The following is a 189,176-nucleotide window of genomic DNA, read 5'->3' as shown; positions in this document are numbered from 1 at the left end:
GCCAGCACAACTGGTATGGATACTTGCATTGGTCTTAATGTGCCGATGCGTTTTCCAAATCTTTACAGATGGGCTGATTGAATCTTACTTTAGTTGTTCATTTTAGCTAAGCGTATAACTAAATCAAGTTGCTTTGCATATTAATGAATCGATTGATGCTTTATATACAACTGCTTGGGTGTTGTATAGTCAAGCCTCACGAGCAATTAGTATTGGTCAGCTTCACATATCACTATGCTTCCACATCCAACCTATCAACGTCCTAGTCTCGAACGGCTCTTTAGAGGACATAAAGTCCTAGGGAAATCTTATCTTGAGGTAGGCTTCCCGCTTAGATGCTTTCAGCGGTTATCCCTTCCGAACATAGCTACCCGGCGATGCGACTGGCGTCACAACCGGTACACCAGAGGTTCGTCCACTCTGGTCCTCTCGTACTAGGAGCAGATCCTCTCAAATTTCCAGCGCCCACGGTAGATAGGGACCGAACTGTCTCACGACGTTCTAAACCCAGCTCGCGTACCTCTTTAAATGGCGAACAGCCATACCCTTGGGACCTGCTTCAGCCCCAGGATGAGATGAGCCGACATCGAGGTGCCAAACACCGCCGTCGATATGAACTCTTGGGCGGTATCAGCCTGTTATCCCCAGAGTACCTTTTATCCGTTGAGCGATGGCCCTTCCATACAGAACCACCGGATCACTAAGACCTACTTTCGTACCTGCTCGACTTGTGGGTCTCGCAGTTAAGCGCGCTTTTGCCTTTATACTCTACGCGTGATTTCCGACCACGCTGAGCGCACCTTCGTACTCCTCCGTTACTCTTTAGGAGGAGACCGCCCCAGTCAAACTACCCACCAGACATGGTCCTCGCCCCGGATTACGGGGCAGAGTTAGAACCTCAACATTACCAGGGTGGTATTTCAAGGACGGCTCCATTGGAACTAGCGTTCCAACTTCAAAGCCTCCCACCTATCCTACACAAGTAAGGTCAAAGTTCAATGTCAAGCTGCAGTAAAGGTTCACGGGGTCTTTCCGTCTAGCCGCGGGTACACTGCATCTTCACAGCGATTTCGATTTCACTGAGCCTCTGCTGGAGACAGCGCCGCCATCATTATGCCATTCGTGCAGGTCGGAACTTACCCGACAAGGAATTTCGCTACCTTAGGACCGTTATAGTTACGGCCGCCGTTTACTGGGGCTTCGATCAAGAGCTTCGCTTACGCTAACCCCATCAATTAACCTTCCAGCACCGGGCAGGCATCACACCCTATACGTCCACTTTCGTGTTTGCAGAGTGCTATGTTTTTAATAAACAGTTGCAGCGGCCTGGTTTCTGTGGCTGCCAATAGCTCAGACCGCAAGGGTCATCACCGTCAGCAGCGTACCTTCTCCCGAAGTTACGGTACCATTTTGCCTAGTTCCTTCAGCAGAGTTCTCTCAAGCGCCTTGGTCTACTCGACCTGACCACCTGTGTCGGTTTCGGGTACGATTCCTGTGTAACTGAAGCTTAGAGACTTTTCCTGGAAGCATGGTATCAGCCACTTCGCTGTACAAGTACAGCTTGCTATCAGATCTCAGCATAGAGCACCCCGGATTTGCCTAAGATGCATGCCTACTTCCTTCCACCTGGACAACCAACGCCAGGCTGACTTAACCTTCTCCGTCCTCTCATCGCATTACACAGAAGTATTGGAATATTAACCAATTTCCCATCGACTACGCCTTTCGGCCTCGCCTTAGGGGTCGACTCACCCAGCCCCGATTAACGTTGGACTGGAACCCTTGGTCTTTCGGCGAACGGGTTTTTCACCCGTTTTGTCGTTACTCACGTCAGCATTCGCACTTCTGATACCTCCAGCATACTTCTCAATACACCTTCATCGGCTTACAGAACGCTCCCCTACCACTTGACTAAAAGTCAAATCCGCAGCTTCGGCACATAGTTTTAGCCCCGTTACATCTTCCGCGCAGGCCGACTCGACTAGTGAGCTATTACGCTTTCTTTAAAGGGTGGCTGCTTCTAAGCCAACCTCCTAGCTGTCTATGCCTTCCCACATCGTTTCCCACTTAACTATGATTTTGGGGCCTTAGCTGGCGGTCTGGATTGTTTTCCTCTTGACTACGGACGTTAGCACCCGCAGTCTGTCTCCCGGATAGTACTCATAGGTATTCGGAGTTTGCATCGGTTTGGTAAGTCGGGATGACCCCCTAGCCGAAACAGTGCTCTACCCCCTATGGTATTCGTCCGAGGCGCTACCTAAATAGCTTTCGGGGAGAACCAGCTATCACCAGGCTTGATTAGCCTTTCACCCCTATCCACAAGTCATCCCCTGGCTTTTCAACGACAGTGGGTTCGGTCCTCCAGTTAGTGTTACCCAACCTTCAACCTGCTCATGGATAGATCGCCTGGTTTCGGGTCTATACCCAGCAACTAAACGCCCTATTAAGACTCGATTTCTCTACGGCTCCCCTATACGGTTAACCTCGCTACTGAATATAAGTCGCTGACCCATTATACAAAAGGTACGCAGTCACCGAACAAGTCGGCTCCCACTGCTTGTATGCATGCGGTTTCAGGATCTATTTCACTCCCCTCACAGGGGTTCTTTTCGCCTTTCCCTCACGGTACTGGTTCACTATCGGTCAGTCAGGAGTATTTAGCCTTGGAGGATGGTCCCCCCATATTCAGACAAGGTTTCACGTGCCTCGCCCTACTCGTCATCATTATGTGTGCCCTTTCGTGTACGGGAATATCACCCTCTACGTTCGCACTTCCCAGAGCGTTCCACTAAAACACACATAACTTAATGGGCTGATCCCCGTTCGCTCGCCGCTACTAAGGGAATCTCAATTGATTTCTTTTCCTAAGGGTACTGAGATGTTTCACTTCCCCTCGTTCGCCTTGCAACACTATGTATTCATGTTGCAATACCTACCTTAAAGTAGGTGGGTTCCCCCATTCAGAAATCTCCGGATCAAAGGATATTTGCCGCCTCCCCGGAGCTTATCGCAGGCTATTACGTCTTTCATCGCCTCTGACTGCCAAGGCATCCACCACATGCACTTAATTACTTGACTATACAACCCCAAACAGTCGTCAACACTTACAAGTGAGTGTTGTCCGTGCGATTCTTCATCGCTACTATCTGTTGCCTGTGTATTTAAACACTGTACAGCTTCAATCTAAATTCATATACCAAAACGCTTGATTCAGTTAATTTGCTAGTTCTCAATTCATCTAGATTAATTGCTTAATCTAAATTCTTGAGTGAACAATTTATTTCAGACTCAATTTTGCCAATCTGTTAATGAATAAACATGCCTTCGTCAGGTCATGCTTAATACCGTGATACTTAAATCACAGAAGTTAATAAACCAAGATCTAAATCTCTATTTACTAATTTCTGTAATCCGAACTTCTCTTAAGTTCTGGTGGAGACTAGGAGAGTCGAACTCCTGACCTCCTGCGTGCAAAGCAGGCGCTCTACCAACTAAGCTAAGTCCCCAGCTTACATCATCAGTCATGTATCTTTTATCTATAACTTCAACCAGTCAAAGTCATGGTGGGTCTGACAAGACTTGAACTTGTGACCCCACGCTTATCAAGCGTGTGCTCTAACCAACTGAGCTACAGACCCTCAGATACATCTATGAAGAACAACTTGTTGTGGATTCTTACCAATCGTCAATCTTTCGTTAAGGAGGTGATCCAGCCGCAGGTTCCCCTACGGCTACCTTGTTACGACTTCACCCCAGTCATCGGCCACACCGTGGTAACCGCCCTCTTTGCAGTTAGGCTAGCTACTTCTGGTGCAACAAACTCCCATGGTGTGACGGGCGGTGTGTACAAGGCCCGGGAACGTATTCACCGCGGCATTCTGATCCGCGATTACTAGCGATTCCGACTTCATGGAGTCGAGTTGCAGACTCCAATCCGGACTACGATCGGCTTTTTGAGATTAGCATCCTATCGCTAGGTAGCAACCCTTTGTACCGACCATTGTAGCACGTGTGTAGCCCTGGCCGTAAGGGCCATGATGACTTGACGTCGTCCCCGCCTTCCTCCAGTTTGTCACTGGCAGTATCCTTAAAGTTCCCGACATTACTCGCTGGCAAATAAGGAAAAGGGTTGCGCTCGTTGCGGGACTTAACCCAACATCTCACGACACGAGCTGACGACAGCCATGCAGCACCTGTATGTAAGTTCCCGAAGGCACCAATCCATCTCTGGAAAGTTCTTACTATGTCAAGGCCAGGTAAGGTTCTTCGCGTTGCATCGAATTAAACCACATGCTCCACCGCTTGTGCGGGCCCCCGTCAATTCATTTGAGTTTTAGTCTTGCGACCGTACTCCCCAGGCGGTCTACTTATCGCGTTAGCTGCGCCACTAAAGCCTCAAAGGCCCCAACGGCTAGTAGACATCGTTTACGGCATGGACTACCAGGGTATCTAATCCTGTTTGCTCCCCATGCTTTCGCACCTCAGCGTCAGTGTTAGGCCAGATGGCTGCCTTCGCCATCGGTATTCCTCCAGATCTCTACGCATTTCACCGCTACACCTGGAATTCTACCATCCTCTCCCACACTCTAGCTAACCAGTATCGAATGCAATTCCCAAGTTAAGCTCGGGGATTTCACATTTGACTTAATTAGCCGCCTACGCGCGCTTTACGCCCAGTAAATCCGATTAACGCTTGCACCCTCTGTATTACCGCGGCTGCTGGCACAGAGTTAGCCGGTGCTTATTCTGCGAGTAACGTCCACTATCTCTAGGTATTAACTAAAGTAGCCTCCTCCTCGCTTAAAGTGCTTTACAACCATAAGGCCTTCTTCACACACGCGGCATGGCTGGATCAGGCTTCCGCCCATTGTCCAATATTCCCCACTGCTGCCTCCCGTAGGAGTCTGGGCCGTGTCTCAGTCCCAGTGTGGCGGATCATCCTCTCAGACCCGCTACAGATCGTCGCCTTGGTAGGCCTTTACCCCACCAACTAGCTAATCCGACTTAGGCTCATCTATTAGCGCAAGGTCCGAAGATCCCCTGCTTTCTCCCGTAGGACGTATGCGGTATTAGCATTCCTTTCGAAATGTTGTCCCCCACTAATAGGCAGATTCCTAAGCATTACTCACCCGTCCGCCGCTAAGTGATAGTGCAAGCACCATCACTCCGCTCGACTTGCATGTGTTAAGCCTGCCGCCAGCGTTCAATCTGAGCCATGATCAAACTCTTCAGTTAAAAATCATTTTGCACCTTATTAAAGACAAGGTGCCAATTCTGGCTCATCAATTTTCTGACTTAAATTTCGCTCAAATAAACTTCGAGTAATTTAAACCAATCAATCAATGATAATATTTCGATCGATCAATCAGTAAAAATCCACACAAGTTGTTCTTCAATTCTCTTAATGATCTTCTTCCTGGTTCGTCACCAGCAAGCTAGGTCGGCTATATTACTCTTAATCTCTTAAAAGTCAACAGGTAATTTCGATATTTTTAAAACTTATTCTCAAAACTAACTTCTCATCAAATTCATCACTTAAAGCAACCAACCTAATTCCAAGTAACTGTTTTTCAACAAGTTATTATCTGCATCACCGCCGATGGATGTGCATTATAGAGGATTAATATCCTTTGACAACCCCTTTTTTAATATTACTGCAACGACAGTTCGCTTTTTAATCAAAAATGCTAAAAATAATCATTTTTTATATAAACATGGTTGTAAAAGCATCAATTTATCTAAAATTTTCTCGTCTTGATTCTTTTCCTGCCACCTAAGTGGGCGACAATCAATATATTCACAATATCCCCCCTCACCTTGTAGGCATTGTTCATTCCAACTTAATTGGTATTGAAAGCTTCCTACATATCCCGCAGCCAATCCAAATTTGTAGTCACCACGGCTTTGTGCATAGAGTTCAAAAATAATTTTTCCATTTTTTTTACACTGCCAAGAAAATTCTCTGGGTAAATACATCTCTTTACCGTTCGGTGTTCTAACTTTTGGATAAACGCGATGGATATGTAAATTTACATCTTCAGTAAAGCTCTCAACAGGCTTCCCAAATTCTTGAATATCTAATCTTGAACATAAGATGATATTCCACTGATTTCTTATTTGTGAAAATGCAAGCTGAGTCGTTTCATTTAAATTAATAATTTGGCATGTGTAAAAACATAAAGATAAGAACGGTAAATGCAGGGCTCTTGCGTGTTTAAATCGTCCCAACCCTTCAATTTGATACTTTTGCCCTTTATAAAAAACTTCACCTTCACATAAACATAGGGTTGACCAATAGTCCGAAACACCCCACTGCAATGCAGAATTATTAGAGATATTTTCTGAAATATGAATAGTAAGATTACAACCCATTTCTAGGTCTAATCTCTGAAGATGGATCTTTGGGATTTTCCACTCAATCAAGTCTGTTTTATCAAACTTATATTGTTCTGAGTCAAACTGGCACTGCCGCCGAATAGAATAAGTTTTTAAATGTCCCACACTATGTTGGCTATTACTTACAAGCACAGTTGCAGTATCAATTGCCGAAGTTGTAATAGTGTGAGCGTTATAACAAAGGGGAATTCGTGGCTGTCCAACTAGACTAATATAATTAAAGTAGCGCAGTGGAGCAGGAAGATTTGGAAGGATTAAGCCTTGATAAACTATTTTAAAAAAGCCGCGAGAAGGCTGATATACAACCCCCTCCTTAGCATTCAGGCCCAGCTGCTGTAATTGATTAATTTGACTTATCAACTTAGGCATACTGAACCTCTTCTATTTTATGTTTTTATTGTTTCGTTACTCTTGCGTGCAAATAGTGTCGTAACAAAACCAGAAAGAGCATAGAGTATTGAAACCGTCAAAATGCCCATTGGAATATTATAAGTGATTGCTGCAAAAATCAGTACTACTGGCAACATAACTACAAAGGGAACGCGTTTACGGTCCATTTGTTTGAAAGAGTAATATTTAATATTGGAAATCATGAGCAACCCCACAACAACCATAATCACAGCATTAATAGATTTAATCGCTATATCACGTAAATCAAAAATGAAAGGATAATCGCGAGCAACCCAAACAAGGGAAATAATGATAATGGCAGCGAGTGGGCTTGCAATTCCAATAAAATAGCGCTTATCAACAACACCAATTTGTACATTAAAACGTGCTAAACGGAAAGCTGCACATGCTGTATAAACAAAACAACATGCTAACCCAATACGGCCTAAATCATGCAAACTCCAGCTATACATCAGCATTGCCGGAGCCACACCAAAAGCTAATAAATCAGAAAGAGAATCATATTGCTCGCCAAAAGCACTTTGTGCACCAATTGCGCGAGCAACTCGACCATCTAGACCATCTAGAAGCGCTGCTATAAAAATGGCATAAATAGCTTGGGTAAAATCCCCATTCATACTTGCAATGATGGAATAGAAACCAGACAACAAAGCGGCTGTCGTAATTAAGTTAGGCCAAAGATAAATACCTCGGCGCTTCACTTTTTGTCCTTCCGGATTATCCTCTTCTTCAACCACTTCGAATGTAATCCCATCAAATGAATGTTCATTATGAGTTAAATCTTGCTCTGGTTTAGGCGCATTTGTCATTATTTTCTATTCCAAACATGTGCATTGATTTAAGTTAACTGTTACTCACCTACTAACCAGCGAACAGCAGCGTGACCACCAGTTTCTTGCATGCGTAGATGCGGGAATAACCACTGTAGAGCCTGGTCAGCTTGTTCAGAGAACTGCCAAGGTGGGTTAATCACTAATAGACCACAACCATTCAAGCCTACAGGTGTGTCATCTGGCCATACACAAATTTCGCAGACTAACTGACGGCGAATTCCTGTTTTAAACATTTTCTTTTCAAAACGTTCGATCATCGCGCGGTCTTTGATTGGATACCAAACTGCGAAAACGCCTGTTGGCCATTTCTTATGAGCTTGTTGTAACAGTTCAACTAATTGCGGAAAATCTTTACGTTCTAATTCGTAAGGCGGGTCAATCATGACCAAACCACGTTTTTCTTTTGGCGGAATTACGCCGAGCAGACCTTCGTAGGCATCACGTTCATGTAAACCTGCGCGTTTATCATAAATGTTGTGTCGTAATTGTTGAAAGACATCGCGTTGCATTTCAAAAATTGTTGCCTTATCAATTTCACGCATGCCTTGCAAAGCAAACCATGGTGAGCCCGGATAACTACCTTTGCCTTCTTCAGAGCGTAGCTGTTCTACCAACTTCAAATATTGTTGGATTGCTTCAGGTGCCTGACGCTTTTCCATTTCAGATATTTGAACTAGACGGTGAATGCCTGTAAGAAACTCTCCAGACTTTTGTGCAGGCGCCAGAGATAAATCATATTTTCCTGCACCTCCATGCGTATCGATATAACGATAAGGTTTATCTTTAGCATTTAAACGGTTGAGAAGCTGTAGCAAAAGCACATGCTTCATAACATCTGCAAAGTTGCCCGCATGGAAATGGTGACGGTAATTCATGTTGACTTTAATTCCTCAATTCAACAAATAGTTTAACATGAAAAAAATATTCTTTCGTAAGGTTGTGATCATCTAAAATAGAGCGGCTTGATATTTTTACGATCTACTCGAGGTTATATGCTCTCTCACCCGCTTCCGGACTCATGGGATCTGGATCAAATTCTAGATGATTTAAATACGCATGGCTTTGCGATTATTAATCAAGCCTATCCGGATCAATATCGCGCTCAAGTCGCTAACGAGTGTAGCCATCATATTGATGAATTTAGAGAAGCTGGCATTCAAAACGGCGTGATGAGTAATATCCGTAGCGATCATATTCTCTGGATTAATGATCAACTTCCTATTGCTCAGCAACATATTGAAACCTTAACTTCTTTTTCACAAAATCTAAATCAAGCATTCTATTTAGGAATTAAAGAAGTGGAAGCTCATTTCGCCCGTTATGGTTTGGGTGAGTTTTATGCTTTACACCGAGACAATCCTCAGCAAAAAAATGATCGTATTATCTCAACCGTTTATTATTTACATCCAGAATGGCAAGAAGATTGGGGTGGTCAATTACGACTGCAAGATAAAAATGAGAAGTGGCATATCGTTAATCCAGAGCCAAATCGACTTGTAATATTTCAAAGCAATTTATTACATGAAGTATTAACTTCAAAACAACAAAGACTCTCTATCACAGCCTGGCTTCGTAGCGGAAATTCGATTTGGGTTTAATGGTTACTCTTTAAATTTGGTAAATGAACCCGATATAAAAGCTATTGATTAAAGAAGGTAATGGCGTATGTCTATTGAAAGTAAAACAATTGTGAACCGAATTGGTGAAACAGACCAGCTTTATTTGACTGAAAATACGCCTGAACTTGCTTTGGAGCGTGCCGAGTTACGCATGCAACTTGTCGTATTAAGTCGTGTTCGCCAAGAACAACTTCATTTTCTACAAGAAGCGATTGTTTTGCTTGAACAAGCTCGTATGGAATATGAAGAAATGCCTTTGAGCTTATATCTTAATTTGTCTCTACACTTGGCCAAAGCGTATATGCTTTATTTTGAACTAAATAAAGAAAAACGTTTTGCGTTGATTACTCAACAAATTTTGAAGCCATTAGCACATCATGAACATGCTGATATTTATTTCTTCTTGGCTTATGCGTCAGCCGCTCGACAAGAGTCGGCATTGACTCGCCATTGGTTAACTAAATATTTATCAACAAGCACATGTGATCTAGCATTACTTCATGGCCAACCTGTATTTGACCTTGTCCGTCATGAGCCATGGTACAAGGATCAATTAAAAATAAAGACACATTAAACTCTTAATGTAATTAGGCCTGTTTCATATATTGAATATAAAACAGGCCTTTGTTTTATTCGTTTATTTTTTCACACTATCTTCATGTAGTTGTTCATTAAGTTCGTCAATTACCACAATCCATTCATCATCTTTTTCCCAATGGCTCTTTAAAAAATCACTTTGACCTTTTGACCAAAAAGAGGCTTCATGTAATTTCTGTTCAGCAGGCAATTGATGTGTTTTGATAAAGTTTTCGATGCTTGCTTCATCTGAATCTAAACCCAACTGATCAAATAAAAGCTCTAAAGTAGGTTGCTGTTCAAACATTGTTATTCTCCTATAACTTGTTTTAAATCATCTATTAACTAATCTAACAATAAAACCTTTTTATATGCATGATAATGTTTATATTTTCTTGTTGTTTTTTGTGTTTTGTTTCAAATGATTAAATATAAAAAAGCACTCTAAAAAGAGTGCTTTTTTTAACTTATCAAAAAGATAAATTATTTCAACATGTCAGCAATTGCTGCACGTTCTTCTTCAAGCTCGTTTAGAGTGAAGTTGATACGCTCACGGCTGAATTCATCGATTTCTAAACCTTGAACGATTTTGTATTCACCATTCTCAGTTGTTACAGGGAAACCGAACATAACGCCTTCTGGAATACCATAAGAACCGTCAGATGGAATACCCATAGTTACCCATTTGCCGTTTGTGCCAAGTGCCCAATCGCGCATATGGTCAATTGCAGCGTTAGCAGCAGAAGCAGCAGAAGACAAACCACGTGCTTCGATAATCGCAGCACCACGTTTACCAACAGTTGGAAGGAACACATCTTTGTTCCATGCCGCATCGTTGATTTTGTCTTTTAAGCTTTCGCCATTTGCAGTTGCAAAACGGTAGTCAGCATACATTGTTGGAGAGTGGTTGCCCCAAACTGTTAAGTGTTCGATATCAGCAACTGCAACACCAGCTTTTTGAGCAACTTGAGTCAACGCACGGTTGTGGTCAAGACGCAACATAGCAGTAAAGTTTTTCGCTGGAAGGTCTGGAGCAGAGTTCATAGCGATGTAAGCGTTAGTGTTTGCAGGGTTACCTACAACTAATACTTTAACGTCACGACTAGCAACTTCGTTTAATGCTTGACCTTGACCGATGAAAATTTCACCGTTAACTTTTAACAAGTCAGCACGTTCCATACCAGGACCACGTGGACGAGAACCTACCAATAAAGCGTAGTCAGCATCTTTAAATGCAACTTTCGGATCATCAGTCCCGATCATGCCAGCCAATAAAGGGAAAGCACAGTCATCAAGTTCCATCATTACGCCTTTAAGCGCTTGTTGAGCTTTTTCAACTGGAACTTCAAGCAATTGTAAAATAACAGGTTGATCTTTACCTAACATTTCACCGCTTGCGATACGGAATAATAAGCTGTAACCAATTTGACCTGCAGCGCCAGTCACGGCAACACGAACGGGTTGCTTCATGTAATTGTCTCCAATGAGTGTCCTTAATCGGGCTAAATAGGAATTCCATCTAACCAAATCATCATAAACGGCAAAGATTGTACTCTAAAGATCTGGCAGATGCATGTAAAAGCGACTCATTTTCACCAAAAGTCTGATAGAAAATACAAATTAACCTTTACAAATAGATTCAATGTATGGTCAGCATTTTTTCACGAAATGATAGTTACCTTTAGTAACTACCTTTAATCGTGATTTCACCAGGGCAGTTCGATACAACATGATTTGCACATTGTTTATATTGGCCTTTTACCGTGTAACACACCTTCACTTCCGTCAAAACAACATCTGAACGTGATAACTGACAAGTCAAACGAATACCATTTTGCGGCAAGCTCGGATTAAGACGAGTAAATTGCTGTTTTAAGGCCGACTGTTGAATTTCAACATTTGTCGAACTGGTAAGGCTAGCTGGAATTTTTAAACGTTCAGCAAAATTAATGACTGTCCGGAAATATTGACTTGCATTCATAGGAACGCATCCCCCTACACTTTTCCAAAGCTGTACACGCGCATTGTTGTCAGGCATGACCCGAGCTACGACTTTGGCTTGCAATGGGGAAAGAGCTGCCGAACTTTCTGTTGAACAATCAGTCTGATTTGTTTCTGGCATAAGGCCCGTAATTGTCAATGAATATCCTTCAAGACATTTACGTTGTTTTTGTTTAGAAGGATCTAACGCACATGCGGCAGGTGTCATTTGTACGTGCATCACATATCCCTGTAAATTAACAGGTTCGGCATGCAAAACGGAACTCATCAATCCTACCCCTGCACAGATAAGCCACCATGCAAGTTGCAAAATTGAACGAAGTTCCAAATATCTATATTTCATTTAATTAAAACTTGAATATGCCAATTAAAAGAAGATCCATCATCAACCACCTAAACTTAAGGCGATGTACGCATTGGAATGACTTTCATACGTTGTGATAATGATTGAGCCCCTTGCCCCAATATCACACCATAATGTGTTGCATTAGTCATAACATGCTTGACATAGTCTCTGGTTTCTAACAATGGAATTGTCTCTGTATATTGGTCAGCCGAAATTGATTGAAAGTCCGGTTGCCAACGTCTTGCCCGATTAGGTCCAGCATTATAACCTGCCGTTGCCAAAACTGGATTATTGCTTAATTGTCCCTGAATCATCGACAAATAAAATGTACCATATCGAATATTGGTATTCATTTCATTTAATGCCGCTGGATTATAGGTTTCGCCCATTTGACGTGCAATCAACTTTGCCGTATCGGGCATAATTTGCATAAGTCCACCCGCTCCAACGTGAGAGCGTGCGGAGGTAACAAATCGGCTTTCTTGTCGCATTAAACCATAAGCCCACGCTGGATCAATTCCTGCATTGTAACTATGACTTACGACATTAGTCTTATGGGGTGTCACATAGCGATACGTATCATTATGTTTATTTGTTGTACGATCTGCTGCGTAAATCGCACGGTCATACCATCCCATATCATGAGCACGCTTTGCAGCAGCTAACAACACACCATCATCATGTTGAAGATAAGCTTGTCGAACGGCCCAGTTCCATTCTCGATTGGTATAAGTTGGATTTGCATTAATACGTCTTAAAGTAAAAGCACGATTAAAGTGAACATTCTGATCTAAACGTCTTAAATCACTTGCTGTTGGCTGGTCATCATAAGGTTGGTGATTATAACGTTCGCCCAAACGATCTTTAGCTAACAGGTTGTGATAGTCATCGCCACTTTCAGCTAACTTCTTATAAATACGTTGCGCAGTATTTTTTGAATTACTGTCATTGCGCTGCTCTGTTGCACGAGCAAGCCAATATTGCCAGCGATCTTCTTGTTTTTGTGTCACGCTCATAGCATCAATAGCACGAATTAAACTTTCCCACGCACCAAATCGAATTGCCTGACGCGCATAAATTTCAGCTTCTTCAGGGCTTAGAGGGTAACCGTAACTTGCATCAAAATATTGAAGAACTTCACGATTGAAATTATTTTTCATGACCGTGGTGCCACCAATATAAGCCACAGTTCTATATAAATACTTTTGTATATTCTCTGGTGTACCTTGAGCGACACGTTGTACATTCGAAAAAGCGTTAGGTAAGTCATTATTAGCCAAACGACCTAATGCAAAAATTAAATAAGCATAGTCTGTATCATTTGCTTTAGGCGCGCTCCACAAATAATTGAGTGGGTTAGCCTGAATTTGGTTAAGCTGAGCCAAAGACAGATTCATACCTAAAGTCTGCGCCGTAGCAAGGGCCTGCCCTGTTAAACCAGAACGTAACTGCACCCAAAGGCGCTGTTGCTTATCTTGCTGACTCATTAATGGGCTAGATAACATCAAGCGTCCTAGACCCACACAAGATTCAGGTTGCGATTCGGTGGCTAACCATACATCTTTATATTCAGCAAAAACTAATGCATCACCGGTTTTGGCTCTCACCTGTGCCAATGCACAGTTTTCAGCCTGATCTGGATTGGTGACATAAGATAGTAAAGGTTGTGCAGATGCGAAGTCAGCTTGTTTAACTTTTTCTTCAACATAATCGGCTGCTAATTTCTCAGCCATTGCTGATTGAGGATAACGTTGAGCAAAACTTACAATCGAAGCTGAAGGTTGAAAGCCAAGATTGGTATTAAGTTTCCAATATTCTGGATAGTACCCCAATACATCATTTTGCATAGCAAGCTGATATTGGTCTAATAACGCGGTATTGCCACTATTTGCAGCATTTAACGCATCATTGAACTGCTCTTCGGCAGCATAGGTAAATGAACAACCAAGTAAACACATAGCTCCTAACCAGCTACGATGCATATATTTATTTTTCATTACACGACTATGGATTGATGAGCTCTTTCTACTTGGTCTCATAAATGTGTTAAACCCTGACTATTCACCTTCAAAGCATAGTTTAATTAGTCTTCGTGCTTTCTTTTGTTGTGTTATGTAACTCTATGATTCAACATCATTAAAATTCACATAATTTACTTCAAAAAAACGGTATCACGTTCTAAAGGTTTACTGTTATCGGTTCGGTCCAAATACTGCTATAATGAATGGTTTGACCCATTTGGGGCAAATTTATTCTTTTTTAGATCGATCTGTTAGGAGCCTGCATGACGGTTCAAACCTTCATTCCCAATGGTGCCAAAGCTGCCTCAGAAAACACTGTTACCCAGCCAACGCACACCACTGATGTTTCAATAAAAAAACTTTATATTGAAACTCAAGGGTGTCAGATGAATGAGTATGACAGTCACCGTATGGCAGACCTTTTAGGGGACTCTCACGGTTACATTTTAACGAGCAACCCTAATGAAGCAGACATCCTGCTCATGAATACATGTTCTATTCGCGAAAAAGCACAAGAAAAAGTATTTAGTGAATTAGGGCGCTGGCGCAAACTAAAAGACAAAAATCCAGATCTTGTGATTGGTGTCGGTGGGTGTGTTGCCTCTCAAGAAGGTGACAATATTCAAAAACGTGCGCCTTATGTAGACATGATTTTTGGCCCTCAAACATTACACCGTTTACCACAAATGCTTGATCAACATAATGCTCAAGTAGAAAAACCTAAAAAAGACAAAATCAAACTCGTTGATATTTCTTTCCCAGATATTGAAAAGTTCGACTTTTTACCAGAACCACGCGTAGAAGGCTTTAAAGCATTTGTTTCTATTATGGAAGGCTGTTCTAAATACTGCTCTTTCTGTGTAGTTCCATATACACGCGGTGAAGAAGTTTCTCGACCTTTAGACGATGTACTTGCAGAAATTGCAGGCCTTGCTGAAAAAGGTGTCCGTGAAATTTCACTTCTTGGTCAAAATGTAAATGGTTACCGTGGTGAAACCTTCGAAGGTGGCATCTGTACCTTCCCTGAATTGTTACGACTCGTTGCAGAAATTCCGGGTATTGGACGCTTACGTTATACAACATCGCACCCACTTGAGTTCTCTGATGAGCTAATTCAGTGTTATGAAGATTTACCTCAAATGGTGTCACATTTACACTTGCCTGTTCAAAGTGGTTCGAATGACGTTTTACAGGCAATGAAGCGAAATCATACGATTGATGTTTATATCGATAAAATTGCGAAGCTACGTAAAATTCGTCCAGACATGCATTTATCAAGTGATTTTATTATTGGCTTCCCTGGTGAAACTGATGAAAATTTTGCAGAAACATTGCAATTTATCAAAGATTTAGATTTCGATCACTCGTATAGTTTTGTTTATTCGAAACGCCCAGGTACACCTGCATCGGACTTGCCAGACACCACACCTGAGCAAGTTAAAAAAGAGCGTTTAGCTCAAGTTCAGAAAGTCATTAAACAGTCTAGTATTGAAAAAACAGATGCCATGTTAGGTAAAATTGAACGTGTACTTATTGAAAAAGTATCTGATCAAGACCCTAATATTTTAATTGGTACTGCTGACAATACACGTCTAGTCACTTTCGTTGGTGATGCAACTTGGGTTGGTCGTTTTGCAGAGATCGAGATTACTGAAATTAAAACTTTAAATTTTGTTTACGGTGAGCTCTTGAATCTTGAACCTGACGTGGCGTAATGTAGAGGTATTCTAAAGTCTACTGAAAGGTTTTCTCTTGACTGCAGCGATTCGACGTACCGTAACATTTCCTGAAATTTCAATGGAACGTTTAAAGAGCATTCTAGGTGCCTATAATGGGCACCTGAAGCAAATTGAACAGCGTTTAGATGTCAAAATTACTCATCGTGGAGATGTTTTTCACATAGATGGTGAAATAGATGCTGTTGGGAGAGCCGAAGCATTATTGCAACGACTCTACGAAGAGTCTGAGGTATCCCAGCAAATCAGTGCTGATCTATTACACCTGCTCATTCAATCGTCACAAACTGAACGCAATTTCGAGTTAGTTGGTGACGAAATGGATGAACACGATGCGCCGCTTGATGTCTATTTCCAGACCCGAAAAGGCCGCATTAATCCACGTGGTGCCAATCAAAAACGTTATGTACAACGTATTTTACAAAGCGATATTTCTTTTGGTGTAGGCCCTGCTGGTACAGGTAAAACCTATTTAGCAGTTGCTGCCGCCGTAGACATGCTAGAACGTAACGAAATCCAGAGGATTTTACTTGTACGTCCTGCTGTAGAAGCTGGAGAAAAGCTGGGTTTCTTACCTGGTGATTTAACCCAGAAAATTGACCCCTATTTACGTCCTCTTTACGATGCACTTTACGAAATGCTTGGCTTTGAAAAAGTTGCCAAGTTAATTGAGCGTCAAGTCATTGAGGTTGCGCCCCTTGCATATATGCGTGGGCGCACACTTAACCATTCATTTGTCATTTTGGATGAAGCTCAGAACACAACACCAGAACAGATGAAAATGTTCTTGACTCGTTTAGGTTTTGGCTCTCGTGCAGTGATTACAGGTGACATTACTCAAGTAGATTTACCTCGAGGTCAACAATCTGGTTTGGCACACGCACTTCGCGTACTAGAAAATATTACAGAAATTCATATTACCCGTTTCCATTCCCGTGACGTTGTACGTCACCAACTGGTTCAAAAAATCGTTGAAGCGTATGAAGGATGGGATGGTGAACAACAGCGTCTTAATGCTGAAGCACGTGCTGAACGCAAAGCACGTCAAGAGGCATTAGTTGCTGAAAACGATACAGCAGCAGACTTGCAACATCAGGATGCTTAAGGATTTATTTTGAAAATCAGTTTAAGTTTACAACAAGACTTTCAATCACCTGAGTTAGAGCTCAAACGAGCTCAACTCAAAAAAATTATTGAGACAACTTTACGCCACGTTGGTTATAAAGAAGATTGCGAAATTGGCGTTGCTTGTGTCGATTTAGCAGAAAGCCAACAACTTAATCTGCAATATAGAGAGAAAGATAAACCAACCAATGTTTTATCATTTCCAAGTGATATTCCTGAAGAAGTTTTACCAATGCTTGATGCCTTACCTTTAGGTGATTTAGTTATTTGTATTCCAGTGGTATTACAAGAAGCATTAGAACAGAAAAAAACTGCCCAAAACCATTTTGCACATCTATTAGTACATGGTGTTTTACATTTGCTTGGTTATGACCATGAAACCAGTGATGAAGATGCAGAGGAAATGGAAGGGATTGAAGTCGAAATTCTAGCAAAGCTGAATATTGAAAATCCTTACCAAGAACAGATTTAATTATTATTGATTAGAAGAAAAACATAATCTGTCTTCAGATGGGATTTTTTCTAATTAACTAAAATCAATGTGGATAAGCTAAGACTTATCCACATTTTTTATTAATGTACTTCAAATTCTGCTTGAGCCGGATCGAAACGCCACGTACGTACAATACGTAATTCAGAAATATCTTTCATATTGGCATCGAAATGCCCAAATGGTGCGCCGCGACGTACTGAAGACTTAGCTGCTTCATCTAATATTGAGTGCCCTGAGCTTTCAAGTAATCGAATTGCACGAATTCCGCCTTGAGCATTCAAAATCACCATTAAACGGACTTCACCTCTTAGCTGTTGTTGTTTGGCTTCTTCTGGATAATAGCGATTACCATACAACTCTACTTTTTCACGGAACTTATCCAAATAAGCAGCCGAAGCATCTTTCTTCGCTTGAATTCCATCTACTGTTTTGATTTTTTGTTGTCGACTGAAATCTTGTCTACGTTGTAAATATTGTGCTTCAAGACTCGCAACCATCGCAGCTTTTGCCTGAAATTGACTTTGTAATTGTTCTAGTTCTTTTTTCCTTTGACTCGCATCAGCTTGTTTTTGCCAACTCAAAACAGTCATTAAGACTTTTTCTTCAAATTTAAGCTCTCTTTGCTGCTGAACCTTTTGTAAACTTTCTAACTCTGCATTTCCAGTTGAAGCATCATTAGGCATCGGATTTGGAGTATCACTAGAGGTGCGATGGGCTTCACGAAATGTGCCCGAACCCTGCTGGTCCGCTTGTGCTAAAAAATCTGCCTGCTGAACTGGCTCATTGCTTGATCGAATTGAAATTGCAATTTCTTTGGTAGATTGCTCTGACGGGCTAGGCATGGCAAAGTGGATGAGCAACACAAAAACATGCAGTAAGATTGCCAATATTGTTGCAGCAATAAAGACTCGGTCTTGCCACCAATGATAAAAAGGCTCTATGGATAGACTTCTTTTGTTCAACATAATCTTAAAAGCATATAAATGCCTTATCCCCACGGTTTAATACCGAATAAAATATAAACTGATATTCAAATCTGGATAAAAGTGTGATTCACTTCAAATATAGAGTTTTATCCATTTTCATTTTGTCAAAATGTATCAATTAAATTTGTTACACTGCAATATCAAAACTCGTTTTTTATCATAATAAAGATTGTGTTGGTTCTTAAGTAAATTATCTTCTGGAAGTTCTTTTATGCAAACGCTATTTTCCTCATTAGTCAGACGCCTTAAAAAGGTCTACCAAAAAGCAGAAGCATTCATTGAAGAAGAAAGAGATTTTACGTTATCACAAACCTTTCTGAATGCCACTTTACAACGTTATGTCACCAATAATGTTGAATTTCTAGATGACCTCCACGCTGATCTTTATCATGACTGGTTAAGGTTATATGCAACCATGCATGTAAAAGGCCTAGAGACGACACTATCTGTTGATTTAAAACTGATTCAGATGGAATTTAATCAAGAACAACAGCTTTTAGTTTTTGAACAAATTAGTAATACACAAATTATTGAAGCGAAATATAAAAACTTTTGGCAGAAGATTGCCGTAAAAGCCGCAGTGTTTTACTACCATAAAATTTTGAAAAAAGATCCTTTAGGAATGATTCTGGAACGTTTTAATGTAGCAGAAGAACGTGATGAACTGATATTCCTTGATCTCAATCGCTGGTTTGGTAAAAAGGCTAGTATTATCGAGACATTAAGTAAAGTGCATGTAAATTACGCACGAGTTCGTGAGGCTGAACTAGTTGTATTTGGAAATGTGAATTTAGCTGCGTTACTTTACCGTGATCAGGACGATGATTTTGAAGATGAATTTGAAGATTCTGAAATCACACCAATCCAGCAAAAAGATGTATAACGCTGTGATGAATAAAAATGAATTAACTGCCAAAAAACACAAATAGATTACACATTTAGCATAAATCCTGATTTTTTCTCCATGATCAACAGGCATAATATGTTTAAGTTATAGATGCATCAGCACTGACTTTTCAGTCTGTACAAGGATATTTACTTATGGCAACAAAATTTCTGAAATCGTTTGGCATCGCAACAGGTATTTCAACAACTTTGCTTTTTGCAGGTTTCTCAAGCCATGCACTTGCCATGAGCCCATTTCAGGCAAATTATCAGTTCACTTATAATAATAAAGGTATGGGTTCGGCTACACGTACCCTAAGCCAGCAAGGTAATAATTGGACTTATAATTTCACGGCAAAAGCTGGTGGAATTGCTTCTGCAAGTGAAACAAGTAAATTTAGTTTTGCTAATGGTAAAATTGGATCTCAAAGTTTTAGCCGTACCAGCAAAATTTTGATTCATAACAACACTATGAATATTAACTTTAATCCAAACAGCAAAACTATTTCTACCAAGAAAGATGATAAAGCTCGTTCATTTGCTTGGCAGGCTGGTGTACTTGATGAGTTAAATGCAGAATTACAAGTGCGTGAAGATTTAAAAAATGGTTCACTTAAAACTTCATACCCTCTTGCCGATGCAAAAGAAGTTGAAAATCGTCGTTTTGTAAAACAAGGCAATGAGAAAATTAAAACTTCTTATGGCACATTCGATACCGTAAAAGTTGTTTTAGAACATGGTAAACCAGACCGTAATACTATTTTCTGGTTAGCACCTAAATTGGACTACTTACCAGTTAAAGTCAGCCATGTTGATGGTAAAACTTCTTATGGCCTGTTATTAACAAGTTATACAGGTAAAACGAATTAAAGCTTGCATTTTTTCGGATGCTTTTTAAAATACGCATTTGCTTTAAAAGCATCCGTCTAGAGGATTCTCCCGTGCACGCACTAGAACAGAAAATCTTAACAGAAGGTATCGTTCTATCTGATCAAGTCTTGAAAGTCGACGCTTTCTTAAACCACCAAATTGATCCTGTATTAATGCAGCAGATTGGTAAAGAATTTGCCGCTCGCTTTAAAGATGCAGGGATTACCAAGATTATTACCATTGAAGCATCAGGTATTGCACCTGCAATCATGGCAGGTTTGGAACTTGGTGTACCTGTAATTTTCGCTCGTAAATATCAGTCATTGACGCTAAAAGATGACTTATATCGCTCTAAAGTATTTAGTTTTACTAAACAAACTGAAAGCACGATTGCGATTTCAAACAAACACCTTCATTCAACTGATAAAGCATTAGTTATTGATGACTTCTTGGCGAATGGCCAAGCAGCATTAGGACTAATTGATTTAATTCACCAAGCAAATGCAGAAGTTGTGGGGGTTGGTATTGTGATTGAAAAATCATTCCAACCGGGCCGTGATTTATTGCTTGAAAAAGGCTACCGAGTTGAGTCATTAGCACGTGTTCTTTCTCTTACAGATGGTAAAGTCACTTTTGTAAAAGAATAAATTGTGCAAATAAAAAAGAGCGGATATTCGCTCTTTTTTTTGGCTGTTTAAAGGGAAACCACCAGCTTTTTAACAACTTCACCCAAACGCTTACCTTGAGCTTCACACAAAATCTTTTCATCCTGACTTAAGCTCTGGTCATGGCGGGGTCCGCTTACATGACTTGCCCCATAAGGTGTTCCACCTGTTTTAGTGTTAGATAAAGCTGGAATTGCATTTGGTAATCCCAGAATCATCATTCCGTGATGAAATAACGGCGGTAACATCGTGAGTAAAGTACTCTCCTGCCCACCATGCATTGATCCAGAAGAAGTAAAAACACAAGCAGGTTTATTATGTAATGCCCCATTGAGCCAAAGACTCGTCGTTTGGTCCCAAAAATATTTCATTTCGCTTGCCATATTACCGAAGCGAGTTGGGGAACCTAACGCCAGACCCGCACAATTCGCTAGATCATCTAACGTACAGTAGATATCGCCTTCTGCCGGAATACTTGATTCAGCTACCGTGACGACTGGAGCAATATTTGGCACTGTCCGAATTTTCACTGACATACCCGCAGACTCAACACCATTGGCAATTAAATGCGCCATTTCTTTAGTAGAACCATATTTACTGTAATAGAGTACAAGAATGTAAGGTTGCATCGGTTTCATAAATTTTGTTAAAAAGAACACTATACGGTATTTTTTATTTTTTTGGCGAAACCAATTTTATGAAATTCTAGAGGTGATTGATTGTTTAGCGTTAAAGGCAATACGAGCAAATTTCTCAAATTCGTTGAGTAAAAGGTTCACCAACTTCTGATGAATCTTATGATCACACAACAGAAAGCCAACTTTTCTGAAAAGATTATGGCTACAATTTTTTCTATAGCGCATAGTAAACTTACAGAACGACTTTAATTCTATAAGTTATTATTTTGCTTTAATCTACGATTTGAGTTCTTCAGCTCATACTTTGATAAGCTATTAATCGCCCAACATGATGATTAAAAAAATCGGGATAGACAACGCATGTTACAACGTTTTTTAAGTAAGCTTCCTTTTTATAATAAAACCTGGTTTCAGTTCGTTTTATATGTATTTAAACGTTTTGAAGCTGATCGGTGCCGTGAACAAGCTGGTTCCCTCACCTATACAACACTATTCGCAGTTGTACCGATGTTAACGGTTTTTTTAGTTATTATTTCTTCAATTAAAGCGTTAGAACCTGCAAGACAACAGCTCCAACATTTAATCTATAGTAATTTTTTACCCAAAAGCACTATTGCATTTGATAAAGCTCTAAATGCTTTCACAGAGAAATCGAGCAACCTGACCGTTATTGGTGTGCTATTTTTATTCGTCACTACCGTTTTAATGCTGACCTCAATTGAAAACGTCTTTAATCGTATTTGGCGCGTAAAAGAAACTCGTAGTGGCATTATGGGGTTCATGCGTTACTGGACCATCATCTCTTTGGGCCCAATTATCTTAGGAAGTGCATTCGTCATTTCCTCGACTGTCGCTTCCATGAATATTCTCAGCAATAATTTTGCAGGATATCAACTTGATGGATCATTCATACTCTGGTTAATTTCTTTCTTATTGACCATTGTTGGCTTTTTTATTTTGTATTGGACTATTCCGAACCGAACAGTTCCAGTTTATGCAGCTGGTATAGCGGCTTGCTTAAGTGCTGTACTTTTTGAAATTCTCAAGAACTTATTCAGCTTCGTCATGTCAAATTTCACCAGCTATGAGCTGATCTACGGGGCATTTGCAGCGGTACCTATCTTCCTGTTATGGATCTTTCTTTCATGGAATATTATTTTATTGGGCGTAGAAGTTAGTTTTGCGTTAACTGCTTTTCACTCAGGTAAAGAGCAAAAACGACATCCTGTTCTAATGTTATTAGATATTCTTGAGCTGTTTTATAAAAAGCAAAAGCTGGGTGAAAGTGTAAGTGATAAAGAAGCTTTAGAAATTTTAGGCCGTGGAGAAATTGGTCGCTGGCCTGCTTATGTACTTTTACTAGAAGAACAAAATTTGGTTAAACGCACCGATAAAGATGAATATGTTCTAGCACGTAATTTATCTCAAGTTGATTTCTGGAGTTTTTTCACAGCCCTTCCTTATCCATTGCCTTTACGTCAAGATGTCCAAAATGTACATGATGACGATGAATGGATGGAAAAAATTGGACCAGCACTCATTGAGTCTAATGATTATTTGGCTGCAAAACTTTCTATCCCTCTTTCAACAGTTTTTGAAGAAAAATAGAAAAATAAGACGATTTATTAATATAAATGTCTTCCACTTCTAGACAATAAAAAACCCTATTATTGGAAAATAATAGGGTTAAAAATTAGAAAATTTAAGAGTGGATTATGCTTTTACAAAAGTTTTCCATACAAAATCTTGCGTTGCACCTTTTAATGTCATTTTTAACTGATCACCCGACTGTAATGGCCCAACACCAGCAGGTGAACCTGTCATAATTACATCACCCGGTTCTAGTGAAAATACCTGATTAATATCAGCTAATAGATCACCAATGGTAAACATTAATAATGCCGTATTACCATCTTGACGCAATTCATCATTAATATGGAAAGTGAATTTAGTTTCTTGCCAATCTGTAATTTCGCTCAAATCTACCCAATCAGCTAATACACAAGCACCATCAAAAGCTTTTGCACGTTCCCATGGATGACCTTTACTTTTCAGATCATTCTGTAAATCACGCATTGTTAAATCAAGACCTAATGTCACCGCACCAATCGCTTTTAATGCTTTTTCAGGATCTGTTTCACCTTTTAAAGGCTGGTCAATGCGTAAAACTAATTCACACTCAAAATGACAACTGCCCCAAGCTGGATTCCAGGAAATACCGTCATTTAAACCAATCAAACTACTAGGTGGTTTAATAAATAATATAGGCTTGTCAGGCATAGCATTATTTAATTCTTTGACATGATCAGCATAGCTTCTGCCTACGCAAACGATTTTTGAAGGACGTGTATTCATGAGGCTTCCTTTGTTGTTGCGGCTAATAATTCCAATAATCTATTTCTTAAATGTATTTTCAAATATCGTTTGATCTGAAACCTGTGCAAATGCTCGCTTTGGCACAATAATTACAGTTTTGTTTTTTAACTCAAGCATGTACGTCAGCTTACCTTTAGCAAAGGTTTGCACATCCGCATATTGCACTACTTGCTTACGCTCACTGGAATAAAGCTCAAAATAATCTTGATAAAGGTCGATTCCCTGCTCACTCTTTCCGAACTGGTAACGAACAAATTGACGTTTAAATAACATCGGTAAAAGCCAATAACGCATCAGCCCTTGCATCACCAGAAAAAACAAACCTAATCCGACATAATATCGGCCAACCCCAGAGAAGCCTAAATAAAGTCCCCAAATAATAATTGCAATGCTAATCGCAGGTGTTAGAAAACGGGTAAATTGTTTTTTCCCAAATGTTACTAACGAAAATCCATCTTGTGATTCTTCTAAATTCAAATAGTAACGTAGAGATAAAGCTGTTTTTTGCTCAGTCATTGCAATGCATCAATACTCAATAAATCGAAACTATTAGAGCATATTCATTTCAGCTTTAAAACGAATCAAAGGCTATTTTTTGTTTTGTTTAAAAGAAGCAGTTATAGTTCAGTTGCAAAATATTTTTCGTTGCATATATGGAACGTAGATTCATATTTTTTGAGCTTATTTCACTTTTTAAAATTTCTACAATAAGAGCATCACCTTCTTAGTGGAATGTCTCATGTCTTTTTTTGCAAAATTATTTGGCTTAAATCAAAAAGCAACAGTCTCAAAAGATGTGGTTACGCACACCACTCAAGAGACGAACCTTTCAAATGAACCAAGCTTTTTAGAATTAATTAAAAAACGTCGTTCAATTTATTCAATAGGAAAGAACTTAAAACAGTCCCCAACTGAAATTGAAAAATTAATTCAAGAGGCTGTAAAACATAGCCCATCTGCTTTTAACTCCCAGTCTTCTCGCGTTGTGATTTTATTTGATCAGTCCCACCAAAATTTCTGGAATATTGTTTTAGATGTATTAAAAACGATTATTCCAGCAGAAGCCCTAACTGGAACTGAACAGAAAATTCAAAGTTTTGCGGCAGGTACAGGTACAGTTTTATTTTTTGAAGACCAACATGTGATTAAAGGTCTACAAGAGCAATTTGAAGCATATGCAGATAATTTTCCAATCTGGTCTGAGCACTCAACAGCAATTGCACAATTTGCAGTATGGAACGTACTGGCTGAACAAGGTATTGGGGCTTCTTTGCAACACTACAATCCAATCATTGATGAGAAAATTAATGCTACATTTAATGTTCCCGCTCATTGGAAATTAAGAGCTCAATTAGTATTTGGTTCAATCGAAGGCGAAGCCGGAGAAAAAGCTTTTATTGAAGATGAAAATCGTTTTAAAACATTTGGCTAATTTTCTACTTTTTAATTCTTTTCAAAGCTGGTTGCCACGAGCACCGGCTTTGAATAGAAATGACAAAAAATAGGCACAAAAAAACCGCTATATATAGCGGTTAATTCTTCAAGTGGTGCGCTCAGAGAGATTCGAACTCCCGACCCCTTAGTTCGTAGCCAAGTGCTCTATCCAGCTGAGCTATGAGCGCGTACTTGATGTTGCGCATTATACGCATTTTTTAAGGCTTAGGAAGCCTTTTTTCATCTTTCTGTCATCAACCGTCTAGTTCTTAGCCACACCCCTCTTTTACATAAAATAGGAGCTAAAATTATTGAAGACTTTCTTACCTAAGATGTATTTGAAATATTTTTTTTCAAATAAGTTTTATAGACTTTTTGACGTATTTCGCCATATATCTAAAAGTTAAAGTCGACCATTTCACTCAACATTATAGAAATAATATATTTCTAGCTAAGCCCTAACATTATAGACCCAAGTAAAATTTATCTAATATACTGCTTCAAATAAGTGGAAATATAAGAAAAAATATAATTAATTAAAAAAATATTATATAAAAACCATTATTATTTTTACGTCTAAATTAAATGAATTATTATTTCTTTAAATATTATTTAATATTAAAAAATGTGACTAAAAATACACATTGACAGCTTTTGATATCTAACCAATACTAAATTCCAATTATTGAGATATACATCTCATTAATTATGTAGCGCAATAAATAATACTTACTTAAAAATACATAATTATATAGGAAATAGACCAACATGTTTTTACTAAAAAATCTCGTATCTTCGATCTCAAAAGTTACTCAAGACTTGGGTAATGTTGTATCGGTAAATACCACTGTAAACACGGGTTCTTCTGTTGATGCACACGTTTCAACATCAGGCTTACTTTCAAATGTTATTTCTACAGTAACTAATACGGTTACGCATACTGCAACAGGCTTAGTTTCTGATGTGGTTGGCACTGTAACCGGTACTGTCGGTTCTACAAATCCATTAGAAACAGTAACCAATGTTGTGGGTGGTGTAACTGGTGGCTTGATTGGAGGCGTATCTGGTGGCAATCCTCTTGAAGTAGTCACTGGTGTTATCGGTGGCGTAACAGGTGGTGTGACCGGCGGAACATCACCAATTTCCCCAGTCATTGATGTCGTTCAAGGTGGTATTGATATTCTTCAGGGTGTCGAAAGTCTAAAAACTGAAATTATCAACACTGGCATTGAAACTGTTGCTGGAACAATCATTGGAGCACTCCCACAAACTGAACATCCTGTTTCTGAAATTGCAGACCTTGGCACCTTAACTTTTGAAACTTCTCGCGACACGGTAAACGGTGCTCTTGAAGTTGTTTCTGATTTAGTAGGTGGAGATATCTCAGGCGCAACTGCGTCAGCAACTGGAATTGTTGAAACACTTATCAACAATGGTACAACTGCTACAGGTATTGTCACTGGTGTGGTTGGAAGTATTACCGATATAGTAGGTGGCGTAACTGGTGGCGTTGGTGGTAATCCGCTTGAAGTGGTGACAGACATCATCGGCGGTGTAACAGGCGGCGTTGGTGGTAACCCTCTTGAAGTTGTAACCGACATCATCGGCGGCGTAACGGGCGGTATCGGTGGCGGTACATCTCCAATTTCTCCAGTGATCGACGTAGTTCAAGGTGGTATCGATATTCTTCAAGGCGTTGAAAGCCTAAAAACTGAAATTATTAATACAGGTATCGACACTGTTGCCGACACAATCATTGGCATTCTTCCACAAACTGAACATCCTGTGTCTGAAATTGCTGACCTCGGCACATTAACTTTCGAAACTTCTCGCGACACGGTTAACGGCGCACTTGAAGTTGTTTCTGATTTAGTTGGCGGAGATATCCAAGGTGCAACTGAATCAGCAACTGGTATTCTGGGTACACTTATCAATAATGGTACAACTGCTGCTGGTATTATCACTGGTGTTGTAGGAAGTGTTACAGATGTAGTTGGTGGCGTCACAGGCGGTGTTGGCGGTAATCCTCTTGAAGTTGTGACTGACATCATCGGTGGTGTAACGGGCGGCGTTAGCGGTAATCCGCTTGAAGTTGTGACTGACATCATCGGCGGTGTAACTGGTGGCGTTGGCGGTAATCCTCTTGAAGTCGTAACTGACATCATCGGCGGCGTAACAGGTGGTATTGGTGGTGGAACATCTCCGATCTCTCCAGTGATCGACGTAGTTCAAGGCGGTATCGATATTCTTCAAGGCGTTGAAAGCCTAAAAACTGAAATTATAAACACTGGTATTGATACCGTAGCGGATACGATTATCGGTATTCTTCCACAAGTAGAACATCCTGTTTCTGAAATTGCAGACCTCGGCACACTAACTTTTGAAACTTCTCGCGACACAGTTAATGGTGCTCTTGAAGTTGTATCTGACTTAGTCGGTGGTGATATTCAAGGTGCAACTGAATCAGCGACTGGTATTATCGGTACACTTATTACTAATGGCTCTACTGCAACTGGTTTATTAACAGAAATCCTTGGCGGTGTAACAGGCACTATTGGTGGAGTTACTGGTGGTGATAGCCCTCTTGGCGTAGTGACTGACCTTCTAGGCGGTTTAACTGGTAGTGTTAGCGGTGATAGTCCACTCGGTGTAGTGACTGACCTTCTAGGCGGTTTAACTGGTAGCGTTACTGGTGGTACAGAAAACCCTATTGGTATCGTAACGGATATCGTGGGTAGCTTAACTGGTGGGGTGACTGGTCAAGGTAGCTTAGATGTCATTTCTAATTTACTTGGTGGATTAACAAGTGGCAGCTTACTCGGTGGAGTAACGTCTACAGTAACTAGCGTAACAAATACAACGCATACTATCGTACCTCAGTCATTACTTACTGATAACTTCTTAGATAATTCTTTCCATACTGTTTAATATCATTAAAAGAAAGCCACTTTTATAAGTGGCTTTCTGATTTAATATAGTTTCAAATATTAATTTAATACTAATCAATCTCTTGCCATCTATAATACTTTTTATGTGCTAATTCCAACATTGCATAATCATTAGGAGTATCACCATAAGCATATATGGTCGGGTATTGGCTTAAATCATATTTATTTTTTATTCTATTTACTTTTTCCAAATAACCACAATCACCATCAATAAAATGACCTGTTAAAATACCATTATGTGTTTCAAGTTGGTTGCATATAACATCTAAACCTAAAGAATGACACCAACTTTCTAAATAAACGCCTAATGATGCTGATACAACAACAATCTGATCACCTTGTTGTTTATGCCAGAGAATACGCTCCAAAGCATTTTCACGAACACATGTAGGAAGTACCTTTTTAGCAAACTCTTGCCCCATATCTTTTAGGGAATTCGCGTCATAACCCACATATCCTACTTGGCAGAGCTTAGTTCGAATGGTTTTATCCGTTACCCAACCAAGTTTATAGCCAGCTATATACGGTGCAAGCCGAATACCACCGACGAGTTGTGTTTTTCTGTCTAAAGAAAATTTAAGAAACAAGCTGAATGTGTCGTTATGAGTGATGGTGCCATCAAAATCAAATAAAGCTAGGTTCATTTATGATTATCTCTAATATAATTAAAAAGTTATAAATTTAGATTTATTAAAATTACTAAAAAATAAGCACAAAAAAACCGCTATAAAAGCGGTTAATTCTTCAAGTTGGTGCGCTCAGAGAGATTCGAACTCCCGACCCCTTAGTTCGTAGCCAAGTGCTCTATCCAGCTGAGCTATGAGCGCGTAACTTGTGTGCCTTTCAGCGATTCGTTCTGTTTTACTTGGTGCGCTCAGAGAGATTCGAACTCCCGACCCCTTAGTTCGTAGCCAAGTGCTCTATCCAGCTGAGCTATGAGCGCATTAAGTAAATGGCGGTGAGAGAGGGATTCGAACCCTCGATACCAGTAATAGGTATGCTTCCTTAGCAGGGAAGTGATTTCAGCCACTCATCCACCTCACCGGAACGAGCCGCCATAATACAAACTAAAACCACATTGTTCAAGTCATCATACTGAAATTTTCTTGTTTTTTAGTTCAATGAATTATTTTTTAAGCAATTTCCTCATTATTTTCGTCTTTTTCGATCAAACGCTTGTTAAGATAGATATTATTTCTTCATCAAAATACTGTAGTGCATAACACATTATTGCAAACCTGAACGTGCAGTTCGGGTCTGCATGGCTTATGCTAAACTTATCTGCCAAGCGTGAAACAAAACGACATGACAAAAAACTGGGCTGACCCTGAAGCGAAAGCTGAAGCTGAACGTTATGACAATCCTATTCCAAGCCGTACTCTGATTTTAGATACGTTGGAACAGTTGCAAACACCACAATCTCATGCAGAGCTTGTCGATCATTTTAATATTCATGACCAAAAAAGTATCGAAGCATTAAGTCATCGTTTAAGTGCTATGGTTCGTGATGGTCAAATCATGAAAGACGGTTTTAAATTTCAGTTGGTGGCAGATCAACCAACATATGAAGCAACTGTTTATATTAATAGTAAAGGTTTAGGTACAGCACATATTGATGGTCAAACTGATCTTTTACTTCCTGAACGTGAATTACGTTTAGTATTTAATGGTGACCGAGTTAGAGTGCGCCAGACTTCAGTAGACCGTAAAGGTAAACCTTGGGGTTTTATCACAGAAGTTTTACAGCATCGTGTTAAACAATTAATTGGTAAATTGTCAGTTCATGAGGGTGAATATTTTATTCAACCCAACAATCCCAATCAGCATCAGCCTATTCCTTTAGAAAAAGAGCTCGTAAAACATGCTGGGGCGAATGTTGGCGATATGCTACGTGTTGCAATTGATAGCTATCCGACCCGTGAAGAGTTTTCAACAGCACATATTATTCAGTCTATGGCAGACAAAGCTGATACAGAAATTATCATTCCACAAACCATTCTTGAATTTGGTTTGCCATATGAATTTCCAGATCAGGTATTAAAAGAAGCAGAAAGTTTTAAAGAACCATCTGCTCAAGACCGTGAAGGTCGTATTGATTTAAGAGATTTAGCATTAGTTACAATTGATGGTGAAGATGCTCGAGATTTTGACGATGCAGTTTATGCAGAAAAACGTCCGGGTGGTGGTTACCGCGTTGTCGTCGCAATTGCCGATGTCAGCCATTATGTACGCTTAGACTCAGCGCTCAACGAAGAAGCAGAAGAACGAGGCACTTCGGTATATTTCCCACACTTCGTATTACCAATGCTACCAGAGGCTTTGTCAAACGGCTTGTGTTCTCTGAACCCTCATGTAGACCGCTTATGTATGGTCTGTGACCTTAAGCTCTCTCGTTCAGGCCGTGTAACTGGTTACGATTTTTATCCGTCGGTTATGCATTCAAAAGCACGTTTAACCTATACCCAGGTAGCGCAATACTTTGAAGGCGCAACAGATGCGATTCCAAAAGATCGTGATATTCATAAATCTTTAAATACACTTTTCCAGCTTTATCAAATTTTGAAAAACTTGCGTGCTGACCGCCATGCAATGGAATTTGAAACCATTGAAACGTACATGACTTTTGATGAGCTGGGCGGGATTAAAGAAATTTTGCCACGTACACGCAATGAAGCACATAAGCTCATTGAAGAATGTATGTTGCTTGCTAACGTTGCTGCAGCTGAATATGCATTAGAACATGATGTTCCAATGTTATATCGTGTGCATGAAGCTCCAGAGTTTTCACGTATTCAGAAAGTAAAAGACTTTGTGAAATTGCTTGGTCTACCCTTCCCTGATCAACCAACTCAAGCAGACTATCAAAAAGTTATTGAAGCGACCAAAGACCGTATTGATGCACCAAGTATTCATGCCGTTTTATTACGCTCAATGATGCAAGCTTATTATGGCGCAAAAAATGCGGGACACTATGGTTTGGCTTATGAAGCTTATACCCATTTCACTTCGCCAATTCGTCGTTACCCAGATTTATTGTTGCACCGTGCTATTAAAGCACACTTGAAACAAAAGCCTTATCCACTCTCTGGTGCAGCGCTTGATGATGCCGGTGAACATTTTTCTCAAACTGAACGCCGTGCAGATGAAGCTTCTCGTAGCGTAACAACTTGGTTAAAGTGTCACTACATGCAACAGCATTTGGGTGACGAGTTTATTGGTATCGTAAGTGCAGTAACCGAATTTGGTTTATTCATTACACTTAAAGATCTATATGTCGATGGCATGATTCATATTAGCCAACTCGGCGATGACTTCTTTATTTATGACCAAGCGAGCCAAAATCTGGTAGGTCAAAATCGTGGTCAAGTCTTTGGTTTAGGCGATGAAGTTAAAATTCAGGTTGCTGGCGTAAATCTTGAAGAACGTAAAATTGACTTCCAGCTTCTTCAACAAGTCACGCATGCAGGAAGAGTCGTTCGTAGCCGAGCTCCACGCACAACTAAAACATCTTCACAGGCAACTGAAGAAGTTTTCAGTAAACCAACAAGTAGCGATGGCGAAAGACCTGTTCACAAAAAGAAAGAAAAAGCCAAGGCGAGTTCTTATACTAAAAAGTCTGGTAAAAAACCTTCTGCAAAAGCCGAAAGTAAACCAGAAAAAGTAAAGAAAAAGTCTAAGCCTAAAAAGAAAAAGGCCAATGCAAAATCAAAGGCTGAATAATTAAACATTAGATGTTGCCAGTCTAGAAATAAGTCCCGATTTGGGACTTATTTCTTTTTAGAAAGCTTATTTTGCACATTAAACTTGATTTCTGGCTTGAGAGGACCTACATCTAATAACATGTTAAAAAATAATGTGGCTAACAGCAATGACTTTACAGCAAGCGACCTTACCAACCCCGCGTTTTGATGAAATTAAATTAGAAAATTTAAAACAAGACATCCAACAAGCGATTCAAGCAGGCCAAGAATTTTTAAATACACTTACCGCTGTACCTACCGATACCGCTCAACAACTTGCCGTACTTGAACAAGTCGATACACTTGAAAATAACCTTAGTGAATCATGGGGTGTTTTATCACATTTAAATGCGGTAATGAACAATGCTGAAACCAGAGAAGTCTATCAATCGTTATTACCGGCCTTGAGTGAATATTACACTCAACTTGGTCAACACACGGCGCTCTATCAAACTTATCAGCATATCCATGATGGTCAGGGTTATACCTCTCTTAGTCCAGCCCAACAAAGTGCTATTCGACTTGCTTTACGTGATTTTAAACTTTCTGGTGTGGCTTTAGAGGGTGAAGAGAAAAAACGCTATGCAGATATTTCTGCTCGCCTTTCACAGCTTTCTTCTGATTTTTCTAACCATGTGCTTGATGCAACACAAGCATACTTTAAACTGCTTACAGAAACTGAGCTAAAAGGTCTTCCTGAAAGTAATGTTGAGTTATTAAAACAATACGGTAAACAACGTGAACTCGATCAAGCTGTAGCAACTCTAGATTTCCCAGCTTATTTTGCAATCATGACGTATGCAGATGACCGCGCTTTGCGTGAAGAGCTTTACAGAGCTTATGTCACTCGTGCATCTGATCAGTCTGAACAAACTGAGTTTGATAACAGCAAAATTATGGAAGAAATTTTAAGTCTTCGTCAGGAAATGGCGAAGCTGCTTGGTTTCAAAAACTACGCTGAATATTCTCTTGCAAGCAAAATGGCACCAGATGTAAAAACGGTACATGACTTTTTAGTTGATCTCGCTGAGCATGCTCGTGCCCCTGCTCTTCAAGAAGTTGCTGAACTTCAAGAGATTGCCAAGCAAGATGGTGTTGACGAACTTAAACCTTGGGATAGTACTTACTATTCTGAAAAACTCAAACAGCAACAATTCAACTTATCGCAAGAAGCATTAAAACCGTACTTCCCTGCACCTAAAGTCATTCAAGGTTTATTCCAGATCGTGCAGCGCTTATATGGTATTAGCATCATCGAAAGACAAGCACCAGTCTGGCATCCAGATGCACGTTATTTTGAATTAGAAGACCAAGGTCAAGTGATTGGTGGATTCTTCTTTGACATCTATGCACGTACGGGTAAACGTGGCGGTGCGTGGATGAATGGTTTCCGTTCACGCATGCAAACTGTTCATGGTTTACAAAAACCAATTTGCTACATGGTGTGTAACTTCACGCCTCCAGTAGGTGATCAGCCTGCTTTACTCACCCATGATGAAGTGATCACGTTATTCCATGAGTTTGGACATGGTTTACATCATATGCTAACCGAAGTAGATAATATTTCAGTTGCAGGAACTCATGGTGTTGCTTGGGATGCAGTAGAGCTACCAAGCCAGTTCATGGAATTCTGGTCATGGGATAAAGAAAGCCTAGATGTATTAAGTGAACACATCGATAGTAAAAAAACTTTGCCACAAGAATTACTCGATGCTTTATTAAATGCGCGATTCTTCCAGTCTGGTATGCAAACTTTGCGTCAGCTTGAATTTGCATTGTTTGATTTGACTATTCACACTAAAACACCTGCTTTGAATAGTGAGCAAATTCAGCAGACCTTAGATGACATTCGTAAGCAGTATGCAGTTGTTCCTGCTGTAGATTACAACCGCTTCCAACATAGCTTCAGTCATATTTTTGCTGGTGGATATGCGGCGGGTTATTACTCTTACAAATGGGCAGAAGTTTTAGCAAGTGATGCATTTGACCGCTTTGAACACGAAGGTATTTTCAACACTCAAACTGGCAAAGAATTCCGTCAAGCAATTTTAGCAGTGGGTGGTAAAGATACTGCACTTGAAGCATTTGTGAGTTTCCGTGGACGTGAACCTAAAATTGATGCACTGTTACGTCATCAAGGTTGGACGAATGACAGTAAAACCGCTTAAACTATGGGCCTAAATTGATCGTGTGGTTAGGGTGATAAAGATGAAAAAACGTTTCATTGCTGGGGCTAAATGTCCAAAATGTGAAGCAACAGATCGGATTGTCATGCTAACCACCGCTGAAGACGAATGGATTGAATGTATCGAATGCGGTTATAGTGAAAATCGTCCGACTCATATTGATGAGCCTGAAGCACCCGCTGTACCTGATGAAGTTGGAGTAATACAGTTCAAGCCTCGTCGTCCTGACTAAAGGTCTTAGAGATGCCACTACAAAGAAAACAAAACTCAAAACTATTGTGGATTTTAATTGGGGGCTTAAGCATTCTTGTAGTGCTTTTTTTAGCTGCACAATGGTTTTTCAAAAAAACCGAGTCATCCGCACCAATGGTTGATCCTCAACCTGTTTCGACACCCGCTCCTGTTAAAACCACGGATCCATCATCAAGTTCAGAACCTGTAGCAGAAGCTGCAAGTTCACAACAGCTTGTGAATGAAGATGTACTCAAACAGCCTGTACCAGCTCAAGAGTCTTTAGCAAAAGAAGAAGTGTCTAAACTCGATGACATCCATCGCCAGCTAAAAGATCAGGAAGCAACTTTAAAAGCTCAGCATGCTGATGCTGATCAATTAACTAAACTCAAAGAAGAACAAGTTAAATTGCTTGAAGCTCAGCTCAAACAGCAATAGTTTTTCAATGGGAAATAAAAAAGCTAAAGATAGATAACTTTAGCTTTTTTTATTTTAATTCATAACTCTAGCCATTCTTTTTTCCTAAATTTATTGAATCTTCTTAATAAAAAAGCCCTCCATTTAGGAAGGCTTTTTGTATAACCAATACTTTAATTTAAGTTAATGATACCAACCGAATAACTTAAATACATATGGCACATAAGTTACCAATACCAGTGATGAGAACAAGACAATAATTGGTAGCAACCAGCGCTCATAGCGGAAGTAGAAGCTTGTATATTTCTCTTTCGCTTCAGCATCAGCAGCGTTCACTTCATCATCTCCGACGGACAACCGCGTGAGTAGATGGTTCAAGGCAACTGGTGGAGTTACATAACCAAATTCGAATGCAACCAACACAATCATCCAGAAGTGAATTGGATGAATACCATTTTCGTATGCTACAGGTGCAATGGTTGCAGCAACTAAAATTACAGCACCAAATGGATCTGTACACATACCAATAATAGCAAGTAACAGTGCAATACATGCCAGTGATATATAGATACTGCCTAAATGAGTCGGCAATAATTCAACCACTTCAGAACGTTCAATTAAACCACCAACACTTGCAGACAATGCCATCAGAATAATTAGTGCGCCAATATGGCCTACAGTTTCTGAAGTTGCAAAACGAAGTGCTCCACCAAAACCAAGACGGAATTGAGAACTATGCGGATCATGTGCACGAAGGAATGGTGATTTCTGTTCGTGTTCACGAACAATCGCCTCATGAATATTAATCGCAGGAGTTTCTTTTGTAGCGACCAATTTGTCATACAAAATCATTGCGATCAGAACTAATGGCAAAATTACTGGGGCAGTAAATTCATTCATTCCTGTGTCTAGCGCATATTTATAAATAGCAAGAACAACAGCAGTGATCAGAATGTATGGAATTACAGGTACAAAGGCACGCATCATGCCCGGAATCGCAACTTTTGGCGAATTTACACGGAACTTCTCTTCAGCCAAGAGTAATGAAACACCCAAGAAAATAAATGCTGTTAACCAAAATACATAAACACCATGGCCAAACAACTCATCGGACGTTACATGACGACTGTCCAACATTGCAATTAAAACAACCAGTAGACATGGACGTACCACCACACCTAAAGAACCTGACATTGCAGATACAGCCAATGCATATTGACGGCGAGCACCCGCATTCCAGACTTCTTTATAAATAATTGCACCTGCTGCAATAACGAAAATACCTGACGCGCCTGTATAAGCCGTCGGTACCGCAGCTGCAATTAGAATTAACCATGTTAAGGTTTCTGGTGCCAAATTCCATGGACGAAGCACATTAAGGAACAAGTCCATAACACGTGTTTGAGTTAAAAGCATACCTGCCCAAATAAACAAGGCAAGGTTTAAGAAAATACCTGAGAACTCAACCAACAAGCCAAGGTAAATCCCTTGCCCCATTGGATAATCCATAAAGAATGTGAATACTATGCCCGTAATCAAAGCCATGTAAGCATATAAAGGTACACTTAATAAGGCTAAGCCAATATTACCGCCTTCACGTTTTGCTGGTGGTGAAAAAAATAGTTGATAAAGACTAATTAAAGTCAGAACAACAAATAGAATCATCCAAATCCAATAAATGGTTACTGTTTCATAGGTAGGTGTTACACCAGAGTTAATGACTGAACGATACTGACTAATTACAGAGAAACTGAGTAATGCATTACCAATCACCATAAAGATTGAATAGACTTTGTAATCGATTTTTGTTGCTGGATTACGTAAGCCAATATGGTGAAATTTTAACGATGCCGTAATCGCAGAAATTAGAACCATAAAGATCAGTAAAATTGCGCGGTTTTCTGTACCAAATTTAAAAATACCAAAGAAACCTGTCTCGATGGCACGGTAAGTACGCACACCAGGGTTAGCTTCGATATATTTAATTGTCTTATCATATGCTTGATATTTTTCGTCACATTGTTGCTGCGCTGCGAGAAGCGATGCACGGACATCACTTTCCGATGCGGCACCAAAGAAACTCGAAAAATCATCAGATGCATTCGCTTTCATTTGTTCTTTTACTTGAGCATCGATATTTGGATGTCGATCACAAGTCGGCTTTTCAGGTTCAGCACGCAAAAATGAATATTGCATGCCTATCGCAGGATCACCATAAAGACGTTCCCCGATACGTAATAATTGCCCGTGGATCATCTCCCCGGTACCAATGATTAGTGTCATTAATAGTAGAATGAGGATGACGAATGTTGAGATCCATTCGTTCCAGATATAACCCAACAGACCTAATCCAGATCTTTTTTCCTGATGTTCTTGCATAAATATTCCAATTTTGTTCTCTCAAAAACCTGAAAACAGGAGCTTGAGTCATGCAATTTTCTTGGTCAGGGGTTAATTCCTTCCCCCTTCTACCAATCCCTTTATTCAACGATCAAATTTGCATCAAACTTTGTTAATAAAGAATGACTAAAATCACTTTTTTAACAGTTTGTATTGTCAATATTTCTTTTTTAATCTTTGAGCAAGCCAATAGCAGCCCCCAAAGATTGCTCCACCAATTGCTCCATATAAATGAGCTTCAGTTAAGACTGGGCTCCCTATTAACTGGGCAGTTCCTGTTTGTCCAAAAGTATTTTCCCATATCAGTTTTGCAATAATTAATCCTAAGACCAGAAAAGCAAAATTCCGTTCTTTACGATATTGCAAATAAACTAAAGCAACTGCTGTATATAGCCCATGTAAAACACCTGACAAACCAGCATATGCCTCGATATAAGGTAAATAAAAATAGAAGACCAAGCTAATGAACGGTGGCAGCAGTAAAAGTAGACTTAAAATATGCCACGCTTTGGTGTGCGGAAAGATAAACGGTAAACAGGCGAATGCCATCATGTTTAAAAGGAAATGAATCCACCCTACGTGTACCCAATGTGCAGTCCATAAACGCCAGAATTCACCAAGTAAACTTTCCCGCCAATAAATAAAAGTATCAGGAAATACTTGTAGACATGCAGATATGGAAATGCACACTGCGACCAAAAGCACTTTATTATTCAGTACATGATCTTTCATGGCACACTCCTTGAAATTAAACTTCTTACAATTATTGTAGAACTTAACAATAGACTCGCAAGAAGTTAGTCTTTCAAATATGTTTACTGTGCTGCTGGTTGCGCAGATGAATCCGCAGGAGCTTCAGATGCGGCTCCGCCATCAAATAACTCATCTAGCTCTGCTGCACCTTCGTTCTTATCATCCCAGAAATGTGACATACCATCATCTCCAGTACGCACACCTGTATGCTCAGTCCAGTAACGGTCAGAAATACCGCGTACAATCAGACCTGCCATACTATCGATTAACTTAAAGTTTGGATTAACAGGCTTATCATCAGCTTGAGAAGCAGCATAGGATCTTAATGCATCACGGATTTTTGCATCATCACCACTTGCTTGAGCAGCTACCGCATATAACGCATGAGATAAGCGAACACCTTTTTGCTCACCAATTTGCACTGATTGCTTTAATGTCTGGTATGGATCAGGTTTCCCTTCATCTGCGCCAGGTAATAAAGTCCAGATAACAGCACGCGTTGCGTTAGGGGCTCCCCAGAATTTTTCATTATCGAGACAGACCATGCCGCGCTCTACTATAGCGGCGATATCTTTTGGAACATTGACTGCGCCGCCAGAGTTAATATCATTGGTCACAGCCTGAAGACCACTAATCATTCCAAGTAAATAAACTGTTTGATCAGTGTCACTACGCATCGTTGGACAAGAATCACCTAAATGGTATTTATATTTAGATTCCCAACGATCAGCGAACAACTTATAGCCTGTATATTGACGCTCAGCAGCAATTGCTGCCCAACGCTTTTGTGCAATACGTGCATCTTGAGCTTCAGTTACTTGCCCTGCTTTTGATGCACGCAAATAACGCAATTCCTGTTCTAATGCTTGATTCTCAGCACATACACCTGAAGCCGCATACATTAATACCGCAACACGCGTTGGATCTGCACCCATACCTTTAGTAGACATGATTGCTGGTGTTAAGGCACTACCAGTATTACAAACCATTTCAGCATCTTGCATTGCCAGAATAGGCGGAACGACGTGCTTTTCCGTAAAACCTAAAGCAACATTTGCTCCGGTTTTCACGACGTATGAACAACCTGATAAAACTGAAGCTGCAAGAAAACTCATCGCCAAACCTTGGCTTATTTTTTGGACTTTAGACATCTTCCTGTCCTCTATGTAATTTGTTTTTTCCTTTTCAGATGTACATTAGCAGATGCATATCTTGAATAAAAGAGTAATTACTCTAATTGTAGCGCTTATACTTTGACACACTTCACAGCAGATAAAATTGACAGTTTTTCAGGGAAACAGAAATTTTAGGCAAAAAAAAGTAGCATTGCGACGGTTCAGCACATGCTACTTATTAACTGAGATAAGCTTTTAACGGCTTATATTATTTTTGTTCTATATAATCCTTAAGTAAAGTTCCTGCTCTTCCTACTACCACAGCCATAACTACTGCAATTAACAGAAACATCCACATTGAAATCTCCATGAGAGACCTCCTTACTACAATCGCACCCAGTTATAAACTGGACACTTGATGAAATTAATCGACTAACCAATTTAATAATTGACTGATCGACGACCTTGCATCCTCTGTCTCTTAACTTTGTTAAAATTAACTCTGTTAAGATGTTCCCTGAGTAAAGTTCCTGCTCTTCCTATCACCACTGCCAGAATGATGGCAATGACCAAGAACGACCATGTTGGCATCTCCATTTTGAGACCTCCGACACACTTTACGTTGGTGTTTGTACTTTAACCGATCAAATAGGTACCCATAGGTGAAATTGTCAGACAATCGTATTTCCTTAACTTTTTTCTATATTTTAATTAGACAATCCTGAGCACAAGCAAAAAAATAAACATTAAATTATTGTTTTTTATAATTTTTATATAAATATACAAATGTAGAATTGTCTAACAATTAATGAAGTTTCTGTAGAACTTTTAACTTTTTCCAATACTGTAAAGGAAGTTGATCAAACCAGATTATGGCTACTTTCACAGGTGCTCCCCCAAAATAAACAACCATAAATAGCTGATAATCAATTATTTTATTAATTTCTACACGGTGAATCACTTTTTTAGAAAGATAGGCAACTGACCAAGATTTTTGATCTAAATATGCAATTTGAGAAATTCGTGATTGTTTTAAAAATAATAGGAAACCAATAGATAAAAGAATCAGACTAAATAGCCACCACATAGGTGATAACAATTGATAAAGTAGGATTGCTAAACTCAAGCCAATAAAAAGCTGAAATATTATCGAGAAACGACTATATTTCAGCTCAAAATTCAATTCTTTTATCAAAACAGTTTAGCCATGTACGTACTGTTTTAATTTATAAATAAATTCACGTAACTCTGTGCGTGGAGGTTCAGAAACTTCCATGAACCAATCTAGCAAATCTGGATCTTCTTGTTCTACTAATTCTGCAAATAAGGCCTTCTCTGCCGGATCCGCAGTTAGATAATAATTTTTTACATAAGGGTCAAAATAGACGTCAATTTCTTTTAAGCCGCGGCGTGCTCGATAAATTACTTTACGTTCTTCCAAGGTCATTTCGTCAGACATTTATTTCCCCATCTGCGTTGATAGTGCGCCTAGTTTACCTGATCACATTCCAAAGATCGCTAAAAATATCAAATTGACCAAATTTATCATCTTGTCCTCATAATTGAGCATTCATCACATTGTTCGCCATGAAATGCTTCCGTATGTTTAAGGAAATAACATCACACCTGAACCAAGGAAGAAATACAAATGCAATCTGGTGCCATCCGTCCTATTCCAAATATGTTACCTAGAAAACTATTTAACGAAGAGCATGAAGCTTTCCGCGAGACAGTACGTAAATTCTATGAAAAGGAAGTTGTTCCCAATATTGAAAAATATGAAAAACAGCAACATGTTGATCGAGATCTTTGGAATAAGGCTGGAGAATTGGGTCTTCTTTGCACCACAATGCCAGAGCAATATGGTGGGTCTGGAGTAGACCGCTTGTACAGTATGATCTTAATTGAAGAGCAAGCTTATGCTATGGATTCTAGTACGGGCTTTTCTTTACATTCAGATATTGTTGCCAATTACGTAAATAACTTTGGTAATGAAGAACAAAAACAAAAGTGGTTACCAAAAATGGCAACCGGAGAAGTGGTCACGGCTATTGCCATGACTGAGCCTGGTACTGGTTCTGATTTACAAGCAGTGAGAACCACAGCTGTACTTGATGGTGATGATTACGTCATTAATGGTTCTAAAATTTTCATTACTAATGGCTACTTATGTGACATGGTCATAGTCGTTTGTAAAACGGGTAATAATGACAAAGGTTCAGCAAACTTATCACTTATTATTGTTGAAGCAGACAGAGCTGGTTTTAGCAAAGGTAAGCCTCTTAATAAAATTGGAATGAAAGGCCAAGATACGTGCGAATTATTTTTTGATAACGTTCGTGTTCCTAAAGAAAATCTCTTAGGTATGGAAGGCATGGGCTTTATCATGCTCATGAAAGAATTGGCTTGGGAACGAATGCTAGTCGCTATTATTTGTCAGGCAGGTGCTGAAGCCGCATTTGCACATACTGTCCAATATACAAAAGACCGTAAAGCATTTGGCAAACCTGTTAGTGCATTTCAAAATACGCGTTTTAAACTTGCTGAACTGAGAACAGAAATAGATTTTTGCCGTACCTATCTAGATCGTTGTATGGAATTACAACTTGAAGAAAAATTGAGTGTGGAAGCTGCTGCAGCTGCTAAATATAAAATTTCAGATATGTTCTCAAAAGTTGTAGATGAATGTCTTCAATTACATGGTGGTTATGGTTACATGCTTGAATATCCAATTGCTCGTGCCTACATAGATCATCGAGCAAATCGAATTTATGCAGGTACCAATGAAATTATGAAAGAATTAATCTCTAGAACACTTTAATAAATTCAATATGAAATATAAAAGGGGCATTACGCCCCTTTTATTTATCTAGTATCTATTAAGATACTAGTTTTGGCTTACGCTCATTCGTTTCCGAACGCTTATGAAAATGTAGAACACTATCTTCAAATTTTGAATTTTTTAGCGACTTTCTATCTTCTAAATAGTTATTAGTGACTTGCCATGGAGCATGCTTACCTTGTTTTGGAAGTTCATGTGCCGCACGACTGATATAACCTGAAGATAATTTACCCATTACAGTATCTTCTTCCATTTCAGTCTTATCACCAGAAGGAACTACTTCATCATAACTATTTTTGTCCATATAGTTTAACAAGCGACAAATATATTCCGCAGCGATATCAACCTTAAGCGTCCATGATGCATTTACATAGCCAATAATCATGGCCATATTTGGTACATCACTCAACATCACACCGTTATAAAGCATATGCTCAGATGAATTAAGAGCTTTACCATCAATAGTAGCCTGAACCCCACCCATAATTTGAACTTGCAAACCAGTTGCAGAAATCACAATATCCGCATCAAGATGTTTACCAGATTTAAGTAAAATACCTTTTTCAGTAAATTTCTCAACTTGATCTGTTTCTACACTCGCTTTACCTTCACGCAAAATCTTAAATAAGTCACCATCTGGTACAACACATAGACGTTGATCCCAAGGATTGTATGAAGGTGTAAAATGCTTCATATCAACTTTACCCTTTAACTGCACTTCAATTGCTTTTAAGAGTAAACGACGTACAGTTTTTGGATGCTTCTGAGACAATGCATAAATAGCGCGCTGCATACCAATATTACGTGCACGGGTAAATTTATACGCCGCTTCTTCAGACATAAATTTACGCGTTTTTTCATAAATAAAGTCGATAGACGGTACACTAGCAATATACGTTGGTGAACGCTGCAACATCGTTACATGACCAGCCCCACCTTTCGCCATTGCTGGTACTAAAGTAATCGCTGTTGCGCCACTACCAATAATAACGACCTTCTTACCTGTGTAATCTAAATTTTCAGGCCAATGCTGCGGGTGAATAAGTTGCCCTTTAAATGCTTCTTGATTTGGGAAAGAAGGCGCATATCCTTGATCATAGTTATAGTAACCAGTACACCCTACAACAAAATTAGCAATCCAAGTCTGTTGTTTTTTCTTGCTATCTTCAATTACAACCTGCCATTTCTTTGATTCAGAATCATAATTAGCAGAAAGTACACGATGACCAAAGTGAATTTTTTCTTTTAATTTATATTCATCAATAACTTCGCCTAGATATCCTTTAATAGAAGCACCATCAGCTAATACATTCGCTTTACACCACGGCTTAAAATTAAAACCAAATGTGGACATATCTGAGTCTGAGCGAATACCTGGATAACGGAAAAGATCCCATGTTCCACCAAAAGATTCACGACGCTCTAAAATTTCAAATTGGCGTTGTGGAGAATTTTTTGATAAATGGGCAGCAACTCCAATTCCTGAGATACCTGCACCAATGATTAAAATATCAACTTGCTTTTCCATTTTATTTTTATACCCATTGTTGAGAATATAAGTTTATTAAAGCACAATTTTGACAATACACAATGTCAAGTTTGACCGTTTATCCGTTTTTTTATGTCACTTGAGGACATTTTTATAATTTTACTACTTATCAAAAATAAAAAAGACCGGTATAAAACCGGTCTTTTTTGAATAAAATCAATTATTCAACTGAAGTATTCACTTCACGATCTACTAGCTCAACGTAAGCCATCGGTGCTGCATCACCAGCACGGAAGCCCGCTTTAAGAACACGTAGATAACCGCCGTTACGTTCTTTGTAACGAGGGCCGAGTACGGTAAATAATTTACCTACAGTTGCAGCATTACGAGTACGAGCAAATGCTAAACGACGATTTGCTACAGTATCGTTTTTTGCTAGAGTGATTAAAGGCTCAGCAACACGACGTAATTCTTTAGCTTTAGGAACAGTTGTTTTGATCAACTCGTGTTCAAATAAAGAATTAGCCAAGTTTTGGAACATCGCTTTACGATGGCTGCTTGTACGGCCTAATTTCACACCACTATTACGATGACGCATGGTGATAGTCCTACTTAATTAACGGCTACGATAGGCAAAACGGTCGTCCATACGAAGACTAGCTGGTGGCCAGTTTTCAAGACGCATACCGAGTTGTAAGCCTTTCGATGCCAAAACATCTTTGATCTCTGTTAACGATTTTTTACCAAGGTTAGGAGTTTTTAACAACTCAACTTCAGTACGTTGAACAAGATCACCAATGTAGTAAATATTTTCTGCTTTCAAACAGTTAGCAGAACGAACAGTAAGCTCTAGATCATCTACTGGGCGAAGCAAGATTGGGTCAACTTCTTCACGAGGCTCTTGAGCAACTGGAGTTTGGTCTTTCTGAAGATCAACAAAAATTGCAATTTGTTGTTGCAAGATTGTTGCCGCTTTGCGGATTGCTTCTTCAGGATCAACCGTTCCATTTGTCTCGAGGTCGATTACCAGTTTATCTAAATCGGTACGTTGTTCTACACGCGCATTTTCAACGGTGTAAGAAACACGCTTAATCGGGCTATAAGAAGCATCTAATTGCAAACGACCAACAGGACGTGTTTCACCTTCAGGGAAACGAGAATCAGATGTTTCATAACCACGACCTTGAGCAACCTTCAAGCGCATTTTTAATGAGCCTGAAGCACTCAAAGTACCGATCAAATGTTCTGGGTTAACCACTTCAACATTATGAGGTAAACGAAGGTCAGCAGCAGTAATTTCGCCAGGACCTTGTTTCTCTAATGTTAAATATGCTTCATTTTGATCGAACAGCTTAATAGACAATCCTTTTAGGTTCAGCAAGAGCTCGACGATGTCCTGCTGCAAGCCTTCTAAAGTACTGTACTCGTGCTCGACACCTTCTATCTCTACTTCAACCACAGCAGCGCCAGGTAAAGAAGACAATAGAATGCGACGTAAAGCATTACCTAGAGTATGGCCAAAACCACGCTCTAAAGGTTCTAGAATCACTTTTGCCGAGGTCCCGCTAACCGCTTCGACCTTGATCGCTTGCGGAGTTAGAAACTCGTTTGCAGTACGCGTCATTATTGCTACCTCAAGGATTATTTAGAATACAATTCTACAATCAAGCTTTCATTGATTTCAGCAGGTAAATCAGCACGATCTGGTGCAGCTTTAAACGTACCTTCAAGCTTAGAATGATCAACATCGATCCAAGCTGGAATACCACGTTGTGCAGCTAACTCAATCGCGTTTTTAATACGCAATTGTTGTTTAGCACCTTCGTGAACCGCAATTACATCACCAGCTTTAACTTGAATAGATGCGATGTTTACACGACGACCATTCAAAGTAATGCTACGGTGACTTACTAACTGACGAGCTTCTGCACGTGTAGAACCAAAACCCATGCGATAAACAACGTTATCAAGACGGCTTTCAAGCAATTTCAACAAGTTCTCACCTGTTGCGCCTTTAACACGAGCTGCTTCTTTATAGTAGTTACTAAATTGACGTTCTAACACACCGTAAATACGACGGACTTTTTGTTTTTCACGTAATTGTAGTGAATACTCAGATTGCTTACCACCGCGTGCCTGACCATGTTGACCAGGTGCTTTGTTAGCTTTTTTAGTTTTGACGTCAAAAGGTTTAACGCCAGATTTAAGTTGCAGGTCTGTCCCTTCGCGGCGAGAGAGTTTGCATTTTGGACCAATATAACGAGCCATGAATGTTTCTCCTTACACGCGACGTTTTTTAGGTGGACGGCAACCGTTGTGAGGAATTGGCGTCACATCGGTAATGCTGTTAATTTTATAACCCACTGCGCCTAATGCACGAACCGCAGACTCACGACCTGGACCAGGACCTTTTACAAGGACATCCAGATTTTTCAAACCGTAATCTAAAGCTGCTTTACCAGCAACTTCAGCAGCTACCTGAGCAGCAAACGGAGTTGATTTACGTGAACCACGGAAGCCTTGTCCACCAGAGGTGGCCCAAGCCAATGCATTACCTTGACGATCAGTAATCGTAACAATGGTGTTATTAAAAGACGCGTGAATGTGTGCAACACCTTCAGAGACGGTACGAGTGACCTTCTTGCGTGTGCGAGTATCTTTAGCCATCTTTTAGCTTCCAGAAATCTTACTTTTTAATCGGTTTGCGCGGACCTTTACGGGTACGTGCGTTAGTTTTGGTGCGTTGACCACGGACAGGCAAGCTGCGACGATGGCGAAGGCCGCGATAGCAACCCAAATCCATTAAACGTTTAATGTTCATGGAAATTTCGCGACGTAAGTCACCTTCGGTAGGAACCTTAGCAACTTCTGCACGAATCGCATCAAGCTGAGCATCGTCCAACTCACGGATCTTAGTAGTTTCAGTAATACCAACTGTAGCTAAGATATTCTTAGCAGTATGGCGACCGACACCAAAGATGTAAGTGAGGGAGATAACAGCATGCTTGTTATCCGGAATGTTTACACCGGCAATACGAGCCATTCACTTTCTCCAAAAAGGCAGTAGAGATAATCAACCGCCCCACAAAATCTTGAGGGGCGGATATTAACCCAATTCGCCTACTGAAATCAACAGGTCTTGATTAGATTAACCTTGACGCTGCTTATGACGAGGTTCTGCGCTACAAATTACGCGAATAACCCCATTACGACGGATAACTTTACAGCTACCACAAATTTTCTTTACAGAAGCTTGTACTTTCATGATGAAACCTCTAAGTGCGCTTATCCCTTAGGATGAGCAGTCGTTTTTCTCATTAATGTTTGATTATCATATTGATGAGATGTTAAGTGCGCTTGTAGCTGAGCCATAAAGTCCATAACAACGACAACTACGATTAGTAATGATGTACCACCCAAAGAGAATGGGATTCCAAAAGAACTTTGTAGAATCATTGGCATTAAACAAATGACCGTAATATAAATCGCACCAATAAACGTCAAACGATTAAGAATATGATCTAAGTAACGAGCAGTTTGCTCACCTGGGCGAATACCAGGCACATAAGCTCCGCTGCGTTTTAGATTTTCTGATACTTCCTTAGGGCTAAATACTAAAGCCGTATAAAAGTAACAGAAAAAGATAATTAACGCACCAAAGAGCACCAAATACAAAGGCTGTCCAGGCGACAATACTAAAGCTAAATCTTGTAAACTACGCTTAATTAATCCAGCATTTGCATCTGCACTTCCTACCCATTGACCAAGACTCGCTGGGAACAATAGTAAAGAACTTGCAAAAATCGCAGGAATCACACCAGCCATATTAATTTTTAATGGCAAATGTGTCTGCTGTGCTGTAAATATACGACGACCTTGTTGCTTTTGTGCATAATTGACTGGAATACGACGTTGTGCTTTTTCAATAAACACAATGGCAGCCAGCACACCTACAGACAAAAGACCAAAGATCACAAGACCAATTAAGCTTGTCTGACCATTATCTACTGATGAAACTGATTGCATAATTAATTTAGGCAAACCAGAAACAATACCAGCAAAAATAATCATTGAGATACCGTTACCAATACCTCTTTCAGTGATTTGTTCACCTAGCCACATTAAGAACATAGTTCCAGCGACAAGTGAAGTAACTGCTGGTATATAAAACTCAAGACCAACTGACAGAGTAATACCCTGACCAATCAAACCTGCGCACATACCAACTGCCTGAACCACTGCAAGCAACAATGTACCCTGACGCGTATATTGATTAATTTTACGCTTACCTTGCTCACCTTCCTTTTTCAAGGCTTCTAGTGAAGGAATTACCGTAGACATTAACTGCACAATAATTGATGCAGAAATGTAAGGCATAATTCCTAAAGCAAGAATAGACATTCGCTCTAAAGCACCGCCAGAAAACATATTGAATAGCCCAAGAATAGTTCCTTGGTTCGCATGAAATAAATTTTCTAACGCAGCATTATTAATGCCTGGTACTGGAATATGCGCTCCTAGTCGAAAGACCAGCAATGCACCGATTAGAAAACTCATCCGGCGAATAATTTCACGATATTTCACGTGAAATGGCTGACCTTTCATCATGTTGACATGACCTGAAGAACTAGGAGACATAGACACTCGAGATTACTCCTCGACTTTGCCGCCAGCTGCTTCAATTGCAGCTTTAGCGCCTTTAGTCAATGCAACACCTTGAACAGTGAATGCACGAGTGATTTCACCAGAAAGTACGATACGAGCACGAACTTGGTCACGACGAACAACATTCGCAGCTTTCAAAGTTTCTAGGCTAACGATGTCGCCTTCAACTTTGCTTAACTCAGATAAACGTACTTCAGCAGTTTTTAAAGCGATTTGGCTAGTGAAACCGAATTTAGGTAAACGACGATAAATCGCTGTTTGACCGCCTTCAAAGCCTGGACGAACGCCACCACTTTTACGTGATTTTTGACCTTTGACACCACGGCCACCAGTCTTACCAACGCCAGAACCGATACCACGGCCTAAACGACGGTTTTCACGTTTTGCACCTTCCGCAGGCGCAAGCTCATTTAAACGCAGAGTCATGGCTTATTCCTCTACACTAACCATATAGTAGACTTTGTTGATCATACCGCGGTTAGAAGGCGTATCTTGCACTTCTACAGTATGACCAATACGACGCAGACCTAAACCTTGTAAGCAAAGCTTGTGATTTTTCAAGCGATGTGAAGAAGATTTAGTCTGGGTAACTTTAATCGTTTTCATGATTGATTACCCTTGAATTTCTGCTACTGATTTACCACGTTTCGCAGCGACTTTCTCAGGAGAAGTCATATCACGCAAACCTTTGAAAGTTGCGTTTACTACGTTTGCAGCATTAGTAGAACCATAACATTTAGCAAGTACGTTATGCACGCCCGCAGCTTCTAAAACGGCACGCATTGCGCCACCAGCGATTACGCCAGTACCTTCAGAAGCAGGTTGCATGTATACACGGCTTGCGCCATGACGAGCATTCACAGGGTGTTGTAAAGTAGTACCTGCAAGGTCTACAGTAATCATGTTGCGACGTGCAGCTTCAAGTGCTTTAGAAATAGCAGCTGGAACTTCACGTGCTTTACCACGACCAAAACCAACACGACCATTACCATCACCCACAACAGTTAATGCTGTGAAAGAGAAGATACGACCGCCCTTAACAACTTTGGCTACACGATCAACGGCAACCAGCTTTTCAACAAGACCTTCGTTTTGTTCAACTTTAGCCATGATTAGAACTCCAAGCCGTTTTCACGAGCAGCATCAGCCAAGGCTTTGATACGACCATGATATTTAAAACCAGAACGGTCAAATGCAACTTTAGTTACACCAGCTGCTTTCGCGCGCTCTGCGATTAAAGCACCTACTTTAGTAGCCGCGTCTACATTACCTGTAGTACCGCTACGTAAAGATGCATCCAAAGTTGAAGCTTGCGCTAAAACTTTGCCACCATCTGCTGAAATAACTTGAGCATAGATGTGACGCGGAGTGCGGTTTACACACAAACGAGTCGCACCCAATGCACGGATGTGCAAGCGTGTGCTTTTCGCACGACGCAAACGGGTTTGTTTCTTTTCGTTCATAAGAACCTCGCGCCTTATTTCTTCTTAGCTTCTTTACGAAGAATGACTTCATCCGAATAGCGAACACCTTTACCTTTATATGGTTCAGGAGCACGATACGCACGGATTTCTGCCGCTACTTGACCTAACAACTGCTTGTTTGCTGATTTCAAAATGATTTCAGTTGCAGTTGGAGTTTCCGCTGTTACACTTTCAGGTAAAGCGTAGTCAATTGGGTGTGAGTAACCAAGGTTAAGGTTTACAACAGTACCCTTAACCGCAGCTTTATAACCAACACCAACTAGCTGCAACTTACGTTCGAAGCCTTCACTAACCCCTTTTACAAGGTTATTCAATACAGCGCGAGCAGTACCAGCTTGCATCCAAGCATCTTTCGATTCTTTAACTGGAGCAAGTTGAAGTTTACCTTCTTCCTGTTTTAGCTCGACCAGCGCATGCAGGTTGAAAGACAACGTACCTTTGCTGCCTTTCACTTCGACCTGCCGGCCGTTCTGAGTAACTGTTACACCATTCGGTACAGTTACTGGGGCTTTAGCCACACGAGACATGAGGAATCACCTATTAAGAAACAAAAGCAATAACTTCACCACCAACGCCCGCAGCACGTGCAGCGCGATCAGTCATGATGCCTTTGCTTGTAGAAACAATTGCAATACCTAAACCTTGCTTAACGCTTGGAAGTTTATCTTTACCACGGTATTGGCGAAGACCTGGACGGCTTACGCGCTTAACCATTTCGATAACTGGTTTGCCTTCGAAATATTTTAAAGTAATTGTCAAAGTAGATTTTGTCTCTTCTTGAGCAACTTCTACGTTTGAAACATAACCTTCTTGTTGAAGTACGTTTGCAATTGCAACTTTCAACTTAGAAGAAGGCATAGAAACAGTTTGTTTCTTAGCCATTTGTGCGTTACGAACACGTGTTAGCATGTCGGCAACGGTATCTTGCATACTCATTTAGTCGCTCCTTACCAGCTTGCCTTAACAACGCCTGGTACATCACCCTGCATTACTGTGTCACGTAATTTGTTACGGCTTAAACCGAACTTACGGAAGTAACCATGAGGACGACCAGTTAAACCACAACGGTTACGAAGACGTACCGGAGATGCATTACGTGGCAACGCTTGTAACTTTAACATCGCTTCGAAACGTTCTTCTTCACTTGCATTTACGTTTGCAATCGTAGCTTTTAATTCAGCACGTTTTGCAGCGTATTTAGCAACTGTTTTTTCGCGTTTCAATTCGCGATTAACCATACCTTTCTTAGCCATATCGACCTCTTATTTGAACGGGAAGCCGAATGCACGCATAAGCGCACGGCCTTCGTCATCGGTGCGAGCAGTCGTAGTAATAGTAATATCCATACCACGAATACGATCAATCTTATCGAAATCGATTTCAGGGAAAACGATTTGCTCTTTCAAACCCATTGAGTAGTTACCACGACCATCAAATGATTTCGAAGAGAAACCACGGAAGTCACGGATACGAGGGATTGCGATTGAGATCAAACGGTCCAAGAATTCGTACATTTGGTCGCCACGTAAAGTAACTTTACAACCAATCGGCCAACCGTCACGGATTTTAAAACCAGCGATAGATTTGCGAGCAAGTGTAATTACTGGTTTTTGACCAGCAATTAATTGCATGTCGACTACAGCGCCATCTAATAATTTCTTATCAGTTGCAGCTGCGCCTACACCCATGTTTAGGGTAATTTTTGTGATGCGTGGAATTTCCATCACGTTCTTAATGCTAAGTTCTTCTTTTAACTTTGCTTTAAGTTCATCATTGTAACGTGCTTTAAGTCTGGCCATTGCCTTTTCAACCTATTACTTCGCTACCGCCACTGATTCACCATTTGATTTATAAACGCGAGTTTTCACGCCATCAATCACTTGGTAACCAACACGGTCAGCCTTCTGGGTTGTAGCATTTAAAATTGCCACGTTTGAAATATGAAGCGAAGCTTCTTGAGTAACGATACCGCCTTCAGCGCCAGTTACACGATTCGGCTTTTGATGCTTCTTCACTAAGTTAAGGCCTTCAACCTTAACGCGGTCTTCAGAAACAGACAATACAGTACCCTGTTTGCCTTTTTCTTTACCTGCGATCACGATAACTTGATCGCCTTTTTTAATCTTAGCCATGATTGCCTCTTATAGAACTTCAGGAGCCAATGAAATGATTTTCATGAACTGTTCAGTACGAAGTTCACGAGTCACTGGTCCGAAGATACGAGTAGCAATCGGAGCTTTGTTGTTGTTCAGGATAACTGCAGCATTATCATCAAAACGGATCACAGAACCATCTGGACGACGAATGCCGAATTTAGTACGAACTACAACCGCATTCATCACGTCACCTTTTTTAACACGTGCGCGTGGGATTGCTTCTTTTACAGTAACTTTAATAATGTCGCCAACAGAAGCATAACGACGATGTGAACCACCAAGTACTTTAATACATTGTACGCGGCGAGCACCACTGTTGTCTGCTACGTCGAGCATAGTTTCGGTTTGAATCATTGCCCTACTCCAAAACCGAGCATCACCGGTCACAATTTCGAAAGGCTCAAAGAGTACTCGAAATTGACCGATGATGCAACAAGAACGTCGAATTACTCAGCAGCTGCTTCAACTACTTCCACTAAAGTCCAAGCTTTAGTTTTAGAAATTGGGCGGCTTTCTTTGATTGTCACAACATCACCAATTTTAGCGACATTGTTCTCATCATGAGCGTGTAACTTAGTTGAACGGCGAATTGACTTGCCATACAACGGGTGTTGAACGCGGCGTTCAATAAGAACAACAATAGATTTATCCATTTTGTCACTTACGACTTTGCCGGTTAACGTGCGGACTGTTTTTTCACTCATTGTCCGTTCCCCTGTTTTTCGGTAAGGAGTGTCTTAATACGAGCAATTGTCTTACGAGCAACTTGCACTTCGTGCGATTTACCCAACTGACCAGTTGCTTTCGCCATACGAAGACGGAATTGGTTAAGCTGTTGCTCATCAAGCAAAGCTTTCAACTCTTCTACCGACTTTTCACGTAAATCTTTAGTTTTCATTACATTACCGTCCGAGTCACGATAGTGGTTTTAAACGGAAGTTTAGCAGCAGCTAAAGCAAATGCTTCACGCGCTAATTCTTCGTTCACACCTTCAATTTCGTACAGGATCTTACCTGGTTGGATCTGGCAAACCCAGTATTCCACGCTACCCTTACCTTTACCCATACGCACTTCAAGAGGCTTTTGAGTAATTGGTTTATCCGGGAATACGCGAATAAAGATTTTACCACCACGCTTAATACGGCGGCTAATAGTACGACGTGCAGCTTCAATCTGACGCGCAGTCATACGACCACGTTCAGTTGCTTTGATTGCAATCGAACCAAATGATACTGTACTACCACGATGCGCTAGACCAGTATTACGGCCTTTGTGCACCTTACGGAATTTGGTACGTTTAGGTTGCAACATGGATTATTCTCCCTTGTCAGCAGCACGGTCACCGCGACGACCACGACGCTCTTGACCTTCACCACGACCACGACCACGTTTAGCTGGACGATCTTCAGCAGGAGCAGGGTTCATGACTTGTTTCATGCCACCTAAAATCTCGCCACGGAAAATCCAAACTTTAACACCAATCGTACCGTAAGTTGTTTCTGCACGCATAGTTGCATAATCAATGTCTGCACGTAATGTATGCAAAGGTACACGACCTTCACGATACCATTCAGTACGAGCAATCTCTGCACCACCTAAACGGCCAGACACTTCAACTTTGATACCTTTAGCACCAGCACGCATAGTGTTTTGAACCGCACGCTTCATAGCACGACGGAACATTACACGCTTTTCTAATTGAGAAGCGATTGCTTCAGCAACTAAACGCGCATCTAAGTCTGGGCGATCAATTTCATTGATACTTACTTGCGCTGGAACACCCATAATGCTGGTAAGTTCGCGCTGTAATTTCTCAATATCTTCGCCTTTTTTACCGATTACGATACCAGGACGAGCTGTGCTAATTGTTACTTTAGCAGCGCCTGATGGACGTTCGATAAGAATGTTGCTGATCATCGCATTCTTAAGTTTTTTAGTTAAAAACTCACGAACTTGAAGATCTTTAAGCAAGTATTCAGCGTATTGTTTCGGACTCGCATACCAGTTAGCGTTATGACGTTTCACAACACCTAGGCGGATACCGATTGGATGAACCTTCTGACCCATATCAAACCCCTACCTTAACGGTGATGTGACAAGTACGCTTCGTAATACGATCTGCACGGCCTTTAGCACGTGGCATAATACGTTTAAGGCTAACACCTTCATCAACGTAAATCGTAGAAACTTTAAGATCGTCAACATCTAAACTGTTATTGTGTTCAGCGTTTGCAATCGCAGATTCCAATGCTTTTTTTACTAAAACAGCAGCTTTTTTATTGCTGAAGTTTAAGATATTTAAAGCATGCGCAACAGATTTGCCGCGAATAAGATCTGCAACCAAACGTGCCTTTTGTGCCGAGATAGCGGCACCGCGTAATTTAGCAGTTACTTCCATCATGACACCTATTAACGTTTAGACTTCTTGTCAACACCGTGACCACGATAGGTACGAGTTGGCGCGAATTCACCGAGTTTATGACCAACCATATGCTCAGTAACAATTACTGGAACGTGATTACGACCATTATGAACAGAAATTGTTAGACCAACAAAATCTGGAAGGATCATCGAACGACGAGACCAAGTTTTAATCGGCTTGCGAGAGTTACTAGCAACAGCCGCTTCAACCTTAGCGAACAAGTGCGCATCGACGAATGGGCCTTTTTTCAGAGAACGAGGCATTAGTCAGATTCCTTTACTTGACGCGACGGTCGCGAATAATCATCTTAGTCGTACGCTTATTGGTACGTGTCTTGTACCCTTTAGCTTTTTGACCCCATGGGCTTACAGGTTGAATACCTTTGTTACGCCCTTCACCACCACCGTGCGGGTGATCAACTGGGTTCATCGCCATACCACGTACGGTAGGACGAACACCACGCCAGCGCGAAGCACCAGCTTTACCCAATGAACGAAGGTTGTTTTCTTGGTTAGAAACTTCACCAATTACAGCGCGGCATTCAACATGAATTTTACGCATTTCGCCTGAACGAAGACGAACAATCGCGTAAGAACCATCACGACCCAACAACTGAACAGAAGCACCAGCAGAACGCGCTAATTGCGCACCCTTACCAATTTTAAGTTCAACGTTATGAAGTGTAGAACCGATAGGCATGTTACGAAGTGGCAAGCAGTTACCTGGACGAATTGGAGCATCGTTACCAGATTGTACTTTATCGCCAGCACGTAAGCCTTTAGGAGCAATGATATAACGACGCTCACCATCAGCATATTTCAACAAAGCAATATGTGCTGTACGGTTAGGATCGTATTCAATGCGCTCTACAACAGCTGGGATGCTGTCTTTATTACGCTTAAAGTCAACGATACGATAGTGTTGCTTATGACCACCACCAACGTGACGAGTTGTAATGTGACCGTTATTATTACGACCACCAGTACGTTTTTTTGCTTCAACCAACGGTGAGTAAGGCGCGCCTTTGTGAAGGTGGTCATGAACCACTTTCTCTACAAAGCGACGTCCTGGAGACGTTGGCTTACATTTTTGAATCGGCATAATTTTCGTCCTTATTCCGCTGCGCTTTCAGCGGTATCGCCCAAGTCAGCCATTTCAACATCTTGGCCAGCTTTCAGGGTGACGTATGCTTTTTTAACATCAGAACGACGTCCTAATGTTTTACCAAAGCGCTTAGTTTTACCTTTAGTAATAGTAGTGTTAACTTTAACAACTTCTACACCAAAAAGTTTTTCAACTGCTTTTTTAACTTCAAGTTTAGTAGCATTAATATCTACTTTGAATACTTGAACGCCAACAGTATCACCTAAAACTTGTGCCTTTTCTGAGAAGACTGGTCCTTTAAGGACTTGATAGATACGTTCGTTGTTCATCCGAGTTCTACCTCAATTTTCTTAGCAGCAGCTACAGACATCACAACTTTATCAAACGCGATCAAGCTTACAGGATCGATTGCAGTAGCATCTACCACATCTACATGCGGAAGGTTGCGTGCTGCAAGATATAAGTTCTCATCTACAGCTTCAGTAACGATCAATGCACGAGCGGCATTTAAATCGCCAAGCTTTGCAAGCAATTCTTTAGTTTTTGGAGCTGCAATAGCAAACTCTTCAACTAGTACAAGACGATCTTGGCGAACAAGTTCAGCTAAGATACATTGCATTGCACCGCGATACATTTTACGGTTTACTTTTTGAGACCAATCTTGTGGACGAGCAGCAAAAGTTTTACCACCACCAACCCAGATTGGGCTACGAGTAGAACCCGCACGAGCACGACCAGTACCTTTTTGACGGAATGGTTTTTTACCACCGCCAGAAACGTCTGCACGTGACTTCTGAGCACGAGTACCTTGACGACCACCTGCTAAGTAAGCAGTAACAACTTGGTGTACAAGAGCTTCGTTAAATTCACGTCCGAAAGCAACTTCAGACAATTCAACAGCAGAGCCGGAAACAGTTTTCAAATTCACGGTATTTCCCCTCAGGCCTTGATGGTAGGACGTACAATCACGTCACCGCCAGTTGAACCAGGAATTGCACCTTTAACAACTAAAACAGAACGTTCAGCGTCAATAGATACGATTTCAAGACCTTGTACTGTTACGCGTTCATCACCTAAGTGACCAGCCATTTTTTTGCCTTTGAACACGCGACCAGGAGTTTGGTTTTGACCTGTAGAACCTAATACACGGTGAGAAACTGAGTTACCGTGAGTAGCGTCTTGGGTACGGAAGTTCCAACGTTTAACACCACCTTGGAAACCTTTACCTTTTGATTGACCAGTTACGTCAACTACTTGACCAACTGTGAACAAATCAACACCAATAGTACCGCCAACTTCACGACCTTCAAGCTCAGCTTCAGTAACACGGAACTCTTTAACTAAACGACCAGCAGCAACACCAGCTTTCGCGAAGTGACCTTTCTGAGCGTTAGTTACGCGAGATTCGCGACGTTCACCAGTAGTTACTTGAACAGCTTGATAACCATCAGTTTCAAGTGTTTTGATTTGCGTAATGCGGTTTGGATCGACTTCGATGACTGTAACAGGTACAGAAACACCTGCATCTGTAAAGATGCGAGTCATACCACATTTGCGACCGACTAAACCAATAGCCATGTGCATAAACCTCTAAAAAAGCGGCCTAATTAACTTAAAAGTTAATCAACCGAAAGCCTTAACCCAAAGCGATCTGAACATCAACACCAGCCGCAAGATCTAATTTCATCAATGCATCAACAGTTTTATCTGTAGGTTGAACGATGTCGATCAAACGTTTGTAGGTGCGGATTTCGTACTGGTCACGCGCATCTTTGTTAACGTGCGGTGAAGTAAGAACGTTGAAGCGTTCGATGCGAGTAGGCATCGGAATTGGACCACAAACTTGTGCGCCAGTACGCTTAGCGGTTTCTACGATCTCTTGAGCAGATTGATCAATCAGACGATGATCAAAAGACTTCAAACGGATACGAATTCTCTGGTTAGACATACCAGTAAACTCCAAGCCAAACATATAAAGAATCACCTTTGACGCATCTCACCCATTGGTAAGTGTCAAAGGCAGTGAAAATCACTAAGGTCATGATCGATGCCACGACTGTAATGCACATTTACCACTTTCTTCGCAGTAAATGCCCCTCCTATTGAGGGTCGCTCATTATAACGATTGTTTAAGTCTTATGCAATTCTCTTTTTCTATTTTCTCCACAAAACCTGCTTTAATCGTGTATTGGGAACTAAACTAAGCACTTATTACAAATTCAATCGCTTTATTTAGAAGTTGATTACCTTGTTCAAATTTTTGTGCTTCGGAAGAATATAATTCACGCGTAGATTGAACATATTCTCCATCAAAAATAGAAAGCTCTTCTTCATCTTCAAGTAAAAGCGCTAGAGCTGCTGGTGTCATCTCTGGATGGAACTGAAAACCCAGTACATTTTTTCCAATCTGATACATCTGATTGCGACAGGCCTGATTTTCAGCCAAATGTATAGCACCTTTAGGTATTTCAAATGTCTCGCTATGCCACTGCATCACCTTTATCTTCTCTGGTAATGGGAAGCTTTCTTGAGGTAAATTTGCAACTCTCTGAACTGTTGACCATCCAAGTTCCTGATAGCGATTACGGCTTACCGCAGCACCTAACGCATTAGCAATTAACTGCCCCCCTAAACAAAGACCAATAGCTGGCTTTCCCGCTGCCAAATAACGGCGCAACCATCTTTTTTCTATCTTTAGCCACGGGAAGTTTGCCTCATCATTTACACTCATGGTGCCACCCATGACCAATAGTAAATCAACCTCATCAATTCGAGGCAAAGCTTCTATTTCAAGTGACCGATCAACCGGAAGTGCAAAAAACTCTGTAGAGCTAATTGTCGCGTGGTGGGCTTGTAAAAATGAATAACAACTTCCAAATCCCTCACCGGCGATATGTTGAAAATAGTGAACACGTAAATGCGACTTCATGCGCTTAAACCTATTTTTGTTAGAATGTTGTAGTGGTCTTTGCAAAAATAAAGCCAAGTTTTTATTTTATGAGTCTACTGTAACGAAACGTCTTATAAAACTTCGTAAATCTAGCGAAGAATCTAAATTTCTCTTAATCTAACTTTATTATTTGAAATGCAAAGCACTATGAAAAAGCATAACGACTTCCAGACTCGCCTCATTCATGCACAAAGAAAGGCCCCGCAATTTATTGAAACAGTACAACCACCCTTATTTCGTGCATCTACTATTATTTTTAAATCAACTTCGCACCTTTTTGATCGCCACTGGACGGATGACTACGATTATAGCTATGGGACACACGGCACCCCCACCACCTTCACCTTAGGCGACAATATTGCGCAAATTGAAGGTGGATTGCATTGTTTGCTTGCACCAAGTGGCCTATCAGCAATTAATGTTGTGAACTCAGCATTTTTAAGTACTAATGATGAAGTATGGGTACCAGACAACATTTATGGACCAAACCTTGAGCATTTAAATCATCTGCAAAATCAATATGGCGTTATTGTCAAAGTGTACAACCCTATTGATGCCTCAAGTTTTCAACCAACTGAAAGAAGCAAGCTATTGTGGTTAGAGGCAGCCGGCTCAGTTACTCTAGAATTTCCTGATCTTAAGAATCTAGTCAAAAAAGCAAAAAAACACGGTGTATTAACAGCCCTAGATAACACTTGGGGAGCTGGGCTTGCGTTTAATGCTTTTAATTTTTCTGATGAACATCTATCAGTCGATTTAACCGTGCATGCCCTCACCAAATATCCGAGTGGCGGCGGCGACATCTTAATGGGTAGCATTGTAACTCGTGATGAGAAACTTCATCACCGCCTGTTCCGTACGCATGCCATTTTAGGTATTGCAGTTTCAGGAGACGATGCAGCTCAAGTCCAACGTAGTCTTGCTCATATGTCTTTACGTTATAAACAACAATCAGCCAATGCTCAAACTTTACTTAAATGGCTAAAAGACCAATCTCAATTTGCACAAGTTCTACATCCAAGTGATGAGGCCGCCCCAGGCCATCAATATTGGCAAGAAATCTGCATAAACAATCAAAGTGCTGGTCTAGTCAGTGTTATTTTCAAACCTGAATATGACATTACAGCAGTACGTCGTTTTTGCGATGCATTAGCGTTATTTAAGCTTGGTTTTAGCTGGGGAGGACCCGTTAGTCTGATTATGCTTTATGATTTAAAAATGATGAGAAAACTTGAGAATACACATTTACAACAAGGATTATTGGTTCGCTTCTGTATAGGACTAGAAGATCCACAAGATTTAATACAAGATATCGAAAATGCACTGAAACAACTGTAAAAACGACAAGATCATAGTGACTCGAACCACAGGATAAAAATATATGGGTACACCGATTGTTATTGCTAAAAATATTAATGACACATCCAAAGAAATTGTTTTACTTTCCCAGTTTGCTAACCGCCATGGACTTATTGCGGGCGCCACGGGTACAGGTAAAACAGTTACGTTAAAAGTTCTAGCAGAGAGTTTTTCTCGAATTGGTGTACCGGTATTTCTTGCCGATGCTAAAGGTGATGTTTCGAGTCTCGCAAAAGCGGGAGAAGCTTCAGATAAATTTAATGAACGACTAAAGCTTTTGCAGATTGATAGCGTTCCTTTCGCAGCTAATCCAGTTGTTTTTTGGGATTTATTTGGTCAACAAGGCCATCCTATTCGTACTACCATTTCTGAAATTGGGCCAATTTTATTGGCTCGTATGCTCAATTTAAATGATACTCAAGAGGGTGTGCTATCTGCTGTATTCCGTATTGCAGATGACCAAGGTCTACTATTAGTAGATTTTAAAGATTTAAAAGCCATGATCACTTTTGTGAGTGAACATGCAGCCGAGTTTAAAGCAGAATATGGCAATTTATCTCCAGCAAGCCTAGGCGCTATTCAGCGTAATTTACTCGCCCTTGCCGACCAAGGTGGAGAGCAATTTTTTGGTGAACCTGCTTTAAATATTTTAGATTTTATTCAAACCGATGCAAATGGTCATGGCTACATTAATATTCTTGCGGCTGACAAGCTCATGAATACACCTAAGCTATATGCCACTTTCCTTTTATGGATGCTTTCAGAACTATTTGAACAGCTTCCAGAAGTCGGTGATATGGATAAACCTAAACTCGTGTTTTTCTTTGATGAAGCTCACTTATTATTTGACAATGCCAGCCAAGCACTCCAAGACAAAATTGAACAAGTTGTACGTTTAATTCGTTCTAAAGGAGTAGGTATCTATTTCATTACCCAAAATCCACTCGATTTACCTGAAAGTGTTCTAGGTCAACTTGGTAATCGCGCTCAACATGCCCTACGCGCATTTACCCCTAAAGATCAGAAAGCGGTAAAAACCGCAGCAGATACTTTCCGAGCCAATCCAAACTTTAAAGTTGATGAAGCGATTACTGAACTGGGTGTTGGTGAGGCACTCATTAGTTGCCTAGATGAGCAAGGTACTCCACAAATTGTTGAGCGTGGTTGGGTCATGCCTCCTTACTCTGCATTTACACCAATCACTCCAGAAGAGCGTCAAGCTTTAATCTCACAAAGTATTATTGCTGGAGTTTATGAGCAGGTTGTAGATCGTGATAGCGCCTATGAAATGCTACAAAATAAAGTGGCTGAACGCGAACAGCAGCAACAAAATGCCGAGCTTGCAAAACAACAAGCGAAAGAGCAAGAAACCCTAGCAAAACAGCAGGCGAAAGAGCAGGAAAGATTGGCACGTGATCAATTAAAAGAGGAAGAACGGGCAGCACGTGAAAGAGCCAAACTTACCCAAGATATTGTTGGAACTTTTGCAAAAAGTGCTGCACGTAGTTTAGGAGGAAGTACAGGTCAAAAACTTGTTCGAGGCCTACTAGGCTCTTTATTTGGTAAATAAAAATATTTAATAACATAATGTTAATTTAAGGGGATTTTATATCCCCTAATTTTTTTATGGTTTTTCTCGAAAAGCTATTGCCATTACTTTTTTAAAGATGTATTTTAAATACATCTTATATAGCCAGATAAATAAGGTCTAGCCATGACTCCACAACAAATTGAACTTGTTAAATCTACTGTACCGGTTTTACGTGAACACGGTGTTACGCTGACTACATACTTTTATAAGCGTATGCTTAATAACAATCCCGAATTAAAAAATGTTTTTAACTTAGATGACCAAACTAGCTTACGTCAGCCGCGTGCGCTTGCAGCTGCGGTTCTTGCTTATGCAGAAAATATTGAGAACCCTACTGTTCTAGCCAAAGCTGTTGAACGTATCACTACTAAACATGTGAGCTTGGATATTCAGCCTGATCAATATGCAATTGTTGGTGACAACTTACTTCATTCAATTAGTGAAGTACTTAACGTGCCATTTGAATCAGAACTTATCGAAGCGTGGAAGCAAGCTTATCTACAATTGGCAGATATCTTGATTGGCATTGAAAAACAAAAATATGAACAACTTGAGAGCTTAAAAGGTGGATGGGCTGGCTGGCGTCCATTTGAAATTACACAAATTGATCCTCTTGAATCTGGCAAACGTTTCACTTTAAAAGCAACTGATCATGAGGACGTACTAACCAGTCCTACAAATGCTTTTATTTCGGTAAAAGTACAAGTCCCAGAGCAACAGCTTGAACAGCCGAAAGCTTTTAAATTTACAGAAGCTCAAGAAAATAACTCATATCACTTTGAAGTTCAGCCTGAAGAAAACCATACTGAATTTTCAGTTTCGAACATCTTGCTTGAGCATTATAGAGTTGGTGATCAAGTACAGGTTTCAGCTCCTTTAACGCTGTAATGTAAAAACCTCTTGCCTGAAAGTTTTCTTATTTAAACTTTCAGGCTAAGATGATCATCCTTTTTCTCTTCCATTTTTGGTGATCATGCAGCTTAATAAATTTACCGATTATGCATTACGAATATTAATGTATGTTGCACGCCCAAGTGATGCACCCTACACGATTGCAGAAATCGCGAAAGATTTGCATGTTTCACAAAACCATCTGGTTAAAGTTGTTCACTTTATGGGCAAACAAGAATGGATTATTACCATTCGTGGAAAAGGCGGTGGAATTCGCTTAAACCCAGATGCACTTAACTCCAATTTGGGTTCAATTGTTCGAATATTACAAGGTGACAATCAAATCGTTGAATGCAATACACCACCTTGTGTATTACGCAGTCACTGTGGTTTAAAAGGTATTTTAGATCAAGCTCTAGAGAGCTTTTATCAAAGCCTAGACCAATACACACTCGGAGAAGTTTTGCAGCAATCAAAATCTGCTCCTGCTAACTCCCCTATTGCCTTTTTAGAAATCTAACTTCTATTGATTTTCATAAGTTGATTTATTGAAAATTAGCAAGAATATCCAAGCTCCTTTATACTAGGCGCGAGCCCTCTCATTTAAAAAGTTATTTTTTATGCGTCGTAGTGAAAAATCGAAAGACACCAAAGCCAGACTCGCACCCAAGCAAAAGATCAGCTATGAAAAAGCACCAGATCCGGCGATCACAGCCTATGCTGTGCAATCTCTAAACTGGTTACGCCAAGCTGAGTTTCTAATGAGTGCACCTAAATTGGCACTTTGTGTTGAAGATAGTGGCTACGAAATTGCTTTTGCAGGACGCTCAAATGCTGGTAAGTCTAGTGCTATTAATGCATTAACTAATCAGAAACAACTTGCACGTGCTTCTAAAAAGCCTGGTCGTACTCAAATGATTAACTTCTTTAGTCTAGGTAATCCCGATCAGCGTTTAGTCGATCTTCCAGGTTACGGTTATGCAGCTGTACCTGAAGATATGAAAAAGGTGTGGCAAAAGGAATTAGAAAACTATCTAATTCACCGTAAAAGCTTACAAGGCTTAGTCTTACTTATGGATATTCGCCATCCTCTGCAGCATTTTGACATGATGATGCTAGAGTGGGCTTATTCGCGTCATCTATTTGTTCATATTCTCTTAACGAAAGCAGACAAACTTAATCGTGGTCCTGCAAATAAAGTATTGCTTGAAGTTAAACAACAACTTAAAAAAATGAAGCTTGATTTTTCTATTCAGCTTTTCTCTTCACTTAACAAATTAGGTTTGGAAGAGCTTGCAAGTGTCATGGGTGGACGTCTGCATTTTACGCTAGATCAACAGCCAGAATTTGATGTCGATTCAATCCCTGAAGCGACAGATGAAGATGCTGAAAGCTAAATTGTCATAACAGATACAATTTTTTCATTAAATTTATACTCAATTGTCCCCTATTGCTAAACACAAATGTAGGGGCTTTTTTTATACTCGTTATAACTTCATCGAGTTAAAAATCAGGACTAAATGATGAAATTGCTATCTTTTTTGAAGAACAAGGCTTTAGGTTCTTCTATTGATTATAAAATTCTTCCACGTAAAGTTAAATTTGACTGGAAAGATACCCCTGTCGACTGGATTCCTAATCAGCCTTTCGCAAGTTATTTTATTAATGAAATTAATAACATCTTGCCTGCTGGTGAGTTCTGGTTTTGCCGTTTGTACAATAAAGTTTTACCTCAAATTAAAGACGAAAAACTTAAACAGGATGTCCAAGCATTTATCCGTCAGGAAGCTATGCACGCCAACGCACATACTTCTGCGAATAAAGAATATTTAAGTGCACGTAATATTGATATCCAGAGAAATCTGGACATTATGAATTATCTATTTACCAAAGCCTTAGCAGATAAGCCTTTCGATAAAGAAGTCCCTCAAGCTCTACAAGAGCAATGGGACCTTTTCCGTTTAGGCGTTATTGCCACTGTTGAACATATGACCTGTGTATTAGGCAAATATGCACTCTATAACAAACGTTGGGAAGAATTAGGCGCTGACCCTGAAATGGTCGATCTGGTTAAATGGCATGGTTCAGAAGAAATTGAACACCGTACCGTAGCCTTTGATTTATATCGTCATCTTGGTGGTGGCTATATTCCCCGCTACTATTTAAGCCTTGCAGTGATTGTATTGGTACTTGGTTTATGGGTAGACGGTGCTGCACATATTATGAAACAAGATCCACGTTTTGCTGATGCGGCCAAGTCGAGATTTTTCCCAGTATGGGTTGCTGTAGAATGGCTTAAGATTAGTCGCAAAGATAACCAAGTGCTACCAAATCCATTTTGGCTTATTTCGCAACAAATTGATTACCTCATGCCTTGGTATGATCCAGTTAAAGAAGGTAGCACTGAAGATGCGGTTAGCTATTTATCGCAATCTCCAGCAGCCAAAAGAGCAGAACTTCAAGCAGCTTAAAAATAAAAAAAGCAGGATTTTAAATCCTGCTTTTTTTATTCAGAGATTAGACACTGATATCTTTATCTTTGGTATAACGATCTACAACCACACTAATCATCATATCGCCCTGCACATTTACCACCGTTCTCACCGTATCTAGTAAGCGGTCAATTGGCAGTAAAATGGCAATTGCTTCAGCTGGTAAACCTACCGATTGTAAAACCATAATCATAGTCACCATGCCAGCACTCGGGATTCCAGGTGCACCAAGTGATGCGATCATTGCTGTTAAACACACGATAATTTGCTGTGTCAGGTTTAAATCTAGTCCCACTAAATTTGCTACGAAGAGTGCAGCTGCCGCCTCATATAGAGCAGTACCATCCATATTAAGCTGAGTACCGAGTGGGATAACAAATCCCGCTGTTTGAGGGCGCACCCCTAAGTTTTCTTGTGCACACTTCATGCTAAGCGGCATCGTGGCAGAGCTAGAACTCGTTGCAAATGCTGTAATTAATGCTGTACGTGTCCCTTTGAAAAAAGTCCAAGGGCTCATGCGGCCAAAAATCCAAAGTAGTAATGGTAAAACAACAGCACCATGGAAAATGGTTGTGCCTGTTACAACGACTGCAAACTCAGCCAAACGACTTAATACCGAAATATCTTCGGTTGCCATTAGTTTTGCTAATAAAGCAAAAATACCCAAAGGCGCTAATTTCATGACCCAGCCAACGAGCAGCATCATCATCTCAAAAAACTGGTGACTCAATACACGAATACTTTTGAAACGCTCCCCACCCTGTACCAAAGCAACGCCGACAAATAAAGCAAAGACCACAACGGCTAAAACGTTACCGTCACTAAATGCTTTAAATGGATTGATTAAAGTGTTTTGAATAAAATTAGTGAAAAAACTTGCTGGGTTTAAACTATCTGGTGCTTGATAATTTTGCATAGATGTCTGGAAAATAGAAATATCTATGCCACGCCCCACCTCAAATAAATGAGCACAACTAATACCTAAAATTAAGGCTAAAGTCGTTGTAGTTAAACAGCATAAAAATGTGATTTTCCAGACTGGCCCTAACTGTCCGCCCGCTTGTAGGTTTGATACCCCTACAACAATCGAACTAAAAATTAAAGGCACCAAAAGCATTTTAAGAAGCCCGATAAAAACACTACTTAATATTCCAAGCCCATATAAACTATGTTTTACAAAAGCTGTGTCTGGATACATGGTGAGTAGGAAACCAAAGGCTAAACCTAAAATGGCGGCAATCAGAATTTGTGTATTTAAGTTCATATCAGCATTATTTTTTTCAGTTGGCATACCTATTTACAATATGACATGAGGTTGCTTTTCATTCGAGCAATTTTTTGTCACATCGTTCCCATTAAAAATAAAAAAGCCATCTGGTTAGATGGCTCTTCAATAGGACTATTGAGTTTCAATTTCCCGCAAACGAATTAAACCCTCTTGTACGGTACTGCATACAAGTTGGCCATTTTGCCACATACGACCGAAATTGAGACCTCTTGAAGCCGCACTCACTGTGGCTTCCATGTCATAAAGCATCCACTCATCAGCACGAAGTGGACGGTGGAAATAAATTGCATGATCAATACTTGCACATTGCAAACTTGGAGAAATATAACTTAAGCCATGCGGTCTTAAAGCCGTTGTCATTAAGGTAAAGTCTGAATAAAAGGCAACAATTGCTTGATGCAAGGCAATATCATCTAGCTGTTTTGGAATACGATCATGGGTACGAATATAGTGCGCATTATAAGGAGCTTCAGGTTGCGGCTGAAATGGATTGACTGGATCAATTGGGCGAATTTCTACATGACGCTCACGCATAAAACTAGCACGAACATTTTCAGGTACAAAGTTTAGAATACCTTGTTTTAGCTCATTTTCAGATTTAAGCGTTTCTGGTGCTGGGTACTCAGGTTCTTGATGTTGATAGTTCAAACCTTCTTCTGGATTGGCAAAAGAGACCATCGCTGAAAATATAACTCGCCCATGCTGAATCGCCCGAACTTGACGACTTACAAAGCTTTTTCCATCCCGTAAACGGTCTACCTCATAGATAATTGGGGCATTAATATCGCCGCCATACAAAAAATATGCATGTAAAGAATGCGCTGGGCGATCCGTTGTATAAGATGCTGCGCGTAAAGCCTGACCCAAAACCTGTCCACCAAAGACACGTTTACCGACAAGATTACGGCTCATGCCACGGTAAATATTTTCTTCTAGCTTTTCTAAAGTGAGAAGCTCGACTAGCTCTTGGGTTAACGCATTCATGAGAGATACCTTCATATTTCAGGTAAAAAATCGTATTAAAGGACAGATGTGTAGAATCTATTGTGCCATAAAAAACTATTTGAACATGGAACAATCAGTCAACTTCTGATGAACATTGCTCATATAACAGCTAAAAATACGATTTTTAACGATAAAATATGCCAAAAGCATTATAATTTATAAGAAAGTAGCATATTGTTTTTTTCAATAAATGCCTCAAAATAATTACCCTCCGCATTTGGTGCTGGGATTTGTCTTTAAGAAGTAGGAGTTCTTATGTCCAAGAGTGGGTTTGGTCAAATGTATCGTCGGCTTTCGAGTAAGCTACTTGACCTCGTGGTAACACCACATGTTCTTGGGGAAGTTCCTACTGAACCAGTATCAGAAACAACAGAAACAGAAGCAAAGACTGACCGCCAGAAAGTGGTGTGCTATGTCTTACAAAACCATTCTCGAAGCAATGCTTTGGTGGTTGATGGAGAAACGCGTCGTTTAAATTTAAAACCTGCGTTAGACCCATTAGTTGTTGGCACTCATCAGGAAAAAGCATCAGTTTTATTTTTACAGCACAATGATGAAAATAATTTACTGAATCCTCCTCCTCATGCTTTTCCACCACGCTTACTAAAACTGATTGAAGTCTTACAAGAAAATCCTGAACTTGATATAGAGCTTGTTCCAGTTACCGTTTTATGGGGACGCTCACCAGATAAAGAAGATTCTTGGTTTAAGCTTTTATTTTCAGACACATGGGCTACACCAAGCACCGTTAAGCAATTGGTCAACATTGGCTTACATGGTCGCCAATCTTATTTAGAGTTTCATGAACCACAATCGCTACGTGAATTGGTTGAATATGCTCAACAGCATTATCCAAACCTTTCACCAGCCACTTATATTGTAAGTACGTTAAATGATTACTTAGATCGTCAGCGTGAAGTGGTGTTAGGCCCCGATTTATCGGATCGCCGTAATGTCATGCAATCGGTTGTGAAATCTCGTGATGTCCAAGAAGCAATCCGCCGTGAAAGTATTCGCGGGAAAGTGAGTATGCTCGAAGCTGAACGCCGTGCGATTGGTTATGTCAATGAAATCGTATCGGATTATTCACATTCAGCAGTCCGCTTTGCCGATCTTGCTTTAACGCGCTTATGGACTCAGCTTTATGACGGCGTAGATGTGCATAACTTCAGTACTGTTCGTGAACTGGCAAAAGATTATGAAGTGGTTTACACACCTTGCCACCGCAGCCATATTGACTACTTATTATTGTCTTATGTGATTTATAGACGTGGCCTTATGGTTCCGTATATTGCTGCGGGTGATAACCTAAACTTACCTTTCGTTGGTCAGCTTTTACGTGGTGGTGGTGCCTTCTTTATTCGCCGCTCTTTCCGCGGAAATGGCCTTTATACAACAGTATTCAAAGAATATTTATATAGTATTTTGTCACGTAACACGCCACTTGAGTACTTTATTGAAGGTGGACGTTCGCGTACAGGACGCCTATTACCGCCTAAGACTGGCATGCTTGCTATGACGGTTCATAGTCATTTACGTGGTCGTACAAAGCCAATTGTATTTGTACCCACCTACATTGGTTATGAACGCCTAATGGAAGGCTCAACCTACGTAGGCGAAATGCAAGGTAAACCGAAAGAAGCTGAATCAATTTTTGGTATTGTGAAAACCTTACGAAAAATTGAACGTATTTTCGGTAAAGTCCACGTGAACTTTGGTGAACCTGTTTTCCTCGATGATCTGCTTAAACAACATAATGCAGAAAACGTTTTTATTGAGAAAAATGACGACCCAATTCCTCAAGCGGTTTCAGATGCCGTAAATAGCTCTGCACATGCAATTTTAGAAAATATTAACCGAGCTGTAGTGATTAACCCTGTCTCTTTACTTTCTATTATTTTACTTGCAACTCCAAAGCATACGCTTGATGAAGAAATTTGTATTAAGCAGCTTGAAGCTTACCGCAATCTAGCATCGAACTTCCCATATGATCAACGTATGGAAGTAACGCCGCTTTCTGGTAAAGAAATTATTGCTTATGGTTTAAAACTTAAACTCATTAAACGAGTTCAGCATGCGCTCGGCGATATTATTGCGATTGAAGATAACCAAGCTGTTCTTCTGACCTATTTCCGTAATAACATTTTGCACGCCTTTGTTTTACCGTCATTGGTTGCATCACTTGTTGAACATAATGGAAAAATCAGCCGTTCAGATTTAACCAATGTTATCTACACCCTGTATCCATTCTTAAAAGCAGAGTTATTCCTTAAATGGAAGAGTAGCGAACTTAAAGAACAAATTGAGCAATATGCAAATGCATTGGTTCAATCAAACCTTATTCAGCAAGATGATGAAGGTAATTTAATTAGCTCTGCACCAAACACTGAAGAGCATAATCAGCTTGTTGTTTTAGCTACGCCTGTTAAGCAAAGTCTTGAGCGTTACTACATGACGCTTGCTCTCATTACTCAACGTGGTTCAGGTAATATTTCTGCTAAACAGGTTGAAGAATTAAGTCATTTACTCGGACAACGTTTGTCAGTTCTATATGAATTTAATTCACCAGAGTTCTTCGACAAAGCTTTATTCCAAAGCTTCTTAAAAGTTCTTACACAGCAAAATTACATTCGTACCAACGACCAAGGCCAAATCGAGTTTGATGATAATTTCCGTCAAATGGCTGCTGGCGCACAGTTGGTTCTTGATGAAGTAACCTTACAAATGTTGCAGCACATCACGACCTTTAGCGACGAAGAATTGAAAGATGCACTTGAAGCGATGGCCTCTCAACAAGCAAAACGACGTTTAAAGCGTAAAAAATCTTAAGATTTTTACTCAAAATAAAAGGCAACTTCGGTTGCCTTTTATTTTATTAGCGCATTGGACATTCAAAATAGCGTGGATCATCCATACAACGCAGACGCCTCATAAGTTGGACAAAATAAGCATCGTAATAACCTGAAAGCACGTACTGATTACGTATTTTGGCAACCATAACGTCGTAGCTCTGCTTTTCATAAAAAGAAACGTCTACCCAGTAATAAGCAGGTAAATGATTTTCCCACTGAGTTGCACGGTTAGTCAGTAATTGACTATTTTGAACAAACCATCCTCGAATTTTTTGACCAAAATTAGCAGGATAAGCTTGCGGCTTAATAATTAAATTAACTCCAAAATATGCCAAAGGAAAGTTAATCACCTGAACATCGGGTCCAAATTCTTTTTGTAAATTATATGGCAATAACCCATACACTGGGGCTGGAACAATATCGATTTTGTCTTGTTTAAACTGCACAATCGCATTAGATAAATCAACATAAACTGGCTGAGCACCTACACTTCGTACCAATGCTTGTTGTGGTGGATTATTTGGTAACACGCCAATACGCTGATTTCTTAATTGAGCAACTCTAGAGATTTTTTTATTTTTTAGGACCATATAGGCCGTGCCAACAGGAATCATTCCTACTGCCTCATAATCCTTAGAAATTAATCTTTTTTCGACTGTTGGATGATTCAAAAGCTGTAATAAGCTTTTAGCAGTACGATTATTAGGAATAAGCCCAATCCCTGCGGTACTTCCCATAAACTGGTTATAGCGATAAGTATTAAAATTAGATGCCGCTAAACCTGAACATTTACCATCATCAAAAGCTTGTATGGCCTGTTGTTCTTTTTGATAGGTCACCACTTTAAATTTGACTTGGTATTGCTGAGCATATAACCGAATGTCATTTAAACGACGTGTAATATCCCCTTGGGAACCAATCGGATCATATGCACACCACACCTGATCCTCGGCCCAACTAGCAACAGCTGTTACGCTCAAAATAAGAGCTAAACAAATTCTTTTCACTTTCAAACTTTTTATCTTTATCGGCAATTTGACTGCCTCATCAGGTATTTCTGTTCTTATTTAAAGTTTAATCAAAATTTTGTTTAGTGCTATGAACATTTAAACATAATAAATAGTCATTAAAGCAAATTGGATGCTCTAATCGAAAACCCGTTTCAGGCAAATGTTTCGCATAAATTCGTTTACCTGAGATTTGGTTTGATTCTAACGTTAACTCTGGTAAACCCAATTGTTTTTGGAACCACACGATAACTTCATGCAAAGGCAATGGTTGATTATTAGTCACAATATAGCTGGCTTGATGATTTTCATAGTCCGCCATAAAAGCCAAAAACTTTGCTAAATCATCAATATGTATTCGATTGCTATAATGTATATTTGGATAACTTTGACTATTTTCAGCCATTTTCTTCAAACGGGCTATGGAAGTTCCGTAAATACCAGTTGGGCGAATAATTACACATTGTGCTGGATAATGTTTTTGCCAAAGGAGTTCCATATTACGCAATACATGGCCTTGTGCATCATTTGGCTGAATTTCACTAAAATCATCAATGACCTCCCCTCTATTTTCGCCATATACCCGCGTAGATGACACGACGATTATTTTTTTTACTGGATGTATTTTTAATGCATCTCGAATCGGTTCAATACTATCTACATAAGTATGCTGATACCCCTCAACCGTACTCTCGTTTGGAGAAAGTAAAATATATACGACATCCACTGGTTCAATTTTACTTAAATCAAGTTTAAAGATATCTTGAACAAGATGTGTTGCGTAACTATCCGTTTTTACACTACGACTGATTGTGGTAATTTGATGTTCTTTCTCAAATAGTTGTTTAGCAACACGCTGAGATGTTTTACCATAACCGATAAATAATATATGCATAGAAAACTCGTTGAGGGGACATGACTTCAGTCCATCAGTTACAAGGCGTTGGATCGGCTTCAGCAGCCCTACTCGAAAAACTAAATATTTTTACCACAGATGATTTACTGTTTCATCTGCCACGTGATTATGAAGACCGCAGTACGATTATTGCAATGAATCAACTTGTGGTTGGACGTAGCTATTTACTTGAAGGTGAAGTCAGATCAATTGATTTTCCTCCGGGAAAAAGAAAATCTATGGCGGCCTTGGTTCAAGATGAATTCGGTAAAGTCACCTTACGCTTTTATCATATTTATAAAAATCTGACTGACAAAATAAAACCGGGTCATCGCTTACGTATTTTTGGTGAAGTTCGCGTCGGTGCCCGCGGGCTTGAGATGTATCATCCTGAAATTCAGCTTATTCATGAACATACACCTCTACCAAAAACTCAGCTTACAGCAATTTACCCAAGTACGGATGGGCTAACTCAGCCTAAACTGCGTGAATATGTAAAACAAGCTTTAAAGCATCATAGTGATGCCTTACCAGAGCTGCTCCCCAAAAAATATACTAATGGCTATGCGCTTAAAGAGGCTTTGTATTACATTCATGAGCCTCCTGTTGATGCCAATATGCTCCAGTTGGCCCAAGGTTCACACCCAGCCCAACAACGACTTATTTTTGAAGAGCTAGTTGCACACCAAATTAGTTTACTTAATCGCCGTGCTTATATTCGTCAAATTGCATCTCCAGCTTTTTCAAGCAGTAAAATATTAGCTAAAAAGCTTTTAGAAGCTTTACCTTTTCAAATGACCAATGCACAAAAACGTGTATCTAAAGAAATTCTAAATGATTTAAAACAACACCAACCTATGTTGCGCCTAGTACAAGGTGACGTTGGGGCTGGAAAGACTTTAGTTGCTGCTGTAGCGGCTTGTCATGCTTTAGAAGCGGATTGGCAAGTTGCATTAATGGCCCCGACTGAGATTCTTGCAGAACAGCACTATTTGAATTTTAAACGTTGGTTTGAACCATTAGGTATTACAGTTGCTTGGCTATCTGGCAAACAAAAAGGTAAAGCCCGAGCCCAAGCAGAACAACAGATTAAAGAAGGCCACGCGGAACTTATTGTTGGTACACATGCCTTATTTCAAGACAATGTTGGGTTTGCCAAATTAGGGCTAGTGATTATTGATGAACAACATCGTTTTGGTGTAGACCAACGTTTAGCTTTACGTAATAAAGGTGCTGAGCAGTTCACCCCACACCAACTCGTCATGACAGCTACCCCTATTCCAAGAACACTGGCAATGAGTGCGTATGGCGACTTAGACACATCAATTATTGATGAGTTACCTCCAGGTCGTACTCCAATTCAAACCGTTACAATTCCTCTTGACCGCCGCGAAGAAGTACTTCAACGAATTGCTTCGAATTGTAGAGATGGGAAACAGGCATATTGGGTATGTACACTGGTTGAACAATCTGAAACTTTAGATGCTCAAGCAGCAGAAGCAACTTACCAAGAGATGAAAGAACGCTTTCCTGAACTTAATATTGGCTTAGTGCATGGCAAAATGAAAGCCGACGAAAAACAGTCGGTCATGCAAGCGTTCAAAAATAATGAGTTACAGCTTCTTATCGCAACCACGGTCATTGAAGTTGGTGTCGATGTTCCCAACTCTTCTATTATGGTCATTGAAAATGCTGAACGTTTAGGACTTTCTCAGCTACATCAGTTACGCGGTCGCGTAGGTCGAGGCGCTCAAGCCAGCTTTTGTGTACTTTTATATAAAACGCCTCTTTCTCAAAATGGCCAAGAGAGACTTTCTATTTTAAGAGAAAGCAATGATGGTTTTGTGATTGCAGAAAAAGATCTTGAGTTACGCGGGCCGGGTGAATTACTAGGTACCAAACAAACTGGGGATATGGGGTTTAGAGTTGCTCGTTTAGAGCGAGATGATCACTTACTCAGTCAAGCTCATTATGTAGCTCAGCAAGTCTTAAAAGATTATCCAGAACAAGCAGATGCATTATTAAAACGTTGGCTTCCTGAAGCACCTCGCTACGCGTATGTTTAGTTTCTTAAACCCACAGCATCTTATTCAATTACTCTCACCTTGCTTGTTATGTGAGTCAGATGTACGTGAAAAATATTCGCTCTGTAATGACTGTTGGAAGCAGTTACCTTGGCTTAAACAAACAATTCAACGCAATGATCAATCAGTTCTTGTGGCCTGTGAGTATGCTTATCCAGTTAGCCGGATCATTCAGCAGTTTAAATATGAACAAAAATTACATTATGAAATTTTGTTAGGTGAAATTTTACAACAACTCAAATTTCCCAAGATACAAGCTATCGTACCTATGCCTATTTCAAATCAACGTTTAATCGATCGTGGTTTTAATCAGTCATTGTTACTTGCAAACATCTTAAGCAAACAATTAAAAATACCTGTTTGGCAGCCGATACAACGTCTTGCTGAACATTCGCAAAAAGGACTTTCTCGACTGGAACGCTTTGAGAACATTGAACAACAGTTTATTGCGCTTACTCAAGAAAAACGGCGTTATCGCCGCGTTCTTATTATTGATGACGTGATAACCACTGGAAGTTCTATTCACGCGCTCAGTCAAGCACTTAAACAATTAGGCTGCACATCTATCCATGCCGCTTGTTTAGCGGCAACTTTGACCAGTTAAAACGATTAAACTGTAGATAAATGCTGCTCACACCAAGGAATAACAATTTCACGGGTTAATGGTGCAAGGTGCGTTTCAGAATCATTTAAATCAACCCATTTCATTTCTGCAATTTCGGCTGCGATTTTAGGCGCCTGATTGAGCTGAACAAGATATAAATGACTGACCAGAATATGATCTGGTTCATTGGCAGCTGCCGTTTCGAAACGACCAAGAAACTGCTCAATTACACAAGAACTTCCCACTTCTTCTAAAATTTCTCGCTGCATTGTGACATCTGGCGCTTCATTAGGTTCCAGCTTGCCACCCACTTGCATAAAAGCATGGGTGTTACGCTTTCTCACGAGCAACAACTGATTTTGCTCGTTCAAGATCACTGCAGCAGCGACCGTAATTGTTTTCACTTATTTAACCTCGTCTATGGTTGAACATCTGCATTTGTCCATTTTGGAGCAGGAGGCTGATATTGCTCAAATTGTTGAAGAATATCTTCAATTTTGTCTGATGCGATCAATTTATCAACGAACCGTGCTTGGCTAAATCCATTATCTACCGTTCCTTGAATCATTTTAAGTAAATCTTCATAAAAGCCAGCTACATTTAAGAAAGCACATGGCTTTTGATGAATACCTAATTGCGCCCATGTCCATTGTTCAAAGATTTCTTCCAATGTACCCGCACCACCAGGTAAAGCAATAAAACCATCGGAGAGATCCGCCATTTTGGTTTTACGCTCATGCATATTTTCGACCACATATAATTTGGTTAAGCCCGGATGAGCTAACTCACGATCGACCAAAGCACGAGGAATCACGCCAATGACTTGTCCACCTGCCTGCAAGGCACTATCAGCGACAACGCCCATTAAGCCTGAGCGGCCGCCGCCATAAACTAAGGTCTTACCTTGTTTTGCAATAGCCTCACCAGTAATTTTGGCAATTTGTTGGAAAATTGGGTTTGAACCAAGAGATGAACCACAGAAAATACAAATTGAATTCATAGTGTAAAAAACCGTTTTATTGAACTGTCATGCTGACAAACTAAACTATCGATAGAGTTTTTTTTTGCAAAATAGCGTATTGGCAAGTGTTTTTCGGCAAATCCTTGTCTAAAATACACCCATCCATTTCCATCAGACTGCGTGAGGAAAAAAGACACATGCTTGAAGCCTTTTATGCCACAGAACGCGGAAGTCTGGAAGATGCCACCATCAATGGTGGATTTGATCTACATCCCGAATTAGTCTGGCTTGATCTTATTGCACCCTCGCAAGAAGAGCAACAATGGGTACTAGATGCCTATGACCAAAATTTACCCACACTAAAATCGCTGGAAGATATTTCATCCTCAGCACGATTCTACCGTGATGATGATGGTATTTTGCATATCAGTACTTATTTTTTAACGAAAAATAAAAACTATCAAGTGGATGGTGATGCAGAAGATTCATCACACATTTTGGCGATGGTACAAACGGTCGCATTTATTTTACATAAAGACCGTCTCTTTACGATGCGGGGAGAAAAATTAGTTGCGTTCCGTGCCTTTCGTGCGCGTGCTCGTCGAAATGACTACGACATGGACTATAAAGATCCAACGTGGATTTTATTAGGTCTTCTTGAAGCAAAACTCGATGAGCTTGCGGATATCTTAGAAGATATCCACAAAGATTTAGAAAAATACTCGACAGAGGTTCTTAACAATCACCAACGTGAACAAATTCTAGATCTAGATGACATGATTACGCGCCTAGCTCAACAAGAAGACATGCTAGGAAAAGCTCAGCTCTGTTTAATTGATTTACGACGTGTACTTACTTTTTTATCACGTCCTCGAGCATTAGGCAGTCATATTTACGATGCTGATATTCGAGAATTGAGTGAAGATGTCCGCTCACTCGTAGAACATGATGCTTTCTTATTCCAAAAAGTACGATTCTTGCTTGATACAACGTCTGGATTCATTAATACCGAACAGAATGACACGATCCGTCGATTCTCGATCTTACCAAGTATGTTAGCTCCTCCGATGCTTATTGCCAGCATCTATGGGATGAACACAGATGTACTTCCTTTTGCCCATGGTACGACTAGTTTCATCATCGTTTTACTGATTATTATCGGTTTCTTTATTGGCCCTATTATTTATTTCCGCTGGAAAAAATGGATTTAAGCTTTGTAATAAAATGCTAGTCCAAAGCATAAAAAAGCACCTAAATATAGGTGCTTTTTTACATCTAGAACATCAGATCAAATGTAGATCTTCCTGCAAATGGCAGGCTTGAATGATCTTCAGCATTTTTTCGGGTACATTTTTAAAATGCAAACCAGCCTTTTGTGGAGTCACTCGTAACCATTGAACTAAAACAGCCAACGCCAAGGTACTACCATGCTCAAGCTCTGTTAAATCTACCACCAGAGGAAAGCTTTGCTGCTTCTTGATGATAGCTAAACCTACTTGATACTGTTGTTCCGCATTTTCAAAATCAATTTTTCCCGAAACAACCAATTGTTGGTTGAGATACTGAACCACTCTTCACCTACTATTTTTGTTTGTTCTGATTAACAGCAGCGTCTGCATCCGGTTGGAAGGTTGCAATTGCTTTATTCAAATCGCCGCCATTACGTTTCACGGTTGCAGCAAACTGATTACGGAACTGTAATCCCAAATCAATACCAGAAACATTGATATTACGGATTTTCCACTGTGTACCTTTATCAGCTAACTGGAAAGATACCGGAATTTTGTCGCCGTTATGACTGAAGTCCAATGTCACTACTGGGTTTTTACCCGCTGTTGCCTTGTAAGGGCGCATGGTATAGCTTTGGTTCGTATATTTAGCAAATGCACTACCGTAATTTTCAATTAACGTATTACGGAAGTTAGTTTCGAACTGAGCACGCTGTGCCGCTGTACTATACTGATTTGTTGCATAAGTACCCATTACAATACGAGTAAATGCTTGTGAATCAACATACGGGTCTAAATTCTGACGTACGATACTCTTCACTAATGCTGGATTATTTTGCAATTTTGCATGATCAGCTTTCAAACGAGTAATCAAACCATCAGCAACACGCTTGATAAAATCAGGTGGTGCTTCTGAAGGTGCAGCAAATGCTGTACCTGCAATCATGGTAGACAAAAAACTTGCTGTCAGGGTTTGTTTAAACAACGTATTCACCAGGAACCACTCCTTCAAATAATCTTTTACTCAACAAATGAGGCTTGTGCACTATCTTTATCAGTGCTTGCAGGAGCACTCGCTTCTGTTGAGCCTGAACCGGCAGCAACTTTACCAGCCCCACCACCAGTAATAAATTTACTAATTAAATCTTCTAAATCCATAGTTCCTTGAGTGTTTGAAATCGTGTCACCTCGTTTCAAGTAATTCACACCACCACCAGGTACAACTTTCAAATATTTTTCACCCAACAAACCATTGGTTGCTACCATTATATAAGCATCTTCATCAATACTTGTGATGGAGGTCATGTTACTGGTCAGTTGCTGTTCCATTGCTTTTTGTTGCTCTGGAGAAGCTTGAGTATAATCTGAGCTATAACGCAACTCTTCCAACGCATTCTTCTGAACTTCTTTTAATTGTTCAGGATTGAAACTTGTCAATTTTCCATCTAAACCAAATGTTACGGTAGCCAAACGCGTAACCGGATCAAGCGTAATTGAATCAACACGACCAATTGTAACACCACTCATTGTCACTTTAGCACGGGGCTTTAGCCCATTGACGTTATCAAATTGAGCCTTCATGGTATAACTATCACTTAAGTTCGTACCAACAAGCCCACTAACTTTCATTGCTAAGAAAAACAATGCAATACCGAAGATAATAACAAAGATACCAACGGCCAGTTCACTACTACGTGATTTCATTAAATCCCTCCGAACATGACCGCAGTCAACACGAAATCAAAACCTAAAACACATAATGAAGAATACACAACCGTCCGGGTCATTGCCGTTGCAATGCCTTCTGGTGTCGGATCACAAGCATAGCCTTGATAAACAGCGACCCATGTACAAATCAAAGCAAAAACAATACTTTTAATAATCGTGCCATTGATAATGTCATGCCCGAAACGCACTGTATTTTGCATGCCACTCCAGAAGGAGCCTTCATCAGCACCTAAAAAGTCAACACCGACCATCTTGCCACCAATAATCCCAATGGCGGCAAATATCACAGTTAACATTGGCAAACTGACAATACCTGCCCAAAGACGTGGTGATACGATTTGTTTTAATGGGTCAACACCAATCATTTCCATACTGGCAAGCTGTTCGCTTTGCTTCATTGAACCAATTTCGGCAGTCAATGCAGAACCTGCTCGTCCTGCAAATAGCAATGCAGCAACCACAGAAGCAAGCTCACGGAGTAGTGTTAACGAAATCGCTGTACCCAACATCGACTCAGCACCGAAAGTGACCAAAATGCTATACATCTGCAAGCCAAGAACCGCACCAATAAACAAACCAGAAACGGTAATAATAAGTAAGGACATCACACCTACGCGGTGCATTTGGTAACCAAAACGACCAAAACCACCCTTGCTAGGAAGTGAAAAAATAATCTGCAAGAGCATATGTGCAGCAGCACCAATGCCTCGAATCCGCTCAATAACGAGTCTACCTAACCAGGCAATCGTATTCATGGACGAACCTCGTTATTTAAATAAGCTAGATGACTAAACTGGTATTCAACTGGTCCTTCTGCCGAACCTGTTAAGAATTGGTGTACAAATGGAGAAGCATGTTTTTGCAACTCTTCAGGTGTACCCTCTCCCTGAATTTTTCCTTCAGCTACCACATAGATGTAGTCAGCAATCGATAATGTTTCTGCAACATCATGTGAAACAATAATTGTTGTTAAATCTAACGCTTCACGTAGTGAACGAATTAAACGTGTCAAAACACCTTTCACAATTGGGTCTTGACCAGCAAAAGGTTCATCGTACATGATTAAATCGGGATCAAGTGCAATCGCGCGAGCCAATGCTACACGACGATTCATACCACCTGAAAGTTCTGTCGGCATTAATTGTTCAGAACCACGCAAACCCACCGATTCAAGTTTTAATGCAACCAGTTCAGCAATGAGATTTTCGGGAAGCTTTGTGTGCGCTCGGATTGGAAACGCCACATTTTCATAAACGGACATATCCGTAAATAGAGCTCCACTCTGAAATAACATTCCCATACGTGCACGAGCGGAAAAAAGTTCCTGACGAGACATTTTGGCAATATCTTTAGCGTCGAGTAAAACTTCCCCCTGATCTGGAACTAACTGTCCACCAATCAGACGTAATAAAGTTGTTTTACCTGTACCAGAAGGTCCCATAATGGCCGTAATCTGGCCTCGACGTATATTTAAACTAATATTGTCATAAATGACGCGTTCCCCTCGATTAAAACTCAAGTTCTTCACTTCAATAAGCGGTTGAGTCGAGAGAGGAGTTTTATTATTCATAATGGCAATCGTTCCTGCACTTTTATGCACGCATACTATAACACTGAAAATTAGCAAACTTGTTGTAATTTTGACAAAAGCAAAGCTAACTTACTTGAGAGAAGTCGAAGAAGTATGTTCGTAAAAAGAGGTCAATTCAGAAGCTTGGAATTGCTCAACAGAACTTCCATTTATAAAAGCGTAGGCGAAGTAAACCCCATTACACAAAACGAGTGCAATAAAAAGATAAGGCAACCCATGCTGAACCAGAAGGTTCTTCAACTGTGCCATTATTGTCTCTTTTCGCTTACTTTTACGCATTATTTAATAAAAAATTGAACCAATTCACATTTTGTTAGTTTATAACAAAACTGAAAAATAAAAAAGGCCAGTATTTTTACTGGCCTTTTTTTTCAAACTAAATATTGATTAGCGGTCGAACTTACGACGCGGCGGTTTATCATCAAAACTACGACGCGGACGATCTTCACCACCAAAGCTACGTTTTGGACGATCTTCACCACCGAACGCTGGACGTTCACCACGTGGTTTATCATCGAAGCTACGACGTGGCTTATCACTGAAACCGCCTTCACGACGTGGACGATCTGAGTTGAACTCGCGACGCGGACGCTCTTCACCACCGAACGCTGGACGTTCACCACGTGGTTTGTCATCAAAACTACGACGTGGACGATCTTCACCACCAAACGCTGGACGCTCGCCACGTGGCTTGTCATCAAAACTACGACGCGGACGATCTTCACCACCGAAGCTACGTTTTGGACGGTCACCAAAACCACTTTCGCGACGTGGTTTATAATCTACGCGATTACCACGGTTGTCATCATTCGAGTCAAAACGCGGTTTATCATTGAAACCACCTTCGCGACGCGGACGATCTGAACCGAACTCACGACGTGGACGATCTTCAAAACCACCTTCACGACGTGGACGGTCTGAATTGAACTCGCGACGTGGACGATCTTCACCACCAAATGCTGGACGCTCACCACGTGGTTTATCATCGAAGCTACGACGTGGACGGTCATCACGACCACCTTCACGGCGTTTGAAGTTGCTTTCGCCTTCAAAACGACGACCGCCACCGAAACCGCCGCCACCACGACGACCATCACGGCTACCGCCATTACCGCCACGACCACGACCACCGCCATCACGACCTGAACGAGCAGGAGGTGGAGATGGCTCTAAGCCTTCAATTTCAGAAACACTTAAACGCGCTTCTAAATATTCTTCAAGTGCACGAATCTTACCGCGTTCACGATAAGTCGCTAAAGTAATTGCTTGACCAGTACGACCAGCACGACCAGTACGACCAATACGGTGTACATAATCTTCATGCTTCATCGGAAGACCGAAGTTAATTACGTGAGAGATTGTCGGAACGTCAAGACCACGAGCAGCAACGTCAGTTGCAACTAAGATTTTTGCACGACCTTCACGAATACTACGTAAACGACGGTTACGAACTGTTTGTGGCATTGCACCATGAAGTGCAACTACAGAATGACCTGCTTCAGCAAGTTCTTCTGCCAACATATCTGTATCTTCTTGCGTACTAGCAAAAACAACAGCTTGATCTAAGTTTTCATCACTTAACCAATGGGTAAGTAATTTTTTCTTATGTTCGAAGCCATCAGTCCAATGCAATGTTTGTGTAATATCAGTATTGGTTGAATGACCTGTTTCAATTGCGATACGCATAGGATCTTTCATCATGCATGATGCAAGACGAATAATACGGTCAGCAAATGTTGCAGAGAACATTAATGTTTGTTTACGGTTAGCCGCTAATTCGCTAATTGCTTCTAAGTCTTCAGAGAAACCTAGGTCAAGCATACGGTCCGCTTCATCAACGATTAAAGCATCTACTTGATCTAATTTAATTTGACGACGATTTACCAAGTCAAGTAAACGACCAGGTGTTGCAACAACAACTTGCGCGCCTTTTAATTGTTGAATTTGTTTTGCAAATGGCATACCACCCATAATGGCAGCAATACGAACACCTTTCATGTGACGTACAAATGCAATTGCATCTTGACTTACTTGCTGAGCCAATTCACGAGTTGGTGAAATTACCAAGATATTCGGTTGAGTTACTGCTTTCATACGGTCTTTGAACGGTACAACAGTCTCTTGACCAGCTAAAGCATTTAATGTTGGGAGTAAGAATGCAGCAGTTTTACCAGAGCCAGTTTGGCTTGATACGAGAAGGTCTTTACCTTCTAAAGCAGCAGGAATTGCTTGTTCTTGCACAGGAGTCGGGGCAGTAAAACCTAAACCTTCAAGCGCTTGTTGTAAGGTTTCATGCAAAGAAAATTCGGCAAAAGTTTTGCTCATAGAGAGTTTCACCCTTGTGGGTGCTCCATTTTTAATAAATACAAAAAAATAGACATCGGCAAAAAGCGGCAAAGCAAAATTAGCTGAAACGTTTTTTCAGCAGCAATCCGAGTAACGACGATGTGGACTAAACGCACGCTTGATTACGGCCGAACCTGAAGAATCGCTGAGCGATTGGGGCGCAAGTAATGGTCCTCTCTATGGACAGCGTGCGCTTACAATGAATAGAACAGAATGTTCAGGTAATGAACGGAAATTTAAGTGCGTTGGCGGATTATAGCAGAAATAATTTAAAAGTCACCTGTTTTAATCAACTTTATGCATATTTCTTGGATTAACTTAATTTTAATCTTTATTTAAAACATAAAACCCTCTGATTACAGAGGGTTTTATTAATAATGAACCAAATTATTTTGCAGCTTTATCCCAAGCTGGAACAACTGTTTGCATTAAAGGTTTTAGTAATTTAAGCGAACATGCGAGTACTTGACCATTTTCAAGTGAATTATTACCACCACGTGCGTCAACAACTACACCGCCCGCTTCTTTAAGAATAAGTTCACCAGCAGCAATATCCCATGGCTTTAAACCAAGCTCAAAGAAGCCATCGAAACGACCTGCGGCTACATACGCTAAATCTAGAGCAGCGGAACCACCACGACGAATTTGTGCGCCTGCTTCAGTAACAGCTAATAATGATGCGAAATGCTGTTCTGCATAAGATACGATTTCACCAGCACGTTTAGCACGGTAAGGATGGCCTACTGCTAAGAATGTATTTTCTAAACTATCTTTTACATTTACACGAATACGGCGTTGATTCATAACTGCACCGCGACCACGGCTTGCAGAGAATAACTCATCACGTACTGGATCGTAGATTACGCCGTGTTGAGTAACACCTTTATGCTGAACTGCAATAGAAATACAGAAATGAGGGAAACCATTAATAAAGTTTTGTGTGCCATCAAGCGGGTCAATTACCCAGCACCACTCTGCATCATGGCCTTTGCCTTCTTGTAAACCAAACTCTTCACCTAAGAAGCTATGGTTTTTATAACTTTTACGTAACGTATCAATCGCTAACTGTTCTAAATAACGATCTACACGTGTTACTGGGCCATCAATGCCTTTCTCTTCAACTTGTAAATCGAGTTTATGACGATTTTGATGCGCTTTTAAAAGCTCTTGACCAACTGTTTGAGCCGCACGCGCAGCCATAACCACCATAGGTTCCATTGAACACCCACTAGACAAATTTGAAGATTTTGACAAAGAATAATGCATAAAAGCGCAAATATTTTAGCAAATATATGCGCTTTTAGGGGGAAAATGTTTCAAAAATTTTATTGAGGGTTAAACGACCTGGTTTAACTTGATCCAAACTTTCTCAATTGAGCTCAAAATACCCTTAGCGTCTAGACCACAGTCTTGCAACATTTGTCCATGTGAGGCCTGTTGTAAGAACAAATCTGGTAAGCCTAAATTAATGATAGGTTTCACAATTTGTTCTTGAGCCATGAATTCATTTACCGCACTTCCCGCACCACCCATAATGGCATGCTCTTCAACAGTGACAAATAAATGTGTGTGCTCAGCCAAATCACGAATAATTTTTTCATCAAGTGGTTTCACAAAACGCATATTTACAACACGCACACCCACATCATGTTTTTGTGCAAATTGTTCAGCAGCTTCTATGGCAACCATAACGCGGCTACCAAATGCCAAAATTGTAATCTGCTCATCACAAGCAGATTTAATTTCAGCAACAATTTCAGCTTTTCCTAACTCAATAGCAGTCAACTCTTGCTGAATTTCAACACCTACACCTGCACCACGTGGGTAACGTACTGCCGCTGGTCCATTATAGACATAGGCTGTATGAAGCATCTGACGGCATTCATTTTCATCTTTTGGTGCCATGATGACCATGTTTGGCACTGTACGCATGTATGCATAATCATATGCACCTGCATGAGTTGGACCATCTTCACCAACCAAACCTGCACGGTCAATTCCGAAAGTCACATCAAGGTTTTGCAATGCAACATCGTGAATAAGCTGATCGTAACCACGCTGCAAGAATGTTGAATAGATCGCAACAACAGGTTTTAAGCCTTCACAAGCCATTCCTGCTGCAAGTGTTACTGCATGCTGTTCAGCAATCGCAACATCAAAAAATCTCTGCGGAAATTCTTTAGCAAACTGAACCATGCCTGAGCCTTCACACATTGCTGGTGTGATCGCAAGTAGACGCTCATCTTGTGCTGCTTCATCACATAGCCACTGCCCAAATACATCAGAATATTTAGGTGGTGTTTTGCCTGCCGAGACTGCATTAATTTTGCTAATTGCATGGTAGGTAATCGGATCCGCTTCTGCTGGAGTGAAACCTTTACCTTTTTTAGTATAGACGTGGACTAAACGTGGTCCTTTACGCTTCTTGAGAGCATTAAATACTTGGGCCAGTTGATTTACGTCATGGCCATCGAATGGGCCAAAATAATCAAAACCAATTGCTTTAAATAAATTATCTGCCGCATCTGTTGCCGATTGATGCAAACGAGAGTTATAGGTCCATTTTGGATGTGGCTGAATGTAAGCCTCACCATGTTCATCTACATTAACTAAATGGCCTTTTTCCCAAATTGCAGCTAAATGTTTAGCAAAACCGCCTGTGCTACAAGAAATTGACATGTCATTGTCATTCAGCACAACAATTAAATCAGCATCATGTGCAACAGCGTCGTTCATGGCTTCAAATGCCATACCGGCTGTCATTGCACCATCACCAACAATACAAACGACTTCACATGGATCATTTTGATAGCGACGTGCTAACGACATTCCTAAACCAGCTGAAATTGCTGTTGATGAATGTCCTACGCCGAATGTATCAAAAACTGATTCTTCTCTGGCTGGAAATGCGGCTAAACCATTCTTAGAACGAATCGTCGTCATTTGCTCACGACGACCTGTCAGGACTTTATGCGGATACGCCTGATGTCCCACATCCCAAACTAATCGGTCATTTGGTGTATTAAAGCAATAATGCAGCGCAACCGTCAGCTCAACCACGCCGAGATTAGCACCGAAATGGCCACCACTCTGGCCTGCTGCATATAAAATATATTGACGCAACTCATCAGCCACTTGAACCAATTGGCTATGCTCGAGCTGACGTAATTGTTGAGGATGATCAATTGCATCTAACAATGGCGTAACAGGGCGTTGAGTTGGAATTTCGGTATACAACATATGTGGCAAAGCCTTTATAAGCCTGGCAAATCCTAAGCTGGGTCAAAATGGGTCGATCATACAATCGAATGAAGTCACCTTCAATCAGCCACATTTGCGAACGAGGTCATGCAAAGCAGTCTCTCATACATCATGGGTATGGTTGGCAGATTATCCTGAATAATCTGACTATTTATCAACTATTATCGTCATCTTTATACAAAAAAGAAAACCTTAGTGTGCAAAATGATTATGACAATTCGACCAATCTCCCAGCATTACGCTATACTTTAAACCGTTTTCGGTTAAAAGATGAGTTAATCTGTGCCTATAGAGTTCATTGCAACATCAAAACTCCCGACCGCTTTTGGTGAATTCAATATTTCTGTGTTTCAAGATCCAGTATCAGGTGAAGAACATGTGGCACTTTCTAAAGGGTTAGAAAATCCCCCTACAGGCCCTGTTTTGGTTCGTGTACATTCAGAATGTTTAACAGGTGATGCGTTTGCGTCATTGAAATGCGACTGTGGTCCTCAATTGCAGGCAACTCAAAAGCTCATCAACGAGGCAGGCCAAGGCGTTATTTTATATTTACGTCAAGAAGGTCGTGGTATTGGGCTTACAAATAAAATTCGCGCCTATGCTTTACAAGATCAAGGTCATGACACCGTAGATGCTAATTTACTTTTAAATTTACCTGCCGATGCACGTCGTTACGACATGTGTAGCATCATGCTCGATCATTTAGAAGTAAAAGAAGTTAAATTAATTACCAATAATCCTTTGAAAATTCAGGCACTCAAAGATCAAGGAATTAATGTTGTTGACCGTGTTCCATTAACAGTTGGACGTAACCCTTTTAATGAACAATATTTAAAAACTAAACGTGAACGTATGGATCACCTTTACCAAAAAGATGATTTTTTAAAAAAATAAATATTAAGAAAGCAATCACAAGGGATTTTTGAGACATTTCTTAAAAATCCCTTACTTTTTTTATGGTTTTGTGTTTTGATGTACCTATCTCCTATCTCAATCATCTTTGAGGGTCATTATGCAACATCCGACTTCCACAGATATTCAACGTGTCCGCGAATTTCTCCTCGATTTACAAGCTCGTATATGTGCTGGTTTAGAACAACAAGAAAAAGCTGGTGGCGGTACGAGTGAATTTATTATTGATGATTGGGAACGTCCTGAAGGTGGCGGTGGACGTTCACGCGTATTGCAAAATGGTACAGTGATTGAAAAAGGTGGTGTGATGTTCTCTCACATCAACATTAGTAAACTGCCCGCTTCCGCTACAGAAAGACACCCTCAAATTGCTGGTGCTAAGGCTCAAGCACTGGGCGTTTCGTTAGTGATTCACCCTAAAAATCCGAATATTCCGACTTCTCATGCCAATGTACGTTTATTCGTTGCAGAACCTGAAGGACAAGATCCGATTTGGTGGTTTGGCGGTGGTTTTGACTTAACGCCTTTTTATCCAGATGAGCAAGATGTTATCGATTGGCATCAAGCTGCACATGACCTATGCCAGCCTTTTGGTGACCATGTCTACGCTGAACATAAAAAATGGTGTGATGACTATTTCTATTTAAAACACCGTGATGAACAACGTGGTGTTGGTGGTTTATTTTTTGATGATCTCAATGGCTGGGATTTCGAAACTTGCTTTAAATATATTCAAGCTGTAGGTAATGGTTATTTAAATGCCATTCTGCCAATTTTTGAAAAACATCGTGAACAGCCTTACACCGAAGCTCAACGTGAGTTCCAAATTTACCGTCGCGGTAGATATGTCGAATATAACTTAGTATATGACCGCGGAACATTGTTTGGCTTACAAACAGGTGGACGTATCGAATCTATTTTAGTCAGCCTACCGAACCTTGCAGGTTGGTCGTATCGTCCAGAATGGGATGAAGATTCCCCAGAGAAACGTTTAACTGACTATTACCTAAAACCACGTGACTGGTTAAATCTAAAAGAAAAAGTTGCTTAATTTTTTGCTTTTTGGAGATTCTTTGGCTTCCACCCTAGAGAATCTCCTTTTTTATTTTCACTTTTCTGAACCTCATTCAAATATTTTTTCTTATTCCAATTTGGCTTATAGTGAGGCCTGCTGAATATTCAGCACACGTTTTTAACTGCTTCATGCCATTTTAAAATTTTGGATATAAGAATGACCAAACAGTTTGCAGTAATTGGCAACCCAATCGAACAATCACGCTCTCCTGAATTGCATCATGCTTTCGCTCAAAAAACAGGTGTCGATCTCGACTATCAAAAACGTCTTGCCCCTCTTTATGGTTTTGAACCGAGTATGCGTAGTTTCTTTGCAAATGGTGGAAGTGGTATGAACGTTACCGTACCATTTAAAGAACAAGCTTTTGCTTTGTGTGATGTGCTAACCGAACGTGCTCAAATTGCGAAAGCGGTGAATACATTATGGATGCAGAATGGCAAATTGCATGGCGATAATACTGATGGCCAAGGCTTAGTGGCCGCAATTCAAGCCTTAGGCTGGAACCTAGAAAATACAAATATTTTAATTTTAGGAGCTGGGGGTGCAACTCGTGGTGTTATTTATCCACTGGTACAGGCTGGTGCTAAGAAGATTGTGATTGCAAACCGTACTCTCGTTCGTGCAGAGCAACTTGTAGATGACTTAAAAGCAGCAGTTCCTCAAGCTCAATTACAAGCAATTTCTCTAAGTGAGTTAGAAGGGAGTTTTGACATTGTAATTAATGCAACTTCTGCAAGCCTTTCAGGTGATGCATTACAATTACCAGAAAATCTAGAGTTCAAGTATGCCTATGAAATGGCTTATGGCAAGCCATCCAGCTTCCTTGAGCAAGCTAAACAACGCAATGTGCCATATTCAGAAGGTTTTGGAATGTTAGTGGGTCAGGCTATTGAAGCCTTCTATATCTGGAATGGTGTAAGACCTGAATTAAAAGATTTTCTATAAAACAAAAAAAGAACCTACTTTAAGTAGGTTCTTTTTTTATCTCATCTATTATTTTTTAGCTGTAACCATCTGCTTATAAACATCTCGGAAAATCTCATAATCAATAAATTCATTATGTTCAGGTTTTAAATTCTGAATTGTTTTTTCCGTAAGTTGCTGTTTACGCGCAGCAGCATAAGCCTTACCTAAAATATCAGCTGTTTGCGACAACAATTGTTTTTCTTCAGCAGAAGCACCATTTTGTTGTTCAAATTTTAATTGATATTGCTTCGAGAAAAGCTGCTCAGGCTGCTTATATTGTTTCTGTAATTTTTGCCATGCTTCACGCCCTGCCTCACCTTGTATTGTCGTAATCACAATATGGTCCACAGCACGACCTAAATCATTATCAAATTGCTCTTCTTGCTCAAGATGATGCTTTTTCTGCAATGCTTCAATACGCTCTAAAGCCTTACCTTGAGGATTATAAGTTTCTTCTTCAGAGAACCAGTAAGCATAAACTTCAGCAATTTCTTGCAACTGTTGAACTGAATAATAATGAATATATGACGGTTTTTCGGCAGTCAATTTTGCAATAAATACAGCCTTATATGTTTTGTCATAGGCACGTGTTGCATCATAAGTTTGGTTAGCCAACAGCGCCAGACTAGAATCTAAATCTTGTACATCGCTATGTAAGCCAACTGGATGTTCAGAAACATCACTCTGCCCAAGTTTTTCACTAAAGCCTTTTACAAAGTTTTCAAATAGCGAACCTTTGCTTGCTTCAGCAACTGATTTAGCTTGTTTAAGCTGCTGCTGGTCAATTGAAGTGGCTTTACCATAATTTAAAATTTGCATGTCCATTTTAATATTAAAGCGATGATTAAACTCGGCTGGTGTATAGGCAACATCGTAATCTGCGTTAACTAAACGGCCTTTTTCATCAAGTCCAACATCAATCGTAATTGGATTTCTTTGTTTTGGTAAAGCTTGTTCAATCTCGGCTTTATGTTTTAACCATAAAGCTTTAAAGGCATCATCATTCACAAACTGGTTCTGATCATAAGCAGCAAAAGTTTGTTTTAGAGCAGCTTGACGAGCTTTCATCTGAGTTTTTTCGGTATTTACTGCGCTCTGATCAAGCACATTAATACCGTAAATTTGACAGTAATTAATATCACCTAAGGCAACTGGTTTCTTAAGAGACTGTAATTCAACACACTGATCTTCTGTAAGTGTAGCCACTTCTGCATCTTGTACAGTTGGTTCAGCATCTGCCACAGCAACGTCTTCTGCTTGAGCTGCACTTGCTTGGTCTTCATCACCTTCCTCAGAAGCCAATGTATTGCCAAAATGAGCATTAATAAGCGAATAAAGTTGCTGACTGACAGCCGCTGCATCTTCAGAAGAAACCTTCTGCCCCTCAGCACCAGTCGCCTTTTTCTTAGCTTCAGAAGCAGCAAGATCAGTTGCTATAGATTCAGCAATCTTTTGATCATCAAATCCTAAAACATTTTTTTGCAAATATTTTTCATTGACTTGACCATAGAGTTTCGATTGCAGCAATAACTCTTCGACCGTATCTTTTAAACGAATTTTTTCTACAATTCCGGCTTTACGGTCAGCATCGGTAATGGGTAAACGCTGTAAATTTTGTGGTTCAGCCAAACGATAAGATACCGCGCTAGAAGCTTTTGCATATTCAACAAACTTCTTCATATCGACGTTTGTAAACAGATTTTTATACTTTGAAAAATCGACATACGCCAAGTTATTTTGATTGTCTTTATTTACTAGATAAGGCATTAATCCGAAATAATTAACGTAAAATTTATAGTCTTTCAGATCAAGTACCATTGGCAATTTTGCCTGTACCAATAAAGTCGGTTTCTCATATCTTGCAGTGAGATTTAACGACCCCATTTTTTGACGGTAATGAACTGAACCATCGTAACTAAATTGGAGATCATTTAATAAATTAATTAATACGGCATTTACTTTTTCTGAACATGATTCGTCAGATACACCCGAAACAGATTGCTCATTTGCAATTGCAGCATAAAGCGCCTGCTTCTGTTTTTTATTCAAATTAGTTTTTTGTTCACGTAAATATTGATCTACTTTTTTTTGCACTCCAGCATCAAGCTGAGCCGTTTTCTCTACAGTACTGATTTTCTTAGGCTGATTTGGATCAACATTAACTTTAAAATGCCCGCGGTAGTCATAGCTTGGGTATTCATACATCGCATTCATACCCTGAATGACTTTTTGATCTAAGTGGGCAGATGCCACTGATGGACGTAGGTTATGCTGCGCACATGCGGTCAAACCCAAACTAAATAAACATAAACTGAGATATTTTAAATGCATAACCTTTTTTAAAACCTTATAAGCTTTATCTTTTTAGCAAAACTTGCTAAAAATAAAAAATAGTTGTTTTTTCACATAAAAGTATAAGTCCTGAATGTAGCAGAAAATGTATTTTCGGGTGTATTTATTTTCGACAAAATTCGCTTTTCTGACATTTCTTTCGGATGTGATTATCATTGTATTTTTATCAGGTGAGTGAATAATCAAATCATCGATTCAGATAATCCCACAATGATTCAAAATTAGGATTAAAGCCATGCCAGCATATAAAGCCCCGCTACATGATATTCGTTTCTTAATGAATGAAGTATTAGATTACCCTGCTCACTATAAAACTTTATCAAATGGTGAAAATGCAGATCCAGATACAGTTGATATGATTCTTGAAGGTGCGGCAGATTATTGTGAAAACGTATTGTCGCCACTTAACCAACCTGGTGATGAAGAAGGTTGCCATTTTGACAATGGTGAAGTGAGAACACCTAAAGGCTTTAAAGAAGCTTATGACCAGTTCGTAATGGGCGGTTGGCAAGGTCTTTCTTATCCAGAAGAATTTGGTGGTCAAGGCCTACCAATGTCATTAAATCTGATTAAATCAGAAATGATGGGTACTGCAAACTGGTCATTTACGATGTACCCTGGCTTAAGTTCGGGTTGTATGAATACTATCTTGCAATTCGGTACTGATGAGCAAAAACAAACCTATATGCCTAAACTTGTTGAAGGAACTTGGAGCGGCACAATGTGCTTAACCGAGCCTCAATGTGGTACAGACTTAGGACAAGTTAAAACTAAAGCTGAACCTCAAGCAGATGGCACTTATAAAATCTCTGGTACAAAAATCTTCATTTCTGCCGGTGAACATGACTTAACTGAAAATATTATTCACATCGTACTTGCACGTCTTCCAGATGCTCCTGCTGGTACTCGTGGTATTTCATTATTTATCGTACCTAAATTCATCCCTACTGCTGATGGCGGTGTTGGTGAGCGTAATACAGTCGCTTGTGGTTCAATCGAACACAAAATGGGAATCCGAGCTTCTGCTACTGCGGTGTTGAACTTTGATAATGCAACTGGTTATTTAATCGGTGAAGTGAACAAAGGCCTACATGCAATGTTTACCTTCATGAACACAGCACGTATTGGTACTGCTGTTCAAGGTATTGCACATGCTGAGTTATCTTATCAAGGTGCGTTACCTTATGCGAAAGACCGTATGTCTATGCGTGCGCTTTCTGGTAAGAAAGATCCAGATAAAGTTGCTGACGCAATCATTCATCATGCTGACGTACGCCGCCTATTGTTGACTCAAAAAGCAATTGCTGAAGGTGGTCGTTCAATGATCTATCATGCTGCAAAACTTGCAGACAAAATGACAGATGCATTAACACGTGGCGACCAAGCTGCTTACGAAGACTATGATGACAAGCTTGGTTTCTATACCCCAATTTTAAAAGGTTTCTTGACTGAACTTGGTTTAGAAGCTGCAAATAACGGTATGCAAGTTTACGGCGGCCACGGCTACATCAAAGAATGGGGCATGGAACAAATCGCTCGTGATGCTCGTATTTCAACGTTATATGAAGGTACAACAGGCATTCAAGCACTTGACTTGATTGGTCGTAAAGTATTGCTTAGCTCAAAAGGCAAAGTGGTTCGTGACTACACTGCTGAAATCTTAAAATTCTGTGCTGCGCACGCACGTAATAAATACTTACGTCGTTTTGCTTGGGACTTAACTAAGCTTTGTGCTCAATGGAATACTTTAACTGTTCGTATCATGCTTGCTGCACGTAAAGACCGCGACATCGTATCTTCTGCTTCTGTAGACTTTTTAATGTTCTCTGGTTACGTGATGATGGCTTACTTCTGGGCGCAACAAGCAGTCATTGCTTCTGAAAAACTTGAAGCAGGTGATGGTGCAGAAACGCCTGAATTCTATAAAGCTAAAATCAAAGTTGCAGACTTCTACTTTGACCGTATGTTACCTCGTACTCAAGGTCATGCAGAGTCGATGGTGACAAGCTCTCGCACATTAACATCATTACCAGTTGAACACTTTAGCTTCGACTACTAATGATTTTTAAATAGAGAAACAAAAAGAGCGCAATTCATATTGCGCTCTTTTTTATTCAAGTAATATTTATTCTTTAGTTAATACATAAGCCTGATTTGGAACAAAATAGTTTTGCTCTAAAAATTCACGATTTTTACCATAATCGCTATAAAACAGTTTTTCCAGATTCATAACCAATCTTTTATTTGAATCAAAATTAAAATAAAAATTAACTTTAGATAAAGGACATTGAATGGTTAACTCATGCTCTTTTTCATCCACCTTCCAATTTAAAGAAGGACACAATTCATTTACAGCAGCACTTTTAGCCCCATCTTTACTTCCCACGCGACCAAAATGAATAACATTCCAATAAGCCGATCCATTGGGTAATAAATTTAAAATGTACTCTGCTTCGCCCGACTCACAATCAGCAAAAGCATCCTCACATGAAATTCGGGTGTGATATCGCCCGACATATTGCAATAAGGTTCCGCTTAACTTTTTGGTTTGATCTAAATTTTCTTCGGGTAAAAAAGTACGTCCTGCAACATAATCTAATGTTTTTGTAGATGTACTATTTTTTATTAGATTTTCTTCATTCGTAGAATTAGAGCTGGCACTAGAGTGATCTTTTGAGTTGGCATGGTTTATATCGCAAGCACTCAGTGTCAGGCACATCATAGCCCCTACAACTAAATACTTAACTAAAAAACTAGACCGCTTCAAAGACATATACATTATTCACAGATAACAGCAACCGCCATGTTTATATTCATTTCAGGCATTAACCAATTGCTGCAATAAACCCTTAAGCCCTGAAAAGGTGCATTTTAGTTGATGTTGGTTTCCTTCATCCCAATCCTTTACATATTTTAACCAATTTACTTTTGAGAGGACTTTAAACCCGTTATTTCGCCTCCATATTTTTATTAAGCAAGAGCACAATAGCTTCTTGTAATTATTTATCTTTAAGGAGAATTAGATGGCCAGTTCTGGTTTATATCGCTCGAACCGACACAGCATGATCGCCGGTGTAATGGGTGGTATTGCTGAACGTTTTGGTTGGAACGTAACTTTACTACGTGTCATTTTTGTTTTCATCTCAGTTATGAGTGCGGCCTTTCCAGGAATTTTAGTTTATCTGGTTTTATGGTTAGTCATTCCGAAAAAACAGCCAGAGCATATTGAAGGCTATCGACAATCCGTTCGAACAGTAAATGAAGAACAAGTACGTTAATTAATAATTTTGGTCGCTACGGTTGCATCCCCTAATCAACCGTAGCTTTTTTTTATTCTAAAAAATTATAGCTTTTGATTTAACTGTTGCTGTAATGCAGCAATCATATCTGCACGGCTGATCATTCCTACGAGCTTACGCTCTTCAACCACAGGAATATAGTTAAAAGACTTTTCTACAAAGTATGGCACCAAATCTTGAATAGGTTGAGTTGGCAGTACCGTGACCACTCGACAACTCATAATTTGTTTCACATAGTGCTGCCAAGAGTTTCTTGGATCTGCTGCGCCCTTAAACCATTCAACAACTTCATATAGCGCTAAAGTTCCCACCAAATGGTTTTCTGCATTTACTACAGGTAGGCTCATCAAGTTCACTTGTTTAAATTTATCGAGTGCCTGATGAATGTCGTCATCTTCATGTAGTTTTATAACATCACGGCTCATAATATCCTGACAGATATATTGATTTACCATGCGCTCATTGGCATGTTCCTGAGCCTCTAAAATAATTTTCTCTAAATCGTACTGACTAATATCTAGTAATTCTGTGTGATGCCCTAATACATACTCAATGTCTTTAGGTTGAATAGATACTTTTTGAGTCGGTGTAGGGTCTTTACTACGGTCATTAAGATGAGCAGTAACTGGATAATGCCGCCCAATCAATCGATTAAAGAAAACAGCAAACCCAAGTAAAAGTAACGAGTTGAGTAAAACTGGATAAAAAATAAAATAAAAGCCTAATTTATGAATTGCCGCCCCACCTAATACCGCGGTAATTGCGACAGCGCCACTCGGCGGATGTAAAGAGTCGGTGGTCATCATTAAAAATATGGCAAAACCTACTGCCACACTAAAAGCTGTAGTTAAATCAGGAATCCACTGTGCACAGGCAACACCAATAATTCCAGCTAAGGTATTACCAACAATCACATTCCATGGTTGAGCCAAGGGACTAGTCGGCACAGCAAACAATAGAACAGATGAGGCGCCCATTGGGGCGATGTACCAAGCATTAATTCCACCTAGAACATACCAGCTAATTAAGGAAGAAATTGCTAAACCACACAACGCTCCAATACCGCAAAGTAACCGTTCCTTTAAAGGTAAAACCTTAAAATTTGGCTTTAAAATCTGTAACCATTCTCGCTGTATAACACTCACAGTACACCTTTGGGGATATGCCGTTATTTATAACGGGCAAAAGTATACGCCCAAAGTCACATAAAGTGCATTTAAATTATATCTTTAAACAACAAGAAAGCTTATTGAAAATAATCTTTATTATTTTAAAACTTTAATATTCCAACAATTTTTCATTTAAATAACGCCAATAGCGCTTCGGCAAATATTGCACATGAAGTTTTATATTCTGGCGTTCAGTAATATTAACGCTATTAAAATAATCTTTCCAAAGCTGGTCATATAAAACTTCTTGTTCATCTAGCTCAAGCTGAAAGCTTTGACTCATGCCATTTTTTAAATTACGGTCAACTTCAGAAGCTTCGAGTGAAATTTCATGTATTTCACGTAAATCATAATAAATTCCAAACTTACGTTTCTCATCATAAATCAGCCAACGTTGATCTTGATAACGCCGTTTAAAATGCGGCTGAATAAGCGGTAAAACATTAAAATCGGGGCGAACCAGACTTAAAAAAAGCTCATCCTTGGTTTTCTTAAAACGAATAAAAGCCTCCATTCGATGCTTCTCTCGTCCGACCTTTTTTGTCCACTGTGCAATCCCTAAAACACTAGGATTTGAATAATCTTTTTCTACTGATGAATGACTACTAAACACATAAATACAGTAATTAAATAAATGCTGATAAGCATCTAAAGATTCAGATAGATAAGCAAAATAAAATTGTTTTAATGAAGATGGTGAAAGCTTTTTTTGTAGCGCAGACCAAACACGCTCGGCATGTTCCTCGTTATTTGAAATCTCAATTTTATCGGCAAATAAACCATGTTGAGCCGCATCATTCAGACAGAGCCTGACCTGCAATTCTTTAAATTGAAATGCACGAAAAACACAGCTCAGTAGTCCCACCATTGAACCATCAAAATAGTAAGCCACTTCCTCATTAAACATGATTAAAACCCAAGGCTTAATTGTGGCGAGAGTTGCTGCACATATTTCGAAGATCCCTGCGTTAAAATCTGCTGTCGAATATAGCCAGAAGATAGTTCCTTTTGGAACTTTGGGCTGTCTTCACAGCGAATAAAGAATTTTGCACGCTGATAAGCTACGCCAAGTTTTTTAAGTAAATCGATATGGATTTTTCCAAAACGGCGAGCCTGAACAATTTTCTTCGCCGATTTCACGCCAATACCCGGCACACGTAAAATCATTTGATAGTCGGCACGATTTAAATCTACTGGAAACTGTTCAGGATGCCTTAAAGCCCAGCTTAATTTCGGGTCTACATCAAGATCTAAGTTTGGGTGTTTTTCATTGACAATTTCATTGACCTGAAAACCATAAAAACGCATCAGCCAATCGCTTTGATAGAGTCGATTCTCACGAAGCAACGGCGGTGCAGAACCCACTGCTGGCAAGTAATTATTTTCGGTATTAATTGGAATATAACCCGAAAAATAGACACGTTTGAGTTTAAATTCCTTGTAGTGCTTATCTGCCATAAACAAAACATCTTGGTCGGACTCATGGTGAGCACCTACCACCATTTGAGTGGTCTGTCCTGCTGGCACATATTTCGGCACATGCTTAATAATTTGACGTTCATCTTTAAGCTGAATAAGTCTGTCACGGACCAAACCTAAATCTTTTTGCACTTCCTGATGTGATTTTTCTGGTGCAAAAGTCTTTAGCCCAATTTCGGTCGGCATCTCTAAATTAATACTCATCCGGTCAGCATATAAACCTGCTTCATGAATAAGTTCAGGCGATGCTCCCGGAATGGTTTTTAAGTGAATATAGCCATTAAAGTTTTCTTCAAGACGCAACTTTTTCACGACTTGAAGCATACGCTCCATTGTATGGTCGGCCGATTTAAAAATACCTGAACTTAAAAATAAACCTTCAATATAATTACGGCGGTAAAAATTAATGGTTAAGTCCACCACCTCTTGCACCGTAAATGCTGCACGTTGAACGTCATTAGAACGACGTGAAACGCAATAAGCGCAGTCAAAAATACATACGTTGCTAAATAGAATTTTTAAGAGAGATACACAACGGCCATCTTCGGTATAGCTATGGCAAATACCTGAATGACTGGCATCACCCAAACCTTTATCTTTATTTTTACGGTCACTGCCACTTGATGAACAAGACACATCATATTTTGCAGCATCAGCAAGAATCTGTAGTTTTTCTCGAATGCGATCAGACATATCAAACGACTCATTTATGGCATCGTTTAAAAAATATCATTTTGCATTCTTAAATTTAATCCAGTGAAGTACGCTGAGCGTCATAAGGTGACGTTTTAATTCTACTCAAGCTAGTACTGTTTATTAAATCAGATATAATCACTAAAAATTCAAAAGTTTAAACTATAAGCAATGGAACAAAACAAAGAAGAACTCCTTAAGCATCTGGCTGCTTCGCTCGAAGATGCAAAGAATGAGGGTGGTGCAATTTTATTGGTAGGTGCGGGTATTTCTGTATCTGCTGGAATTCCTCCTGCACAAAAATTGATGAAAATTGCGATTGAGAACTTTCCTAACTACTTTACTCAAGAAGAGCAAAAATTTGCTCAAAAAGACTTAAGTAAACTTCAATACAATGACATTATGACTAAGCTTTCTAACGTTAAACGTAAGGAGCTGTTTAAGTGGTTTATTGAAGGAAATAATGAAAAAAATATCGAAAAAGCTAAGCTAAATTTTGCGCATATCGCAATTGCTGAATTATTAAAACAGGGATATTTCAGCCGTATATTAACTGTAAATTTTGATCCTCTTTTAATCCATGCTTGTTATATGGTTGGTATGTACCCATTTCCTGCCATTTATGATTTAGGTGCTATGGGTAAAGTAAATGCTGAGCTTTTACACGACCCAAGCATTGTCTATTTAAATGGTCAACATGTTGGATTTGTTCAGCGAAACACTACAGATCAACTTGAAGCACATAAAGAAACTTTAACTCAGATTGTACGTTCAACAGGTTGTAATAAAACTTGGGTTGTTGCTGGTTATAGCGGTGAAAATGACCCTCTAATGCATGCATTAAATGAACTGCGTCCTTATAACAATTGGTTATATTGGCTAGAATATGGTGAACAAGTTATCCAAAAACACAGCCATAATTTCTTAGAAAAAGATGAAGAAATAAAAGTAATCTATAGATGTGATGCAGATGAAACCTTTATGGAAATCGCTGAAAATTTAGAATGTAGTTTAGATTTTATTGAACAGCCCTATACTGAATTAGAGCTTTATACTAAAGAAATTAATTTTAATACCTCAAAGCTGAAAGGTCATCAACTATTATCTAAAGTAAGAAACTATATAACTGTTTTGAAAAGCGATGTTACTATTAATAAATTTAAAATTGCTGAGATAGTTACAGATTATATTAGTAATGAAGAATTTCATTCTTTTTCTAGTGATCCAAATTATTCTAATGAACGATTAATTTCTATTTGTGAGGAACTATTCCCAATTTTAAATGAGAGTTTAACAGGGGAATTCTTTTTCTGGTGGGCAAGTGCCTATTGTCCTTTAAGTAAAAAATTCGATAGTAAACCTATTAATGAAAAAATCCTTGCGTATGAAAAAGCCTTAGAAATATCACAGAAAGGTATTAAACAAGATCCAACTTTTGGTGGAAATTTTCATTACTGCGGAATTTATCAATTAGGGCTAGCTAAATTACTTAAGAATGATAACTCAAGAAAAAAAGCGCTTTTAAATCAATCTATTCAAAACTTTAGATCAAGTGATGATTATGCTGAACATGTAATGTATTCTGTTGAATGTTATATACTTTTAGAAAAAATCGATAAACTTGTTAACTACTTTAACGAACCTAAAATTCTTGAAATAATAAAAAAACATAAGCCACTGATATTTCAAGAAAAATATATACCAGCGCTCATCCAAAATGATATTTTCTGTATGTGGTATAAAACTATATTTCATAATGTACCAAATAAAGAAAATATGAGAACTAAGGATAGCTAAAGCCTTTGCCACTCCCCTACAAAATCCTTATACTTAGGGGCAATTTTTCTCATAAATTCGTGGATGCTACATGAGTCGCGCCATCTCGCACATTGATACATTTCAGGGCTTAATTCTTGCCCTACAAAACTATTGGGCCGAACAAGGCTGCGTCGTACTACAACCTTACGACATGGAAATGGGCGCTGGAACATTCCACACCGCAACATTCTTACGTGCTTTAGGGCCTGAAACTTGGAATGCTGCATACGTTCAACCTTCACGTCGTCCAAAAGATGGTCGCTATGGTGAAAACCCAAACCGTTTGCAACACTACTACCAATTCCAAGTGGTGCTTAAGCCAAATCCAGACAACATCCAACAGCTCTATCTTGATTCTTTAAAAGCAATTGGGATTGATACGCTTACTCACGATATTCGTTTCGTAGAAGACAACTGGGAATCTCCGACGCTTGGGGCTTGGGGCTTAGGTTGGGAAGTTTGGCTTAACGGTATGGAAGTAACTCAGTTCACTTACTTCCAACAAGTCGGTGGTGTTGAATGTTACCCAGTAACAGGTGAAATCACTTACGGTTTAGAACGTCTTGCAATGTACCTTCAAGGTGTTGACTCGGTTTATGACCTTGTTTGGACGAAAGGCCAATTTGGTACTGTGACTTACGGCGACGTATTCCATCAAAATGAAGTTGAACAATCGACTTACAACTTTGAATACGCTCCAGTTGAAAAACTATTTGAACTGTTTGATTTTTACGAATCAGAAGCAAACCGTTTAATTGAAGCAAAACTTTCTCTTCCTGCTTATGAGCAAGTGGTTAAAGCGTCTCATACCTTTAACTTGCTTGATGCACGTGGAGCAATTTCTGTGACTGAGCGTCAACGTTACATTTTACGTGTACGTACTTTAGCGCGTGCTATTGCACAAAGTTATGTACAAGCACGTGCAGAGCTTGGCTTCCCAATGGCAGAACCACACTTACGTGATGAAGTATTGGCACAGTTAAAAGCACAAGCTGAAAGTGAAGCAGCAAAGGCGGAGAAAAACTAATGAGCAAACATACTGTTTTATTCGAACTTGGCTGTGAAGAGCTTCCACCAAAAAGCTTAAAAACTTTACGTGATGCACTACAGGCAGAGACGGTAAAAGGCTTAAAAGATGCTGGCTTAAACTTCGCATCAATTGAAGCTTATGCAGCTCCACGTCGTTTAGCGCTTAAAATTGTAGATATCGATGCTGCACAAGCTGATACACAAAAACGTTTTGACGGCCCTGCTGTTCAAGCGGCTTACGATGCAGAAGGTAAACCGACTAAAGCACTTGAAGGCTTTATGCGTGGTCAAGGGATCACAGTTGATCAGCTTTCTACTTTCCAAGCAGGTAAAGTTGAAAAAGTTTGCTATTTAAAAGATGTAAAAGGTCAAAGCCTTGATGCTTTACTTCCACAGATTTTACAAACTGCGCTAGACAATTTACCAATTGCTAAGCGTATGCGTTCTGCTGCAAGCCGTACTGAATTTGTACGTCCAGTGAAATGGGTTCTTTTACTTAAAGATGACCAAATTGTTGACGCAACTATTCAAGATCACAAAGCTGGTAATGTGACTTATGGTCATCGTTTCCATGCACCTGAGGCTGTGACTTTAGCGCATGCAAATGACTACTTAGCTGTTTTAGAAAAAGCTTACGTTGTTGCGAACTTTGAAAAACGTCAAGCAACCATTCAAGAACAAGTGAAAAAGTTAGCTGATGAAGTTAACGCGATTGCGATTGTTCCAACTGATTTACTTGATGAAGTAACAAGCCTCGTTGAATGGCCAGTTGCTCTTCGTGCAAACTTTGAAGAGCGCTTCCTTGCTGTTCCTCAAGAAGCACTTATTACGACGATGCAAGACAACCAGAAGTATTTCTGTTTGATCAATGCGGAAGGTAAATTACAACCTTACTTCATTACTGTTTCAAACATTGAGTCTAAAGACCCGACTCAAATTATTGAAGGTAATGAAAAAGTTGTTCGCCCTCGTTTGTCTGATGCTGAGTTCTTCTTCTTACAAGATCAAAAGCAACCGCTTGCATCTCGTAAAGAAAAACTAGCAAACATGGTATTCCAAGCACAACTTGGTACGCTTTGGGACAAATCAACACGTATTGCAAAACTTGCTGTTGCATTATCTGCAATCACTGGTGCAAACCCAGCAGATGCTGAAAAAGCTGCATTACTTGCTAAATGCGACTTAACGTCTGAGCTTGTTGGTGAGTTCCCAGAACTTCAAGGTATTGCGGGTACTTACTACGCGCGTATTGAAGGTGAAAACACTGAAGTTTCAGAAGCTTTAGGTGAGCAATATTTACCAAAATTTGCTGGCGATGTTTTACCTAAAACCAAAACTGGAACAACGATTGCCCTTGCTGACCGTTTAGATACACTTGTTGGTATTTTCGGTATTGGACAAGCACCGACAGGTTCTAAAGACCCGTTTGCTCTTCGTCGTTCAGCAATTGGTATCTTACGTTTAATCATTGAAAATGAATTAGATGTAACAATTGAAGAGTTAGTTAATCTTGCACTTCAAGGTTATGGCGACATCGTTAAAGACCACGACAAGACTCTTGCTGATGCGGTTGCATTCTTGGAAGGTCGTTACCGTGCTAAGTACGAAGACCAAGGTGTTGCTGTTGACGTACTTCAAGCTGTTCAAGCACTTGCACCGAAGTCTCCACTTGATTTTGACAAGCGCGTAAATGCTGTTAACCACTTCCGTACATTACCTGAAGCTGCTGCACTTGCTGCTGCAAACAAACGTGTTGCTAATATTCTTGCAAAAGAAGCGGCACCAGAAGGTTCTGTAGTTGAAGCAAACTTGGTTGAAGATGCTGAAAAAGCATTATTCGCTGAACTTCAAGCAGTGACTCCTGTGGTTGAACCATTACTTGCAGCAAAAGACTATACTGCTGCCCTTTCTAAGCTTGCAGCACTTCGCGCGCCGATTGATGCATTCTTTGATGGCGTAATGGTAATGGCAGATGATGCTGACCTGAAAGCAAACCGTTTACGTTTATTGGCTCAGTTACGTAACTTGTTTACTGCTGTGGCTGATGTGAGTGTGTTGCAAGGCTAAGCCTTAATTGGTTGTAATTTAATGAGAACCCCTCTATAAATTAGTGGGGTTTTTTAATATTAAAAATAAATCCGCAGTCATCATAATGAATACCTCTTCAATTAAAAATTTTTATCGTATAGATGCTCAACTTGTTCTTTGCCATACCCTTTTACTGGCAATCGGTTATGGCTTATGGAAACTATATCCTCATATAAAGACCAAACCAGATATGAGCGGTCTGTTCTTTATGATTATCTCTATTCTAGGCGGTTTTGCAGGGCTGATTATGCTAGCTGTAACTCTGCCTCGTTTAGATCGTTCTGTTCGTAATTTATCAGTGAATAAATTTATTTTGGCTCTGCTGTATTGGATTTCGAGTACCATTATTTTCGTCCTATTTGGTATCAGCAAATTCTTCTTCAATAATCCGCTAGTTTTGCTGGTTTTTGTTTTGGTTTTTTTCATCAGTGTTTATCTTTCGGTGATTCGCCTTGCAGATATGCGTAAAAAAGACTGGCTGATCTTAAGCGGAATTTTTGGAGCTATTGTGCTGTTCTTCTTTTTGCCAGAGCTTTAGAAAATGGTTTAAGTAAAGATTCTGAGCTTATAATGCTTTGTGTACCTAACGATACCTTCTTTGATGGTGTAATGGTTATGGCAGATGATGCTTACCTAAAAGCAAACCGTTTACGTTTATTAGCTCAGTTGCGTAACTTGTTTACTGCTGTGGCTGATGTGAGTGTATTGCAGGGTTAATTAACTCATTATTAAATAAAGGGATATTTTATAGATCCCTTTATTTTTTGAGTTAAACAAACTCTTTAATTTCTTCTAAACTTTTCGATGGCTCAAACCACATAAAATCATAATCAGCCACATCATGAATATAAAACGGATCATTTTTCATGATTTCTTCAGCTTCTTGAATCGAAGAGCTTAAAACCAAAATCACCCCACCTACTCTATTTTCCCGGCGCCCCGACGCTAGAAACTTCTTTTGCTCATAATAATGATCTAAAAAAGAAATATGCTCTTTGAGTACAGCATCAACTTCGGCTAATGGTTTTTTATAGGTCAAAGTAACAACAATCATCTCATTCTCTTAGAGTAAGCAGCACATGACATAACATCAATCTACAGATCGTTTAATGATCTATAGCTTATTCGATAGTACGCCTATTCCCCCAATTCATCCACACCAAACTCCCCACAATAATCACTCCACCTAGCAGTACAATCATTGATGGTTTTTCATTTAAGAAAAGAACCGCCAAACTCATAGCGACAATCGGCGAACAATATAAAAAATTTGATGCAATCGTTAACGGCATATTTTTAAGTACATATCCCCAAAGTACATAAGCCATCGCACTTGGAAAAATACCCAATAAGACAACCGACATATTGGCCTGCCAAGTGGCATGTAAAATCTCATCAGGCAAATGAGCACTATAAAAAAGTAAAGGAATGGTTCCGAACCAAATGATGTAGCACATCATGCTCAAGGCATCATAATTTAAAGCAAATTTCTTATATAAATTAAAATAAAGTCCCCATGCAATTGCAGCTAAAACAATTAATAAACTATAAGGACTCGGTACACCAAAACCATGATCTCCACTGACTACCAAAACGGCGCCGCAAAGTCCAAGCAAAATACATAACCATTGTTTGAAACTGATTTGTTCCTTAAAAAGTAAAGCTGAAATAATAAAGGTAAATAATGGAATAGACTGGCTTAAAATACTGGAGGCAACCGCAGTCACATATTGCTGTCCTGTATTTATCAGCAAATGATGCAGCGTCACAGAGAAAAATCCTAACACCCCAAGTGCAGGAGCATCTTTCCATTTTAAAGGCTGAATCCCTTTTTTTATGACCAAAAGCAGTAAAAAAACCGATGCAATCAAAAAACGGAGCAAAGCAATATGCTGCGGTGTATATGAATGCAAAGCACTATGTACACCAATAGGTGAATAGCCCCAACAAAAGACGGTCACAGCAATACATAAATAGAGCTTAAATGCTGGAGGCTGAGTTTCGGCAGCAAGAGAAATTGCCATGTTAAATCTGCACTAGTGAAATGGAACACTTTCATCATATGCGCATGGATAGTTGAATAAAATTAACTTATATTGAGTCAAATATTCATTAAAAGTGAATGATAAAATATGGATATCGCTCAGTTAAAAATGTTTCAGACCGTGGTTGAATGCGGAACAATGGCTAAGGCATCAATGCAACTACATTGTGTACCATCCAATATCACAACGCGCATTAAACAACTCGAAGAAGAATTAGGCGCACCGCTGTTTTATCGGGAAGGAAAAAGTTTAAAACTCACCCCATCAGGAGAAATTTTCCTAAATTATTGCCATAAAATTTTAGCGCTATGCGATGAAGCCAAACGGAGTATTCATCCAGATGCCCCACCTTCTGGCCCATTAAAAATTGGAGCTATTGAATCTTCTGCCACAACTCGTCTGCCTAACTTACTTGCGAAGTATCATCAACGTTTTCCAGAAGTTTCTATTCAAATTATTACAGGCACATGGAAACAGCTATTAGTCGATATTTCTCAACACAAACTTGATGGTGCAATTGTCGCAGGCAATATCGAGTTTCCTATGCTGAATAAACTCAGTATTTACCAAGAAGAAATGGTCTTGATTGCATCTCATTCTTTGGGAGAGATCCACAACCAAGAAGACCTGATTGGTAAAGAAATTTTTATGTGGACTGAGGGCTGTCCTTACCGAGCAGCTCTTGAAGAATGGCTTAAGCTCAAAAATATTTCACTTCCAATTACTAGCATTACCAGTTATGCCACCATTATCGGTTGCGTCAGTGCAGGCTCTGGTGTGTCTTTGGTACCGAAGAGTATTTATGAGCAATATAAAAATTTAACCAATATTCGAGGCTATAAATTTGAACACCTTGCCTTTATGCAGAATCAATTTTTCTGGCATAAAAATGTGAGCAACCATAAAGCTAGAGACATGTTTTTAGATTTAATTAAGTCTGAATTTTGTTTATGAGTCATTGGGATAATTACTTTATTGCGATCAAATGATGATTTATCGTAATCAAATCGTATGGGTTTTATCTCATTGCAGTACAAGCTTTATTTTTAACAGTAAGATCACCACTTCATCTTTTGATTCTGGTTGGGGAGATTTATCCAAAATGAAAACCATACACATTATATGTATTGCGACCTCTATGTTGGCTTCATCAACCTTATTTGCAGAAACAACGCAACCACAACAAGTAGGTGAAACAACATCTAAAGCACAACCTTATGGTGATAACCCAAGTTTAGGTCGTGTATTGTTATATAAAACTGGAAAAGGCATACAAAATTTAGGAGACTCTATTCAAGGAGCTTCTGAAAAAACTTCAAATAAAATTAGTGAAAAGTGGAAAAACACCAAAGAATTTACAGCTGAAAAAGCAGAAGTCGTTCAGCAAAAAGCAGATACAGCCAAAGCTTTTACAGAAAATAAAATAGATCAAGCGAAGCAAAATATTACCAGTAGTCGAAACGGTGAAAATATTCCAATTGAACAAGGTGAGCTAAGTAAATCGAGCACAACAACTAACTAATTTGCTAAGACAGCGCGATAAATTCGCGCTTTTATAAATACAGATATTCATTTAGAACTATTGATCATCAACTATAAAGAGCTAGGAATCTGCCTTATGAATAGTCAAAAACTTCTCTTTTCAACACTATGCTGCTTAGCATTAACTGCATGTGCAACCTCTACACCTCCTTCTTCATCTTATTCTCAGGCACAAGTTTTAGAGCAAGATACCAATATCGAAGCTTATCCATCAACTACAGGGAATGTAGCCAAGCTCATTAAACAAGATAAGCAAGCTTGTATGATTGAATTTACGGGATATTTAGGGGGCGGACACGTTACTGAACACTGGGTATTTAATGATAAGGGGCTGATTTCAGCTACATCATTTACCCAACAATACCCTGATGAATCAGGCATATTAAATCAGGCAACTAACTCTACAACCAAAAGCTCAACGACTTTTAATATTCAAGATCCAGAAATTCAGAATAATTTCAAAAAACTTCAAAATAACTTTAATCCAGCAAATTTAGAAAAGTGTCATTAATACTTTTTCATAAAAAGCCCGTTGCAAAAGCTGCCTTCTGCAACGGGTTATAGCTATTTTAAAAATTTCTTGGACCTAATTTAAAAAATTATAAATAAGCTATTAATTAATGGTTAAACCATTTGTTGCTGCCAGTAAATCAATACGCGGGAAAACCAAGCCCGTTCTTGAGTCAGTGATTGGCTTACCTGTCGTTTTTAAACGGCTGATGGTTTGATCAATACTTTCTGTTGGACTCACGCTATTCGCTCGTAATAAAGCAATCGCACCTGCCACATGTGGTGTCGCTTGAGATGTACCTCCCATAGTGTAGCCACCCGCGGTAATCATTGCCCCTGGTGCCAATAAAGTCACAAGGCTACCACCATTACTGAAGCACGCTACTTTGTCTGCTGCTGTTGTTGGGTCAGAACATTTCACAGGATTCCCCCATGACACACCCCCAATATTACTGTCATAAACAGCACCAACTCTTACTGCACCAGCAACACAGGCAGGAGATGAAATTCCATCTGAAAATGCGTCATTGCCTGAAGCGACTACAGGTACCACTCCAGCAGCTCGTGCATTAGCAAATGCTGTTCCATAACTGCTGTCGCTACACTCCGAAGTATATTTAACACCTGGTACGCCAAGGCTTAAGTTAACTGCTTTAATATTATAGGTTTGTGCATTATTTACAGCCCAGTTAATCCCTGCGAGGATATCACTATCATAAGCTGTGCTTACCCATTTACCTTGGGATCTGACCTTTCTAAAAACATCAATGCCTATAATTTTGGTCTTGGTGGCAACCTTGGACACAATGCCTGAAACATTACTACCATGCCCATCATCATCTAAAGCGCCATCATCTGGTGCACTATCAAATGAGTAAACAACGCGACAAGTATTTGACGGTGTATTTACTGCCGTACAACCAAAATCAGAATGAAGATAATTCACCCCTGTATCAATCACTGCCACACTAGAGCCTTCACCAGTGAAACCATTAGTATTTGCTTGTGGTTGATTAATTAAAGGTAAACTTTCATTGGTCGTGGTTTGATTAATACGATTTGGATAAACCGCTTTAACATTCGGATCATTGAGCAAAGAGACCAAAGCTTCGCGGTTACTAATCCGATAAAAAGCTAAAGGCAAATTATTGTAGTCCCGAAGTACTTGAACACCACCAGCACGGTTAAACCTTGCCTGTAAATTTTTCTTATTTGTTGCAATATAACTTCGCCGTTCTAACCCGGAAGGCACGCTCACCGAAGCAATATTGTATTCAACAATTAAATCATTCGAATCATTATTAACCAAGGCATCTAAATCGATTTTACCCTGAAATACTTTTTGTTTTGCTGCCTGATTTAATCGCTGTTTAGCATCTTTAGAATCTAAAGGAAGAGCTGATGCAGTTGTACTTAAAATCGTACATAGACCTAATAGAAATAACGTTTTACTTTGCATTATTTTTCTCCGTAGTTTTTCAACTAACAATTTACTTATTTCGCTTTTATTTCATTTGCTGGATCTTTTTCTGGATCAATCGGTTGAATTGAAAGATCACTTTTTGTGTCATAAAAAGGAACAGTATCAGCTGATACCGATTGTGGATGAGTTGAATGTTGAGATAGATTTTTAGGTTGAGTAGGCTCCTTAAGTTTAGAAAGAAAAGACGATGTGTCTGGTTGTGGCGAATTCGACTCATGTAAAGCAGAATTAAACACATCAGATGCACCACTTGTGGGCTTTAAATACAGAACAACGGCGATCAAGCCGACTATTACAAGAAGGGAAGCAATAATTTTCATCTGTCATATCTCTGTTTTTTTGTTTATAGATATCTATTTTTATTTTTGATTATTTGAAATAAAGCAGCATTTCTTAATATATTTTTCATGTGAAAAATCTATTTAATGAAATACATAACCACTAAAAAGTTAAAATAACTTTATCCCGAATAAGCAAAAATACAGTTCTGCCCTGTACGTTTATATTTCTGGCAGAAGATGGTTCAAAAAAGTGCTAAAAAGCGCCTTATTCTCATAATAAGCAATAACTATGCCGTTTACTCCAATAAATAATGAGATTTACATCACATTTGAAGATATAGAGAGCAAATTCGAAAAAAACGAAATGAAAAAATTAAAAGGTGTTTTTAAAAAATTAAATAATAAGAATTCCTTTTGCTTAATTAGATTTTCTAATAAATAAATGTTCTTTTTCACTTTATTATTAATTTTTATTAATCTCCACAATTCCTCCCTAGTCTGTTTACTCAACGTAACACTGTTGTAACGTTTTGATGAAGTCAGTTCCCAAGCCCATATTCCCTTGGCTATGATTCGTTTGCGTTTATGAAATACCTCACTAAAAGGGTATATTCTTTGAAGGATATCGCAATGAAAATGATGAAAACAGCTATCGTTACTGCAAGTGTTCTTGCTTCTGCTTCTATTTTTGCACAAAGTGCGGGCGTTAATGCAGATGCTTCTGCTCAAGTAAATGTACAACCGGGTGGTCTTGTTAGTGGCGTAGCCAATACAGTCAAAAATACTGCACACACTGTAGGTAACACAGCAAAGCATGCTGGTCATGTCGCTGCTGACACTACAGTTAAAGCAACTAAAAAAACAACAGGAAAAGTGACTGAACTTTCTTCTAAAGCTGCAAATGGTACTAAACACATAGCAACTGAAGCTGCAACGGGTACCAAACACTTTGCTACCGAAGCTGCGACAGGTACTAAAAATGTAGCGACTAAAGCTGCAGCTGGTACTAAACATTTTGCTACCGAAGCAGTAACAGGTACTAAAAATGTAGCGACTAAAGCTGCAAACGGCACTAAAAACTTAGCAGTTGAGGCTAAAGCTGATACAAAAGCAGGTTTTGATGCTGTAAAGACTAAAGTTACAGAAAAACAAGCAGATCAAAAAGAATTTACTGCTGAAAAACAAGCTAATGCTCAAGCGCATGTAGATGCAGTAAAAACTCGTGTAGCTCAAAATCAAGCTGAGCAAAAAGAATTTGTAGCTGATACTAAAGCTGATGCCCAAGCACAGTTGAATGCAGCTCAACCAGCACATGCAATTAATGCTCAAACTGGTGTAAATGTTGGTGTTAACGTTGGCCCTGTTGGAGTTAACACAAACGCAAATATAAACGCTGGTGCTCAAACGTCTACACAAAAAGCTGAAAAGAAATCTTGGGTTAAAGGTCTTTTCGGTACGAACTAATATCTTATACATAAAAAAAGGGCAATTAATTGCCCTTTTTTTATTTCTTAAAAATCAAATGTTCAACTGGTTTCAGTTAAAACCAAACCTGCACGTAAACCAATTTTCACATTTGGATTTGGAAATAAAATCCAGACTTGATCTTGCTCAACAACATAATTGCCAGAAGGTTGAGCTGCAATGATTTCACCTTTGGTAAAAGTCGAAAAATTTGGTGCTTCAGCCGATAAGTTCATCTGAAAATCTTCGTCTTTTTTAATTAAAGAGTCCGATACTTTAAAAACCCGAATTTTTGTTTTATTACGTGGTGGCAAAGCTTGCTCAGAAACCACATGACGAATAACTTCATCAATTGCAGCAAACTGGCTCAAGTCATTTTGTCCAAATGGTAAGGCTTTTCCTAACTCTAAAGTTGCGCTCGCAGCTTTAAAATTTTCACTAGTAAAATGCGTAAAGGTTTTACCGACCGCATTGTGATAAACCAAAGCATCCAAGTCAGCTGCTTCAAGGCTCGCTGTCAAATCTGCATCATAAGCATGTGTTTGATAGGGAAATAAAGCAAACGTTGGCAACAAAGAAGCGCGAATTGCGGTGTGCAAATCATAGTGATAACGTTTTGCTTGGCTTGAACTTTCTTGAAAGAAAGTCGTGACCACTTGCTCTAAAACTTCAGCACGTTTTGATTCTTCAGTCACAGGTAGAGTTTTATATCCACCACAAAACATTCGGTTTACATCATCATGCACATAACGTTTACCTTGACGCATTGCATAAGGATTACCCAGTACAAACAGTAATCTCACAGCAAGGTTTAAACGTCCTGCAAACAAATCTGTGCATAGATGAGATAACAATTCAATTGGTGCTGTTTCATTACCATGTACTCCAGCTGACAGTACGACAGATTTGTCGTACTGTGCATTTGGCGTACATTCAAGAAGTCCTTCACCTAACCAACGCCAAGAAAAATTATCTTGTTTTCCTTCGCGGGTTTTAGGTTGCTCACCTTGTAAGGTTAATGCTAGAAAATCTTGCATGTCACCTCCTCATTATTTTTGGAAAGGATAGACCGAACCCAAACCTAAAATTTTGGTCAGTTCATCGAGTGCCATACGGCTTTCCATGAGTAAATGCGGATCAGCCAAATCTTCTTGTGCTAAACGATCACGATAGTGTTTATCGACCCATTGATTGAGTGTGCCAAACAATTGATCGTTCATAAGAACTTTTGGATTTACAGCATTTAACTCAGTTTCGTTTAAAGCTACGCGTAAACGTAAACATGCCGGACCACCACCATTACGCATACTTTCACGTAAGTCATATACCTGAATAGCATCAATTGGTGTACCCATCTGAACCATATCGTTCAGATAACCCCAAACTGCCTTATTCTGGCGAGACTCTTCTGGCACCACAATGGTCATTCCACCATCTGGACGAGTCAAAATCTGGCTATTAAATAAATAAGTTGCTACGGCATCATCAACAGTAACGCAGTTTTCAGGAACTTCAATCGAGATAAAATCTTCACCGATGCTTGCCATTTTCTGACGAATTTCAGCAAAAGCTTGATCTTGATTTAAGAATGCATGTTGATGATGGAATAAAACCTGTTGGTTACTTACCGCGATAACATCGTTATGGAATACACCCTGATCAATTACATCCGGATTTTGTTGAACAAAAACGGTATGCGCATCATCTAAACGATGCAAACGTGCAATTGCTTCACTTGCTTCACGCGTCTGACGAGCTGGATAGCGTTTTGGTCCCGGTAAACCATTATTTAAATGTTGTTGACCATAAACAAAAACTTGAACTCCACGTTTAGCATAATCACCACCTAAACGGTTGTGATTTGCTGCACCTTCATCACCGAATAAAGCTACTTGTGGTAAAGCTTCATGGTGTACAAAGTGACGTTCATTTTTAAAGATCGCTTGTAGGACCTGACTTGTAGTTTCAGCTTCAATTGAACGGTGAAACTTATTATTCAAATTCGCTGCTGTAAAATGCACGCGTTCATCTTGGCTATCTGCCGAAGGTGAAACAGTTGCCGCATTTGCAGTCCACATTGGTGAAGCTGAACTTAGCGATGATAATAGTTCAGGTGAATGACGCATTGCTTGAGCAACTACGCTAATGTCATCTCCTGTAAAACCTAAACGACGTAACATTGGAACATGTGGGCGCTCATGCGGAACAAGCACACCTTGTTTCATTCCCATGTCGGCCAAAGCTTTCATCTTTAGCAAGCCCTGTTTAGCTGCTAATTTTGGATTCGAGGCGTTATTACGGTTTTTTGTCGATGCTTCATTACCAAATGACAAGCCTGCGTAGTGATGTGTTGGTCCCACCAAACCATCGAAATTTACTTCATATCCTTTCATTTTTCTTTCCCTAGTGTTTAAGGCAACACAATCCCTGGAGATAATTTTTCTGGTAAGGTTAAGCTGTCACTTTCAAGTGAAGCCATTGGCCAAGCACAATAATCAGCTGCATAAAAGGCACTTGCGCGGTGGTTACCTGAGGCTCCGACCCCACCAAACGGTGCAGCACTTGAAGCACCTGTTAATGGCTTATTCCAGTTCACAATACCAGCACGCGCTTCAATAAGCACTTGATCAAACAGTTCACGTTTTGGTGAAACCAGACCAACAGACAAACCAAAGCGAGTTGCATTTGCAATTTTTAATGCTTCTTCAAAGTTGTCATAACGTTGAATCGTCGTAAGCGGACCAAAATATTCTTCATCTGGAATATCTGTGACGCCTGTTACATCAACAATGCCTGGAGTAAGTAACGAACTATCTTCTTGTGGACGTGTCATTGGCAACAAGCTTTTTGCGCCAAGCTCAAGCAATTTTTGTTGAGCAAGCATCATATTTGATGCGGCAACTGACGAGATAACGCCACCCATAAATGGTTGTTGCTCATCGTTCCAACGACCAACTTTTAGATTTTTAGCAACTTCAACGAAACGTTGAATAAATGCATCACCTTCTGCGCCATTTTTCACCAAGATACGGCGTGCACATGTACAACGCTGACCCGCCGAAACAAATGCAGATTGAATAGTGAGATTAACTACAGCATCGACATCGATAATTTCATCAATAATCAATGCATTATTGCCACCCATTTCAAGCGCAAGGATTTTCTCAGGTGCACCCGCCATTTGCTTATGCAAGTGATAACCCGTGTTTGCACTTCCGGTAAACAATAAACCATCAATTTCATGTGAAGCAGCTAACGCTTCACCAGTGGTACGACCACCTTGCACCAAGTTCATAACACCATTTGGCAAACCAGCTTGCTGCCAAAGTTTTACAGTTTCTTCAGCAGTCCAAGGTGTTAATTCGCTTGGTTTAAATACCACGGTATTACCTGCTAGTAATGCAGGAACAATATGCCCATTTGGTAAATGGCCCGGGAAGTTATATGGACCGAAAACTGCAAGCACACCATGTGGACGGTGACGTAAAGATGCTACACCATCGGCCATTTCAGTTGAGCTTTCACCTGTACGCTGATGATAAGCACGGATTGAAATCGCAACTTTGCCAATCATTGATTGAACTTCAGTTAATGTTTCCCAAAATGGCTTACTGGTTTCTTGGCTAATTACTTCTGCTAAATGCTTTTTATTTTCTTCAAGCAAAGCTGCGAATTTCTCAACAATCGCTACACGTTCTGCAAGTGGCAAACGTGCCCATGCTGGAAATGCAGTACGCGCTGCCTGACAAGCTTGCTCTACATCAGCAGCAGTTGCTTCAGCACCTGACCATACAGTTTGGTTATCAACTGGATTTGTTTTTTCAAATGTTGTGCCGCTGCCTTGTAACCAGACACCGTTTATAAATAAAGAGTTTGACATCAGGATACTTCCATTGGATTTAGTGATAACACACGAACAACGTGACCTTCTTGTACACCGAGTTTTTCAGCTTGTTCATGTGTTAAATTTATAGTGTTATCAACAAGATCAAGCTTCATCAACATTGCCTTATAGTCATGATAATTATCATTGGCAACGAGATATTGGGTCTTACCGACCGCAGCTTCACTTGTAATTTTGACGTTTAAAAACTGACTTTCTTTTACTGCCCGCAATTCATCAATATTGGCTTCAATGGTTGGACCCGCATCAAAAATATCGACATATCCTTGATAGCGTAAGCCTTCTGACTCAAGCACATGGTAAGCAGGCAAAGTTTGTGGGTGCATTTTTCCAATCACCTCTTGCGCATCTTTTGGCAAGAGATCCACATAGACTGGAAAACGTGGCATAAGCTCTGCAATAAATACTTTTTGCCCAATTCCACTTAAATAGTCTGCTGTTGAGAAATCCATATTAAAGAAATGGTGACCAATAGCATCCCAAAATGGAGAACATCCATTTTCGTCTGAGAAACCACGCATTTCAGCAATTAACTTTTTCTCGAAATATTGCTTAAAGGCAGCAATAAACATAAAACGGATTTTCGATAAGAATTTACCGTTTTGGTTTTCACGACGCTCTGGATCTAAAAATAATGTACAGAGTTCACTACTACCCGTTCTGTCATTACTCAAAAATAAGGTAGGTAGTGACTTATAAACGTTTAGTGCTTTTGAAGCGTGTACTTGAGTACCAACATGAAAGTTGTACCAAGGCTCAATGAGTCCTACAGCAACTTCAATTGCGCTTAAACCAATAACACGTTGAGCTTCTGTATCTTCAAGAACAAACAGATAGCCTTGTTCACTTTTATGGACATTGCCATTTAAAGTATTGCGAGTACGTGAAATTCGAGCCGAAAGTGTATCCATATTTTGTGGCAAGGAAGTCAGGCCTACACCCGACTTACCCGCTAATTTATAAATATCTTCAAGGTCTCGAAACTCGGCATGACGGACGATCATCATGGCTAGCTTTCCTTTTTTTTATTTAGCCAATTTAGCCAACGCTCTTTTTAAACGAGCAATCCCTTCATCAATATCTTGTTCAGGAATGATAAGCGACGGAGTAAAACGAACTACATTCGGGCCTGCAATTAAAGCAAGTAAACCTTCTTCACCCGCCCAAGTCGTAATATCTTTAGCTTTCCCTGCATACTCAGCTTTTAATTCACAACCAATCAATAAACCTTGACCACGAATTTCTTCAAAAATCTGATGTTCAGCGTTTAATGCATTTAGTGCATCGAGGAAATATTGATGACGATGCTTCACACCTTCGAGTACTTCAGGCGTATTAATAAACTCAAATACTGCACCTGCAACTGCACTTGCTAACGGGTTACCACCATAAGTCGTACCATGTGTACCCACTGAAAAATGCGGAGCAAACTTATCTGTTGTTAACATTGCACCCACTGGGAAACCACCGCCTAGTGCTTTTGCAGTCGTTAACACATCTGGAATAACACCAGAGTTCATGTAGGCATACAGTGCACCTGTACGGCCAACGCCAGTTTGCACTTCATCAAAAATAAGTAAGGCACCGAACTCATCACACAGTGCACGTAAACCTTTTAAAAATTCGATGTCAGCAGGAATAACGCCGCCCTCACCTTGAATCGGTTCAACAATGACTGCACATGTTTGCTCATTAATCACCGCTTTTGCAGCTTCTAAATCGTTAAAGGCAACGTGGTTAATTCCGTTTGGAAGTGGTGCAAAGTCTTGTGAATATTTAGGTTGACCACCCGCTGAAACGGTAAATAAAGTACGGCCATGGAAAGCATTGTTAAATGCCACAATGCCACTTTTGCCAGCAACGCCGCTGTCTAAACCAACTTTACGAGCCAGTTTTAAAGCAGCTTCGTTCGCTTCAGCACCTGAGTTACAGAAGAAAACCTTGTCTGCAAATGTATTTTCGGTGAGTTGTTTTGCAAGACGTAGAACGGGTTCATTTGTATAACCGTTACCTACATGCCAAAGTTTTGTTGCTTGTTCTGTTAAAGCATTTACTGCCACTGGATGCGCATGACCTAATGCGTTTACTGCAATCCCGCCTGCAAAATCAATATATTCTTTATTTTCTTGATCCCAAATACGTGAACCTTCGCCACGTACCGGAATGAAATTTGCCGGTGCAAAAACTGGAACCATCCAGTCGTTAAAGTTGCTTCGAGTTACAGAAATTGGCTGTTCCATGCTTACCTCAGTATTTATTTAATATATTCGATAACACTTAATTTTGAATAATTCAGAAAAAGGGGCTGAACAAATAACCCTATAACATCCTTAATATTTGCTCAGACCACTTTTCCTAAAAGTAATTTCCGCAGATTAGCCTGGGAAAATACCACGCTCTTTACGAGCTTTTAAAATACGCTCACATGCCAAGATGTAAGCTGCTGTACGTAAAGTACAAGCGTTGCTATTCGCTGTGTTCCAAACGTCATCCATAGCTTGAACCATCAATTTGTCTAAACGCTCATTGATTTCTTCTTCAGTCCAGAAATAGCTCGCCATGTCTTGAACCCATTCGAAGTAACTTACAGTTACACCGCCGGCGTTACATACAACGTCAGGTACTACAACAATGCCACGCTCAACTAATACGTCTTCAGCTTTAGGATAAGTCGGGCCGTTTGCGCCTTCTAAAATCAACTTAGCTTTAAGTTTTTGAGCACGCTCAACAGTGATTTGACCTTCCAATGCAGCAGGAACAATAATGTCAACTTCTGCTGTCCAGAAATCTTCATCAGCAATTGATTGCGCGCCAGCGAAGCCGCCAATACCGCCTTGATTTGCATTTACGTGATCACGTAAAGCTTCAAGATCAATACCATCAGCATTGAAAATTGTGCCAGTGTGATCTTGAACGTGAGTGATTTTTGCTTTTGATTCAACAAATAAGAAAGCAGCTTCACTACCTACGTTACCAAAACCTTGAACAGCGATTTTCGCGCCTTCAATTGGTAAATTGATTTTTGCAGCTACTTCGCGACCTGTAACGAATACACCGCGACCAGTCGCTTTAACACGACCTAAAGAGCCACCTAAGTGAACTGGCTTACCAGTTACAACACCAGTTACTGTGTAACCTTGGCTTGTAGAGTAAGTATCCATCATCCAACCCATGATATTGGCATTTGTACCAACGTCTGGAGCTGGGATATCTTTTTGAGGCCCGATAATGTGACCGATTTCAGTCGTATAACGACGAGTTAAACGCTCTAATTCACGATTAGATAATTTACGTGGATCAACACGGATACCACCTTTTGCACCGCCAAATGGCAAATTCAAAACAGCAGTTTTAATTGTCATCCATGCAGATAACGCCATAACTTCGTTCAAATCAACATTCGGATGGTAACGCACACCACCTTTACCAGGACCACGAGACAAGTTGTGTTGTACACGGTAGCCTTCAAAGTGCTGAATAGAACCGTCATCCATTACAATTGGCACGTCTACAATAAGTGCACGTTTTGGACGTTTTAAAGTGTCAATAAACTCAGCTAAGTGGTCTAAGTACGGAGCAACACGGTCAATTTGTGCCAAGTAAGTTTGCCATGCATCGCTGTGTTCGTTTACGTATGAAAGATCTGACATCTTTTTTCCTATATACCTTCATAGACTCAGATTTGATAAATCTGTAATCTTTATTATTTAGCAACTAAAACCCTGAAATAACAGTATCTTAGTTTATTTACTAAATCTTTTGCTCTTCTAAAGCATCAGATTTTTTAAATTCCATTTGTTGGTACTAAAAGTACGATCTACTTTTATATACCGATATCTTTTACAAGTTTTCTTTTGTCTAAATTGCTATTTATAAAGAGAGTTTTATAAAAGCAAAAAACTAGCCACAACCCACTAAAACCAGCCGGCTGAAATATAAATACAAAAGAAGTGACATAACCGTTTGGGAGTTAAAAAGAACTATGATTTACAAAAACCACGAGTCCATAAAATTTTTTTGACTAATCGATAGATCCCTCCATTAGTCTTTTTAAAATAAACTTTGTTCAATAATCCTACAGATTAATTATTTCCACACATGCTGCTTAAAATTAAGCCGCAACATAGATATAAAATCTTCCAATAAATATAGCATAGAGCAAGCTCATTTAGAACATTTTAAAATAAATAAGAAGAGAAAAAATAATCAAATCGAACTGACATTTATAATAAAAAAACAACAAATATTAAAAAACCCTTAACTTTAATAAAAAAATATTATAGAAAAAAAACAACCATAAATACAAAAAATGTAAATATTTTTATTAATATATAACAATAACTTAATTACTTTTATTTTTTAAAAAACTATCAAAAAATTATCCATTCTTCACATTAAATCCATATTACGTTCATTCAACCCTTATATTCCAAAAAACTAAAAACAGCTCTCTATTAAATAACAAGACTAAACATAGACTTAATCAAATATTTATAATAAATAAATATTAATAAAAATCCGATCAGTGGTAAATTTATAAAACAATATTTGTTTTTATGATCAAAAATAAAAATTCATTTTTAAAAAAAATATATAAGATCCCTCCTTTTCTAATTTCCTATAGGCAATAAAAAAGCCCCAAATGGGGCCTTTAGACTATGCTTCAGAAAGCATATCTTTGCTTAGCTCCACACCGCATCTTTCTTGTGATAAAAAATGAAGTAGCTCGCATAACACACAAGAATGAAAACAATACAGCAGATAAAGCCAACCTGCATCGAAGGATCGAATACCATACTAATACAAGTAATAGCACAGAAAAGACCACCCACGATTGGGGTTAAAGGAAATAAAGGAGCAGCAAAACGCAAATCTTTTGCAGTTTTACCAGATTTATACCACTGTCTACGGAAGTTGAATTGAGATACGCAAATTGCAATCCACACTACAACCATGGTGAAAGCAGCAACACCTAATAAATTCTTAAAAATAGTTTCAGGTGCAAATTGTTCTGAAAGTAAACCTGGTATAGCACCCAGCATTGTGACCACAATAGCTACAATAGGTGTTCCTGAAGGTGTAAGTTTAGAAAAGATTTTTGGTAATTGGTTTTTTGCAGAAAGCGACCACATCATACGTGAAGCAGCAAATAAACCAGAATTTGCAGCAGAGAGTAAAGCCGTAATAATCACAAAGCGAATAATATCTTCGGCATATGGGATACCAATATAATTAAACACAGTCACAAATGGACTATTACTCACCTCATTACCACTTAAACCAGCAAGCTGGAATGGTAACAATGAACTAATTACAACAATTGTGCCGACAAAGAAAATCAGTAGTCGCCAAATAGCAGCATTGATTGCTTTAGGAACTGTCTGTGCTGGATTCTCTGCTTCCCCAGCTGCCACACCAATTAATTCTGTACCCGAAAAAGCAAAATTAACAATCAGCATGGTTGTAAAAATTGGAAATAACCCGTGTGGGAACCAGCCTTGGGCAGTTAAATTGCTAAACAACGGCGCAGTTTCGTGTCCGTGATAAGGAATAAAGCCAAAAATCGCCAGCAAACCCAAGCCAATAAAACAAATAATGGTGACAACTTTCACAAGTGCCAACCAAAACTCTGACTCGGCAAATAATCGCGTTGAACTAATATTAATGAAAAAAACTAAGGCACCAAAACATAATGTCCAAGCCCAAACAGAAGTAGAGGGAAACCACTCACGAACCAGTAAAGCTGCTGCGGTAAATTCTGTTCCTAAAGTCGCGGTCCAAGTTAACCAATATAACCAAGTGATCATATAACCTGTACCCGGACCAATATAGCGACGAGCGTACTCACCGAATGATCCAGATTCCGGTACATGTACCGCAAGTTCACCAAGACATAGCATCACGGTATAGGCAATTAAACCGCCTAAAAAATAAGAAATAATTGCGCCAATTGGGCCAGCTTGGGAAATTACATCACCCGACCCTAAAAAAAGACCTGTACCTATGGCACCGCCAAGGGAGATCATCACCAAATGTCGAGTACTCATTGCTCGTTTCAAAGGTGCAGAACTTCCATGTTGCGATGCATCATTATTCCGATAATTTAATGATTGCATATAAAAAACTGTAACGACAATTTAGTAAAAAATCATTTTAGGAGAAAAAAATAAATATGCAATTATCTTTGAATAGTGAACTTATTTTAAGCAGCCCCATTTTATTTAAATAAAATGAATAACAAAAACATAATCTTACAAAAAGACATCGTTATTTATGTATTTTAATTAACCTGACACTATTTCTATAATTTATATATTAATAAAGCCCATTTATTTTAAAATATACTATTTATATTCACCACTGGCTATATCTACTTTTAATACAATAAATATTCGCAGAACAAACCCACTATTTATTTAAATAATGAATTTCAAATTAATATACAAATAAGTTTATGAAAAAATATTTTTTAAGCAAAAAATAAAGCTCAAACCTAAAGGTCTGAGCTTTATTTAACCACTATCAAATTTTAAAAGTTGATCGAGGCTAGTTGTTCAGTCGGCTGAATTGAACCTTCTATAAATTCACACATCCCATGTTCATCACAAGATAAATTTAATTGCTTATAGCTGATTGCAAAACAGTCTGAATATTTTTTGACTACAAATGGACTCATATCCGATGATAAAGGCTCGTCGTGCTTGAACAATTTAATGACTTTGCGATCATTCATTCCCAACAAATAAGTTTCATTATTTAATTTAATATGCACTACACCAGTGTGTTCAGCCACAATTGGAATCAAATAAGACTTATTCGCCAGCAGAACATCTAGAGCATAACTTTCAAACTTTGAATTAATGAGGTTGAATACCAAAATTGAGCCAAAGCTGGTCTGCAATCCTTCTTGATAATTTGCAGCGTCCTGAATTCGCTGTACTTTAATACCTAACTTTTGAAAGTCTAGCTCAGTTGCTTGCTGTGTCTTTATCAGACTACGAGTAATAGCGTGTTTAAGAGGGTTATCAAAATAACGCTCATCAAGCTGAAAATCATTTTGGCGTAATATTTTTAACAGCATGTCATCATGATGAGTAAGAACATGCGCTAATACATTACGGAAGTAAAACTTACTTTGCTTTTTGACCTTACGAACCTGCTGATAAAAATAAATTTCGTCAAATTCATGTTCAATAAAATCATGCAATAAACTTGAACTTGCCAATACAGACAATGCTTCATGACCAGTAAATGGCAAATGAATCGTATGTAAGTTTGGTAATAGCTCTTTTATTTTTAGATAATGTTCACGGTCAGTCGAAAAATAAGGGTCATAAACAATGACATATTCACGCGCTGCATCGACATCTTGCGCCTGGATTTGCATGTCTTTATTTGCCACAGCATCGAAAAACTCGGCATAGCGTCGATCTTCAACCTGCTCAGGATCAATTGAATATTGAGGCACAAATGCAATCACACGATTCATATTCAATAAATTAGAATATTTGATTGCTGCATAGCCGCCCATTGAACCGCCATAACCCACAATATTTTTAAAGCCTTCTAGAATAGGCGAAATCGCTTTTGCCAGCTCAATCATGCTCGCTTGAGGAAACCATGATTTTTGTTTTGGCATTACCCCAATAATATTATATTGGTATTTAATTAGGGACTTTTCAGCATTGATAGATAAGCCACTCGCTCGGGTAATCAAATCGCCAAAAGAGAGAACCAATGTATTAGAATCGCCTGGTAAAAAAATGGCTCTAATGTGTTCGTCTTCAAAAATAATTTGCTTATCCATGCTCACACCGAAAGAAAATTTACTCCCACATACAACGTCAAAAATGAAACAAAATAGGTGTTTTGCCAATTTATGATTGCGGAGTATCTTATTTTATAGATGCCAGTCAGATTAAAAAGCGCAAAATATGACACAATCCTTACATCCTGCCGCTCAAAAAGGCTTCAGCTCAGCTGCTGAACTTTATCAGCAAGTTAGACCTAATTATCCCGCAGAAATAGTAAGTTGGCTGCAAAATTGCCTACAAATACAGGAAAACTCTACTGTTATCGATCTTGGATCGGGTACTGGCAAATTCTTACCCTACTTAAAACAAACACATGCAGATGTTATTGCAGTTGAGCCAATTGGCGAGATGTTACAGCAGCTTCAACAAGTTTATCCTGATATCAAAACATTACAGGCTTTTAGCCATTCAATTCCTGTAGCAGACCATGAAATTGATGCCATTATTTGTGCGCAATCTTTCCACTGGTTTGACAACCTTGATACCCTAACAGAAATGTATAGAGTATTAAAACCACAAGGACATTTAGGACTCGTTTGGAATCAACGTGACGAGCGTACGGATTGGGTGAAAGCCTTAGCTGATTTTCTACTTCCACTTGAAGGAGACACGCCGCGTTACCATAGTGAAAAGTGGAAACGTGTGTTTGAACAACAAGATTTATTCGTATTTGATAGCCTACAAACATTTACACAGTCGCAATCCGGTCCTGTCGAACAAGTCGTGAGTAAACGTTTGCTCTCTACGAGTTTTATTGCTGCAATGACTGAAAAAGATCAGTTACAACTCAAAGCACAGTTTGAAAAAATTGTTTATGATTTTACGGGATTAGGTCCTCAAGATCAGATTGATTTTCCATATGTCACATATGCATATCACTTTCAGAAAAGTACGTTACCCGTTAAATAATTAGTGAATAGGTTTGGTTGAAAGTTATGAAGAAGAAAACACCTCAAGTTATATTAATGTCTTTGCTTTGCTCTAGCCTATTACTTACTGCTTGTAAAAAAGCGGATGAGCCTGCTAAGACGGAGCAACCGTCTGCCACCTCATCTACAGATCAGGTTTTAGAAAAACTAAATGAAAGACCGGTTAAGACGTTCCCTGCCACTGCTGATGATGCACACGATATTGCACTTTTAGAAGACTATGACCGCCGCTTTACAGAAATGAGCGACGAGATGGAAAATGAGTTAGCAAAAATGCATGAAGCGGGAACACTCACAACAGATTTTGAACAACAACGTACACTCGATAATGTGCGCTCTGCTCTAACCATGTTAAAAGATTTAGATTTAAAAACTGAGCAAGGTCGTTACATTCAGGGACTACTTTATCAATATTGGGAAAACCAAGAAAAACACTATAGCGATAAGCACGCGACTAAAGATGAACAGATCAATGATCTTGCCGACTATTTGCAAGCGCAAAATCAATTAAAATATTGGAAAGCATCACAACAGAAATAAGTATTACATTACTTATAAAAAAGCCTTCATATTTATGAAGGCTTTTTTCCAATTATATATTTTGCTTTTCAACCCAATGAATTGCCTGAACACGGAATAATTCACATGCACCATCACCCGTGTCGGTTGGCGTAAGTGAAGATTTCCAGACTAAGTTTTTGTCTTTAATCTCGACAAGATCCCCTTTTAGATAAACGAGATCACCACGTTTAACTTGTTTAATCTGTTGAGCAATTTCAGGGTTTGCAGGAATGATGTGCATGTTAGACACCATTTGCATTGCTTGCTCTGCGGGAACAGGTAATTTAGGAATTTTCCAGTTTAAATAACGGTCATATTGTTTCACTGAAATGTGACGTGCAATTTCAGGCTGTGCAAACAATCCCCAACTTACAGCATAGTCGATAGGAGAAAATTTAGCTTGTTCATCATTTTGATAAACCTTTGAACCCAAGATCCTGAAATTTCCTTGAAAAGGTTGTAACACAGAAATAGATTGATCTTTTTCTATCGGGTTCAAACCATTGGCAATATTATATTCACTTGAGGTCGATGCAAATGCTGCACTCATGCCAATAGCAGTCAGCAAGGCCATCATCAAACATTGTTTTTTCATCGCGTTACACCTCAAATATTGCTAGATCAAAGTGAATAGATCTTCAATTTATAGTAGCCTTAAGTGATGAAAAAAATATCGGAATTTAGTAACAATACAGATCAATTTCGTCTATTTTTGTGCTGAATTAAACAGCTTGTTAATCTTCAAAATCTATTCTCAAAGTTTCAAAACGAACCTTACCTTGTTGGACCGCTTGGGCAATCGCCTGTTGGCCTTTAGTGAGCCTTGCACCGCCACTTTTTACATCAAGTAGAATAATATTAATGTCTTCTGCTGTCCCATCACCATCACGGAAATCGGTATATCCATCGAAGATAATATAGTCCACCGGATCGCCCATAAATTTTGCATCGCTGGGTAGATACTGAAATTCAGGCAAAACTGGAGCAAATTGTTCTGCCATTTTTCCTTTCAACACAGCACGGCTTGTATTTACACTTCTCTTTTGTGCTTGAGTAAGAGCTTGTTGATGCTCTAATTCAAGTTCAGCAATATATTGCTCATATTCAGCCTTAATTCGTCCATTCCGAGTGTTTGATAAAATAAGAGTAGTGATAATGATGCCAATTCCAGCACCAATAAGCATGGCAAGCCATACAGACATAAATTTTCCTTAAAAAGCGCGAATTAAGATTACAGATCTAATCATATCTAAAATAACGAAACAGCTTAAACTTTTGTCAAAGCTGGTCATCTTCTTCACATAAAAAGATGCTAAGGTATAAAACATAAACAAATGTGCTGCTGAAAATAATTGGATTTATGAAAACGATACTTATTGCAAATCAAAAGGGCGGATGCGGAAAAACCATGACGGCCATTACGTTGGCAACAGCATTGGCACAAAAAGGATATAAAGTAGCATTAGCAGATTCGGACAATCAAAAATCGGCTTTACAGTGGTTAAAACAGCGCCCCGATGGTGTCGCAAAAATTCAAAGCCTCGACTGGCGTCACGAAAAATCAATTGGTGACGCGCCTAAAAATCTGGATTATTTAATTATTGATGCACCTGGTGCACTTTCAGGTGAACATGCTGAGCAACTGATTAGTGAAGCTCATGCCATTATTACTCCACTTCAGCCTTCATTTTTTGATATAGACAGTACTCGTCGCTTTTTAAAGCATTTACAAGATATTAAGCGTATTCGTAAAGGCAAAGTTCAGATTTTACTTCTTGCAAATCGCGTAAAACCAAACAGTGCCAGCTCAAAAGATATTCAACAATTTTTTGAAAAAATTGAACAGGAACCTGTTGCGTGGATTGCCGAACGCACTGCATATGGCAGCTTAGCAATGCAAGGCTTAAGCATTTTTGATAAGCCTCAAAAAAACTTTATTACGATTCAAAATCAATGGCAGCCTGTTCTAAACAAGTTAGTTGAAGATAAAGCTGAGTGGTTTTAAAGGACTTTTAGTCTCTAAAAAGAGATGTATAAGGTTCTTTACATTACGGCCTTAAAATTTGCCTCAGGTTATTTTTCAGTTAATATGACTTTATTCTATGTAGAAAATTAGAGAAATATTGTTCGTGCATCCATACGCTCCTAATTTACAGCGCGTTTTATTGTTTGGGCTGTTTTTTATTTTGATTTTTTTAGGATTTAATATCCTGAAATATTTTATTGTTCCTGTACTTTGGGCTGCCATCATTGCTTATATGACTTGGCCTATTTATTTAAGAATTCAACGTTTTTTTGGAGAAACCCGTAATACTTTAAATGCAACTCTAATGATTAGTCTGGTCATTTTGGTTGTTGGCGTCCCTTTTACATGCGCTATTTTTATTTTGCAGCATGAAGGCCGCAACTTATATTTTGACTTACAACGTCAAGTTTTTTCAGGTCATTTAAGTGTTCCTGATTTTATTCGTGATCTTCCTTTTGTTGGAAAAGAAATTTCTCGCACACTCAATGAGTTAAATAACGACCCTAATAGCACAATTCAAAATGTTGCAGCTTGGGTACAAAGCCATTTAAGTTATGGCCGCGTACTGCTCGGTGAAATTAGTAAAAATATTGTCAAACTTGGCTTTGCCGTATTTAGCCTATTTTTCTTCTACCGTGATGGTCAAATGATTTTATCTCAGGTGAGTAAAGCCTTAGAAATGGTTATAGGCCCTCGTATTCACCATTATCTCGATACGATTTCGGAAACGACTCGTGCTGTAGTCTATGGCGTGGGTTTAACTGCAATTGCTCAAGCTGTTTTAGCTGGATTAAGTTATTTTGTAGCAGGTGTCCCTAACCCAATGGTGCTTACCATTGCTACTTTCTTATTGGCTTTAATTCCATTTGGTACACCCATTTCCTATTTAGGTGTCGGTCTATGGTTGTTCTCTCAGGGACAAACTATGGAAGCAATTGGTGTAGTGGTTTGGGGTGTAGTGATTGTTAGTAGCTCAGATAATGTGATTCGACCACTTGTGATTTCTGGTGCTACAAAAATTCCATTCTTATTAATCATGTTTGGTGTGTTAGGTGGTATTGCTAGTTTTGGATTAGTAGGTTTATTTATTGGACCTGTAATTCTGGCTATTTTACTGGCAATTTGGCGTGAATGGTTACATGAAACCATTGAGCCTGAACCTATGCCTAAAACGACTATGATTTATGATTCTGAAAATGAATCTTCTAACGATAAAGAGTGATTTATTTATTTAATTTAAAAATGTTTCTAGATACAAATTAACTATTTAAATTAACTTGTAGGTTAAACCTGCGTTTGTTTGAATCAAACAATCATATATATTTATAAGGACATCCGATCATGCAGATGTTTAATAAAATTGGCGCAGTCTGTGCGCTTACAGCTTTTTTTACGGTTGGCTGTAGTTCAGTCACAAAAACTGTATCAGATACAGCTCAAGCATTAACGACAATGCATACGAAAAAAGTAGTCGATGTAAATGAAGTGACTGCCGCTGGTATTGGTAAAAAATTAGGTACGATTAGCTTTCAAGATAGCGACAAAGGTTTAATTATTACCCCTGCTCTAGCTGATTTACCAAGTGGTACACGCGGCTTCCATATTCATGAAAATGCCTCTTGTGAACCAGCTGTAAAAGATGGGAAACCGGGTGCTGCTTTAGCTGCTGGTAGTCACTACAACCCGAATCAAGCTCCTCATCACGGTACTCCAACAACTGGCCACTTAGGTGATTTACCTGCTTTAGTGGTCGATAATACTGGTGTTGCAACGACTGCTGTAATCGCACCTCGATTGAAACTTGCTGATCTTCAAGGTCGAGCTATCATGATTCATGCGGGTGGTGATAACTATTCAGACTCACCTCTTCCTCTCGGTGGTGGCGGAGCACGAATTGCATGTGGTGTGATTAAATAATTTATGTCTTTTTCAAATTGTGGGTATCTAAAAAGATATCCACAATTTTGTTAATTTATTGATCGTTACAACTCGATTTAAGCCTAATAAAATCTTAAAAAATGACTGACTTTTGTAGATAAAAAGAATAATATTTTTGAAGTAATAAAAATTTAAAGTTACATACTGCTTTCTCACGTATTCTCTAATTTAGAACAAAAGCCGTGAACTATCTGACCCAAATATTTAATAGTTTTAAGACGAACTCCATTTTAATTTATTGCCTGCAAATTTTGATTGTACTCACAGGCACAACTTTGGGTTTACTTTGGCTAGGCCATAACGAACTCATCGTTCCCGTGACATTAGGTGCGATTGCAGCAGCGTTAACCGACTTTGATGATCGCTTAAGTATTCGATTACGTAACTTGGTTTATGTCTGCCTCCTCTTTTTTACAGTCAGTAGTATTCTTGGCTTTTTAGCTCCCTACAAAATTTTCTTTATTTTATATCTTTCTCTTTCGAGTGCTTTTTTCATTTTATTAGGCGCTTTAGGGCAACGTTATGCCACAATTTCGTTTGGCACTATTTTGCTTTCCATTTATAGCATGTTCGGTTTAGGAGAATATGCGCACTGGTACCAACAACCTACCTACTTTGTTTATGGTGCTTTGTGGTACGGCTTTACATCTATTTTGTTTTTTATTATTAAGCCGACACTTCCCTTACAAGATAAGCTCTCACAAATTTTTAAAGAAATTTCTGTTCTACTACAAGCAAAAGCACGTTTGTTTGATCCCGACAATAAAGAAAACGTAGAACAACTCTTATATGAATTATCTCTACAAAATACGCAAGTTGCTCAAAGTCTCAATCAAATACGCAGCTCCCTACTCACTCGACTCAAGGCTTCGCGCGTCAGTAATAAAAGTATTTATTGGCTAAACCTATATTTTTTTGCGCGGGACATTCACGAACAAGCAACCTCTAATTATTTACATTACGAACATATTCAACAGAACTTCAGTCGTAGTGATCTTATTTTCCGTTTCCAGAAAAATCTACGCCTACAAGCGCAAGCGTGCCAAGATCTAGCTCAGTGTATTTTGCATAATCGACCATCTCAGCCTTCGCAAGAAAGCCGGACGGTATTAAACCATTTGGAAAGTTCTTTAAAGGACTGGATACAGCAGCATCCACAAAACTTTGAAGTTAAAAACTTAAGACTTATTTTTGATAATTTAAAGGGAATGCATGAACAGTTTGAACAACTACAATATGCACAGCCTTTCCCTGAAAATAATACCCAAACAAGACAAGAGCACTTAAATTTACTTGATGATGATATTCAAGGGTTTTCAGATCTGATCCTAAAACTCAGGCAACAGCTTACACCACAGTCAGCCTTATTTAGGCATGCCATACGAATTGCAGTCGTTTTCGCCGCAGGTTATGCCATTTCATTATTACCATTTGCTCAGCATGGCTATTGGATTTTACTGACTAGTTTATTTGTCTGTCAGATCACTTATTTTGCGACTAAAAGCCGTCTTAAACTAAGAACCATTGGCACCTTACTCGGTGTTTTATTAGGAATACCTATTCTATATTTTGTACCGAGTATTGAAGGTCAGCTCATCATTACAATTATTTGCGGAGTCTGCTTTTTCTACTTGCGGCAAAAGAAATACGCATTGGCGACGCTTATGGCCACCCTCATGGTGCTATTAATTTTTAACTTAAAAGGTGCAGGCTACAGCATTATTTTGCCTCGTCTGATAGATACGCTATTAGGCTGTTTTATTGCATGGCTTGCCATAAACTTTATTTGGCCTGATTGGAACTTCCGCAATATTCCTAAAAATATTAAGAAAAGTAGCAAAGCGACCTTAGATTATTTCAATGTGATTGTTGAGCAATATCAATATGGCAAAAATCAGGATATAAAATACCGTCGAATTCGTCGTGCTGCCCATAATGCTCAAATCGAGCTATCTAACATGATCTCGAGTTTAAGTGCTGAACCGAATCCAAATCCTCAACTCATTCATTACGCTTTTCGCTATTTGGTTTATAGCCACAGCCAGCTGAGCTATGTGGCAGCGTTAGGTAGCCAACGGCAGAAAATTGATGAAGAGCAGGTTTTACAATTATTACTACGCTGCCAAGAAATTTTGAGCCAGAGCGTACTTGGGCAAACCCTACCCGACCACACGCTCATTTCTCAAATATTACAAGAAATTCAGGACTTAACAGCTCAAGAACAGCTATCTGAGAAATACACCTTAGTCTTGAAACAAATCAGTTTATTATTAGAAACATTACCAGAATTGCTGATGCTTAAAGACAAGCTGTTAGAGCAAGAAATTACCTAATATAAAAAATACCGGAATATAAATTCCGGTATTTTTTTAGTTGTTGCCTTGTTGTTGTCGCTCTTGCATTTCCTGCTTTAAAGCACTTCTTGGTTGAGTAAACCAAAGAGCAATAAAAGCAAATGCAGATAATACAAAGGCCCATAAATGAAATTGTGTATAGAGGTAACGTACCAGTTCAATCATTGCAAAAAAGCTCATCATCAATAGCATCGAAACAGCCGCTGCAACGGTTCCTTTTGATACTTCAGATGACATGAGTGCAAAGCGATATAAGACTGAAAAGCTAATTCCCTCACCAAAACAGATAAGCGTCATGCCTGTAAGCAAACAAGGAATTAAATAGGTTTGCCACACCACACCTAATATTAAAATGAGTGTTCCAATCAGCATAATCGGCAAGCCAATTAGAATAGTTTTACCTAAAGCTAGACGGTCAATAATTTTAATTAAGACAATGTTACCTACAATAAGACCAACAAATACTGGAAATTGAGCCAAGCCATATTGCACACTAGTGAGCTTTAACTCATCTACCAAAATGATTGGAGATAAAGCAATCCAAAGCATTAAAGGCATGCCCACCAACGGTAAGGCAAGACTTAAGCCTAAAAAACGGCGGTTAGTAAACACCTTTTTAAAATCATCAAAAAGATAACTAAAAGGTTGTCGAGTTACACTGGCTTGCTGACTTGGCATCTGTTTTTTCAAACCGACCCAACTGAGTAATGCCAATACAGCAATGGCGACAAATCCCCAATGCCAAGACACATAATCAATTAAAAAGGCTCCAAGTACAGGCCCCAACAATGGTGCAAGCAACGAGATATTTGCCATGAGCGCCATAACTTTAATTGCATCACGCTCGGCAAAACTCTCTTGAATAGCGGCATAACCAACTGCGGAGATTACAGTTAAGCCAATTCCCTGCAAAAATCTTAATGCTAGAAACTGTTCTATTTGCCGTGTTAGTAAAATTAAGAAGCAGCATAGAGCAAAAAACAAAACCCCTGCTAGCAGTACTTTTTTACGTCCGAGACGATCTGACAATGGTCCAAGTAACCACGCAACTGTAGCACCACCTAATAAATAAAATGACATTGAAGATGGTGCCCAAGTTGCACTTACACCAAAATCTTCAGTAATTGCCAACATTGCTGGCTGAATAAGGTCATTGCCAATATAAACCGCAAATTCAAATAGCACTAAGGCCAAAGGAAACATCAACGTTGTACGGTTCAACGTTGTCGTTTGAATATTTTTCATGAGTTGTACACTTCAAAATAGCGGCCAAAATGTCTCAGCAACTACATATTGAAATAAATAATGTAGTCATGACGATGACAGTATGGTCTATCAATCTTTAGTTAAGTTTTTATATGCCGTGAGAGTGCATGTTTAGAATGTGAAACACCGTATTCACAAGGTGTCTAAAACGAGAAAAAATGTATGACGTGAGATTCGGTAATTTTTACCATTTGGCTTAATTGCCGAGCGCAACAATAGCACTTTTTAAATTGATCAGCAATCATGCAATTTCAAGAAGCTTAAATTTCAGTTTTTTGTACTCAAAGACTCACAAATTCTTGTTGTGCACAAACTCAAAGTTATCCACATATTCGATAAAAAATTAAGTACTAAGGACAAGGATTAACTTGAAAGTCTGGCGCATCTTGTCCTTGTGTACATTGATAGCTTTGCTTTTTATTTACAATTTTCCAGACTTGCTGGTCTCGCTTTAATAAATATTCTGTACGGACTTTTGTTATCGCATCTTCGCTCGGATCTGTCTGTAAAATAGTGACTTGAGCATTAGAGGGATCATCGGCAGCATTCATTTGCTGTGAAATATCCAAATTGTTTGCATCATTTAAAAGATCGGGCTGATCAAGCAATACCGCTTGTATCGGGCTATCAGCAAGTTGAGCAGAAGAATTTTTCGCTGGAGTACACGCCGTTAGCGTTACAAGGCTAAAAGCAATCAGCAAACTCATTTTTCTCATACGTGATCTCTTAGATTTACTCAAATTTAATGCTAAAGACTACAAATAATTTTTTCCGTTCTACTTTGTAAAGTGTTCATCTTTAATGTGGAAAATAAAATGATGCATCAAATCAATATTAGTGACTTTTAATCAATAATATTTTTCCTATTCATGCATTTTTCAACAAGAGTAAATTCCGTAAAGTACACATCAAATTTAGGAATTTAATTAGAGTAACTCTCATGAGCAATATTTTAGTGATTAATGGCGCCAAACAATTTGCCCATTCAAATGGTGAATTAAATGACACGCTCACGACATTGGCAACCGACCATCTCACTGAACTAGGCCATGAAGTTCAAATGACTCGTGCAGATAGCGACTACAATGCAGAAGCTGAAGTAGAAAAATTCTTATGGGCAGATGTTGTTATTTATCAAATGCCAGGTTGGTGGATGGGTGCACCATGGACAGTTAAAAAATATATTGATGATGTATTTACTGTAGGTCATGGTTCACTTTACGCAAATGATGGTCGTAGCCGTTCTGATACATCAAAAAAATATGGTTCAGGTGGTTTAATTCATGACAAAAAATATATGCTGTCACTCACTTGGAATGCGCCAATGGAAGCATTTGACGATGCAGATCAGTTCTTCCACGGTGTAGGCGTAGATGGTGTTTATTTACCATTTCATAAAGCTAATCAGTTCTTAGGCATGAGCACCTTACCGACTTTTATTGTAAACGACGTGATTAAAATGCCTGACGTTGATAGTTATGTTAAAGAATATAAAGCACACTTAAATAGTGTATTTGCAGCAGCTTAATAAGGAGAAATCCATGCTAACCATTATTGCAGAAATTCGCACCAAATCAGCTGGGCAGCATCGTCAAAACGTGTTGGATGCTTTTCAAAAAATTATTCCAACTGTTTTAGCCGAAGATGGTTGTCATGGTTATGAACCTTTAATTGATCACAAATCAAATGCGAGCTTCCAAACCCACGAGCCTGACACAATTGTGATGTTAGAAAAATGGGAAAGTGTTGCTCATCTTGAAGCACATTTGACTACACCTCATATGCAAGCACATCATGAAGCAGTTAAAGATGATGTCATTGATGTCAAAATTAAAATTTTAGAAAGCGGCGTATAATTTAGCCCATAAAAAAAGACGATATATTTATCGTCTTTTTTTGTTTTTAAGAGCAAAGCTGTGTTTGGAAACCTCTAGAGCCTTTCCCTCTCGCACACTGATAGCTTTTTTGCTTATTCTGCAAATGCCACTTTTCATCCACTAATTTAAATGCATATTCTGTTCGAATAGCAGAAACGGAGTCATCCATTAAACCGGTTTGAATGACAACAATACGGGAAACCGTTGGAGATTCTACTCTATTAAACACTTGCTGAACTGAGGTGTTATTGTGCTCTTTTACAATCTCAGGTTGAGCTTTAAGTACTTGTTGCATTGGGGTTTCGGAACCCACAAAAGGAATTAATTTACTGGTCGTCGCACACCCAGTGAAAAGTCCAGCACAGAGCGCTGAAATTAAAAATAAACGTTGCATTTTTATCACCAAAAACAAAAGGCATAGCTTTATGATGCTATGCCTTTGTCGGTTACTCTGTAGAAACTATGTAGTCCTACAAAATAGATCTAATTTAAAGATCAAATAATTTACCTGGGTTCATCAAACCATTCGGATCAAATACTTTCTTCAAAGCTTTCATATATTCAATTTCTTCAGGCGAACGTGAATATTCCAAATATGGTTTTTTCGTCATACCTACACCATGCTCGGCAGAGATTGAACCATCGTATTTTTTAACGGTATCGAACACATATTTATTCACAACCTGACACTTCGCAAAGAACTCATCTTTGGTTAAGTTTTCAGGTTTTAAAATATTTAAGTGCAAGTTACCATCACCGATATGACCGAACCAGCAAATTTCAAAATCAGGATAGTTCTCTTGAACAATTGCATCAATCTCACGAATAAACGCAGGTACATGAGTAATTAATACTGAAATATCATTTTTGTATGGAATAAACGGCGCGATTGATTCAGAGATATCTTCACGTAAACGCCATAAACTTTCTACTTGGTCAAGACTCTGGCTCATTACACCATCAAGTACCCAACCCTGCTCCATACAATGCTCGAAGATTTCCATTGCTTTATCGAGAATTGGCTCATATGGCGCTTCAAACTCAAGCAATACATAGAATGGACATTCAGTCTCAAATGGACGTTGTACATGCCCGTGGTCTAAAACTTTTTGCATTGCAAGTTCACCAAAGAACTCAAATGCAGTCAAATCGATATCTTTTTGGAATGCATGTAATACAGGCATTACTGCGTCAAAATCAGGAACACCTAAAACTAAAACTTGTAAGTTTTGTGGTTGGCGCTCAAGTTTAATTTCCGCTTCAGTGACTAAACCTAATGTACCTTCACCACCAATAAACAAATGCTGTAATGCATAACCAGTTGCATTTTTAACCATGCCTTTGTTTAAACGTAAAATATCGCCTTTACCAGTGACAACAGTTAAACCAAGCACCCAATTACGTGTCATGCCGTATTTAATAACTTTAATACCACCAGCATTGGTACCGATATTACCGCCAATCTGACTAGAACCCGCTGACGCGAAATCAACCGGATAATACATACCTTGCTCTTCAGCATAGTTTTGCAATTGTTCAGTCACTACACCAGCTTGCACTCGTACCATACGATCTGCTGGGAAGAACTCAAGAATCTGGTTCATTTTGTCCATGCTAATGACAATTTCACCATTGGTTGCTACAGCACCAGCAGAGAGACCAGTACGACCGCCTGACGGTGTAATCGCAATATTAAACTGGTTCGCAAGCTTTACAACTGCCTGAACTTGTTCAGTGGTCGATGGAAAAACGATGACCGATGGGTTCGGATTAAAATGCTTGGTATGATCTTTACCCCAGTTTTCGAGACTATCAGCATCGGTTTTAATACGGTTTTCACCGACGATTGCTGTTAATTGGGTGAGTAACTCAGGTGTTAAAGCGACTGGAGCATTCATCGTTTGCAGACCTAGCAAGAAGTAAACTATGGTGGGAATATGACTTCATATTTTCAGGGTTCTCACCTGAGCAAAGCCATAATGTTCAAGGAACTCCTATATTCTACATGCAACAGCTCAAGCGATAAAGTTCAGAATAGAGATACTGTCACTACAAAACATGTTTAACGTAAATAAATGCTTTTCTATGGGACTTCCAGAGAAAAATCTCATACCAAACCTATTCTAAATTAATCACAAGCCATAAATAGAAGTGATTAGACATAGATAAAATTGCCATAAGACGATGGCGCAAACGAAATATCTATAGTACCGACCATTATGTTATGATAGCGCCACCAAATTTGGCCTTTGTAGCGGAGCCGTAATGAGCCAACATCTTTCACTACCTAAAGATAAAATCCGTTTCCTTTTGTTAGAAGGCGTTCACCAAAACGCAGTCGATACTCTAAACGCTGCGGGTTACACCAATATTGACTATCGCAAAACTGCTCTTGAAGGCGAAGCGCTAAAAGAAGCTGTTAAAGATGCTCACTTTATTGGTATTCGTTCGCGTACCCAATTGACTGAAGAAGTTTTCGAAGCTGCAAATAAATTGATCGCAGTGGGTTGTTTCTGTATCGGAACAAACCAAGTTGATCTTAAAGCAGCTATGGCACGTGGTATTCCTGTATTCAACGCACCGTATTCAAATACGCGTTCGGTTGCAGAGCTTGTACTTGCTGAAACAATTCTTCTTCTTCGCCGTGTTCCTGAAAAATCGGCGGCTTGTCATCGTGGTGGTTGGGACAAGTCTGCTGTCGGTTCTTTCGAAACTCGTGGCAAAACTTTAGGTATTGTAGGTTACGGTTCCATCGGTTCTCAGCTTTCTGTTCTTGCTGAAAGCTTAGGTATGCATGTGATTTATTACGATGCAGTAACTAAATTACCAATGGGTAATGCTCGCCAAGTTGGTTCGTTAGACGAACTTTTAGCGACTGCTGATGTAGTTACATTACATGTGCCTGATGTTCCATCTACACGCAACTTCTTCACTAAAGCACAATTTGCAAAAATGAAAGAAGGCGCAATCTTCCTAAATGCTGCACGTGGTACATGTGTAGTGATTGAAGATTTAGCAGATGCAATCAAATCTGGTCATATTGCTGGTGCAGCGGTTGACGTATTCCCTAAAGAACCAAAAGCAAATGGCGAAGAGTTTGTTTCTCCACTTCGTGGCTTAGACAATGTGATTTTGACTCCTCACGTTGGTGGTTCAACCATGGAAGCGCAAGCAAACATCGGTTTAGAAGTTGCAGAGAAATTTGTTGCTTACTCTGACAAAGGTATGACGCTTTCTGCGGTAAACTTCCCAGAAATCGCATTACCATTGACTGCTGGCCAACACCGTTTATTGCACATCCACAAAAACGTACCGGGCGTATTGTCTAAAATCAACAACTTGTTTGCTGAGCAAGGCATCAACATTTCTGGTCAATCACTCATGACTAAAGGTGACATCGGTTACCTCGTAATGGACGTTGACGCTTCTGCTTCTCACGAAGCTTTAGATATGTTGCATGAGGTTGAAGGTACAATTCGCGTGCGCGTATTGTTCTAATACGAACTGTAAATTTAAAAGCCACAGCATTGTCTGTGGCTTTTTTATGGACATTTACATTATCATGTGAAAAGTATACCAATCGATCAAATAATAAAATGTCAAGTTCGAACCAGAAATCTCAGCTACATGCGTTGGGTTTTCTCATTCTCGCTATGCTGAGCGTACAAAGCAGTGCATCTTTAGCTAAATTTCTGTTCCAGAGCTTTCCTACTCTTACCGTTTCAGCAATGCGCTTATGCTTAGGTGCAATTATTCTTGCCTTTATTTTTAGAATTTGGCGAATTAATTTTACTCAGGTCCGTTGGAAAGCTATTTTAGCGTATGGCTTTGCTCTTGCAGGAATGAACGCACTTTTTTACCTGTCAATTGAACGGTTACCCATTGGTATTGCAGTTGCCTTTGAATTTATTGGTCCCTTAAGTGTGGCCTTATATCATGCACGCCAAAAATATGATTTTGTCTGGGTCAGTTTAGCGATTGTTGGCCTCATATTACTTTTCCCTTTCAATCAGGCTCATAGTCTGGATTGGATCGGAGTATTATTTGCGGTTAGTGCTGGCGCATGTTGGGCACTTTATATTATTGCTGGACAGAAACCATCAGGTATATCTGGCAATCACACTGTGTGTTTAGGAATGAGTGTGGGTGCATGCATCTTATTACCTATTACTTTTTTCTCAAGTTCAATAGGGCAAGTTATAGAGCTCCCCTCTCTTTTTTATTTTATTGGTTTGGCAATTTTAGCCAGCGCATTACCCTTTTCTTTAGAAATGCTAGCCCTACGTAATTTAACGCCCTTAAGTTTCGGAACATTGATGAGCCTAGAGCCCGCAGTTGCTGCACTTTCTGGTTTTATCTTTTTAGGTGAGTATTTGTTATGGAATCAATGGTTGGCACTTGCAACAATTATTGCAGCTTCGATCGGTTGTACCATAACTACCCAAAAAGCACGTCAGGAACGGGAAAAACTGTAAGTTAAATCGCCTAAAACCACGAGTTAAAACAGGGCATTCGCTATAATTAACCTTTATTAGTTTTAAATAATATTAGATGAGGCCCTAGGGTATTTCCATGCAGAATCTTCCCATTATTGCTGTGCTATATATGATTCTATCGATGGTCTCATATCAAATCAGTGCTTCATTTGCTAAACAGCTCATTGCTATATTAGACCCTCTTACCGTTACAGTTTTAAGGCTGAGTTTTGCAACGGTTATTGTCGCGATCATGTTCCGCTCATGGAAAATCTGGTCACGCTTACCCTATTTAAAATGGCGTGATTTATTGATGTACTGCGCGTCTTTGGGTCTCATGAATATTTTATTCTATACGTCGCTTGGAAAATTACCTCAAGGAATTGCCGTGGGCTTAGAGTTTATTGGTCCTTTAGGACTAGCTCTACTTTCCATTAAACAAAAGAGTGACTATATTTGGGTGGCATTTGCGATGTTAGGTATTGCATTGATGGTGCCTTGGCAAGACCCAACGCAACATCACTTTTCCTATGTCGGTGCTGCCTGCGCGCTAGGTGCTGGATTTTGCTGGGCCTTCTATATTTATTTTGGTCAGAAAGTTGTGACCCAAAATATAGGAATGCATGCTTTAACCATTGGAATTGGATTATCTGCTCTAACCCTACTACCGATTAGCATCTGGCATAATGCTCCTGCATTACTTGAAACACAGTATTGGGGGAAAGCATTACTTATTGCTATTTTAGCGACGGCTATTCCATATGCACTTGATTTAATGGCACTCAAACAACTTACTAAATTAACTTACGGCACCCTAACGAGTTTAGCACCAGCATTAGCAGCATTAACGGGTTTCTTATTACTTCACGAGGAAATCAGCATGCTGCAATGGGTGGCTTTAGGTTGTGTAATGTTGGCATCAATTGGCGTTACTTTAAGAAGTACTAAAAAAGTAGCATAGTTAAATACTATTGCTGCTTTTTATACTTTTTATATTCCTTTAAATACTTATTACCGAGTGTTTCTTTTTCACTATCTTTAAGAATTTTTCCTGCCTGTTGAAAAAATTTATGCTCTTCTTCTTTTAAATGATGATGAACTTTTTCACTCAACTGTCTGGCAGTTGCCAACCAACTTGGGCTACTCATATCAGTTTTTTCGAGCTGCTCAACCAACTCATCCATTTCGTGATGCTCAGATAAAGCATGTCTCGTAATATCTAAACCGACATCATCAAACATTAAAGGAATATAGAGATAACGGTCTTCAGCAACTGAATGGGCATAAAGTTCATTTTTTAATGCATCAAATAGTTCTTTTCTTTCTTCAGTTAAACCATGTGTCTGAATAAGTTGTTCAGAAAGGTTACGTTGATTTTCATGGCTTTCTCTTAATGCTTCGAAAATATTCATTCTCTTCCTCATTTTTAGCTAAAAAATCTTTTTTATTTCAAGGTTTATCATACGTTGAAATTTATAATGTTTAAGTAGCTTAAAATGAGACTATTTTTTACACAGTTTTCTTTCTAGTAAACTTCTGTAATGATTTTTATATTTCTAATTTTAAATGATACATAAAAGTATGAACTGCATTTTAGAGACAGCTCATACTTTTAATCTTATTTAACCCGTAACAAACATTTGATAGCCCAAACGGCAAATCAGAATACTCACCAAAATTAAGAAGATAATACGAACAAATCCACTACCGTATTTAAGCGCGGTACGTACCCCAACAACAGAACCAAGCACGTTTGCAACAGCCATCATTAAACCGATATGCAAAATAGCGTGACCTGTCGGAATGAGGAAACTCAAAGCAGCTAAGTTCGTCATAAAGTTACCGATTTTTGACAAAGCTGAAGCATGCAAGAAATCAACTTGTAAAAAACGGATAAAGAAGAAAATAAAGAAACTACCTGTACCCGGCCCAAAAATACCGTCATAAAAACCAATCGCTAAACTACCTATAGCGGCTAAAATCAGCATTTTATTGGTAATTTTTTGCTCAGTGTGAACCTGTCCGAAGTTCTTTTTAACTAGCGTATAAACGGCAATCACAATCAACATCACGAACACGAAAGGACGCAATACCGATTGAGGAATAAGCGATAGACAAGCTGCCCCAGCAAAAGAGCTAATCAGAGCACAAATGGCAATAACGGCTAAAAGCTTCCATTGCAATTTTACTTTTTTAGCAAATGTATAAGCAGCCGATGCAGTACCAAAAATGGATGAGACTTTATTGGTACCAATCACCGTAGCAGTCGACATGTTAGGAAAAGTGCTCATGATCCCGGGAATCTGGATGAGTCCACCGCCACCTACAGCAGCATCAATTGCTCCCGCAGTAAACGCAAAAAAGATCAAACTAAGGATAACATCCCATTCCATGCCCATGCTCTATACTCTACATCTACTACAAATTTAAGATACGCTTAGGTACCAACCGTTTTTTATCGGTAATCTCAGCTAAGCCTAAACAGCGCTCACCCGAAAAAACCAAAACTTCTGCTTCTGCAGAATGCTCAATATTGCTTTCTAAACCGTTGCAAAAATATTTTTCACGCCCTTCAGGCACCTGAATTTTCAGGAAATGCTCAACCGGAGCATAAACTGGAAGTAACAATGCTTCTCTTTGCTCTTCAGTTAAGCTTTCCAGATATTCAATGGTATAACTCGGAATAAGTTCAAAATGTCCTGTTTGAGTCCGATTTAGCATCGTTAAATGCCCACCACAACCCAGTGCTTCACCAATATCTTCACCGAGTACACGAATGTACGTTCCTTTAGAACAAGTGACATCCAGAGTGATACTATTTTCGGTAAATTCAATGAGCTCTAAAGCATAAATTGTGACTGGGCGTGCTTCACGCTCAATTTCAATACCTTTTCGGGCAAGCTCATATAATGGTCTGCCTTCTTTTTTCAAAGCCGAATACATCGGCGGAACTTGTTGAATATCACCTCTAAATTTTTCTAAGGTTTGTTCAATAAGCTCTTGGTTGAGAACAGGAACGGAGCGTTCTTGTAGAATCTCCCCTTCCACATCACCTGTCGTCGTGGTTTGCCCCAAGCGAACAGTAGTTTGGTAGCGCTTTGTTGAGTCCAGCAAATAATGTGAGAACTTGGTAGCCTCTCCCAAACAAATCGGGAGTAAACCTGTCGCCAATGGGTCTAAAGCTCCAGTATGACCTGCTTTTTGGGCGCGATATAACCAACGCACTTTTTGCAAAGCCGCATTTGAGCTGAGCCCTAATGGTTTATTTAATAGAAATACACCACTGATATGGCGACGAGAAATTTTTTGATTTTTTGTCGTCATTTTTACTGGAACACAAAGCTAGAAAAAAGTGCCGACATGTTAGCAAATTCGACAAGATATTTTCACAATATTTAGGTGCCTTTTCACTTATTTTATGGCACATTAATGATCGAGTAAAAAAACAACAAATTAAAACTTAAGGAAGATATCTTTATGCACGGAATGCAGAAGAAGGTATTGTGGTGTGTGCTCGGATTTTTTATTTTGAGCCTCATTGCATGTGTCTATTGGTTAAGTCCTGACTCAAAAAACACATCAGCCCAAGTCAGTGAAAATACAGCTCAAAACTTAGCATCAGCTCCACCCACAGATCATTCATTGCTAAATGAAGATGCGTACCATAGTAAAAGTCAGCAAGACACTGAAGTTAACTGCCAGTTAAAAATTGATAGTTCCCAGCATTTAGTTGTTAACAGTCAAACGCGCGACTGCTTTGAATATTTTATTACTCAATATGGCGAAAACGATTTAGAACAAATCAAAAATCACTTTGGGAAATTTATTCAAGGACAATATTTAGAACCAGCACGCTCACAAATTATGGATTTATGGGCCCGCTATTTAAAATATCGTGAACAGCTTGCTCAAATCCAAACACCTTCAGCAAAACAACAAGATAAAAATTATTTTCAAAAGATCTTTAATTCAATTCAAGATATAAGAAAACGTTTCTTTTCGACTTCTGAAATTGAAGGCCTTTTCTCGAGCGAAGATATCTATCAGAACTATACGCTAGATCGAATGCAGATACTTGAAGACTCCTCTCTAAGCGAAATTGAAAAAGCACGAAAACTTAAAGAACGTTTTGAAGAACTTCCAGAAGACTGGCAGCAAAACCTGCAAGAACTTTCTAAACTTGATGATTTACATACCCTGACCAAACAAATTAAAGCTCGTAAGGGTTCAGCAGAAGAACTTCGACAGATGCGTATAGCACTTGTTGGAGCCGAGGCGACTCAACGATTAGAAACTTTAGATACAGAGCGGAATGCTTGGCAACAAAGGGTCACAAGCTATCTCGATGGTCGAGATGAAATTATTAAAAGTAACATGAGTGATAGCGCCAAAAATCAAGCTATTCAACAGTTACGCCAACAACAATTCAATTCATCACAAGAACAACTAAGACTTCGAACTTTTGAAACGGTCCATGATCAGGGAGGTGAGCTGCCATTTAATTACTAAGCCTTCCCTTTTTTGGGAATTGGCTAAACATTCACTAGCAGTAAGAAGCTGCTTTTCATACAAAATAAAAATAGTGAGTAAAAAATGAAAAGGAAGTTAATGTTTTTCTGCGCTGCAATGCTCTCAGGACTGAGTATTTCAGCGGCCCATGCAACAAATGCTGAACAAGTTAAAAGCTCGTTCGTTTATTCATCTTACGCGCAAACAAAATATCCAATGGTTTTTAATCATGGTATGGCGGGTTTTAACAGAATCGGAACAGATACGCTTGGTCTCGATTACTGGTACCAAATTCTTCCTGATCTTGCCCGTAATGGAGGAAATGTCTGGGCTACAAGGGTCTCACCATTTAACTCAACAGAAGTGCGTGGAGAACAACTTGCCCAGCAAGTAGAAGAGATTATTGCCATTACTGGTAAACCTAAAGTCAACTTAATCGGTCATAGCCATGGGGGTCCAACAATTCGCTATGTGGCCGGTATCATGCCAGAAAAAGTTGCCTCACTTACCACGATTGGTGCGCCTCATAAGGGATCACCAATGGCAGATGTCATTCTGAACGTTGAGGGTACTCCTCTGTCTGGACTGGCAACGTTAGTAAATTGGTTTTCAGCAGCGATTACTTGGGCAGGAGGTCTAGATCCGACTAGCTATCCGCATGACTCTTTAGCAGGCGCCCATAGCTTATCAACTAAAGGTTCAGCTCAGTTTAATACTCAATTCCCTATGGGTGTACCCATCACTTCTTGTGGTGAGGGAGCATATCAAGAGAAAGGCATTTATATGTATTCTTTCTCTGGAAATAAAGCCTTAACCAATCCATTAGATCCATTTGATATTGCTCTTACAGGTAGTAGCCTAGTGGTCGATCCATTTGGTGATAATGATGGACTTGTTTCTCGATGCAGTGCCAAATTTGGTAAAACAATTCGTGATGATTACAACTGGAATCATTTAGATGAAGTGAACCAAGTACTTGGAATACGTTCTATCTTTGCATCAGATCCGGTCTCGGTTTACCGTCAACATGCAAACCGTTTGAAACTTCAAGGACTGTAATTTTTTAAAACAAAAAATGCGCCAAAAGGCGCATTTTTTTACTCGCGATAAGCTTACGCTTTACGAGCTGGTAATTTTTCACGAATACGTGCAGCTTTACCAGACAAGTCACGGAGGTAGTAAAGTTTAGCACGACGAACGTCACCACGACGTTTCACTTCGATTTTAGCAACAACTGGTGAGTGAGTTTGGAATACACGCTCAACACCAACACCGCTAGAAATTTTACGTACTGTGAACGCAGAGTTCAAACCACGGTTTTTCTTAGCGATTACAACACCTTCAAATGCCTGAAGACGTTCACGCTCACCTTCTTTTACTTTAACTTGGACAATAACAGTGTCACCAGGAGCAAAAGCAGGGATATCAGATTTTAACTGTGCATTTTCAACAGCTTGAACTAAAGGATGTTTACCACTCATTGTGGGAATCTCCAATATGTGCGGAGTCAGAAGAGGTCTGAAATTCCGCTGGGGATAGAGGCTAAAGCGCATATCAACCCGTTTATCTTTCCCTTTACGACAAAATGTCTATAAAGAGCCTTAGAATATACATAAAACTATTCATTAAATAGAATCATGCTTTAACTCGAAGCATTGCTTCTCGTATTTTTGCAGAACTTCCGTTCCTGAGAATAATGGTTAAGAATTACCACCACTCTCTTGCGCATCTTTTAGCCATTTTTTCTGCTGCTTATTCAACTCAACTTTCTCGGTCAACTCTGGTCGACGTTCTAAAGTTCGTTGATAACGCTGCAAAAAACGCCATTTTTCGATATTGCCGTGATGTCCAGATTTTAAAACTTCCGGCACATCCAACCCCTCAAAATGGTCTGGCTTTGTATATTGTGGACAATCTAAAAGACCATCAACAAAAGAATCTTGTACTGCTGACTGTTCATCTGACATTACATTCGGCAAACGGCGAATAATACTGTCAAGTAACACCATAGCCGGCAGTTCACCACCTGATAAAACGTAATCACCAATTGACCATTCCTGATCAACATAATGCTGGATCAAACGCTCATCCACTCCCTCATAACGTCCACACAATACAATTAAGCCGTCGTAATCAACAAACTGCTGTACTGCCTGTTCATTTAAAGTTTTGCCTTGTGGAGACATGTACACCACAGGAACATGAACATGTCCTGCTTGTGAGGCAAGCTGTTTGGCATGTGCAATTGCTTTCGCCAAAGGCTCAGCCATCATCACCATCCCAGGGCCACCACCAAATGGACGTTCATCCACTCTTCTGTAGTTTCCCTCAGCAAAATCACGAGGATTAATACAAGTAACTTGTACGATATCTCGTTTTGCCGCACGTCCGCTGATGCCGTAGGCTGTAATCGCTTCAAACATTTCAGGAAAAAGCGTAATGACTGCAAAGAACATCACAGACTCCTCTATTTTCCTGCTGTATTAATCCTAAAAGGATTAATAATCTACGCCCCAATTGACGTAAATACGACCAGCTTCAAGATCAACACGTTGTACTACATCTTTATGCCAAGGAATCATGCGTTCTTCTGAATCAACGCTGTCTGGGGTAGCATGTACCACCATCACATCATTAGCTCCAGTTTCAAACAATTCATGAATTTTACCTAAGTTTACTTCCTGCTCTTCATCATCAAGACCTAACACGGTTAAGCCTTTTAAATCTGACCAGTAGTACTCATCTACATCTGCTTTTGGCAGTTGAGACTTAGCAATCCAGATATTAGCGCCAACCAAGTTTTCTGCTCCAGTGCGATCACTCACACCTTTCAAAGCAACAACTAGACCTTTGCCATGTGGTTTCCAACGTTTTACATCTATTGTTTGCCAACCGGCCTTGGTCTCAATGTACCAAGGCAGGTAGTCAAACATGTTGCTCATAGGTTCTGTATTTGAATACACCCAGAGCCACCCATTCAATCCATAAGCTGAACGTAACTGTCCAATCTGAATACGATCTTCGGGAACATTCTGTGTTGATGTCATGGGCTACCTACTACAAAAAATTATGCAGTAGCTTTTTTAGCTTGAGCAGCTAAAGAAGCAACACGTTCAGAAGGTTGAGCACCTTGAGAAACCCAGTGAGCAAAACGGTCTGCGTCTAAACGAAGTTTTTCTGCTTGACCTTGTGCAGTCGGGTTAAAGAAACCGATACGCTCGATGAAACGACCATCACGTGCATTGCGGCTGTCAGTCACAACGATTTGATAGAATGGACGTTTTTTTGCGCCGCCACGTGCTAAACGAATAACAACCATGATAAAAGCCTTATAATTCTTACGGATTATCCCTGCGCCGACCATCGGCAACACTTCAAACCCCTTTCATAGAGGGCGACATTCTACGTGATTTTCGCCCCGAAAGAAAGATTATTTTTTGAGTTATCCGCAGTTTTGAATTTAAAATTACTGTAGCCAATTTGATGTGGCAGATAGCGCACAATCAGTTGCACCTTTTGCCCAGAATTTTTGCCCTTGATCATTAAGACAAATGATCCCATCACCAGCTTGAGAACTAGTAGCAATAGGTGTAGCCGTTAACACCCAGCTTGAATCAGTTATGCTAGAAAAAGCTAAGTTATATAAAGCTTGGCCTTGTTGAGGGCTGACACTAGAACCATAAATCGAAGTAATCGTCGCATTCGACGGATAACGATTGTGAACTACTTTTTCTGATTCTAATGTTTGGGCAATATTCATCATTTCAGATTGAACAGCTGTACGATGTCCTTTGCGTAAATACTGCAAATACGAAGGTGTCGCTATAGCTGCTAAAATTGCAATTATCGCTACTACAATCATGATTTCTATTAAAGTAAAACCATTCTTCATTGCCAATTCTCACTATTTGTTTCACATACATTGCAAGTGACTGTCCCACCACAGTCATTATCAACAGCCGTAGCTGTTAAACTTTGGCAACGCAAACCTGAATTCTTTGCAATAAAGTTAATGTTTCTTGAATCTGTAGTTGTCGCTTTAATGACCCATGTCTGCCCATTTGCAGCACCATTCGTCAATAAATTTCCTGTCGTCGTATCATCACTAATTGCAATCGTATAACCACCCCGTGGCAACGTTACAGATGTGGTCGTAAATCCTCTATAGGTAAAGTTCTTGGATTTATGCCGTTCCAATTGTTCTGCCAATTTTAGAATTTCACCTTTGGCAGCAGAAGCCGTCGCTCTACGGCTATAACTTTGATATGAAGGAATAGCAATCGAAGCAAAAATAGCGACAATCACAATGACAACCATGAGCTCAATCAAGGTAAAACCCTGATTGAACCGTAAAATGTAGTACTTATTCATAAGTCATCCCTTAACGATAACGCTCATACCAACGCATAGGAACTAAATGACTCGTACATTGCCACTGTCCAGTTCCTTGCTCATTACCAGACAGCTTTAATTTCCCACAACTATTAGTCGCAGGTGGGTTATCCTCCGTTGGTACAAATGTTACGCTACGAATACCTGCACCTATGACGTTTGTATTACATTCAGAGGCCCCTGCTGGGCAGTTACTACCAGTTTGTGTTTTAAATCCATTGCCATTCTCTTTATTCTGATCAATTGATCCATCAGAATTAAGACAGGCGCCAAATGGTAGGCAGTAAGTCTGCTGGTCCGTTTCCCCCACTACTCGTGGTAAACATGGGTCTGCCGCTACAATACCTGTTCCCTGCGGGTCATAAACAGGCACAATTAAAGTCCCCGTAACGGCCATAGGCTCTTCAAAAGCTTTTAGTCCACCTTTAATACGGAAACTATTATTAGCTTTCTCTGTGCCATCGCTCATACTAGAAAGTGAGCGATACCAACCACCTTGCCCCGTCCCAGTGTTTGGGAAGAAAATTTGGGCTACTCGTGTTTCTCCAGATCTTAAAATTTGTGGATTTTTTCTAAGAGCTGATCGAGTAATATCTTTTGTTTCAAGTTGGCTATCAGTTAAAGACATCAAATTCTTTTTGATAAAGTCTTTATCAATAATTCCATAGACGTTGTTTACAGGTCTTCCGCTTAATGCCGAGCTAGGTGACATTCCCTCACGTCCCGTAAGTGGATAAACATCTAAGGGTGTACTGCGGTCACCTGAAGCAATACCTACAGTAATAAAAGTACGGATACCATAATCATGTATAGTGACTGTAGGCGGTTCATAAAACCGTGGTGCATTCCCATTCGTATAATCGTTCGAAGCATCATAATTTGAGTCATTCGTCGCTAAATTGGCTAATCGAACAACTCTAATACCAAAACTGCTATAAGTTGAATTTGTTTTTGTCTGGTTATTATTAAGATCGATACGGAAAATTTGCCCACCTAAATCGCCAAAATATAAATGGTCGACTAAACCATCAGCATCTCGATCTAAAGTACTAATGCGACTAACAATACTGTGCTTCATATTAGAGTTATCTATATTTGAGCCTGTATCACTAGTCCACCATAAGCGCTCCCCAGTTTTAGCATCAATAATATAAACAGCATTCCCTTTTGCTTTTCCATTCGTAAAGCAAGAGTTGCTCAAGGTAATATTCGGGTTTTCATAACATTGGTCATAGCCACCACCAACAATCATGACGCGTTTAATAACCCCGTTATAACGTATATTTGCAAGTACAGGTTTAGACCAACTCTGCCCCATACGACTATAATCAGTTTGATCTGCTCCTACTCTAAATAGAAGCTTAGGTGAAGCAGGATTTAGGACATTTAAGCCATAATAGCTGCTGCCCCCCATTCGCATGCCACCATAAATATTCATTTGCTTTGCAGTTACTTTTGATACTGCTGAGCTACCGCTTCCCGTTGTAGTAATACTATATGCAGGATCAGATACCCAAGCCCCATCCATACCGTGAGCAGGAGCTGTAGTATCACTTTGCCCAACAACTAAAGCTTTTGATGCAACTGGATCATTTAATATATCAGCAGGGACGAAAGCCATTTGTTCTACACCAGTTGAGGCATCCACAATATGCAGACCACCTTCCATCGTTCCATAGAGAATGGATTGTTCGCGCGCAGATGTTAAATTCCCATTTTCATCTAATGTTCCATTATAGGTAAGCTGTACTGGTAAAGAATGAATACTACCACCCATCGATAAATATGGTGCATTCGATGTAACTAATGACGAAGGTAAAGTCGTAGCGCTAATATCAGTTGAGTAACCTAGATAATTTAATATTTTTAATTTCAAGCTAATAGGGAAAGTTTTTAAAATATCTTGTCCAGTTGAGGCATCAAATTTTCCTAATACATAACTTGCTGTACTACTTGCGCTATCAAAAGGATTAGCTCCAGTAGCAGGAGCAGCAGGAATTCTTAGTAAATTAGTTCCAGAAGTCGATATTTTCGTTAAGCTACCATCCGCTGCAACAGCGGAAACATCAGTAAATAAGTTGCGGATTTTAGTTTGTACTGCGTAATAATATTTTGTGATATTTCCTTCTTCATCACGTGTTTCATTTTGTCCAGCAATTGGTAAAGGAACTTTTGCATACGAACCACCTAAAAAGACTTTTCCGCCATCATTGTAATTCGAGCTATTCCAGTAATCTTTTGTATCTGCTCTAAATGCACCATTTGCGTTGTAAACCAATCCACCCGTGTTAGCTTCAAAAGCCCCAGCATTTGTTCCTGATAAAACAACATGATATTTCTTTAGATTTCCTCTCCATGTTAAATACGTATTGGCAGGGTTAGGCTCCAAAGCACGTAAATAACCATATTCTTGTAAATTTTTAGGATTTAAAGCATCGTAAGGAACAGAAATTGCACCTGTTGTTAAAGGTTCTAAAGGGACCTTATCTAAATTATTGATAAACGCAATAACGCTATTCGTTACCCCTTGAGCACTTTGGGTAGGGAAAAAACCACCGTTTCCATATCCTGGAGTGGCAACTGCATTGTTTGGTTGATTAGGTGAACAATTATCATCACTTTTACGGTTAGATTGGGTTCTTGAACTTAGACGACAGGCATTTTTCACATCTTCCGAACTCAAGCTAGAAAAATCACTACCAAAACCAACAAATGCTGTTTGAATAGAAACTCCAGCAGGGTTTTTTGTTTTATCAAATAGTCGTTTAGCAAACTCCCCCATACAAGCCCAACCAGAATCTGATGAAGTATTAGAAAGTCCCCCAGAGCAACTGAAATTTGCTCCCAGAGTGCTACCTAGGGCCGTCGACATTACTGTTGCCGAGCGTGTATCTGTTGTATTGTTCGGCTCACCATCTGATAAAAAGTAAATGCCCTGCCCATCACAACTTTGACGATTGGCCACTGCCGGCAAAGGAGATTGGTAAATGGCATTTAAGTTAGAAGCATTTCTATCTAAAACAATATTCGGATTGCTTGTCGTATCATTGGTTTTTGATTTTGGAATACCACTATCAGTGTTTGCTATAGCATAATTAAAAGTGGTGTAGTAATAAGTATAAGAATAGCTTGAATCAGACGAAGTATCATAGGCTGTGGCCGTGGCTACACCTGGATTAGAGGTTGACCAGTTACTCCAATAACTACTAGAGCGACAAGGTTGCCATAAATTTGCTGTATCAATTTGTGAATCGCGATAATTCGTACAATATGTATATTCTGTTCTATTATCAGATTTTCGTACACGTTTTATATAACTATCTTTGCGAATAAGGTAATTCGTCTCTGAATAAGTCGATGTACCCATCAAATAAGCAGCAGCTTCTGCATAAGCATGTGCTGAAGGTGTTGACCCACCAGCAGATAAATTTGCAACTGCCTGTTTTAATTTATAACGCTGAGACCCTACCGTATTTAAAGTACTTGCATCTCCTAAAGGAGCAGCAGCCACCAAAATTTGCCCACTTCGACTATCACCATTTGCAGAGAAATTACCTAAACCCACACGAGTATCATTTAAAACAGGATTATTGCTGGCTAAAAAAGCATTCATACCATTTTTAAGCATAGCCAAACGATTTTCGTTATAACTATTAGATGTCATACTCCCTGAAGTATCTAACATCATTACAATAGTTTTTTTACCAGCTGTAGGTGAAGCATAAATCTGTAAATCACTGGCCTGCGCAACGGAACTTGTCACTAGCCATGTAAAAGCAACCGAGCTCGAACAGATGGCATACCATAAATTATTTGGCTTAAAATTATTCAATTTTAGTTTCACGATATTCCCCGCTATGAACCTGGTGCCGCAATTTGAGTGAGCTTATTGGTATAGTTAAATTCTTGAACTTGAGTGCTAAAAGGTACGTTATGATTTGCCAAACACTCTGCTAAGGTTTGCTTCGCTGTTAATGTAGTATCAAAATTGTCACTAATTTTTGCTGAACTCGTACTTAAACAATCACTTTGTAAAGTCTCTATTGAGGTAGATGCATAGGCAGGTAGAAAAGCAGTTGTAATCACTCGAATACGTTGAGTAGACAGCATACTTTTAGGTAGTTGCGTACCTTCGGAGGTATTTGTTCCCCGCGGTAAATTTGAACCTGGAATATCATTAAGAGCATCTGTTGGAATACTGACAGCAACTTGGGTAACGACTGCTTGACGATTACTTCCATAGTCACTTGTTAAATCACAAAAACCCGCTACCCCGCCATCTTCGACGACTGCATTATTAGCACTCCCTGCCCGAAGTAAACTTGCGCCTCGAGTCTGAGCAAAATTTGTAGATGTAGAAACAGGCTTGTAACAAAAGTTGTATTCTGCACCCGGATTACTTTCATGCTCTTTGAGCGCTGCACCAATCACATTAGTAATATTAGTCAGTGTATTAGGATTCATCTGCACAATGAGTTCCAAGGGCGTATCAGATGATTGAAAATTTAATTGGTTAACTTGGCTATTCGTAGCAACTTTTAAAGAAACAATAGCCACTCTTATTGCTAAAACACCTACAGAAATAACAACCAACAAAATAATAAGCACAACTATAAGGGTTGCCCCTTTTTCTTTAGATTTACTTTGATGAATTAAATGGGTCATAGACTTTCCCCCATCGCATTACGTAGAGCAATTGTTACGTTATAAACACGGCGTAAGAATCGAGTTGTATTATCAGAAGCATGCACTGTTTGATCTAACATAAGAAAAGACTGAGCAGGATCTATTGCTCTGTTTTGAGCATTATTCGTGGAACGGGCTAGTACAGATATTTGTATTGAAAGAATTCGCGGTGCCATCACAGATGGTGTGGCATCTCGCGCAGCCTGTGCAGCAGCTCGATACTGGGGAATCGTATAGTAAGCAAAATTGCCAGCCGCATTTTTTGCACCAAATAACACATGAAAATGATCAATACGCGGTAATACGATTTGGCCGGCGTCACCCAAGCCAGTAATAGTGGTAGGTTGAGCAGCCGCGGCTGCAGCAGAGGGAGTATTTGCATCACATGCAAGTGCATAATCTTGTTGAGAACCACCATTACTATCAAGACGTAAGAAATAACGCTCTACAATTAAATCTCCTGCAAGTACATTCACACCCTCACAATTGGTCATAGAGGTAGGAGCAATAAATTGAATCGTCAGCTGATCACTCTGCACAGCGGCGTCTGAACTATTCTGTATATTTGAAAGGCCTTTCCAATAGTTGCTAACAGTACTTACGCTATCCCCAGCACCACGACTTAATAAGGCATCAGCAATATAAGTATTTGTTCCAACATTAGGTACAAAATTGACATTGTCATTATTAGTTGCTGTTGAGCCAGTTAATACAACACCGCCCCAAGGGGTGATATCAGTTAATATCGGGTTGATTACATTTCCATAATTTAAAAGACGTATATCACGTGCAATATATTCCAGACCGAAAATACCGCTATCTTGTATTTCAGCATTTGCTTTTTGTAGGTGGCTTGATAGAAGTCCACCAATAAATAATTGCGTCGCTGCAGCCACCAAAATCAGACCTAAAGCCAATGCAACCATAAGCTCAATTAATGTAAAGCCTCGTTGCTTCCCCGAAAAAAATGAGTGAGCCATCAATATGCCTCCATCATTAAACAATTTGAATTATTGGCATAAACGCCATTGGTACTCATACAACTCGATACATCCGCGGTAATGACTCCCCCATTTGTTGTAATTACTGGAGAAGTTTTCCCCCAGAAAATAAACAAACACTGCCTCTGCTGGGTCATTGTGCTTGTAACCCCAGGGCAATTTGTCATTGTGATTTTCATGCCAAGTTGATCAGCATTTTTTGCGGCTTGATATGCATCAAATTGAGCAAGTTGAGAAGGCGTACAAGTAGCATTAAAACACAACGTAGGAGTTATGGTTGTAGATGAGTAATTGCTATAACTACGAACAAATGCAGGATATTGACTTGCTTGAGAACTATTTACGCGAATATTTTCAGCTAACCCTCTCATAATCATAATAGCTTGAGATTTACTTAGTGCTTCTGAAGAGGCATCCATAGCCCGAACCTGCAAGGCAACATATCCTAAAACTCCTATTGCAAGTAAAATTAAGGCGACCAACACTTCTAATAAACCAACCCCGGCTTGAGTTTTTTGTTTGTCACCCAGCATTAGCATGTCTCCTCAGCTTTAAAAATTAATGTGCCAAGCTTTGTTAAAATAAGAATTTTCTTTGTATTTATTTTTGAATTACAAATAGATAAAAGTGTGTCTTGGGTGATATTACTTACAACTCCATTCGCATTAAAAGTTAACGTCGTCGCTGTTAGTGAACTCTGCGTACCATTAGCAGCAATATTTTTGAGCTCAAGAATATTATTGGCTGCAGCTTTCCAATTAAAAGATGTTGATGTATTTGAAGCTGTTGAATTCAGATTAATAGTTACATCTTGTCGACCAAGTATTGCTTGGCTTTTTGATTCAGACAAAGTATTGATTAAGTCTCGTTGATTTTCATCTAGTCGTTTACTTTCTAATAAATTCGACATAGACGGTGCGGCCATCATCGCAATGATGGTCATTACTATAATCGTCACCATAAGCTCAACCAAGGTGAACCCTTCTTGCGGAATAATTCCCCTCATCCCCAGAACCCCAAATAAACTTAAGAATTTTTTATTTATTATTTAAATTTTACGGTTTAGATTTACAAAACAAATACAAAGCAGATGAAGGGTATAAAAAAACAGATAACTGTCATACCAACAATTATCTGTTTTACTATTTTAAAATCAGTATGTTAAACAAGTCACACTTTATGCTTGAGTCACATGAATACGTAATTCTTTAGGAAGACTAAAAGTTATGTTCTCTTCACGTCCATCTAATTCTTTAGGTGCTTGCGCGCCCCAGTCTTGTAAACGTTGAATTACTTGCTTAATTAGAATTTCTGGTGCTGAAGCACCAGCTGTCACACCAATTTTGCACGTATCATTGAACCATGACTGCTCTAACTGGTCAGCATTATCAACAAGATAAGCAGCTTTACCCATACGCTCTGCAAGCTCACGTAAACGATTTGAATTTGATGAGTTAGGTGAACCAACAACTAAGACCACATCACATTGTTCCGCCAAGTCACGTACAGCATCTTGTCTGTTTTGAGTAGCGTAGCAAATATCATCTTTACGCGGCCCTTGGATCTGAGGGAATTTTGCACGCAAAGCATCAATAACTTTAGCCGTATCATCAATAGATAAAGTTGTTTGAGTTACAAATGCAAGTTTTTCAGGATGTCTTACAGCAAGCGCAGCAACATCAGCTTCATCTTCAACTAGATAAATATCACCACCTTTCAATTTATCATATTGACCCATTGTTCCTTCAACTTCTGGGTGTCCTTCATGACCAATTAAAATGGCTTCAGTACCTTCCCGTGCATATTTAGTCACTTCAATATGAACTTTGGTAACTAAAGGACAAGTTGCATCAAATACTTTTAAACCTCGACGCTCTGCTTCTTGTTGAACAGCTTTTGAAACACCGTGAGCACTAAAAATTACAATTGAGTCATCCGGAACCTGATCTAGTTCATCAACAAAAACTGCCCCTCTTTGACGTAAGTCATCAACAACAAATTTATTGTGTACAACCTCATGACGTACATAAATAGGAGGGTTAAAACATTCTAAAGCCCGATTGACGATTGCTATGGCTCGATCAACACCGGCACAAAAACCACGCGGATTAGCTAACACAATTTCCATAACAGCCTCAAAATTAATAAAACAGGGGAATTTCTCTTGAATATTTGCAATTAAAACTATTCAGTTTAAACGCACGGTACACTACAATAGCGAAGATATTTTATCATATCAGGAAAAATATCATGTCGGGTCTATTGTTTGTCGTTTCTGCTGCATCAGGAACGGGCAAAACATCTTTGGTGAAAGCCCTGCTTGACCGTGTGAGCAATTTACATGTTTCAGTCTCACATACTACCCGAGGTCAACGTCCCGGTGAATTAGATGGTGTTCACTATCACTTCACTACAAAAGATGAATTTCTAGACCAAGTCAACCATGACGGTTTTATTGAATACGCTGAAGTATTTGGTAATTACTATGGCACTTCTCAAGCAACTGTAAAACAACAGTTAGCTCAAGGACACGATGTTCTACTTGAAATTGATTGGCAAGGTGCAGAGCAAGTACGCAAACTTTTTCCTGAATCCAAGCAAATATTTATTTTACCACCAACACAGTTTGACCTTCGTCAGCGTTTATCTAATCGCGGTACAGACTCAGTTGAAGTCATTGAACATCGTTTAAGCTGTGCAGTTGAAGATATGCAGCATTATACGAACTTTGATTACATCATTATTAATGATGACTTTAATAAAGCCTTACATGAGATTGAAGCTGTGATTACAGCAAACCGTCTAGTGCTATCTCAGCAAGCGAAACGTTATCAAACATTAATTCAAGACTTGATTACTCCTCAACCAAAACAGGAATAACTTGAGTCTAGATCGAAAGCCTTTTATACTGTTTAGTCTGTTCAAATTCACCATTCCAAAACGAGAACTTTTATGGCACGCGTCACCGTTGAAGATTGTTTAGATCATGTAGACAACCGTTTTGAGCTTGTGCTCGTTGCAAGTAAACGTGCTCGTCAATTGGCACGTCAAGGCATGGAGCCAACTGTAGAATGGGATAACGACAAACCGACTGTAGTTTCTTTGCGCGAAATCGCGGCAGGGCACGTTACGAAAGAAATTCTTAAGCAACGTGAACAAGATTATCAAACTTCTAGTCTTGATCTTGCTCTTTCTACAAACAGCTTGAATTTAGAAGGTTTTTCTTTCTAATTAATTCTGTTTCATAAAAAAACCATCGTTTTTCTGCGGTGGTTTTTTATTTGGCTTTGTCTTGAATTTAAAGATATTGAAAAAAGCAATTATTTTCATTGAAAAAAAAATACACTTTTTCAAATGAAAAAATTGACAAGTTCCGCAATATGCTTTTCATTAAGAAGTAGATAGATTTAGTTTTTCAGTATTAGGAAAAAGGGTGATTTATGCCAGGCGAAGAGGTCAGCCAAGCCAAGCAACAGCTTAAATTGATTATCGACCCTTACTTATCGGTAAGTGAGGTCGAGAAAGTGCTTGCTGCCTGTGATTTTGCCGATCTAGCGCATACTGGCATTACACGTAAAAGTGGTGAACCCTACATTCTGCATCCAATTGCTGTCAGCTGTATTCTTGCGAACATGCGTTTAGATGCTGAAACCTTAATGGCAGCTCTTTTGCATGATGTTATTGAAGATACTCAATATACAAAAGAAGATATTACTGAAAAATTTGGCCTGACAGTTGCCGAGCTGGTTGACGGCGTAACCAAACTTAGCCAATCAAGTGATAAAGAATATAACAAAGCCGCCTCATTCCGAAAAATCCTGCAAGCGACCCTACAAGACCCGCGTGTCATTATTATTAAATTAGCTGACCGCTATCATAATATGACAACGCTAGGTGCTTTGCGTCCAGATAAACGCGCTCGTATTGCTCAAGAAACTCTTGATATCTTTGTGCCAATGGCAAGATTAGTCGGCATGAATGAAATGGGTGATAATCTAGAAAATCTTTGTTATCAAAATCTTGATCTTGATATGTTTGATAACGTGCAAAATGCACTACGTCTAACCAAACCAGAGCGATGTAAATATCAAAGCATCTGGGAACAAAACCTCGCTGAACTTCTTCATAATTATCATATTCAAGGCCGCATTAAAAAGAAAAACAACAATATCGAATTATTACGCCATTTCGTTAAAAATGAGATGGATTTACAAGAGCTTACCCACAGCCATGCTTTTGAAATCGTTTTACAATCAATTGCCGACTGTGACCGCCTAGTTGATGCTTTAAGAGAAAACTTTCAGGTCATTCAATATCAGGACCATATCCGTCGTCCGCTACCGGGTGGCAACCAGTCTTTATTAATTAAGCTCAAAGGCGAAAAAACTACACTCTCTCTTACCATTCAAACCGAGCTTATGCGTAAAGCTGCTCGCTTTGGGGTAGTGCTTGGTGAAAATGCACCGCAAACTTGTCGTTCAGCTATTCAGGCTTCAATGCAAAATCTGAATACGCTCATCGATGGAGAATGTGCAAAAACGACCTTCAATGATTTACTAGATTACTTACATCAAGAAAAAATTTGGGTTTACACTCCACATGGCCAGCTCCATGAGTTACCGCAAGGTGCTACCGTAGTTGATTTTGCTTATTCAGCCAGTTTATTTTTAGGTAACCATGCCGTTGGTGCAAAAGTAGATGGTGAGATTAAACCACTATCGACACCATTAATTAGCGGTCAGGTTATTGAAGTTATTACGGATGTTTTAGCAACACCAAATCCAGACTGGTTAAGTTTTATTAATACGCAAAAAGCTCGCCGTGCATTACAACACGTCCTTAAAGATCAAGACATTGAAGAACAACGTTTAGTCGGTGCACAAGCACTTTCTCGAGCACTAAAACTCTTTAACCGTTCGATTAACGATCTCTCTGAGGCCGACTGGTTAGATTTACTTCAATGGCGCCACATCGATAATAAAAATACATTGTTTGAACAAATTGCAGTTGGCGACCTACTACCTCAACTTGTAGCTAATCACTTATTTGCTCATGATAAGCATCCACAAGTGGAAAATTCAGATCGACTTATTCAAAGCACCGAAGGTATCGATGTTAAATATGCGCATTGCTGTAATCCAGTTTTGGGCGACCCAATTCAAGGACATTTAACACGTCGTGGGTTAATTGTGCATCGTATCCGTTGCCATAACTTGCTACATGAACAACATCTACATCCTGAAAATATTATGCCGCTTCAATGGAAAGCAGATGACGTAGATGATGTTCGTTTTACAGCCTACCTCGCTATAGAAATGGCAATGAATGATGAGCAGGTATCAGACCTGATCTATCAATGTCGTAAAAATAATGCAGGGGTAGAAATGGTTCACTCAAATGAGCAAAGAACTTTTGTTAATATTGTGGTGAACAACCGTAAACATATTGCAAAAGTCATCCGTGACTTACGTATGCATTATGGTTTTCCACGCATTGAGCGTTTGGATGCGCCTAATCCACAGATGGAAATTTCAAAAGTAAGCTAAGTCTTTATAAGGGCTATTGGTCAGATTTATGTTTCTTTAACAAAATCAAACTTTTCAAATCCACTTAATCAATTAAATCGATGATACTTTTGTCCAAAGCGATCATCGATTATGATGAAATGAGATTTAATCAAGGAGAACCAAATGTCCCGCCAAGTAATTCATACTGAAAATGCCCCTGCTGCTATCGGCACATACTCTCAAGCCATTTTAGTAGATAATACATTATATCTTTCAGGGCAAATTGGTTTAGACCCATACAGTATGGAACTTGTAGAAGGTATTGAAGCTCAAATTCGCCGTGTATTTGATAATTTAAAAGCAGTTTGTGAAGCTGCCGGCGGCTCTCTAGCAGACATTGCGAAGCTCAATATTTTTCTAACTGATTTATCAAACTTCCAACTTGTAAACCAAATTATGGGTGAATATTTTGCTCAACCATATCCTGCACGCGCAGCTCTTGGTGTAGCAAGTTTACCAAAAGGTGCTTTAGTTGAAATGGATGGTATTGTAGTTATTAATCAATAAGATATAAAATATATTAAATATTTTTCGTTAAATTTTTAACTCTAAATTATGAACCACCTTTGTATAAAATCTGAACATAACTCAGATTTCCGCTCAGGTGGTATTTTTTTATCCAAATTCCCAATAATAATAAATGAGATTTTAAATGAATTTCATTGACAAACGATAATAATTATCAATAATATCAATTATCGCATTTATATTTGGGGATCACTCCCATGTACGTTTGCTTGTGTCGTGGCATTACCGATCAAGATATTAAAGACGCTGTTGAAAATGGCGCGGAAAGCTATCGCGAAATTCGTGATTTGCTTGATCTTGGTACTTGCTGTGGACGCTGTGCACCAGAAGCACGTGCTATTATTAATGAAGAATTAGCAGAAATCGCTGCTCGCATTTCTGTAGCTGCGTAAAAAATTTATAAAAATTTAATAGTATTTATTAGCTCCTCCACCGCTTTTTGCGGAACGTTAATAGTTCCTCATTCAAGCGGTTTTTTTTGGTTGGAAACTCTCCTTTCCTAATATTGTGTTGTTTTTGATTGCGATTTTCATTTGCTGTTCTATAAATTACTCGCCTTATCCATGATTGTTCACTAGAATGGTTTTATAGATTGCCTTAATTGAATTAAGGCAGAAATTGTTTTGGAGTAGCTACAATGAAAGGCAATCGTGATGTCATTAATCAGCTCAACCAGGTGCTGTATCATCATCTAACTGCAATTAATCAATACTTTTTGCATTCACGCATGTTTAATGATTGGGGAATTGAGCAGCTTGGCTCTGCTGAATATAAAGAATCCATTCGTCAAATGAAACATGCAGACAAAATTATTGAACGTATTTTATTCTTGGAAGGTCTACCTAATCTTCAGCACTTAGGCAAACTTTATATTGGTCAACATACAGAAGAAGTTCTGCAATGTGACATTCGTAAAGTGAAAGAAAATATAGAAGCGATTCAAAAAGCAGTTGCTCTCGCTGAAACAGAACAAGACTATGTGACTCGTGATCTTGTTCAAGAAATTTTAGAAAAAGAAGAAGAATATTGGGACTGGTTAGATACTCAGATTGACCTTATCGGCAGTGTTGGGATTGAAAATTACATCCAGAGTCAGATGTAATTTCTCATGAAAAATCCCCTTGAATACAAGGGGATTTTTTATTACTTTTCTTTTAATAATTCTGGTAGCGTTATTTTTTGCTTATAGAGATGCTGTAAAATAAATATTTGCTGCTCTGCTTGCTCTATTTTTCCATTATAAGCTAGTAATTTTGCATATTTACGTAAGTTATAGGGAGTAGGTTTATTCTTTACGAAATTTTCCCAATGAACTAAGTCAGCTTCGGGTAATGCAGTTTCAGAATTAAGTTCAATCCATTTTAAACGCTCTTCAAACTGCGTTAAAACAAAAATCTTACTGCTTCCCATAAATTCAGCATTTGGACGCTTATTATTGAAAAGCAAATTACTATTTAGAACATACACATTGTAATCACGTAAAATCGCAATAATCAGTAGTAAACTTACAACCCATATTAAACGGAGAAGTTGTTTATTAAGCACAATTCCTTTGAGCACTGGGCTCTGTGCTTGCACAACACCAAGTAAAAACCCACAAGTAAGTAAGAAATAAGCATAGCGCTGTGGGAACTCTAACATGGCATGAATAAGCACAGTACATACCATCATAATCGCTACAATCGAGATGGTATTTTTAGCTTGTTGATTCAACCAAAGGAACCAACACGTAAAGTAAGCAATGATTACAGTAGCTAACGGAATGCCATTCCAGATAATTAAATCAAGTAATACATTATGGGCACTAGTCGTCCACTCTCCTGTGGGAAAAGCATGATAAACAGTAATTTGTGCCACACTGGTTTGATTCCAGCCATATCCCCACCAAGGATGCTGCTGCACAGCAAGTAACATTTGCGACCAGATATTAAAACGTAAATACCCAGAGCTTGCTCGTTCCACCAAAGTGCTTGCTTCGGTTACATTTGTACTTGACCATGCCTCTATTAGATTTGTTACAAAGGGTAGAATCCCCCCTGCAACTACAAAAAAACCTAAACACCACAAAAGACTTTGAATAACTCCAAAACGTTTTTGCTGTTTAAATTGCTTAATCAGCCAATAGATGAATAAAAATGGGAAAACAATCCATGAGGTACGTGATTGACTCAATGCAACCGTGAACAAAATAATTAGTGCTGAAGGTAGAAGTAACCAGACCGTAGCCTTATTCTTTTCATATAAGTACAAACAACCTAGCAACCCGACAATTAAGAAAGTTGCCATATTGTTGGGCTGACCGAAGTTCCCATAAGGACGGTTACCAATCAGGTGAAGCATATGGACAAAATGAGACTCTATATTTAACCATTGGCAAATTGCAATAAAACTAGTGCCAAGGGATACTATAATTACGAGTAAACTAAAACCCGAAAAGATTTGATCACGCTTTTGTTGATCTAATGACAGATTGTAACCACCCAAGACCATAAACCAAAAACCTAGCAAGTAAAATGAACTTAACAAGGCTGTGCTCAGATCAAAAACCAAACCCAAACCCCACTGCACTATTGGAATTAAAGTAAATGGCAGCAACAATAGCTGTGCTCTGGGAATTTTTATATTTTGCTGAATTAGGGCGGCTAATACGCATAATCCAGCCCCAAAAGTACTCACTTCACTCGAAAACATGACCCAAGGACTATAGTGGAATGGAGACAACCATGCAAAACCTAACAGGATTGCAGCGAGGAATAGGAAGAATACTTGCATAGTGACAGGTTAGAGACCAAAACTTGTGAGAATTATACATGCAAATAGAAAAAAAAATTTTGACAACATATAAGACATTCAAGCTATTTAAAAATTGTCATTGAATAATAAATTTCGATTTATATAATAAAAATGCACCTAATTTAAGGTGCATTTTTATTATATGGTATAAACATTATAAGGTAGTAATTGCGCCAACAGCTGGTGTTCCACCACCTGTACATCCTTTTGGTAAGAATTTGTCAGTAGTAGCAATATCTGTACTACAAGTCCATGCACCCGCAGATGAACGCGAAAGTGAAATAATTTTTCCTGCGATTTTTGGATTTCCTTTTAAAGTACAAGTAATAGCGTTCGTAGCTGCACCATCATTACCAAAATTCGTAACCCCTATGGCTGAACATGCGCCAGATGATGTTGCAGTAAAACCAACTTGAGAAAGAGAAGCAATCGCCGTACCATCATTTAATTCTGTGTCATAACCTGTGCGCATATTACTGATTTCAGAATATCCAGCTGTAGCCTGAGAACGAGCTACATAATTTTGATAAGCAGGAATCGCAATTGCCGCCAAAATCCCGATAATCGCAACAACGATCATAAGTTCAATTAATGTAAAACCTTTTTGTGCATTCATAGCCTTTTTCCCCAAAGATTGTATGTATGTTTTTATATAAGCTTTTTCAGCTATCAACTATATTGCAGCATCCATGCCAACTTTTATTTTATTTATAAAACAAAAACTTATATTAATTTTCCAACTTTTTGAATATAAAATCACTGTAAATAACTGACAAAAATCGTCACATGACTTTTTACCACAACACATCACACATAAAAAAAATTAAATAAAATCCATCAAACTTTCTATTTGCTTTTGTGAAAAAATTCTCTTTAAAAATAAATAAATAGGTGACATTTTTTGTCAACCACCTTGAGAAATAAAAATTTAAAAATTATGAGATATAGAACTTTTAGAAAATAACTTAATTAATAATAATTGGAGCATTTCCCAATTCATTGGATTGATCTGGCATGTTTTCATCATAAAAATGTGACAATACCTCTCCAATTTGCTGCACCCCCATCACGACAGCTTGTTGATATTGTTTTTGTTTAAGTTGTTGAACGATAGACTCACAAATCTGCTGCCAGACCTGATCGTTAGTCGCATTTCTAATACCACGGTCAAATATAACTTCTACAGTACGTTCACATAAATTTAGGTATAACAATACGCCGCTATTTAATGCAGTATCCCAAACGCCTAACTCTGCAAATAGCTGCTGTGCTCTTAAACGCGTGTTTTGTCTATAGGCTTGTGAACATGGAATATGGCCTTCAATTACAACCTGTATCTCGCCAACATGTCCATGTTCTGCCTGTTGTACTGCATCGGCAATAATTTGCTTATCTTGTTTTGAAAAATAACGACTACTGGCTGGGAAATAACATAAATGCTTAAACCAACGTTTTAGACTTGGCTCTACAGATTCCTCAATTTTTGGCTGAGTAATTATTTGTGTTGTTTCTGATGTTGTTACCATGAGCCTGAAGCACCTCCACCGCCAAAACGACCTCCACCACCACCATAGCCTCCGCCACCACCACCGAAGCCTCCTCCACGGCCACCGCCGCCAGAACCACTCAGAATGGCCTGTAAAATAAGTTGGGCAATAGAAGTAATGAGTAAAAAGAAGATTCCAAAACCAAGTAATAAGCTAGTCACTAGACCTGCGCCATTTACAAAACCTGCTACCGCGGCAGCAACACCTGCAGTAGATGCACTAAGAGGTCGTCCTACAATAAATGAACCCACAATTCCAGCAACAAGAATAAATAAAGCCATTGTCAGGGTTGTCTGTTTAGCTTGTTGCTCTTCCGCAGCTTGATGTTGGCGTTCTTTTAAATCTTGAGCAGCTTGCTGAGCGACTTCTGGGTCAAGATTTAAAATCCTTCCAATTTCATCAAGACCTGCATTTAAACCTTGTGCATATTGGGCTTGTTTAAAATAAGGTGTAATTTGGTTTCGAATAATCCGACTTGCGACAATATCAGGCAATACGCCTTCTAAACCGTATCCAGTTAAAATTTGTATGCGTCGATCATTTACCGCAACTGCAATGAGCAATCCATTGTCCCGTTTAGCTGAACCTAATTGCCACTGCTCACCCACTCGTAATGCATAATCAAAAATATCTTCTTGGCCCGTAGTCGGAACAATAACGACACCAATTTGCGCTTTGCCTTGTTGGTATAAACTTAGAATTTTTTGGTCAAGCTGCTGTTTCTCAGCTGCACTTAAAATGTTAGCTTGATCAATAACAGGCTGATTTAAAGTTGGCAAACCACGAATTGCTTCACCTTCTGCCATATCGTTAGAGACTTTAGGCGAAGCAGCAACACTTGAAGCAGCTTGTTCACCTGTCTTAGACGCAGTGGCTTGATTTTGCTGTTTTTGAATGATTTTGCCCGCTACAATGGTGTCAGTTTCATCAGTAGCAGTTGCAATATTAGTCTCACTCCATGCTGCATTCTGAAAAAGAACACCGCAACAGAGCAAAATTAAGGTAATAACAAATACCTTAATTTGCTTAAGCTGAAGCAATATATTATTTCTCATGCAGCACTCCTTTGATTCTTAAAATTAATCAAAAGAAACTTTTGGTGCCTGCTGTGCAGATGCTTCGGCAGAGAAATTGGCTTTAGGATGCATACCAATTACTTTTGCAGTCACTGCTTGCGGGAACTGGCGTACATATCCGTTGTAATCTTGCACTGTTGTAATATAACGATTACGTGCAACTGCGATACGGTTTTCTGTACCCTCAAGCTGAACTTGTAATTCCTGGAATTGAGTATTGGCTTTCAAATCTGGGTAGTTTTCAGATACAGCAATCAATCGAGATAATGCCCCTGTTAATTGACTTTGAGCCTGTTGATATTTTTCAAGTAAAGCTGGGTCTTCTAAAACTTCTTTATCAACTTTTAAACCCGCAACATTCGAGCGAGCCTGTGTCACTTCAGTTAATACTTGCTCTTCATGTTTAGCATAACCTTTTACCACATTGACAAGGTTTGGTACCAAATCTGAACGACGTTGATATTGGTTTTGTACTTCAGACCACGCTGCTGTTACAGCCTCATCTTTTACTTGTAGAGTATTATAGCCACATCCCGAAAACAGTAAGGTGCTGGCAAGTGTTGTTGCGATCGCTAATTGTTTCAACGTTTTCATCGTCACATTATCCTCAAGTTTTTCTTTATATTTTTGACCTCTTTACCCGATTGTATGATGAATTTGGCATTATTGTGTTGCTTTTATTTTATTGATTTTTAAAAACCGGATTTTTAAATCCGGTTTTCTATTAACTTAATCTTTGATCTTTTTCTTGTTGAAAACTTGCCATTTGATATTCTTCTGCTAAAGAACTTTTCCAGTAATCCACCATCTTATCGTAATCTTTTTGACTAGGATGAAAATCTTTTTTGTAATATGCAAAGTATTCAGGCATTAATTGGACAAGCATCTTTATCAGCAAATATGCCCCAAACAAATTACCTCCGATTTTAGGTAAGCTATTCCATTTATCTTGCCAAAATAAACGAGTTGTCCCATAAAAAGCCAGACTCGCAAACCCAGTAGTGACGCTACGCATGAGTAAGCGACGAATACGGTCATCTCCATAGACATGTTGATAGACATCGAAAGCGACTGAACGATGTTCAATTTCTTCAATCGCATGCCATACCCAAAGTTTTAACGCATCTTGATCTAACGTTTTTAACAATTCTGGATGTTGTAAAACATATGCTCCAAGGAGAGCTGTAAAATGTTCAAAAGCACAAGTAAGGGCTAATTGCAGCTTAGGTGGAATCGTTCTTAAGTATTTATCGCGCTCATTTAACCAATTTTGAAAACTGTCCAGATTATAATCATCACGGCGCCAAGCTTCATTAAACTCGCCATGCGCTTTTGAATGCATAGCCTCCTGTCCAATAAAAGCTGCAATTTGCGCTTGTAATTGAGGGTCTGAAACTTTATCACGCACATTACGTACGCTATTTACAAAAAATTGCTCACCCACTGGAAACGTTGATGAAAGTGCAGTTAAAAAATGAGACATGAGAGGCGAGTTTGCAAAATAGTGCCGCTTGATCGCCTTTGGATTAAATTCAAGACGACGCACTGTAATACCCAACGCTTTTCGACGATTTAAATATGATTTTTCTGCCGTCATACCTGCGATGTTCATACTCAACACCTATTGTATTGAAGAAGGAAGTTTTGAGTATGTCGCGAGCTTAAAAAGCTAAAAAGGGCAAAAAAGCTTATTATATTTGCTAAAAACATCAAAGTGACTAATGGTAGACAATAAAAAAGCCTACTTGAAGTAGGCTTTTTTTGAGTGTTTTAACAAATTAATTTATTAGACACCAAGGTAATCCAAAATGCCTTCAGCAGCTTGACGGCCTTCCCAAATTGCAGTCACGACTAGGTCTGAGCCACGCACCATATCACCACCAGCAAAGATTTTCGGGTTTGATGTCTGGAATTTGAATTCTTGTTTTTCAGCTGCGACAACACGACCTGAACCATCAAGATTAATATTCGCGTTACCAAACCAATCCGCTGGGCTTGGGCGGAAACCGAATGCAAGTAAAACTGCATCGGCTGGTAATACTTCTTCAGAACCTGGAACTGGTTCAGGACTACGACGGCCACGACTATCTGGTTCACCCATTTGTGTCGTTACCACTTTTACGCCTGTCACTTTGCCATTTTCACCAACGATTTCGATCGGTTGACGATTGAATAGGAATTTTACACCCTCTTCATAGGCATTTTTTACTTCACGTGCAGAACCCGGCATGTTACTTTCATCACGACGATATGCACATGTTACATCATGAGCGCCTTGACGTAATGAAGTACGGTTACAGTCCATCGCTGTATCACCACCACCCAGTACAATCACCTTTTTACCATCTAAGCTGATGTACTCACTTGGATCTTTTTCCCAACCTTGGCAGCGGTTCACGTTAGAGATTAGGAAATCAAGAGCATCATAAACGCCATTAAGATCTTCACCCGGGAAACCACCCTTCATGTAGGTATAAGTTCCCATACCCATGAACACCGCATCATATTCTGCAAGTAATTCATCAATGGTTACATCTGTGCCAATTTCAGTATTTAAACGGAATTCGATGCCCATACCTGTGAAAATTTCACGGCGGCGTTTCATCACATCTTTTTCCATTTTAAATTCTGGAATACCAAATGTAAGTAAGCCACCAATTTCAGGACGCTTGTCGAATACAACTGGTTTAACACCACCGCGAGCTAGAATATCTGCACAGCCTAAACCAGCAGGGCCCGCACCAATAATAGCAACTTTTTTGTCAGTCCATTTTACGCCTGACATATCTGGACGCCAGCCCAAAGCAAAGGCTGTATCGTTGATATATTTTTCAGCATTACCAATGGTTACTGCACCAAAACCATCATTTAAGGTACAAGCACCTTCACATAAACGGTCTTGTGGGCATACGCGACCACATACCTCGGGTAGCGTGTTCGTTTGATGACAAAGCTCAGCAGCTTGGAAAATTTGGCCTTCAGCAATGAGTTTTAACCAGTTTGGAATGTAGTTATGTACAGGACATTTCCATTCACAATATGGGTTACCACAACCTAAACAACGGTGAGTCTGATTAGTAACAGTTTCCGATGTAAAAGGCTTATAAATTTCCACAAATTCTGCTTTGCGGACAGTAATATCTTTTTTCTCTGGATCTTGGCGTGCTACATCCAGAAATTGAAAGTCATTATTTAGGCGTTCTGCCATGTCTCTCTCCGTGGGTAGGCGCGGTTTTCACTGTTGTCCGCACCTGCCTATGTCGTTGCAGTCGTGGAATTATTGTGGATCAGCTTGTGTTGTTTTCAAAAGCGTTTGTAAATTAGCAGCCTTTGGTTTCACAAGCCAGAATTTACGGCTGTAGAAATCGAACTCATTGCGGATTTTATAAGCCCAGGCACTACCTGTTTCTTTAATATGCTCATCGATAATACGCAACAAGAACTCTTTATGATCTTCCATAGATTCTGTTGAAATACGATTTAAATCAATTAATTCGTGGTTGTAGTAATCTACGAAGTCATTGTCCAGGTCAAGTACATAAGCAAAACCACCAGTCATGCCCGCGCCAAAGTTATGGCCTACTTTACCAAGTACAGTCACAACACCACCTGTCATATATTCACAGCAGTGATCGCCAGCACCTTCAATTACAGCAAATGCACCAGAGTTACGAACTGCAAAACGCTCACCCGCTGTACCCGCTGCAAAAAGCTTACCGCCAGTTGCGCCATACAAACAGGTATTACCAATAATTGCTGTGTTTTGGGTTTGGAAAGGTGAACCTTTTGGTGGGAAAATTGAGATACGACCACCTGCCATACCTTTACCCACATAGTCGTTTGCATCACCTTCAAGACGGATGTGTAAACCACCCGCGTTCCATACACCAAGTGACTGACCAGCTGTACCAGTTAAGTTCATCACTACTGGATGTACTTCCATACCTAAGTTGCCATAGCGACGAGCAATTTCACCAGACACACGAGCACCGATCGAGCGGTCACAGTTCACAACATTGAAGTTGAACTGACCACCTGCGCTTGATTCAATTGCAGGAAGCATTTCAGCAACCATTTTCTCAGCTAACACACCTTTATCAAATGGTGCATTCCCTTGTACTTCACAGTACTGTGCTTTACCGTCAGCAGATGGATGAGAAGTTAACAATGCACTTAAATCAAGATGAGCATGTTTTTCAGTTTCACCCGGTAATACTTCGAGTAAATCAACGCGACCGATTAAGTCTTTCAATGAAGACACACCTAATGCTGCCAACCATTCACGTGTTTCTTCCGCAATAAAGTGGAAGAAATTGATGAGCATTTCTGGTTCGCCAATGTAGTGCTCTTGACGTAAGTGATCTTGTTGAGTTGCAACACCAGTCGCACAGTTGTTTAAGTGGCAAATACGTAGATATTTACAACCTAACGCAATCATTGGGGTTGAACCGAAACCAAAGCTCTCAGCACCTAAAATTGCTGCCTTGATCACATCAAGACCCGTTTTTAAGCCACCATCAGTTTGTACACGTACTTTGCCACGCAAGTCATTTACACGAAGAGCTTGATGCGCCTCACTTAAACCCAACTCCCATGGAGAACCCGCATGGTGAATTGATGAAAGTGGAGATGCAGCAGTACCACCGTCATAACCAGAAATGGTAATGAAGTCTGCATATGCCTTCGCAACACCAGCTGCAATTGTTCCTACACCCGGCTCAGATACCAGTTTTACTGAAACCATTGCTTGCGGGTTAACTTGTTTCAAGTCAAAAATTAACTGAGACAAATCTTCAATTGAGTAAATATCGTGGTGCGGTGGAGGTGAAATCAGTGTTACACCCGGCACTGAGTAACGTAAACGTGCAATTAAACCATTTACTTTACCGCCCGGTAACTGACCGCCTTCACCTGGTTTTGCACCTTGAGCAACTTTAATTTGCAATACTTCAGCAGAAGTTAGATACGCAGGCGTTACACCAAAACGACCAGATGCGATCTGTTTGATTTTCGAGTTACGAATTGTGCCGTAGCGAACTGGATCCTCACCACCCTCACCAGAGTTTGAACGACCACCAATCGTGTTCATCGCAATTGCAATAGCTTCATGCGCTTCTGGAGAAAGAGCACCTAAAGACATGCCTGCAGAGTCAAAACGAGGCAAAATCTCTTCAACTGATTCAACTTGCTCAACTGGAATCGAGTTCGTTGTTTTTAACTTAAATAAGTCACGGATAGTCGCTACTGGACGGTTATTTACCAATTCAGCATATTCTTTAAAGTGTTCGTATTTACCAGAGCGAACTGCTTTGTGTAATGAGTTAATCACATCTGGGTTAAACGCGTGATACTCTTTATCAAATACGAATTTAAGCAGACCACCTTGATCAATTGGTTTACGATTTGACCATGCTGTAGCAGCTAATTTTTTCTGGTCTTTTTCTAGATCAGCAAATGTTGCACCCTGAATACGACTTGGAACACCCAAGAAGCACTGATCTACAACTTCAGATGATAAACCCACTGCTTCAAAAAGCTGACCACCACGATACGAAGCAACGGTAGAGATACCCATTTTTGAAAGAACTTTTAATAAGCCTTTCTCAATACCTTTACGGAAGTTCGCTTGAGCATGGATTGGATCACCCAAAAGCTCACCTTTCGCAATCAAATCATTAATTACGTCATATGCAAGGTATGGGTAAACAGCGGTTGCACCGAAACCTAGTAATACTGCAAATTGGTGCGGATCACGTGCAAAACCAGTTTCAACCATGATGTTTGCATCAGTACGTAAACCAGTTTTAATGAGGTAATGGTGTACTGCACCTGTTGCAAGCGCTGCGTTTGCAGGCAAGAAACCTTGGCGAATATTTTTATCAGTTAAAACAATTAAAGTTTTACCATCACGAACCGCTTGCGCTGCCTCTTCACAGATACGCGTAATCGCAGCTTGCAAACCTTCTTCTTCAGCATAGTTCAAATTGATGTCAACAGACGCATAGCCTGCACGATCAATACTACGGATTTGCTGCATTTTTGAGTTAGACAGAACAGGGCTCGAAATAATGATTCGATCTGCGTGCTCTGGACCTTGCTCAAATACATTCTGTTCACGACCTAAACAGGTTTCGAGCGACATTACAATCGATTCACGTAGTGGATCAATTGGCGGGTTTGTTACTTGCGCAAATTGTTGACGGAAATAATCAGTCACATGGCGTACTTGACGAGACAATACAGCCATTGGCGTATCATCACCCATAGAACCTACAGCTTCCTGACCACTTTCAGCAATAGGACGCAACAACTGGTCGCGCTCTTCAAATGTCACCATAAACATTTTTTGAGCTGCTTTTAAAGCATCACCTGTTAAACCTTGATCAACTAATTGTTCTTCAAGTTCAGGATTAGCATTGAGGCGAATTGCATGATCACGTAACCACTCACGGTACGGACGCATATTTTTCAAATGAGTACTAACATCTTTAGTATCAAGTACTTTACCTGTTAAAGTATCAACTACTAAAATTTGACCAGGGCCTACGCGACCTTTAGAAATAACATCTTCAGGTTCATAACCCCACACACCAATTTCAGATGCCAAGGTAATGTAATCATTTTTGGTAATGACCCAACGTGCAGGGCGTAAACCATTACGGTCAAGCATACAGATGGCATGACGACCATCTTGAATTACTAAACCTGCTGGACCATCCCAAGCTTCCATATGCTTAGAGTTGAACTCATAGAATGCACGTAAGTCTGCATCTAAAGTTTCAACGTTTTGCCAAGCTGGTGGCACGAGCATACGCAATGCACGGAATAAATCCATACCGCCACCAACCAAGATTTCAAGCATGTTATCTAAGCTTGAAGAGTCTGAACCAGTACGGTTCACAATTGGGTTAAGCTCAGTTAGGCCTGGTAACAATGGGTTTTCAAATTTAGGCGTACGTGCCAATGCCCAGTTACGGTTTGCTGTAATAGTGTTGATTTCACCATTATGCGCAAGGTAACGGAATGGTTGAGCCAAAGGCCAACGAGGTAAAGTGTTGGTCGAGAAACGTTGGTGGAACACCACGATATGTGATTTTAAACGTTCGTCTGCCAAATCTGTATAGAACTCAGCAATTGCAGCCGGCATCATCAAGCCTTTATAGCTGATCACTGTCGAACAAAGCGTAGTCACATAGAATGACGGATCATTTTGTAATTGTTGTTCTGCACGACGACGTGCCAAAAATAGTTTACGGTTAAACTCAACTTCAGTTACACCCATTGGACAGTTCACAATGACCTGTTCAAAAGCAGGTAAAGATTGAAGTGCAATTTCACCTAGTGCATCATTATTTGTAGGGACAACACGCCAAGCCAATACGCGTAAGCCATCAGCCTCGATTTCTTTAGTTAAAATATTTTTAGAGTGCTGCGCTAATGCCGGATCGACATTTAAAAATACCGTTCCTACAGCAAAAACTTCGCTAAGTGTAATATCGCTTAGTTTTTTTGCTTCATCACGGAAAAATTGCTTTGGCATCGCCAATAATAAGCCGCAACCATCTCCCGTCTTGCCATCTGCGGCAATACCACCACGGTGCGTCATGCAACTTAAACTGTGAATCGCGGTTTCTACAAGATGATGACTTGATTCACCCTTCATATGGGCAATCAGTCCAAAACCACAGTTATCCTTAAACTCATCAGGTTGATATAAACCTTGAGCGGGAGCTACAGTATTAGGCGATGGCATGTGCATAGCGTACCCTTCTTTCAATAAGGCTCTTTCGAGCGTCAAACAAACAACTTATTTCTGCGATATTGCCTACGGACGATAGTTAGCTCAATGTTTCGCAAAAAAAAATTTTGGGCTGATAAGCCAATATACGCTGTTCCATTTTTACGTACACTGGTTTTTGCTAGAAAAATGTTTTGACTTATTTCGCACTCTTTTAAAGCAGCTCGACCCCACGACTCTGCATAGACTTCACTCTTTAGAGCGCCAAAATAGTTAGCAGTACATTAATAAGCACAAGAATAAAGCAAAAACTATGCCAATATGATTTTTAAAGCTTAAGTGTTTATATTTCTTAAAAATAGATCAGTTTTATTCAGGCTATCATTTTAATAAATGACCAAATATGCACCACACTTGATCAAAAATTATATATATCTTTTGTTATTGCACTATATTTGTGCACATTATTCTTATCCTTAGTTCCCTCTTGTGCCCTCATTTGTTGCATTTTTAGGAGTAGTTTCAATTTCACGATTTTGCTGAGTCTTTTTAGAAGCATCTGCAGAATTGGACTGATGTACATCCACAACATTTCCTTCAGCATCTCGGCGAATAATGGTCGTTCGAGTTGTAGAGTTCGTTGCTGGAGCAGCCACTTTCGGCTGCGTACTTGTCGCACCGTTTACACCTGCGCCCATGAGCAAAGACTCATCAATTTTAGGCAAAGCCGCTGGACGTAAACGCACTTCATAAGTTTGGCTAATGCCACCTTTCATTTCATCTGCACCCAAGTCATTAACTAGTGGTACATAAGTAGAAAATTGTTGTGGTTGTGGCTTAATTGATTCAGGCAAATCAAGATTCAGTTGCGTTAACTGCTGAATTGCATCCTCAGAACGCTTAAATACACCATATGTCAAAACATATTGTTCAGATTGCTTCTCTCCACTTAATCGGAAGTAGATAAATTTATTTCGGTCTGAACGATTCTTTAAAAAGTTTTTAATAATATCTTCGTCAGATGCACGGAATAACTCAAGCGTCCACTGTTTCTTGTTTTCGTTAATAAATTTTGTACCGCGAAACTCTGCTTCATGCTGACCTGAAGCAACTGTGCGAGTCGTTAAATCAAGAGGCCTAACCTCATCGGCTAAAGCCCCTAAGTTAGCCGTTGTTGCCACTTTTTCTGGCTGAATTTGCACAGGTGCTTCTGAATCAGCAGCTTTTTCAACTTCTACAAGCTTCTTACTATCCGTCATTACCCAGAAAAGAAAAGCCAGAAACAAGCAGACGATACCACCCACCAACCAGATATATTGTTGAACATTCTGCCAAAGTGTACGTGATACAGTCATGTGTTACCTTAATTTATTATCCGTGTTGATTTGCCAAAATAGCTTGTTTCATGAATTCAACATCAAAGTCTTTAGTAATTACCGCTTGTCCAAGTTGCTTTAACAACACTAAACGTAATTGACCATTGAGGACTTTTTTATCATGTGCCATATATCCAAGGAATTCATCCAATGGAATTTTTGGACATGATATCGGCAAATTAGCGCGTTGAATAATTTTTTTTGTACGCTCTACATCATCACTTGAAATCCAGCCCAAACGCTGTGATAAATCAGCTGCCATAACCATGCCGGTAGCTACTGCTTCGCCATGTAACCAAGTTCCATAACCTAGATAAGATTCAATAGCATGACCAAACGTATGACCTAAGTTAAGTAAGGCTCTTTCGCCTTGCTCTTTTTCATCGTTTGCAACAATACGGGCTTTATGAGCGCATGAACGGTAAACAGCTTCTCCTAAAAGATCAGCATCTCGCCCAATCAACCCATTCATATTTTGCTCTAACCAAACAAGAAAATCAGCATCGCCTAACAAGGCATATTTAATAACCTCTGATAATCCAGCAGACAATTCTCGATCTGGTAAGGTGTTGAGTTGAGCCATATCAGCCAAAACAACTTGAGGTTGCTGAAATGCGCCAAGCATGTTTTTACCCAGTGGGTGATTAATACCAGTTTTACCACCCACACTTGAATCTACTTGTGAAAGAAGCGTAGTTGGAACCTGAACAAAATAAACACCGCGCTGAAAACACGCCGATGCAAAGCCAGCCATATCACCAATAACACCACCGCCCAAAGCTAAAACCGTACAATCTCGGTTAAAACCAGCTTCAAGAAGTGCATCAAAAATTAAATTTAAATGCTGAATATCTTTATATTTTTCACCATCGGGCAAAATACATGTAGCTACAGTTTTACCCAAACTTTGTAATGCTTCTTGATAGTGAGATAAATATAAAGGTGCGACCGTTTCGTTACTCACAATCATGACCTGTTGACCATGAATATAAGGTTCAAGCAACTGTTTAGGATCAAGTTGACTGCCAATAAAAATAGGATAACGGCGTTCGCCTAATTCAACATGTAAAGTTTGCATGAGTTTATTAAACCACGAGTAAGTTTGGCTATTTTAGCGTGTTAGACAAAATAAGTTGCAGAATCTTTTGAGCAAGATCGCGTGCAGCACCCTGATTAGTTTCAATCGTGTAATGAGCAACTTCACGATATAAAGGATCACGTATTTTTAACAAATCTCGCAATTTTTGTTCAGGGTTTTCAACTTGTAATAGAGGTCTGTTTTTATCGCGATAAGTTCGTTGTAATTGTAATTCCACAGGAGTGTAAAGATAAACCACTATACCACGCTGCTTAAGAAACTCACGATTGGGTGCTTGAGTAATCGCACCACCGCCTGTTGCTAAAACCAAAGCCTTACGGGAAGTTAACTCATTCAACACTATGGTTTCACGAGCACGAAATCCGAATTCCCCTTCTTTTTCAAAAATCCAAGGAATAGTAGCCCCTGTTTTGCGTTCAATTTCATGATCACTATCTAAAAATTCACGCCCTAATATTTCGGCTAAATGACGTCCAACGGTTGTTTTTCCTGCCCCCATGGGCCCCACCAAATAAATATTTGGCAGGGTTTCAAACGCTTTGCTTGGCAAGGCGCCACCTATTTCAATTGCTTTCATTAAAAAATATATTAATGATTTCTCACCAAAGTGTCATTAACAATTCGTGGCGTAACGAAAATCAGTAATTCTTGTTTATCATCAGATTTCACATCTTTTCTGAATAAATGCCCAAGTACGGGAATATCACCAAAGAAAGGAACCTTGGTTTGTGAGTTAATTGTAGTCTGCTCAAACACCCCCCCTAAAATGACTGTTTCACCGTTATTAACCAGCACATTGGTGTTAATCTGATTTTTATTTAAAATTAACTCACCATTAGGAGCAGCGCCAGCAACAGAATCTTTCGAAATATCTAATTTCATTTGGATCTTACCGTCAGGTGTAATACTTGGTGTCACGTTTAAGCTTAACAGCGCATCTTTAAATGAGGTTGTGGCAGTTGAGCCTGCAGCAGAGTTCGTTGTAGATTGATAAGGGACCTGCTGACCTGTTGCAACTTTTGCAGGTTGTTTATCTGCAGTCATCACTTTAGGCGTAGAAATAACCTCACCATAGCCATCGGCTTGTAAAGCTGAAAGTTCAAGATCAAGCATAAAATCAGACATACTAATTAAACCAAAGGCAATACTTCCAGCCGGATTGGTTACCCCTAAATCGACATTTAAGTTATCTGGACGTTCAATCGTGTATTTATATCCTCCCGTAGTCTCATCTTTTTTGGGTTCTCGTAAATTCCATAAAGTTGTTTCACTACCACCAACCAGCAAGTTATTATTATTGGTAATTCCTTGAGATAGGATCCCCCACTTAACGCCAAGCTCTTTGGTAAAAGAAGTAGATGCTCTAACAATACGTGCCTCAACCATGACTTGCTTAACTTGTACATCCAGTAAATCAATCATTTTACGAATTTGATCAATCGACTGAGCTGTATCGTTAATAATCAAGGTATTGGTGCGATCATCTTGAGTAATTGTTCCACGTGGACTCAATAAACTTCCTACGTTATTTCCTAAACTATCAACACCCGTATTTAAGTTAGTAGAAGTTGAAGTACCTCCACCCGAAGTATGCTGCAAACCATTGCCATTATTTGAACCTTGAGTAATTAAACCCATAATATCGCCAGCTTTAGCATATTTAAGTTGAATATACTCAGTTTGTAAGGGAGCCAGTTTGACACTCTGTGCGACAGCTTTTGCTTCTTCTTCTTCAGCCTTAATCAATTCCGCAACAGGCGCAATCCAAATAACGTTACCATTTCTCCGTTTATCCAGATTTTTAGTCTTTAGAATAATATCAAGTGCCTGATCCCACGGAACATCTTTCAAGCGCAAAGTAATATTACCCTGAACACTATCGGCGGCCACCATATTAATGCCAGTAAAATCGGCAAGTAACTGTAAAACGCGACGGACTTCAATATCTTGGAAATCAAGAGAAAGCTTATTACCAGAGTAATTAGGTGTCTTATATAAAGAAGTTACGTTTTTATCCTGAGGACGCTTTAAGCTAATGGTGAGTTTATTTTCCGCTTGATAAGCCATATATTCATAGCTACCAGTAGATTGAATTGTAATAACACCATTGCCTTTTTCGTTATAAGATTCAATGGTAGAAACAGGAGTTGCAAAATCATTCACATTTAAACGTTTAGCTAAATGTGTGGGAATTTTAGAGCCCAGAGTTCTCACTACGACTTTGCTACCTTGTTGCTGAACATCAACAGGGGTATTACTTCCCAATAAATCAATAACGATTAGTCCTTCACCTTGACCACCGCGCTGAAAGCCAATATTTGAGACACCTTGCGGTTGTACTGTCGTGGTTGGTAAAGGCTTAATAGCTGCTTGAGCTGAATTAATCTTTAGAATAAAAGTATTGCCTTCAATGCGCGTTGTAAACGCACCTGCTTCTTTTAAATTTACAGTTAAACGTGAGCGCTGATCATCAGAACTTACATCAACTGAGCTTGCTTCATTTGTACCAATTGCCACTTTTGACTGGGTTAAAGTCTGCTGAGCTTTATTAAAATCCAAAATCAAACGTGAAGGATTTTCAAGTTGATATGCCTGTGGTTGTGGTGGTAAACCATTAAACATAACTCGAATTTCTGTACCCTGACCTGCAATTTGCGTTGGTACAATATTAGTCATGCTGACCTGTGCAGAGGCAACCTGCATAAGTGCAATGGCTACAGCCCCCATAGAAAACTGACGGAATACGTGATTCATTGTCTGACCATCCCCAATTAAATAATCTTTAAAAATACTTTTTCTTTGTTATTCCCTAAATTTTTAGGGTGCGGGTCCAATTAACACTAAGGTTCTTGGTCTCTCCACATAGCCTTCGCGCCCATCAGGGACAATCTCTACCAGATCAATCTGGGTTGGACCAATATGAGTAATACGCCCTTGGTTCATCCCGATATAGTTCCCCACCTGTACCCGTTCAATTTGCTGATCGGGTGATTGGATAAGAGCCAATACTTGCCCACGGTTATTACGTATGCTTCCTTTCATGTTTAAGGATTCTAATGCATAACTTTCTAGAGGCTGAGGTGCACGTGAGAAATTCGGATATACCTGTTTTCCTGCCATAATTTTGAGCTCAGCAGCAAGTGAGCTTGGTAAAAATGGACTCTTTAGCTGATGAGCCGCATAGTTAAATTGTGGCACAGGCGTGAAAACAGGTGCTGGATCTATCGGTTGTGGTGGCTGATTACGTATATTTGCCATTTGCTGATTTACAGCATCGATTCTAGAATCACATCCAACTAAAACCAAACATGCCAAAATAGAAAAAGAAATTTGTTTAAGTTTCATTGTAATGCTCCTATTTCGACTGTGTATTAGCAGTAGAGGAAACAGGTGCTACTGAAGCCGAAACGTTGTTTTCCGGATTTTCAGCATTTTCTACGGCGCCCATATAGCGATAAGTTTTTGCTTTAATAGAATAATTAAGTACAGGAATATCTGACTTACTATCTTTAACAGGTGCAGCTTCTACAACAAAGTCATGCATCGTCACAATACGTGGTAATGCCGCAATACTACTAACAAAAGCACCAAAAGCGTGATAATCGCCAGTTGCTTCCATCGTAATAGGCTGTTCAATAAAGATTTCCTGCTTCACTTCATCTTCTAAACGAATATTTTTAAACTTCAGACCAGAGCTCACACCAGTTAAGTTAATGTCCTCAACCAAGCTTGGAATCTCGGTTTCTTTTGGGAGTTGCTCTAACTGCTGATTAAAGTTTGCTTGCATCTCTTGAAGTTGAAGTTGATATTGCTGCAAGTTACGTAATTTTGAATCCTTTTCGTGAAACTCATTCAACAAATTACTTTCTTGTGCCTGCGCATTATCAATTGCTTGAAGCTTTGGCTGAATAACAACAAAGTATCCTAAAGCCAACACAGCAAAGAAAATAAAAATCCAGCACGTAATTTTCACAGATAATGGCCAGCTACCGTAACTGTTCATATCTAGTGTGTTAAATTGCTGAAGAAATTTTTCTAAAGTGATCTGCTTTTTCTTAGATGGAGCTTGTTCTAACGACAACTCATGAAGTTCATCCGGACTCATTTAACCGCCCCCTTATCCGCACTTACAGACGTATTCGCGGTATCATCTGTTGTAGTCCCCCCCATTTCTCCTAAATCAACAGTCACAACAAAACTGCCATAACTATCTTCTACTCTAGGAAGCAGTGAACTCGCCGTCTTATCTTTTTTCTCTTCGGTCGCCAAGAAAGAGTTCATAAAAGCATTGCGATACCATGGTGATGCTTCGAGATTACGTAATAACTCCGCGACCGTATTTGGACTTTCTGCTTTACCTTCAATGGTAAATTTATCTCCAGTTCTGCTAAATTTAGTCAAATACATCGCTGCCGGAGTCACCCGTACCAATTCATCCACCAAACGCACAACAACAGGACGTTGACTTTGCAACCCCTGAATAAGTTTCATACGTTCGATAATGGCATCACGCTGTTCTTGCAAGCCATTTAAGGTTTTAAGCTGTTGATCTAGACTCTGGTTTGTACTAGTAATGAGTTGATTAGCTTGTTCTTGATCATCTAATTTTTGATTTAAATAAAACCACCCAGAAGATACAGTGGTAATCCCCAGCACAACGACCCCAAAACAGAAAATAATAAATTGTTTTTTGCGCTGTTCCCTAAGCCCATCACGCCAAGGAAGTAAATTAATTGTTGCCATTAATCAAAACTCCTTAAAGCCAAACCACATGCCACCATTAATGATGAAGCATCATTTTCAAGTTTTTGAATATCGACTTGAGGAGAAAAACCCATTTGTAAAAACGGATTGGCAATGGTTACACGGTAACCAAGTTTTTGCTGCAACAATTTGGCAAGCCCAGGAATGTTGGCATTCCCACCCGCTAGTAAAATATGGTCTATTTCATTGAACTGTGATGAAGAAAAGAAAAATTGTAGAGATCTGGCTGCTTGCTGCACGACCGCATCTAAAAATGGCTCTAAAACTTCGATGTCATAGTCATCTGGTAAAGAGCGTTCTTTTTTAGCTCGTCCCGCTTCTTCCAATGACAAACCATAACGGCTCTGAATTTCCAGAGTAAGCTGCTTGCCGCCGAAGACTTGTTCACGGGTATAAATGATTTTGCCACTTTGCATAACCGATAATGTAGTCATGGTATGGCCGATATCTAAAATACCAATGGTATTGGCACCCATGGGTAAACTATCAGCGAATACACTAAAAGCACGCTCGACAGCATAACTTTCGACATCAGCAAGCTTAGGCGTTAGATCCACCAGCTCCAGCACTTCTACTCGTGTTTCAACATTTTCTGTTCTTGTTGCAACTAGAAGTACATTTACACGGTTTGGGTTAGGCAGTCGATCCGGCAGAACCTCAAAATCAAGACTCACTTCATCCAAAGGGAACGGTATATACTGCTCCGCATCTAAACGAATCTGAACTTCTCGTTCGTCATCATTCATATCTGCATCCATTTCGATGGTTTTATGAATAACCGTCGATGTTGGAACAGCAATTGCAGCGTTACTGGTTTGGGGATTTGCTAAATTCATCGCCCGTTCCAAAGCTTCCGCAACTGCCTCTGGATTCAAGATATTTTTTTCAACTACACTGTTCTCGGGTAAAGGCATTAAAGCATAGCTTTCCACCCAATATTTACCGTTCTTAACAGAGAGCTCCAACAACTTAACAGAAGTCGAACTAATATCGACACCCATTAACCCCTTATTCGGTTTACGATATAACCTGAGCACACTATTGTCCTATTATTTTTTTATCCCCAAAAAAAATTACAAACCAATAATCTAGGTCTTTATTTTTACACGGATACAATATCTCATCTAACAATCCGCATGTCTAAAGGCTATACTGACCACAATTAGTTTGTATTCGATCTTATTAAAGCTTACTTATCATGAAAAAGCTATCCAGTTTGGGCTTCGTGCGTCCAATTTTTTTGATCATTATTATTATCTTAGTCTCACTTCCGATGGGCTTTTATGGCATGTATCTCTATATCGCCCCATCGCTCCCTGAAATGAGTTCACTAAAAAAAGCTCCGCTTTTAAAACCGCTACAGGTCTATACCTCAGATAATCAACTGATTGCCGAGTATGGTGGTAAGCTTTCTATTCCAGTTGAATACAAACAAATTCCTCCTGCTTTTATTCATGCATTTTTAGCAGCAGAAGATTCTTCTTTCTTTGAACATAGCGGGATCAGTTTTAAAGGTTTAGGGCGTGCTTTAAGTGAAAGTGTAACTGGTTCTGATGTGCAAACTGGTGGTTCAACCATTACCATGCAGGTTGCAAAGAACTATTATTTGAGCCCAGAAAGAACCTTAAAACGTAAAATAACCGAGATCTTTTTAGCTCGAAAAATTGAGCAAAACTTATCTAAAGAAGAAATTCTCAGTCTTTATGTGAATAAAATCTTCTTAGGAAAAAATGCCTACGGTATCGCAGCAGCAGCCAAAATTTATTACAACAAAAGTATTAATGAGCTCAGCATTGCTCAAATGGCAATGATTGCAGGTTTGCCGAAAGCGCCTTCTAAATACAATCCTGTAGTTAATCCTGAACGTGCACTTGAACGTCGCAACTGGATTTTAGGCCGTATGTTACAGCTGGGTTATATCTCTCAAGGAGAATATCAAAAAGCTGTAGCTGAACCGATCAACTTAAACATGCCCAATCGGGATTTAAATAATATTCACCCGTATGCAGGCGAAATGGTTCGTTCAGAGCTTGTAAAGCATTTTGGTGAACAAGCCATTGATTCTGGCTATAAAGTCTATACAACCATCAATGCTAAACGCCAAGCGATTGCAGAGAAATCTGTACAAGATGGTCTTGAAGCTTACGACCGTCGTCATGGCTGGCGTGGTGCGGAAGCACACGATAAACCATTAAATGAATTTAGAGCATATGCCAATACCTACCCGGCACAAGTTACCAAGGTAAATAGCAACTCTTTTGACGCATTAATGCAAGATGGCACGACTGTTACTGTACAGTGGTCAGGTATGTCATGGGCTCGCCCCTATCGCAATGCGAATAGTGTAGGTGGTGCTCCTTCACGTGCATCTCAAATTGTTCAAGTTAAAGATATTGTTCGCTTACGTCCAAATGATGCAAAAACAGCATGGTCTTTAGTTCAGGTTCCAAAAGTTCAAGGCCAACTTATTGCGATTAACCCGAATGATGGTTCAATTGAAGCAATTGTAGGTGGTTATAACTTCTATCAATCGAAATTTAACCGCGCCTTACAAGGCTGGCGCCAACCAGGTTCAACGATCAAACCGTTTGTTTATGCATTGGCACTTGAACGCGGTATGACACCGTACAGCATGGTGAATGATAGTCCTATCACAATTGGTAAGTGGACACCGAGAAACTCAGACGGTCGTTATTTAGGGATGATTCCATTACGTCGTGCTTTGTATTTGTCTCGTAATACCGTGTCAGTACGCCTTTTGCAAACTGTGGGAATTGAACGTACTCGCCAGTTATTCATGGATTTTGGTTTACAAGAAGATCAAATTCCACGTAACTACACCATTGCTCTAGGTACACCTCAAGTATTACCAATTCAAATGGCAACTGGATATGCAACTTTTGCAAATGGTGGTTATCGCGTTCAACCACACTTTATTCAGCGTATTGAAGATGCATACGGTAAAGTGATTTATCAAGCTAAGCCAGAATATGCATGTATTCCATGCATTAACGCGCCTGACACAACTGATGACGAGCAGAAAGCTACGACAACAGATGATGAAGTGATTGAGGTTACTAACAAAGACGTAGAGCAGAAAGAAAAGGCAGCTAAGCAACTTAATCTTAAACAAACTGATAAAGCGAATAGCGAGTATCGCCAAGCTCAACGTATTTTAAAATCAAGCTCTGCTTACGATATGGCGAATATTTTACGTGATGTAATTGAGCATGGTACAGGCCGTGCCGCACTTAAAATTGGCCGTAGTGATTTAGGCGGTAAAACTGGTACAACCAACGATGCAAAAGATGCATGGTTTGCAGGCTTTAACGGCAAGTTAGTGACTGTAACGTGGGTTGGATTTGACCAACCGACAACATTAGGTCGACGTGAGTATGGTGGTATTGCTGCACTACCGATCTGGATTAACTTTATGGGTCAAGCATTGCAAGGTACGCCAGCATCTTGGGTTCGTTTAGATAAAGATGCCCAAGGTCCTATTTCACGTGACAAACAACAAACTGTTACTGAAGTAGGCGATAAGAAAACTTATCGTGCAGCTCCACCATTAGCACGCCCGCTATATCGCCCAGCACCGCCACAACCAAAACTAAGCAATGACAATGACTTCTCCGATTTACCAGGTGAGGAAATTGTTATTCCATCAAAAGCTGCACCTCCTGCGATGAAGCCTTCACAGGGAGCAGCACCGAAGCGTGAGAAAGATGAACTAGAAAATCTGATTAATCAGATTGAATAGCAAAAAAAAGCCATCGTATGATGGCTTTTTTTTGCGCTCTTAAAAATAAATCGTATGATGACTTTTTTACGCTTTTAAAAATAGACTGCTAACTAGCTATTTTATTACGTTTCTGAAAGACATAAATTTGAAAAGATGCCGTTACCTCTAATTGCGACTGCTGCTCTAACTGCAAACGACGCTCAGGAGAGGCTTTATAAGCATAAGGTGTCATAGCAATCAGATTTTTTAAAGCCTGTTGATCAAGCACAAAAGGGGCATTAATAATTTGCTCTTGTTTGAGCTCAAACAAATCTTGCAACTGCTCCACAAACTTCTCTGGTGTATGAGGGTTAACCTGTTCAAATAAAGCTTCACGCATTGCATATAAATGCTCAGATGCAGGAGTGACAACAATTAAATATCCATCATCCTTTAAAACACGAGCAATTTCTGCCTGTGGAATTGGGCTAAACAAACTGGTACATGCATCCATGCTTTGATCAAGCACAGGCAAAGTCGCACCAGTCCCCACAACCCAAGTCACCTCAGTATTGAGCTTTGCTGCACGCTGTACCGCATTTTTTGCAATATCAACACCAACACATTGCTCAACGACTTGCTGCATAGCACTGGTGTAATAGCCCTCACCACACCCGATATCAAGTACGGTTTTTACATCTAATTGTTTTAATAAAGCGACTACAGCATGTTGTAAAGGCTGATAATAACCACCTTGTAAAAAAGCTCTTCGCGCATCGACCGACTCTGGTGTATCTCCAGGATTCTTACTATGTTTATGTTGCACAACATGTAAGTTCACATAACCTTGTTTAGCGACATCATAACTATGCCCTTGTCCACATCGCCAAGTTTTTTCATTTAAATCGAGAGACTGACGACACACAGGACACATTAAAATTTGCTTAGTCACTTTTAATTGTTCTCTTGTTCTTTATGTTGTAAATAAGACTTTGCATGCATTCCCACAAATGTACGCCCTGCATTTGTTCCCTTAATCCATTCATCTACCTGAAATAAATCAAATAGCCCCACTTTGACTAAAGTTGGAATAGCAATCTTTAATTCTTCCTCAATCTGACCTCTTTGGCCTGCATTATATAATTCAATATTATGCAGCATTGTAGCGACAGTTCCGGTTTGTACCTGACTTCCATCTTTAAGCACAACTTGAGGTAATACTTCGCCTTCTCCAACTACTTTCTGATTAATTACAGATAATTGGTCTAGACCAGCAACTTTTGTCATTCATCTCTCCAATAAAAAAAGCCAGTAGAACTGGCTTTATATTGACACTAAAATAAGATCTATCGCAATTTTAAAGTCATTAGACCTAAAACTACTAATATAATTGTAATAATCCAAAAACGAATCACAACTTGGGTTTCTTTCCAGCCCTGCTTTTCATAGTGATGATGCAGCGGTGCCATTAAGAACACGCGTTTATTACGCATCCGCAGCGATCCAATTTGCAAGAAGACAGATACAGCCTCCATTACAAATACACCACCCATAATCGCAAATACGATTTCTTGGCGTACCATAACAGCAATTGTTCCAAGCATCGCGCCTAAAGCTAATGCACCAACATCACCCATAAAGATTTGAGCTGGGTGTGCGTTATACCAAAGAAATGCCAAACCCGCACCAATCATGGCAGAGCAGATTACAACAAGCTCAGAGGTATATTTCACATAGGGAATATGCAAATAGTTAGCGAAACGGATGTCACCTGACAAGTAAGCAAATACACCTAAGCCCGTAGCGACCATTACAACAGGCATGATTGCCAAACCATCTAAACCATCAGTTAAGTTAACGGCGTTAGAAGCACCATTAATAACTAGATAGGTAAATACAATAAATGCCAAGCCCAAAGGAACCATAGAGAGTGGAATTGAAAGATTCTTAAAGAATGGAATCAATAAATCCAGCATGTTTGCCGTATGTTCAGCATTCGACTGTTGGGTTGCAATTAAATATAAAGCAATACCAGCCCCAAGCGATGCAACAGAAGTCCAGAAAAACTTCTTACGGGCAGGTAAACCTGCATTGTCTTTATAGCGAATTTTAATCCAGTCATCTGCCCAGCCCACAGCCCCGAATACAACCATTACACCAAGCACAATCCAGACATAAGGGTTAGATAAATCAGCCCAGAGTAAAGTACTAATACCAATTGAAAGCAGAATTAAAATCCCGCCCATGGTTGGTGTACCCATCTTTTTAGCATGATTTTCAGGAGCAAATGAACTTACTGCCTGACCGTATTTTAACGCTTGTAATTTACGAATCATGATCGGCCCGAGGACCAAACCAATGGTCAGTGAAGTTAATACACTGAGTAAAGAACGTAATGTTAAATAACGAACGACCTGAAACGAACTGTGATAGCCCGCAAGTTGTTCAAACAACCATAACAGCATTTAAAGTTTCTCCATCAAATCAGCCATCAACGTTTCCATATGAGTAAAGCGAGAACCTTTAAACAGGAAACTCATGGACTGTGGTTGATGTGTTTGGATTAGATTGATTAGAAATGGAAGCGCCTCAGCTTGTGTCTGAAATGCTTTCACTTTATTGGAATGAGAGTCTGCACCCTCGAGAGCGGCTGGAGCAAACTGCCCAACTGCAATAATATGATCTAAAGGAAGCTCAGCAAGATAACGGCCTAAATCGTGGTGTTCTTGCCAACTGCTATCACCTAACTCACCAATATCCCCCATGACCATCACTTTTAAGCCTTGTTGCTGCAACAACACTTGTGCAGCAGCACGCATTGAGGTCGGATTGGCATTATAGGTATCATCAATAAATAAGTAAGGTGACTTTTGAATAAAGTTAAGACGACCCTTAGCTCCCTGAGCTTGCTCTAAGCCTTGGACAATATCTTCTAGTCCAATACCAATTGCTAAAGCAAAGGCTACAGCTGCGGTCGCATTCTGAACATTATGCTCACCTGCAAAATGGAGTTTAACGGCACTGACACCTTGCGGCGTATGTAGCGTAAAATTTGTTGATTGAGGTAATAATTCAATATCTGTTGCATACACATCGCCACCCACACCAAATGTAGAAATACGATGCGCTTTTGCGGCGTTAAGAATCTCAGCAGTGAAATCATCTTGCTGCGGTACGATTGCAACGCCATTTGGAAAAATATGACGATAAATTTCCGATTTAGCTCGGCAAATACCTTCACGTCCACCAAATTCGCCCAGATGAGCTGTACCAATATTCAAAATGCCTGCAACATGAGGCTGAACTAATTTAGAAGTATAATCAATTTCACCTTGATGGCTTGCACCCAACTCCATCACCGCATATTGATGTTCCTTGCGAAGCTCTAGCAGCATCATGGGTACACCAAGATCATTATTTAAATTACCACGGGTGATTAATGTCGGAGCTAAGCGCGATAATATACTTCCCAACATTTCTTTAGTTGTGGTTTTACCGCTACTACCTGTTAAAGCAATCACTTTTAATTGGGTATTATGCTCACGGCGATAAGCGCCGAGTTGCCCCAAAGCCAAGCGAGTATCGGCAACAACTAACTGTGCAATTTCTATCTCTAAAGGACGTTCAACAATGGCGATTTGACAACCATTCGCGGCAACCTGAGTTACAAAGTCGTGTGCATCAAAACGCTCACCTTTTAGTGCTAAAAAGGCATCCCCAGTTTCCGCATGACGAGAGTCCGTCAAAATACGTTTAATTTCAGTTTGAGGGATCTGGTCTTTATGCCAATAGCCCTGCGTTGCCTGTTGTAATTGTTGAGCTGTCCACGGTTCCAAAGGCACGGTACTGGTGGTTGAAGTATGCATAAATAATCCTATTGTGCAGGGTAAGCAGCGTCTACAGTATGGTGTTGCGCAGCAATTGCTGATTGTACTTCGACAACATCATCAAACCAGTGGCGCACACCATTAATTTCTTGATAATTTTCATGACCTTTACCAGCAATAACCACAATATCACCAGCTTGAGCTTGCTGCGCAACAAATTTAATTGCTTCACGGCGATCATGAATTTCCTGCATGTGATGCCCAGAGAAATCAATTCCTTGCTTCATATCAGCAAAAATTTGTTCAGGGTCTTCAGTTCTTGGATTATCCGAAGTCAGAATAATCGGATTCGCTCCATCCAAAGCGGCTTGAGTCATGAGTGGACGTTTACCACGGTCACGATCTCCACCACACCCGAATACCGCCCAAAGCTGATTAGATACATGACGTTTTAAAGTCTTAAGCACCTGAATCAAAGCATCAGGTGTGTGGGCATAATCCACAACAAATAAACGTTCACCATCGCGAATGACCTGCATTCGTCCCGGCGCACCTATGAGCTTAGGAACAAAAGCGACTAAAGCGTCTAAATCAAAACCTGCTTGCTCAGCAGCAATAAGCGCTGCAATCAGGTTTTCAACGTTGAAATGCCCCAATAATGGACTTTGAACAGCAAAAGAACCTTGCGAGCTGACTAAATTAAAAGTCGCCCCTGCCAAAGAGTAACTTAAGTCACTAATATAATAATCAGCCGTATTTTGGGTAAGTGAATACGTCAGAATCTTTGGCTGAGCAGGATTTTGTTTTGCTGCATTGATCATAAGAGCAGCATGTTCATCATCAAGATTAATAACAGCTACTTTTAAAGAATTAAAACGGAATAAAAGAGCCTTTGCTTCTGCGTAAGCCTCTAAAGTGCCATGATAATCCAGATGATCACGACTTAAATTACTATAAACAGCAATTTCAATCGCACAACCATTTAAACGACCTTGCTCTAAGCCATGTGAGCTTGCTTCAAGAGAAGCGAAAGTTGCACCTTGTTTAGCATAATCATGTAATGCATTTTGTAGTTGTAAAGCATCGAGCGTAGTATGAGTTGATGGTGTCAGATCAGGCAAAATACCATTACCAGTTGTGCCCATCACCGCACAACGCTGTTGTTGTGAACTAATTAATTCAGCAACTAAACGTGAAATTGTCGTTTTACCATTTGTGCCTGTTACTGCAACGATACGCGCTGGTGTAACAGGGTCAATATGTTGCAAATAACGCTCTTGCCATTCGCCCATGCGCTGACGTACATCAGGGCATACCCATTCATTTGCTACACCTAATTCCGTCTCGCTAATGATCGCAAGTGCGCCATTGGCTAGCGCTGACTCTGCAAAAGCACGTGTTTTTTCAGGTTGGCTATAACTGGTCAAAGCAATAAAAATTTGGCCTGACTCAACCTTACGGCTGTCTAGACTAAAGCCGTGAAAAGGCTGCTGAGACCACTGCGCATTAATCTCGACTGGATTAATTTCTTGAAAAGAAACAGACATAGCTTACCTGCGAATAGGATTTACTGAAGTATCAAGGGGCTTATCAAGCGGCACATTCATTAAACGTAATGATTCTTGCATAATGCGTGCAAAAACAGGGGCCGCAACTAAACCACCGTAATAGCGACCTTGTGGGTTTTCAACAACGACAATAACAGCTAAACGTGGGTCACTAATTGGCGCAACACCAGCAAATAAAGCACGGTATTCATTATTTGAATAACCTTTACGGTCTGCACGAAGTTTATGAGCCGTACCTGTTTTACCACCAACACGATAACCCGGAATATTAGCTTGCTTTGCCGTACCACCAGGCATCGTAACCTGCTCTAACATAAGCAAAACCTGATCAGCAATTTTTGGAGCTAGAACTTGCTCGCCTTTAGGTGCTTGATCGAGTTTATGCAAGCTTAGAGGCATTTTTACGCCATGATTTGCAAGCATTGCATAGCCTTGCGCCAACTGAAGAATAGTTGCGTTTAGGCCATAACCATAAGCCATGGTACCAATTTGAGAAGAGTTCAATTTACTTACTGGAAGCACTAAACCTGAACTTTCCCCCGGAAATTTCACAGCCGAGCGTTTACCAAAACCAGCACGATTAAAGAAGCTTGGTAGTGTTTCTTTTGGAAGTGACAATGCAATTTTTGCAGAACCCACGTTTGAAGATTTGATAATGACGCCACTAACAGTTAAAGCACCATAGTTGTGGGTATCACGAATCGTATGCCAACCTAAACGCATTGAACCTGGAGAAGTATTTACAATCGTGTTAGGCGTATATTGCCCAGTTTCTAATGCAGAAGAAATTGTAAATGGCTTCATGGTTGAACCCGGTTCGAACATATCAATCGCACCACGGTTACGCATGGCATCTTTATTAGACAAACCATTTTTATCATTCGGGTTATATGACGGCCAACTGGTCATTGCCAGAATTTCACCAGTCTTAACATCTACAGCAATTGCCGTTGCCGAACGGGCATTATTTGCAACACCAGCTGCGGTCAGCTCTCTATACATAATGTATTGCAAACGAGAGTCGATACTTAAAGTGATATTTTCGCCAGGCTCACCCTCACGGATAACCTCTGAAACTTTTAAGCGATTTCCGCGCTTATCACGAATAATTTTTTGCTCACCATCCACACCTGACAGCTGTTTATTGAGCTGCATTTCCAAGCCTTCAATCCCTTGGCCTTCACTGTTGGTTAAACCAATAATCTGGGCATTTGGCTGTGGTTGAGGATAATAACGCTTATAGGTTTTCTCGGCATATACCCCTTGAAAGTTACCCTTCGTAATGAGGTCTGCCTGTTGCGGTGGTATTTCTTTTTTCAGAACCAGATAACGAGAACGCGGTCGTGCATTCATCTGCTTTTTAAGATCGGCACGGTCTAAACCAACGACATCTGCCAACTCATCAAGATTTAAGTTTTTATCGGGTAATTGTCTTTTTAATTTACGATTGTTCGGATCTTTCTTTAATTCCGCTGTAATTTGGTCATATAAATGCTTTGTATCGAAATAATCACGCGGATCCATTACGATTTTCATGATCGGTGTACTAATTGCCAAAGGCACGCCATGGCGGTCACTAATCACGCCACGCATAGCTTCTACACGCTCAGTACGCAAAATATTGGCATTGGCCTTGTTTTGTAAAAAATCCTTATTAATTACCTGTACATAAAATGCACGTGCAATTAAAACAACAAAACAGAGTAACACTACTGCCCAGAGCAGATAAAACCGCCACATATCAAAGGCAAGAGTTGGTTTTTCCGAAATAGACTGCTGTTTTTTCCGTGTTTGTTTTGTTCGCTTATCTACCATACAGCAAGGCCTTACTTATTTTGCTCTGAGGTCATTGGTAAAGAAATTACCACCGTTTCTGCAGCCGGTGGAGAAAACATCCGTAGCTGAGTTACAGCACGTGTACCAATCTGTGCCGTTGCACCAAAGGTTTGTTGCTCAATGAGCAAACGCCCCCATTCAGCATTGAGATCATCACGTTCACGCATATAAGAGCTAAGCTCTCTATAATCATGACGATATTCAAATACCTGAAATACCACCATCATGGCACTTATAAAAACAAGTGCCACCAAGACTGTATACACCACAACTTTTTTAACCACTTTATTTTCTGTGGTTGC

The 189,176-nt window shown here is 39.5% G+C and carries 180 protein-coding genes, 6 tRNA genes, 2 rRNA genes and 5 pseudogenes (1 of these 193 only partly in view); 62 read left to right on the top strand and 131 right to left on the bottom strand.

The features are described 5' to 3' along the window. Positions 1-185: 185 nt before the first annotated feature. The 7 genes and pseudogenes from F886_RS03345 to F886_RS03315 form a co-directional block, all read right to left on the bottom strand. Positions 186-3,078 (bottom strand): 23S ribosomal RNA (locus F886_RS03345). A gap of 352 nt (positions 3,079-3,430) precedes the next feature. Continuing rightward, positions 3,431-3,506: transfer RNA gene (locus tag F886_RS03340), tRNA-Ala, on the bottom strand. A 55-nt stretch (positions 3,507-3,561) separates the two neighbouring features. After that, positions 3,562-3,638 (bottom strand) — tRNA-Ile (locus tag F886_RS03335). Between the two features lie 59 nt (positions 3,639-3,697). Further along, a 16S ribosomal RNA gene (locus F886_RS03330) occupies positions 3,698-5,235 on the bottom strand. The 16S and 23S rRNA genes sit together here with 2 tRNA genes alongside, the layout of an rRNA operon. 452 nt (positions 5,236-5,687) lie before the next feature. Next, positions 5,688-6,765, bottom strand: a pseudogene (locus tag F886_RS03325) (DUF6670 family protein). Between the two features lie 17 nt (positions 6,766-6,782). Continuing rightward, positions 6,783-7,616, bottom strand: coding sequence for a CDP-diacylglycerol--serine O-phosphatidyltransferase (gene pssA, locus F886_RS03320; RefSeq protein ID WP_004789558.1), 834 nt, complete (start codon positions 7,614-7,616; stop codon positions 6,783-6,785). 41 nt (positions 7,617-7,657) lie between these two features. Next, positions 7,658-8,515 carry a 23S rRNA (adenine(2030)-N(6))-methyltransferase RlmJ gene (locus F886_RS03315; RefSeq protein ID WP_004789560.1) on the bottom strand — a complete coding sequence of 286 codons (858 nt, stop codon included), beginning with the start codon at positions 8,513-8,515 and terminating at the stop codon, positions 7,658-7,660. 117 nt (positions 8,516-8,632) lie between these two features. Between F886_RS03315 and F886_RS03310 the strand changes: the two genes are divergently transcribed. Together F886_RS03310 and F886_RS03305 are read left to right on the top strand one after the other, a co-directional pair. Further along, positions 8,633-9,238, top strand: coding sequence for a 2OG-Fe(II) oxygenase (locus F886_RS03310; RefSeq protein WP_005301351.1), 606 nt, complete (start codon positions 8,633-8,635; stop codon positions 9,236-9,238). Positions 9,239-9,305: 67 nt separating this feature from the next. Next, positions 9,306-9,833 carry a hypothetical protein gene (locus F886_RS03305; RefSeq protein ID WP_005301348.1) on the top strand — a complete coding sequence of 176 codons (528 nt, stop codon included), beginning with the start codon at positions 9,306-9,308 and terminating at the stop codon, positions 9,831-9,833. 63 nt (positions 9,834-9,896) lie between these two features. On the opposite strand, the gene F886_RS03300 is transcribed toward F886_RS03305, so the two are convergent. From F886_RS03300 to F886_RS03285, 4 genes are all read right to left on the bottom strand, one after another. Next, complete coding sequence (locus tag F886_RS03300) at positions 9,897-10,142, bottom strand: DUF2789 family protein (RefSeq protein WP_002119522.1); 246 nt, start codon at positions 10,140-10,142, stop codon at positions 9,897-9,899. A gap of 176 nt (positions 10,143-10,318) precedes the next feature. After that, positions 10,319-11,305 carry a malate dehydrogenase gene (locus F886_RS03295; protein ID WP_003653591.1) on the bottom strand — a complete coding sequence of 329 codons (987 nt, stop codon included), beginning with the start codon at positions 11,303-11,305 and terminating at the stop codon, positions 10,319-10,321. Positions 11,306-11,516: 211 nt separating this feature from the next. Further along, entirely contained in the window at positions 11,517-12,179 is a 663-nt protein-coding gene (locus F886_RS03290) for a ribonuclease T2 family protein (protein WP_004789563.1), read from the bottom strand. 56 nt (positions 12,180-12,235) lie between these two features. Next, positions 12,236-14,179, bottom strand: coding sequence for a lytic transglycosylase domain-containing protein (locus F886_RS03285; RefSeq protein ID WP_005301345.1), 1,944 nt, complete (start codon positions 14,177-14,179; stop codon positions 12,236-12,238). A 287-nt stretch (positions 14,180-14,466) separates the two neighbouring features. Between F886_RS03285 and miaB the strand changes: the two genes are divergently transcribed. From miaB to ybeY, 3 genes are read left to right on the top strand one after another with little or no spacing between them, the layout of a single operon-like run. Next, positions 14,467-15,918 (top strand): tRNA (N6-isopentenyl adenosine(37)-C2)-methylthiotransferase MiaB, encoded by a 1,452-nt coding sequence (miaB, locus tag F886_RS03280; RefSeq protein WP_005301343.1) that lies wholly within the window; start codon positions 14,467-14,469, stop codon positions 15,916-15,918. A 37-nt stretch (positions 15,919-15,955) separates the two neighbouring features. Next, positions 15,956-17,044 (top strand): PhoH family protein, encoded by a 1,089-nt coding sequence (locus F886_RS03275; protein ID WP_004789570.1) that lies wholly within the window; start codon positions 15,956-15,958, stop codon positions 17,042-17,044. A gap of 9 nt (positions 17,045-17,053) precedes the next feature. Further along, a complete protein-coding gene (gene ybeY, locus F886_RS03270) occupies positions 17,054-17,536 on the top strand; it encodes an rRNA maturation RNase YbeY (RefSeq protein ID WP_004789571.1) in 483 nt (160 codons plus the stop codon). Positions 17,537-17,637: 101 nt separating this feature from the next. Here the strand turns inward: ybeY and F886_RS03265 are convergent, their stop codons facing one another. After that, positions 17,638-18,522 (bottom strand): energy transducer TonB, encoded by an 885-nt coding sequence (locus F886_RS03265; RefSeq protein ID WP_005301340.1) that lies wholly within the window; start codon positions 18,520-18,522, stop codon positions 17,638-17,640. A gap of 232 nt (positions 18,523-18,754) precedes the next feature. Between F886_RS03265 and F886_RS03260 the strand changes: the two genes are divergently transcribed. The 3 genes from F886_RS03260 to F886_RS03250 all read left to right on the top strand — a co-directional run bounded on the left by F886_RS03260 (position 18,755) and on the right by F886_RS03250 (position 20,945). Continuing rightward, entirely contained in the window at positions 18,755-19,426 is a 672-nt protein-coding gene (locus tag F886_RS03260; protein ID WP_005301337.1) for a hypothetical protein, read from the top strand. A 158-nt stretch (positions 19,427-19,584) separates the two neighbouring features. Beyond that, complete coding sequence (locus F886_RS03255) at positions 19,585-20,298, top strand: DUF3108 domain-containing protein (protein ID WP_004789577.1); 714 nt, start codon at positions 19,585-19,587, stop codon at positions 20,296-20,298. Between the two features lie 71 nt (positions 20,299-20,369). Beyond that, a complete protein-coding gene (locus tag F886_RS03250) occupies positions 20,370-20,945 on the top strand; it encodes a xanthine phosphoribosyltransferase (protein ID WP_004789579.1) in 576 nt (191 codons plus the stop codon). A 47-nt stretch (positions 20,946-20,992) separates the two neighbouring features. Here F886_RS03250 and wrbA read toward each other — a convergent pair whose 3' ends face one another. After that, positions 20,993-21,601 (bottom strand): NAD(P)H:quinone oxidoreductase, encoded by a 609-nt coding sequence (wrbA, locus tag F886_RS03245; protein WP_005301334.1) that lies wholly within the window; start codon positions 21,599-21,601, stop codon positions 20,993-20,995. 360 nt (positions 21,602-21,961) lie between these two features. Between wrbA and F886_RS03240 the strand changes: the two genes are divergently transcribed. Further along, a complete protein-coding gene (locus F886_RS03240; protein WP_005301333.1) occupies positions 21,962-23,209 on the top strand; it encodes a YihY family inner membrane protein in 1,248 nt (415 codons plus the stop codon). 105 nt (positions 23,210-23,314) lie between these two features. Here F886_RS03240 and F886_RS03235 read toward each other — a convergent pair whose 3' ends face one another. Then, the gene (locus tag F886_RS03235) at positions 23,315-23,956 is read right to left on the bottom strand and encodes a fumarylacetoacetate hydrolase family protein (RefSeq protein WP_005301332.1); all 642 of its coding nucleotides are present in this window, start codon (positions 23,954-23,956) and stop codon (positions 23,315-23,317) included. Between the two features lie 39 nt (positions 23,957-23,995). Next, positions 23,996-24,493: a YcxB family protein gene (locus F886_RS03230; RefSeq protein WP_005301331.1), complete on the bottom strand. Its 498-nt coding sequence runs from the start codon at positions 24,491-24,493 to the stop codon at positions 23,996-23,998. A 223-nt stretch (positions 24,494-24,716) separates the two neighbouring features. On the opposite strand from F886_RS03230, the gene F886_RS03225 reads away from it, so the two are divergent. Further along, positions 24,717-25,409 (top strand): nitroreductase family protein, encoded by a 693-nt coding sequence (locus F886_RS03225; RefSeq protein WP_005301328.1) that lies wholly within the window; start codon positions 24,717-24,719, stop codon positions 25,407-25,409. A gap of 113 nt (positions 25,410-25,522) precedes the next feature. On the opposite strand, the gene F886_RS03220 is transcribed toward F886_RS03225, so the two are convergent. Continuing rightward, positions 25,523-25,599: transfer RNA gene (locus tag F886_RS03220), tRNA-Arg, on the bottom strand. 580 nt (positions 25,600-26,179) lie between these two features. Between F886_RS03220 and F886_RS03215 the strand changes: the two genes are divergently transcribed. Further along, a complete protein-coding gene (locus F886_RS03215) occupies positions 26,180-28,339 on the top strand; it encodes a hypothetical protein (RefSeq protein ID WP_005301326.1) in 2,160 nt (719 codons plus the stop codon). 70 nt (positions 28,340-28,409) lie between these two features. Here F886_RS03215 and F886_RS03210 read toward each other — a convergent pair whose 3' ends face one another. The 4 genes from F886_RS03210 to F886_RS03195 all read right to left on the bottom strand — a co-directional run bounded on the left by F886_RS03210 (position 28,410) and on the right by F886_RS03195 (position 29,403). Continuing rightward, positions 28,410-29,003, bottom strand: a complete 594-nt coding sequence (locus F886_RS03210) for an HAD-IB family hydrolase (protein ID WP_005301324.1) — start codon at positions 29,001-29,003, stop codon at positions 28,410-28,412. A gap of 106 nt (positions 29,004-29,109) precedes the next feature. Beyond that, a tRNA-Arg gene (locus F886_RS03205) sits at positions 29,110-29,186 on the bottom strand. A gap of 39 nt (positions 29,187-29,225) precedes the next feature. Beyond that, positions 29,226-29,302: transfer RNA gene (locus F886_RS03200), tRNA-Arg, on the bottom strand. 10 nt (positions 29,303-29,312) lie between these two features. Then, positions 29,313-29,403, bottom strand: a tRNA-Ser gene (locus F886_RS03195). Between the two features lie 261 nt (positions 29,404-29,664). Between F886_RS03195 and rnr the strand changes: the two genes are divergently transcribed. The 4 genes from rnr (at position 29,665) to F886_RS03175 (ending at position 34,954) form a co-directional block, all read left to right on the top strand. Further along, complete coding sequence (gene rnr, locus F886_RS03190; protein WP_005301322.1) at positions 29,665-32,079, top strand: ribonuclease R; 2,415 nt, start codon at positions 29,665-29,667, stop codon at positions 32,077-32,079. A 133-nt stretch (positions 32,080-32,212) separates the two neighbouring features. Then, complete coding sequence (locus F886_RS03185; RefSeq protein ID WP_034590728.1) at positions 32,213-34,267, top strand: M3 family metallopeptidase; 2,055 nt, start codon at positions 32,213-32,215, stop codon at positions 34,265-34,267. A gap of 40 nt (positions 34,268-34,307) precedes the next feature. Further along, positions 34,308-34,517: a YheV family putative zinc ribbon protein gene (locus F886_RS03180; RefSeq protein WP_004639498.1), complete on the top strand. Its 210-nt coding sequence runs from the start codon at positions 34,308-34,310 to the stop codon at positions 34,515-34,517. Positions 34,518-34,528: 11 nt separating this feature from the next. Next, positions 34,529-34,954: a hypothetical protein gene (locus tag F886_RS03175; RefSeq protein ID WP_005301318.1), complete on the top strand. Its 426-nt coding sequence runs from the start codon at positions 34,529-34,531 to the stop codon at positions 34,952-34,954. Positions 34,955-35,116: 162 nt separating this feature from the next. Here F886_RS03175 and F886_RS03170 read toward each other — a convergent pair whose 3' ends face one another. The 5 genes from F886_RS03170 to F886_RS03150 form a co-directional block, all read right to left on the bottom strand. Next, a complete protein-coding gene (locus tag F886_RS03170; RefSeq protein ID WP_005301316.1) occupies positions 35,117-37,312 on the bottom strand; it encodes a TRAP transporter large permease subunit in 2,196 nt (731 codons plus the stop codon). 177 nt (positions 37,313-37,489) lie between these two features. Continuing rightward, positions 37,490-38,065 (bottom strand): rhombosortase, encoded by a 576-nt coding sequence (rrtA, locus tag F886_RS03165; RefSeq protein ID WP_005301314.1) that lies wholly within the window; start codon positions 38,063-38,065, stop codon positions 37,490-37,492. An 83-nt stretch (positions 38,066-38,148) separates the two neighbouring features. Beyond that, positions 38,149-39,237, bottom strand: a complete 1,089-nt coding sequence (locus F886_RS03160; RefSeq protein ID WP_005301308.1) for a hypothetical protein — start codon at positions 39,235-39,237, stop codon at positions 38,149-38,151. Between the two features lie 769 nt (positions 39,238-40,006). After that, positions 40,007-40,396: a hypothetical protein gene (locus F886_RS03155; protein ID WP_034590724.1), complete on the bottom strand. Its 390-nt coding sequence runs from the start codon at positions 40,394-40,396 to the stop codon at positions 40,007-40,009. Positions 40,397-40,402: 6 nt separating this feature from the next. Further along, a complete protein-coding gene (locus F886_RS03150) occupies positions 40,403-40,660 on the bottom strand; it encodes an FAD assembly factor SdhE (protein WP_005301304.1) in 258 nt (85 codons plus the stop codon). Between the two features lie 189 nt (positions 40,661-40,849). Between F886_RS03150 and F886_RS03145 the strand changes: the two genes are divergently transcribed. After that, a complete protein-coding gene (locus F886_RS03145) occupies positions 40,850-42,022 on the top strand; it encodes an acyl-CoA dehydrogenase family protein (RefSeq protein WP_005301303.1) in 1,173 nt (390 codons plus the stop codon). Positions 42,023-42,080: 58 nt separating this feature from the next. Here the strand turns inward: F886_RS03145 and F886_RS03140 are convergent, their stop codons facing one another. From F886_RS03140 to F886_RS02995, 30 genes and pseudogenes are all read right to left on the bottom strand, one after another. Continuing rightward, entirely contained in the window at positions 42,081-43,571 is a 1,491-nt protein-coding gene (locus tag F886_RS03140; protein ID WP_005301300.1) for a flavin-containing monooxygenase, read from the bottom strand. Between the two features lie 181 nt (positions 43,572-43,752). Beyond that, positions 43,753-44,130, bottom strand: coding sequence for a 50S ribosomal protein L17 (gene rplQ, locus F886_RS03135; RefSeq protein WP_005301297.1), 378 nt, complete (start codon positions 44,128-44,130; stop codon positions 43,753-43,755). A gap of 18 nt (positions 44,131-44,148) precedes the next feature. Further along, complete coding sequence (locus F886_RS03130; RefSeq protein WP_003653641.1) at positions 44,149-45,156, bottom strand: DNA-directed RNA polymerase subunit alpha; 1,008 nt, start codon at positions 45,154-45,156, stop codon at positions 44,149-44,151. A 17-nt stretch (positions 45,157-45,173) separates the two neighbouring features. After that, the gene (gene rpsD, locus F886_RS03125) at positions 45,174-45,800 is read right to left on the bottom strand and encodes a 30S ribosomal protein S4 (RefSeq protein WP_005301294.1); all 627 of its coding nucleotides are present in this window, start codon (positions 45,798-45,800) and stop codon (positions 45,174-45,176) included. Between the two features lie 12 nt (positions 45,801-45,812). Continuing rightward, positions 45,813-46,199 (bottom strand): 30S ribosomal protein S11, encoded by a 387-nt coding sequence (gene rpsK / locus F886_RS03120; RefSeq protein WP_001040166.1) that lies wholly within the window; start codon positions 46,197-46,199, stop codon positions 45,813-45,815. A gap of 19 nt (positions 46,200-46,218) precedes the next feature. Then, positions 46,219-46,575, bottom strand: coding sequence for a 30S ribosomal protein S13 (gene rpsM, locus F886_RS03115; RefSeq protein WP_004789609.1), 357 nt, complete (start codon positions 46,573-46,575; stop codon positions 46,219-46,221). A gap of 105 nt (positions 46,576-46,680) precedes the next feature. Continuing rightward, entirely contained in the window at positions 46,681-46,797 is a 117-nt protein-coding gene (rpmJ, locus tag F886_RS03110; protein ID WP_000867907.1) for a 50S ribosomal protein L36, read from the bottom strand. Positions 46,798-46,817: 20 nt separating this feature from the next. After that, entirely contained in the window at positions 46,818-48,137 is a 1,320-nt protein-coding gene (gene secY, locus F886_RS03105; RefSeq protein ID WP_171056864.1) for a preprotein translocase subunit SecY, read from the bottom strand. A 45-nt stretch (positions 48,138-48,182) separates the two neighbouring features. Continuing rightward, a complete protein-coding gene (gene rplO, locus F886_RS03100) occupies positions 48,183-48,623 on the bottom strand; it encodes a 50S ribosomal protein L15 (RefSeq protein WP_004789613.1) in 441 nt (146 codons plus the stop codon). Between the two features lie 3 nt (positions 48,624-48,626). After that, on the bottom strand, positions 48,627-48,803 hold the full coding sequence (gene rpmD, locus F886_RS03095; protein WP_000849088.1) for a 50S ribosomal protein L30: 177 nt from the start codon (positions 48,801-48,803) through the stop codon (positions 48,627-48,629). A 6-nt stretch (positions 48,804-48,809) separates the two neighbouring features. Continuing rightward, positions 48,810-49,307 carry a 30S ribosomal protein S5 gene (gene rpsE, locus F886_RS03090; protein WP_003653653.1) on the bottom strand — a complete coding sequence of 166 codons (498 nt, stop codon included), beginning with the start codon at positions 49,305-49,307 and terminating at the stop codon, positions 48,810-48,812. A gap of 2 nt (positions 49,308-49,309) precedes the next feature. Then, entirely contained in the window at positions 49,310-49,660 is a 351-nt protein-coding gene (rplR, locus tag F886_RS03085) for a 50S ribosomal protein L18 (protein WP_003653654.1), read from the bottom strand. A 14-nt stretch (positions 49,661-49,674) separates the two neighbouring features. Continuing rightward, positions 49,675-50,208 carry a 50S ribosomal protein L6 gene (rplF, locus tag F886_RS03080; protein ID WP_005301272.1) on the bottom strand — a complete coding sequence of 178 codons (534 nt, stop codon included), beginning with the start codon at positions 50,206-50,208 and terminating at the stop codon, positions 49,675-49,677. Positions 50,209-50,221: 13 nt separating this feature from the next. Beyond that, entirely contained in the window at positions 50,222-50,617 is a 396-nt protein-coding gene (gene rpsH, locus F886_RS03075) for a 30S ribosomal protein S8 (protein ID WP_004789617.1), read from the bottom strand. Between the two features lie 11 nt (positions 50,618-50,628). Continuing rightward, positions 50,629-50,934, bottom strand: coding sequence for a 30S ribosomal protein S14 (gene rpsN, locus F886_RS03070; RefSeq protein WP_004789619.1), 306 nt, complete (start codon positions 50,932-50,934; stop codon positions 50,629-50,631). Positions 50,935-50,943: 9 nt separating this feature from the next. Beyond that, on the bottom strand, positions 50,944-51,480 hold the full coding sequence (rplE, locus tag F886_RS03065; protein WP_004789621.1) for a 50S ribosomal protein L5: 537 nt from the start codon (positions 51,478-51,480) through the stop codon (positions 50,944-50,946). Between the two features lie 15 nt (positions 51,481-51,495). Beyond that, positions 51,496-51,813, bottom strand: a complete 318-nt coding sequence (gene rplX, locus F886_RS03060) for a 50S ribosomal protein L24 (protein WP_002116820.1) — start codon at positions 51,811-51,813, stop codon at positions 51,496-51,498. A gap of 9 nt (positions 51,814-51,822) precedes the next feature. Further along, positions 51,823-52,191, bottom strand: a complete 369-nt coding sequence (gene rplN / locus F886_RS03055; RefSeq protein ID WP_001982634.1) for a 50S ribosomal protein L14 — start codon at positions 52,189-52,191, stop codon at positions 51,823-51,825. Between the two features lie 92 nt (positions 52,192-52,283). Next, the gene (rpsQ, locus tag F886_RS03050; RefSeq protein ID WP_001291845.1) at positions 52,284-52,541 is read right to left on the bottom strand and encodes a 30S ribosomal protein S17; all 258 of its coding nucleotides are present in this window, start codon (positions 52,539-52,541) and stop codon (positions 52,284-52,286) included. After that, entirely contained in the window at positions 52,538-52,735 is a 198-nt protein-coding gene (gene rpmC, locus F886_RS03045) for a 50S ribosomal protein L29 (RefSeq protein WP_000849928.1), read from the bottom strand. Before rpmC ends, rpsQ begins: the two co-directional genes overlap by 4 nt. Continuing rightward, complete coding sequence (rplP, locus tag F886_RS03040) at positions 52,735-53,148, bottom strand: 50S ribosomal protein L16 (RefSeq protein WP_002049688.1); 414 nt, start codon at positions 53,146-53,148, stop codon at positions 52,735-52,737. The genes rpmC and rplP overlap by 1 nt, the downstream gene beginning before the upstream one ends. After that, positions 53,088-53,904 (bottom strand): annotated as a pseudogene (gene rpsC / locus F886_RS03035) (30S ribosomal protein S3). Before rpsC ends, rplP begins: the two are co-directional and overlap by 61 nt. A gap of 1 nt (position 53,905) precedes the next feature. Beyond that, positions 53,906-54,235: a 50S ribosomal protein L22 gene (rplV, locus tag F886_RS03030; RefSeq protein WP_004639524.1), complete on the bottom strand. Its 330-nt coding sequence runs from the start codon at positions 54,233-54,235 to the stop codon at positions 53,906-53,908. Positions 54,236-54,246: 11 nt separating this feature from the next. Beyond that, positions 54,247-54,522, bottom strand: a complete 276-nt coding sequence (gene rpsS, locus F886_RS03025) for a 30S ribosomal protein S19 (RefSeq protein WP_001138119.1) — start codon at positions 54,520-54,522, stop codon at positions 54,247-54,249. A 13-nt stretch (positions 54,523-54,535) separates the two neighbouring features. Beyond that, complete coding sequence (rplB, locus tag F886_RS03020) at positions 54,536-55,360, bottom strand: 50S ribosomal protein L2 (protein WP_005301260.1); 825 nt, start codon at positions 55,358-55,360, stop codon at positions 54,536-54,538. Between the two features lie 11 nt (positions 55,361-55,371). Continuing rightward, entirely contained in the window at positions 55,372-55,692 is a 321-nt protein-coding gene (gene rplW / locus F886_RS03015) for a 50S ribosomal protein L23 (RefSeq protein WP_003653662.1), read from the bottom strand. Beyond that, complete coding sequence (gene rplD, locus F886_RS03010) at positions 55,689-56,291, bottom strand: 50S ribosomal protein L4 (protein ID WP_003653663.1); 603 nt, start codon at positions 56,289-56,291, stop codon at positions 55,689-55,691. Before rplD ends, rplW begins: the two co-directional genes overlap by 4 nt. Before the next feature lie 11 nt (positions 56,292-56,302). Then, positions 56,303-56,941: a 50S ribosomal protein L3 gene (rplC, locus tag F886_RS03005; RefSeq protein WP_004639526.1), complete on the bottom strand. Its 639-nt coding sequence runs from the start codon at positions 56,939-56,941 to the stop codon at positions 56,303-56,305. Positions 56,942-56,999: 58 nt separating this feature from the next. After that, entirely contained in the window at positions 57,000-57,311 is a 312-nt protein-coding gene (gene rpsJ / locus F886_RS03000) for a 30S ribosomal protein S10 (RefSeq protein WP_000070912.1), read from the bottom strand. A gap of 252 nt (positions 57,312-57,563) precedes the next feature. After that, complete coding sequence (locus tag F886_RS02995; RefSeq protein ID WP_005301253.1) at positions 57,564-58,292, bottom strand: type 1 glutamine amidotransferase; 729 nt, start codon at positions 58,290-58,292, stop codon at positions 57,564-57,566. A gap of 168 nt (positions 58,293-58,460) precedes the next feature. Between F886_RS02995 and F886_RS02990 the strand changes: the two genes are divergently transcribed. From F886_RS02990 to F886_RS02965, 7 genes and pseudogenes are all read left to right on the top strand, one after another. Continuing rightward, the gene (locus tag F886_RS02990; RefSeq protein ID WP_005301250.1) at positions 58,461-59,651 is read left to right on the top strand and encodes a PLP-dependent transferase; all 1,191 of its coding nucleotides are present in this window, start codon (positions 58,461-58,463) and stop codon (positions 59,649-59,651) included. Between the two features lie 43 nt (positions 59,652-59,694). Then, a complete protein-coding gene (locus tag F886_RS02985; protein WP_005301247.1) occupies positions 59,695-61,242 on the top strand; it encodes a helicase HerA-like domain-containing protein in 1,548 nt (515 codons plus the stop codon). 29 nt (positions 61,243-61,271) lie between these two features. Further along, positions 61,272-61,384 (top strand): annotated as a pseudogene (locus F886_RS20190) (hypothetical protein); the annotation flags it as partial. Between the two features lie 2 nt (positions 61,385-61,386). Continuing rightward, on the top strand, positions 61,387-62,151 hold the full coding sequence (locus tag F886_RS02980) for a globin domain-containing protein (protein ID WP_005301244.1): 765 nt from the start codon (positions 61,387-61,389) through the stop codon (positions 62,149-62,151). Between the two features lie 85 nt (positions 62,152-62,236). Then, entirely contained in the window at positions 62,237-62,674 is a 438-nt protein-coding gene (locus tag F886_RS02975; protein ID WP_005301222.1) for an RrF2 family transcriptional regulator, read from the top strand. A gap of 100 nt (positions 62,675-62,774) precedes the next feature. Then, positions 62,775-63,551, top strand: coding sequence for a ribosome biogenesis GTP-binding protein YihA/YsxC (yihA, locus tag F886_RS02970; protein WP_004789642.1), 777 nt, complete (start codon positions 62,775-62,777; stop codon positions 63,549-63,551). Between the two features lie 123 nt (positions 63,552-63,674). Then, positions 63,675-64,625, top strand: coding sequence for a metal-dependent hydrolase (locus F886_RS02965; protein ID WP_081402063.1), 951 nt, complete (start codon positions 63,675-63,677; stop codon positions 64,623-64,625). A 46-nt stretch (positions 64,626-64,671) separates the two neighbouring features. Here the strand turns inward: F886_RS02965 and F886_RS02960 are convergent, their stop codons facing one another. After that, positions 64,672-65,937 (bottom strand): dicarboxylate/amino acid:cation symporter, encoded by a 1,266-nt coding sequence (locus F886_RS02960; protein WP_005301217.1) that lies wholly within the window; start codon positions 65,935-65,937, stop codon positions 64,672-64,674. Positions 65,938-66,045: 108 nt separating this feature from the next. Beyond that, on the bottom strand, positions 66,046-66,918 hold the full coding sequence (locus F886_RS02955; protein ID WP_003653674.1) for an acyl-CoA thioesterase: 873 nt from the start codon (positions 66,916-66,918) through the stop codon (positions 66,046-66,048). Between the two features lie 276 nt (positions 66,919-67,194). Between F886_RS02955 and plsB the strand changes: the two genes are divergently transcribed. Beyond that, the gene (gene plsB, locus F886_RS02950; RefSeq protein WP_005301213.1) at positions 67,195-69,768 is read left to right on the top strand and encodes a glycerol-3-phosphate 1-O-acyltransferase PlsB; all 2,574 of its coding nucleotides are present in this window, start codon (positions 67,195-67,197) and stop codon (positions 69,766-69,768) included. Between the two features lie 46 nt (positions 69,769-69,814). Here the strand turns inward: plsB and F886_RS02945 are convergent, their stop codons facing one another. Then, entirely contained in the window at positions 69,815-70,798 is a 984-nt protein-coding gene (locus tag F886_RS02945; protein WP_081402080.1) for a putative solute-binding protein, read from the bottom strand. A 67-nt stretch (positions 70,799-70,865) separates the two neighbouring features. Beyond that, positions 70,866-71,693 (bottom strand): NAD(P)H-binding protein, encoded by an 828-nt coding sequence (locus tag F886_RS02940; RefSeq protein ID WP_005301207.1) that lies wholly within the window; start codon positions 71,691-71,693, stop codon positions 70,866-70,868. A gap of 20 nt (positions 71,694-71,713) precedes the next feature. On the opposite strand from F886_RS02940, the gene recG reads away from it, so the two are divergent. Both recG and F886_RS02930 read left to right on the top strand, forming a co-directional pair. Further along, complete coding sequence (gene recG, locus F886_RS02935) at positions 71,714-73,759, top strand: ATP-dependent DNA helicase RecG (RefSeq protein WP_004789653.1); 2,046 nt, start codon at positions 71,714-71,716, stop codon at positions 73,757-73,759. Continuing rightward, complete coding sequence (locus F886_RS02930; protein ID WP_005301204.1) at positions 73,752-74,381, top strand: ComF family protein; 630 nt, start codon at positions 73,752-73,754, stop codon at positions 74,379-74,381. The genes recG and F886_RS02930 overlap by 8 nt, the downstream gene beginning before the upstream one ends. 5 nt (positions 74,382-74,386) lie before the next feature. Here the strand turns inward: F886_RS02930 and F886_RS02925 are convergent, their stop codons facing one another. Both F886_RS02925 and F886_RS02920 read right to left on the bottom strand, forming a co-directional pair. Then, on the bottom strand, positions 74,387-74,785 hold the full coding sequence (locus tag F886_RS02925; RefSeq protein ID WP_005301201.1) for an NUDIX hydrolase: 399 nt from the start codon (positions 74,783-74,785) through the stop codon (positions 74,387-74,389). A 14-nt stretch (positions 74,786-74,799) separates the two neighbouring features. Then, the gene (locus F886_RS02920) at positions 74,800-75,381 is read right to left on the bottom strand and encodes an LOG family protein (protein ID WP_005301199.1); all 582 of its coding nucleotides are present in this window, start codon (positions 75,379-75,381) and stop codon (positions 74,800-74,802) included. Positions 75,382-75,539: 158 nt separating this feature from the next. Between F886_RS02920 and F886_RS02915 the strand changes: the two genes are divergently transcribed. Further along, positions 75,540-76,553, top strand: coding sequence for a CorA family divalent cation transporter (locus tag F886_RS02915; protein WP_004789661.1), 1,014 nt, complete (start codon positions 75,540-75,542; stop codon positions 76,551-76,553). Positions 76,554-76,625: 72 nt separating this feature from the next. On the opposite strand, the gene F886_RS02910 is transcribed toward F886_RS02915, so the two are convergent. The 9 genes from F886_RS02910 to dxs form a co-directional block, all read right to left on the bottom strand. After that, on the bottom strand, positions 76,626-76,913 hold the full coding sequence (locus tag F886_RS02910) for an STAS domain-containing protein (protein WP_005301196.1): 288 nt from the start codon (positions 76,911-76,913) through the stop codon (positions 76,626-76,628). A 10-nt stretch (positions 76,914-76,923) separates the two neighbouring features. Further along, positions 76,924-77,565 (bottom strand): MlaC/ttg2D family ABC transporter substrate-binding protein, encoded by a 642-nt coding sequence (locus F886_RS02905; protein ID WP_005301191.1) that lies wholly within the window; start codon positions 77,563-77,565, stop codon positions 76,924-76,926. Positions 77,566-77,591: 26 nt separating this feature from the next. Further along, a complete protein-coding gene (locus tag F886_RS02900) occupies positions 77,592-78,275 on the bottom strand; it encodes an outer membrane lipid asymmetry maintenance protein MlaD (protein ID WP_005301188.1) in 684 nt (227 codons plus the stop codon). After that, positions 78,275-79,054, bottom strand: coding sequence for a lipid asymmetry maintenance ABC transporter permease subunit MlaE (mlaE, locus tag F886_RS02895; protein ID WP_005301186.1), 780 nt, complete (start codon positions 79,052-79,054; stop codon positions 78,275-78,277). Before mlaE ends, F886_RS02900 begins: the two co-directional genes overlap by 1 nt. Beyond that, positions 79,051-79,869 (bottom strand): ABC transporter ATP-binding protein, encoded by an 819-nt coding sequence (locus F886_RS02890; RefSeq protein ID WP_005301184.1) that lies wholly within the window; start codon positions 79,867-79,869, stop codon positions 79,051-79,053. Before F886_RS02890 ends, mlaE begins: the two co-directional genes overlap by 4 nt. A gap of 90 nt (positions 79,870-79,959) precedes the next feature. After that, the gene (locus F886_RS19580; RefSeq protein ID WP_081402062.1) at positions 79,960-80,169 is read right to left on the bottom strand and encodes a hypothetical protein; all 210 of its coding nucleotides are present in this window, start codon (positions 80,167-80,169) and stop codon (positions 79,960-79,962) included. 108 nt (positions 80,170-80,277) lie between these two features. Next, complete coding sequence (locus F886_RS02885; RefSeq protein WP_005301181.1) at positions 80,278-82,215, bottom strand: DEAD/DEAH box helicase; 1,938 nt, start codon at positions 82,213-82,215, stop codon at positions 80,278-80,280. Positions 82,216-82,623: 408 nt separating this feature from the next. Further along, complete coding sequence (locus tag F886_RS02880) at positions 82,624-83,454, bottom strand: inositol monophosphatase family protein (RefSeq protein WP_004789677.1); 831 nt, start codon at positions 83,452-83,454, stop codon at positions 82,624-82,626. Between the two features lie 117 nt (positions 83,455-83,571). Then, complete coding sequence (dxs, locus tag F886_RS02875) at positions 83,572-85,476, bottom strand: 1-deoxy-D-xylulose-5-phosphate synthase (RefSeq protein WP_005301177.1); 1,905 nt, start codon at positions 85,474-85,476, stop codon at positions 83,572-83,574. Between the two features lie 303 nt (positions 85,477-85,779). Between dxs and ribA the strand changes: the two genes are divergently transcribed. The 3 genes from ribA to aroE all read left to right on the top strand — a co-directional run bounded on the left by ribA (position 85,780) and on the right by aroE (position 88,429). After that, positions 85,780-86,391 (top strand): GTP cyclohydrolase II, encoded by a 612-nt coding sequence (gene ribA, locus F886_RS02870; RefSeq protein WP_005301174.1) that lies wholly within the window; start codon positions 85,780-85,782, stop codon positions 86,389-86,391. Between the two features lie 118 nt (positions 86,392-86,509). Next, positions 86,510-87,460, top strand: coding sequence for an oxygen-dependent coproporphyrinogen oxidase (gene hemF, locus F886_RS02865; protein ID WP_005301171.1), 951 nt, complete (start codon positions 86,510-86,512; stop codon positions 87,458-87,460). 180 nt (positions 87,461-87,640) lie between these two features. Then, positions 87,641-88,429: a shikimate dehydrogenase gene (aroE, locus tag F886_RS02860; protein ID WP_005301168.1), complete on the top strand. Its 789-nt coding sequence runs from the start codon at positions 87,641-87,643 to the stop codon at positions 88,427-88,429. A 48-nt stretch (positions 88,430-88,477) separates the two neighbouring features. Here aroE and F886_RS02855 read toward each other — a convergent pair whose 3' ends face one another. Then, on the bottom strand, positions 88,478-90,781 hold the full coding sequence (locus tag F886_RS02855; protein ID WP_005301166.1) for a hypothetical protein: 2,304 nt from the start codon (positions 90,779-90,781) through the stop codon (positions 88,478-88,480). A 256-nt stretch (positions 90,782-91,037) separates the two neighbouring features. Here F886_RS02855 and F886_RS02850 point away from each other — a divergent pair, with 256 nt between their 5' ends. Continuing rightward, on the top strand, positions 91,038-92,861 hold the full coding sequence (locus F886_RS02850) for an acyl-CoA dehydrogenase C-terminal domain-containing protein (protein ID WP_005301163.1): 1,824 nt from the start codon (positions 91,038-91,040) through the stop codon (positions 92,859-92,861). A 66-nt stretch (positions 92,862-92,927) separates the two neighbouring features. Here the strand turns inward: F886_RS02850 and F886_RS02845 are convergent, their stop codons facing one another. Continuing rightward, on the bottom strand, positions 92,928-93,575 hold the full coding sequence (locus tag F886_RS02845; protein WP_081402061.1) for a hypothetical protein: 648 nt from the start codon (positions 93,573-93,575) through the stop codon (positions 92,928-92,930). 250 nt (positions 93,576-93,825) lie between these two features. Here F886_RS02845 and F886_RS02840 point away from each other — a divergent pair, with 250 nt between their 5' ends. Continuing rightward, on the top strand, positions 93,826-94,080 hold the full coding sequence (locus F886_RS02840; RefSeq protein WP_005301156.1) for a PspC domain-containing protein: 255 nt from the start codon (positions 93,826-93,828) through the stop codon (positions 94,078-94,080). A gap of 65 nt (positions 94,081-94,145) precedes the next feature. Here F886_RS02840 and F886_RS02835 read toward each other — a convergent pair whose 3' ends face one another. The 3 genes from F886_RS02835 to F886_RS02825 form a co-directional block, all read right to left on the bottom strand. Further along, positions 94,146-95,246, bottom strand: a complete 1,101-nt coding sequence (locus F886_RS02835; protein ID WP_005301153.1) for an HPP family protein — start codon at positions 95,244-95,246, stop codon at positions 94,146-94,148. 133 nt (positions 95,247-95,379) lie between these two features. Further along, the gene (locus F886_RS02830; protein ID WP_005301151.1) at positions 95,380-96,177 is read right to left on the bottom strand and encodes a TIGR03915 family putative DNA repair protein; all 798 of its coding nucleotides are present in this window, start codon (positions 96,175-96,177) and stop codon (positions 95,380-95,382) included. A gap of 2 nt (positions 96,178-96,179) precedes the next feature. Further along, entirely contained in the window at positions 96,180-97,442 is a 1,263-nt protein-coding gene (locus tag F886_RS02825) for a putative DNA modification/repair radical SAM protein (RefSeq protein WP_005301148.1), read from the bottom strand. A gap of 171 nt (positions 97,443-97,613) precedes the next feature. Here F886_RS02825 and F886_RS02820 point away from each other — a divergent pair, with 171 nt between their 5' ends. The 5 genes and pseudogenes from F886_RS02820 to F886_RS20185 form a co-directional block, all read left to right on the top strand. Continuing rightward, positions 97,614-99,239 (top strand): SIR2 family protein, encoded by a 1,626-nt coding sequence (locus F886_RS02820; RefSeq protein ID WP_005301144.1) that lies wholly within the window; start codon positions 97,614-97,616, stop codon positions 99,237-99,239. Between the two features lie 70 nt (positions 99,240-99,309). Beyond that, the gene (gene glyQ, locus F886_RS02815) at positions 99,310-100,287 is read left to right on the top strand and encodes a glycine--tRNA ligase subunit alpha (RefSeq protein ID WP_002044989.1); all 978 of its coding nucleotides are present in this window, start codon (positions 99,310-99,312) and stop codon (positions 100,285-100,287) included. Then, positions 100,287-102,356 (top strand): glycine--tRNA ligase subunit beta, encoded by a 2,070-nt coding sequence (gene glyS, locus F886_RS02810; RefSeq protein ID WP_005301141.1) that lies wholly within the window; start codon positions 100,287-100,289, stop codon positions 102,354-102,356. The genes glyQ and glyS overlap by 1 nt, the downstream gene beginning before the upstream one ends. Positions 102,357-102,441: 85 nt before the next feature. After that, positions 102,442-102,915 carry a hypothetical protein gene (locus F886_RS02805; RefSeq protein WP_005301138.1) on the top strand — a complete coding sequence of 158 codons (474 nt, stop codon included), beginning with the start codon at positions 102,442-102,444 and terminating at the stop codon, positions 102,913-102,915. Between the two features lie 41 nt (positions 102,916-102,956). Next, positions 102,957-103,094, top strand: a pseudogene (locus F886_RS20185) (hypothetical protein); the annotation flags it as partial. 52 nt (positions 103,095-103,146) lie between these two features. Here the strand turns inward: F886_RS20185 and F886_RS02795 are convergent. Together F886_RS02795 and F886_RS02790 are read right to left on the bottom strand one after the other, a co-directional pair. Beyond that, complete coding sequence (locus tag F886_RS02795; RefSeq protein WP_005301133.1) at positions 103,147-103,431, bottom strand: YciI family protein; 285 nt, start codon at positions 103,429-103,431, stop codon at positions 103,147-103,149. A gap of 67 nt (positions 103,432-103,498) precedes the next feature. Beyond that, positions 103,499-104,401, bottom strand: a complete 903-nt coding sequence (locus F886_RS02790) for a DMT family transporter (protein WP_005301131.1) — start codon at positions 104,399-104,401, stop codon at positions 103,499-103,501. Positions 104,402-104,509: 108 nt separating this feature from the next. On the opposite strand from F886_RS02790, the gene F886_RS02785 reads away from it, so the two are divergent. From F886_RS02785 to F886_RS02775, 3 genes are all read left to right on the top strand, one after another. Next, entirely contained in the window at positions 104,510-105,376 is an 867-nt protein-coding gene (locus F886_RS02785) for a LysR family transcriptional regulator (protein ID WP_005301128.1), read from the top strand. 148 nt (positions 105,377-105,524) lie between these two features. Beyond that, positions 105,525-105,944 carry a hypothetical protein gene (locus F886_RS02780; RefSeq protein WP_005301126.1) on the top strand — a complete coding sequence of 140 codons (420 nt, stop codon included), beginning with the start codon at positions 105,525-105,527 and terminating at the stop codon, positions 105,942-105,944. Positions 105,945-106,040: 96 nt separating this feature from the next. After that, on the top strand, positions 106,041-106,475 hold the full coding sequence (locus tag F886_RS02775; RefSeq protein ID WP_005301123.1) for a hypothetical protein: 435 nt from the start codon (positions 106,041-106,043) through the stop codon (positions 106,473-106,475). A gap of 102 nt (positions 106,476-106,577) precedes the next feature. On the opposite strand, the gene F886_RS02770 is transcribed toward F886_RS02775, so the two are convergent. Then, positions 106,578-107,933, bottom strand: coding sequence for a S8 family peptidase (locus tag F886_RS02770; RefSeq protein ID WP_005301120.1), 1,356 nt, complete (start codon positions 107,931-107,933; stop codon positions 106,578-106,580). 35 nt (positions 107,934-107,968) lie between these two features. Continuing rightward, positions 107,969-108,277, bottom strand: coding sequence for a hypothetical protein (locus F886_RS02765; RefSeq protein ID WP_005301117.1), 309 nt, complete (start codon positions 108,275-108,277; stop codon positions 107,969-107,971). Between the two features lie 591 nt (positions 108,278-108,868). Here F886_RS02765 and F886_RS02760 point away from each other — a divergent pair. After that, positions 108,869-109,702, top strand: coding sequence for a hypothetical protein (locus tag F886_RS02760; protein WP_005301114.1), 834 nt, complete (start codon positions 108,869-108,871; stop codon positions 109,700-109,702). Between the two features lie 62 nt (positions 109,703-109,764). Here the strand turns inward: F886_RS02760 and astE are convergent, their stop codons facing one another. The 8 genes from astE to F886_RS02720 all read right to left on the bottom strand — a co-directional run bounded on the left by astE (position 109,765) and on the right by F886_RS02720 (position 121,413). Further along, a complete protein-coding gene (gene astE / locus F886_RS02755) occupies positions 109,765-110,739 on the bottom strand; it encodes a succinylglutamate desuccinylase (RefSeq protein WP_005301111.1) in 975 nt (324 codons plus the stop codon). A gap of 12 nt (positions 110,740-110,751) precedes the next feature. Next, positions 110,752-112,095 carry an N-succinylarginine dihydrolase gene (astB, locus tag F886_RS02750; protein ID WP_005301108.1) on the bottom strand — a complete coding sequence of 448 codons (1,344 nt, stop codon included), beginning with the start codon at positions 112,093-112,095 and terminating at the stop codon, positions 110,752-110,754. Positions 112,096-112,112: 17 nt separating this feature from the next. Next, entirely contained in the window at positions 112,113-113,582 is a 1,470-nt protein-coding gene (gene astD, locus F886_RS02745) for a succinylglutamate-semialdehyde dehydrogenase (protein WP_005301105.1), read from the bottom strand. Beyond that, positions 113,582-114,613: an arginine N-succinyltransferase gene (gene astA / locus F886_RS02740; RefSeq protein ID WP_005301103.1), complete on the bottom strand. Its 1,032-nt coding sequence runs from the start codon at positions 114,611-114,613 to the stop codon at positions 113,582-113,584. The genes astD and astA overlap by 1 nt, the downstream gene beginning before the upstream one ends. A gap of 18 nt (positions 114,614-114,631) precedes the next feature. After that, on the bottom strand, positions 114,632-115,846 hold the full coding sequence (locus F886_RS02735) for an aspartate aminotransferase family protein (RefSeq protein ID WP_005301100.1): 1,215 nt from the start codon (positions 115,844-115,846) through the stop codon (positions 114,632-114,634). Between the two features lie 135 nt (positions 115,847-115,981). After that, complete coding sequence (locus tag F886_RS02730; protein ID WP_005301097.1) at positions 115,982-117,256, bottom strand: Glu/Leu/Phe/Val family dehydrogenase; 1,275 nt, start codon at positions 117,254-117,256, stop codon at positions 115,982-115,984. Positions 117,257-118,288: 1,032 nt separating this feature from the next. Beyond that, entirely contained in the window at positions 118,289-119,722 is a 1,434-nt protein-coding gene (locus F886_RS02725; protein WP_005301094.1) for an amino acid permease, read from the bottom strand. Between the two features lie 413 nt (positions 119,723-120,135). Continuing rightward, the gene (locus F886_RS02720) at positions 120,136-121,413 is read right to left on the bottom strand and encodes a hypothetical protein (protein ID WP_005301091.1); all 1,278 of its coding nucleotides are present in this window, start codon (positions 121,411-121,413) and stop codon (positions 120,136-120,138) included. A 127-nt stretch (positions 121,414-121,540) separates the two neighbouring features. Between F886_RS02720 and F886_RS02715 the strand changes: the two genes are divergently transcribed. Both F886_RS02715 and F886_RS02710 read left to right on the top strand, forming a co-directional pair. After that, entirely contained in the window at positions 121,541-122,329 is a 789-nt protein-coding gene (locus F886_RS02715; RefSeq protein WP_005301086.1) for a class I SAM-dependent methyltransferase, read from the top strand. Between the two features lie 26 nt (positions 122,330-122,355). Further along, on the top strand, positions 122,356-122,889 hold the full coding sequence (locus F886_RS02710) for a hypothetical protein (RefSeq protein ID WP_004789733.1): 534 nt from the start codon (positions 122,356-122,358) through the stop codon (positions 122,887-122,889). Between the two features lie 52 nt (positions 122,890-122,941). On the opposite strand, the gene F886_RS02705 is transcribed toward F886_RS02710, so the two are convergent. Next, positions 122,942-123,505 (bottom strand): hypothetical protein, encoded by a 564-nt coding sequence (locus F886_RS02705; protein WP_005301082.1) that lies wholly within the window; start codon positions 123,503-123,505, stop codon positions 122,942-122,944. A 139-nt stretch (positions 123,506-123,644) separates the two neighbouring features. Further along, entirely contained in the window at positions 123,645-124,112 is a 468-nt protein-coding gene (locus tag F886_RS02700) for a Holliday junction resolvase-like protein (protein WP_002116954.1), read from the bottom strand. 158 nt (positions 124,113-124,270) lie between these two features. Between F886_RS02700 and F886_RS02695 the strand changes: the two genes are divergently transcribed. The 4 genes from F886_RS02695 (at position 124,271) to yccS (ending at position 129,207) form a co-directional block, all read left to right on the top strand. Further along, the gene (locus F886_RS02695) at positions 124,271-124,915 is read left to right on the top strand and encodes a ParA family protein (RefSeq protein ID WP_013196737.1); all 645 of its coding nucleotides are present in this window, start codon (positions 124,271-124,273) and stop codon (positions 124,913-124,915) included. A gap of 124 nt (positions 124,916-125,039) precedes the next feature. Next, on the top strand, positions 125,040-126,158 hold the full coding sequence (locus tag F886_RS02690; protein WP_005301078.1) for an AI-2E family transporter: 1,119 nt from the start codon (positions 125,040-125,042) through the stop codon (positions 126,156-126,158). A gap of 125 nt (positions 126,159-126,283) precedes the next feature. Then, on the top strand, positions 126,284-126,853 hold the full coding sequence (sodC, locus tag F886_RS02685; RefSeq protein ID WP_081402079.1) for a superoxide dismutase family protein: 570 nt from the start codon (positions 126,284-126,286) through the stop codon (positions 126,851-126,853). Positions 126,854-127,056: 203 nt separating this feature from the next. Then, positions 127,057-129,207, top strand: coding sequence for a YccS family putative transporter (gene yccS, locus F886_RS02680; protein WP_005301072.1), 2,151 nt, complete (start codon positions 127,057-127,059; stop codon positions 129,205-129,207). A 36-nt stretch (positions 129,208-129,243) separates the two neighbouring features. Here yccS and F886_RS02675 read toward each other — a convergent pair whose 3' ends face one another. Further along, positions 129,244-130,473, bottom strand: a complete 1,230-nt coding sequence (locus tag F886_RS02675; RefSeq protein WP_005301069.1) for a chloramphenicol efflux MFS transporter CraA — start codon at positions 130,471-130,473, stop codon at positions 129,244-129,246. A gap of 371 nt (positions 130,474-130,844) precedes the next feature. Next, positions 130,845-131,210: a hypothetical protein gene (locus tag F886_RS02670; RefSeq protein ID WP_005301067.1), complete on the bottom strand. Its 366-nt coding sequence runs from the start codon at positions 131,208-131,210 to the stop codon at positions 130,845-130,847. Positions 131,211-131,434: 224 nt separating this feature from the next. Here F886_RS02670 and F886_RS02665 point away from each other — a divergent pair, with 224 nt between their 5' ends. Beyond that, positions 131,435-132,022 (top strand): NAD(P)H-dependent oxidoreductase, encoded by a 588-nt coding sequence (locus F886_RS02665; RefSeq protein WP_005301065.1) that lies wholly within the window; start codon positions 131,435-131,437, stop codon positions 132,020-132,022. A gap of 13 nt (positions 132,023-132,035) precedes the next feature. After that, entirely contained in the window at positions 132,036-132,350 is a 315-nt protein-coding gene (locus F886_RS02660; RefSeq protein ID WP_005301062.1) for a putative quinol monooxygenase, read from the top strand. A gap of 46 nt (positions 132,351-132,396) precedes the next feature. On the opposite strand, the gene F886_RS02655 is transcribed toward F886_RS02660, so the two are convergent. After that, the gene (locus tag F886_RS02655; protein WP_005301060.1) at positions 132,397-132,765 is read right to left on the bottom strand and encodes a hypothetical protein; all 369 of its coding nucleotides are present in this window, start codon (positions 132,763-132,765) and stop codon (positions 132,397-132,399) included. Between the two features lie 94 nt (positions 132,766-132,859). Beyond that, complete coding sequence (locus F886_RS02650; protein WP_004789757.1) at positions 132,860-134,269, bottom strand: FAD-binding oxidoreductase; 1,410 nt, start codon at positions 134,267-134,269, stop codon at positions 132,860-132,862. Between the two features lie 367 nt (positions 134,270-134,636). Here F886_RS02650 and serA point away from each other — a divergent pair, with 367 nt between their 5' ends. The 3 genes from serA to F886_RS02635 all read left to right on the top strand — a co-directional run bounded on the left by serA (position 134,637) and on the right by F886_RS02635 (position 137,807). Next, positions 134,637-135,869 carry a phosphoglycerate dehydrogenase gene (gene serA / locus F886_RS02645; RefSeq protein WP_004789759.1) on the top strand — a complete coding sequence of 411 codons (1,233 nt, stop codon included), beginning with the start codon at positions 134,637-134,639 and terminating at the stop codon, positions 135,867-135,869. A gap of 98 nt (positions 135,870-135,967) precedes the next feature. Further along, entirely contained in the window at positions 135,968-136,846 is an 879-nt protein-coding gene (locus F886_RS02640; RefSeq protein ID WP_005301057.1) for an EamA family transporter, read from the top strand. Positions 136,847-136,943: 97 nt separating this feature from the next. Further along, entirely contained in the window at positions 136,944-137,807 is an 864-nt protein-coding gene (locus tag F886_RS02635; RefSeq protein WP_005301053.1) for an EamA family transporter, read from the top strand. 7 nt (positions 137,808-137,814) lie between these two features. On the opposite strand, the gene F886_RS02630 is transcribed toward F886_RS02635, so the two are convergent. From F886_RS02630 to truB, 3 genes are all read right to left on the bottom strand, one after another. Continuing rightward, positions 137,815-138,258, bottom strand: coding sequence for a hemerythrin domain-containing protein (locus F886_RS02630; RefSeq protein ID WP_005301050.1), 444 nt, complete (start codon positions 138,256-138,258; stop codon positions 137,815-137,817). A gap of 210 nt (positions 138,259-138,468) precedes the next feature. Next, complete coding sequence (locus tag F886_RS02625; protein ID WP_005301047.1) at positions 138,469-139,245, bottom strand: sulfite exporter TauE/SafE family protein; 777 nt, start codon at positions 139,243-139,245, stop codon at positions 138,469-138,471. Positions 139,246-139,264: 19 nt separating this feature from the next. Further along, the gene (gene truB, locus F886_RS02620; protein WP_005301044.1) at positions 139,265-140,170 is read right to left on the bottom strand and encodes a tRNA pseudouridine(55) synthase TruB; all 906 of its coding nucleotides are present in this window, start codon (positions 140,168-140,170) and stop codon (positions 139,265-139,267) included. A 153-nt stretch (positions 140,171-140,323) separates the two neighbouring features. Between truB and F886_RS02615 the strand changes: the two genes are divergently transcribed. Together F886_RS02615 and F886_RS02610 are read left to right on the top strand one after the other, a co-directional pair. Next, positions 140,324-141,355, top strand: a complete 1,032-nt coding sequence (locus F886_RS02615) for a lipase secretion chaperone (protein ID WP_005301041.1) — start codon at positions 140,324-140,326, stop codon at positions 141,353-141,355. Positions 141,356-141,472: 117 nt separating this feature from the next. Continuing rightward, positions 141,473-142,414, top strand: a complete 942-nt coding sequence (locus tag F886_RS02610) for a lipase family alpha/beta hydrolase (protein ID WP_081402078.1) — start codon at positions 141,473-141,475, stop codon at positions 142,412-142,414. Positions 142,415-142,467: 53 nt separating this feature from the next. Here F886_RS02610 and rplS read toward each other — a convergent pair whose 3' ends face one another. The 12 genes from rplS to ispH all read right to left on the bottom strand — a co-directional run bounded on the left by rplS (position 142,468) and on the right by ispH (position 153,562). Then, entirely contained in the window at positions 142,468-142,836 is a 369-nt protein-coding gene (gene rplS / locus F886_RS02605) for a 50S ribosomal protein L19 (protein ID WP_004789772.1), read from the bottom strand. Between the two features lie 219 nt (positions 142,837-143,055). Further along, entirely contained in the window at positions 143,056-143,811 is a 756-nt protein-coding gene (trmD, locus tag F886_RS02600; RefSeq protein ID WP_005301033.1) for a tRNA (guanosine(37)-N1)-methyltransferase TrmD, read from the bottom strand. Between the two features lie 42 nt (positions 143,812-143,853). Beyond that, a complete protein-coding gene (rimM, locus tag F886_RS02595) occupies positions 143,854-144,402 on the bottom strand; it encodes a ribosome maturation factor RimM (RefSeq protein ID WP_005301030.1) in 549 nt (182 codons plus the stop codon). Between the two features lie 20 nt (positions 144,403-144,422). Beyond that, positions 144,423-144,674 (bottom strand): 30S ribosomal protein S16, encoded by a 252-nt coding sequence (rpsP, locus tag F886_RS02590; RefSeq protein WP_000260334.1) that lies wholly within the window; start codon positions 144,672-144,674, stop codon positions 144,423-144,425. A 147-nt stretch (positions 144,675-144,821) separates the two neighbouring features. Next, on the bottom strand, positions 144,822-145,247 hold the full coding sequence (locus tag F886_RS02585; protein ID WP_005301027.1) for a type IV pilin protein: 426 nt from the start codon (positions 145,245-145,247) through the stop codon (positions 144,822-144,824). Further along, a complete protein-coding gene (locus F886_RS02580; RefSeq protein WP_005301024.1) occupies positions 145,244-145,726 on the bottom strand; it encodes a type IV pilin protein in 483 nt (160 codons plus the stop codon). The genes F886_RS02585 and F886_RS02580 overlap by 4 nt, the downstream gene beginning before the upstream one ends. 10 nt (positions 145,727-145,736) lie before the next feature. Continuing rightward, positions 145,737-149,591: a PilC/PilY family type IV pilus protein gene (locus F886_RS02575; RefSeq protein ID WP_005301021.1), complete on the bottom strand. Its 3,855-nt coding sequence runs from the start codon at positions 149,589-149,591 to the stop codon at positions 145,737-145,739. Positions 149,592-149,602: 11 nt separating this feature from the next. After that, on the bottom strand, positions 149,603-150,412 hold the full coding sequence (locus F886_RS02570; protein ID WP_005301018.1) for a PilX N-terminal domain-containing pilus assembly protein: 810 nt from the start codon (positions 150,410-150,412) through the stop codon (positions 149,603-149,605). Beyond that, entirely contained in the window at positions 150,409-151,413 is a 1,005-nt protein-coding gene (locus F886_RS02565; RefSeq protein WP_005301016.1) for a PilW family protein, read from the bottom strand. The genes F886_RS02570 and F886_RS02565 overlap by 4 nt, the downstream gene beginning before the upstream one ends. After that, positions 151,413-151,973 carry a type IV pilus modification protein PilV gene (pilV, locus tag F886_RS02560; RefSeq protein ID WP_081402060.1) on the bottom strand — a complete coding sequence of 187 codons (561 nt, stop codon included), beginning with the start codon at positions 151,971-151,973 and terminating at the stop codon, positions 151,413-151,415. Before pilV ends, F886_RS02565 begins: the two co-directional genes overlap by 1 nt. After that, the gene (locus F886_RS02555; RefSeq protein WP_005301011.1) at positions 151,967-152,440 is read right to left on the bottom strand and encodes a pilus assembly FimT family protein; all 474 of its coding nucleotides are present in this window, start codon (positions 152,438-152,440) and stop codon (positions 151,967-151,969) included. Before F886_RS02555 ends, pilV begins: the two co-directional genes overlap by 7 nt. Positions 152,441-152,611: 171 nt before the next feature. Beyond that, positions 152,612-153,562 (bottom strand): 4-hydroxy-3-methylbut-2-enyl diphosphate reductase, encoded by a 951-nt coding sequence (ispH, locus tag F886_RS02550; RefSeq protein ID WP_005301007.1) that lies wholly within the window; start codon positions 153,560-153,562, stop codon positions 152,612-152,614. A 122-nt stretch (positions 153,563-153,684) separates the two neighbouring features. Here ispH and gmk point away from each other — a divergent pair, with 122 nt between their 5' ends. The 7 genes and pseudogenes from gmk (at position 153,685) to bfr (ending at position 158,631) form a co-directional block, all read left to right on the top strand. Continuing rightward, positions 153,685-154,314: a guanylate kinase gene (gmk, locus tag F886_RS02545; RefSeq protein WP_004789787.1), complete on the top strand. Its 630-nt coding sequence runs from the start codon at positions 153,685-153,687 to the stop codon at positions 154,312-154,314. A gap of 72 nt (positions 154,315-154,386) precedes the next feature. Further along, complete coding sequence (gene rpoZ, locus F886_RS02540) at positions 154,387-154,665, top strand: DNA-directed RNA polymerase subunit omega (protein ID WP_002116990.1); 279 nt, start codon at positions 154,387-154,389, stop codon at positions 154,663-154,665. Positions 154,666-154,745: 80 nt separating this feature from the next. Then, positions 154,746-154,835, top strand: a pseudogene (locus tag F886_RS20180) (hypothetical protein); the annotation flags it as partial. 39 nt (positions 154,836-154,874) lie between these two features. After that, entirely contained in the window at positions 154,875-156,980 is a 2,106-nt protein-coding gene (locus F886_RS02535; RefSeq protein WP_005301002.1) for a RelA/SpoT family protein, read from the top strand. Positions 156,981-157,124: 144 nt separating this feature from the next. Further along, on the top strand, positions 157,125-157,508 hold the full coding sequence (locus F886_RS02530) for a RidA family protein (RefSeq protein ID WP_004789789.1): 384 nt from the start codon (positions 157,125-157,127) through the stop codon (positions 157,506-157,508). Between the two features lie 218 nt (positions 157,509-157,726). Continuing rightward, a complete protein-coding gene (locus F886_RS02525) occupies positions 157,727-157,921 on the top strand; it encodes a bacterioferritin-associated ferredoxin (RefSeq protein WP_004789790.1) in 195 nt (64 codons plus the stop codon). Positions 157,922-158,166: 245 nt separating this feature from the next. Continuing rightward, the gene (gene bfr, locus F886_RS02520; RefSeq protein ID WP_000678123.1) at positions 158,167-158,631 is read left to right on the top strand and encodes a heteropolymeric bacterioferritin subunit Bfr; all 465 of its coding nucleotides are present in this window, start codon (positions 158,167-158,169) and stop codon (positions 158,629-158,631) included. Positions 158,632-158,672: 41 nt separating this feature from the next. Here the strand turns inward: bfr and F886_RS02515 are convergent, their stop codons facing one another. The 16 genes from F886_RS02515 to F886_RS02440 all read right to left on the bottom strand — a co-directional run bounded on the left by F886_RS02515 (position 158,673) and on the right by F886_RS02440 (position 178,959). After that, positions 158,673-160,301, bottom strand: a complete 1,629-nt coding sequence (locus F886_RS02515; RefSeq protein ID WP_005300999.1) for a PglL family O-oligosaccharyltransferase — start codon at positions 160,299-160,301, stop codon at positions 158,673-158,675. A gap of 175 nt (positions 160,302-160,476) precedes the next feature. Next, positions 160,477-160,938, bottom strand: a complete 462-nt coding sequence (locus F886_RS02510) for a pilin (protein WP_005300996.1) — start codon at positions 160,936-160,938, stop codon at positions 160,477-160,479. Positions 160,939-161,287: 349 nt separating this feature from the next. Continuing rightward, positions 161,288-161,848: a TPM domain-containing protein gene (locus tag F886_RS02505; protein ID WP_005300993.1), complete on the bottom strand. Its 561-nt coding sequence runs from the start codon at positions 161,846-161,848 to the stop codon at positions 161,288-161,290. Then, positions 161,842-162,924: a TPM domain-containing protein gene (locus tag F886_RS02500; RefSeq protein WP_005300990.1), complete on the bottom strand. Its 1,083-nt coding sequence runs from the start codon at positions 162,922-162,924 to the stop codon at positions 161,842-161,844. Before F886_RS02500 ends, F886_RS02505 begins: the two co-directional genes overlap by 7 nt. A 24-nt stretch (positions 162,925-162,948) precedes the next feature. Next, complete coding sequence (locus tag F886_RS02495; protein WP_003653797.1) at positions 162,949-163,539, bottom strand: LemA family protein; 591 nt, start codon at positions 163,537-163,539, stop codon at positions 162,949-162,951. A gap of 130 nt (positions 163,540-163,669) precedes the next feature. Continuing rightward, positions 163,670-164,557 carry a metal-dependent hydrolase gene (locus tag F886_RS02490; RefSeq protein WP_005300987.1) on the bottom strand — a complete coding sequence of 296 codons (888 nt, stop codon included), beginning with the start codon at positions 164,555-164,557 and terminating at the stop codon, positions 163,670-163,672. Positions 164,558-164,731: 174 nt separating this feature from the next. Beyond that, positions 164,732-166,153 (bottom strand): FAD-dependent oxidoreductase, encoded by a 1,422-nt coding sequence (locus F886_RS02485; protein WP_004789801.1) that lies wholly within the window; start codon positions 166,151-166,153, stop codon positions 164,732-164,734. Positions 166,154-166,222: 69 nt separating this feature from the next. Then, the gene (gene gltB, locus F886_RS02480) at positions 166,223-170,698 is read right to left on the bottom strand and encodes a glutamate synthase large subunit (RefSeq protein WP_171067762.1); all 4,476 of its coding nucleotides are present in this window, start codon (positions 170,696-170,698) and stop codon (positions 166,223-166,225) included. Between the two features lie 461 nt (positions 170,699-171,159). Further along, complete coding sequence (locus F886_RS02475; protein WP_005300981.1) at positions 171,160-172,038, bottom strand: hypothetical protein; 879 nt, start codon at positions 172,036-172,038, stop codon at positions 171,160-171,162. Positions 172,039-172,054: 16 nt separating this feature from the next. Further along, a complete protein-coding gene (aroB, locus tag F886_RS02470) occupies positions 172,055-173,137 on the bottom strand; it encodes a 3-dehydroquinate synthase (RefSeq protein WP_005300977.1) in 1,083 nt (360 codons plus the stop codon). Between the two features lie 28 nt (positions 173,138-173,165). After that, positions 173,166-173,735 (bottom strand): shikimate kinase AroK, encoded by a 570-nt coding sequence (aroK, locus tag F886_RS02465; protein WP_004789808.1) that lies wholly within the window; start codon positions 173,733-173,735, stop codon positions 173,166-173,168. Between the two features lie 11 nt (positions 173,736-173,746). Next, positions 173,747-175,912, bottom strand: a complete 2,166-nt coding sequence (pilQ, locus tag F886_RS02460) for a type IV pilus secretin PilQ (RefSeq protein ID WP_005300972.1) — start codon at positions 175,910-175,912, stop codon at positions 173,747-173,749. Positions 175,913-175,975: 63 nt separating this feature from the next. Then, entirely contained in the window at positions 175,976-176,503 is a 528-nt protein-coding gene (locus F886_RS02455) for a pilus assembly protein PilP (protein WP_005300971.1), read from the bottom strand. A gap of 10 nt (positions 176,504-176,513) precedes the next feature. Continuing rightward, complete coding sequence (locus F886_RS02450) at positions 176,514-177,263, bottom strand: type IV pilus inner membrane component PilO (protein WP_005300968.1); 750 nt, start codon at positions 177,261-177,263, stop codon at positions 176,514-176,516. Next, complete coding sequence (locus F886_RS02445; protein ID WP_005300964.1) at positions 177,260-177,901, bottom strand: PilN domain-containing protein; 642 nt, start codon at positions 177,899-177,901, stop codon at positions 177,260-177,262. The genes F886_RS02450 and F886_RS02445 overlap by 4 nt, the downstream gene beginning before the upstream one ends. Next, entirely contained in the window at positions 177,901-178,959 is a 1,059-nt protein-coding gene (locus tag F886_RS02440; protein WP_005300961.1) for a pilus assembly protein PilM, read from the bottom strand. Before F886_RS02440 ends, F886_RS02445 begins: the two co-directional genes overlap by 1 nt. A 161-nt stretch (positions 178,960-179,120) precedes the next feature. Here F886_RS02440 and ponA point away from each other — a divergent pair, with 161 nt between their 5' ends. Continuing rightward, positions 179,121-181,682 carry a penicillin-binding protein PBP1a gene (gene ponA, locus F886_RS02435; protein ID WP_005300959.1) on the top strand — a complete coding sequence of 854 codons (2,562 nt, stop codon included), beginning with the start codon at positions 179,121-179,123 and terminating at the stop codon, positions 181,680-181,682. A gap of 88 nt (positions 181,683-181,770) precedes the next feature. Here the strand turns inward: ponA and F886_RS02430 are convergent, their stop codons facing one another. The 7 genes in view from F886_RS02430 to ftsL are tightly spaced (at most 59 nt apart) and all read right to left on the bottom strand, a layout consistent with a single transcriptional unit that may run on beyond the window. Continuing rightward, on the bottom strand, positions 181,771-182,595 hold the full coding sequence (locus F886_RS02430; protein WP_005300955.1) for a putative RNA methyltransferase: 825 nt from the start codon (positions 182,593-182,595) through the stop codon (positions 181,771-181,773). 2 nt (positions 182,596-182,597) lie between these two features. Next, positions 182,598-182,930: a DUF7709 family protein gene (locus F886_RS02425; protein WP_005300952.1), complete on the bottom strand. Its 333-nt coding sequence runs from the start codon at positions 182,928-182,930 to the stop codon at positions 182,598-182,600. A gap of 59 nt (positions 182,931-182,989) precedes the next feature. Beyond that, positions 182,990-184,108: a phospho-N-acetylmuramoyl-pentapeptide-transferase gene (gene mraY, locus F886_RS02420; protein ID WP_004789827.1), complete on the bottom strand. Its 1,119-nt coding sequence runs from the start codon at positions 184,106-184,108 to the stop codon at positions 182,990-182,992. After that, entirely contained in the window at positions 184,109-185,509 is a 1,401-nt protein-coding gene (locus F886_RS02415; protein WP_005300950.1) for a UDP-N-acetylmuramoyl-tripeptide--D-alanyl-D-alanine ligase, read from the bottom strand. Between the two features lie 8 nt (positions 185,510-185,517). After that, a complete protein-coding gene (locus tag F886_RS02410; RefSeq protein ID WP_005300947.1) occupies positions 185,518-187,017 on the bottom strand; it encodes a UDP-N-acetylmuramoyl-L-alanyl-D-glutamate--2,6-diaminopimelate ligase in 1,500 nt (499 codons plus the stop codon). Positions 187,018-187,020: 3 nt separating this feature from the next. After that, on the bottom strand, positions 187,021-188,853 hold the full coding sequence (gene ftsI / locus F886_RS02405) for a penicillin-binding protein PBP3 (protein WP_005300944.1): 1,833 nt from the start codon (positions 188,851-188,853) through the stop codon (positions 187,021-187,023). An 11-nt stretch (positions 188,854-188,864) separates the two neighbouring features. Further along, a protein-coding gene (ftsL, locus tag F886_RS02400; protein WP_004789835.1) for a cell division protein FtsL crosses the window boundary here: on the bottom strand, positions 188,865-189,176 show its 3' portion. 21 nt of this gene lie beyond the right edge of the window; 312 of the gene's 333 nt are visible here — the last part of the coding sequence; its start codon lies beyond the right edge, outside the window; the stop codon is at positions 188,865-188,867.

This window comes from Acinetobacter sp. NIPH 542 (genome assembly GCF_000369825.1).
Lineage (GTDB): Bacteria > Pseudomonadota > Gammaproteobacteria > Pseudomonadales > Moraxellaceae > Acinetobacter > Acinetobacter oleivorans.
The sequence above is the reverse complement of the archived record's forward strand: the minus strand, read 5'-3'. Positions and strand labels throughout refer to the sequence as shown.

Coding starts and splice junctions, on each gene's coding strand:
- F886_RS02425 (WP_005300952.1), bottom strand. CDS start 182,930: ATGACAAAAGTTGCTGGTCTAGACCAATTATCTGTAATTAATCAGAAA.
- F886_RS02490 (WP_005300987.1), bottom strand. CDS start 164,557: ATGAACATCGCAGGTATGACGGCAGAAAAATCATATTTAAATCGTCGA.
- rpsM (WP_004789609.1), bottom strand. CDS start 46,575: ATGGCTCGTATTGCCGGTGTAAACATTCCGGATAACAAGCATGCTGTT.
- rnr (WP_005301322.1), top strand. CDS start 29,665: ATGACAAAAAACTGGGCTGACCCTGAAGCGAAAGCTGAAGCTGAACGT.
- F886_RS02585 (WP_005301027.1), bottom strand. CDS start 145,247: ATGAAGAATGGTTTTACTTTAATAGAAATCATGATTGTAGTAGCGATA.
- F886_RS02995 (WP_005301253.1), bottom strand. CDS start 58,292: ATGAAGTCGCATTTACGTGTTCACTATTTTCAACATATCGCCGGTGAG.
- rpoZ (WP_002116990.1), top strand. CDS start 154,387: ATGGCACGCGTCACCGTTGAAGATTGTTTAGATCATGTAGACAACCGT.
- F886_RS02735 (WP_005301100.1), bottom strand. CDS start 115,846: ATGGAACAGCCAATTTCTGTAACTCGAAGCAACTTTAACGACTGGATG.
- F886_RS03295 (WP_003653591.1), bottom strand. CDS start 11,305: ATGAAGCAACCCGTTCGTGTTGCCGTGACTGGCGCTGCAGGTCAAATT.
- F886_RS03290 (WP_004789563.1), bottom strand. CDS start 12,179: ATGAAATATAGATATTTGGAACTTCGTTCAATTTTGCAACTTGCATGG.
- ispH (WP_005301007.1), bottom strand. CDS start 153,562: ATGGAAATTGTGTTAGCTAATCCGCGTGGTTTTTGTGCCGGTGTTGAT.
- F886_RS02760 (WP_005301114.1), top strand. CDS start 108,869: ATGAAAATGATGAAAACAGCTATCGTTACTGCAAGTGTTCTTGCTTCT.
- rplC (WP_004639526.1), bottom strand. CDS start 56,941: ATGGCTATTGGTTTAGTCGGTCGCAAATGTGGTATGACTCGCATCTTT.
- rpsN (WP_004789619.1), bottom strand. CDS start 50,934: ATGGCTAAGAAAGGTATGGTTAATCGCGAATTGAAACGCGAAAAAACA.
- rrtA (WP_005301314.1), bottom strand. CDS start 38,065: ATGAAAGATCATGTACTGAATAATAAAGTGCTTTTGGTCGCAGTGTGC.
- F886_RS02975 (WP_005301222.1), top strand. CDS start 62,237: ATGCAGCTTAATAAATTTACCGATTATGCATTACGAATATTAATGTAT.
- hemF (WP_005301171.1), top strand. CDS start 86,510: ATGCAACATCCGACTTCCACAGATATTCAACGTGTCCGCGAATTTCTC.
- sodC (WP_081402079.1), top strand. CDS start 126,284: ATGTTTAATAAAATTGGCGCAGTCTGTGCGCTTACAGCTTTTTTTACG.
- F886_RS02570 (WP_005301018.1), bottom strand. CDS start 150,412: ATGACCCATTTAATTCATCAAAGTAAATCTAAAGAAAAAGGGGCAACC.
- F886_RS02825 (WP_005301148.1), bottom strand. CDS start 97,442: ATGTCTGATCGCATTCGAGAAAAACTACAGATTCTTGCTGATGCTGCA.
- rplF (WP_005301272.1), bottom strand. CDS start 50,208: ATGTCTCGTGTGGCTAAAGCCCCAGTAACTGTACCGAATGGTGTAACA.
- rplO (WP_004789613.1), bottom strand. CDS start 48,623: ATGACTCTGCGTTTAAATGAGCTTGCGCCTGCGGAAGGTGCAAAACGT.
- F886_RS02525 (WP_004789790.1), top strand. CDS start 157,727: ATGTACGTTTGCTTGTGTCGTGGCATTACCGATCAAGATATTAAAGAC.
- F886_RS02985 (WP_005301247.1), top strand. CDS start 59,695: ATGGGTACACCGATTGTTATTGCTAAAAATATTAATGACACATCCAAA.
- rpmC (WP_000849928.1), bottom strand. CDS start 52,735: ATGAAAACTAAAGATTTACGTGAAAAGTCGGTAGAAGAGTTGAAAGCT.
- astA (WP_005301103.1), bottom strand. CDS start 114,613: ATGATGATCGTCCGTCATGCCGAGTTTCGAGACCTTGAAGATATTTAT.
- rplQ (WP_005301297.1), bottom strand. CDS start 44,130: ATGCGTCATCGTAATAGTGGTGTGAAATTAGGCCGTACAAGCAGCCAT.
- F886_RS02660 (WP_005301062.1), top strand. CDS start 132,036: ATGCTAACCATTATTGCAGAAATTCGCACCAAATCAGCTGGGCAGCAT.
- wrbA (WP_005301334.1), bottom strand. CDS start 21,601: ATGAAACCGATGCAACCTTACATTCTTGTACTCTATTACAGTAAATAT.
- F886_RS02485 (WP_004789801.1), bottom strand. CDS start 166,153: ATGGCAGAACGCCTAAATAATGACTTTCAATTTCTGGATGTAGCACGC.
- F886_RS02790 (WP_005301131.1), bottom strand. CDS start 104,401: ATGGCAATTTCTCTTGCTGCCGAAACTCAGCCTCCAGCATTTAAGCTC.
- F886_RS02670 (WP_005301067.1), bottom strand. CDS start 131,210: ATGAGAAAAATGAGTTTGCTGATTGCTTTTAGCCTTGTAACGCTAACG.
- F886_RS03240 (WP_005301333.1), top strand. CDS start 21,962: ATGTTACAACGTTTTTTAAGTAAGCTTCCTTTTTATAATAAAACCTGG.
- F886_RS03230 (WP_005301331.1), bottom strand. CDS start 24,493: ATGACTGAGCAAAAAACAGCTTTATCTCTACGTTACTATTTGAATTTA.
- F886_RS02960 (WP_005301217.1), bottom strand. CDS start 65,937: ATGCCAACTGAAAAAAATAATGCTGATATGAACTTAAATACACAAATT.
- F886_RS02555 (WP_005301011.1), bottom strand. CDS start 152,440: ATGAGGGGAATTATTCCGCAAGAAGGGTTCACCTTGGTTGAGCTTATG.
- F886_RS02665 (WP_005301065.1), top strand. CDS start 131,435: ATGAGCAATATTTTAGTGATTAATGGCGCCAAACAATTTGCCCATTCA.
- F886_RS02850 (WP_005301163.1), top strand. CDS start 91,038: ATGCCAGCATATAAAGCCCCGCTACATGATATTCGTTTCTTAATGAAT.
- rplR (WP_003653654.1), bottom strand. CDS start 49,660: ATGAACGAAAAGAAACAAACCCGTTTGCGTCGTGCGAAAAGCACACGC.
- F886_RS03140 (WP_005301300.1), bottom strand. CDS start 43,571: ATGGAAAAGCAAGTTGATATTTTAATCATTGGTGCAGGTATCTCAGGA.
- F886_RS02610 (WP_081402078.1), top strand. CDS start 141,473: ATGCTCTCAGGACTGAGTATTTCAGCGGCCCATGCAACAAATGCTGAA.
- F886_RS03185 (WP_034590728.1), top strand. CDS start 32,213: ATGTGGCTAACAGCAATGACTTTACAGCAAGCGACCTTACCAACCCCG.
- glyS (WP_005301141.1), top strand. CDS start 100,287: ATGAGCAAACATACTGTTTTATTCGAACTTGGCTGTGAAGAGCTTCCA.
- F886_RS03260 (WP_005301337.1), top strand. CDS start 18,755: ATGCAAACGCTATTTTCCTCATTAGTCAGACGCCTTAAAAAGGTCTAC.
- F886_RS02965 (WP_081402063.1), top strand. CDS start 63,675: ATGATGAAATTGCTATCTTTTTTGAAGAACAAGGCTTTAGGTTCTTCT.
- F886_RS02640 (WP_005301057.1), top strand. CDS start 135,968: ATGTCAAGTTCGAACCAGAAATCTCAGCTACATGCGTTGGGTTTTCTC.
- rplW (WP_003653662.1), bottom strand. CDS start 55,692: ATGAACAACGAACGTATCTATCAAGTCCTTAAAGGACCAGTCTTCTCA.
- F886_RS02730 (WP_005301097.1), bottom strand. CDS start 117,256: ATGTCAGATCTTTCATACGTAAACGAACACAGCGATGCATGGCAAACT.
- F886_RS02775 (WP_005301123.1), top strand. CDS start 106,041: ATGAATAGTCAAAAACTTCTCTTTTCAACACTATGCTGCTTAGCATTA.
- F886_RS02830 (WP_005301151.1), bottom strand. CDS start 96,177: ATGTTTAATGAGGAAGTGGCTTACTATTTTGATGGTTCAATGGTGGGA.
- F886_RS02940 (WP_005301207.1), bottom strand. CDS start 71,693: ATGCATATATTATTTATCGGTTATGGTAAAACATCTCAGCGTGTTGCT.
- F886_RS02495 (WP_003653797.1), bottom strand. CDS start 163,539: ATGAAAACGTTGAAACAATTAGCGATCGCAACAACACTTGCCAGCACC.
- ftsI (WP_005300944.1), bottom strand. CDS start 188,853: ATGGTAGATAAGCGAACAAAACAAACACGGAAAAAACAGCAGTCTATT.
- F886_RS03210 (WP_005301324.1), bottom strand. CDS start 29,003: ATGAACCTAGCTTTATTTGATTTTGATGGCACCATCACTCATAACGAC.
- F886_RS02880 (WP_004789677.1), bottom strand. CDS start 83,454: ATGGAACCTATGGTGGTTATGGCTGCGCGTGCGGCTCAAACAGTTGGT.
- rimM (WP_005301030.1), bottom strand. CDS start 144,402: ATGACATCAACACAGAATGTTCCCGAAGATCGTATTCAGATTGGACAG.
- serA (WP_004789759.1), top strand. CDS start 134,637: ATGAGCCAACATCTTTCACTACCTAAAGATAAAATCCGTTTCCTTTTG.
- pilQ (WP_005300972.1), bottom strand. CDS start 175,912: ATGAATCACGTATTCCGTCAGTTTTCTATGGGGGCTGTAGCCATTGCA.
- F886_RS02415 (WP_005300950.1), bottom strand. CDS start 185,509: ATGCATACTTCAACCACCAGTACCGTGCCTTTGGAACCGTGGACAGCT.
- yihA (WP_004789642.1), top strand. CDS start 62,775: ATGCGTCGTAGTGAAAAATCGAAAGACACCAAAGCCAGACTCGCACCC.
- F886_RS03150 (WP_005301304.1), bottom strand. CDS start 40,660: ATGTCTGACGAAATGACCTTGGAAGAACGTAAAGTAATTTATCGAGCA.
- rpsJ (WP_000070912.1), bottom strand. CDS start 57,311: ATGTCTAACCAGAGAATTCGTATCCGTTTGAAGTCTTTTGATCATCGT.
- F886_RS03170 (WP_005301316.1), bottom strand. CDS start 37,312: ATGCAAGAACATCAGGAAAAAAGATCTGGATTAGGTCTGTTGGGTTAT.
- gmk (WP_004789787.1), top strand. CDS start 153,685: ATGTCGGGTCTATTGTTTGTCGTTTCTGCTGCATCAGGAACGGGCAAA.
- rpsP (WP_000260334.1), bottom strand. CDS start 144,674: ATGGTTGTTATTCGTTTAGCACGTGGCGGCGCAAAAAAACGTCCATTC.
- F886_RS02765 (WP_005301117.1), bottom strand. CDS start 108,277: ATGAAAATTATTGCTTCCCTTCTTGTAATAGTCGGCTTGATCGCCGTT.
- F886_RS03255 (WP_004789577.1), top strand. CDS start 19,585: ATGGCAACAAAATTTCTGAAATCGTTTGGCATCGCAACAGGTATTTCA.
- F886_RS02805 (WP_005301138.1), top strand. CDS start 102,442: ATGAATACCTCTTCAATTAAAAATTTTTATCGTATAGATGCTCAACTT.
- rpmD (WP_000849088.1), bottom strand. CDS start 48,803: ATGAAAACGATTAAAGTTACCCAGACTAAATCTTCTTCACATCGCTTG.
- F886_RS02505 (WP_005300993.1), bottom strand. CDS start 161,848: ATGGTAACAACATCAGAAACAACACAAATAATTACTCAGCCAAAAATT.
- rpsK (WP_001040166.1), bottom strand. CDS start 46,199: ATGGCTAAAGATACTCGCACACGCAAGAAGGTCACTCGTACCGTCTCT.
- rpsH (WP_004789617.1), bottom strand. CDS start 50,617: ATGAGTATGCAAGATACCGTTGCCGACATGCTAACACGTGTTCGTAAC.
- F886_RS02920 (WP_005301199.1), bottom strand. CDS start 75,381: ATGAATTCAATTTGTATTTTCTGTGGTTCATCTCTTGGTTCAAACCCA.
- F886_RS03130 (WP_003653641.1), bottom strand. CDS start 45,156: ATGACGCGTACTGCAAACGAGTTTCTAACTCCGCAAGCGATCAAGGTC.
- F886_RS02580 (WP_005301024.1), bottom strand. CDS start 145,726: ATGAATAAGTACTACATTTTACGGTTCAATCAGGGTTTTACCTTGATT.
- rplE (WP_004789621.1), bottom strand. CDS start 51,480: ATGGCCAGACTTAAAGCACGTTACAATGATGAACTTAAAGCAAAGTTA.
- F886_RS03265 (WP_005301340.1), bottom strand. CDS start 18,522: ATGTTGAACAAAAGAAGTCTATCCATAGAGCCTTTTTATCATTGGTGG.
- F886_RS02615 (WP_005301041.1), top strand. CDS start 140,324: ATGCACGGAATGCAGAAGAAGGTATTGTGGTGTGTGCTCGGATTTTTT.
- F886_RS02840 (WP_005301156.1), top strand. CDS start 93,826: ATGGCCAGTTCTGGTTTATATCGCTCGAACCGACACAGCATGATCGCC.
- trmD (WP_005301033.1), bottom strand. CDS start 143,811: ATGTTCTTTGCAGTCATTACGCTTTTTCCTGAAATGTTTGAAGCGATT.
- F886_RS03180 (WP_004639498.1), top strand. CDS start 34,308: ATGAAAAAACGTTTCATTGCTGGGGCTAAATGTCCAAAATGTGAAGCA.
- F886_RS02900 (WP_005301188.1), bottom strand. CDS start 78,275: ATGAAATCACGTAGTAGTGAACTGGCCGTTGGTATCTTTGTTATTATC.
- truB (WP_005301044.1), bottom strand. CDS start 140,170: ATGACGACAAAAAATCAAAAAATTTCTCGTCGCCATATCAGTGGTGTA.
- astE (WP_005301111.1), bottom strand. CDS start 110,739: ATGCAAGATTTTCTAGCATTAACCTTACAAGGTGAGCAACCTAAAACC.
- rplV (WP_004639524.1), bottom strand. CDS start 54,235: ATGGAAGTAACTGCTAAATTACGCGGTGCCGCTATCTCGGCACAAAAG.
- bfr (WP_000678123.1), top strand. CDS start 158,167: ATGAAAGGCAATCGTGATGTCATTAATCAGCTCAACCAGGTGCTGTAT.
- rpmJ (WP_000867907.1), bottom strand. CDS start 46,797: ATGAAAGTACAAGCTTCTGTAAAGAAAATTTGTGGTAGCTGTAAAGTT.
- F886_RS02515 (WP_005300999.1), bottom strand. CDS start 160,301: ATGCAAGTATTCTTCCTATTCCTCGCTGCAATCCTGTTAGGTTTTGCA.
- gltB (WP_171067762.1), bottom strand. CDS start 170,698: ATGCCATCGCCTAATACTGTAGCTCCCGCTCAAGGTTTATATCAACCT.
- F886_RS02475 (WP_005300981.1), bottom strand. CDS start 172,038: ATGACTGTATCACGTACACTTTGGCAGAATGTTCAACAATATATCTGG.
- plsB (WP_005301213.1), top strand. CDS start 67,195: ATGTCCAAGAGTGGGTTTGGTCAAATGTATCGTCGGCTTTCGAGTAAG.
- F886_RS02785 (WP_005301128.1), top strand. CDS start 104,510: ATGGATATCGCTCAGTTAAAAATGTTTCAGACCGTGGTTGAATGCGGA.
- glyQ (WP_002044989.1), top strand. CDS start 99,310: ATGAGTCGCGCCATCTCGCACATTGATACATTTCAGGGCTTAATTCTT.
- F886_RS02530 (WP_004789789.1), top strand. CDS start 157,125: ATGTCCCGCCAAGTAATTCATACTGAAAATGCCCCTGCTGCTATCGGC.
- recG (WP_004789653.1), top strand. CDS start 71,714: ATGACTTCAGTCCATCAGTTACAAGGCGTTGGATCGGCTTCAGCAGCC.
- F886_RS02780 (WP_005301126.1), top strand. CDS start 105,525: ATGAAAACCATACACATTATATGTATTGCGACCTCTATGTTGGCTTCA.
- F886_RS03310 (WP_005301351.1), top strand. CDS start 8,633: ATGCTCTCTCACCCGCTTCCGGACTCATGGGATCTGGATCAAATTCTA.
- aroK (WP_004789808.1), bottom strand. CDS start 173,735: ATGAAAGCAATTGAAATAGGTGGCGCCTTGCCAAGCAAAGCGTTTGAA.
- F886_RS02675 (WP_005301069.1), bottom strand. CDS start 130,473: ATGAAAAATATTCAAACGACAACGTTGAACCGTACAACGTTGATGTTT.
- F886_RS02535 (WP_005301002.1), top strand. CDS start 154,875: ATGCCAGGCGAAGAGGTCAGCCAAGCCAAGCAACAGCTTAAATTGATT.
- F886_RS03160 (WP_005301308.1), bottom strand. CDS start 39,237: ATGTCTAAAGTCCAAAAAATAAGCCAAGGTTTGGCGATGAGTTTTCTT.
- F886_RS02715 (WP_005301086.1), top strand. CDS start 121,541: ATGACACAATCCTTACATCCTGCCGCTCAAAAAGGCTTCAGCTCAGCT.
- F886_RS02635 (WP_005301053.1), top strand. CDS start 136,944: ATGCAGAATCTTCCCATTATTGCTGTGCTATATATGATTCTATCGATG.
- F886_RS03300 (WP_002119522.1), bottom strand. CDS start 10,142: ATGTTTGAACAGCAACCTACTTTAGAGCTTTTATTTGATCAGTTGGGT.
- rpsQ (WP_001291845.1), bottom strand. CDS start 52,541: ATGAGTGAAAAAACAGTCCGCACGTTAACCGGCAAAGTCGTAAGTGAC.
- F886_RS03235 (WP_005301332.1), bottom strand. CDS start 23,956: ATGAATACACGTCCTTCAAAAATCGTTTGCGTAGGCAGAAGCTATGCT.
- F886_RS02725 (WP_005301094.1), bottom strand. CDS start 119,722: ATGCAATCATTAAATTATCGGAATAATGATGCATCGCAACATGGAAGT.
- F886_RS02625 (WP_005301047.1), bottom strand. CDS start 139,245: ATGGGCATGGAATGGGATGTTATCCTTAGTTTGATCTTTTTTGCGTTT.
- F886_RS03225 (WP_005301328.1), top strand. CDS start 24,717: ATGTCTTTTTTTGCAAAATTATTTGGCTTAAATCAAAAAGCAACAGTC.
- F886_RS19580 (WP_081402062.1), bottom strand. CDS start 80,169: ATGCGTAAAAGTAAGCGAAAAGAGACAATAATGGCACAGTTGAAGAAC.
- F886_RS02695 (WP_013196737.1), top strand. CDS start 124,271: ATGAAAACGATACTTATTGCAAATCAAAAGGGCGGATGCGGAAAAACC.
- F886_RS02455 (WP_005300971.1), bottom strand. CDS start 176,503: ATGAAACTTAAACAAATTTCTTTTTCTATTTTGGCATGTTTGGTTTTA.
- rplP (WP_002049688.1), bottom strand. CDS start 53,148: ATGTTGCAACCTAAACGTACCAAATTCCGTAAGGTGCACAAAGGCCGT.
- secY (WP_171056864.1), bottom strand. CDS start 48,137: ATGAAAGGTCAGCCATTTCACGTGAAATATCGTGAAATTATTCGCCGG.
- F886_RS03305 (WP_005301348.1), top strand. CDS start 9,306: ATGTCTATTGAAAGTAAAACAATTGTGAACCGAATTGGTGAAACAGAC.
- F886_RS02655 (WP_005301060.1), bottom strand. CDS start 132,765: ATGCAACGTTTATTTTTAATTTCAGCGCTCTGTGCTGGACTTTTCACT.
- F886_RS03215 (WP_005301326.1), top strand. CDS start 26,180: ATGTTTTTACTAAAAAATCTCGTATCTTCGATCTCAAAAGTTACTCAA.
- F886_RS02930 (WP_005301204.1), top strand. CDS start 73,752: ATGTTTAGTTTCTTAAACCCACAGCATCTTATTCAATTACTCTCACCT.
- F886_RS02770 (WP_005301120.1), bottom strand. CDS start 107,933: ATGCAAAGTAAAACGTTATTTCTATTAGGTCTATGTACGATTTTAAGT.
- F886_RS02565 (WP_005301016.1), bottom strand. CDS start 151,413: ATGGCTCACTCATTTTTTTCGGGGAAGCAACGAGGCTTTACATTAATT.
- aroE (WP_005301168.1), top strand. CDS start 87,641: ATGACCAAACAGTTTGCAGTAATTGGCAACCCAATCGAACAATCACGC.
- F886_RS02980 (WP_005301244.1), top strand. CDS start 61,387: ATGACTCCACAACAAATTGAACTTGTTAAATCTACTGTACCGGTTTTA.
- astD (WP_005301105.1), bottom strand. CDS start 113,582: ATGTCAAACTCTTTATTTATAAACGGTGTCTGGTTACAAGGCAGCGGC.
- dxs (WP_005301177.1), bottom strand. CDS start 85,476: ATGTTGTATACCGAAATTCCAACTCAACGCCCTGTTACGCCATTGTTA.
- F886_RS02630 (WP_005301050.1), bottom strand. CDS start 138,258: ATGAATATTTTCGAAGCATTAAGAGAAAGCCATGAAAATCAACGTAAC.
- F886_RS03175 (WP_005301318.1), top strand. CDS start 34,529: ATGCCACTACAAAGAAAACAAAACTCAAAACTATTGTGGATTTTAATT.
- rpsD (WP_005301294.1), bottom strand. CDS start 45,800: ATGGCTCGTTATATTGGTCCAAAATGCAAACTCTCTCGCCGCGAAGGG.
- F886_RS02885 (WP_005301181.1), bottom strand. CDS start 82,215: ATGAGCAAAACTTTTGCCGAATTTTCTTTGCATGAAACCTTACAACAA.
- rplN (WP_001982634.1), bottom strand. CDS start 52,191: ATGATTCAAACCGAAACTATGCTCGACGTAGCAGACAACAGTGGTGCT.
- rplS (WP_004789772.1), bottom strand. CDS start 142,836: ATGAGTGGTAAACATCCTTTAGTTCAAGCTGTTGAAAATGCACAGTTA.
- astB (WP_005301108.1), bottom strand. CDS start 112,095: ATGAAAGGATATGAAGTAAATTTCGATGGTTTGGTGGGACCAACACAT.
- F886_RS02705 (WP_005301082.1), bottom strand. CDS start 123,505: ATGAAAAAACAATGTTTGATGATGGCCTTGCTGACTGCTATTGGCATG.
- F886_RS02410 (WP_005300947.1), bottom strand. CDS start 187,017: ATGTCTGTTTCTTTTCAAGAAATTAATCCAGTCGAGATTAATGCGCAG.
- F886_RS02820 (WP_005301144.1), top strand. CDS start 97,614: ATGGAACAAAACAAAGAAGAACTCCTTAAGCATCTGGCTGCTTCGCTC.
- F886_RS02700 (WP_002116954.1), bottom strand. CDS start 124,112: ATGTCTGTATGGCTTGCCATGCTTATTGGTGCTGGAATTGGCATCATT.
- F886_RS02500 (WP_005300990.1), bottom strand. CDS start 162,924: ATGAGAAATAATATATTGCTTCAGCTTAAGCAAATTAAGGTATTTGTT.
- pilV (WP_081402060.1), bottom strand. CDS start 151,973: ATGCTAATGCTGGGTGACAAACAAAAAACTCAAGCCGGGGTTGGTTTA.
- F886_RS02450 (WP_005300968.1), bottom strand. CDS start 177,263: ATGAGTCCGGATGAACTTCATGAGTTGTCGTTAGAACAAGCTCCATCT.
- F886_RS03285 (WP_005301345.1), bottom strand. CDS start 14,179: ATGAAAAATAAATATATGCATCGTAGCTGGTTAGGAGCTATGTGTTTA.
- ponA (WP_005300959.1), top strand. CDS start 179,121: ATGAAAAAGCTATCCAGTTTGGGCTTCGTGCGTCCAATTTTTTTGATC.
- F886_RS02795 (WP_005301133.1), bottom strand. CDS start 103,431: ATGATTGTTGTTACTTTGACCTATAAAAAACCATTAGCCGAAGTTGAT.
- rplX (WP_002116820.1), bottom strand. CDS start 51,813: ATGGCTAAGATTAAAAAAGGCGATCAAGTTATCGTGATCGCAGGTAAA.
- F886_RS02845 (WP_081402061.1), bottom strand. CDS start 93,575: ATGTCTTTGAAGCGGTCTAGTTTTTTAGTTAAGTATTTAGTTGTAGGG.
- pssA (WP_004789558.1), bottom strand. CDS start 7,616: ATGACAAATGCGCCTAAACCAGAGCAAGATTTAACTCATAATGAACAT.
- mlaE (WP_005301186.1), bottom strand. CDS start 79,054: ATGAATACGATTGCCTGGTTAGGTAGACTCGTTATTGAGCGGATTCGA.
- F886_RS02510 (WP_005300996.1), bottom strand. CDS start 160,938: ATGAATGCACAAAAAGGTTTTACATTAATTGAACTTATGATCGTTGTT.
- F886_RS02890 (WP_005301184.1), bottom strand. CDS start 79,869: ATGAATAATAAAACTCCTCTCTCGACTCAACCGCTTATTGAAGTGAAG.
- F886_RS02855 (WP_005301166.1), bottom strand. CDS start 90,781: ATGCATTTAAAATATCTCAGTTTATGTTTATTTAGTTTGGGTTTGACC.
- F886_RS02990 (WP_005301250.1), top strand. CDS start 58,461: ATGAAAAAGCATAACGACTTCCAGACTCGCCTCATTCATGCACAAAGA.
- rpsE (WP_003653653.1), bottom strand. CDS start 49,307: ATGGCTAAAGTTGAACAAAACGAAGGTCTTGTTGAAAAGCTGGTTGCC.
- F886_RS03145 (WP_005301303.1), top strand. CDS start 40,850: ATGCAATCTGGTGCCATCCGTCCTATTCCAAATATGTTACCTAGAAAA.
- F886_RS02955 (WP_003653674.1), bottom strand. CDS start 66,918: ATGAATGCGTTAACCCAAGAGCTAGTCGAGCTTCTCACTTTAGAAAAG.
- F886_RS02720 (WP_005301091.1), bottom strand. CDS start 121,413: ATGGATAAGCAAATTATTTTTGAAGACGAACACATTAGAGCCATTTTT.
- F886_RS02445 (WP_005300964.1), bottom strand. CDS start 177,901: ATGGCAACAATTAATTTACTTCCTTGGCGTGATGGGCTTAGGGAACAG.
- F886_RS03315 (WP_004789560.1), bottom strand. CDS start 8,515: ATGAATTACCGTCACCATTTCCATGCGGGCAACTTTGCAGATGTTATG.
- rplB (WP_005301260.1), bottom strand. CDS start 55,360: ATGCCGATTCAAAAATGTAAGCCAACGTCTCCAGGACGTCGCTTTGTA.
- F886_RS02650 (WP_004789757.1), bottom strand. CDS start 134,269: ATGAATGCTCCAGTCGCTTTAACACCTGAGTTACTCACCCAATTAACA.
- mraY (WP_004789827.1), bottom strand. CDS start 184,108: ATGCTGTTATGGTTGTTTGAACAACTTGCGGGCTATCACAGTTCGTTT.
- miaB (WP_005301343.1), top strand. CDS start 14,467: ATGACGGTTCAAACCTTCATTCCCAATGGTGCCAAAGCTGCCTCAGAA.
- rpsS (WP_001138119.1), bottom strand. CDS start 54,522: ATGCCTCGTTCTCTGAAAAAAGGCCCATTCGTCGATGCGCACTTGTTC.
- aroB (WP_005300977.1), bottom strand. CDS start 173,137: ATGCAAACTTTACATGTTGAATTAGGCGAACGCCGTTATCCTATTTTT.
- F886_RS02710 (WP_004789733.1), top strand. CDS start 122,356: ATGAAGAAGAAAACACCTCAAGTTATATTAATGTCTTTGCTTTGCTCT.
- F886_RS02915 (WP_004789661.1), top strand. CDS start 75,540: ATGCTTGAAGCCTTTTATGCCACAGAACGCGGAAGTCTGGAAGATGCC.